Annotated in this window: 221 protein-coding genes, 5 tRNA genes and 2 pseudogenes (2 of these 228 only partly in view); 134 read left to right on the plus strand and 94 right to left on the minus strand. The window is 59.0% G+C overall.

Annotated elements, in window-relative coordinates; genetic code table 11:
- A protein-coding gene (locus EE36_RS11845; RefSeq protein WP_005852529.1) for an SDR family oxidoreductase crosses the window boundary here: on the minus strand, nt 1–654 show its 5' portion. It extends 294 nt beyond the left edge of the window; only the first 654 of its 948 coding nucleotides appear in the window; its start codon is at nt 652–654; the stop codon falls past the left edge of the window.
- A gap of 167 nt (nt 655–821) precedes the next feature.
- Between EE36_RS11845 and EE36_RS11850 the strand changes: the two genes are divergently transcribed.
- Nucleotides 822–1,718 carry an AraC family transcriptional regulator gene (locus EE36_RS11850; RefSeq protein ID WP_005852531.1) on the plus strand — a complete coding sequence of 299 codons (897 nt, stop codon included), beginning with the start codon at nt 822–824 and terminating at the stop codon, nt 1,716–1,718.
- Nucleotides 1,719–1,773: 55 nt separating this feature from the next.
- On the opposite strand, the gene EE36_RS11855 is transcribed toward EE36_RS11850, so the two are convergent.
- The 5 genes from EE36_RS11855 to EE36_RS11875 form a co-directional block, all read right to left on the minus strand.
- On the minus strand, nt 1,774–1,953 hold the full coding sequence (locus tag EE36_RS11855; protein ID WP_005852533.1) for a zinc-binding dehydrogenase: 180 nt from the start codon (nt 1,951–1,953) through the stop codon (nt 1,774–1,776).
- Between the two features lie 407 nt (nt 1,954–2,360).
- Nucleotides 2,361–2,435, minus strand: a tRNA-Glu gene (locus EE36_RS11860).
- A 75-nt stretch (nt 2,436–2,510) separates the two neighbouring features.
- The gene (recJ, locus tag EE36_RS11865; RefSeq protein ID WP_005852535.1) at nt 2,511–4,250 is read right to left on the minus strand and encodes a single-stranded-DNA-specific exonuclease RecJ; all 1,740 of its coding nucleotides are present in this window, start codon (nt 4,248–4,250) and stop codon (nt 2,511–2,513) included.
- A gap of 99 nt (nt 4,251–4,349) precedes the next feature.
- The gene (locus EE36_RS11870; RefSeq protein ID WP_005852537.1) at nt 4,350–5,636 is read right to left on the minus strand and encodes a homoserine dehydrogenase; all 1,287 of its coding nucleotides are present in this window, start codon (nt 5,634–5,636) and stop codon (nt 4,350–4,352) included.
- A gap of 106 nt (nt 5,637–5,742) precedes the next feature.
- Entirely contained in the window at nt 5,743–6,039 is a 297-nt protein-coding gene (locus tag EE36_RS11875; RefSeq protein WP_005852539.1) for a hypothetical protein, read from the minus strand.
- A 79-nt stretch (nt 6,040–6,118) separates the two neighbouring features.
- On the opposite strand from EE36_RS11875, the gene EE36_RS11880 reads away from it, so the two are divergent.
- Nucleotides 6,119–6,706, plus strand: coding sequence for a TetR/AcrR family transcriptional regulator (locus EE36_RS11880; RefSeq protein ID WP_005852541.1), 588 nt, complete (start codon nt 6,119–6,121; stop codon nt 6,704–6,706).
- A 48-nt stretch (nt 6,707–6,754) separates the two neighbouring features.
- On the opposite strand, the gene EE36_RS11885 is transcribed toward EE36_RS11880, so the two are convergent.
- The 3 genes from EE36_RS11885 to EE36_RS11895 form a co-directional block, all read right to left on the minus strand.
- Nucleotides 6,755–7,435, minus strand: coding sequence for a nitroreductase (locus EE36_RS11885; protein WP_005852543.1), 681 nt, complete (start codon nt 7,433–7,435; stop codon nt 6,755–6,757).
- 93 nt (nt 7,436–7,528) lie between these two features.
- A complete protein-coding gene (locus EE36_RS11890) occupies nt 7,529–8,902 on the minus strand; it encodes an L-serine ammonia-lyase (RefSeq protein ID WP_005852545.1) in 1,374 nt (457 codons plus the stop codon).
- Complete coding sequence (locus tag EE36_RS11895; RefSeq protein WP_005852547.1) at nt 8,902–9,588, minus strand: glutathione S-transferase family protein; 687 nt, start codon at nt 9,586–9,588, stop codon at nt 8,902–8,904. The genes EE36_RS11890 and EE36_RS11895 overlap by 1 nt, the downstream gene beginning before the upstream one ends.
- Before the next feature lie 36 nt (nt 9,589–9,624).
- Here EE36_RS11895 and EE36_RS17480 point away from each other — a divergent pair, with 36 nt between their 5' ends.
- From EE36_RS17480 to EE36_RS11925, 7 genes are all read left to right on the plus strand, one after another.
- The gene (locus EE36_RS17480; RefSeq protein WP_005852549.1) at nt 9,625–9,801 is read left to right on the plus strand and encodes a hypothetical protein; all 177 of its coding nucleotides are present in this window, start codon (nt 9,625–9,627) and stop codon (nt 9,799–9,801) included.
- 15 nt (nt 9,802–9,816) lie between these two features.
- Nucleotides 9,817–10,605 carry a ribose-5-phosphate isomerase RpiA gene (gene rpiA / locus EE36_RS11900; RefSeq protein WP_005852551.1) on the plus strand — a complete coding sequence of 263 codons (789 nt, stop codon included), beginning with the start codon at nt 9,817–9,819 and terminating at the stop codon, nt 10,603–10,605.
- 21 nt (nt 10,606–10,626) lie between these two features.
- Nucleotides 10,627–12,093 (plus strand): FAD-dependent oxidoreductase, encoded by a 1,467-nt coding sequence (locus tag EE36_RS11905; RefSeq protein WP_005852553.1) that lies wholly within the window; start codon nt 10,627–10,629, stop codon nt 12,091–12,093.
- 93 nt (nt 12,094–12,186) lie between these two features.
- On the plus strand, nt 12,187–13,410 hold the full coding sequence (gene hflK, locus EE36_RS11910) for an FtsH protease activity modulator HflK (RefSeq protein ID WP_198005489.1): 1,224 nt from the start codon (nt 12,187–12,189) through the stop codon (nt 13,408–13,410).
- Entirely contained in the window at nt 13,410–14,324 is a 915-nt protein-coding gene (gene hflC, locus EE36_RS11915) for a protease modulator HflC (RefSeq protein ID WP_005852556.1), read from the plus strand. Before hflK ends, hflC begins: the two co-directional genes overlap by 1 nt.
- 240 nt (nt 14,325–14,564) lie before the next feature.
- Nucleotides 14,565–16,049, plus strand: coding sequence for a DegQ family serine endoprotease (locus EE36_RS11920; protein ID WP_005852558.1), 1,485 nt, complete (start codon nt 14,565–14,567; stop codon nt 16,047–16,049).
- Nucleotides 16,050–16,190: 141 nt separating this feature from the next.
- Nucleotides 16,191–16,877, plus strand: coding sequence for a TetR/AcrR family transcriptional regulator (locus EE36_RS11925; protein ID WP_235183770.1), 687 nt, complete (start codon nt 16,191–16,193; stop codon nt 16,875–16,877).
- On the opposite strand, the gene EE36_RS11930 is transcribed toward EE36_RS11925, so the two are convergent.
- Complete coding sequence (locus EE36_RS11930; protein WP_005852561.1) at nt 16,874–17,284, minus strand: Fur family transcriptional regulator; 411 nt, start codon at nt 17,282–17,284, stop codon at nt 16,874–16,876. The two genes, EE36_RS11925 and EE36_RS11930, sit on opposite strands and share 4 nt — an antisense overlap.
- Before the next feature lie 200 nt (nt 17,285–17,484).
- Between EE36_RS11930 and EE36_RS11935 the strand changes: the two genes are divergently transcribed.
- From EE36_RS11935 to EE36_RS11950, 4 genes are read left to right on the plus strand one after another with little or no spacing between them, the layout of a single operon-like run.
- The gene (locus tag EE36_RS11935) at nt 17,485–18,336 is read left to right on the plus strand and encodes a metal ABC transporter substrate-binding protein (protein WP_005852563.1); all 852 of its coding nucleotides are present in this window, start codon (nt 17,485–17,487) and stop codon (nt 18,334–18,336) included.
- A 12-nt stretch (nt 18,337–18,348) separates the two neighbouring features.
- The gene (locus EE36_RS11940; RefSeq protein WP_005852564.1) at nt 18,349–19,245 is read left to right on the plus strand and encodes a manganese/iron ABC transporter ATP-binding protein; all 897 of its coding nucleotides are present in this window, start codon (nt 18,349–18,351) and stop codon (nt 19,243–19,245) included.
- A complete protein-coding gene (locus EE36_RS11945; RefSeq protein WP_005852566.1) occupies nt 19,242–20,117 on the plus strand; it encodes a metal ABC transporter permease in 876 nt (291 codons plus the stop codon). The genes EE36_RS11940 and EE36_RS11945 overlap by 4 nt, the downstream gene beginning before the upstream one ends.
- The gene (locus tag EE36_RS11950; RefSeq protein ID WP_005852567.1) at nt 20,114–20,956 is read left to right on the plus strand and encodes a metal ABC transporter permease; all 843 of its coding nucleotides are present in this window, start codon (nt 20,114–20,116) and stop codon (nt 20,954–20,956) included. Before EE36_RS11945 ends, EE36_RS11950 begins: the two co-directional genes overlap by 4 nt.
- A gap of 21 nt (nt 20,957–20,977) precedes the next feature.
- On the opposite strand, the gene EE36_RS11955 is transcribed toward EE36_RS11950, so the two are convergent.
- Genes EE36_RS11955 through EE36_RS11965 form a run of 3 tightly spaced genes read right to left on the minus strand, consistent with a single transcriptional unit; the run spans nt 20,978 to nt 23,433 of the window.
- Entirely contained in the window at nt 20,978–21,787 is an 810-nt protein-coding gene (locus EE36_RS11955; protein WP_005852569.1) for a carbohydrate ABC transporter permease, read from the minus strand.
- The gene (locus EE36_RS11960; RefSeq protein ID WP_005852571.1) at nt 21,784–22,656 is read right to left on the minus strand and encodes a carbohydrate ABC transporter permease; all 873 of its coding nucleotides are present in this window, start codon (nt 22,654–22,656) and stop codon (nt 21,784–21,786) included. Before EE36_RS11960 ends, EE36_RS11955 begins: the two co-directional genes overlap by 4 nt.
- A 21-nt stretch (nt 22,657–22,677) precedes the next feature.
- Entirely contained in the window at nt 22,678–23,433 is a 756-nt protein-coding gene (locus EE36_RS11965) for a DeoR/GlpR family DNA-binding transcription regulator (protein ID WP_005852573.1), read from the minus strand.
- 286 nt (nt 23,434–23,719) lie between these two features.
- Between EE36_RS11965 and glpD the strand changes: the two genes are divergently transcribed.
- The 10 genes from glpD (at nt 23,720) to EE36_RS12015 (ending at nt 35,156) form a co-directional block, all read left to right on the plus strand.
- Nucleotides 23,720–25,333 carry a glycerol-3-phosphate dehydrogenase gene (glpD, locus tag EE36_RS11970; protein ID WP_005852575.1) on the plus strand — a complete coding sequence of 538 codons (1,614 nt, stop codon included), beginning with the start codon at nt 23,720–23,722 and terminating at the stop codon, nt 25,331–25,333.
- A gap of 13 nt (nt 25,334–25,346) precedes the next feature.
- Complete coding sequence (locus EE36_RS11975) at nt 25,347–26,435, plus strand: ABC transporter ATP-binding protein (protein ID WP_005852576.1); 1,089 nt, start codon at nt 25,347–25,349, stop codon at nt 26,433–26,435.
- 15 nt (nt 26,436–26,450) lie between these two features.
- Nucleotides 26,451–27,530, plus strand: coding sequence for an ABC transporter ATP-binding protein (locus tag EE36_RS11980; RefSeq protein WP_005852578.1), 1,080 nt, complete (start codon nt 26,451–26,453; stop codon nt 27,528–27,530).
- Between the two features lie 51 nt (nt 27,531–27,581).
- Entirely contained in the window at nt 27,582–28,454 is an 873-nt protein-coding gene (locus EE36_RS11985; protein WP_005852580.1) for a carbohydrate ABC transporter permease, read from the plus strand.
- A complete protein-coding gene (locus EE36_RS11990) occupies nt 28,454–29,293 on the plus strand; it encodes a carbohydrate ABC transporter permease (protein WP_005852582.1) in 840 nt (279 codons plus the stop codon). Before EE36_RS11985 ends, EE36_RS11990 begins: the two co-directional genes overlap by 1 nt.
- Nucleotides 29,294–29,317: 24 nt before the next feature.
- Complete coding sequence (locus EE36_RS11995; RefSeq protein WP_005852584.1) at nt 29,318–29,590, plus strand: DUF2160 domain-containing protein; 273 nt, start codon at nt 29,318–29,320, stop codon at nt 29,588–29,590.
- 71 nt (nt 29,591–29,661) lie between these two features.
- The gene (locus tag EE36_RS12000) at nt 29,662–31,383 is read left to right on the plus strand and encodes an ABC transporter substrate-binding protein (RefSeq protein WP_037943910.1); all 1,722 of its coding nucleotides are present in this window, start codon (nt 29,662–29,664) and stop codon (nt 31,381–31,383) included.
- Between the two features lie 153 nt (nt 31,384–31,536).
- A complete protein-coding gene (gene glpK, locus EE36_RS12005) occupies nt 31,537–33,024 on the plus strand; it encodes a glycerol kinase GlpK (protein ID WP_005852588.1) in 1,488 nt (495 codons plus the stop codon).
- 10 nt (nt 33,025–33,034) lie between these two features.
- Nucleotides 33,035–34,018 (plus strand): class 1 fructose-bisphosphatase, encoded by a 984-nt coding sequence (locus EE36_RS12010; RefSeq protein ID WP_005852590.1) that lies wholly within the window; start codon nt 33,035–33,037, stop codon nt 34,016–34,018.
- Nucleotides 34,019–34,022: 4 nt separating this feature from the next.
- Nucleotides 34,023–35,156 carry an iron-containing alcohol dehydrogenase gene (locus tag EE36_RS12015; protein ID WP_005852592.1) on the plus strand — a complete coding sequence of 378 codons (1,134 nt, stop codon included), beginning with the start codon at nt 34,023–34,025 and terminating at the stop codon, nt 35,154–35,156.
- A gap of 16 nt (nt 35,157–35,172) precedes the next feature.
- Here the strand turns inward: EE36_RS12015 and EE36_RS12020 are convergent, their stop codons facing one another.
- Both EE36_RS12020 and dusA read right to left on the minus strand, forming a co-directional pair.
- The gene (locus tag EE36_RS12020; RefSeq protein WP_005852594.1) at nt 35,173–35,994 is read right to left on the minus strand and encodes a sulfite exporter TauE/SafE family protein; all 822 of its coding nucleotides are present in this window, start codon (nt 35,992–35,994) and stop codon (nt 35,173–35,175) included.
- A gap of 37 nt (nt 35,995–36,031) precedes the next feature.
- On the minus strand, nt 36,032–37,045 hold the full coding sequence (gene dusA / locus EE36_RS12025) for a tRNA dihydrouridine(20/20a) synthase DusA (RefSeq protein ID WP_005852596.1): 1,014 nt from the start codon (nt 37,043–37,045) through the stop codon (nt 36,032–36,034).
- 301 nt (nt 37,046–37,346) lie between these two features.
- Between dusA and EE36_RS12030 the strand changes: the two genes are divergently transcribed.
- Complete coding sequence (locus tag EE36_RS12030) at nt 37,347–37,550, plus strand: hypothetical protein (protein WP_235183771.1); 204 nt, start codon at nt 37,347–37,349, stop codon at nt 37,548–37,550.
- A gap of 41 nt (nt 37,551–37,591) precedes the next feature.
- Here EE36_RS12030 and EE36_RS12035 read toward each other — a convergent pair whose 3' ends face one another.
- From EE36_RS12035 to ccmI, 3 genes are read right to left on the minus strand one after another with little or no spacing between them, the layout of a single operon-like run.
- Nucleotides 37,592–37,834 carry a DUF1289 domain-containing protein gene (locus tag EE36_RS12035; protein WP_005852599.1) on the minus strand — a complete coding sequence of 81 codons (243 nt, stop codon included), beginning with the start codon at nt 37,832–37,834 and terminating at the stop codon, nt 37,592–37,594.
- 34 nt (nt 37,835–37,868) lie between these two features.
- A complete protein-coding gene (gene ruvX / locus EE36_RS12040) occupies nt 37,869–38,354 on the minus strand; it encodes a Holliday junction resolvase RuvX (protein ID WP_005852601.1) in 486 nt (161 codons plus the stop codon).
- Nucleotides 38,351–39,577 carry a c-type cytochrome biogenesis protein CcmI gene (ccmI, locus tag EE36_RS12045; RefSeq protein WP_005852602.1) on the minus strand — a complete coding sequence of 409 codons (1,227 nt, stop codon included), beginning with the start codon at nt 39,575–39,577 and terminating at the stop codon, nt 38,351–38,353. The genes ruvX and ccmI overlap by 4 nt, the downstream gene beginning before the upstream one ends.
- A 234-nt stretch (nt 39,578–39,811) precedes the next feature.
- On the opposite strand from ccmI, the gene EE36_RS12050 reads away from it, so the two are divergent.
- The 8 genes from EE36_RS12050 (at nt 39,812) to EE36_RS12085 (ending at nt 47,094) form a co-directional block, all read left to right on the plus strand.
- The gene (locus tag EE36_RS12050; RefSeq protein ID WP_039912259.1) at nt 39,812–41,056 is read left to right on the plus strand and encodes a sarcosine oxidase subunit beta family protein; all 1,245 of its coding nucleotides are present in this window, start codon (nt 39,812–39,814) and stop codon (nt 41,054–41,056) included.
- A 97-nt stretch (nt 41,057–41,153) separates the two neighbouring features.
- Nucleotides 41,154–41,390, plus strand: a complete 237-nt coding sequence (locus EE36_RS12055; RefSeq protein ID WP_005852605.1) for a hypothetical protein — start codon at nt 41,154–41,156, stop codon at nt 41,388–41,390.
- Between the two features lie 93 nt (nt 41,391–41,483).
- Nucleotides 41,484–41,813, plus strand: coding sequence for a sarcosine oxidase subunit delta (locus tag EE36_RS12060; RefSeq protein ID WP_005852606.1), 330 nt, complete (start codon nt 41,484–41,486; stop codon nt 41,811–41,813).
- 79 nt (nt 41,814–41,892) lie between these two features.
- Entirely contained in the window at nt 41,893–44,910 is a 3,018-nt protein-coding gene (locus EE36_RS12065) for a sarcosine oxidase subunit alpha family protein (RefSeq protein ID WP_005852608.1), read from the plus strand.
- Nucleotides 44,903–45,484, plus strand: coding sequence for a sarcosine oxidase subunit gamma (locus EE36_RS12070; protein ID WP_005852609.1), 582 nt, complete (start codon nt 44,903–44,905; stop codon nt 45,482–45,484). The genes EE36_RS12065 and EE36_RS12070 overlap by 8 nt, the downstream gene beginning before the upstream one ends.
- A gap of 195 nt (nt 45,485–45,679) precedes the next feature.
- Nucleotides 45,680–46,279: a superoxide dismutase gene (locus EE36_RS12075; RefSeq protein WP_005852611.1), complete on the plus strand. Its 600-nt coding sequence runs from the start codon at nt 45,680–45,682 to the stop codon at nt 46,277–46,279.
- A gap of 153 nt (nt 46,280–46,432) precedes the next feature.
- A complete protein-coding gene (locus EE36_RS12080) occupies nt 46,433–46,642 on the plus strand; it encodes a hypothetical protein (RefSeq protein WP_005852612.1) in 210 nt (69 codons plus the stop codon).
- Nucleotides 46,639–47,094 (plus strand): host attachment family protein, encoded by a 456-nt coding sequence (locus EE36_RS12085; RefSeq protein ID WP_005852614.1) that lies wholly within the window; start codon nt 46,639–46,641, stop codon nt 47,092–47,094. The genes EE36_RS12080 and EE36_RS12085 overlap by 4 nt, the downstream gene beginning before the upstream one ends.
- 262 nt (nt 47,095–47,356) lie before the next feature.
- Here EE36_RS12085 and EE36_RS12090 read toward each other — a convergent pair whose 3' ends face one another.
- Complete coding sequence (locus EE36_RS12090) at nt 47,357–47,911, minus strand: TIGR00730 family Rossman fold protein (RefSeq protein WP_005852616.1); 555 nt, start codon at nt 47,909–47,911, stop codon at nt 47,357–47,359.
- A 111-nt stretch (nt 47,912–48,022) separates the two neighbouring features.
- On the opposite strand from EE36_RS12090, the gene EE36_RS12095 reads away from it, so the two are divergent.
- Both EE36_RS12095 and EE36_RS12100 read left to right on the plus strand, forming a co-directional pair.
- Complete coding sequence (locus EE36_RS12095; RefSeq protein ID WP_005852618.1) at nt 48,023–49,270, plus strand: Ig-like domain-containing protein; 1,248 nt, start codon at nt 48,023–48,025, stop codon at nt 49,268–49,270.
- 144 nt (nt 49,271–49,414) lie between these two features.
- A complete protein-coding gene (locus EE36_RS12100; RefSeq protein ID WP_039912261.1) occupies nt 49,415–51,214 on the plus strand; it encodes an ABC transporter ATP-binding protein/permease in 1,800 nt (599 codons plus the stop codon).
- A gap of 32 nt (nt 51,215–51,246) precedes the next feature.
- Here EE36_RS12100 and EE36_RS12105 read toward each other — a convergent pair whose 3' ends face one another.
- Entirely contained in the window at nt 51,247–51,705 is a 459-nt protein-coding gene (locus EE36_RS12105) for a DUF302 domain-containing protein (RefSeq protein WP_005852621.1), read from the minus strand.
- A 236-nt stretch (nt 51,706–51,941) separates the two neighbouring features.
- On the opposite strand from EE36_RS12105, the gene EE36_RS12110 reads away from it, so the two are divergent.
- Nucleotides 51,942–53,168, plus strand: coding sequence for a multidrug effflux MFS transporter (locus tag EE36_RS12110; RefSeq protein WP_005852622.1), 1,227 nt, complete (start codon nt 51,942–51,944; stop codon nt 53,166–53,168).
- 3 nt (nt 53,169–53,171) lie between these two features.
- On the opposite strand, the gene EE36_RS12115 is transcribed toward EE36_RS12110, so the two are convergent.
- Together EE36_RS12115 and EE36_RS12120 are read right to left on the minus strand one after the other, a co-directional pair.
- The gene (locus EE36_RS12115) at nt 53,172–57,014 is read right to left on the minus strand and encodes an efflux RND transporter permease subunit (RefSeq protein ID WP_005852624.1); all 3,843 of its coding nucleotides are present in this window, start codon (nt 57,012–57,014) and stop codon (nt 53,172–53,174) included.
- Entirely contained in the window at nt 57,011–58,261 is a 1,251-nt protein-coding gene (locus EE36_RS12120) for an efflux RND transporter periplasmic adaptor subunit (protein ID WP_005852626.1), read from the minus strand. The genes EE36_RS12115 and EE36_RS12120 overlap by 4 nt, the downstream gene beginning before the upstream one ends.
- 229 nt (nt 58,262–58,490) lie before the next feature.
- On the opposite strand from EE36_RS12120, the gene EE36_RS12125 reads away from it, so the two are divergent.
- The 3 genes from EE36_RS12125 (at nt 58,491) to der (ending at nt 62,164) form a co-directional block, all read left to right on the plus strand.
- Nucleotides 58,491–59,204 carry a tetratricopeptide repeat protein gene (locus tag EE36_RS12125; protein WP_005852627.1) on the plus strand — a complete coding sequence of 238 codons (714 nt, stop codon included), beginning with the start codon at nt 58,491–58,493 and terminating at the stop codon, nt 59,202–59,204.
- A gap of 114 nt (nt 59,205–59,318) precedes the next feature.
- Nucleotides 59,319–60,638, plus strand: coding sequence for a PQQ-like beta-propeller repeat protein (locus EE36_RS12130; RefSeq protein ID WP_009826651.1), 1,320 nt, complete (start codon nt 59,319–59,321; stop codon nt 60,636–60,638).
- A 50-nt stretch (nt 60,639–60,688) separates the two neighbouring features.
- Nucleotides 60,689–62,164 carry a ribosome biogenesis GTPase Der gene (gene der, locus EE36_RS12135; protein WP_005852632.1) on the plus strand — a complete coding sequence of 492 codons (1,476 nt, stop codon included), beginning with the start codon at nt 60,689–60,691 and terminating at the stop codon, nt 62,162–62,164.
- A gap of 50 nt (nt 62,165–62,214) precedes the next feature.
- Here the strand turns inward: der and EE36_RS12140 are convergent, their stop codons facing one another.
- Nucleotides 62,215–62,922, minus strand: a complete 708-nt coding sequence (locus EE36_RS12140) for a tryptophan-rich sensory protein (RefSeq protein WP_005852634.1) — start codon at nt 62,920–62,922, stop codon at nt 62,215–62,217.
- A gap of 59 nt (nt 62,923–62,981) precedes the next feature.
- A complete protein-coding gene (serS, locus tag EE36_RS12145) occupies nt 62,982–64,274 on the minus strand; it encodes a serine--tRNA ligase (RefSeq protein ID WP_005852636.1) in 1,293 nt (430 codons plus the stop codon).
- Nucleotides 64,275–64,540: 266 nt separating this feature from the next.
- On the opposite strand from serS, the gene yajC reads away from it, so the two are divergent.
- From yajC to EE36_RS12200, 10 genes are all read left to right on the plus strand, one after another.
- Complete coding sequence (gene yajC / locus EE36_RS12155; RefSeq protein WP_005852640.1) at nt 64,541–64,819, plus strand: preprotein translocase subunit YajC; 279 nt, start codon at nt 64,541–64,543, stop codon at nt 64,817–64,819.
- Between the two features lie 36 nt (nt 64,820–64,855).
- Complete coding sequence (secD, locus tag EE36_RS12160; protein ID WP_005852642.1) at nt 64,856–66,505, plus strand: protein translocase subunit SecD; 1,650 nt, start codon at nt 64,856–64,858, stop codon at nt 66,503–66,505.
- Nucleotides 66,506–66,516: 11 nt separating this feature from the next.
- Nucleotides 66,517–67,485 (plus strand): protein translocase subunit SecF, encoded by a 969-nt coding sequence (secF, locus tag EE36_RS12165; RefSeq protein ID WP_005852644.1) that lies wholly within the window; start codon nt 66,517–66,519, stop codon nt 67,483–67,485.
- Nucleotides 67,486–67,651: 166 nt separating this feature from the next.
- Nucleotides 67,652–68,005 carry an Mth938-like domain-containing protein gene (locus EE36_RS12170; RefSeq protein ID WP_005852646.1) on the plus strand — a complete coding sequence of 118 codons (354 nt, stop codon included), beginning with the start codon at nt 67,652–67,654 and terminating at the stop codon, nt 68,003–68,005.
- Between the two features lies 1 nt (nt 68,006).
- Nucleotides 68,007–68,624 carry a heme ABC exporter ATP-binding protein CcmA gene (ccmA, locus tag EE36_RS12175; RefSeq protein WP_005852649.1) on the plus strand — a complete coding sequence of 206 codons (618 nt, stop codon included), beginning with the start codon at nt 68,007–68,009 and terminating at the stop codon, nt 68,622–68,624.
- Nucleotides 68,621–69,277 carry a heme exporter protein CcmB gene (gene ccmB, locus EE36_RS12180; protein WP_005852650.1) on the plus strand — a complete coding sequence of 219 codons (657 nt, stop codon included), beginning with the start codon at nt 68,621–68,623 and terminating at the stop codon, nt 69,275–69,277. Before ccmA ends, ccmB begins: the two co-directional genes overlap by 4 nt.
- Before the next feature lie 52 nt (nt 69,278–69,329).
- Entirely contained in the window at nt 69,330–70,064 is a 735-nt protein-coding gene (locus tag EE36_RS12185) for a heme ABC transporter permease (RefSeq protein ID WP_005852651.1), read from the plus strand.
- On the plus strand, nt 70,061–70,213 hold the full coding sequence (gene ccmD / locus EE36_RS12190) for a heme exporter protein CcmD (RefSeq protein ID WP_039911867.1): 153 nt from the start codon (nt 70,061–70,063) through the stop codon (nt 70,211–70,213). The genes EE36_RS12185 and ccmD overlap by 4 nt, the downstream gene beginning before the upstream one ends.
- Nucleotides 70,206–70,745, plus strand: coding sequence for a DsbE family thiol:disulfide interchange protein (locus EE36_RS12195; RefSeq protein ID WP_005852653.1), 540 nt, complete (start codon nt 70,206–70,208; stop codon nt 70,743–70,745). Before ccmD ends, EE36_RS12195 begins: the two co-directional genes overlap by 8 nt.
- A gap of 151 nt (nt 70,746–70,896) precedes the next feature.
- Entirely contained in the window at nt 70,897–71,619 is a 723-nt protein-coding gene (locus EE36_RS12200; RefSeq protein ID WP_005852654.1) for a DUF3445 domain-containing protein, read from the plus strand.
- Between the two features lie 39 nt (nt 71,620–71,658).
- Here the strand turns inward: EE36_RS12200 and EE36_RS12205 are convergent, their stop codons facing one another.
- The 4 genes from EE36_RS12205 to EE36_RS12220 form a co-directional block, all read right to left on the minus strand.
- Nucleotides 71,659–72,096: a glyoxalase superfamily protein gene (locus EE36_RS12205; RefSeq protein ID WP_254655581.1), complete on the minus strand. Its 438-nt coding sequence runs from the start codon at nt 72,094–72,096 to the stop codon at nt 71,659–71,661.
- Nucleotides 72,097–72,376: 280 nt separating this feature from the next.
- Complete coding sequence (locus EE36_RS12210; RefSeq protein ID WP_005852656.1) at nt 72,377–73,180, minus strand: lytic transglycosylase domain-containing protein; 804 nt, start codon at nt 73,178–73,180, stop codon at nt 72,377–72,379.
- Nucleotides 73,181–73,329: 149 nt separating this feature from the next.
- Nucleotides 73,330–74,736 carry a type I glutamate--ammonia ligase gene (gene glnA, locus EE36_RS12215; RefSeq protein ID WP_005852657.1) on the minus strand — a complete coding sequence of 469 codons (1,407 nt, stop codon included), beginning with the start codon at nt 74,734–74,736 and terminating at the stop codon, nt 73,330–73,332.
- Between the two features lie 36 nt (nt 74,737–74,772).
- Nucleotides 74,773–75,111 (minus strand): P-II family nitrogen regulator, encoded by a 339-nt coding sequence (locus EE36_RS12220; RefSeq protein WP_005852659.1) that lies wholly within the window; start codon nt 75,109–75,111, stop codon nt 74,773–74,775.
- Between the two features lie 246 nt (nt 75,112–75,357).
- Here EE36_RS12220 and EE36_RS12225 point away from each other — a divergent pair, with 246 nt between their 5' ends.
- Together EE36_RS12225 and EE36_RS12230 are read left to right on the plus strand one after the other, a co-directional pair.
- A complete protein-coding gene (locus EE36_RS12225) occupies nt 75,358–76,200 on the plus strand; it encodes an NAD(P)H-hydrate dehydratase (RefSeq protein ID WP_005852660.1) in 843 nt (280 codons plus the stop codon).
- Nucleotides 76,201–76,303: 103 nt separating this feature from the next.
- Nucleotides 76,304–76,387: transfer RNA gene (locus EE36_RS12230), tRNA-Leu, on the plus strand.
- Nucleotides 76,388–76,509: 122 nt separating this feature from the next.
- On the opposite strand, the gene EE36_RS12235 is transcribed toward EE36_RS12230, so the two are convergent.
- The 11 genes from EE36_RS12235 to EE36_RS12285 form a co-directional block, all read right to left on the minus strand.
- On the minus strand, nt 76,510–77,022 hold the full coding sequence (locus EE36_RS12235; RefSeq protein WP_005852662.1) for a hypothetical protein: 513 nt from the start codon (nt 77,020–77,022) through the stop codon (nt 76,510–76,512).
- Nucleotides 77,023–77,161: 139 nt separating this feature from the next.
- Complete coding sequence (locus EE36_RS12240; protein ID WP_254655605.1) at nt 77,162–78,967, minus strand: sodium:proton antiporter; 1,806 nt, start codon at nt 78,965–78,967, stop codon at nt 77,162–77,164.
- Between the two features lie 182 nt (nt 78,968–79,149).
- Complete coding sequence (locus EE36_RS12245) at nt 79,150–80,433, minus strand: serine hydrolase (RefSeq protein WP_005852666.1); 1,284 nt, start codon at nt 80,431–80,433, stop codon at nt 79,150–79,152.
- A gap of 174 nt (nt 80,434–80,607) precedes the next feature.
- The gene (locus EE36_RS12250) at nt 80,608–81,231 is read right to left on the minus strand and encodes a glutathione S-transferase (RefSeq protein ID WP_005852679.1); all 624 of its coding nucleotides are present in this window, start codon (nt 81,229–81,231) and stop codon (nt 80,608–80,610) included.
- The gene (locus tag EE36_RS12255; RefSeq protein ID WP_005852681.1) at nt 81,228–82,157 is read right to left on the minus strand and encodes an AEC family transporter; all 930 of its coding nucleotides are present in this window, start codon (nt 82,155–82,157) and stop codon (nt 81,228–81,230) included. Before EE36_RS12255 ends, EE36_RS12250 begins: the two co-directional genes overlap by 4 nt.
- Before the next feature lie 110 nt (nt 82,158–82,267).
- Nucleotides 82,268–83,065 (minus strand): MBL fold metallo-hydrolase, encoded by a 798-nt coding sequence (locus EE36_RS12260; protein WP_005852683.1) that lies wholly within the window; start codon nt 83,063–83,065, stop codon nt 82,268–82,270.
- Nucleotides 83,065–83,883 (minus strand): TatD family hydrolase, encoded by an 819-nt coding sequence (locus EE36_RS12265; RefSeq protein WP_005852685.1) that lies wholly within the window; start codon nt 83,881–83,883, stop codon nt 83,065–83,067. The genes EE36_RS12260 and EE36_RS12265 overlap by 1 nt, the downstream gene beginning before the upstream one ends.
- A gap of 32 nt (nt 83,884–83,915) precedes the next feature.
- A complete protein-coding gene (locus tag EE36_RS12270) occupies nt 83,916–85,031 on the minus strand; it encodes a DNA polymerase III subunit delta' (protein ID WP_005852687.1) in 1,116 nt (371 codons plus the stop codon).
- A gap of 39 nt (nt 85,032–85,070) precedes the next feature.
- A complete protein-coding gene (gene tmk, locus EE36_RS12275) occupies nt 85,071–85,709 on the minus strand; it encodes a dTMP kinase (protein ID WP_005852690.1) in 639 nt (212 codons plus the stop codon).
- Nucleotides 85,706–86,875, minus strand: a complete 1,170-nt coding sequence (locus tag EE36_RS12280; RefSeq protein ID WP_005852693.1) for a D-alanyl-D-alanine carboxypeptidase family protein — start codon at nt 86,873–86,875, stop codon at nt 85,706–85,708. Before EE36_RS12280 ends, tmk begins: the two co-directional genes overlap by 4 nt.
- 22 nt (nt 86,876–86,897) lie before the next feature.
- Nucleotides 86,898–87,701, minus strand: coding sequence for an SPOR domain-containing protein (locus tag EE36_RS12285; protein ID WP_081781243.1), 804 nt, complete (start codon nt 87,699–87,701; stop codon nt 86,898–86,900).
- A 344-nt stretch (nt 87,702–88,045) separates the two neighbouring features.
- Between EE36_RS12285 and EE36_RS12290 the strand changes: the two genes are divergently transcribed.
- Nucleotides 88,046–88,135 (plus strand) — tRNA-Ser (locus tag EE36_RS12290).
- Nucleotides 88,136–88,855: 720 nt separating this feature from the next.
- Here the strand turns inward: EE36_RS12290 and EE36_RS12295 are convergent.
- The 3 genes from EE36_RS12295 to EE36_RS12305 form a co-directional block, all read right to left on the minus strand.
- Nucleotides 88,856–90,649 (minus strand): ATP-binding protein, encoded by a 1,794-nt coding sequence (locus tag EE36_RS12295; RefSeq protein WP_005852700.1) that lies wholly within the window; start codon nt 90,647–90,649, stop codon nt 88,856–88,858.
- A 2-nt stretch (nt 90,650–90,651) separates the two neighbouring features.
- On the minus strand, nt 90,652–91,764 hold the full coding sequence (locus tag EE36_RS12300; protein WP_005852702.1) for an SIR2 family protein: 1,113 nt from the start codon (nt 91,762–91,764) through the stop codon (nt 90,652–90,654).
- Between the two features lie 424 nt (nt 91,765–92,188).
- Complete coding sequence (locus EE36_RS12305; RefSeq protein WP_005852704.1) at nt 92,189–92,860, minus strand: recombinase family protein; 672 nt, start codon at nt 92,858–92,860, stop codon at nt 92,189–92,191.
- A gap of 278 nt (nt 92,861–93,138) precedes the next feature.
- Between EE36_RS12305 and EE36_RS12310 the strand changes: the two genes are divergently transcribed.
- Entirely contained in the window at nt 93,139–94,146 is a 1,008-nt protein-coding gene (locus EE36_RS12310) for a hypothetical protein (protein WP_005852706.1), read from the plus strand.
- Nucleotides 94,147–94,553: 407 nt separating this feature from the next.
- Nucleotides 94,554–95,680, plus strand: a protein-coding gene (locus EE36_RS12320; RefSeq protein WP_198005472.1) for an IS3 family transposase whose coding sequence is annotated in 2 segments (ribosomal slippage) — nt 94,554–94,824 and nt 94,824–95,680 — 1,128 coding nt in all. Because the reading frame shifts where the segments join, the coding sequence is not laid out codon by codon here.
- Nucleotides 95,681–96,586: 906 nt separating this feature from the next.
- On the opposite strand, the gene EE36_RS12325 is transcribed toward EE36_RS12320, so the two are convergent.
- The 5 genes from EE36_RS12325 to EE36_RS12355 form a co-directional block, all read right to left on the minus strand.
- Nucleotides 96,587–99,637 (minus strand): primase-helicase family protein, encoded by a 3,051-nt coding sequence (locus EE36_RS12325; RefSeq protein ID WP_005852708.1) that lies wholly within the window; start codon nt 99,635–99,637, stop codon nt 96,587–96,589.
- Nucleotides 99,638–100,022: 385 nt separating this feature from the next.
- The gene (locus EE36_RS17485; protein WP_005852712.1) at nt 100,023–100,187 is read right to left on the minus strand and encodes a hypothetical protein; all 165 of its coding nucleotides are present in this window, start codon (nt 100,185–100,187) and stop codon (nt 100,023–100,025) included.
- A 1,317-nt stretch (nt 100,188–101,504) separates the two neighbouring features.
- On the minus strand, nt 101,505–101,999 hold the full coding sequence (locus EE36_RS12345) for a hypothetical protein (protein WP_005852716.1): 495 nt from the start codon (nt 101,997–101,999) through the stop codon (nt 101,505–101,507).
- Between the two features lies 1 nt (nt 102,000).
- Nucleotides 102,001–102,534 carry a hypothetical protein gene (locus EE36_RS12350; RefSeq protein WP_005852717.1) on the minus strand — a complete coding sequence of 178 codons (534 nt, stop codon included), beginning with the start codon at nt 102,532–102,534 and terminating at the stop codon, nt 102,001–102,003.
- Between the two features lie 191 nt (nt 102,535–102,725).
- Nucleotides 102,726–104,195 carry a tyrosine-type recombinase/integrase gene (locus tag EE36_RS12355; protein WP_198005491.1) on the minus strand — a complete coding sequence of 490 codons (1,470 nt, stop codon included), beginning with the start codon at nt 104,193–104,195 and terminating at the stop codon, nt 102,726–102,728.
- Nucleotides 104,196–104,610: 415 nt separating this feature from the next.
- Between EE36_RS12355 and EE36_RS12360 the strand changes: the two genes are divergently transcribed.
- Nucleotides 104,611–105,954, plus strand: a complete 1,344-nt coding sequence (locus EE36_RS12360; protein ID WP_005852719.1) for an esterase-like activity of phytase family protein — start codon at nt 104,611–104,613, stop codon at nt 105,952–105,954.
- 236 nt (nt 105,955–106,190) lie between these two features.
- A complete protein-coding gene (locus tag EE36_RS12365; protein WP_005852720.1) occupies nt 106,191–107,306 on the plus strand; it encodes a glycine cleavage system protein T in 1,116 nt (371 codons plus the stop codon).
- Nucleotides 107,307–107,327: 21 nt separating this feature from the next.
- On the opposite strand, the gene EE36_RS12370 is transcribed toward EE36_RS12365, so the two are convergent.
- Nucleotides 107,328–108,203 carry a hypothetical protein gene (locus EE36_RS12370; RefSeq protein WP_005852722.1) on the minus strand — a complete coding sequence of 292 codons (876 nt, stop codon included), beginning with the start codon at nt 108,201–108,203 and terminating at the stop codon, nt 107,328–107,330.
- 127 nt (nt 108,204–108,330) lie between these two features.
- On the opposite strand from EE36_RS12370, the gene EE36_RS12375 reads away from it, so the two are divergent.
- From EE36_RS12375 to EE36_RS12440, 14 genes are all read left to right on the plus strand, one after another.
- Nucleotides 108,331–108,406: transfer RNA gene (locus tag EE36_RS12375), tRNA-Thr, on the plus strand.
- A 139-nt stretch (nt 108,407–108,545) separates the two neighbouring features.
- The gene (locus EE36_RS12380; RefSeq protein ID WP_005852724.1) at nt 108,546–109,775 is read left to right on the plus strand and encodes a tyrosine-type recombinase/integrase; all 1,230 of its coding nucleotides are present in this window, start codon (nt 108,546–108,548) and stop codon (nt 109,773–109,775) included.
- A 141-nt stretch (nt 109,776–109,916) separates the two neighbouring features.
- A complete protein-coding gene (locus EE36_RS12385) occupies nt 109,917–110,150 on the plus strand; it encodes an AlpA family transcriptional regulator (protein ID WP_005852726.1) in 234 nt (77 codons plus the stop codon).
- A complete protein-coding gene (locus EE36_RS12390; RefSeq protein ID WP_039911877.1) occupies nt 110,129–111,403 on the plus strand; it encodes a hypothetical protein in 1,275 nt (424 codons plus the stop codon). The genes EE36_RS12385 and EE36_RS12390 overlap by 22 nt, the downstream gene beginning before the upstream one ends.
- 1,009 nt (nt 111,404–112,412) lie before the next feature.
- A complete protein-coding gene (locus EE36_RS12395) occupies nt 112,413–112,682 on the plus strand; it encodes a hypothetical protein (RefSeq protein WP_005852730.1) in 270 nt (89 codons plus the stop codon).
- A complete protein-coding gene (locus EE36_RS12400; RefSeq protein ID WP_005852732.1) occupies nt 112,679–114,046 on the plus strand; it encodes a DUF4055 domain-containing protein in 1,368 nt (455 codons plus the stop codon). Before EE36_RS12395 ends, EE36_RS12400 begins: the two co-directional genes overlap by 4 nt.
- A 3-nt stretch (nt 114,047–114,049) precedes the next feature.
- Nucleotides 114,050–114,691: a hypothetical protein gene (locus tag EE36_RS12405; protein WP_005852733.1), complete on the plus strand. Its 642-nt coding sequence runs from the start codon at nt 114,050–114,052 to the stop codon at nt 114,689–114,691.
- A 120-nt stretch (nt 114,692–114,811) separates the two neighbouring features.
- Nucleotides 114,812–115,192 carry a hypothetical protein gene (locus tag EE36_RS12410; RefSeq protein ID WP_005852735.1) on the plus strand — a complete coding sequence of 127 codons (381 nt, stop codon included), beginning with the start codon at nt 114,812–114,814 and terminating at the stop codon, nt 115,190–115,192.
- Nucleotides 115,193–115,278: 86 nt separating this feature from the next.
- Nucleotides 115,279–115,788: a hypothetical protein gene (locus EE36_RS12415; RefSeq protein ID WP_005852736.1), complete on the plus strand. Its 510-nt coding sequence runs from the start codon at nt 115,279–115,281 to the stop codon at nt 115,786–115,788.
- The gene (locus EE36_RS12420) at nt 115,775–116,554 is read left to right on the plus strand and encodes a terminase family protein (RefSeq protein ID WP_005852738.1); all 780 of its coding nucleotides are present in this window, start codon (nt 115,775–115,777) and stop codon (nt 116,552–116,554) included. The genes EE36_RS12415 and EE36_RS12420 overlap by 14 nt, the downstream gene beginning before the upstream one ends.
- A gap of 2 nt (nt 116,555–116,556) precedes the next feature.
- Entirely contained in the window at nt 116,557–117,270 is a 714-nt protein-coding gene (locus tag EE36_RS12425; RefSeq protein ID WP_005852739.1) for a hypothetical protein, read from the plus strand.
- Between the two features lie 184 nt (nt 117,271–117,454).
- Nucleotides 117,455–118,858, plus strand: a complete 1,404-nt coding sequence (locus EE36_RS12430; protein ID WP_005852741.1) for an N-6 DNA methylase — start codon at nt 117,455–117,457, stop codon at nt 118,856–118,858.
- Nucleotides 118,830–120,479, plus strand: coding sequence for a restriction endonuclease subunit S (locus EE36_RS12435; RefSeq protein ID WP_156785534.1), 1,650 nt, complete (start codon nt 118,830–118,832; stop codon nt 120,477–120,479). Before EE36_RS12430 ends, EE36_RS12435 begins: the two co-directional genes overlap by 29 nt.
- A gap of 3 nt (nt 120,480–120,482) precedes the next feature.
- Nucleotides 120,483–122,204: an AAA family ATPase gene (locus EE36_RS12440; protein ID WP_005852743.1), complete on the plus strand. Its 1,722-nt coding sequence runs from the start codon at nt 120,483–120,485 to the stop codon at nt 122,202–122,204.
- Nucleotides 122,205–122,752: 548 nt separating this feature from the next.
- Here EE36_RS12440 and EE36_RS17490 read toward each other — a convergent pair.
- The gene (locus tag EE36_RS17490) at nt 122,753–122,992 is read right to left on the minus strand and encodes a hypothetical protein (protein WP_156785535.1); all 240 of its coding nucleotides are present in this window, start codon (nt 122,990–122,992) and stop codon (nt 122,753–122,755) included.
- A gap of 195 nt (nt 122,993–123,187) precedes the next feature.
- Between EE36_RS17490 and EE36_RS12455 the strand changes: the two genes are divergently transcribed.
- A protein-coding gene (locus EE36_RS12455; protein ID WP_156785536.1) for an IS3-like element ISSusp2 family transposase occupies nt 123,188–124,275 on the plus strand; the annotation gives its coding sequence in 2 pieces (ribosomal slippage) (nt 123,188–123,449 and nt 123,449–124,275; 1,089 coding nt in all).
- Nucleotides 124,267–124,355 (plus strand) — tRNA-Phe (locus EE36_RS17495). Before EE36_RS12455 ends, EE36_RS17495 begins: the two co-directional genes overlap by 9 nt.
- A gap of 78 nt (nt 124,356–124,433) precedes the next feature.
- Here the strand turns inward: EE36_RS17495 and EE36_RS12460 are convergent.
- The 3 genes from EE36_RS12460 to EE36_RS12470 all read right to left on the minus strand — a co-directional run bounded on the left by EE36_RS12460 (nt 124,434) and on the right by EE36_RS12470 (nt 128,152).
- Nucleotides 124,434–125,000: a hypothetical protein gene (locus EE36_RS12460; RefSeq protein ID WP_005852748.1), complete on the minus strand. Its 567-nt coding sequence runs from the start codon at nt 124,998–125,000 to the stop codon at nt 124,434–124,436.
- A 129-nt stretch (nt 125,001–125,129) separates the two neighbouring features.
- Entirely contained in the window at nt 125,130–127,187 is a 2,058-nt protein-coding gene (locus EE36_RS12465) for an ATP-binding protein (protein WP_005852750.1), read from the minus strand.
- A 170-nt stretch (nt 127,188–127,357) separates the two neighbouring features.
- A complete protein-coding gene (locus tag EE36_RS12470) occupies nt 127,358–128,152 on the minus strand; it encodes a DeoR/GlpR family DNA-binding transcription regulator (RefSeq protein WP_005852756.1) in 795 nt (264 codons plus the stop codon).
- Nucleotides 128,153–128,318: 166 nt separating this feature from the next.
- On the opposite strand from EE36_RS12470, the gene phnD reads away from it, so the two are divergent.
- The 11 genes from phnD (at nt 128,319) to EE36_RS12525 (ending at nt 136,163) form a co-directional block, all read left to right on the plus strand.
- Entirely contained in the window at nt 128,319–129,299 is a 981-nt protein-coding gene (gene phnD / locus EE36_RS12475) for a phosphate/phosphite/phosphonate ABC transporter substrate-binding protein (RefSeq protein WP_005852758.1), read from the plus strand.
- 54 nt (nt 129,300–129,353) lie between these two features.
- Entirely contained in the window at nt 129,354–130,139 is a 786-nt protein-coding gene (gene phnC / locus EE36_RS12480; protein WP_005852760.1) for a phosphonate ABC transporter ATP-binding protein, read from the plus strand.
- The gene (gene phnE, locus EE36_RS12485) at nt 130,136–130,930 is read left to right on the plus strand and encodes a phosphonate ABC transporter, permease protein PhnE (RefSeq protein WP_005852762.1); all 795 of its coding nucleotides are present in this window, start codon (nt 130,136–130,138) and stop codon (nt 130,928–130,930) included. The genes phnC and phnE (EE36_RS12485) overlap by 4 nt, the downstream gene beginning before the upstream one ends.
- Nucleotides 130,927–131,736, plus strand: coding sequence for a phosphonate ABC transporter, permease protein PhnE (gene phnE / locus EE36_RS12490; RefSeq protein WP_005852764.1), 810 nt, complete (start codon nt 130,927–130,929; stop codon nt 131,734–131,736). The genes phnE (EE36_RS12485) and phnE (EE36_RS12490) overlap by 4 nt, the downstream gene beginning before the upstream one ends.
- On the plus strand, nt 131,733–132,644 hold the full coding sequence (locus EE36_RS12495) for an HAD-IIA family hydrolase (protein ID WP_005852766.1): 912 nt from the start codon (nt 131,733–131,735) through the stop codon (nt 132,642–132,644). Before phnE (EE36_RS12490) ends, EE36_RS12495 begins: the two co-directional genes overlap by 4 nt.
- 115 nt (nt 132,645–132,759) lie before the next feature.
- Nucleotides 132,760–133,065 carry a peptide-binding protein gene (locus EE36_RS12500; RefSeq protein ID WP_005852768.1) on the plus strand — a complete coding sequence of 102 codons (306 nt, stop codon included), beginning with the start codon at nt 132,760–132,762 and terminating at the stop codon, nt 133,063–133,065.
- A 225-nt stretch (nt 133,066–133,290) separates the two neighbouring features.
- Entirely contained in the window at nt 133,291–133,722 is a 432-nt protein-coding gene (locus EE36_RS12505) for a hypothetical protein (RefSeq protein ID WP_005852769.1), read from the plus strand.
- On the plus strand, nt 133,722–134,414 hold the full coding sequence (locus EE36_RS12510; protein ID WP_005852770.1) for a MotA/TolQ/ExbB proton channel family protein: 693 nt from the start codon (nt 133,722–133,724) through the stop codon (nt 134,412–134,414). Before EE36_RS12505 ends, EE36_RS12510 begins: the two co-directional genes overlap by 1 nt.
- The gene (locus tag EE36_RS12515) at nt 134,407–134,787 is read left to right on the plus strand and encodes an ExbD/TolR family protein (protein ID WP_367577057.1); all 381 of its coding nucleotides are present in this window, start codon (nt 134,407–134,409) and stop codon (nt 134,785–134,787) included. The genes EE36_RS12510 and EE36_RS12515 overlap by 8 nt, the downstream gene beginning before the upstream one ends.
- A gap of 3 nt (nt 134,788–134,790) precedes the next feature.
- Nucleotides 134,791–135,180, plus strand: a complete 390-nt coding sequence (locus EE36_RS12520; protein ID WP_005852772.1) for a biopolymer transporter ExbD — start codon at nt 134,791–134,793, stop codon at nt 135,178–135,180.
- Nucleotides 135,177–136,163, plus strand: a complete 987-nt coding sequence (locus EE36_RS12525; protein WP_005852773.1) for an energy transducer TonB — start codon at nt 135,177–135,179, stop codon at nt 136,161–136,163. Before EE36_RS12520 ends, EE36_RS12525 begins: the two co-directional genes overlap by 4 nt.
- Before the next feature lie 60 nt (nt 136,164–136,223).
- On the opposite strand, the gene EE36_RS17500 is transcribed toward EE36_RS12525, so the two are convergent.
- Nucleotides 136,224–136,424 carry a hypothetical protein gene (locus tag EE36_RS17500; RefSeq protein ID WP_156785537.1) on the minus strand — a complete coding sequence of 67 codons (201 nt, stop codon included), beginning with the start codon at nt 136,422–136,424 and terminating at the stop codon, nt 136,224–136,226.
- On the opposite strand from EE36_RS17500, the gene EE36_RS12530 reads away from it, so the two are divergent.
- Nucleotides 136,395–137,942, plus strand: coding sequence for an MHYT domain-containing protein (locus tag EE36_RS12530; RefSeq protein ID WP_005852774.1), 1,548 nt, complete (start codon nt 136,395–136,397; stop codon nt 137,940–137,942). The genes EE36_RS17500 and EE36_RS12530 overlap by 30 nt on opposite strands.
- Before the next feature lie 78 nt (nt 137,943–138,020).
- On the opposite strand, the gene EE36_RS12535 is transcribed toward EE36_RS12530, so the two are convergent.
- From EE36_RS12535 to EE36_RS12545, 3 genes are read right to left on the minus strand one after another with little or no spacing between them, the layout of a single operon-like run.
- Nucleotides 138,021–138,812 carry an iron chelate uptake ABC transporter family permease subunit gene (locus tag EE36_RS12535; RefSeq protein WP_217564301.1) on the minus strand — a complete coding sequence of 264 codons (792 nt, stop codon included), beginning with the start codon at nt 138,810–138,812 and terminating at the stop codon, nt 138,021–138,023.
- Complete coding sequence (locus EE36_RS12540) at nt 138,805–139,623, minus strand: metal ABC transporter ATP-binding protein (RefSeq protein WP_005852776.1); 819 nt, start codon at nt 139,621–139,623, stop codon at nt 138,805–138,807. The genes EE36_RS12535 and EE36_RS12540 overlap by 8 nt, the downstream gene beginning before the upstream one ends.
- Nucleotides 139,620–140,102 carry a Fur family transcriptional regulator gene (locus EE36_RS12545; protein WP_005852777.1) on the minus strand — a complete coding sequence of 161 codons (483 nt, stop codon included), beginning with the start codon at nt 140,100–140,102 and terminating at the stop codon, nt 139,620–139,622. Before EE36_RS12545 ends, EE36_RS12540 begins: the two co-directional genes overlap by 4 nt.
- A gap of 88 nt (nt 140,103–140,190) precedes the next feature.
- Between EE36_RS12545 and EE36_RS12550 the strand changes: the two genes are divergently transcribed.
- Nucleotides 140,191–141,252 carry a zinc ABC transporter substrate-binding protein gene (locus tag EE36_RS12550; protein ID WP_005852778.1) on the plus strand — a complete coding sequence of 354 codons (1,062 nt, stop codon included), beginning with the start codon at nt 140,191–140,193 and terminating at the stop codon, nt 141,250–141,252.
- A gap of 15 nt (nt 141,253–141,267) precedes the next feature.
- Here the strand turns inward: EE36_RS12550 and EE36_RS12555 are convergent, their stop codons facing one another.
- The 3 genes from EE36_RS12555 to EE36_RS12565 form a co-directional block, all read right to left on the minus strand.
- Complete coding sequence (locus EE36_RS12555; RefSeq protein WP_005852779.1) at nt 141,268–142,320, minus strand: permease; 1,053 nt, start codon at nt 142,318–142,320, stop codon at nt 141,268–141,270.
- Complete coding sequence (locus EE36_RS12560) at nt 142,317–142,631, minus strand: helix-turn-helix transcriptional regulator (protein WP_005852780.1); 315 nt, start codon at nt 142,629–142,631, stop codon at nt 142,317–142,319. The genes EE36_RS12555 and EE36_RS12560 overlap by 4 nt, the downstream gene beginning before the upstream one ends.
- Before the next feature lie 138 nt (nt 142,632–142,769).
- Nucleotides 142,770–144,800 (minus strand): PhoX family phosphatase, encoded by a 2,031-nt coding sequence (locus EE36_RS12565; RefSeq protein ID WP_005852781.1) that lies wholly within the window; start codon nt 144,798–144,800, stop codon nt 142,770–142,772.
- Between the two features lie 367 nt (nt 144,801–145,167).
- Here EE36_RS12565 and EE36_RS12570 point away from each other — a divergent pair, with 367 nt between their 5' ends.
- From EE36_RS12570 to EE36_RS12590, 5 genes are all read left to right on the plus strand, one after another.
- Nucleotides 145,168–145,827: an ATP-dependent Clp protease proteolytic subunit gene (locus tag EE36_RS12570; RefSeq protein WP_009826714.1), complete on the plus strand. Its 660-nt coding sequence runs from the start codon at nt 145,168–145,170 to the stop codon at nt 145,825–145,827.
- A 134-nt stretch (nt 145,828–145,961) separates the two neighbouring features.
- Nucleotides 145,962–147,227: an ATP-dependent Clp protease ATP-binding subunit ClpX gene (gene clpX / locus EE36_RS12575; protein ID WP_005852783.1), complete on the plus strand. Its 1,266-nt coding sequence runs from the start codon at nt 145,962–145,964 to the stop codon at nt 147,225–147,227.
- A gap of 144 nt (nt 147,228–147,371) precedes the next feature.
- Entirely contained in the window at nt 147,372–147,731 is a 360-nt protein-coding gene (locus EE36_RS12580; protein ID WP_005852785.1) for a RidA family protein, read from the plus strand.
- 83 nt (nt 147,732–147,814) lie between these two features.
- Nucleotides 147,815–148,198 carry an NADH:ubiquinone oxidoreductase subunit NDUFA12 gene (locus tag EE36_RS12585; protein ID WP_005852787.1) on the plus strand — a complete coding sequence of 128 codons (384 nt, stop codon included), beginning with the start codon at nt 147,815–147,817 and terminating at the stop codon, nt 148,196–148,198.
- Nucleotides 148,199–148,289: 91 nt separating this feature from the next.
- Nucleotides 148,290–148,643 (plus strand): DUF2155 domain-containing protein, encoded by a 354-nt coding sequence (locus tag EE36_RS12590; protein ID WP_005852788.1) that lies wholly within the window; start codon nt 148,290–148,292, stop codon nt 148,641–148,643.
- Here EE36_RS12590 and aat read toward each other — a convergent pair.
- The 8 genes from aat to EE36_RS12630 form a co-directional block, all read right to left on the minus strand.
- A complete protein-coding gene (gene aat, locus EE36_RS12595) occupies nt 148,607–149,242 on the minus strand; it encodes a leucyl/phenylalanyl-tRNA--protein transferase (RefSeq protein ID WP_005852789.1) in 636 nt (211 codons plus the stop codon). The genes EE36_RS12590 and aat overlap by 37 nt on opposite strands.
- Entirely contained in the window at nt 149,235–150,587 is a 1,353-nt protein-coding gene (gene accC / locus EE36_RS12600) for an acetyl-CoA carboxylase biotin carboxylase subunit (RefSeq protein WP_005852790.1), read from the minus strand. Before accC ends, aat begins: the two co-directional genes overlap by 8 nt.
- 10 nt (nt 150,588–150,597) lie before the next feature.
- Nucleotides 150,598–151,098: an acetyl-CoA carboxylase biotin carboxyl carrier protein gene (gene accB, locus EE36_RS12605; RefSeq protein WP_005852791.1), complete on the minus strand. Its 501-nt coding sequence runs from the start codon at nt 151,096–151,098 to the stop codon at nt 150,598–150,600.
- Nucleotides 151,099–151,347: 249 nt separating this feature from the next.
- Nucleotides 151,348–152,103, minus strand: a complete 756-nt coding sequence (locus tag EE36_RS12610; RefSeq protein WP_005852792.1) for an ABC transporter ATP-binding protein — start codon at nt 152,101–152,103, stop codon at nt 151,348–151,350.
- A 60-nt stretch (nt 152,104–152,163) separates the two neighbouring features.
- On the minus strand, nt 152,164–152,928 hold the full coding sequence (locus EE36_RS12615) for an ABC transporter ATP-binding protein (RefSeq protein ID WP_005852793.1): 765 nt from the start codon (nt 152,926–152,928) through the stop codon (nt 152,164–152,166).
- A gap of 15 nt (nt 152,929–152,943) precedes the next feature.
- Nucleotides 152,944–154,152: a branched-chain amino acid ABC transporter permease gene (locus EE36_RS12620; protein WP_005852794.1), complete on the minus strand. Its 1,209-nt coding sequence runs from the start codon at nt 154,150–154,152 to the stop codon at nt 152,944–152,946.
- Nucleotides 154,153–154,155: 3 nt separating this feature from the next.
- Complete coding sequence (locus tag EE36_RS12625; RefSeq protein WP_005852795.1) at nt 154,156–155,187, minus strand: branched-chain amino acid ABC transporter permease; 1,032 nt, start codon at nt 155,185–155,187, stop codon at nt 154,156–154,158.
- A gap of 88 nt (nt 155,188–155,275) precedes the next feature.
- Nucleotides 155,276–156,640 (minus strand): substrate-binding protein, encoded by a 1,365-nt coding sequence (locus EE36_RS12630; RefSeq protein ID WP_005852796.1) that lies wholly within the window; start codon nt 156,638–156,640, stop codon nt 155,276–155,278.
- Nucleotides 156,641–156,871: 231 nt separating this feature from the next.
- Here EE36_RS12630 and EE36_RS12635 point away from each other — a divergent pair, with 231 nt between their 5' ends.
- The 4 genes from EE36_RS12635 (at nt 156,872) to EE36_RS12650 (ending at nt 161,620) form a co-directional block, all read left to right on the plus strand.
- Nucleotides 156,872–158,167, plus strand: a complete 1,296-nt coding sequence (locus EE36_RS12635) for a helix-turn-helix transcriptional regulator (RefSeq protein WP_005852798.1) — start codon at nt 156,872–156,874, stop codon at nt 158,165–158,167.
- Nucleotides 158,168–158,274: 107 nt separating this feature from the next.
- Nucleotides 158,275–158,658: a response regulator transcription factor gene (locus tag EE36_RS12640; protein WP_005852799.1), complete on the plus strand. Its 384-nt coding sequence runs from the start codon at nt 158,275–158,277 to the stop codon at nt 158,656–158,658.
- Nucleotides 158,655–158,927 carry a hypothetical protein gene (locus EE36_RS12645; protein ID WP_005852800.1) on the plus strand — a complete coding sequence of 91 codons (273 nt, stop codon included), beginning with the start codon at nt 158,655–158,657 and terminating at the stop codon, nt 158,925–158,927. The genes EE36_RS12640 and EE36_RS12645 overlap by 4 nt, the downstream gene beginning before the upstream one ends.
- On the plus strand, nt 158,927–161,620 hold the full coding sequence (locus EE36_RS12650) for a sensor histidine kinase (protein ID WP_005852801.1): 2,694 nt from the start codon (nt 158,927–158,929) through the stop codon (nt 161,618–161,620). Before EE36_RS12645 ends, EE36_RS12650 begins: the two co-directional genes overlap by 1 nt.
- 247 nt (nt 161,621–161,867) lie before the next feature.
- Here the strand turns inward: EE36_RS12650 and EE36_RS12655 are convergent, their stop codons facing one another.
- The 4 genes from EE36_RS12655 to EE36_RS12670 all read right to left on the minus strand — a co-directional run bounded on the left by EE36_RS12655 (nt 161,868) and on the right by EE36_RS12670 (nt 163,566).
- A complete protein-coding gene (locus EE36_RS12655; protein WP_005852802.1) occupies nt 161,868–162,290 on the minus strand; it encodes a TIGR01244 family sulfur transferase in 423 nt (140 codons plus the stop codon).
- An 8-nt stretch (nt 162,291–162,298) separates the two neighbouring features.
- Nucleotides 162,299–162,730, minus strand: a complete 432-nt coding sequence (locus tag EE36_RS12660) for a DUF6691 family protein (protein ID WP_005852803.1) — start codon at nt 162,728–162,730, stop codon at nt 162,299–162,301.
- A gap of 1 nt (nt 162,731) precedes the next feature.
- Entirely contained in the window at nt 162,732–163,163 is a 432-nt protein-coding gene (locus tag EE36_RS12665; protein ID WP_005852804.1) for a YeeE/YedE family protein, read from the minus strand.
- A gap of 163 nt (nt 163,164–163,326) precedes the next feature.
- A complete protein-coding gene (locus tag EE36_RS12670) occupies nt 163,327–163,566 on the minus strand; it encodes a hypothetical protein (protein WP_005852805.1) in 240 nt (79 codons plus the stop codon).
- A gap of 107 nt (nt 163,567–163,673) precedes the next feature.
- Here EE36_RS12670 and EE36_RS12675 point away from each other — a divergent pair, with 107 nt between their 5' ends.
- From EE36_RS12675 to EE36_RS12700, 5 genes are all read left to right on the plus strand, one after another.
- Nucleotides 163,674–163,961: a DUF2312 domain-containing protein gene (locus tag EE36_RS12675; protein ID WP_005852807.1), complete on the plus strand. Its 288-nt coding sequence runs from the start codon at nt 163,674–163,676 to the stop codon at nt 163,959–163,961.
- 81 nt (nt 163,962–164,042) lie between these two features.
- On the plus strand, nt 164,043–165,380 hold the full coding sequence (locus EE36_RS12680; RefSeq protein WP_005852808.1) for a hypothetical protein: 1,338 nt from the start codon (nt 164,043–164,045) through the stop codon (nt 165,378–165,380).
- The gene (locus EE36_RS17505) at nt 165,377–167,515 is read left to right on the plus strand and encodes a hypothetical protein (protein ID WP_156785538.1); all 2,139 of its coding nucleotides are present in this window, start codon (nt 165,377–165,379) and stop codon (nt 167,513–167,515) included. Before EE36_RS12680 ends, EE36_RS17505 begins: the two co-directional genes overlap by 4 nt.
- Nucleotides 167,512–169,536 carry a hypothetical protein gene (locus EE36_RS17510; protein WP_156785539.1) on the plus strand — a complete coding sequence of 675 codons (2,025 nt, stop codon included), beginning with the start codon at nt 167,512–167,514 and terminating at the stop codon, nt 169,534–169,536. The genes EE36_RS17505 and EE36_RS17510 overlap by 4 nt, the downstream gene beginning before the upstream one ends.
- Entirely contained in the window at nt 169,533–170,003 is a 471-nt protein-coding gene (locus EE36_RS12700; RefSeq protein WP_005852815.1) for a hypothetical protein, read from the plus strand. Before EE36_RS17510 ends, EE36_RS12700 begins: the two co-directional genes overlap by 4 nt.
- Nucleotides 170,004–170,483: 480 nt before the next feature.
- Here the strand turns inward: EE36_RS12700 and EE36_RS12705 are convergent.
- Nucleotides 170,484–171,367 (minus strand): annotated as a pseudogene (locus tag EE36_RS12705) (IS3 family transposase); the annotation flags it as partial.
- Between the two features lies 1 nt (nt 171,368).
- Nucleotides 171,369–172,519, minus strand: a protein-coding gene (locus tag EE36_RS12710) for an IS3-like element ISSusp1 family transposase (protein ID WP_156785540.1) whose coding sequence is annotated in 2 segments (ribosomal slippage) — nt 171,369–172,285 and nt 172,285–172,519 — 1,152 coding nt in all. Because the reading frame shifts where the segments join, the coding sequence is not laid out codon by codon here.
- 100 nt (nt 172,520–172,619) lie between these two features.
- On the opposite strand from EE36_RS12710, the gene EE36_RS12720 reads away from it, so the two are divergent.
- On the plus strand, nt 172,620–173,951 hold the full coding sequence (locus tag EE36_RS12720; protein ID WP_005852823.1) for a hypothetical protein: 1,332 nt from the start codon (nt 172,620–172,622) through the stop codon (nt 173,949–173,951).
- A 683-nt stretch (nt 173,952–174,634) separates the two neighbouring features.
- Here EE36_RS12720 and EE36_RS12725 read toward each other — a convergent pair.
- The 6 genes from EE36_RS12725 to EE36_RS12750 all read right to left on the minus strand — a co-directional run bounded on the left by EE36_RS12725 (nt 174,635) and on the right by EE36_RS12750 (nt 182,556).
- A complete protein-coding gene (locus EE36_RS12725) occupies nt 174,635–176,245 on the minus strand; it encodes a reverse transcriptase domain-containing protein (RefSeq protein ID WP_039912263.1) in 1,611 nt (536 codons plus the stop codon).
- Nucleotides 176,246–176,470: 225 nt separating this feature from the next.
- On the minus strand, nt 176,471–178,432 hold the full coding sequence (locus EE36_RS12730; RefSeq protein ID WP_005852828.1) for a DUF3732 domain-containing protein: 1,962 nt from the start codon (nt 178,430–178,432) through the stop codon (nt 176,471–176,473).
- A gap of 1 nt (nt 178,433) precedes the next feature.
- Nucleotides 178,434–178,934 carry a three component ABC system middle component gene (locus tag EE36_RS12735; protein ID WP_039911892.1) on the minus strand — a complete coding sequence of 167 codons (501 nt, stop codon included), beginning with the start codon at nt 178,932–178,934 and terminating at the stop codon, nt 178,434–178,436.
- Nucleotides 178,935–180,107, minus strand: a complete 1,173-nt coding sequence (locus EE36_RS12740; RefSeq protein ID WP_005852830.1) for an ABC-three component system protein — start codon at nt 180,105–180,107, stop codon at nt 178,935–178,937.
- Nucleotides 180,108–180,566: 459 nt separating this feature from the next.
- The gene (locus EE36_RS12745) at nt 180,567–181,682 is read right to left on the minus strand and encodes a hypothetical protein (protein WP_005852832.1); all 1,116 of its coding nucleotides are present in this window, start codon (nt 181,680–181,682) and stop codon (nt 180,567–180,569) included.
- 505 nt (nt 181,683–182,187) lie between these two features.
- The gene (locus EE36_RS12750; RefSeq protein ID WP_156785541.1) at nt 182,188–182,556 is read right to left on the minus strand and encodes a hypothetical protein; all 369 of its coding nucleotides are present in this window, start codon (nt 182,554–182,556) and stop codon (nt 182,188–182,190) included.
- Between the two features lie 562 nt (nt 182,557–183,118).
- Between EE36_RS12750 and EE36_RS17350 the strand changes: the two genes are divergently transcribed.
- Nucleotides 183,119–184,618 (plus strand): AAA family ATPase, encoded by a 1,500-nt coding sequence (locus EE36_RS17350; RefSeq protein ID WP_039912265.1) that lies wholly within the window; start codon nt 183,119–183,121, stop codon nt 184,616–184,618.
- A 23-nt stretch (nt 184,619–184,641) separates the two neighbouring features.
- On the opposite strand, the pseudogene EE36_RS17355 reads toward EE36_RS17350, so the two are convergent.
- A pseudogene (locus tag EE36_RS17355) lies at nt 184,642–184,809 on the minus strand (integrase core domain-containing protein); the annotation flags it as partial.
- Nucleotides 184,810–185,130: 321 nt separating this feature from the next.
- On the opposite strand from EE36_RS17355, the gene EE36_RS12760 reads away from it, so the two are divergent.
- The 3 genes from EE36_RS12760 (at nt 185,131) to EE36_RS12770 (ending at nt 187,732) form a co-directional block, all read left to right on the plus strand.
- Complete coding sequence (locus EE36_RS12760; RefSeq protein ID WP_005852838.1) at nt 185,131–185,853, plus strand: hypothetical protein; 723 nt, start codon at nt 185,131–185,133, stop codon at nt 185,851–185,853.
- Nucleotides 185,854–186,029: 176 nt separating this feature from the next.
- Nucleotides 186,030–186,464, plus strand: coding sequence for a LexA family transcriptional regulator (locus EE36_RS12765; RefSeq protein WP_039911895.1), 435 nt, complete (start codon nt 186,030–186,032; stop codon nt 186,462–186,464).
- Complete coding sequence (locus EE36_RS12770; protein ID WP_005852842.1) at nt 186,461–187,732, plus strand: Y-family DNA polymerase; 1,272 nt, start codon at nt 186,461–186,463, stop codon at nt 187,730–187,732. Before EE36_RS12765 ends, EE36_RS12770 begins: the two co-directional genes overlap by 4 nt.
- A gap of 210 nt (nt 187,733–187,942) precedes the next feature.
- Here the strand turns inward: EE36_RS12770 and EE36_RS12775 are convergent, their stop codons facing one another.
- A complete protein-coding gene (locus EE36_RS12775) occupies nt 187,943–188,422 on the minus strand; it encodes a CIA30 family protein (RefSeq protein ID WP_156785542.1) in 480 nt (159 codons plus the stop codon).
- Between the two features lie 248 nt (nt 188,423–188,670).
- Here EE36_RS12775 and EE36_RS12785 point away from each other — a divergent pair.
- Nucleotides 188,671–189,824, plus strand: a protein-coding gene (locus tag EE36_RS12785) for an IS3 family transposase (RefSeq protein ID WP_156785543.1) whose coding sequence is annotated in 2 segments (ribosomal slippage) — nt 188,671–188,944 and nt 188,944–189,824 — 1,155 coding nt in all. Because the reading frame shifts where the segments join, the coding sequence is not laid out codon by codon here.
- An 849-nt stretch (nt 189,825–190,673) separates the two neighbouring features.
- Here EE36_RS12785 and EE36_RS17360 read toward each other — a convergent pair.
- The gene (locus tag EE36_RS17360; RefSeq protein WP_083776467.1) at nt 190,674–190,919 is read right to left on the minus strand and encodes a helix-turn-helix domain-containing protein; all 246 of its coding nucleotides are present in this window, start codon (nt 190,917–190,919) and stop codon (nt 190,674–190,676) included.
- Between the two features lie 1,143 nt (nt 190,920–192,062).
- Between EE36_RS17360 and tig the strand changes: the two genes are divergently transcribed.
- Both tig and EE36_RS12800 read left to right on the plus strand, forming a co-directional pair.
- Nucleotides 192,063–193,394, plus strand: a complete 1,332-nt coding sequence (tig, locus tag EE36_RS12795; protein WP_005852852.1) for a trigger factor — start codon at nt 192,063–192,065, stop codon at nt 193,392–193,394.
- A 136-nt stretch (nt 193,395–193,530) separates the two neighbouring features.
- On the plus strand, nt 193,531–194,241 hold the full coding sequence (locus tag EE36_RS12800; RefSeq protein ID WP_005852855.1) for an FkbM family methyltransferase: 711 nt from the start codon (nt 193,531–193,533) through the stop codon (nt 194,239–194,241).
- A 48-nt stretch (nt 194,242–194,289) separates the two neighbouring features.
- Here the strand turns inward: EE36_RS12800 and EE36_RS12805 are convergent, their stop codons facing one another.
- The 4 genes from EE36_RS12805 to rpsF all read right to left on the minus strand — a co-directional run bounded on the left by EE36_RS12805 (nt 194,290) and on the right by rpsF (nt 196,209).
- Complete coding sequence (locus EE36_RS12805) at nt 194,290–194,772, minus strand: transglycosylase SLT domain-containing protein (protein ID WP_240790779.1); 483 nt, start codon at nt 194,770–194,772, stop codon at nt 194,290–194,292.
- A gap of 185 nt (nt 194,773–194,957) precedes the next feature.
- The gene (gene rplI, locus EE36_RS12810; RefSeq protein WP_005852859.1) at nt 194,958–195,578 is read right to left on the minus strand and encodes a 50S ribosomal protein L9; all 621 of its coding nucleotides are present in this window, start codon (nt 195,576–195,578) and stop codon (nt 194,958–194,960) included.
- An 11-nt stretch (nt 195,579–195,589) separates the two neighbouring features.
- Nucleotides 195,590–195,817: a 30S ribosomal protein S18 gene (gene rpsR, locus EE36_RS12815; RefSeq protein ID WP_005852865.1), complete on the minus strand. Its 228-nt coding sequence runs from the start codon at nt 195,815–195,817 to the stop codon at nt 195,590–195,592.
- A 29-nt stretch (nt 195,818–195,846) separates the two neighbouring features.
- The gene (gene rpsF / locus EE36_RS12820) at nt 195,847–196,209 is read right to left on the minus strand and encodes a 30S ribosomal protein S6 (protein WP_005852867.1); all 363 of its coding nucleotides are present in this window, start codon (nt 196,207–196,209) and stop codon (nt 195,847–195,849) included.
- 291 nt (nt 196,210–196,500) lie between these two features.
- Here rpsF and EE36_RS12830 point away from each other — a divergent pair, with 291 nt between their 5' ends.
- Both EE36_RS12830 and EE36_RS12835 read left to right on the plus strand, forming a co-directional pair.
- Nucleotides 196,501–196,995 (plus strand): hypothetical protein, encoded by a 495-nt coding sequence (locus tag EE36_RS12830; protein ID WP_254655583.1) that lies wholly within the window; start codon nt 196,501–196,503, stop codon nt 196,993–196,995.
- Between the two features lie 152 nt (nt 196,996–197,147).
- Nucleotides 197,148–197,717, plus strand: a complete 570-nt coding sequence (locus EE36_RS12835; protein ID WP_198005504.1) for a YceI family protein — start codon at nt 197,148–197,150, stop codon at nt 197,715–197,717.
- Nucleotides 197,718–197,820: 103 nt separating this feature from the next.
- Here EE36_RS12835 and EE36_RS12840 read toward each other — a convergent pair whose 3' ends face one another.
- A complete protein-coding gene (locus EE36_RS12840) occupies nt 197,821–199,032 on the minus strand; it encodes a cytochrome b/b6 domain-containing protein (RefSeq protein ID WP_005852875.1) in 1,212 nt (403 codons plus the stop codon).
- Between the two features lie 147 nt (nt 199,033–199,179).
- Between EE36_RS12840 and fabD the strand changes: the two genes are divergently transcribed.
- The 24 genes from fabD (at nt 199,180) to cysE (ending at nt 219,749) form a co-directional block, all read left to right on the plus strand.
- Complete coding sequence (fabD, locus tag EE36_RS12845; protein WP_005852877.1) at nt 199,180–200,112, plus strand: ACP S-malonyltransferase; 933 nt, start codon at nt 199,180–199,182, stop codon at nt 200,110–200,112.
- Between the two features lie 24 nt (nt 200,113–200,136).
- Nucleotides 200,137–200,874 (plus strand): 3-oxoacyl-[acyl-carrier-protein] reductase, encoded by a 738-nt coding sequence (gene fabG, locus EE36_RS12850; RefSeq protein ID WP_005852879.1) that lies wholly within the window; start codon nt 200,137–200,139, stop codon nt 200,872–200,874.
- A gap of 201 nt (nt 200,875–201,075) precedes the next feature.
- Nucleotides 201,076–201,309 (plus strand): acyl carrier protein, encoded by a 234-nt coding sequence (locus EE36_RS12855; protein ID WP_005852881.1) that lies wholly within the window; start codon nt 201,076–201,078, stop codon nt 201,307–201,309.
- 179 nt (nt 201,310–201,488) lie between these two features.
- Nucleotides 201,489–202,022, plus strand: coding sequence for a GNAT family N-acetyltransferase (locus EE36_RS12860; protein ID WP_005852883.1), 534 nt, complete (start codon nt 201,489–201,491; stop codon nt 202,020–202,022).
- 87 nt (nt 202,023–202,109) lie between these two features.
- On the plus strand, nt 202,110–203,369 hold the full coding sequence (fabF, locus tag EE36_RS12865) for a beta-ketoacyl-ACP synthase II (RefSeq protein ID WP_074635104.1): 1,260 nt from the start codon (nt 202,110–202,112) through the stop codon (nt 203,367–203,369).
- Nucleotides 203,369–204,553 carry an endolytic transglycosylase MltG gene (gene mltG, locus EE36_RS12870; protein ID WP_005852887.1) on the plus strand — a complete coding sequence of 395 codons (1,185 nt, stop codon included), beginning with the start codon at nt 203,369–203,371 and terminating at the stop codon, nt 204,551–204,553. The genes fabF and mltG overlap by 1 nt, the downstream gene beginning before the upstream one ends.
- 221 nt (nt 204,554–204,774) lie before the next feature.
- A complete protein-coding gene (locus EE36_RS17365; protein ID WP_240790778.1) occupies nt 204,775–205,119 on the plus strand; it encodes a hypothetical protein in 345 nt (114 codons plus the stop codon).
- Nucleotides 205,120–205,171: 52 nt separating this feature from the next.
- Complete coding sequence (locus EE36_RS12875; RefSeq protein ID WP_005852891.1) at nt 205,172–206,398, plus strand: DNA-packaging protein; 1,227 nt, start codon at nt 205,172–205,174, stop codon at nt 206,396–206,398.
- 148 nt (nt 206,399–206,546) lie between these two features.
- The gene (locus EE36_RS12880; RefSeq protein WP_005852892.1) at nt 206,547–207,722 is read left to right on the plus strand and encodes a phage portal protein; all 1,176 of its coding nucleotides are present in this window, start codon (nt 206,547–206,549) and stop codon (nt 207,720–207,722) included.
- Nucleotides 207,715–207,939, plus strand: coding sequence for a hypothetical protein (locus EE36_RS12885; RefSeq protein ID WP_005852894.1), 225 nt, complete (start codon nt 207,715–207,717; stop codon nt 207,937–207,939). The genes EE36_RS12880 and EE36_RS12885 overlap by 8 nt, the downstream gene beginning before the upstream one ends.
- 25 nt (nt 207,940–207,964) lie before the next feature.
- Nucleotides 207,965–208,579, plus strand: a complete 615-nt coding sequence (locus tag EE36_RS12890; RefSeq protein WP_005852896.1) for an HK97 family phage prohead protease — start codon at nt 207,965–207,967, stop codon at nt 208,577–208,579.
- Nucleotides 208,580–208,583: 4 nt separating this feature from the next.
- Nucleotides 208,584–209,759 carry a phage major capsid protein gene (locus tag EE36_RS12895; protein WP_005852898.1) on the plus strand — a complete coding sequence of 392 codons (1,176 nt, stop codon included), beginning with the start codon at nt 208,584–208,586 and terminating at the stop codon, nt 209,757–209,759.
- 157 nt (nt 209,760–209,916) lie between these two features.
- The gene (locus tag EE36_RS12900; protein WP_005852900.1) at nt 209,917–210,513 is read left to right on the plus strand and encodes a head-tail connector protein; all 597 of its coding nucleotides are present in this window, start codon (nt 209,917–209,919) and stop codon (nt 210,511–210,513) included.
- Entirely contained in the window at nt 210,510–210,848 is a 339-nt protein-coding gene (locus EE36_RS12905) for a head-tail adaptor protein (RefSeq protein ID WP_005852902.1), read from the plus strand. Before EE36_RS12900 ends, EE36_RS12905 begins: the two co-directional genes overlap by 4 nt.
- Entirely contained in the window at nt 210,845–211,255 is a 411-nt protein-coding gene (locus EE36_RS12910; RefSeq protein WP_005852904.1) for a DUF3168 domain-containing protein, read from the plus strand. The genes EE36_RS12905 and EE36_RS12910 overlap by 4 nt, the downstream gene beginning before the upstream one ends.
- 34 nt (nt 211,256–211,289) lie before the next feature.
- Nucleotides 211,290–211,730 (plus strand): phage major tail protein, TP901-1 family, encoded by a 441-nt coding sequence (locus EE36_RS12915; RefSeq protein WP_005852906.1) that lies wholly within the window; start codon nt 211,290–211,292, stop codon nt 211,728–211,730.
- Nucleotides 211,731–211,732: 2 nt separating this feature from the next.
- Complete coding sequence (locus EE36_RS12920; protein WP_005852908.1) at nt 211,733–212,047, plus strand: gene transfer agent family protein; 315 nt, start codon at nt 211,733–211,735, stop codon at nt 212,045–212,047.
- Between the two features lie 41 nt (nt 212,048–212,088).
- Nucleotides 212,089–212,277, plus strand: coding sequence for a rcc01693 family protein (locus EE36_RS12925; protein WP_005852909.1), 189 nt, complete (start codon nt 212,089–212,091; stop codon nt 212,275–212,277).
- The gene (locus tag EE36_RS12930) at nt 212,277–212,936 is read left to right on the plus strand and encodes a phage tail tape measure protein (protein ID WP_005852912.1); all 660 of its coding nucleotides are present in this window, start codon (nt 212,277–212,279) and stop codon (nt 212,934–212,936) included. The genes EE36_RS12925 and EE36_RS12930 overlap by 1 nt, the downstream gene beginning before the upstream one ends.
- Nucleotides 212,937–212,948: 12 nt before the next feature.
- Nucleotides 212,949–213,581: a DUF2460 domain-containing protein gene (locus EE36_RS12935; protein WP_005852914.1), complete on the plus strand. Its 633-nt coding sequence runs from the start codon at nt 212,949–212,951 to the stop codon at nt 213,579–213,581.
- Nucleotides 213,578–214,468, plus strand: coding sequence for a DUF2163 domain-containing protein (locus EE36_RS12940; RefSeq protein ID WP_005852916.1), 891 nt, complete (start codon nt 213,578–213,580; stop codon nt 214,466–214,468). Before EE36_RS12935 ends, EE36_RS12940 begins: the two co-directional genes overlap by 4 nt.
- Nucleotides 214,465–214,911 carry a peptidase gene (locus EE36_RS12945; protein ID WP_005852918.1) on the plus strand — a complete coding sequence of 149 codons (447 nt, stop codon included), beginning with the start codon at nt 214,465–214,467 and terminating at the stop codon, nt 214,909–214,911. The genes EE36_RS12940 and EE36_RS12945 overlap by 4 nt, the downstream gene beginning before the upstream one ends.
- Nucleotides 214,911–218,843 carry a glycoside hydrolase/phage tail family protein gene (locus EE36_RS12950; protein WP_005852920.1) on the plus strand — a complete coding sequence of 1,311 codons (3,933 nt, stop codon included), beginning with the start codon at nt 214,911–214,913 and terminating at the stop codon, nt 218,841–218,843. Before EE36_RS12945 ends, EE36_RS12950 begins: the two co-directional genes overlap by 1 nt.
- An 84-nt stretch (nt 218,844–218,927) precedes the next feature.
- The gene (cysE, locus tag EE36_RS12955) at nt 218,928–219,749 is read left to right on the plus strand and encodes a serine O-acetyltransferase (protein ID WP_005852922.1); all 822 of its coding nucleotides are present in this window, start codon (nt 218,928–218,930) and stop codon (nt 219,747–219,749) included.
- 137 nt (nt 219,750–219,886) lie between these two features.
- Here the strand turns inward: cysE and EE36_RS12960 are convergent, their stop codons facing one another.
- The 5 genes from EE36_RS12960 to pgk form a co-directional block, all read right to left on the minus strand.
- Nucleotides 219,887–221,230, minus strand: coding sequence for a pyruvate dehydrogenase complex dihydrolipoamide acetyltransferase (locus tag EE36_RS12960; protein ID WP_005852936.1), 1,344 nt, complete (start codon nt 221,228–221,230; stop codon nt 219,887–219,889).
- 12 nt (nt 221,231–221,242) lie between these two features.
- On the minus strand, nt 221,243–222,640 hold the full coding sequence (locus EE36_RS12965; protein WP_005852937.1) for a pyruvate dehydrogenase complex E1 component subunit beta: 1,398 nt from the start codon (nt 222,638–222,640) through the stop codon (nt 221,243–221,245).
- A gap of 3 nt (nt 222,641–222,643) precedes the next feature.
- Nucleotides 222,644–223,654: a pyruvate dehydrogenase (acetyl-transferring) E1 component subunit alpha gene (gene pdhA, locus EE36_RS12970; protein WP_005852939.1), complete on the minus strand. Its 1,011-nt coding sequence runs from the start codon at nt 223,652–223,654 to the stop codon at nt 222,644–222,646.
- A 177-nt stretch (nt 223,655–223,831) separates the two neighbouring features.
- Nucleotides 223,832–224,131, minus strand: a complete 300-nt coding sequence (locus EE36_RS12975) for a septum formation initiator family protein (protein ID WP_005852941.1) — start codon at nt 224,129–224,131, stop codon at nt 223,832–223,834.
- Between the two features lie 181 nt (nt 224,132–224,312).
- Entirely contained in the window at nt 224,313–225,506 is a 1,194-nt protein-coding gene (gene pgk, locus EE36_RS12980) for a phosphoglycerate kinase (protein ID WP_039911909.1), read from the minus strand.
- Nucleotides 225,507–225,637: 131 nt separating this feature from the next.
- Between pgk and EE36_RS12985 the strand changes: the two genes are divergently transcribed.
- Nucleotides 225,638–226,144 carry a peptidylprolyl isomerase gene (locus EE36_RS12985; RefSeq protein WP_005852945.1) on the plus strand — a complete coding sequence of 169 codons (507 nt, stop codon included), beginning with the start codon at nt 225,638–225,640 and terminating at the stop codon, nt 226,142–226,144.
- Complete coding sequence (locus EE36_RS12990; RefSeq protein ID WP_005852947.1) at nt 226,137–226,691, plus strand: peptidylprolyl isomerase; 555 nt, start codon at nt 226,137–226,139, stop codon at nt 226,689–226,691. Before EE36_RS12985 ends, EE36_RS12990 begins: the two co-directional genes overlap by 8 nt.
- A 139-nt stretch (nt 226,692–226,830) precedes the next feature.
- Here EE36_RS12990 and EE36_RS12995 read toward each other — a convergent pair whose 3' ends face one another.
- On the minus strand, nt 226,831–227,331 hold the full coding sequence (locus tag EE36_RS12995; protein WP_005852949.1) for a polymer-forming cytoskeletal protein: 501 nt from the start codon (nt 227,329–227,331) through the stop codon (nt 226,831–226,833).
- Nucleotides 227,321–228,109: the 3' portion of a M23 family metallopeptidase gene (locus EE36_RS13000; RefSeq protein WP_005852951.1), read on the minus strand. 540 nt of this gene lie beyond the right edge of the window; the window shows 789 of its 1,329 coding nt (coding positions 541–1,329); the start codon falls outside the window, past its right edge — the gene reads right to left on this strand; its stop codon occupies nt 227,321–227,323. Before EE36_RS13000 ends, EE36_RS12995 begins: the two co-directional genes overlap by 11 nt.

The raw sequence follows: 228,109 nt of genomic DNA on the forward strand, positions 1-228,109 counted from the left end.
GCCGGGGTGGCAGACGTATACCTCAACGCGGCTGTCGGTGGCTTTCAGCCGGTCCTGAAGCTCATAGGCAAACATCATCTGCGCCAGCTTGCTTTGGCTGTAGACCGCGTTGGCGCTATAGTTCTTGTCCCAGTTCATGTCGTCGAACTGGATCGTCTTGATCCCCATGTTGTACCCGAGGCTGGACACCACAACGATCCGGCCCGCGCTTTCCTGAATGCGATCAAACAGCATCCCGCACAGCAGGAAGTGCCCATAGTGGTTGGTGCCAAGCTGGCTTTCGAACCCGTCAACGGTCAGCTGTTGTGTCGGCACCTGCGCGATGGCAGCGTTGCAGATCAGCGCGTCAATCCGGGGAACGGTGCTTTGCACCTCTTCAGCCGCGGCGCGCACGCTGGCCAGATCAGACAGATCCATCCGCACAAAGCTCACCTCGGCGTTGGGACCGAACGTGTCCTTGAGCGTTTTTACCGCGGCGATGGACTTATCGGCGTTGCGGTTCAGCATGACGACTTTTGCCCCCTTGGACAGCAGGATGCGCGTGGCCTGAAAGCCCGCACCGGCGGTCGTGCCGGTGATGAGATATGTTTTCCCCTTGAGCGATCCAAGGCGATCAGGTGTCCAGCCTTTGGGTCCGAAAGTCGTGTCCTTCATCGTCATGTTCCTTTTCGATGTCAGCGCGGCAGCGATGCGCGCTGTGTTTGGTGTTGAAGGGTAAATAGCTCTCGGCTGTCTCTCAAAACAGGCGAGATCGTCGCGAATACTTGCCTGATTGTATCACGCGCTTGCGAAAGGCTGATGTGACGCAGTAGATCGCCCTCATGAGCAAAGACCAGATCAGACAGCTAATCCAGAACAACGCGACCCAAGAGGGGCTGACGGGAACCGGCATTGACGGGGTGCGCCTGTTTCGGGCCACGCAGGCGATTCCGTGCGTGCCGGCGGTCTATGAACCCAGCGTTATTGCTATCGTCAGCGGGGCGAAAGAGGCCGTGCTGGACGGGCACAGGTACATCTATGACGACAGCCGATATATGTGCTGCCCGATGTCGATGCCGGTGAAGGCCGGCACGCCGACCGCCTCTGCCGAAAGCCCGCTCTACGGGGTTATCATTTCGCTCGATAAGCGGATGATGACAGAACTGTCGATGGAGATGGAAAATACCGGCAATGTGATTCCCGAGGTCAAAGGCGGTTTGCGCGCGCAGGGGATCAGGCTGGCCGCTTGGGATGATGCCTTTGCCGACGCGCTGCTGCGTTTGCTGCAATTGGGTGGCAATCCGGCAGATACGGCGATCCTTGGTGAGGCACGGCTGCGCGAGCTTTATTACGCGATCCTGAAGGGGGAGGCAGGGAGTTTTGCCAGACAGGCCTTCGGCGCGGGCAATGCGATTGCACGGTCGATCGCGCATGTATCCTCTCACCTGGACGCGCCGATCTCCATCGATGATATGGCGTCCCGCGCCGGGATGAGCCGCGCCGCCTTTCACCGCAAGTTCAAACAGGTGACGACGATGGCCCCGATCCAGTTTGTCAAATCCATGCGGCTCAATAATGCGGCGATGAAGATCGCAGGCGGCATGTCCGTGAATGAAGCGGCGGTTGATGTGGGATACGTCAGCCCGTCGCAATTCAGTCGCGAATTCAGGCGGATGTACGGGCAATCACCGCGCCAATGGGCGGATGCCCAGCAGTTTCCGGTTGAAATGGGCCAATAAGGGGCTGCCAGCGCCTGTACGTTGGCAACCTCTTATCACGCATCTGGTGGTATGATCAGACGTCTACAACCACCTTGCCGATGGCCTGCCCGCTGGTCAGGCGGTCATAGGCCCCGCCCACCGTATCAAGGCCGAATCTCTGGTCATCAAGCAAGGGCTTCAGCGCCCCTGCGTCCACAATCTCTGCCAGTTTGGTCAGGATCTCCCCCGTGCTTTGCACGGCCTTGGTTGGCAAGCATTGGAAGCAGCATAAAGATGATATGCAGCGACAGCCCTTTGAAGTGCGCAGGGGACAGGTCGATTTCCAGCAGCCCAACGGTCGACGCGATATGGGCGTTCAGGGCGGCGGCCTCGAACGTCGCGTCGCCACCCTAGGCGGTAAGGCTCATGGCTTTCATGGTGGTCATCCTCGCGTGTGTCTGAGGTCCACCTAAAGACTGCCGTGATTTATCTAATCGACCTAATTTTGAGCTCAGTTTTCTGATTATGGATGTAATAGGCGCGCCGCAAACCGCCGTCAGAGATATCAGGGCTTAGCCGTCCAGCCCGCCGCGCTAGATCAAACAGCGCAGAAACAACGGCAAACACATCTCGCCCAAGATCAGGTCGCATTGTCTTTAGAATGTCGGGTAAGGGTACAAGTGGCAGCCCGTAGGGGAGTCGAACCCCTCTTTTCAGGTTGAAAACCTGACGTCCTAACCGATAGACGAACGGGCCACTTAGCTTGTGAGCGCTTCTCTAAGGAATGCGGCGCAGGCGCGCAAGCAGAAATCGAAAGAAAATGAAAAATTTTTACGCAGGTGCCGCATCTTCCAGACGCAGCTGCACCGACTGTCGGCCCCGCCAGGTATTGATGTCCAGACGGCCCGCCAGATGGAACCGTGCACCACCGTGGTTTTCCAGCGCCGGACCAAGCGGGCCGTCAAATGCACCAAAGGCGATGGCGTCCATTTTGGTGTTGTTGCCGTCGCCGAAACTGATCTTGAGGTGGCTTTCACCCACCCGCTTGGCAAAGCGGATCTGCATGTCGGCAAAGGCATATCGCGGGGCAGGGGCACCGGCCCCGAAGGGGCCTGCCTGTTCCACTTGCTGCGCCAGTTCCACCGTCGCGGTGGCGGGCATCAACATGCCGTCCAGCTTCAGGTCTGCCGCGCCGGCCAGATGCGCGCCCTGCTTGGCCAGTAGCTCTGACAGCCGCGCCATGGCGGCGTCCAGCTTGTCTTCGGCCACGGTCAGACCGGCGGCCATCTTATGCCCGCCGCCCTTGATCAGCAGGCCCTCGGCCGCCAGCCGCTGGATCGGCGCGCCCAGATCGATCCCCGAGACAGAGCGGCCAGAGCCTTTGCCGATGCCATCCTCGAACCCGATCACGATCGACGGCCGGTTGGACGCCTCTTTCAAACGCGAGGCGACGATGCCCACCACGCCCGGATGCCAGCCCGCGCCCGAGGCCCAGACCAAAGGCGCGTCAAAGCCGCGGGCCTCTGCCTGATCCAGCGCGGCGGCGCGGACGGCGGTTTCAACATCGCGGCGCTCGGTGTTCAGCAGATCCAGCTTTTCGGCAAGCGACTGCGCCTCATGGGGATCATCGCAGGCCAGTAGCCTTGCCCCCAGATCCGCTTGCCCGATACGCCCGCCCGCGTTGATCCGTGGGCCAAGCAGAAACCCAAGATGATAGGCCGCAGGGGCCGTATCCATCCGCGCCACATCGGCCAAGGCGGCCAGCCCCAATCTGTCGCGCCGCGCCATGACGCGTAGCCCCTGACGCACAAAGGCGCGGTTCACGCCGATCAACGGGGCGACATCGGCCACCGTGGCCAGCCCCACCAGATCCAACAGCGCCATCAGGTCAGGCCCGCGTGCGCCCGCTTCGCGCAGTTGGCGCCCTGCCTCGACCAGCATCAAGAACACCACTGCCGCGGCACAAAGATGCGCCAAGGCACCGTCTTCATCCTGCCGGTTGGGGTTCACCACTGCCAAGGCGTCGGGCAGGGTCTCTCCGCCCAGGTGGTGGTCCAGAATAACGACATCCGCCCCGACCGCCGCGGCCACCGGCCCATGCGACAAGGTCCCGCAGTCAACGCAGACAATCAGATCATGGGACGCCGCCAATTCGGCCATTGCGGCGTCATTGGGGCCATATCCTTCGTCGATCCGGTCCGGCACATAAAGCGTCGCGGCGCAGCCCATCTCGCGCAGCCAGACCAGCAGCAGCGCGGCAGAGCTACCACCATCCACGTCATAATCCGCAAAAACGGCTATCCGCTGACGCGCTTTGACCGCAGCTAGAAAACGGGTCGCGGCTTTCTCCATGTCGCGCAGGGATCGCGGGTCAGGCAGCAGATCGCGCAACGACGGCGCAAGAAACGCCTCGGCCTCTTCCGCTGCCACACCGCGCCGCGCCAGCACCTGACACAGGGCCAGCGGCAGGCTGGTCTGCTGCACCAGAACTTCGGTCGCGCGTTCCACCTCGACACCGGGGCCAACCCAGCGACGCCCCGTCAAAGACGCATCAACACCTAGAAAGCTCATGCATCCCTCTCTTCCAAATGGTCAAAAATCCTCGCCGAAGGCATCCGTCCCTTCCTCCCCACAATGGGCAGGGCAGGGGGGCGGCCGCGCCCCTCGGGGTTACAGATCCTCGATCCGCAGCGCCACGGGATCGCTTGCCAGCACACCGGTTTTCGCCATCGCGGCCAGAGCCTCGTCCAGCGCGGTGCGGCTGCATTTATGGGTGACGATCAAGACGGGTGCCTGATCGCTGCGGTGTTCGGTCTGGCGCATGCGGTCGATGCTGATGCCGGCCTCGCCCAGAACGGTGGCGACTTTGGCCAGGGCACCGGGTTTGTCCAGCAGGCCCATGCGCAGATAGAAGGCGGCGGGGCGCTGCGACAGGGCCGCGGTGGCCGAGGCGAGCGTTGCCGCCTGCTGGCCAAAGACCGGGCCATGCCAGCCGCGTGCGATATCGCAAATGTCCGACAATACGGCGCTGGCGGTTGGGCCTTCGCCGGCACCGGGGCCGCGCAGGACGATCTGCCCGATCGCATCGCCTTCCAGCACGATCATATTGGTCCCGCCCGCGAGTTGCCCCAGCGGAGAGCTGTCGGGCACAAGACAGGGCTGCATGCGCTGTTCCAGCCCGCGGCCGGTCATTTGCGCGACGCCGAGAAGCTTGATCTTGTATCCCATATTCGCGGCAGCCTGAATGTCGTCGATGCTGACGCGCTGGATGCCTTCAATCTCGATCCCGTCGAAATCCACCTGTGTGCCAAACGCGATCGACGACAGGATCGCCAGCTTATGCGCCGCGTCAATCCCGCCGACATCAAGGTTCGGGTCCGCTTCAAGATAGCCAAGCGCCTCGGCCTCTTCGAACAGGGAGTTGTAGCCGTTTCCGGTCTCTTCCATGCGGGTCAGGATATAGTTGCAGGTGCCGTTCATCACGCCCATGACGCGGGTGATCTCGTTCCCGGCAAGGCTTTCCGTCAGCGCCTTGATCACGGGGATGCCCCCGGCCACGGCGGCTTCATAGCGGATCAGGCAGCCCGCGGCTTCGGCTTGTTCGGCCAGCGCCTGACCGTGGATCGCCAGCAGCGCCTTGTTGGCGGTGACCACATCCTTGCCCGAGGCGAGCGCGGCTTCGGTCGCGTCCTTGGCGGGGCCTTCGTCGCCGCCCATCAGTTCGACAAAGACATCCACATCGTCACGTTTTGCCAGTGCGACGGGATCATCTTCCCACGCGTAGCCCGACAATGTCACGCCGCGGTCCTTGTCGCGGCTGCGGGCAGAGACGGCGGTGATGGTGACGGGGCGACCCGTGCGGGCCTCGATCAAGGCAGCCTGCTTGCGGATGATCCGCACCACGCCAACCCCAACGGTGCCCAATCCGGCAATCCCAAGACGAAGCGGTTGTGACATGGTGCAATCCTTTTGGTGGTGCGCGGCAGCGGGCTGCGGCGTTTCGGGGGTTTAGCCGCGATGTAGCCCTTTCCCACCGCGCACGCAACGCGACATTGCATGCGGCTTATTGCAAACCTTGGGACAAACGCTGCTTTTCCGACCCCGACAGAACCGATCCGCGCAAGCGCGCCGCGCGCGCCTGCAACCGTTCGACCCGCGATGTCAGCCCGCTTTCGGTTTGCGGGATGTTCACCTGTCCGGCCTCGGCCTTGGCAAGCAGCGGATCGACCGGCACAAGCGCGGGATAGTCCGAGGCGAGAAGCTCGGGCGTGGCACGGCTGTCAAGCGCGGGAAACTGCGTGCAGGCCGCGGGCAGGGTCAGCGCGGCAAGGCAGAGCGGAAGAAGGATACGGTGCGTCATAGATCAGTCATGCACCAGCGACGGAATTCGCGCAAGCAGGGGTTTGCCTTTGAACATGCGTTCAATTAACCTTTGCCCCATGGCGCGTACAACCGGATCACATTCTGACATCACTCGGCCCAAAATCCGCGCGGCAGCGTTGCGGCTTTTCGCCCGTCACGGCTTTGCTGCCGTGTCCATGCGGGCACTGGCGACGGAGGTCGGGGTGCAGGCGGGCGCATTGTATAATTACACGCCGGACAAGCAGACGCTGTTGTTCAGCCTGTTGCAGGACCATATGAACGACCTGCTTGCGGCCTGTGACAGGGACCCCAGTCAAAGCGCGGTGGATCGCTTGCGCAAATTTGTCGATTTTCACATCCGCTTTCACGCCGACCGCCCGGACGAGGTTTTCATCTCTTATATGGAGCTGCGCAACCTCACGCCCGAGAATTTCGCCGAGGTCGAAGCATTGCGCCGCCAGTATGAAGACCGGCTAGAGACGATCTTGCGAGACGGGGCAGCGGCGGGGGATTTCGCCATCGCGGATACCAAGATCGCGACCTTGGCGGTGATTGCGATGCTGACAGGGGTGAATACGTGGTTTCGCGCCGGCGGACGGCTGTCGCTGGACGAGGTGATCGCGCAATATTGGGATATGGTGCGCAAGTCCGTCACGGCGGGGTAGGCCCCCGCACGTAACGCTGGTTTTCACGGCGCTCAGGGCCGCAGGGCGTTAATCGTCAAAGCCGACGAACCGCGTGACCTCTTCGACGGGGCGGCGGGTAGAGACGACGGCATTGGCCGAAAAATCCTCGTCCGGCCAGCCCATGGCGACGCAGGTCATGATCACCTGATCCTCGGGGATTTGCGCATGTTCACGCACCACAGGCGATTGCATGATGCCCTGACCGTTGATCACGCAGCCCAGACCCTTGCTCCACGCGGCGAGAACAAGACCGTAGGTCACCGCGCCCAGATCGAAATGCGCGATGGTGCCGTTGTCATCCAGCGACTTGTCAAAGCAGACGACGATGGACACCGGCGCGTCAAACTGGCGGAAGCCGCGCATCACCCAATCTTGGCGGCGCTCCTTGTCGTCGCGTTCGATCCCCATAGCGGCAAAGAGCTGTTTCGCGATGCCGACCTGCCGGTCGCGGTGGACACCGGCATAGGCCCCGTGATCGCTGATTTCACGCACCGGCGGCACGCCTTGCAACATACGGGTCGAATTCCCTTCACGGACTTTCTCAAGCGGTTCGCCGGTCAGTACATGCAGATGCCACGGCTGGGTGTTCATCGAGGATGGCGCGCGATTGGCCAGTGCGATGACCTCTTCCAGCAGGGCGCGCGGCACGGGGTCTTTCTTGAAGCCCCGGATGCTGCGCCGTTCCTGCATTGCCTGTTTCAGTTCCATCTTGCCCTCCCGCAAATTTCCTGACGGCTGTCAGACTGTTGTAGTTCCGCGGTGGGGTCAAGCGCGGGTGGGGCCGCGTGCCGCTGCGTCAGATCAGCAGTTCGGCACGTTGACCGCCAGCCCCCCAAGCGAGGTCTCTTTGTACTTTTCAGACATATCCGCACCGGTCTGGCGCATGGTTTCGATGCAGGCGTCCAGCGGCACCAGATGCGTGCCGTCGCCGCGCAGCGCAAGCGACGCGGCGGAGACCGCCTTGATCGCGCCAAGCCCATTGCGTTCGATGCACGGCACCTGCACCAGACCGCGCACGGGGTCGCAGGTCATGCCCAGATGATGTTCCAGCGCGATTTCGGCGGCGTTCTCGATCTGTTGCGGCGTGCCGCCCATCACGGCACAGAGCCCGGCGGCCGACATGGCGGCGGCGCTGCCCACTTCGGCCTGGCAGCCCGCTTCCGCCCCCGAAATCGACGCGTTGAATTTGACCAGCCCGCCGATCGCCGCAGCGGTGAGCAGGAAATCCTCGATATGCGCCTCTGATGCGCCGGGGACGTGATCCAGATAATAGCGCAAGGTCGCGGGCATCACACCCGCCGCGCCGTTGGTGGGGGCGGTGACGACTTGCCCACCGGCGGCGTTTTCCTCGTTCACCGCCATAGCGTAAACGCTCATCCAGTCGTTGATCGTGTGAGGCGCGCGCTGGTTCTGGCCGCGCTCCGACACCAGCGCGTCATGGATCGCCTTGGCGCGGCGTTTGACGTTCAACCCGCCGGGCAGGATGCCATCGGTTTCGAGCCCACGGTTGATGCAATCGTTCATCACCTGCCACAGCCGCTTGGTGCCGTCGCGCAGCTGCGCCGCCCCGCCGCGCGATTCCTCGTTGGCGCGTTTCATCTGGGCGATGCTCTTGCCGGACTCTGCCGCCATTTGCAGCATCTCGGTTGCGGATTTGAACGGGAAGGGCACCGGCGCGCCTTCGTCTGTGTCTTTGCCCGCCGCCAGTTCGGCTTCGGTCATCACGAAGCCGCCGCCGATGGAATAATAGGTCTCGCGCAAGCTTACGTCGCCTTGGGCGTCGGTGGCCATCAGCATCATCCCGTTGGCGTGGCCGTCCAGCTTGGTGTCGTAGTCAAAGATCATATCGGACTTGGGCGCGAAACTTAGCGTGCCAAGGTCTGGCAGGGTGATCGTCTGGGTGCGGTTGATCTCGGCCAGTACCTCTTCGGCGCGGTCATTGTCGTAGTCTTGCGGCGTGAACCCCGCGAGGCCAAGGATCGTCGCGCGGTCCGTGGCGTGGCCCACGCCGGTAAAGGCCAGACTGCCGTGCAGGGACGCGCGCAGGCCCGCGAATTTGAACGGTGAGGCGCGCATCAGGTCCAAAAACCGCGCCGCCGCCACCATCGGCCCCATCGTGTGCGAGGAGGACGGGCCGATGCCCACTTTGAACATATCGAAGACAGAGAGAAACATCAGGTGGCACTTCCTATGGGTGGGGTGGCAAGGTGGGGCGCGGTAAACGGCGTGGGCCCCAGCCCTTCGGCGGTTTGCGCGGCCGCCGTGCAGGGGAGCGTTTCGACCCGAGCGCAAAGCGCGTGCAGATGCGGGGTGGCGCGCAGATCGAACCAGCCGCGATCACGGTTGCGCGGATACAGCGCGCACCAGCGCAACAGCGGGGCGAGGTAAAGCGCAAGCGCGAGGGGCAGCTTATCCGCCGCGGCCCGGTCCTCCAGCCTGCGCAGGTGGGTTTGCAACGCTTGGGTTAGGGTTGTGTGCAGCGCGTCTTGGGCGGCGTTGTCAACGCCCACGTATTTATCAGGGTAAAACAGCATACGCAGGGCAGGGTGCACCGTATTGGCAACGAAAAACAACCACTTGAGGAAATCCGCCCGTGTGGCATCCGTCGCGGCAGGGGCCAGCCCCCCGTGCCGGTCCGCCAGCCACAACAGGATCGCGCCGGTTTCGAACATCGGCCCGTCCGGCGTCTGCAACGCGGGGATCAGCCCGTGCGGGTTCAGCGCCCGATAGGCGGGGGCAGACTGCCCCTGCGCCGCGCGATCGACCAGACAGGTGTCATAGGCCACGCCCTGCGCCTCGAGCGCGAGGCGGATGATCAGGGAGGCATTGTCGGGGGCGTAGTGCAGCGTGTAATCGGTCATAGGCCGGTGGTATCCCATTGCGCCGGAGGCGGGCGATTGAAAACGACCGATCTGCGCGGTTTGCGGTACTCTATCCAGATTATCGGCGCAGAACACCCCCGTGGCACCGTGGCGCAGAGCATGTGTCACCGCCCGCAGGCCACGCGACGCGACGACAATGCGGTTTTGAGGGTCGCGCGCCGGCGCGGCTGCGTCTATAAGGGCGTCGATTAACGAGGAGTCGCTGCCATGACCGGAGAATTGTCACCCATCGATAAGGCCAAATTTGTCGCCGCCAAACGCGCTGCACAATTTGTAGAAGACGGAATGCGCGTCGGATTGGGCACCGGCTCTACCGCCGCGTGGCTGGTGCGCTGCTTGGGCGAGATGGTGCGCGACGACGGCTTGCGGATCAAAGGCGTGCCCACATCGACCCGTACCGCGCAGCTGGCGCGCGAAGTGGGGATCGAGGTGATCAGCCTTGATGAAGCCAAGTGGCTGGACCTGACCATCGATGGCGCGGACGAGTTCGACGGAGAGCTGAACCTGATCAAGGGCGGCGGCGGTGCCTTGCTGCAAGAAAAGATCGTGGCCACCGCCTCCGATCAAATGGTCGTGATTGCCGACATCGGTAAAGAGGTCGAAACACTGGGCGCATTTCCCCTTCCGGTAGAGGTTATTCCCTTTGGCTGGCAGACCACACAAGCGCTTGTCGAAGAGACTTTGGTGTCGATGGACGTGCTGGGGCGCAATTCCACGCTGCGTATGAACGGCGACATCCCCTTCGTGACGGACGAGGGGAACTACATCCTTGACCTGCATCTCAAGCGGATCGGCAACACCCGCCAGATGGCCTTGGTCATGAACCAGATGCCGGGCGTAGTTGAAAACGGGCTATTCATTGATATCTGTGATGCCGTGGTGATCGGCTATGGCGATGGCCGCGTCGAAGTGCGCGACATCAACGAAGGCACTGTTGATCGCGATAAGATGGAGTTTGTCGAGACGGATAACCTGTTCTCCGACCTGAGCGATTAACAAAGAAAGGCCCCGGCCCAGATGAGCGATTTTGATTACGACCTTTTTGTCATTGGTGGCGGTTCCGGCGGCGTGCGCGCCGCGCGTGTTGCGGCGGGCGAATACGGGGCCAAAGTCGCCCTCGCCGAAGAGGACCGCTATGGCGGGACATGCGTGATCCGGGGCTGCGTGCCGAAAAAGCTGATGGTTTTTGCCTCGGGCTACGCCGAGCTGGTGGACGAGGCGCAGTGCTTTGGCTGGGACATCAAGCCGGGCACCTTCGACTGGCACGCGTTCAAGACCCGTTTGAACACGGAACTGGACCGGCTGGAAGGCGTCTATCGCAAGCTCTTGGCCAATTCGGACGTCGATACCTTTGACCAGCGCGCCACGATCAAGGACGCGCATACGGTGCAGCTGGCCAATGGCGAAACCCGCACGGCCAAACACATCTTGCTGGCCACCGGCGGTCGTCCGGTACGCCCTGATGTGCCGAACGCCCAGCTTGGGATCGTGTCGGACGATATCTTCCATCTCGAAAGCCTGCCCAAGTCGATCCTGATTGTAGGTGGCGGCTATATCGGCTGTGAATTCGCCTGTATCCTGAATGGCTTGGGCGTCGAGGTGACGATGTACAACCGCGCGGCACAGATCCTGCGCGGTTTTGATGACGAGGCCCGCGGGCTGATCGCTGAATCGATGACAAATGCAGGCGTCGATATCCACTGCGGCACCAGCATCGTCGAAATGGCGCTGGAATCCGAACATGAGGCGGGCACCATGCCCAGCAACTCTGACGCGGCGATGGGGGCCACGGCTGAGCAATCGAACGAGCTGAACAATTGCGACGCGCGCGCGGGCACGCAGGGGCCGATCTGGGTCAAAGCCTCCAACGGGGCCGAGAAGGTCTTTGATATGGTGCTGTTCGCCACAGGGCGCGCACCGAATACCGATGGCATGGGGCTGGAAGAGGTCGGCGTATCGCTGGGCCGGCGCCATGAGGTCGAAGTCGACGAATACAGCCAGTCGGGCGTCCCGTCGATCTATGCCATCGGCGATGTCACCGACCGCGTGAACCTGACACCTGTTGCGATCCGCGAAGGCATGGCCTTTGTGCAAACCGTCTTTGGTGGCAACCCGACACCCGTGGATCACGACCTGATCCCGTCGGCCGTGTTCACACAGCCCGAATTCGGCACTGTTGGCCTGACAGAAGAGCAAGCGGCAGAGCAGGAACCGGTCGAGATTTATTCGGCGTCGTTCCGGCCCATGCAAACGGCCTTTGCCGAAAAGAACAAACGTGTGATGATGAAGCTGATCGTCAGCAAGGAAACACGCGTCGTTCTGGGGTGCCACATCGTCGCACCGAACGCGGGCGAGCTGATCCAGCTGGTGGGCATTGCCGTGAAGGCGGGGCTGACAAAAGAGCAATTCGACGCGACCTGCGCCGTGCACCCGACCATGTCCGAAGAGCTGGTCACCATGCGCAGTCCGACACGCACTGCTTGAAGTTCGGGCGAATATGCCCAACTCTGCACAAGATAAAACCGCGTAGGCGGTTGGGATAGGGCCGCTGTCGCGGCCATACATAGGGAAGAATTAATGGCTGGAAATACAGGCGGTCCTTGGGGCGGCGGAGGAAACTCAGGCGGTGGGAACAATGGTGGCGACCGCAACCGGCCCGGAGGGCAGCGGCCCACCGGTGGTGGCGGGCGCGGTCCGGGTGGCGACAAAGGTCAGATGCCCGAGATCGACGATCTGGTGAAAAAGGGTCAGGAACAGCTGCGCGTCCTCATGGGCGGCAAAGGCGGCAGCCGAAACTCCGGCGGCTCTGGCGGGAATATGGGCGGCGCAGGCCCCAAGTTCACCCGCGGCACAGTGGGTCTGGGTCTGGTGGCGGCCGCTGTCGTCTGGGGGATGGCAAGCTTTTATACCGTGCGCCCTGAACAGCAGTCGATCGAACTTTTCCTTGGGGAGTTTTCGGGCATCGGGACAGAGGGTCTGAACTTTGCCCCTTGGCCTTTTGTCACTGCCGAAGTCTTTGACGTGACCACCAACCGCGCCGAAACCATTGGCGCAGGACGCGGTGGCGACGACAACGAAGGGCTGATGCTGACCACGGATGAAAACATCGTCGACATCGATTTTCAGGTCGTCTGGAACGTAAAGAACGCCGAGAACTTCAAGTTCTCGCTGCGGGATCCGCAAATGGCGGTGCGTGCGATTTCTGAATCCGCCATGCGCGAGATCATCGCCCAGTCCGAGCTGGCACCGATCCTCAACCGTGACCGTGCCACCATCGAAGCCTCCGCGCGCGAGCTGATCCAGACCACGCTTGATAACCGCGAGACCGGGATCAACATCATCCGCGTCAACTTCAACAAGGTGGATCCGCCCAGCCAGACGGTCACCGTGACGGATGCAAACGGCAACACCACGCAGGAATCCGTCATCGACGCCTTCCGCGACGTGCAAGCCGCCGAACAGGAACGCGATCGGGTGGAACGTCAGGCTGACGCCTACGCCAACCGCCGCACCGCCGAAGCCCGCGGTGAATCCGCCCGCCTGCTGGAAGCAGCCGAAGGGTACCGCGCACGTGTGGTCAACGACGCCGTGGGTGAGGCAAGCCGCTTTGAAGCGGTATTGCAGGAATATGAAGCAGCACCCGATGTGACCCGTCGTCGTCTGTACATCGAAACCATGGAGAAAGTACTGGGAGACGTGGACAAGATCATTCTCGAAAACGGCTCTGACGGAACCGGGCAGGGGGTCGTGCCTTACCTGCCGCTCAATGAACTCCGCAACTCCAACCGAGGATCGAACTGATGCGTAAACTCAATATCCTCATCCCCGTGGTTGTGATCGCAGCCGTTGTCGCCCTGTCGTCGATCTTTATCGTGGACGAACGTGAACGCGCGCTGGTGCTGCGTTTCGGCCAGATCAAACAGGTGCGTGAAGACGCGGGCATCGGGTTCAAAATCCCGCTGCTGGACGAAGTTGTGCGCTACGACGACCGTATCCTGTCGCTTGAAACGCCGATGATCGAGGTCACCCCCGCCGATGACCGTCGTCTCGAAGTGGATGCCTTTGTGCTGTACCGCATCAACAGCGTCCGCCAGTTCCGTCAGGCCCTTGGCACCGACGGTGGCCGTCAGGCTGAAATCCAGTTGAACGGTATTCTTGACGGTCAGATCCGTGCGGTTCTGGGCTCGCAGGGGGTGACCTCCAACACCATCCTGTCGCCCGAACGCTCTGCCCTGATGGACCAGATCCGCGAACGTTCTGATGCGCGTGCGCAGGCGCTTGGTCTGGATGTGGTCGATGTGCGTTTGCGCCAGACCAACCTGCCAGAGCAGAACTTTGACGCGACCCTGCAGCGGATGATCGCTGAACGTGACCGCGAAGCGACCGATGAACGCGCCCGTGGCCGCGAGGCGGCGCAACGTGTCACAGCCCTTGCGGATCGTACCTACGAGGAAATCCTGTCGGAAGCCCGTCGTGACGCCCGTATCACCGAAGGTGAGGCCGACGCCGAGCGGAACAAGATCTTTGCGCAAGCCTATTCCAAGGATGCGGAGTTCTTTGAATTCTACCGCTCGCTCAGCGCTTACGAGCAAGCGTTGAAGGGCGAGAATTCTACCATGGTGATGTCGCCCGACAGCGAGTTCTTCAACTATCTCAAGTCGGACGAAGGCAGCCGCAGCCAACGCGCGACCACCACCACCGGGACCGGCAACTGATCCTATCCACGGTGCATTTTCAAACAGGGGCTGGCAGAAATGCCGGCCCCTGTTTCGTTCGGGGGCATGATCATAGGATCAACGGGATGATGGGCGGCAATTTCGCATAGAAACCGAGGGTCGCGTTGACATGCGCGTGAGGATGACCATCTTTCACCTTGCAGCAGTGGGTTTGCAGATGCACTCTGCCAAGGACACACAAACGGGGTGTATCGCCCCTTATAAAACCGGAGTTGACGAATGCAGCCAAAGGCCGTTTCCCTGTCGCGTACCGACGCAATATCGCCCCAGATCAAATGGTTGATGATGGGTATGCTGGCGCTGGCTTTTGTCCTGATGCAGGCCGTGGTCGCACTGGCCAAACCCGAAAGCCTTGCGCCGCTTGCGGAAAAGATCAGCCCGTCGGTCGTGAATATCACCACCTCCACCACCGTAGAAGGGCGCACCGGCCCCCGTGGCATCGTGCCCGAAGGCTCCCCGTTCGAGGATTTTTTCAAGGAATTCCGTGACCGCAACAATGGTGGCGAAGCCCCCGCGCCACGCAAATCGTCGGCGCTTGGTTCGGGGTTTGTTATCTCTGAAGACGGGTTCGTCGTGACCAACAACCACGTGATCGAAGGCGCCGACGAGATTACCATCGAGTTTTTCACTGGCCTTGAACTGAAGGCCGAAGTCATCGGCACCGACCCCAACACCGATATTGCCCTGCTTAAGGTTGAAGCCCCAAGCGCGCTGCCGTTCGTCAGCTTCGGCGACAGCAATGCCGCCCGCGTTGGTGACTGGGTGCTGGCCATGGGGAACCCGCTGGGGCAGGGGTTTTCCGTCTCGGCCGGTATCGTCTCGGCGCGCAACCGTGCTTTGTCGGGCACCTATGATGACTATATCCAGACGGACGCTGCCATTAACCGCGGCAACTCCGGCGGGCCGTTGTTCAATATGGACGGCGAAGTCATTGGCGTGAACACCGCGATCCTGTCGCCTAACGGCGGCTCCATCGGGATCGGTTTCTCGATGGCGTCGAATGTTGTGACGCGTGTTGTGAACCAGCTTAAGGAATTCGGCGAAACCCGTCGCGGCTGGTTGGGTGTGCGTATTCAGGACGTTACTCAGGATGTGGCCGACGCGATGGGGCTTGCCAAAGCGTCCGGCGCGTTGATCACAGATGTACCGGACGGCCCTGCGAAGGATGCGGGCCTGAAAACCGGTGATGTGATCCTCAGCTTTGCAGGGGTTGAGGTTGAAGACACCCGCGGTCTGGTCCGTCAGGTGGGCAATAGCACCGTCGGGGCCTCGGTCCGCGTGACTGTCCTGCGCGAGGGGAAATCCCAGACGCTCAAGGTCAAGCTGGGCCGCCGCGAAGATGCCGAAGGGGCAGGGGCGTCGGCCTCGGCACCAGAGGATGAGGCAGAGCCCGAAGCGCCTGCGTCAAAGTCGGTGCTTGGTCTGACAATCACGCCGCTGACGGATGATCTGCGCACCGAGCTTGGGGCTGATGATTCAGTCGAGGGTCTGGCCGTGACCGAGGTGGACGAGATGTCGGAAGCCTTCGAGAAAGGCCTGCGTGTCGGGGACATCATCACCGAGGCGGAGCAACAGCCGATCCTGTCCATCACCGATCTGGAGGACCGGATCACCGAGGCCAAAGACGGCGGCCGCAAGTCGTTGTTGCTATTGGTGCGCCGCGCAGGTGACCCGCGCTTTGTGGCCTTGGGTCTGGGCGACTAAACCCACCCCACATCGCTGGAAAAACACTGCCCCCGTCGGTCCCCGTACCGGCGGGGGTTTTGCGTGGGGCGCGTCTGCAGGATGCCGGTTGTTTCGCATATCGAAAGCCGATAGGATTTACGTCAAATGAAGGACAGCCCCATGCACGACACATCCACGACGGCCATTCGCAGCGATCGGCTGTCTGCGCTGCGCACCCAAATGCTGGCAGAGGCGGAGATTACCAGCGTGCAGAACCAGTCGCTGATCCAAAGCCGCCGCGAACAGATTTGCGAGGCGGCCTTGTCGCTGTTTCTTGAAAAAGGCTTTGCCGCGACCACGATCCGCGACATCTGTGCGCGCTCGGGCGTCAATCAGGCCAGCATCTATGATTATATCGCGAATAAGAACGACATCCTGCGCCGCCTGCTGAACCAGCTGTGGTTCCGCGAAGACGTGTCGACGCTGCCGATCATCCTGCTGGATGAGAACCTGTCACTTGAGGACGCGTTCGAGAAATACTTCCGCGAAAGCTGGTCGATGAAACGGGATGGCACGTTGCTGGCCTATCGGTGCGTGCCGCATATGCAGGCCGAAGACCGCCGTGCCTTGCACGCGCGCGAGTTTGCGGTGATGAAGGATCTGGCGGACCAGCTTGCCCCGCGTCTGGGGATGCACAGCGACGATCAACGGCTTGATATCGTTGCCAATCTGATGGTGTTCCTGTCAGCCTTTGGCCCGATGCGCGACTGGCTGATCCGTGACATCCCGGACGAGGTGATCCTGCGCACGATCTCGGCCGGTGCGGCGGCGATGGTCAGATCGCTTGCGGATCAGACGCAGACCTAAAGCTTGCGGGCGCGAATGACCGTATGGTGGCTGACCAGCTCATAGCCCATCTCGGCGGCGACACGATCCAGCAGCGTAGCGATCTCGGTCCCTGGAATTTCCACCAGATCCCCACTGTCGACATCGACCAGATGGTCGTGGTCCGTGTGGGGCATCATCTCGTAGCGGGCAGGGGCATCATCCAGCACCAGTTTGCGCACCAGACCCGCGTTTTCAAGCACTGACATCGTGCGATAGACCGTGGCGACTGACACGGTGTCATCCAGCCTGCGCGCCTTTTCATACAGGTCTTCGACATTGGGGTGATCGTCGGTTTCCGACAGCAGCGACACGATGGTTGTGCGCTGTGGCGTGACCCGCAGGCCCGCTTCACGCAGCAATTGCTTGTAATCAGCGCTGTGGGTCAAACCGATGTCCTTTCTCGTCTGCCTTCTTGTTACGCAAGATTCTCCTTGCCCGCAAGTTTATGCGACCTATTCTTATTTGCATGTTTGACATATGCGACTAATTCGCATTTACATCTAGCGAACGCATTGGTCCTTGGAGGAACAGAATGAGAAAGAATGTGCTGGCGTCGGTTTTTGCTCCGGTTCTTGGTGTTGCAGCGATGGCGGGCGTGCCTGCGGTTGCCGCTGATTTCAAAGTCGTCACGACCTTTACGGTTCTTGCCGATATGGCGCAGCAGGTGGGCGGCGATGCGGCAGAGGTGGTATCGATCACTAAGCCGGGTGCGGAAATCCACGGCTATGAGCCCACCCCGCGCGATATCGTGGGCGCGGTGGATGCCGATCTGATCCTGTGGAACGGCATGAACCTAGAGCTGTGGTTCGAGCAGTTCATCTCGAACCTCGGGGATATTCCGTCGGCGACGCTGACCGACGGGGTGGAGCCGATTTCGATCGGGGAGGGGGAGTATGAGGGCAAGCCGAACCCCCACGCCTGGATGGGGCTGGATAACGCGCTGATCTACGTCGACAACATCGCGGCAGCTTTTGCCGAACACGACCCTGACAATGCGGCGACCTATGCCGCCAATGCAGAAAGCTACAAACAGGAAATCCGCGATACGATCACGCCCCTGCGGGACCGCATTGCGCAGATCCCCGAAGACCAGCGTTGGCTGGTGACCTGTGAAGGGGCGTTCAGCTACCTCGCGCGGGATTTCGGGATGAAAGAGCTCTACCTCTGGCCGATGAACGCCGATCAGACCGGCACACCGCAGCAGGTGCGCAAAGTCATCGATTCCGTGCGCGACAATGATATTCCGGTCGTTTTCTGTGAAAGCACGGTGAATACCTCGCCTGCAAAGCAGGTCGCGCGGGAAACCGGCGCGGCCTATGGTGGTGTGCTTTATGTCGATAGCCTCAGCACCGCCGAGGGGCCCGTGCCAAGCTATCTGGACTTGCTGCGCGTCACCTCGCAGACTGTCGCGGACGGGCTGGATGCAGGCCTGAAGTAAATGGATACCCCTATGCACCCCGCCCCCACGACGACCCCAGATGCCAGCCTTGCGCCCGACGCGATCGGCATCAAGGCCACCGATGTGACCGTGACCTATCGCAACGGCCACACCGCGCTTTATGATGCCAGCTTCGAGATCCCGCGCGGTACGATCACGGCGCTGGTCGGGGTGAACGGGGCGGGGAAATCCACGCTGTTCAAGGCGATCATGGGCTTTGTGCCCGCGGCGCAGGGGCAGATCACCCTGCTGGGCAAGACCGTCAAACAGGCGTTGCGAGAAAACCTTGTGGCCTATGTCCCGCAGTCAGAAGAGGTCGATTGGGCCTTTCCGGTGCTGGTGCAGGATGTGGTAATGATGGGGCGCTATGGGCATATGGGGTTTCTGCGCCGTCCCAAAGCCGCCGATCATGCGGCGGTGGACGATGCTCTGCGCCGCGTCAACATGACCGATTTCCGCCATCGCCAGATCGGAGAGTTGTCTGGCGGGCAGCGCAAACGCGTTTTTCTGGCGCGCGCCTTGGCGCAGAACGGGCAGGTGATCCTGCTGGACGAACCCTTTACCGGCGTAGACGTGAAGACCGAGGACCAGATCATCGACCTGCTGCGCGAGTTGCGCGACGAAGGGCGGGTGATGCTGGTGTCGACGCATAACTTGGGCTCTGTCCCGGAATTCTGTGACCGGACCGTCTTGGTCAAGGGCACGGTGCTGGCCTATGGGCCGACGGAAACGGTCTTTACCCATGACAATCTGGAAACGGCTTTTGGCGGGGTGCTGCGGCACTTTACCCTTGGGGGGCAAGACCTGCACGATGATGACGACGGGCGCGAGCTGCGGATCATCACCGACGACGAACGCCCCTTCGTGCATTACGGCGAACGCATCGACACCTCCGAGGACGACACATGATCGACCTGCTGCTAGAGCCGTTCAGCTATGATTATATGTTCAACGCCATGTGGGTGTCAGCGATGGTGGGGGCGGTTTGCGCCTTTCTGTCGTGCTATCTGATGCTCAAGGGCTGGTCGCTGATCGGCGACGCGCTGAGCCATTCTGTCGTGCCCGGTGTGGCCGGGGCCTATATGCTGGGGCTACCCTTCGCGCTTGGCGCGTTTCTGGCGGGCGGCATGGCGGCGGGGGCGATGCTGTTTCTGTCGGGGCGGTCGGGGCTGAAGATCGACGTGATCATCGGCATCATCTTTACCGCATTTTTCGGCCTGGGCCTTTTCATGGTGTCGCTATCGCCCATGTCGGTCAGCATCCAGACCATCATCATGGGCAATATCCTTGCCATCGCGCCGCAGGATATCGTGCAGTTGGCGATCATCGGGGTTGTCTGTCTGACCGTACTGCTGCTGAAGTGGAAAGACCTGATGGTCACCTTCTTTGACGAAAACCACGCACGCTCCATCGGGTTGCGTCCCGAGCTGTTGAAGGCGGTGTTCTTCATGCTTCTGTCGGCGGCGGTGGTGGCGGCGATGATGACCGTCGGGGCCTTTCTGGTGATCGCCATGGTCGTGACACCGGGGGCGACGGCCTATCTGCTGTGCGACCGTTTTCCGCGGCTGATCATCGTATCGGTGCTGATCGGCACGATCACCAGCTTTTTGGGGGCCTATGCCAGCTATTTTCTGGACGGGGCGACAGGCGGGGTGATCGTTACGCTGCAAACCGCGATCTTCCTGCTGGCCTTTGTCTTTGCGCCCAAACACGGTGTGCTGGCCGCGCGGCGCAAGGCTGCGGCGGCGCTCAAATCCTTGCGAGACGGGGTGGCCCCATGATCGAGACGTTGCTGTTTCCCTTCCAGTTTCCCTTCATGCAGAACGCTTTCTGGATCGTCCTGCTGGTCGCCCCGCCGACGGCGTTGCTGTCATGCTTTCTGGTGCTCAAGGGCTGGGCCTTGATGGGCGATGCGGTCAGCCATGCGGTCCTGCCGGGGGTCGTGCTGGCCTGGATCACGGGGCTGCCGCTGATTGTAGGGGCCTTTGCCGCGGGCATGTCCTGCGCGATGCTTACCGGATACCTGAGCTATAACAGCCGGATCAAACAGGACACCGTGATGGGGGTCGTCTTTTCTGGCATGTTCGGGATCGGCATCATCATGTACACCTCGATCACCACGAACCAGCATCTGGATCACGTGCTGTTCGGCAATATGCTAGGCGTCGGCGCGCAGGATCTTTGGACGGCGGGGCTGATCTCGGCCTTTGTGACGGGGTTTCTGGTGCTCAAGTGGAAAGATCTGCTGCTGCACGCCTTTGACCCCGCACAGGCGCAGGCCAGTGGGCTGCACACGGGGGTCTTGCACTATGGGTTGCTGGCGGTGTTGTCGCTGACCATCGTGGCGACGCTGACGGCGACGGGGCTGATCCTTGCCGTGGCGTTGCTGGTCACACCGGGGGCGATTGCCTTTCTGGTGGTGCGCAGCTTTGGCCCGATGCTGATCATATCTGTGCTGGTCTGCCTGTTGTCGATGTTCGCGGGCGTCTACGCCAGCTTCTTTCTGGATAGCGCACCGGCGCCGACAATCGTGTTGATCCTGACGGTGATCTTTGTCCTCGCCTTCATCAACCGTTTGCTGGTGACGCGCCGCACCTCGCGTCAGGCGGCACGGGGGTAGCCTTGAAGGGGAGGGCGGGCTCTAGACCCGCCCGACCTTGAACCCGCGGGACAGATGATTGCGCATGGCAAACAGCAGCAATGCGCCGGGCAGCATAGAGGTCAGCGTAAAGGCCATGACCATCCCGATATCTGTCTGAAAGCCGAACATCGCGCTGAGCGCCATAGAGATCGGCTTGCCATTGGTGGTGGTCAGGATGCGGGCAAAGACGACTTCTACCCAGCTGAACATAAAGCAGAAAAACGCAGTCACCGCGATGCCGGGCGCGATCTGCGGTAGCAGGATTTTCCAGATGTAGCGGGGGCGCGAATAGCCATCAAGGAACGCCGTCTCGTCCATCTCGCGCGGGACGGCGGCGATGAACCCCTGCAGAATCCAGATCGACACCGGCAGGTTGAACAGACAATGGGCCAGCGCGATGCCGGTGACCGAGTTGACGATGCCAAGCACCGAGAAAAGCTGGAAGATCGGCAGGGTCAGCACCACCGGCGGGGTGATGCGAAAGGCGATGAAGCTGAAGAACAGGTGTTTGTCCCCCAGAAACGACAGCCGCGCAAAGGCAAAGGCTGCGGGCAGGGCGACGGGGATGGTGATCGCGATATTGATCAGCACATAGGCGACTGAATTGCCAAAGGCCGCGCGCAAGCTCGGGTCGGCCCAGATGGCGCGATAGTTGCGCAGCGTCGTCTCGCCCAAGCTCAGCCCGTCCTGCGCCAGCGTCGCGGTAAAGCTCAGCACCGTCATTTGCACCAGAGGCAAAATGGTAAAGAGGATGAACGCCCCCAGCAGCGCCAGTTTGATCACGGGCCATGCCCGACGCGGTATCATCATGGCACCCCCGGTTTGGGATCGTCAAGCTTGGCCTGCACCTTGGTAAAGACCCATGCGACCGATAGCACGATCAGGAAATATAGCACCGACCGCGCGGCCGAGGGGCCGTAGTTGAACGCCTTGATCTCCTCGCCCAGATCCACGGCGAGGAACAGGCTGGCCTCGGCCGGGCCGCCGGCATTGATCGGAAAGGCCTCGGTGTAGATCATGAAACTGTCCATGAATCGCAGCAGCACCGCCATGAGCAGCACATGCTGCAACCGCGGCAGTTGGATATGGCGAAACACCTGCCACGGGCGCGCCCCATCGATGGCGGCCGCCTGATAAAGCGGATCGGGGATGGTGGTCAGCGCGCTATAGGCGAGGATGACCACAAGGCTGGTCCAGTGCCACGTGTCCATTGCCAAGATCACCACCCAGGTCAGCACGGCGCTGTCCTTCCACGCGGCGGGCCAACCGTAGCCCGCCAGCCACTGTCCCAAAATACCTGTGTCGTCGTTCATCAGGCTCAGCCAGAGCGCAGGGATCATATTCCACGGTACGAGCAGCGGCAGCGACAGCACAGCCAAGGCCGCCCCCGCCCAGATCCGTCCGCGCGGGATGCACAGGGCCAGCGCGATCCCCAGTGGGATCTGGATGCACAGCACGAAGGTCGAGAACAGCGCGCTGCGCCCGAAGCTCGCCCAGAAACGCGGGGCGGTGATCAGGTCGCGAAACCACTCTGTCCCGATCCAGAAGCGCGATTGCAGGGTGAAAATCTCGAAAAACGAATAGTTGATGACGGTGACCAGCGGGATCAGCCCGACCACCCCCAGCAAAAGGCAGGCGGGGGCGACAAAAAGCCAGCCGCGCGAGTCATGCTGCTTCATGGGGTTCTGTCCATGTTTTGGTCAGGCCGTCACAACCGAGGTGCCCCAGCCCGCGCATTCCGCCTTGAGCGCATCGGGTAGGTGGTGGTCGGTGAACAGCGTGTTCACATCGCGCAGCGAACAGATCGTCAGCGGGGCCTTGCGCTGGAACTTCAGGTGGTCGGCCACGACCATCACCGTGCGTGACCGTCCGATGGCGGACCGGCTGACCAGCACCTCTTGCCCGTCGAAATCCAGCAGATCGCCATCCGCATCAATGGCAGAACAGCCCAGAACCGAGAAATCGAACTTGAACTGTTTGACCATCTCGGCAGTCAGCCCGCCCACCATGCCACCATCCGCACGGCGCAAGACGCCGCCTGTCAGGATGATCTCGCAGCTTTGGTTGGCGGCGAGGATATTGGCGATGTTGAGGTTGTTCGTCACCACCAGCAGGTTTTCGTGATGCAGCATTTCCTGCGCGACTGCCTCGGTACTGGTGCCGATGTTCATGAACACCGACGCCCCATGCGGTATAGCCTGCGCGCAATGTTCGGCGATGGCGCGTTTGCCTTCCTCGTTCAGGCGACGGCGTTCGTCATAGACGATATTCACCACCCCCGACGGGATCACCGCGCCGCCATGCACCCGTTCCAGCTTGCCGCTTTCAGCAAGCTCGGACAGGTCGCGGCGGATGGTCTGCACGGTAACATTATACGCCTCTGCCAGCCCGTCGACGGTGACTTTGCCGTCCTTGCGCGCCAGCTCCAAAATCTCGCGCTGTCTGAAATTTGACATAGATCCCCCCGTCTTTGGCTGGGGATGCCCAAGGTTTCTGCACGCCCGACCAAAACTTACAATCTACGGAAAGCGAAGCACGTCAAGGCCGCGAATCGTGGTATATCGTCTTTAAGGCGCAGAAATGCGCGTCAGGCGAAGGATTAATGCGCCTAAAATCAAGGCTATAGTCGAAAACGAAAAGAAACGAACGTTCGATCTTGAAAAACGAAGGGGCTTGGTGTCTTTTGTCACGACGTCCCGCAAACCTAGCTGCGAGACGCGAAAATGATGCGGGGAGGCTTCATTGAGCCAGCTTGAAACAGAACACAGCGTCGATCTCTTTGTGATCGGCGGAGGGATCAACGGCTGCGGCATTGCACGCGACGCCGTGGGCCGTGGGTTTACCGTCGAGCTGGCAGAGATGAACGATCTGGCCTCGGCGACCTCCTCGGCCTCGACCAAGCTGTTTCACGGCGGGCTGCGCTATCTGGAATACTGGGAGGTCCGCCTTGTCCGCGAGGCTTTGATCGAGCGCGAAACCCTGCTGAAAGCGATGCCGCATATCTCTTGGCCGATGCGGTTTGTGCTGCCTTATCATAAAGATATGCGGTTCGAGGGGGATACGCCCACCTCAAAGCTTCTGAACGTGTTCATGCCGTGGATGAAGGGGCGCCGCCCCGCGTGGCTGATCCGCTTGGGTCTGTTCATGTATGACAATCTGGGCGGACGGCAGATCCTCAAGGGGACGACCGCGGTCGATCTGACGCAGGCCCCCGAGGGGGCACCGCTACAGGACAAGTTCGAAAAGGCCTATGAGTATTCCGACTGCTGGATCGAAGACAGCCGTCTGGTGGTGCTGAACGCCCGCGACGCCCAAGCCCGTGGTGCGCGGATCAACACCCGCACCAAGGTCGTCTCGGCCGAGCAGGTCGACGGCGTGTGGCAGGTCACGCTGGAACCGAAAGACGGCGGCCCCCAACGCGTGGTACAGGCCAAGATGTTGGTCAACGCCGGTGGCCCGTGGGTGGAAAACGTGATCCGCAACACTGTGCGCATCAATTCCTCGGAAGGGGTGCGGCTGGTGCGGGGCAGCCACATTGTGACGCCCAAGCTGTATGACCACGACAAATGCTACTTCTTCCAAGGCGAAGACGGGCGTATCATCTTTACCATTCCTTACGAGACGGATTTTACCCTGATCGGCACCACAGATGCCGACCACACGGATGTGTCCGAAAAGCCGGTCTGCACCCCCGAGGAGCAGGATTACCTCGTGCGTTTTGCGTCCAAATACCTGAAAAAGCAGATCACCACCGACGATATCGTCTGGACCTACTCCGGCGTGCGCCCGCTGTATAACGACGGGGCGAGCTCTGCCACGGCGGCAACGCGAGACTATGTGCTGAAGGTCGACACATCCGCCGGTGCGCCGGTGCTGAACGTCTTTGGCGGCAAGATCACCACCTACCGCCGTTTGGCCGAAAGCGCGCTAGAGAAGATCCAGCCCTATTTCGCCAATGACGCCAAACCCTGGACGGCGGGTGTCGCCTTGCCTGGCGGCGATTTTCCGGTAGACGGCGTGGCGGCGTTGAAACAAGGGTTGCAGGACCGCTACGGCTTTTTGACCCAACGTTGGGCGGATCGTCTGGTCAAAGCCTATGGGCGCGAGGCATTTGATGTCTTGGGCGACGCGCACACCGCGGCAGATCTGGGGCGTGATTTCGGTGCGACCCTGACCGAGCGTGAGGCCAAGTGGCTGATCGACAAGGAATTTGCCCGCACCGCTGACGACATCATCTGGCGCCGGTCCAAACTGGGCCTGCGGCTTGACGCGGATGAATTGAACACGTTGGAAGCATGGATGGTGGAAACCACCGCCACGCCCGCCGACAACACTACAGCCGCCACTGGCGCGTGAAGGGGAGAGGAACATGTCGCTCGTTTTGCAAGGCGTGTCCAAGGTCGTAAACGGCCAGACGCATATTCATCCGACAGATCTTGAGCTGCAGTCCGGCACCATGAACGTGCTGCTGGGGCCGACATCTGCGGGCAAGACTTCCCTGATGCGGTTGATGGCGGGGCTGGATGTGCCCAACACCGGCAAGGTGATCTGGAACGGCGAGGATGTCACCGGCATGCGCGTTCAGGATCGCGGTGTGGCGATGGTGTATCAGCAGTTCATCAACTACCCGTCGATGACCGTCTACAACAACATCGCCAGCCCCATGCGGTTGTTGGGAAAATCCAAGGACGAGATCGACAGTGCCGTGCGCAAGGCCGCCGATCTGATGCAGTTGACGCCGATGCTGGACCGCAAGCCGCTGGAACTGTCGGGCGGGCAACAGCAACGCTGCGCGCTGGCCCGGGCTTTGGTCAAGGACGCGGGACTGGTGCTGCTGGACGAACCGCTGGCGAACCTCGATTACAAACTGCGCGAAGAGCTGCGGGCCGAGATTCCGAAAATCTTCGAAGAAGCAGGCTCGATCTTCGTCTATGCCACGACCGAACCGGAAGAGGCGCTTTTGCTGGGCGGGCACACCGCCACATTGTGGGAAGGGCGCATCACGCAATTCGGCCTGACCCCCGTGGTCTACCGCCAGCCCGTCGATGCCACGACCGCGCGCGTCTTCTCTGACCCGCCGATGAACTTTCTCAACATCACCAAGGCCGGCGACACGCTGACCTTTGGCGATGGCAACAAGGTCGCGACCTTCGGGAACTTCAAGACCGTGGCCGATGGCAGCTATGTTGCGGGCTTCCGCCCCAATCACCTTGAACTGTCCAAGCAGTCTGACGACGCGCTGGAGTTTGCGGGCAAGCTGAACGTGACCGAGATCACGGGGTCGGAAACCTTTATCCACCTTGATCACCACGGTGAAAACTGGGTCGGTCTGGTGCACGGGGTCAAAGACCTCAAGATCGGGGCTCCGCTGAACGTCTATCTTGACCCGACACATGTTTACATCTTTGCCGAAGACGGCACATCCGTGGCCCCCGCATCCTATGCGGCAGCGGCCTGAGGGAGGACCGGACCAATGGCAAAAATCACCCTTGATAACCTGGCGCATTCCTATTTGCCCAACCCCACCAGCGAAGATGATTTCGCGCTGAAAGAGCTGAACCACGATTGGGTGGACGGCGAAGCCTATGCGCTTTTGGGCGCGTCGGGCTGCGGGAAATCCACGTTGCTGAACATCATCTCGGGCCTGCTGCACCCCAGTCAGGGCCGCATCCTGTTCAACGACCGTGACGTGACCAACGATCCCACGACCAAGCGCAATATCGCGCAGGTTTTCCAGTTTCCGGTGGTCTATGACACGATGACCGTGCGCGACAATCTGGCGTTCCCCTTGCGTAACCGGGGGGCAGATGCGGCCTATGTCGCGCAGCGCGTGCAGCAGATTGCGGGGATGATCGGCATGGAAGACATGCTGAACCGCAAGGCGCGCGGGCTGACGGCGGATGCGAAACAGAAAATCTCGCTCGGGCGGGGGATGGTGCGCGAGGACGTGAACGCGTTGCTGTTTGACGAACCGCTGACCGTGATCGACCCCCATATGAAGTGGGAACTGCGCACGCAGCTAAAGTCACTGCACCATGAATTCGGTCACACCATGATCTATGTGACCCACGACCAGACAGAGGCGCTGACCTTTGCTGACAAAGTCGTCGTGATGTATGACGGCCGCGTTGTGCAGATGGGCACCCCGCAAGAGCTGTTCGAGACACCACAGCACACCTTCGTGGGCTATTTCATCGGCTCGCCCGGTATGAATGTGCTGGACGCGACGGTGACCGGCGACAAGGCCGTCATTGGCGGCCACGAGATCGACTTGGGACACGGCTTTGCGCCGCTGGACGGCAAGGTCGAACTGGGCGTGCGCCCCGAATTCACACGGCTTGCCACGGGCGCGGCGGGGCTGCCTGTCACGATCAAGCGGATCGAGGACGTGGGCCGCCACAAGATCGTGCGTGCTGACTTTAATGGCAGTGAAATCAACGTGATCGCCGAAGAAGGTGCCGAGATTTCGCCGGATATGAACCGCATTGTTTTCGACCCTGCCGGGGTGAATGTCTATGCCAACAGCTGGCGCGTTGCGCCGCAGGGGGCCTAAGATGATCCAATCCGCCGCTTTCCCGCTGACCCTCGCTGAAAGGACCGCGTCATGAACAAGACCGTCAATCAAAAGGCCTGGTTCCTTGTGTTGCCCGTGCTGCTGCTGGTGGCTTTCTCTGCCGTGATCCCGCTGATGACCGTGGTGAACTATTCGGTGCAGGATACCTTCGGGAACAACCAGTTCTTCTGGGCTGGCCTCGACTGGTTCCGCGAGATGATTGAATCAGAGCGGATGTGGAACGCCTTGGGCCGTCAGATCGCCTTTTCGGTGATCATTCTGGCGATTGAAATCCCGTTGGGGATCCTCGTGGCGCTGAACATGCCCAAGAAAGGGTTCTGGGCGTCTCTGTGTCTGGTCCTGATGTCACTGCCGCTGCTGATCCCGTGGAACGTGGTCGGCACCATCTGGCAAATCTTTGGCCGCGTGGACATTGGCCTATTGGGCTACACGCTGTCAGCCTTGGGCATCGACTATAACTACACCCAGGATTTCTATGCCGCATGGATCACTGTGATCGTGATGGATGTCTGGCACTGGACGTCGCTGGTGGCGCTGCTGGCCTATGCCGGTCTGCAATCTATTCCCGATGCTTACTATCAGGCGGCCAAGATCGACCAGGCGAGCCGCTGGAAAGTCTTCCGCTATATCGAGCTGCCCAAGATGATGGGCGTTCTGATGATCGCGATCCTGCTGCGGTTTATGGACAGCTTCATGATTTACACCGAACCGTTCGTCGTGACGGGCGGGGGGCCTGGTAACTCTACCACCTTCCTGTCGATCGATCTGGTCAAGATGGCCCTCGGACAGTTTGACCTTGGTCCTGCGGCGGCGTTCTCGATCATGTATTATCTGGTGATCCTGCTGATCTCCTATGTGTTCTACACCGTGATGACGAACCTCGATAAAAGGGATGGCCACTGATGTCTGATCTTGCACAAAAAAGAGGGTTTGCCCTGCCCAAGATCAAGGGCAATGCGGTTGTCATGGCGCTCTATCTGCTGTTCTTGCTGCTGCCGATCTATTGGCTGCTGAACATGAGCCTCAAGACCAACACAGAGATCCTCAACAGCTTTACCCTGTGGCCGCGTGATCTGACCTTCGACAACTATATGACGATCCTGACGGATGCGTCATGGTACACGGGCTATCTGAACTCGATGGCTTATGTGGTGATGAACATGGTGATCTCGCTCGCGGTGGCGCTGCCGGCGGCCTATGCCTTCTCGCGCTACAGCTTCATGGGCGACAAGCACCTGTTCTTCTGGCTGCTGACCAACCGGATGGCCCCGCCCGCGGTTTTCGCGCTGCCGTTCTTCCAGCTTTATAGCTCCGTCGGGTTGTTCGACACGCATATTGCTGTGGCGCTGGCGCATTGTCTGTTCAACGTGCCGCTGGCGGTGTGGATCCTCGAAGGGTTCATGCGCGGTGTCCCGAAAGAGATCGACGAGACGGCCTATATCGACGGCTACAGCTTCCCGCGCTTTTTCATCCGGATCTTCACGCCGCTGGTCGCCTCGGGGATCGGGGTCACGGCCTTCTTCCTGTTCATGTTCAGCTGGGTTGAGCTGTTGCTGAGCCGGACGTTGACCAGCGTGGACGCCAAGCCGATTGCCGCCACCATGACCCGTACTGTCGGCGCCGCCGGGATCGACTGGGGCGTGCTGGCCGCGGCAGGGGTGCTGACCATCGTGCCGGGTGCCTTGGTGATCTATTTCGTGCGCAACTACATCGCCAAAGGCTTTGCCTTGGGCCGCGTTTAACAAAGAAAGACCGGAGGAAACATTATGGACTGGATGGCTTGGACTTGGCCCACCGCCGCTTTCTTTGGGATCATCGCGGTGACGCTGATCACCTTTACGATCCTTGCAATCAAATTCCCCGAAGTGCCGCGCGCCGGTATACTGGGGATGGAAACGACGCGCGGTGACCGGTTGTTCATCACGCTTCTGGGCTCGGCCTTTATCAATCTGGCTTGGCTCGGGCTGCTCAGTGCGCCCCAATGGGGGGCATTGGTTGTCTGCCTTTTCTACGCCATCGCGGTTTTCCGCTGGGTTTAGGAAAGGAAAATAAGGGGGGCCGGCCTGCAAGAACCGGACCTCTCAAATGTTCAATTCTAGGGAGGAACATCATGAACTTGCGCTTAAAGGGAACGACTGCGATCGGGCTTGCGGCTTGCATGTTTGCCGCACCTGCGTTCGCCGACATGGAGGCCGCAAAGGCTTTCCTTGATAAGGAAATCGGCGATCTCTCCGCGCTGTCGCGGGAAGACCAGGAAGCCGAACTGCAGTTCTTTATCGACGCTGCAAAACCGTTTGAAGGCATGTCGATCAACGTCGTGTCCGAGACAATCGGCACGCACACCTACGAATCCACCGTTCTGGCCCCCGCTTTCGAAGCGATCACCGGCATCAAGGTCACCCATGACCTGATCGGCGAAGGGGACGTTGTCGAGAAGCTGCAAACGCAAATGCAGTCGGGCGAGAACATCTATGACGCCTATATCAACGATTCCGACCTGATCGGGACGCACTGGCGCTATCAGCAAGCCCGCAACCTGTCCGACTGGATGGAAGGCGAAGGCAAGGCCGTGACCAACCCCGGTCTTGACCTTGAAGACTTCATCGGCCTGTCGTTCACGACCGGCCCCGATGGCAAGATCTACCAACTGCCCGACCAGCAGTTCGCGAACCTGTATTGGTTCCGCTACGATTGGTTCAACGACGAACAGAACAAGGCTGATTTCAAAGAGAAATATGGCTACGATCTGGGTGTTCCGGTCAACTGGTCCGCATATGAGGACATCGCGGAATTCTTCACCGGTCGCGACCTGTCGCGTCTTGGCGTCGAAGGCGAAGTCTTTGGCAACATGGACTACGGCAAGAAAGACCCGTCGCTTGGCTGGCGCTACACCGATGCGTGGCTGTCGATGGCCGGTGCCGGTGACGTGGGCGAGCCAAACGGTCTGCCCGTCGACGAATGGGGTATCCGCGTCAACGAAAACTCGCAGCCTGTGGGTTCTTGCGTTGCGCGTGGCGGTGCCACAAACGGGCCAGCAGCGGTCTATGCTGTGACCAAAGCGATCGAATGGCTGCAGAAGTATTCGCCTCCGGCGGCTGCGGGCATGACCTTCTCTGAGGCGGGCCCAATTCCGGCGCAGGGCAACGTGGCCCAGCAGATGTTCTGGTACACCGCCTTTACCGCCGCGTCGGTAGAGCCTGACCTGCCCGTGATGAACGAAGATGGCACGCCGAAATGGCGCATGGCACCTTCGCCCCACGGTGCTTATTGGACCGAAGGCACCAAGATCGGGTATCAGGATGCCGGGTCATGGACGCTGATGAAATCCACGCCGGTCGACCGTGCACAGGCCGCATGGCTCTATGCGCAGTTCGTCACCTCCAAGACTGTGGACGTCAAGAAAAGCCACGTTGGCCTGACCTTCATCCGTGAATCGTCGATCCAGCACGAAAGCTTTACAGAGCGTGCACCGAAACTGGGTGGTCTGGTTGAGTTCTACCGTTCGCCCGCGCGCGTTCAGTGGTCCCCAACTGGTACCAACGTGCCTGACTATCCAAAGCTGGCGCAGCTGTGGTGGCAGAACATCGGCGACGCCATGTCCGGTGCGAAGACCCCTCAGGAAGCGCTGGATGCCCTGTGCGCCGATCAGGAAAAAGTCCTGATCCGTCTGGAGCGTGCCGGCGTTCAAGGGGACATCGGCCCCAAGATGAACGAAGAGCGTGACCCAGAGTACTGGCTGTCCCAGCCCGGTTCGCCCAAAGCGAAACTGGAAAGCGAAGACGAAGAGCCACAGACCATCGCCTATGATGAGCTGATCAAATCCTGGCAGTAAGCCACTCTTTCCGGGGCCGGTTCGCTGGCCCCGGAACCTTTGATTTTCCTACAACGCCGACATCCGTCATTGCCCTGACATCTGGTCGGGCCTGCCGACCCTTGCTAGGATACGGCACCATCTGACGGTTGCTACACTTCCAAAGGGACGCGCATGACGTATATCCTTGCCATTGACCAAGGCACCACCTCCACACGGGCCATCGTTTACGATGACACGATGACGTCGATTGCCAGCGCCCAGGAAGAATTTCCCCAGCATTTCCCCCAGTCCGGCTGGGTTGAACATGATCCCGATGATCTGTGGCGCACCACGCAGGCGACCTGCCGCGGGGCGATCGACAAGGCAGGGATCACGGCAGGCGATATCGCCGCCATTGGCATCACCAACCAGCGCGAGACCGTTGTGGTCTGGGACAAGCAGACCGGCCGCTCGATCTATAACGCCATCGTCTGGCAGGACCGCCGCACCGCCAGCCAGTGCCGCACCCTGCGCGATGCGGGCCACGAAGAGATGTTCACCGACCGCACCGGCCTGCTGCTGGACCCGTATTTCTCGGGCACAAAGCTGGCGTGGATATTGGACAATGTCGAAGGCGCGCGCGACCGTGCCGCCAAGGGCGAGCTGCTGTTCGGCACTGTCGATTGCTTTTTGATCTGGAAGCTGACCGGCGGGGCGTCCCATGCGACGGATGCCACCAACGCCGCGCGCACCATGCTGTATGACATCCGCAAAGGCCGGTGGAGCCGTTCGATCTGTGACCTGCTCGACATCCCGATGGAGATGTTGCCAGAGGTCAAGAATTGCGCCGATGATTTCGGCCATACCGATGCGGATGTTCTGGGCGCTGCCGTGCCGATCCACGGGGTCGCGGGCGACCAGCAGGCGGCCACGGTAGGGCAGGCGTGTTTCGAGCCGGGGATGCTGAAATCCACCTACGGCACGGGCTGTTTCGCGCTGATGAACACGGGCGACACGCCGGTGCGGTCGGAAAACCGGCTGCTCACCACCATTGCTTATCAATTCGACGGCAAGCCGACGTACGCGCTGGAAGGATCGATCTTTGTCGCGGGGGCCGTGGTGCAATGGCTGCGCGACGGTTTGCAGATCATTCAGGATTCGGCCGAGACGCAAGGGCTGGCCGAACAGGCGGACCCGCATCAGAACGTGGTACTCGTCCCTGCCTTTGTCGGGCTGGGTGCGCCCTATTGGAACCCCGATTGTCGTGGCGCGGTCTTTGGGCTGACCCGTGGCACGGGGCCCGCCGAAATGGCCCGCGCGGCGCTGGAAAGCGTCGGCTACCAGACACGCGACCTGCTTGAAGCGATGTCTGCCGACTGGAAAGCAGATGGCGTGCAGCCCACCTTGCGCGTCGATGGCGGTATGTCTGCCAGCGACTGGACCATGCAATTCCTGTCCGACATCATCGCCGCTCCCGTTGACCGGCCCACCGTGCATGAAACCACCGCCCTCGGGGTCGCGTGGCTTGCGGGGATGCACGCGGGCGTTTATCCTGATCAGGAACAGTTCGCGAAATCGTGGACACAGGAAACCCAATTCACGCCGAAAATGGACGATGACCAGCGCGACGCGAAATATGCGCTCTGGAAAAAGGCCGTTGACGCGACCCTGAATTTTTAAGGAACTCCCCATGACAGCCCCAACGCTTCGCCGGTATCTGACCCAAAACAGCTTTGACCCCGATCTGGTGTTTCTGCTGGAAGACATCGCATCGGCGTCGCGACTGATCGCCGGTCTCGTGCGTCGTGGTGCCTTCGAGGGCAACCTTGGTGCCGCCGGAGAGATCAACGTGCAGGGCGAAGCGCAAAAGACGCTGGATATCATGGCCAATGACGTGTTCGAGCGTGAGTGTGCCAACAGCCCGCGTGTCGCCGCACTTGTGTCGGAAGAGGTGGAAGAGGTCACTTGGCTGAAAGAGCCGCAAAAGGGCGACTACCTGCTGTATTTCGATCCGCTGGACGGGTCGTCGAACCTTGATGTGAACCTGTCGGTGGGGTCGATCTTTTCGGTCATGCAGGTGCAGGCCGATGGTGACCGCAACGTGCTGCACAACGGCCGCAACCAGATTTGCGCAGGCTATGCGATCTACGGCCCCTCGACCATGTTTGTGGTGACCAAGGGTGACGAGGTGGCAGGCTTCAGCAGCGATCCGGACACCGGCGAATTCAGCCTGACGCACCCCAAAATGACCGTGCCCGCCGAGACGTCGGAATATGCGATCAACACGTCACGCGCACGCTATTGGTATGCGCCCGTCAGCCGCTATGTGGACGAGGCCATCGCGGGCAAGGAAGGCCCCCGTGGCCGGTCGTTCAACATGCGCTGGACCGCGTCCATGGTCGCGGATGTGCACCGTATCCTCACGCGTGGCGGCGTCTTTCTGTATCCCGCTGACAGCAACAACCAGAAAACCGGCGGCAAGCTGCGTCTGATGTACGAGGCGAACCCGATGGCGATGGTGATCGAAGCGGCAGGCGGTGCTGCATCGACGGGGCAGGGCGCGATCATGGACGTCGCCCCCACGGCACCGCACCAGCGCGTTCCGGTGATCCTTGGCTCGCGCGACGAGGTTGCCGTGCTTGACAGCTACCACAAAGACGCCGCTGACAGCTAAGCCGATGTTCTCGTTCTTCTCTCCGCAAGCGCTGCATTTCGGACGTGGACAGGCCGCGCAGACGGCCACGCTGGCCGCTGGCTTTGGGACGCATGTGCTGATCGTGCACGGCTCCAATGCAGCGCGGGCGGCTTGGTTGGTCGAGGATTGCCGCGCGGCGGGTCTGTCGGTCACCACACAAAGCTGCGGGTCCGAGCCGAGCCTGCCTGCGTTGGAAGCCGCACTCGCCCGTGTGTCCGCAGATCGGCCGGATGTGGTCGTAGCACTTGGCGGCGGATCGGTGATCGACTTTGCCAAGGCGCTCGCGGCGCTGATCCCCTGCGCGGGGGCACCGCTGGACTACCTCGAAGGGGTGGGGGGCGGTAAACCGCTCGACCGCGCACCTTTGCCTATGATCGCGCTGCCGACCACGGCGGGCACAGGGGCAGAGGTGACCAAGAACGCGGTGATTGCCGTGCCGGAACATGGGGTCAAGGTCAGCCTGCGCGACGCGCGGATGATTCCCGATATCGCCATCGTGGATGCCGGGCTGATGCAGGGCGCACCGCGCCGCGTAACCCTTGCGGCGGGGCTGGATGCGGTCACGCAGGTGATCGAACCCTACCTGTCCATCAAAGCGACGCCGATGACGGATGCGCTGTGTCAGGCGGCGATCCCCAAGGGGCTGGCCGCCCTGCGCGCCGTGGTTGAACAAGACGCAGCGGAAGCGTGGGACGACATGGCTTGGGTCAGCACCTGCGGTGGCTTGGCCTTGGCGAATGCGGGGCTGGGGGCGGTGCATGGCTTTGCCGGTGTGCTCGGCGGCCAGACCGGTGCCCCCCACGGAGAGATTTGCGGCGCGCTTCTGCCCGCGGTGCTGGCGTCTCACTTGGAAAAGGCAGAGGCCGGCACGCAGGTCCACACGCGCCTGATGTGGGTGCTTGGGCTGATCGACGCGACATTAGACGTTCAAGACGGGGCAGGGATCACCGCCCTGCGCGATTGGTCCCGTCAGATGGGGCTGCGGACATTGACCGAGATGGGGCTGAACCCCGAGGATCACGCAGAGGTGGCACGCCTGTCCGCCGGTGCATCCTCGATGAAGGGCACGCCCTTCGCGCTGACACAGGACGAACTGATCGCCATCCTGCGCGCCTGACGCCTGTCGGGGCGTATTACTGCCCCAGCGATTTGCGCAGCATATTCAGCGCCACGAGGATCAGGAAGACCGCGAACACCCGTTTCAACGGTTTCGGGTCCATTGCATGGGCCAGTCTAACCCCCAGCGGTGCGGTGATCAGCGTCATGGCGATCACAATCGCGAAGGTGGGTAGGTTCACCGCCCCCACCGTCAGCGGCGGGCTGTTGGGCGCGGCATCAACCAGCAGGAACCCGATGACAGAGGGCACGGCGATCAGCACGCCAAACCCCGCAGCCGTCGCCACGGCACGGTGGATCGGCACGTTGAACAGGCTCATCAGCGGCACGCCGAAACTGCCGCCGCCGATCCCCATCAGTACTGATAGAAACCCGACAGAGGGCGACAACGCCGCGCGCGCGGCCCCACGGGGCATCGCCTGTCCCAAGCGCCAATGCGCCCGCCCAAAGGCCATGTATAGTCCGACGACCAGCGCCAGCCCGCCAAAGATGCCCTGCAAGACGCTCGTGCGCAGCTGTGCCACCACCAGCATCCCGATGATGGCCCCGATCACGATCCCCGGTGCCCATGTCTTGAGGATCGCCCAATCGACCGCGCCCTTTTTATTGTGGCTGTGCACCGACCGCAGCGAGGTTACGATGATCGTCGCCAGCGAGGTCGCCAGACACATCTGCATCAGCTGCGGGCTGTCATAGCCAAGCGCTTGGAACGCATAGAAGAACGCAGGCACCAAGACGATACCGCCACCGACACCCAGCAGCCCCGCCATCACACCGGCAAAGGCACCGATGGCCATGATCATAAGGACAATCTGCAGAAGGAGGGTGGGGTCTTGCATGGGGGCGATCCTGAATGTCGTGCGGTTGCCCCTGTTGCTATACCGCTTCTTGCGCCTCGGCCAGTGTTTGCATCGTATCCAGCGCCTCTAGCAGCACCTGACGGTCGGCACCGGGGCGGGAGGCCTGCTCGGACAGGGTGCGCCGCCAGACCCGTGCGCCGGTGCGACCAGCAAAGAGCCCCATCATATGGCGTGTGATCTGGTTCAGCTTGCCGCCGCCGTCGATATGCGCGTCGATATAAGGGAGCATCTGCGCCACGACATCCTCGGGCGTGGTGTCTGCGCCGGTGCCGTAAATGCGGCGATCCGCCTGCGCCAGAATATCGGTCGGGTTATGATAGGCGCTGCGCCCGATCATCACGCCATCCAGACCGGCGTCCAGAAACGCCTCTGCCTGATCCAGCGAGGTGATGCCCCCGTTGATCGAGATATGCAGGTTCGGGAACAGCCCCTTCATCCGGTGCACCAGCTCGTAGTCCAAGGGGGGAATGTCGCGGTTTTCCTTGGGGCTGAGCCCCTGCAGCCACGCTTTGCGCGCGTGGATTGTCACCCGTTCACAGCCCGCGCCGACGATCTGCGCCAGAAACTCGGGCAGCACCTCGGCGGGGTTCTGGTCATCCACGCCGATCCGGCATTTGACGGTCACGTCCACATCCACCGCGCGGCGCATCGCCGCGACGGATTTCGCCACCAGCGCCGGTTGCTCCATCAGCACCGCGCCAAAACAGCCCGATTGCACGCGATCCGACGGGCAGCCGACGTTCAGGTTGATCTCGTCATACCCCGCCTGCGCCCCGATCCGCGCCGCCTCGGCCAGCTCGTCCGGGTCAGACCCGCCAAGCTGCAAGGCCACGGGATGCTCCGAGGTATCGTGATCCAGCAAATGCAACGCGCCGCCGCGTACCAAGGCAGGCGAGGTCACCATTTCCGTATAAAGCAACGTCTGCTTTGAAAACAGCCGGTGCATGTAGCGACAATGCCGGTCGGTCCAGTCCATCATCGGGGCGACCGAAAGCCGTGCAGCGCGGGTGAGATCGGATCTATGTCCCATGATGGTCTAAGCCTTATCGTCTATCGAGCTGGAAATATGGGGGTTCGGGAGGGTCAATGCTATAGCGGGGCGGGCATGGCAAGGGGCAGGGGGCCGATATCACGCGCCCGTTGTTTGCCTAAATCCGCGGCATTGGGCCGGAATGTGCAGGGCCTGATACGTTTATTACCCTGATTTTGCCCAAATACTGCCATATCTTAACACTTATATCACACTGTCGGAGCCAAACTACCGACAAGCGACCGAGAATCGAATCGACCGGCGCACAAATTGAACGACCCGAGAGATGGCAGAGATGAACATGACAGATACAGCGCAAGACCCGCAGACCAATATCCTTCGCTTCGTGCCCGCAGCGGCGACGTGGCAATGCGTGACCGTGGCGCAGCATTTTGGGGCGACCCCCGTGGTGCCAGCGGCGAATGACAATTACGCCCCGCAAGATCACGAAGGGGCCCAGACAAGCAGCGAAATGCTCGATTTTCTGTACCGCGTGGCCCGCTGAATCCTCATCAACGGTCCATACGCCCTAGCCGGTTCGCCAGATCAGCCGGTGCTGTCACGCTTGAGCCGCGCAGAACGGCCCCCCCGCCGCTTCGTCAACGCACCCGCTCGCGATGGTAGCTCTGCCATGATGCTGCGGCGCTCTTCGGGCGTCATACGCGACCACGCGCCGATCTCGTCAATGGATCGGTAACAGCCTGTGCACAGGCGCGTCTCGGGGTGCACCACGCAAAGTTTCACGCAGGGGCTTTCGACTTCGTTCCGCTTCCAGATCTCGTCACTCATCGCTTTATCCTCGCGCTGTCGCGCTTATGTGGCCTCAGGCCGACGCGCCCTGCGCCTTGATCACACGCAAACGGTCCAGCACCCCTTGCAGAATATAGCCCGCGGCCACGTGGTCGATCACCTCGGCGCGGCGGCGACGCGATGTATCGGCCTCCAGCAGCGCGCGTTCCGCGGCGACCGTGCTCAGCCGTTCATCCCAGAACCCGATGGGAATATCTCCCAGCCGGTCAAAGTTCCGCGCAAAGGCCCGTGTCGACTGACAGCGCGCGCCTTCCGATCCGTCCATATTGCGCGGCAAGCCCAGCACCACCCCGCCGATTCCGCGGGCGGCAATGATCTCTGACAGGCGGGCGGCATCAACCCCGAATTTCTTGCGGCGCACCGTTTCCAGCGGGGTGGCGATGGACAGAAAACTGTCGCTGACCGCAACGCCGATGGTCTTTTCCCCAAGGTCCAGCCCGATCAACGCCTGCATCGGGGGCAGGGCGGCGGCAAAATCTGTTATGTCGTCATAGATCATTCGGTCACCCCGGCGCGTTCGCCCGCGCGTTGAATATCATCCATCGCGGCGGGGTCATCGGCAAAGACCTCTACCGCATTCTCGTAAATCGCCCGCGCCCGTGTCGTTTCCCCCAGCACGCCAAGCGACGTGATCAATCGCGCCCAATCCTCGACCGGCCCGCCCTGGCTGGCAAGCCGCGACGACAGGCTTTCGACCATGCCGCCGATCATCTCCATCCGTTCGGCAGGGGTCATATCCTGCGCCGCGTCGATATCCTCGGTCGAGGGGCCGCGCAGCGCGCCGCTGCCAATCTCGGGCACGGTATAGTCCACACCGGCCATCGTGGCGATAGGGGTGATCTGCGCCAGGATAGGCGCGATCCACGGGGCATCCTCGGGGCCGCGGCGGAGCAACCCGTCCCACATGCGGAACGCCAGATCTGGGCGCCCGGTTTGCACCAGCATCAGCCCCCAATAATACCGCGCCGTGCCGTTTTCGACATCACGGGTCAGCACCGCGCGCAACACCGCTTCTGCTTCGGGGGAGACATAGCCCCCTGCCGCCATCACCAGCAGCTCCGCATAGCCTGACACATCGTCAATCGAGGCTTCCGCCCCCTTGAGGCGCACAACCTTGCCCTGCGCGGCGGCTGCGGCGGCGTAGTTGCCAACGCGCGCCTCGTTCTGGGCCAGCAGGACATGGCCCTGCATATCATCGGGCCGCGCGGCAACCGTTTCGCGCAGGCGGGTCAGCAGCGCTTCATATTCGGGGCTGAGCTCGGGTGGCAAATCGGCGGCGGGCAGCTCTGCCTCGGCGGTGGCCTGATCGGGTCGGTTCCGGCGCATGTCTTCGGCCCGCGCGATACGGTCCTGCAACGCCAGATCCCCATAGCCCGGCGCACCCAACTGCCAGTAGAGCCCAAGGCTCCCGCCCAGCAAGACCAGCGCGATCACCACGATGACGATAGGCGACGGCGTGCCACTTGCGGCGGGAATATTTTGTCCGGCAGCATCCGCGGCCAGAATACGGCGCGAGATTTCGGTGCGCACGCGGATGGCGTCGGCTTCGGGCAACACCCCGCGCGCGACATCGCGTTCAACCTCGGCCAGCTGGTCGCGATAGACCTGCACATCATGGGCGGCACCGGTTTCAGCTGGCGCGCTGGCCCCACGGGTCAGGGCACGCGCCAGCAACACGGTCACAAGGGCGGCTCCGGCGGCGGCGATGATCCAGAAACTCATAAAGATGCGGTCCAGTAATTATAGGTGCTGCACACCTAACCGCTGCGGCGACGTGACAAAAGAGGCCATATTGCTGCACCTTGTCGCGGCGGCGGCTTGGGTTTTGCCAGATTGCGGCGGATGTCGTAAAACTGTTAAGGAATGCCGCGCCGGGTATCCTCTTTTTCGCCCGAAGACCCAGAAAGAAGCCAAGCCTACGCCACGGCGTACGAATCTTTGCCGGAGACCGCTTTCATGAAGAAATACTCAGCCTTTGCCGTCGCCCGCGAAGCCCTGCGCCATCATACCGGCTGGCAGCGGGCCTGGCGCGATGCGCAGCCGAAGAAACGCTATGACGTGATCATCGTCGGGGCCGGGGGGCATGGTCTGGCGACGGCCTATTACCTGGGTAAAAACTTCGGCATCACCAATGTCGCCATTTTGGAAAAAGGCTGGCTCGGGGGCGGCAACACGGGCCGTAACACCACGATCATCCGGTCCAACTACCTGCAAGACCCCTCCGCCGCGATCTATGAAAAGGCGCGGTCGCTTTACGAGACGATGAGCCAGGATCTGAACTATAACGTCATGTTCAGCCCGCGCGGCGTGATCATGCTGGCGCAGACCCATCACGAAGTGCGCGGCTACCAGCGCACGGCCCATGCCAACGCGCTGCAGGGGGTGCAGACCGAATTCATCGGGCCCGAAAAGGTCAAGGAACTGGTGCCGATCATCAATATCGACGGGCCACGTTATCCGGTTCTGGGCGGGCTCTGGCAGCGCCGTGGCGGCACGGCACGCCATGATGCGGTGGCCTGGGGCTATGCGCGGGCCTGTTCCGATATGGGCATGGACGTGATCCAGAAATGCGAGGTCACCGGCATTCGTCAGGAAAACGGCAAGGTGACGGGCGTGTCGACCAACCGTGGCGATATCGACTGTGACAAGCTGGGCATGGTGGTCGCCGGCCACTCTGGTCATCTGGCTGATATGGCGGGCTTCCGGCTCCCGATCGAATCCGTCGCCCTGCAAGCGCTGGTGTCAGAGCCGATCAAACCCTGCATGGATGTGGTGGTCATGGCCAATACCGTGCATGGCTATATGAGCCAATCCGACAAGGGTGAGATGGTGATCGGCGGCGGCACGGATGGCTATAACAACTATACCCAACGCGGCTCTTTCCACCATATCGAGGAAACGGTCCGCGCCCTGGTCGAGACCTTTCCGATGGTGTCCCGTCTCAAGATGTTGCGCCAATGGGGCGGTATTGTGGATGTGACGGGGGACCGCTCTCCGATCCTGTCCAAAACGCCGGTCGAGGGCGTGTTCGTCAACTGTGGCTGGGGTACCGGCGGGTTCAAGGCGATCCCCGGCTCGGGCTGGGCCATGGCCGAACTGATGGCCAAGGGACGGTCGCCGCTGACGGATGCCTTCGGCCTGAACCGGTTCCAGGAAGGGCGGTTCATCGACGAATCCGTAGCCGCCGGGGTGGCGCATTGATCGGCGCGCGGAAACCTGCCCGCCCAATGGGGCTGTGGAACTTTTTGCCTGTGAACGGGGTTTGCACTTCATATCAAGTTTATGAAGGACCATTCCCATGGCTACGCCTGACAACAACCAAGCGCCACACACCACCGTCAACAAAACCAGCGGCACCGGATCGGGGATCGTCATCGGCGTTCTCGTCGTTCTGGTCCTTGGCTTCGGCTTTTACTTCTTCGCCGGTGGCAACCCGATGGACGACTCTGGCGACATCAACGTCAACGTCGAAGGCGCGGCCGATGGTGCTGCCGATGCCGTTGAAGGCGCGGCCGAGGAAGCAACCGGCAACTAAGCCGCTTTCCACTCTATCCAATATGATCAAGGCTGGCCCTCGCGCGGGGGCTGGCCTTTTTGCGTTTCAACCGACCTTAGAAAGGAGCGCCCCATGCTGACCCTGACATGCCCCAACTGCGGCATTACCGCCGAGGAAACCGAATTCCACGCGGGCGGCGAGGCGCATCTGAAACGTTTTGGTCCGGGGTCCTCTGACAACGACTTCGAAAAATACCTGTTCATGCGGGAAAACCCCAAGGGCGTGCATTTTGAACGCTGGCGGCATGTCTATGGCTGTGGCAAATGGTTCCACGCCGCGCGCGATACCATGACGCTCGAAGTCTTCGGCACCTATACCGCCCAGACCAGCACGGTCCCGCAAGAGATCATCGACAAGATACAGGACCGCCGCCCCGATTGGCAGGCCTCCGCCGCCCCATGACCGCTGCCGTTCTTCATTTTGCCAAGAAAACTCCCGCCGGAGGCGCCCGCGCTTTCGCCCCACACCAAGGTTTGACTTCATGAGCACCAGAATTGCCACAGGCGGCCGCCTGCTGAACAAATCAAATGCTGTCAGTTTTTCGTTTAACGGAAAGCAGCTGCGCGGGTTCGAGGGCGATACCCTGGCCTCGGCCCTGCTGGCGAATGACCAGATGCTGGTGGGGCGGTCGTTCAAATACCACCGTCCGCGCGGCATCGTGGCGGCGGGCCCGGAAGAACCCAACGCGCTGGTGAACCTCGGGCAGGGCGACCGGTTTGAACCCAACCAACGCGCCACGACCACCGATCTGTTCGACGGGCTCAAGGCGGAAAGCCAGAACCACTGGCCCAGCCTCGAATTCGACGTTGGCGCGATCAACAAACACCTGAGCCGCTTTCTGCCCGCGGGCTTCTACTACAAGATGTTCATCCACCCGCGCCCCTTCTGGAAGCATGTCTACGAGCCGATCATCCGCCACTCTGCCGGTCTGGGCAAAGCGCCCAAGGAGACGGATGGCGATACCTATGAACATTTCCACGCCTTTTGCGATGTGCTGATCATCGGCGGCGGTGTCGCGGGGCTAGAGGCCGCGCGCACGGCGGCCCTGTCCGGTGCCAAGGTCATCGTGCTGGAACAGACCGCCCATTGGGGCGGCCGCGCGCCCGTGGATGGCGGCACGGTCGATGGCACACCCGTCGCCGATTTCATTGACGCGCTGGTGGCAGAGCTGTCGGAGATGGCAAACGTCACCCTGCGCACCCGTGTCATGGGGGCGGGAGTCTATGACCACGGCTATGTGCTGGGCTATGAACGTCTGACGGACCACGCGCCCGAGACTGCCGGACCGCGCCACCGGCTCTGGCGTATTCGCGCCGGTCATATCGTGACCGCCACCGGCGCGATTGAACGGCCTTTGTCCTTTGCAGGCAATGACATCCCCGGTGTGATGCTGGCCGCATCTGTGCGGGATTATCTGGTGAACTATGGCGTGTCGGTCGGGGATCGCACGGTGGTGGTCACCAATAATGACGACGCCTACCGCACCGCCATCGCCTTGACCGAGGCCGGACTGACCGTGCCCGCCATTCTGGATGCCCGCGTGCTGCCGCAGGATTCCGCGCTGATGACACGCGCCAAAGATCTGGGCATTCGCGTGATGATGGGTCATGCCGTGGCGCGGGTGACAGGCGGCAAACGCGTGACAGGCGTAGAGGTGTGCAGCCAGGCGGGCGAGGGTGCGGTGCTTGAAACCTTCCCCTGTGACGCCGTCGCCATGTCGGGCGGATGGTCGCCTGTGGTGCATCTGTGGTCCCATTGCGGCGGCAAGCTGACCTGGGATACCGCCGGGGCCATGTTCCGCCCCGATGTGAACAATCCGCCGCTGGGGGCGGACGGGCATGGTTTTGTCACCGCTGCCGGTGCCGCGGGTGGGTTCTTTGCGCTGGATGATATCTTGCACGACGCCCATGCCGCCGCCGATGGGGTGGTCACGACGCTGGGGTTCAAGCTGCCCGCCGATGCTGTCTCGCCGAACGCCGACCGGCAAGAGGAAGCGCCGCTCGCCCCCGTCTGGATGATGCCGCAAGGCGCAAATGTGAAGCTGCGCGAGAAGACGTGGCTGGATTATCAGAACGATGTCAAAGTGTCGGACGTGCGGCTTGCCGCGCAAGAAGGCTTTGTCAGCGTCGAACACGCCAAACGCTATACCACGCTTGGCATGGCGACGGATCAGGGGAAGCTCAGCAATATCAACGGGCTGGCAACACTGGCGGGCGCGATGGATGCGGATATTCCCGCCGTTGGGACCACCACCTTCCGCCCGCCGTACCACCCGATTTCGATGGGCGCGATCGCGGGCGAGGCGCGTGGCGATGTGTTCCAACCGATCCGCCGCACCCCGCTGCATGATTGGCACGACGCGAACGGTGCCGAATGGGAACCCGTCGGCCAATGGCGACGCCCCTATGCCTATCCGCGCAAGGGCGAAACCACCCATGACGCGGTCATGCGCGAGGTCACCAACACGCGCAGCAAACTGGGGATGCTGGATGCCTCCACCCTTGGCAAGATCATCGTCAAGGGACCGGACGCGGGGCGCTTCCTCGACATGCTTTACACCAATATGATGAGCACGCTGAAACCGGGTAAATGCCGCTATGGCCTGATGTGTTCGGAAAACGGGTTCCTGATCGACGATGGTGTCGTTGCGCGGATCGATGACGACACCTTCCTGTGCCACACAACGACGGGCGGCGCGGAAAGCATCCACCAGCATATGGAAGAATGGCTGCAGACCGAGTGGTGGGATTTCAACGTCTATGTCGCCAATGTCACCGAGCAATATGCGCAGATCGCCGTGGTCGGCCCCAACGCACGCAAATGTCTGGAAAAGCTGGGCGGCATGGATGTCAGCAAAGACGCGCTGGCCTTTATGGAGTGGGCGGACGGCACGCTGGGGGGCTTCAAGTGCCGCGTTTACCGTATCTCTTTCTCGGGCGAGCTGAGCTACGAGATCGCGGTGGATGCAGGGCAAGGACAGGCCTTCTGGGATGCGCTGATGGTGGCGGGCAATGATCTGGGCGTGATGCCCTATGGGACCGAATGTCTGCACATCCTGCGCGCAGAAAAGGGCTTTATCATGATCGGGGACGAAACTGACGGCACCGTGATCCCGCAGGATCTGGGGCTGAACTGGGCGATCTCGAAAAAGAAGGATGACTACTTGGGCAAGCGCGCGCAGCAGCGGTCCCATATGGTGGACCCGACGCGCTGGAAACTGGTGGGGCTGGAAACAACCGACGGCAGCACCCTGCCGGACGGGGCCTATGCCGTAGGCGAGGGCGAGAACGAGAACGGCCAGCGCAATATGATCGGGCGCGTTACCTCGACCTATCATTCGCCGACGTTGGGCAAGGGGATCGCGATGGGGCTGGTCCTGAACGGGCCGGACCGCATGGGCGAGGTGCTCGATTTCCCCGGGACCGACGGCAAGACCTATCAGGCGAAAATCGTCGATCCGGTGTTCTATGACAAAGAAGGGGCCAAGCAAAATGTCTGAGGCGGTAAGCGCGTTGAAAGCGGCGGAATTCACCGGCGGCATTGCCGAGGTGACCCTGATGGACCCGATTGGCATGATCTCTGTCCGCGGGGATCTGGGGGCGGGCTATATGAAGAAGGCGCTGAAAAAGGCCGTCGGCCTGGGCCTTCCCGATACACGCAGTGTCCAGATCAACGGGGATCGCGGTGTCGCGTGGATGTCATCGGACGAGCTGTTGTTGCTCTGCCCCTACGATCAGGTCAGCGACACCCTCGACATGCTGACCAAATGCTTTGGCAGCAATCACACGCTGGCGGTCAATGTCTCGGACGCGCGGGCGGTGTTTCGCATCAGCGGGGCGCACAGCCGCGATGTGCTCGCCAAGCTCGCCCCGGTGGATCTGTCGCCAGACAGTTTCACCCCCGGGATGATCCGCCGCACGCGGCTGGCGCAGGTGCCGGCGGCGTTCTGGATCGAGGACGGCGACAGCTTCCGTCTGGTCTGCTTCCGCTCGGTCGCGCAATATGTATTTGATCTGCTGAAAACCGCGGCACAGGCCGGGTCCGCCCCCGAATATTATAGCACCGCGCGGTAAGCCGCTGGTCAGGGGCAGGGCGGCAGACTGGCGGGAACATTCGCCCCAGCCAGCCGTTTTACCCTTAAGCGGGTGACGAAAGAAGCGCCCCGTCAGCTGTGCCGGTTTCCCCCTTGCGGGTCGATCAGCACTTGACCTTATGACGGGACGGGCTTCATGTGACCCAGACGCAATTCAATAACGGAGGCTTTTCTCATGGCTTTTACTCTTCCTGATCTTCCCTATGCCCACGATGCGCTTGCATCCAAAGGTATGTCCAAGGAAACGCTGGAATATCACCACGATAAGCACCACAACGCCTATGTGACCAACGGCAATAAAGCCATTGAAGGCACCGAGTGGGAAGGCAAGACCCTCGAGGAAATCATCAAGGGCACCTACAACCCTGACGCGGTTGCGCAAAGCGGTATCTTCAACAACATCAGCCAGCTGTGGAACCACAACCAGTTCTGGGAAATGATGTCCCCCGAAGACAGCAAAATGCCGTCCGAGCTGGAAAAAGCGATCACCGAAAGCTTTGGCTCTGTCGATAAGTTCAAGGATGAATTCAAGGCAGCCGGTGGCGGTCAGTTCGGCTCCGGTTGGGCGTGGCTGGTCAAGGACACCGACGGTGGCCTGAAAGTGACCAAGACCGAAAACGGCGTGAACCCTGTCTGCTTTGGTCAGACCGCACTGCTGGGCTGCGACGTTTGGGAGCACTCCTACTACATCGATTTCCGCAACGCGCGCCCCGACTACCTGTCGAACTTCCTCGACAATCTGGTCAACTGGGACAATGTCGCGTCGCGCATGTAATCGCGATATGATGGGTTAAGGCATCGCGCCAACCTGTTGAAATATTTATGTGAAAGGCCCTGCAGCATTCCGCTGTGGGGCCTTTTCTTGTGGAACCTCGGGCGTGATTGGGGCGTTTTACCCGTGAACCCACAAGATGAGAAGGAGACCACGATGGCAGAGCGTCACAGATCGAAGGACGGCGTCAAGGAAACCGACAAATACATCAGCGAAGCCGATGATATTGACCATCAGGGCCGCTCGGGTGGCGGGCTGCAACGCGATGTCGGCACACAAGACGAAGAGAAACAGGTGGTCGACAAACCCGGCGCTGACACCCGCGTCACTGGCGAAGACAAACGCAACCACGGAGAAGACGCATGACCAAGATTGAAAATGGCACCTGGGTGCTGATCGCAGATGGTGAAAAAGCGCTGTTCATGGTGAATGAAACCGACGGAGAGGATCCGTTCCTCCAAGTCTTCCGCGAGGAAGAGCAGGAAAACCCGCCGAACCGCGATCAGGCCGCCAATCGTCGTGGACGCTTCAACGACGGCCCGTCTGTGCACCGCTCGGCTGTGGACGACACCGACTGGCACCAGCTGTCCAAGGACCGCTTTGCCAGCGAGCTGGCGGATATCCTGTACAAACAGGCGCATAAGGGCAAATTCGACAAGATCATTCTGGTCGCACCGCCGAACACTCTGGGAGAGTTGCGTCACGAGATGCACAAAGAGGTCGCAGACAAAGTCGTGGGCGAAATCCCCAAGACGCTGACGAACCACCCTATCGACGAGATCGAGAATATCGTGAAATCGACGCTTGAAACAGCGTGAGGATGTGGCCGCATAGCAACAGTAAATTTCTGGCTATGCGGCCGGATCTATAGGTATTCGGGTTGCCGCAGGGCGGTGATTTGAAAGGGCATCCAAATGTGGGTGCCCTTTGCTGTATCGCGCGTGCTCGCGGCGAACAGGGAGTATGGCGTCGGCCGATTTCGCTTACCGCCTATAGCACTCCTGATCCGGCTTCGCCGCCGATCAACCCGTTGCCGCGCAGGCGCTTCCTCCACAACCGCGCGAGCTGCCGCGCTTACCTCTACGCGGTCAGGCTGCGGCGCAGAACGTCCAGCGCGCCGTCGACGTCATCGACCGTATCCACATAGCCAAGCAGGCTTTCTTCGGCAAAGCCGCGGGCGACGACATGATCCAGAAGCGCTGTGAGAGGATCCCAGTAACCATTTGTATTCAATAGGATTACGGGTTTCTGATGTAGCCCCAACTGGCGCCAGGTCAGCACTTCGAACAGCTCGTCCAGTGATCCGGCACCACCGGGCAGGACCACCACGGCATCGCAATTCATGAACATCACCTTTTTGCGTTCATGCATGGTCTCGGTCACGACATAGGTGGTCAGATCGGTCTTGCCGACCTCCCATTTCACCAGATGATCGGGGATCACGCCAAAGGTCGTGCCGCCCGCCGTTTGTGCTGCGCGTGCAACGGTGCCCATCAGCCCCACGTCCCCCGCGCCATAGACCAGCCGCCAGTCGTTCTGCGCCAAAGCGCGCCCCAAAGCGTCGGCTTGTGCGGTATATTCGGGGTCATCACCGGGGCGCGAGCCGCAGTAAACACATACGGATTTCTGGATCATAAACGGGGGTCCTTTTTGCGAATATGCACATGGCATGCAGCTGCATTTTGACCCGTGATAGCCTGCTTGGTACAAGTCCTCAATGTGGGGAAGTTCAAAGGGATGAACGGGATGTCGGTGTTTCAAACGCGGGGTGCTCAGTTTGCGGGCGCCGCGCTGGTCGTGGCGGTTGCCGTTGCGGGATATATCTGGTCGCAAGATGCGGGTCCCGTCGTGCCGGATACGGCGAAAGACACTGCCGCCCAGCCGAAACCCGCGGCCCAGCCCTCCGCGCGGACCGCCACCGCACCCCAAGACACCAAGGCCGCCGCCACCGTTCCCCCTGCGCCGCAAACGCCTGATCCTGCCGCATCGCCCGCCACCCCCAGCTTTGACGAGGTGCGCCGCGAGGGGGACGGGATGACCGTGATCGCAGGCCGCGCAGCACCAGGGGCCCGCGTCAGCGTCATCAGCAACGGGGCAGAGGTCGCCAGCGCGCAGGCCGACCGCTCTGGCAAATTCGCCACGCTTGCTATTTTGCCGCCCGATGGCAGCGGCAAGATCCTGAGCCTGAGCGCGGATGCCGAAACAGGCCCCGTCGCCTCGGTCGAGGAAGTCATCTTGGCCCCGATCACCGCTCCTGCCGTGGCACAGGTGGCACTGGCGGAACCAGCAGACGTATCCATCGACACCACATCAGAGGCCATGCACGACGACACGGCCCCTGAAGCAGCCTCCGCTCCGGTCGCGGAACCGCAGGGGGAAGCACCCGAGGACAGCGCCCCCGAGATGACCGAGTTCGCCGCCGTAGCAGCGCAGCCCGATCCCGCGCGCCCGTCTGCTGATACCCCCGTCGCCCTGTTGAAATCCGACGCCGATGGTGTGGAATTACTGCCCGGCACCGCGCCCGAGGTGACCGACCGCATCGCGCTCGACACGATCACCTATTCCGATGAGGGCGAGGTCCGGCTGGCGGGGCGCGCACAGGCGCAGGCGTCTTCCGTGCGGGTCTATCTGGACAACCGCAGCGTCGGCGCGCTTGAGGTGGACCCCCAAGGCCGTTGGCGCGGCGATATCGAGAATATCAAGACCGGCATCTACACCCTGCGCGTGGATGAGCTGGATCAGGGCGGCGATGTGATCAGCCGCGTGGAAACCCCGTTCAAACGTGAATCCCCCGAGGTGCTGGCCCGTGCCACCGCAGACAACGACGGCCCGATCAAGGCGGTGACCGTGCAGGAAGGGGCCACGCTTTGGGCCATCGCCCGCGAACGCTATGGCGACCCGACGCTCTATGTGCGCGTCTTTGCCGCCAACCGCTCATCAATCCGCGATCCCGATCTGATCTATCCCGGTCAGGTCTTTGATCTGCCCGATTGAAGAGCGGCTATGCGGGCAGATGAAACTGCTGCACTGGCATGATCCGGCTGACGGCCCTATGTAAGGGGCAACCACACAGGATCGTTCATGTCAGCCGATAGCCCGCGCACTGCCAGCCAGCCCAAACCCGCCACCCAATATCCCATGACAGAAGAGGAGATCGCCCAAGCTGCAGAGCGGCAGTCGAACCTGCTTGTCTTGCGCAAAGTGGCACCCTACCTCTGGCCCGACGATATGCCTTGGGTCAAGAAACGCGTGGTCTGGGCGCTGATCTTCTTGGTGGTGTCCAAGCTGATTTCTGTTGTTATTCCCGTACTTTACAAAGACGCGGTGGATGCTCTCGCGAATGAGGGCGTGCCGTTTCTGGCGCTTGGCGCGGTGGGGCTGACGATCGCCTATGGTATGGCTCGCGCGATGAACGTGGGCTTTCAACAACTGCGCGACGCGGTTTTTGCCCGTGTCGGCCAGCGCGCCCTGCGGATGCTTGCGCTAGAGACGTTCGAGCATATTCACAAGCTGTCGATGCGCTATCACATCACGCGCAAGACCGGCGGGCTGAGCCGGATCATCGAACGCGGGGTCAAGGGGGTGGAATTCCTGCTGCGCTTCTTGCTCTTCTCCATCGGGCCGCTGATTCTGGAGCTGCTGCTGGTCGGCATCATCCTGACCGTGCTGTTTGACGCATGGTATCTGCTGATCGTGACAGTCACCATCGGGCTCTACGTCTGGTTTACCTTCGCGGTGACCGAGTGGCGCGTGAAGCTGCGCCGCCAGATGAACGACCGCGACACAGACGCCAACCAAAAGGCCATCGACAGTCTGCTGAACTATGAAACCGTCAAGTATTTCGTCGCCGAACAGCGCGAGGCGCAGCGTTATGACGCGGCGATGGCGGGCTATGAAGAGGCGGCGATCAAGACGAACTACTCGCTTGCCTTCCTGAACTTCGGCCAGTCGTTGCTGATCACCTGCGGGTTGGTCGGCGTGATGATCCTGGCAGCTATCGGGGTGCAGAACGGTGATCTTACCGTGGGGGATTTCGTCATGGTCAACGCCTATATGGTGCAGTTGACCGTGCCGCTGAACTTCCTTGGCACCGTCTATCGCGAAATCCGTCAGGCGCTGGTCGATATGGGGCAGATGTTCACGCTGCTCGATCAACCGGCCGAAATCTCGGACAAGCCTGATGCCCCTGCGCTGCACGTCTCGGGTGGGCGTGTCACGCTGGACAACGTGCGCTTTGGCTATGACGACGACCGACAGATCCTCAAGGGCGTGTCGATTGAAGCCGCCCCGGGAGAGATGGTGGCGATTGTCGGCTCTACCGGATCGGGGAAATCCACCATCGGGCGTTTGCTGTTCCGGTTCTACGATGTGCAAGGCGGTGCCGTGCGCGTGGACGGGCAAGATGTGCGCGATGTGACCCAAGACAGTCTGCACCGCGCGATTGGCGTGGTGCCTCAGGATACCGTGCTGTTCAACGATACCATCGGCTATAACATCGCCTATGGCCGCGATAACGCCACGCAAGAAGACATCGAAGCGGCGGCAAAATCGGCGCAGATCCACGACTTTATCCAGCGTTTGCCCCACGGGTATGAAACCGCTGTGGGTGAACGCGGGCTGAAACTGTCGGGGGGGGAAAAGCAGCGTGTCGGTATCGCGCGGACCCTGCTGAAAAACCCGCCGATCCTGCTGCTCGACGAAGCAACAAGTGCGCTGGACAGCGAGACGGAGCACGAGATTCAGGATGCCCTGCGTCAGGCGGGCAAGGGGCGCACGGTGCTGACCATCGCGCACCGCCTGTCCACCGTGGCCGAGGCGGACCGTATCGTGGTGCTGGAGCAAGGCGAGGTGGTAGAACAGGGCACCCATGACGATCTGCTGGCACGTAACGGGCGTTATGCGCAACTGTGGCAACGCCAGCAATCCGAGGGCGAATAGCTGGCGCCACAAAGGTTCGGTCGGCGCGGGGGTTATTCCTCCGCGATGGCCTTGTCGGTGAGCTTGTCCAGCGCGCCGGTCATTTTGGTCAGATATTCCGCGTCATCGGGCAACCCGTGGTCTGCGGCCAAAGTGGCGGGGTCGTGGTAGCTGACATGTACCATACCGCTGTCATCGGCATAGGCCAGCACGCGCATGGGCAGGTCTAGACCAGCGGTCTGACCGTCCAGCATCGCAGGCGTGCCCAGTTTGGGATTGCCAAAGATCAGCAGCGTGGTCGGGCGCAGCTCCATATCCACTTTGGTCGCCCCTTCGGCGTGGTCCACGCGGGCAAAGACCGTGGCACCGGCTTCGGTCACGGCAGTTTCCAGACGGTCGATTGTGTCGGGCACGGAATGGGGGCTCATCTTGGTGATGATGTCGGCGGCGGCGGGCAGGGCGGCCAGCGTCGTGAGGGCGAGCGTTGTCGCGGCGAGTGTCTTGCGGATCATGAGGTCTCTCCTTCGGTTTGCGCGGCCCGCGGGGCCACGGCTTCCCTCTGGAACCTAGTACGCCTTGCCCCACGAACGAGCAAAATTCGATCAACAAGCAGTGAATTGCCGGTATATGCATACAAACAACATGGTGCATTCTTGCCGTCGGGTGCATATGTGCTAGCTCAGCGCTGGCCGAGCGCTGCGACGCGCGGCATCCCCACAGCCCTGCCCATAAATTTGAAGGACTACCCATGCCTGCCGGAATGTTCCGTACCGCCCTTATTCTTGGCTCTATCTGTGTGACAGGTCCTTTTGCCATCGACATGTATCTGCCTGCCTTGCCCGCGATTGAAGAGGCGCTGGATGTCTCTGTCTCGGCCGCCCAGATCACGCTGGTCGCCTATTTCCTCGCTTATGGCGTGTCGCAGCTGGTCTATGGGCCGCTGTCCGACCAGATCGGGCGCAAAAAGACCCTTGCCATCGGGATGAGCATTTTCTGCGTCGGCGCGGTGATCTGCGCTGTGGCCCCCGACATCGAGACGCTGGTGCTGGGGCGTCTGGTGCAGGGCATCGGCGGGGCGACGGTGATGGTCATTCCCCGTGCCATCGTGCGCGATATGTACACTGGTGCGCAGGCGACGCGGTTGATGTCGTCGATCATGCTGGTGATCTCGGTCTCGCCCATGCTGGCCCCTTTGGCGGGCAGCGCGGTGGTCAGTTTCGGCAGCTGGCGCGAGATTTTCCTCGCCCTTGCTATCCTTGCGGCGGCGACGTTGACGATGGCGCAGATCGCGCTGCCCGAGACGCTGACCGCAGACAAACGCCGCAAGGTCAATCTGCGCGAGCTGTCGCGCAGTTGTGGTATCCTGTTCCGCGATCCGGTGTTCGTCGGCCTGACCTTTATTGCGGGTTTCGGCATGGCGAGCTTCTTCTTGTTCATCTCCAGCGCGTCCTTCGTCTACACCGGTCAATTCGGGCTGACCCCGACCGAGTTCTCGCTGGCCTTCGCCTTTAACGCGGTGGGGTTCTTTATCGCGACACAGGCGGCGGGGCGTCTGGCGGATATGTGGGGGCTTGCCACGCTGATCGGGCGCGGTGTCACCGGCTTTGCCGTCTGCTCTGCGCTGTTGACGGGCGTTGTGCTGGCCGGTTTCGGCACGCTTCCGGTGCTGTTGATCGGGCTGTTTCTGGCCTATTCCTTTCTGGGGGTCGTTGTGCCTTCGGCGATGGTCGCGGCACTTGATGCGCATGGGCGGCGCGCGGGTATGGCGTCCTCGCTCAGTGGGAGCCTGACAATGCTGACGGGGGCCTTTTGTATCGCTGCGACGACGCCGTTCTTTGACGGCACCGCCGTGCCCATGGTGGTGAGCATCGCGCTGTGTGGTGTGGCGGCATTGGCGCTGGTGATCTTTACCATGCCCAAGCTGCGCCAGCAGCAGGAGGCCGCGGCGGCCGACCAGATGCCCGCCGCGGCCTAAGGGTCACTCCGCCGGTGGGGTATGGGCCGGCGGTCCGTTGTCCTCCCACTGAATCACGGTTGTTTGCAGCCTGCGTGCATCGCGCGCCAGCGCCCAGTCCTGCGCGGATTTGCTGGCGCGCCCCAGTGACATCTTGGCGAGCAGCCGCGCGATCCAGCGGGCGTAGGTGGTGGCCCACACGCGGATCGCCAGCATGGACGGGGTGACCAGCAGCGTCAGCACCGTCGCGATGCCCAGACCAAAGACCACGGCCGTTGCGAGCTGTTTCCACCACAGCGCTGTGGGGCTGTCGATGGTGTAGCCACCATTGGCAAAGTCGAGGCTCAGCCCGAACATCATCGGCGCAAGCCCTGCCATCGTGGTGATGGTGGTCAGCAAAACGGGGCGGATACGGGCCTGCGCCGTGCGAATGATCGCCTCGATCCGCGGCATGTACTGGCTGAACTCCTGATAGGTATCGATCAGGATGATGTTATTGTTCACCACAATCCCCGCCAGCGCCACGATCCCCGTGCCCGTCATGATGATCGAAAATGTCTGATCCATCACCAACATGCCAATCAGCACGCCCGTGGTCGATAGCACCACCGCCAGCAGCACCAGCACCGAGTTGTAGATGCTGTTGAACTGCGCCAGCAGGATGATGAACATCAACCCCAATGCCGCGGTAAAGGCCGAGGACAAGAACGCCTGACTTTCGGCCTGATCCTCTTGGTCGCCGGTCCATTCATAGCTGACGCCCGCGGGCAGGGGCCGGGTTTCCAGCCATTTGGTCAGCTCCGCAATCCGTTCGTTGGCATTGATCGGGATCATGCGCAGGGTGCCATTGTCCAGCTCTTGTTGCAGATCGACGCCTTGGGCGGCATTGGTCCGGTTGGTGATCTTGAAGGCCGCGCCCTCGGGCCCCGTGATATCGCCCGCGTCCCCCGCAGGGCGCATCGTCGCGAGGGTGAGTGTCGTCTCGCCCGCCTGTGCCGTGCCCGCCTGTTCTGTGCCCGCCTGTGCCGTGCCTTGGGAGGCATCCACCGTGCGCACCAGTTTGACCAGCCCGGGGAAGACATCGGCCTTCACATCAAGATAGCGTTTCTGGTCGATCCGGTTGATTTCTGCCAATTTGGGCACGGGCGTGCGGGTGATGAAGTTCGACAGCGGCACCAGCCCATCCGCCGTGCGCACCTTCAGCGTGTCCAGCGTGCTGAGCACACGGTCTTCTTGCGGCAGGCGCACCCTGATCTCGATCTCTTCGTCCGAACTGTCGACCCGCATCGTGTCCAGTAGCAGCCCGCGGGTGACCAGCTGCACCATCGCGCCCACGGTGACCACATCAGCCCCGTATTGCCCCGCCTTGGCGACATCCACGTCGATCTGCCAGTCGATGCCGGGCAGGGGGCGGGTGTCTTCGATCAGGGTCAGGCCGGGGGTTTTCTCGAAGGTGTCACGGGCCTGTGCCGTCGCGGCGATCAGATCGGTGAAACTGTCGGATTTCAGACGCAGATGCACCGGCTTGCCCGACGCGGGGCCGCGCGCCTGTGCAAGGATTTCGATCTTGATGCCGGGGATCGCGCTCAGGGCTTCCGTGAGCTCTGCGATCACGATGTCGCCGTCCAGTTCCGGGCGCAGGGCGCGGTCTTCCCACGGGATGGTTTCAAGCTGCACCTGACCGATGCTGTCCTTGGGGGCCTGCGCCCCGCCGGTATTGCTGTCGAGCCCGCCTTCACCGGCAAAGGCAAAGGCGGTAGAGACACCGGGATGCGCCAGCACGATCGCCTCCGCCTGCTGCATGATCGCGTCTTTTTCCGCCAGCGACAGGTTGCCCCTTGCCAGCACATAGACGATCGCCTGCTCGGGTTCGGATTCGACAAAGAACTCCACGCCTTTGCTGTTGTTGCCAAAGAAGATCATCGTGGTGCCGACAAAGACAAAGACGACCCCCGCGACCACCAGCGGCATCACCGGATTGCCCGCGATAAAGGCAATGAGCCGCCCGAAGGCTGATCGACGGTAGCCGGCCTTGATCACGGTGGGCTCTTTGCGGAACAGCCGCGAGGTGACCCAGCGGCCCCCGCGCCCCATGCGGGTGAACAGCGCGAAAAAGCTGGTCAGCCCCAAAAGCACGCCCGATATCGCCACCGCCACCAGCGCGCAGAGCACGGCGATGCAGATAAAGACCACGGCAAAGACCGGAATGACCGAGCCAAGGATATCCAGCCCGTCCATGCCCGCGAACTGCGCCGAGATCACGGCAAACAGCGGCTGCATCAGCGCCAGCGGCAGGGCGATCATCGCGGCGACAATGGGAAACAGCAGCAGATGCAGATAGAACCGGAGCTTGGCGATGGCAGTCATATTCTGCGCCATCCAGCGTTCCAGCCGTCCGGTGACGCCGCCCATAACGGGTAGATAGATCAGCGCCACCACCAGCGAGGCGGAGAGCACAAAAATCAGCGTGACCGGCAACATGCCCATGAACTCCCCCGGGACGCCGGGCCAGAACAACATGGGCAGGAAGGCGCAAAGCGTGGTCGCGGTGGACGAGATGATGGGCCAGAACATGCGTTTGGCGGCCTCGACATAGGCGGCCATGGGGCCTTCGCCCTGTTGCTGACGCGCGTCGGCATATTCCACCACAACAATCGCGCCATCCACCAGCATCCCCACCGCAAGGATCAGCCCGAACATCACGATGTTCGAGATGGAGATCCCCATCAGCGCGAGAAAGGCAAAACACAGCAGGAACGACGTGGGAATCGCAAAGCCCACCAGCAGGGCCGCACGGATCCCCAGGGCGGCAAGCACCACGATCATCACCAGCGCAATCGCGGTAAAGACCGACCCCAGAAGCTGCTGCACCATACTGTCGACAATGCGGCTTTGGTCGTTCGAGGTGCCAAGCGTGACAGCGGCTTTCAGCCCCTCGGGCCAGGCGGCGCTTTGGGCGGCGACGATCTCTTTCACCTGGGTGGAGGTGTCGATCAGGTTATAGCCCTTGCGTTTGACCACCTGCAGCGCCAGCGTCTTTTCCCCGTTGAACCGTGCGGTGCCTTCGCGGTCTTCAAAGGTCAGGTTGATGGTCGCCAGATCGCCCAGTGTCACCACGCGGTCGCCGTTGGTCTTGACCGGCAGCGCATAGACATCGCGCGGTTCATCAAAGGAGGACGGGATCTTGACCGAGAAACTGCCCTGATCCGACTGCACTTCGCCCGCGGCAATCAGCTGGTTATTGTTCTGCACCACATTGATCAGCTCGCCCGCGGTCACGTCATAGGCTTCCAGCCGCAAGGGATCGATCAGCACCTCAAGCATCTCGTCACGGTCGCCCGCCAACCCTGCTTCAAGCACCGCATCCACGCCTTCCAGCGCGTCTTGCAGATCACGCGCGACGCGGGCCATGGTCCGTTCGGGCACGGGGCCGGTCAGGTTGACGATGATGATGGGGAATTCGGAAAAGTTGATCTCTGTGATCGAATATTTCTCGTAGCCTTCGGGGAATTTGGATTCCGCCGTGCTCATCGCGTCGCGCACGTCGGCCATGATCTTGGATTTGTCCCAGCCGAATTCGAATTCCAGCGCGACACCGGCGTAGTTTTCGGCAGCGGTGCCGGTCATGGTCTTCAGGCCGTCCAGATCGGAAAGCTCCGTCTCCATCGGTTTGACCAGCAGGGTTTCGCTATCCGCGGCAGAGATGCCCGGAAACTGGACCGAGACGAAAAGCGCGGGGATCTCGATGTCAGGCTCGCCCTCTTTGGGCAAGGTGGAATAGGCATAGCCCCCCACCACAAGGCTCAGCAGGATAAACGCCATGACCATACGGGCACGGCCCGCGGCCCAATCGACCATGCCGCTCATTCCGGGGCCTCGTCGCGGAAGGTCGGGGTGACGGTCACGTCAGCGGTGACATATTCCTGCCCCAGAACGATGACATCTGCTTGTTCAGGCAGGCCGGTGACCCAGATGCCTTCGGGCGTGTCGCGCACAAGTGTGACTGCGGCGAAACTTACGGTGTTCGCGGCGTCGATCAGACGCACGCCAAGGGTGCCGTCATCATTCAGCGTCAGGGCCGATTGCGGCAGCAGATGCGCCTCGACCCCGGCCGAGGCGATGGCGATTTCGGCGGTCTGGCCGTCGCGGATGCTCAGATCGGGGTTGGGCACCTCGATTTCCACCTGAAAGGTGCGCGTCGTCGGATCGGAGGCGCGTGAGATAAAGGTGACGGTGCCCGCGATCTCGCGGTCGCCCGCGGCCAGCCGCGCCTGCGCCTGCGCGCCAAGGCTGACGCGGTCAACCTCGGTTTCGGGGACAAAGCCCACCAGTTTGATCGGATCAAGCTGGATCACCTGCGCACAAAGCGATCCGGTTTGCAGCAGGCTGCCAAGCTCTGCGGTGTCGCTTTCCAGCAGCCCTTCGAACGGCGCGGTGAGGGTCAGCCGGTCAATCTCGGCCTGTGTGCTGGCGACGGCGGCCTCCGCAGCCTCAATGCCGGAATGTGCCGCATTCAGCCCCGCCTCGGCAGAGCTGAGTGCGGCGCGCGCGGCGGCGACGGCAGCTTCGGCGGTGGCCAGCGTGGTCTGCGACGAAAACCCGCCTTCGCCCAGTTTTTGTGCCGCGTTCAGCTTGATCAGGGTTTCATCCAGACGGGCCTGCGCCTCGGCCACGCGGGCCTGTGCCTCCGGGACGCGGGATTGTGCTTCGTTGCGGCGGGCTTGCGCCTCTGCCTGTTGCGCGCCACGGGTGCCGGGGTCCAGCTCGCACAGCACATCGCCCGCGTTCACGGTCGCGCCCTTGCGCAGCGGGGCCGATACCACAACGGCAGAGGTCTCCGCCTTGACCGCCACCTGCCGCGCCGCCGTGGTCTGACCGCGCACGATCACAGCAGAGGCGAGCGGTGCCGCCGCGCTGCGCTGGACCACGACCTTCACGCGCGCGGGCTCTGCCACATCGGAGGGGGACGCGGTATCGGTGCTGTCGGCATCCACCGCAGGCGCAGGAGGTTGCGCGGCCCCCTGTGCCAGCCCCAACAGGGCGTCGCGTTCGAAAATTGCCATATACATCAGGGCGGATACGGCGATGGCCGCCAGAAGAGGGAAGATGCGCATTCGGGCCTCGGTTCAGTGAAACGCGGGCGTTGCGGCACCGCAGTATGTCGTATGCTATAGGGCCAAATGCTTAAGCGAATAAAACTGAACTGCATAGTTCACTATTGAAAAAACTTGCGACATGCGACCTTGTGAACAACGCGTGGGTCACTTGCTGTGCAGCCAAGCCCTTGGCAGCCCCGCAGCCGCAGGTTAAGAGGGGCGTTAAATCAGGCGGGACGGGTACCACATGAGCGATACAGACAGTTTCATCGACGAAGTAAACGAAGAGGTCCGCCGCGACCGGTTCTACTTTATGCTCAAGCGCTATGGCTGGATTGCGGTGCTGGCCGTGATCCTGCTGGTCGGTGGGGCCGCGTGGAACGAATACCAGAAAGCGCAGGCCCGCGCAGAGGCGGAAACCCTTGGCGACGCGATGTTTGCAGCGCTTTCCGCTGAAGACACAGCCGCCCGCGCTGCCGCCTTTGAAAAAATCGAGGCCACAAACCCCCGCGCCGGTGCCATGCTGGGCTTGCTGACCGCCGCCGAACAAGCCCAAGCAGGCGAGACCGACGCCGCCGTCGCCACCTTGAACGGCATCGGGCTGGATGCGGATGTGCCCGCGATCTACCGCGAAATCGCCCAGTTCAAGGCGATTACCCTGCAAGGATCGGATATGCCCGCCAATGAACGCCGTCTGGCGTTGGAAAATCTGGCGCAGCCCGGCAGCAGCCTGCGCTTGCTGGCGCAAGAACAACTGGCCATGATCGACATCGAAGAAGACGCCCCCGAGGCGGCAATCGAACGGTATCAGGGTATCCTGAACGACGCGGATGTGACCTCGGACTTGCAACAACGCGCCCTTCAGGTGATTGTCGCCTTGGGGGGGGATCCGCAAATGGGTACCGCAGCCCCCGCGCCGCAAACGGACACCGTGCCGGCGCTGGATGCAGACAATAACTAATCCTGCCTGAACCCTTCAGGTGACACGGACTTAAAGAGCAAAGCGAGCAGGGCCATGACCATTCTCCACAGCATCTCCTTGAAACCCACGTCGACGCGCCGTGCCTCACTTGGGATGGGGGCGGTGGTGGCATCGCTGCTGCTGTCGGCCTGCGCCGAACCAGAGGTGATCCTGCCCGGCGTGCGCGAGGATGTGCGATCGGTCCTGCAAGGCAGCGATGGCTTTGCGGCCCCCGCCGATGCGCCGGTGCCAGCCAATACAACACGCGCGATTTCACTGCCCGCAGCGACCACAAACGCGAGCTGGTCGCAAAGCCCCGGCACGCCAAGCACCCGCGTCAGCCACCCCGCGCTTGGTGCGGCACCGCAGCTTGCGTGGTCCGCCTCTATCGGGAAGGGCGACAGCCGCAAGCAGCGCATCACCGCGACGCCTGTCGTGTCGGGCGGGCGTGTGTTCACCATCGATTCCGGCGCGACGGTCACCGCGACCTCTGCCACGTCGGGGGCGACATTATGGACCCGTGACCTGACGCCGCAAAGCGACGGGCAGGGGGATGCGACGGGCGGCGGCTTGGCCGTCGATGGCAACACAGTCTACGTCTCGCTCGGCTTCGGGTCGGTCACGGCGCTGGATGTCGACAGTGGCGGCACGCGCTGGACGCAGGATATCGACGGCACCGGATCGGGGGCCCCGACAGTCTTTGGCGATATGGTCTATTTCACCTCCGGCGACGATACCGGTTGGGCGCTGAACAAATCCAACGGCCGCGTGCAATGGCAGACCGGATCGACCAGCAGCATCAACAATGTGCTTGGCGCACCGGCCCCCGCCGTGGGGTCGCAGATCGCCGTGCTGGCCTTTGGCTCGGGCGAGGTGCAAGGGCTCTTCCGTCAGGGCGGGCTGGATCGTTGGAACACGTCTGTCGTGGGCAAACGCCCGGGGCGCGCGCTGGCCAATATCTCTGACGTGACAAGCGCGCCGGTGATCTCTGGCGATACCGTTTACGTGGGCAACCAGTCGGGCCGTCTGGCGGCGCTGAGCCTTGGCGGCGGCGAACGCCAGTGGACCGCGCGCGAAGGCGCGATTGGCCCCGTTTGGCCCGCAGGCGACAGCGTCTTTGTTGTAACCGACCTGAACGAGCTGGTGCGTCTGGATGCCAGCACCGGCACCCGCATCTGGGGCACACCGCTGCCGAATTTCGTCAAGGACAAGCCCAAGCGCCAGTCCGAGGTCTTTGGCAACTACGGCCCCATCCTTGCCGGTGGCCGCGTGATCGTGGCCTCTAGCGATGGCACGCTGCGCAGCTTTGACCCTACCAATGGCGCGCTGGTTGCACAGGTGACGATCCCCGGCGGGGCGACCACTGCGCCGGTCGTGGCGGGGGGCGTTCTGTACGTCGTATCCGCGAAAGGGCAATTGCACGCTTTCCGTTAGGCCGCAAATAGGCTAAGCGGCGGGCTTGACCTAGTCTTCGGAGCCGTTCCATGTCTTTCACCCTCGCCATTGTGGGCCGTCCCAACGTCGGGAAATCCACGCTGTTCAACCGTCTGGTCGGTAAAAAGCTGGCGTTGGTCGATGATCAGCCCGGTGTGACGCGCGATCTGCGCGAAGGCGCGGCGCGGCTTGCCGACCTGCGATTCACCGTGGTGGATACCGCCGGACTTGAAGAAGTCACCGACGACAGTCTGCAGGGCCGGATGCGCCGCCTGACCGAACGTGCCGTGGATATGGCGGACATCTGCCTGTTCATGATCGACGCCCGCGTGGGTGTCACGCCGTCTGATCTGGTCTTTGCCGATATCCTGCGCAAGAAATCCGCCCATGTCATTCTGGCCGCCAACAAGGCCGAGGGCAAAGCCGCCGACGCCGGTGTGATCGAGGCCTACAGCCTTGGCCTTGGCGAACCGATCCGCCTGTCTGCCGAACACGGCGAGGGGCTGAACGACCTTTACTCCCATCTGATGCCAATCGCCGACGGTTTCGCTGAGCGGGCGCAAACCGATGCGCCGGAAACAGATGTGGACCTGACCGAGGAAGAAGCCGAACTGGGCGACGAAGAGGCACCCGTGCCCGTCCCCACCAAGACCAAGCCCTTGCAGGTGGCCGTCGTAGGCCGTCCGAACGCGGGTAAATCCACCCTGATCAACCAGATTATGGGTGAGGATCGTCTGCTCACCGGACCAGAGGCGGGGATCACCCGTGATGCGATTTCGCTGCAAACCGACTGGTTCGACGTGCCCATGCGGATCTTTGACACCGCCGGGATGCGTAAACGTGCGAAGGTGCAGGAAAAGCTCGAAAAGCTGAGCGTCAGCGATGGTTTACGTGCGGTGAAATTCGCCGAGGTCGTGGTGGTTCTGCTGGATGCGGATATCCCCTTTGAACAGCAAGACCTGCGCATCGCCGATCTGGCCGAACGCGAAGGCCGTGCCGTTGTGGTTGCGGTGAACAAATGGGACCTTGAGACGGACAAACAGGGCAAGTTGAAAGACCTGCGCGAAAGCTTTGAACGGCTTCTGCCGCAGCTCAAGGGCGCGCCTTTGGTGACCGTTTCGGCCAAGACCGGGCGCGGGATGGACCGTTTGCATAACGCGATCATGCGCGCCTATGAGGTGTGGAACCGCCGTGTCACCACCGCACAGCTCAACCGCTGGCTGTCTGGCATGATGGAGGCGCACCCGCCCCCCGCGCCGCAGGGCAAGCGTATCAAGCTGCGCTATATGACCCAAGCCAAGACCCGCCCGCCGGGGTTCGTGGTCATGTGTAGCCACCCCGATAAGGTGCCGGAAAGCTATAACCGCTATCTTGTCAACGGGTTACGGCTGGATTTTGACATGCCGGGCACGCCGATCCGCTTGTGGATGCGCGGCCAGTCTGACGCCAACCCCTATAAGGGGCGCAAAAAAGCGAAGCCGTCGAAGCTGCGCAAACATACCGACGGGCACCGCAAGGACCGTTAGAAGTTATAAAAAATCGGGACCGGAGTTTGCAAAACTCCGGTTCTTTGCGTTTAGCCGCGCCGCCATGACCGGTAGGTGGGCAGGATCAACGCAATGGCACCCCCCGCGGCCAGCGCAGCAACGGTCGGGGCCGTCGCGACATTCGCCACCACCACAGCGACCAGCGCCCAGATCACCCCGATCCCATAGGTCGGCGCGCGCATCAGCGACGATTGCACCCCCGCTGCAATCACAATCGCCAGCCCGACAAAGACCAGCCCCGCGGTTGGCCCGCTCATCCAGCCATAGCCGGCCGCCAGCAGCCCCAGAGACACGCAGGAGGCCGCGCTCAGCCAGCCCGCATAAAGCCCCACGGGCAGGGCGGCAAAGCCGCGATCCTCACGCGGGGCGCGGAACAACGCGTAAAGCGCCGACACCAGCATCACCCAGATCAGCACCGACGCCCAGATCGGGCTTGCCACGGCCACGGCAAGCCAGAAACAGCCCACAAACAGCGACAGCGCGAGCGGCAGACGCATGTCGTGCCAAAGGTAATCCGCGCGGCGTTTCCACAGGCCCCAGCCCATGCCGACAATCAGCCAGACATAGATCAGCCCCCAGATCGAGAACGCATAGCCCGCAGGCTGCACCGGCGGGTTGTCTTGGGGAATGGGGAACTGGTCCGGCGAAAAGCCGTTGAAGCCGGAGACAAAAAAAGGCGACAGGGCAAAGCCGATCGCCAGCAGAAAGGTCAGAAGGGCAATAAGGGAACGGGACATCGGGCTACCTTGCGAAAAGTGGTTCTCGCCTCAGATAGCCCGATGATCCCAGCGTTCAATCAGCTGAGCGTGCCGTCAACGCCCAAAGTGATCTTGCCGCCCAGATAGGGGGCCAGCACGTCGGGCAGTTTGACCGACCCATCGGCCTGCTGGCCATTTTCCAGCACCGCGATCAGGCAGCGGCCGACGGCCAGACCGGACCCGTTCAACGTGTGCACGAACTGCGGTTTGCCGCCATCTGCGGGTTTGAACCTTGCGTTCATCCGCCGCGCCTGAAAATCCCCCGTGGTCGAGACAGAGCTGATCTCGCGGTAGGCGTTCTGACCGGGGAGCCATGCCTCGATGTCAAAGGTCCGGCGCGCGCCAAAGCCCATGTCACCGGTGCACAGGATCACGGTGCGGTAAGGCACGCCCAGACGTTCCAGCATGTCTTCGGCACAGCGCAGCATCCGCTTTTGTTCGTCGTCCGATTGATCGGGGTGGGTGACCGATACCATCTCGACTTTCTCGAACTGGTGCTGACGCAGCATGCCCGAGGTGTCGCGGCCTGCGCTGCCCGCCTCGGAACGGAAGCACAGGGTGTGGGCGGTCATCCGGCGGGGCAGGGCGGCTTCTTCCAGCACGTCACCGGCGACCGAATAGGTGAGCGTCACCTCGGAGGTGGGGATCAGCCACCAGCCGTTGGTGGTCTGATAGCTGTCGTCGCCGAATTTGGGCAGCTTGTCGGTGCCATACATCGCCTCGTCGCGCACCAGCACGGGGGTCATATGTTCGGTCAGCCCGTTTTCATCGACATGGGTGTCGATCATGAACTGCGCCAGCGCACGGTGAATCCGCGCCACGGCCCCTTTAAGCATCACAAAGCGCGCGCCGGAGGTTTTGGCGGCGGTTTCGAAATCCATTGACGCCGCGACGCTGGCGATCTCGAAATGCTCTTTCGCTTTGAAATCAAACGTTGGCACATCGCCCCAGCGGTTCACTTCGACATTGTCAGCCTCGTCCGCGCCATCGGGGGCATCATCGGCGGGCAGGTTGGGGATGCGCGCCAGCATGTCGGTCAACTGCGCGTCCAGATCCTTGGCCTCTGCCTGCATGGCGGTGACTTCGGCCTTCTTGTCGCTGACCAAGGTACGCAGACGTTCGAATTCGGCCTCGTCGCCCTTGGCCTTGGCCGCGCCCACCAGTTTGGAGGCCTTGTTCTGCTCGGCCTGCGCCGTTTCCGCTGCTGAAATCTTGGCCCGCCGTGCCTCGTCCAGTGCCAGTACCTGCGCGCTCACAGGGGTGTCGCCGCGCCGTGCGAGGGCGGCGTCGAAAGCATCGGGGTTTTCACGGATGGCTTTGATGTCGTGCATGGGCTGTTCCTTTGTCGTCCGAGTCGCATGATCTGCGTTGCGCGCGTTATGCCCGATTGTGGATCGCGGTGCCAGATGTGGATGCGCCGGGGGAGGGGATCGCGCCCTTGGATGCTTGCGCAAACAGCTTATTGCAGGCTGCGACACCGGGCAGCGCCATTTCCCCCCGGAACCCACCTTGCAAAGCCCCGCGTCTGACCATAGGTTCCGCCAAACTTAGACGGCAGGCCGTTTGCGGCATGCGCCCAACACAAAGGACGACCTCCATGGAAGCCATTCAGCAATTTGTACCCCTGATCCTGATCTTCGCGATCATGTATTTTCTGCTTATCCGCCCTCAGCAAAAGAAGGTGAAAGAGCATAAGGCAATGGTGGACGGTCTGCGTCGTGGCGATCAAGTGGTCACCGCTGGCGGTCTGATCGGCAAAGTCGTCAAAGTCAAAGATGACGGCGAGCTGGAAGTCGAACTGGCCGACAACGTCAAAGTGCGCGTTGTGCAATCGACCATCGCCACCGTCGTCTCCAAGACCGAACCAGCCAAGTAAGCGCCTCTTCGGGCGTGTCGAGAAAAGGGCAGTACCATGCTTCAGATTGATCTGTGGAAACGGGTGTTGATCATCCTCACCTGTGCCGCTGGCCTGTGGCTGGCGCTGCCCAATGCGTTTTACGGTCCCGTCGAACAGCACAATGATGCGGTCAAGGCGATCAGCGTTGCTGGCGCCACCCCCGAGCTTGAGGAGCAAAAGGCGCTTTGGCCCGAGTGGATGCCGGAACGTCTGGTCAACCTTGGCCTCGATCTGCGCGGCGGGGCCCATTTGTTGGCCGAAGTGAATGTCGAAGACGTTTACGCCAACCGGATGGAAGCCGCCTGGCCCGAGGTCCGCGACGCGTTGCGCTCGATCACGCCGGTCCGCCGCGTTGACGCCCCCAAGGGCGAGCTGCGCGTGCGCATCAACGATGCCTCTGTCATGGCACAAGCGTTGGAGGCGACCCGTGCCTTGGCCCGCCCCGTGCAGTCGCTGACGGGCACAGGGCAAAACGACATCGTGGTAAACGGTGCCAATGACATCATCACCATCACGCTGACCGATGCCGAGAAACAGGCCACGGACGAGCGCACGATGCAGCAGTCGCTGGAAATTATCCGCCGCCGCATCGACGAGGTCGGCACACGCGAACCCACGATCCAGCGTCAGGGTGCAGACCGTATCCTTATTCAGGTGCCCGGCATCGGGTCGGCCGCAGAGCTGAAAGCGATCATCGGGACCACCGCGCAGCTGACGTTTAACCCCGTGGTGAACCGTGGTGCCAATGAAAACGCGGCACCGGGTCTGGGCAATTCTCTTTTGCCCGACGCCGAAGCGCCCGGTGTCTTCTATATCATCGAAACCGCGCCCGTCGTGACCGGCGAACAGCTGGTCGATGCGCAGCCCAGCTTTGACCAGAACGGCCGCCCCGCTGTCAGCTTCCGCTTTGACACCACCGGCGCGCGCAAGTTCGGCACCTACACGGCAGAGAACATCGGCGCGCCTTTCGCCATTGTGCTGGATGACGAGGTCATCAGCGCCCCCACCATCCAAAGCGCGATCCCCGGTGGGTCGGGCATCATCACCGGCAATTTCACGGTCGAGGAATCCACCAATCTGGCCGTCTTGCTGCGGGCAGGGGCCTTGCCCGCGGGGCTGACCTTTGTCGAGGAACGCACCATCGGGCCGGAACTGGGCCAAGACAGCATTGACGCGGGCAAGATCGCGACCAGCGTCGCCTTTGGCGCGGTACTGTTCTTTATGTGGGCCAGCTACGGGCTGTTCGGGCTGTTCGCCAATATCGCGCTGATCATCAACGTCGGCATGATCTTTGGCTTGCTAAGCCTGATTGGTGCCACGCTGACCCTGCCCGGTATCGCGGGGATCGTTCTGACAGTGGGTATGGCGGTGGACGCCAACGTGCTGATCTTTGAACGCATCCGCGAAGAGCTCAAGACCGCCAAGGGACCGGCCCGCGCCATCAGCCTTGGCTATGAACGCGCGCTTAGCGCCATTCTGGACGCCAACATCACCACCTTCATCATTGCGACGATCCTCTTTGTGCTTGGCTCCGGCCCTGTGCGCGGGTTCGCGGTGACGCTGGGGCTTGGCATCGTCACGTCGGTCTTTACGGCGTATTTCGTCACACGTCTGATCGTGGTGTTCTGGTTTGAACGCCGCCGTCCCAAGACAATCACGGTATAGGAACGCGCACCATGCGGCTGAGACTGATCCCCGACGATACGAATATCGACTTCTTCAAACACGCCAAGCTGACCTTTGGGGCGTCCTGTGTGGCGGTGCTGCTGGCCTTGGCCGTGTGGTTCACCATGGGCCTGAACTACGGCATCGACTTCCGAGGCGGGACAACCCTGCGCACGCAAAGCGACGCAGCCGTGGACGTGGCGGCCTACCGCACGGCGCTGGAACCGCTGGAGCTTGGCGATGTGTCCATCTCAGAGGTGTTTGACCCTGCCAGCGACAGCACCAAACATGTCGCGATGGTCCGCATCCAGGCCCAGGAGGGCGAAGAGGCCGCATCCCCCGAGATGATCCAGAATGTCGAGGAAGCGTTGAAAACCGTTGCCCCGAACATCGTATTCACCTCGGTCGAATCTGTTGGCCCCAAAGTGTCGGGCGAGCTGATCCAGACCGCGTTTCTGGCGGTTGCGGCCTCCCTCGGGGCGATCCTGATCTACATCTGGCTCAGGTTCGAATGGCAGTTCTCTGTCGGGGCGGTCGCGGCGCTGTTCCACGATGTGGTGCTGACCATCGGCGTCTTCTCGGCCCTGCAGATCCGGTTCGATCTGGCGGTGATCGCGGCGATCCTGACCATCATCGGCTATTCGATCAACGACACCGTGGTGATCTTTGACCGCCTGCGTGAAAACCTGCGCAAGTACAAGAAACGCGACCTGCGCGAGATCATGAACCTCAGCGTTAACGAGACCCTGAGCCGGACCTTGATGACATCGGGCACCACCTTGCTCGCGCTCATCGCGCTGCTGGTTCTGGGCGGCGATGTGATCCGTGGCTTTGTCTTCGCGATTACATGGGGCGTTGTTGTGGGCACCTATTCTTCGGTCTATGTGGCCAAGAACGTCGTGCTGTTTCTGGGCGTTAAACGCGACTGGTCCAAGAAAGACAACAACAATACCGGCCAATACGCCAACATCGACGCGTAATATATTTCGCTGCCAGCAGGGCACCCCTTGCTGGCAGCACCGTTCCGCGCCCGCATCCGGCGCGACGCTATGCCCATAGGGCCCGCCCCATTTCACCGCCAGTTGATCTGTATTGTCCGCGCGTGATCCGCTATGATCGCGCAGCCCCCGCGAGAAGGAGAACATCATGCGTTTGAACGAGGTCGTGTATTCGGATGCCAAACCCGTCGAAGGCTATGGCCCCGGTTTCTTCCGTATTGGCGGCACTGTGTTCGAAGGGCCGGTGATCGCAGGCACCTCTGGGGTTTCTGCGTGGCAAGGCTTTGATGATCACGCACCGCTGCTGGCGCTGGCGGGCAAGATCGACATCCTGTTCATCGGCACCGGGGCCGAGATTGCGCATATCCCGGCCGACCTGCGCAGCACGCTCGAAGATGCGGGCATCGGGGTTGATGTCATGTCGTCCCCCGCGGCGGCGCGGACCTATAACGTCCTGCTCAGCGAAGGCCGTCGCATCGCTTTGGCGATGATCCCCGTCTGATATGACCCTGCGTGTCACCGACCTTGCCGTCGCGCGCGGCGGTGTGCCCGTGCTGGACGGGGTGTCCTTTGCGATTGAACCGGGCGCTGCCTTGATCCTGCGTGGTCCGAACGGGGCGGGCAAGACCACGCTACTGCGCTGCATCGCGGGGCTGCAACCGCCCTTGTCGGGGCAGATCGACGGGGCAGAGGAAACCATCGCCTACGCCGGCCATGCCGACGGGCTGAAAGCGATGCTGAGCGTGCGCGAAAACCTCACATTCTGGGCACAGGTCTTCGGGCAACGCGATATCTCTGACGCACTGGCCGCCTATGACCTTGAGCCGCTGCAAGACCGGCTGGCGGGCACCTTGTCGGCGGGGCAAAAGCGGCGCTTGGGGCTGGCGCGGTTGATGGTCACGGGGCGGCCCATCTGGGTGCTGGACGAGCCGACCGTGTCGCTGGACGCCGCCGCCGTCGGGCTTTTCGCCGCGGCGGTGACGGCGCATCTGGAGGCAGGCGGCATGGCGCTGATCGCGACACATATCGACCTTGGCCTGAAAGCGCATAGCTTTGACATCACCCCGTTTCGCGCCAAACCATCACAGCGCAGCGGTGCCAGCGACGAGGCTTTCCTGTGATCGCCTTGCTGCGCCGTGACCTGATGCTTGCCTTTCGGGCGGGCGGGGGCTTTGGCCTCGGGCTGGCGTTCTTCCTGATTGTGACCGTACTGGTGCCCTTCTCGGTCGGGCCGCAACCGGATCTGTTGGGGACCATCGCGCCCGGTGTGCTTTGGCTGGGGGCGCTGCTGGCCTGCCTGCTCTCGCTCGACCGGCTGCTTGCGCTGGATTACGAGGATGGCACGCTGGACCTGCTGGCCACGGCACCGCTGCCGCTTGAGGCGGCGTTGAGCGTCAAGGCGCTGTCCCACTGGGTGACGACAGGGCTGCCGCTGGTGCTTGCGGCCCCTGTGTTGGGGGTGATGCTGAACCTCGCGCCCTCGGGGTATCTGTGGCTGGTGGCCTCGCTGGGTCTGGGCACGCCCGCGCTGTCGGTGATCGGCACCTTTGGCGCGGCGCTGACCGTGGGCATCAAACGCGGCGGGTTGCTGATGTCGCTGCTGGTGCTGCCGCTTTACGTGCCGACGCTGATCTTCGGGGCAGAGGCCGCGCGCCGCGGCGCAATGGGGCTGGATGCCACGACCCCGCTGACCCTGCTGGCTGGCATCACCTTTGGCACCATCGCGCTCATGCCCTTCGCCTCTGCCGCGGTGCTGCGGATGACCTTAAGGTGAGTGCGCGCTTTTGACCATTGAGTGCCAGGAAACGGAGCGATAGAACCCCGCCATGTCTTTATGGGAATACGCCAATCCGGTGAAATTTTTAGGCCTCTCGGCCCGCGTACAACCCTATGTCTGGGGGGGGGCGGCGCTGTGTCTGATCGTCGGTCTGGGCTGGGGCTTTTTCGGCACGCCGGACGATTACCGTCAGGGATCGACGGTCAAGATCATCTACCTGCATGTACCCGCCGCGCTGATGGCGATCAACGCGTGGTTCATGATGCTGGTGGCCTCGCTGGTCTGGCTGATCCGCCGGCATCACGTCAGCGCCCTCGCGGCCAAGGCGGCGGCCCCTGTGGGCGTCACCATGACAGTGATCGCGCTGATCACCGGTGCGATCTGGGGACAGCCCATGTGGGGGACCTGGTGGGCATGGGATCCACGGCTGACGTCCTTTCTGATCCTGTTCCTCTTCTACCTCGGCTATATCGCCCTGTGGGAAGCGGTCGAGGACCCCGATACCGCGGCAGACCTGACCTCGGTCCTGTGTCTGGTAGGCTCGGTCTTTGCGGTGCTGTCGCGCTATGCGGTCAAGTTCTGGAATCAGGGGCTGCATCAAGGCACCTCTGTCCCGCTGGCCACCGGCGGGCGTACCGTATCGGATGTGTTTTTCTACCCGCTGCTGATCAGTATGGTCGGCTTTGGCCTGCTGTTTCTGGCGCTGGTTCTGTACCGCACAGGGACCGAAATCCGTCTGCGCCGCGCCCGCGCGCTGCTGGCGCGCAGCGAAAGGGGCGCATGATGCCGGACCTTGGGAAATACGCCGCCGAGGTGCTGGCCGCCTATGGGGTGTCGCTGCTGCTGCTGGCGGGACTGGTGGGGCTGAGCCTGAACAAGGGCCGCAAGGCCCGCACCACACTTGCTGATATAGAGGCCCGTAAAGATGGCTAAAATCTCTCCGCTCATGATCGCGCCACCGCTGGTCTTCGCCGGTTTCGTGGCGCTTGCCGCCTTTGGCATGTTCCGCCCCGATCCCGAAGGGCTGCCCTCGACGCTGGTGGGGCAGATGGCCCCCGCGCTGCCGGAAAAACCGCTGGAAGGGTTTCCCGCCGCGGCACCGGATGTGTTGACCAATGGCGAGGTGACGCTGGTCAACTTCTGGGCCAGCTGGTGCCCGCCCTGCCGCGCCGAACATCCGCAGCTGCTTGATATGCAGGCGCAGGGGCTGTCGATCATCGGGGTCAACTTCAAAGACACGATAGGCCCCGCAACCAGCTACCTGACCAATGATGGCAACCCTTTCGAAGGCGTCGCCTTTGACCCGCAGGGGCGCACGGCGATCAACTGGGGCGTCACCGCGCCACCAGAGACGTTCATCATCGCGGGCGACGGCACGGTGCTGTTTCGCTACGCCGGTCCGCTGGTCGGCAGTGACTACGAACAACGCTTCCTGCCGGCGCTGCAAGACGCTCTGAAGAACTGACAGCCGCTTCCAAATGGCCCTAAATCCTCGCCGAAGGCATGGCCCGTAGCAGGCGGCACCCCGGCAGCGGGCCTATGCGCCACACCGCCGGTTTCACCCCGGCTGACCCCACCCGGCTGGCCCTCATCCGCTTACCAAAAAAGGAGACCTCATGCCCGTGATATTGCAAACCAGACTACCGGACGCGCAGACCGGCACGCCCGGACTGCCGGGCACGGGGCCTTGCGGGGCGGAGGACTGGTTGCTGATGGACGAAGCCTACGCGCCGCAGATGGTCTACCGCGAAGCGCTGCTGGCGGACCGACCCGAGGCTGTTTTCTATCAAAGCGAGGCCGCCAGACCCGCCGCGGCAGAGCTGCTGTCCGAGGCGCTGACCCTTCTGCCGCGTTTCGGTTTCACCCTCGGGGCTGATGCCGTGGTTTGTCCTGACGGGCGCAAGGTCACGCTGGACCGGTCGCAACCGCTGTGGACGTTGGCGCATCTGGTGCAAGAAGACCTCTGCATCCTGCAAAAGCGTGGCGATGAACATGTGCTGACCGCTGCGGCACTGTGCTTTCCGGCGAACTGGCGGCTGGCGGATAAGATAGAGCAACCCCTGACGGGCATTCACACCCCAGTCGAGGAATATGACGCCGACATCGCGCGGCGTGTGCAACGTCTGTTTGACGGCGTGCGGGCAGGGCGGCCCCTGTGGCGGTTCAACAAACTGCGCTATGCGGATGCGGATCTGCACCAGCCGCGGCGGCGCGAAACAGGCAGCGACATGCCCTTTATCCGGTCAGAGCGGCAGTGCATCCTGCGTCTGCCCCAAAGCGACGCGGTGGTCTTTACGATCCACACCTATGTGGTGCGTGACGGAGATGCGCCTGCCTGAGCGGACCCAGACAGGCGCGATGGTTCGGGAGTGATGGCGCTAGGTCAGAACCAGATGCGCCTGCCCGTCAGAGGTCTTGCGCGGGGAGACCCCCTGGGCATCGACCACCGCATTGATCTGCCGCCGCATATTGCTGAACAGGGGCGAAGTCACAACGTCAATCGCCGTGTCAAAGCGCAGGGTCAGCGACCACATGCCACTGCCCGATAGCCGCGCCGCCTTGACCACGCCGGTAAAAGGATGCCCTAGATAGCGGCCTTGCACGCGGTCCCCGGGCATCCAGCCCTGCGCAGGGGCCGCGGCTTGGGCGCTTAGGGTGTTCCAGTCGCGCGCGCCCCATTGGTGGGCCACCATTTCCAGCGTCGCCGCATGGGACAGTGCTGTGCCTTGGGCTGCAAGGTCCGCGCGCAAGCGTTTGGCTTGGGATTTCAGCACATCAGCCGAAGGTACGGCGGTGGGATGGTTTGGGGTTGTCATCATAACACTCCTGCTCTCGCAAAAGTCGAAGGGGGGTCCGCGTTGCCCGTCAATCCGCGAGATTGAAGGTGTGTTCTTGGTCAAGGACTTCACCGATATGCGGACGGCAGGGGCCTTTCCCTATGGGCGCTATATGGCGCTTGGGTGCTGCAATTGCAATGGGACGGTGCGGGTGGCACGGGGCGGATGCCTTCGGCGAGGATTTTCAGCCATTTGGAAGCAAAACGCGCGCGCCGCAGGACCGGCGCGCGCGTGGCGGTTGTTTTTACTTTCGAGCGGGTTAGCCGTCGATGCGGGCGGCCATGATTGCGATGGCTTTCTGGTACACGCCGGCAGCGTTCCACTGTTTGATCACATTGAAGTTGGTTTGCCCTTCCTGATAGCCGGCACCGGGTTGCCAGCCTTTCTGACGCAGGAAGTTCGCGGTCGAGGCCAGCGCATCGGTCTGGTTGTAGAAATCAACGCGGCCGTCGCCGTTACCGTCCACCCCATAGCGCAGGGCATTGCCGGGCAGGAACTGGGTGTGGCCAAGCTCGCCATGTTTTGCGCCTTTGGTGCCGCCGTTGATCGCGCCGGTATCAACCAGTTTCAGCGCGCCGATGGCGTGGGGGGCAAAGAAATCGGAGCGGCGGCAGTCATAGGTCAGCGTGGTGATCGCAGAGACCACCGAGGTATCGCCCATGAAGCCACCAAAGGCGGTTTCCATCCCGTGGATCGCGATGATCACCCCCGCTGGCACGCCGTAGCGCGCTTCGAGTGACTGGTAGAAGCTTGCATTGCGGGCCTTGCGCTTGCGACCTTGCGCGACGATCGTATCGGCACCGCGCACCTGCATGAATTTATCGAGCGAATAGTTGAAGGATTTCTGGTTGCGGTCGGCGGCGATGGTGCTGCTGGCATAGCGCGCGTTGGCCAGTGCATCGAGCCCCCGTTGACCGACACCCGCGGCGGCGGCCTCTTTCGCGAAGGCGGGTTTCCAGGCGTCGAAGCCTCCCGCGTTGTTGCCACATTGGGCCGCTGCAACTGGGGCGGCGAAGCCCAAAGAAAGCATAAGTGCCGTGGCAAGACGTTTGGTGGGGCGCATGAAATAACCTCTGACTATATTAAACTTCGGCTGACTCTAGCCCAGCTGTTTCGAACTTCAAATAGCAAGACGCATTCCAAGCGAAAGGGCGCCCCGATAGGGACGCCCTTTGCTGTTGCTCTGGCCACCCGTCCGGGTGGAGACCGCGTTTAGCAGCTGTAGTACATGCCGAATTCAACAGGGTGGGGGGTGTGCTCGTATTTGTGCACTTCTTCCATCTTGAGTTCGATATAGCCTTCGATCTGGTCTTTGGTGAAGACGTCACCGGCCAGCAGGTAATCCATATCCGACTGCAGCTCTTCCAGCGCTTCGCGCAGGGAACCGGAAACGGTCGGGATATCGGCCAGTTCTTCGGCGGGCAGATCATAGAGGTTTTTATCCATGGCTTCGCCCGGATCGATCTTGTTCTTGATCCCGTCAAGGCCGGCCATCAGCAGCGCGGCAAAGCACAGGTAGGGGTTTGCCGCCGGATCGGGGAAGCGGGCCTCTACGCGTTTTGCCTTGGGGGATTCGGTCCATGGGATACGGACACAGCCCGAGCGGTTGCGTGCGGAATAGGCGCGCAGAACGGGGGCTTCGAAACCGGGGATCAGACGCTTGTAGCTGTTTGTTGCCGGGTTGGTGAAGGCGTTCAGCGATTTCGCGTGGGACAGGATACCGCCGATGAAATACAGCGCTTCCTGGCTCAGGTCGGCATATTTGTCGCCTGCGAAGAGGGGCTTGCCGTCTTTCCAGATCGACATGTTCACGTGCATGCCGGAGCCGTTGTCGCCATAGATCGGCTTGGGCATGAAGGTTGCGGATTTACCATAGGCGTGTGCCACGTTGTGGATCACGTATTTGTATTTCTGCAGCTCGTCCGCCTGTTCGGTCAGCGTGCCGAAGATCAGGCCCAGTTCGTGCTGGCAGGACGCCACTTCGTGGTGGTGTTTGTCGACCTTCATGCCAAGACGTTTCATGGTCGACAGCATTTCGGCGCGCAGGTCCTGGGCTTCGTCCGTGGGGTTCACAGGGAAGTAGCCGCCCTTGAGGCCCGGGCGGTGGCCCATGTTGCCCATTTCATAGTCGGTGTCGGTGTTCCAGGACGCGTCGGACGCATCAACTTCGTAGGATACCTTGTTGATCGAGTTCGAGAATTTGACGTTATCGAACAGGAAGAATTCGGCTTCCGGACCCATATAGGCCACATCACCAATACCGGAGGCTTTCAGGTAGGCTTCGGCTTTTTGCGCGGTGCCACGGGGGTCACGCTCATAGGCTTCGCCTGTGTCGGGCTCTACAACAGAGCAGTGCACGCAGATGGTTTTTTCGGCATAGAACGGATCGACATAAGCGGTGTCCGTGTCGAGCATCAGCTTCATGTCGGAGGCTTCGATGCTTTTCCAACCCGCGATGGAGGAGCCGTCAAACATGAACCCTTCTTCGACAAAATCTTCGTCAACAAGATCGGAGACGATTGTCACGTGCTGCAGTTTACCGCGTGTATCGGTGAAACGTACATCAACGTATTCGATGTCCTCGTCCTTGATCTTCTTCAGGAAGTCCTTGGTGCTCATTGGATGATATCCTTTTCTTGAATCTCGTAAATTCGATTAAAGCGCGTCTGACCCGGTCTCGCCGGTACGGATGCGGATTGTTTGTTCGATGGGGCTGACGAAGATTTTGCCGTCGCCGATCTTTTCGGTCTTCGCGGCCGATACGATGGCCTCGATGGCGGCGTCTACCTGATCGTCGTCCAAGACGATCTCGATTTTTACCTTGGGCAGAAAATCCACGACATATTCAGCGCCACGGTACAATTCTGTATGGCCCTTTTGACGCCCGAAGCCTTTGACTTCGATAACGCTAAGGCCCTGAACGCCAACCTCTTGGAGCGCCTCCTTGACTTCATCAAGCTTGAACGGCTTGATTACAGCTTCGATCTTTTTCATCTGAGGCCTCCCTGCCAGACGGGTGATTTTCGGTCTACATCGGTGTCATCTCACCGTGCGGGCCGACGGTCTACCAGACGCGCGATGGAGTCCACCGAAAGAGGCGAAAATTTGTGCGCATCGGCTGTTTTATGTGCGTTGCGATTAAAATCTGTGCAGTTTGAAAATCCATGTGCTGGCAGGCTTGGCTATCGCTTGGGCAGGTGGTTTATCTTTGGGCAAAAGACGGACCAGAAAGGGGCTGCCATGCAACCGAGTGCCATCACCGCAGACACGCTGGACTTTGATCAATTGGCCAAGGGGCAGGGGCATAAGTTCGACCACGGGCACGCGATTGTCGTGACCGGTGGGGCCGGGCGCACGGGTGCTGCGCGGCTGTCCGGGCGTGCGGCGTTGCGGATGGGGGCGGGGCTGGTCACACTGGCCGTACCGCCCGCCGCGCAGATGGAGGTGGCGATGCAGATCACCGCCCTGATGCTGTCGCGCGTCACAGGCCCCGAGGATCTGGCAGAGCTGGCCGGTGACAAACGCGTGCGGGCGCTGTGCATCGGGCCGGGCTTGGGGCTGAAACCGGCCCATGTGGCGCTGGTGCGGGCAGTGCTTGAATGCGGCAAGCCCTGCGTGCTGGACGCCGACGCGCTGACCCTGATCGCGCAGGAGCCCACCCTGTGGGAGCGCCTTGGCCCGCACTGCGTGCTGACCCCGCATGGCGGAGAGTTCGCGCGCCTTTTCAAGCAGATATCCGATGGTGACGCCGATAAGGCGCAGGCCTGTCTGATGGCGGCGCAAAAGGCGGGGGCGGTTGTTTTGTATAAGGGGGCGACCACCCTGATCGCAAATCCCGACGGCCGCGTTGCGGCGCATCACGGCACGGGCGATCGCGCGGCCCCGTGGCTTGCCACCGCAGGCGCGGGGGATGTGCTGTCGGGCATGATCACCGGTCTGCTGGCCCGCGGCATCGCGCCTTTCGAGGCGGCGCAATACGCCACGTGGCTGCATGTAGAGGCAGCACGTCAGTTCGGACCGGGGCTGATCGCCGAAGATCTGGTCGAAGAAATCCCCCGCGTCCTCAAGGCGCTGGACCTCTAGCGGCCGTCGGGTGCAGGCACGCGTGGCAGGTGAGAAAAACTATACGTCATGCGCGTTTTTCCCCCTCGCCACTGGGAAATTTCTTTGATAGTGAACGCGCAATGCGGGTGTGGCGGAATTGGTAGACGCACCAGATTTAGGTTCTGGCGCCTATGGCGTGGGGGTTCGAGTCCCTTCACCCGCACCACTTCAACTTGTTGATAATCATACATAATTCGCGCGCTTCAGCGCCTGCGTTTTGATGTCTGTCTTGGCTGTGAACCATGCGCCGCGCCCGAAGCGTGTTCGGGCGCGGCGGGGCTGCGTGGGTTAGGCGGCGGCTTTCAGCGCTTTGTCGGCCTTGTCGGCGACGGGCTCAGCGGCGGATTTGGCCGTTGATGCGGCCTCTGTTGGCGCGTTCGATTTCAGCAGGGCCGACAGGTAGGATTTGCTGGCCTGCTGGGGCGAGCTGCTGACCGGCGCGATCGAGTCGATCAGGCTGCGGGCCTGTGCGGCTTCGATCCGGGCTTCGGCTGCGGCGCGGGCTTGCGCCTCGCTCATGCCGCTGTCTTCGGCGTCCGAGGCGGCAACCGGGGTTGGGGCGACGGGGGCCGGAGCCTCCGCAGCGGGGGCTTGCGCTTTCTGCGCAGGGGCGGCGGCCTGAGACGACTGCGCAGGGGCAGTTTCAGCGGTGGGCTGCGTCTCTTGCGCGGCCGGCTGGTCGTCTTTGGCTTTGGCGTTGTTCTTTTCGGTGTTACCGGTCTCGGACTTATCTTTCTGTTTCTCGGCCCCTTTGGGCTGAGACTGCTGGCTGCCGCCAGAGAAAAGTGAACTTACTAACATAGATGTGCCTTTTCAGTTGGTTACCTACATGACTGAAGCAACTGCCTGACCGGTGTGGCGAAAAAATGGTCCAATTAAGGTTAATGCAAAGCTGAAATACCCGCGCAGATAGTATGCTGCGCGGGTCGGTGTGGTTTGATCACTTCTCCGGCGGGCGCAGAGCGATAACATGGATGCCGTCGCCGCCCTTGAACTCCTCGTTCTTGCGCATGAACTTGATCTCGCCGCTGGTGGTGATCTGGGCGAGCAGCCGCGCCTCGGGGCTTTCGGCGCGCCAGTCTTCCAGCGTGAACTCCTCGGACAGACGCGTGCTGCGGAAGCGCCAGCCTTGGGCGATCAGATCACGCAGTTCCGCATGGGTCGCCTCTAGCCCCAAGGGCCGACCGCCAAGGGTGCGGGGCAGTTGGTGGCGGCTGCTTTCGGATTTCTCGCGCATCACCTGAAACACATTCTCGCGGCCGAATTCCGGTGCCAGGTCGGTGGTGACCAGCGTGTTGTAAGCGTCGTTATCCGTGGCAGCGATCAGCGTGGCATAGCTGACGAGTTCCACGCGCTGCTCTGCCGCCTCTGACAGAATGTCGCCCGAAAATGTGTCGATCCCCGCCGCGCGCGCCTTGCGCAGGCGGATGAAGTTGGGGTCGGTCATCAGCACCGGAATCTTCGCTTTTTTCAGCACTTCGGCCAGCTGCGTTGTCCAGTCCGAGCCGCCGATGATCACCACGCCGGGCGTGTCCGCACCAGTCAGCCCCAAAAGCCGTGCAAAGGGGGCGAGGGTGAAGCCGTTGACCACCACGGTAACCGCCACAAGCGCAAAGGCAAGCGGCGCGATCAGGGCGGCGTCTTCGAACCCGAGGCTGAGCAGGCGTTCGCCGAACAGACCCGCGACCGCGACCAGCACGACGCCGCGCGGTCCGGTCAGGGCCACCAGCAGTTTTTCGCGGAACGGGATGCCCGACCCGATGAGCGAGATAAACACCGTCACAGGCCGTGCGACCAGCACCACCACAGCCACAAAGGCCGCCGCGCGCCAGTCAAGATTGCCAAGCGCCTCGACATCCAGCCCTGCGGCCAGCAGGATGAACACGCCCGACACCAGCAGCACGGTGGCATGTTCCTTGAAGCGGCGCATTTCCTCGTAGCTGGGCAGTTTGGAGTTCGCGATCACGATCCCCATGATGGTCACCGCCAGCAGCCCGCTTTCATGCAGCACGGCATCGGAGGCGGCAAAGACCCCCAGCAGCAGGGCAAAGAGCACGGGCACCTTCATATATTCGGGCACCCAGCCGCGTTTGAAGGCGCGCGACAGGCCGATCCCCGCAGCGACACCGGCGGCAGTGGCGACGGCGGCACCGATAAACAGCTCCAGCATCGCCTCGGACGCTGTTGTGGCGGTGTTCAGCGCGATCACGACCTCGAACGCCAGCACGGCGGCCAGCGCGCCGATGGGGTCGTTCAGGATCGCCTCCCATTGCAGCAGGGTGGCAGGGCGGCGCGACAGCCGCGCGGTGCGCAACAGCGGCGCGATCACCGTGGGGCCGGTCACGATCATGATCCCGCCAAAGACGGCAGAGCTGGACCAGCTGAGCCCTGCCACATAATGCAGCGACAGCGCCGACATCAGCCAGCCAAGGGGCGCGCCGATATAGACCAGCCGCCGGACACCGCCGACCGCGTCCTGCAGCGTGTGAAAGTTCAGCGACAGACCGCCCTCGAACAGGATAATCGCCACGGCGATAGAGATCATCGGCCCCATCAACGGCCCGATATCCCGTGCGGGGTCGAAGATGCCCAGAACCGGCCCGATCAGGATGCCGGCCACTAGCATCAGCACGATCGCGGGCATGCGCAGCCGCCATGCGATCCATTGAGACCCCACCCCGATCGCGCCGACCAATGCGATCGCAGTTACAGGATTTAGCGCGCCGAGTGTTTCTGTTGCCACAATGTGAACCCTTTATAATCAAAGCGATGACGTAACGCGGACCATCCCGCTGACAATGGCCGGTGTGAAATTTTAGGGGGTTTCCGTGTCGCAAGCCAGCGATCTGTCGCGCTGAAAGACAAAAGGCCCCGACGTCAGGGGCCTTTTGCGCGAGGGTATGGGGCAGGGCGCGTGGCCCCGCGAGGTCAATCGTCGACGCGGCTGTCGGCCAGCGTGCTAAAGGCGAGGTTCTTGAAGATCAGCCGCAGCGGCCCCCGATTGGCAGGCGATTGGATCATCAGCAGCGCGATCATATCTTCGGCAGGGTCCGCGTGATAGCCGGTGCCCGCGGCACCTCCCCAGTTGTATTCACCGGCGGAGCCCATTGACGGGGCGTTGCCGGTTTCAAGTCGCACACCGTACCCCAGACCAAAGCCGTAGCCGGGGCCGGGCAGGTAGTATTTGCCGGGTTTGATGCCCTCAAGGTGGTTCGAGGTCATCAGCTGCACCGACTTAGGCGACAGCAGCCGCGTGCCGTTCAACTCTCCGCCATTCAGCATCATCTGCGCGAATTTGGCATAGTCATGCACGGTGGACATCAGCCCGCCGCCGCCCGACTGGTTCGGCTTGCGCACGCGCGGGTCAAAAACATCGCGGCTGCCCAGTTTGGCCTGATCGGCGAAGGGTTCGGCGATCCGCGGGAAATCCGCAGCGTCATCGATGTAGAAGGCCGTATCCTCCATCCCCAGCGGGTCGAAAATACGCGCCTTCATGAATTCTTCAAGCGTCTGGCCTGAGGCGACCTCTACCACCGCGCCCAGAACATCCGTCGCGCGGGAGTATTCCCATGTGGTGCCGGGGTCATGCTCCAGCGGCAGGGACGCCAGCAGATTGGCCTGTTCGATTGCCGTGTTCTCGGGCGAGGCGACCCCGGCCGCGTTATAGGCCTCGCGCGCGGGACCGGCCCCGAAGAAGCCATAGGTCAGCCCCGAGGTATGGCGCATCAGGTCGCGGACGGTCATCACGCCTTTGGCGGGGCGGGTCACGGGCTTGCCCTCGGCGTCTTTCTCACCGGTGACCACATTCAGGGTTTTATAGGCGGGCAGATAGGTCGAGACAGGCGCGTTCAGCAGCAGTTTGCCTTCTTCGACCAGCATCATCGCGGCGACGGATGTGATGGGTTTGGTCATGGAGTAGATGCGGAACAGCGTGTCTTCGGTCATCGGCTCCCCGTCGGGGGTGCGTTTGCCCATGGTGGACAGATGCGCGATCTGACCGTCGCGGATCAGCATCAGCACGGCCCCCGGCGTCATCCCCTTGTCCACCAGCGCGCCAAAGGTGGCATCCATCCGCGCCAGTCGGTCAGGGTCGAACCCCAAGGCGGTCGCATCGCCGCGGGGCAGCTCTTGGGCCCATGCGGGGGTTAGGGTGGCAAAGGCGGTGCCAAGGGTCAGCGCCCCGGCGACCAGACCTGATCTGAAATGTTTCATTATATCTCCTCCCGGTTGTTGTGATCCGGTGGGACCACGACCCGAGGTTAGGAGCGTGCACGCCGCTGTGGCAACCTGCCTGACGGCTGTCAGGGTGGCGGCGCGGCTTTGTGACGTAGGGTAACTTGTGCCGCGATGCAGCGTACGCGGGGGCGGGGCGAAGGGGTTGTCGGCCTAGGCAGGAAAGACCGTAGGCGCGTCGCCCTCTGCCCATTGCGGGTATTTATCCATCACGGCAGTAAAGGCCTGCGCGGTCAGGAACCGGTCCAACCACGCCTGCAACTGCGGCCAGGGCTGCGCGTCAAACCAGGGTTTGTCGATGAAGGCGAACTGCCGCACGAAGGGGGCAATCGCCATGTCGGCAAGGCTGGGGGTGTCGAAAATATGGGTGCCAATTTGCGCGTCCAGCGCCGTCAGATGGGCGGCGGCTTTGGCCCGCTCTGCCTCCGGATCGGCGTCGGGGTAGCGGGTGGCGTATTTCGTGCGGTCTAGTGCGTGTTTGAACGGCCCGTCGCAGCGGTTGATCCAGTCCCATCCCGCGTCAGGCATTTTTAGCAGTCCTTCGGGATCGTGTCGGCGCAGGGCCCAGATCATGATGTCGAGGCTTTCGTCAATGACCTCGCCCGTATCCAGCGCCAGACAGGGCACTGTCCCACTGGGCGAAGCCGCCAGAAAGGCAGCGGGCTTGTCGCGCAGCACGACCTCGCGCAGCTGCACCTGCTGGCGGGCCGACCGCAGCGCCAGCCGCGCGCGCATGGCATAGGGGCAGCGCCGGAAAGAATAGAGCACGGGCCTCATGGCAGCACGCTGAGCCAGAGCCACGCGGTCAGCACCGACCCCACCGTCGCCACCAGCACCGAGCTTGCCGCGACCCGCCGCGCGCGGCCATACATATTGGCGAAGATATAGGCGTTGAACCCCGGTGCCATCGCTGCCGTCAGCACGCCCGAGCGGAATAGATCCTGCGGCAGGCCAAAGCCGCTGCCCATGAACCAGACAATCGCGGGATGGACGATCAGCGCCAAAAGGCAGACCATGGCGATGGTCTTGCTGTCGCCCTCGGGGCGGTACTGGATCAACACGCCGCCCAAGGCAAAGAGCGCCGCGGGCAGGGCAGCGCGTACGATCAGCGACAGCGCGTCGTCGATCACACCGGGGATCGCCAGCCCGCTAAAGTTCACGGCAAAGCCCGCGAGGATGCCCAGAACCAGCGGATTGTGGAACATCGCCCGCGCCACATTGCGCGCAAAGGCCGGACCGGATTGGCCCCGGTTGCGCACGAACTCCATCACCGTGATCCCCAGCCCGTAGCAAAACGGCGAGTGGATGGCGATGATCGCAAAGTTCCCGATCAGCGCCTCGGGCCCATAGGCGCGTTCGGTGATCGGCAGCCCCAGCAGGACCGAGTTGGAAAAGAGGCTGCAGAACCCGATGGCCACACAGTCTTCCCAGTCGCGTTTGAACAGGATGCGCGCGCCGAACAGACCCAGCGTGAAGCAGACCGCCGCGCCGGTGTAGAAGCTGAACAGCAGTCGCGGGTCGAAAGAGGCCGATAGATCCAGATGCGCGATCGATTGGAACAGCAGGCAGGGGATCGCGAAGCTTTGCGCGAACCGCATGACCCCGTCGATGCCCGAGACCGGAAAATACCCTCGCCAGACAGAGACATAGCCAAAGCCGATGACAAGGAAGACGGGCAGGATGACTTCGAGAAGCGTTTGCACGAGAGATATGGCCTTGGGTGCGGGTGGCGCTGTCGGAGTGGGGGTTTCACACCCCCACGCCCCCGTGGAGTTTATAGGGCAAAATGAAGTCCGGACCCCGCGGGCGGGGGCTAGACCGGAAAGCTCAGGGTCATGCCATCAAAGGCGGGTTCGATATGGTCGGGGGTTTCCGCGGCCAGCGTGTCATAGTCGAGGTCGTTGTGCATATTGGTCAGCACAGCGGTTTGCGGTGCCATCTGTTCGATCCAGTCCAGGGTCTGAGCCAGGTGGCTGTGGGTTGGATGCGGGTCGCGGCGCAGCGCGTCGACGATCCAGCAGCGCAGGCCCTTGAGGTGGGGCCAGATGTCATCGGGGATCTGCGCCACATCGGGCAGATAGGCCACATCATTGACGCGGAAGCCAAGCGCATCCATCCCGCCGTGGTTCACCAGAAAGGGCGTGAAGCAGAGCGTGCCACCGGGCCCGTCGATCGTCACGTCGCCGTCAATATGGTTCATCTCGAGGATCGGCGGGTAGGACGATCCGGGGGGCTGGATGAACACATAGCCGAAACGGTCCAGCAGCGCCTCGCGCGTGGGCGTGTCGGCCCAGACCGGCAGACGTTGGCGCATGTTGATCACGATCATCCGCAGGTCATCCAACCCGTGCACATGATCGGCGTGGGAGTGGGTATAAAGCACCGCGTCCAGCCGTCCGACGCCCGCATCAAGCAGCTGGCTGCGCATATCGGGGGAGGTGTCGATCAGCACCGATGTCGTGCCAGCATCCGTGATCCGCTCGACCAGGATGGAGCATCTGCGTCTTGCGTTCTTGGGGTTGGCCGGATCGCAGGCCCCCCAGTGCCCGCCAAGGCGCGGCACCCCGCCAGACGAGCCGCAGCCCAGGATGGTGATCTTCATCTCGGCCATCAGGCGGCGTCCTGATATTGGGCGGCCTTGGTAAACAGCCGGTCGAAATTCGCCTGCGTCTGCGCGGCAAAGCTGGCATAATCGATGCCGAAGGTTTCGGCCCCACGCCGCGCCGTATGGGCGGTAAAGGCCGGTTCGTTGCGTTTGCCGCGATGGGGCGGCGGGGCAAGATAGGGGCTGTCGGTTTCGACCAATATCCGGTCCAGGGGGGCGTCGGCAAAGATGTCGCGCAGGTCCTGGGATTTGGGGAAGGCGGTGATGCCCGACATCGACAGGTAGAACCCCAGATCCAGCGCCGCACGGCCAAGCGCCTGCGTCGAGGAGAAGCAGTGCATCACGCAAGGGTAGGCCCCGTTGGCATGTTCCTCCCTGAGGATACGGGCCATATCATCATCGGCGTCGCGGGCGTGGATGATCAGGGGCAGGCCGCTGTCACGGGACGCGGCGATATGGGTGCGCAAGCTGGCTTGCTGCGCCTCGGCGCTGTCGGCAGTGTAGTGGTAATCCAGCCCCGTTTCGCCGATGCCCACCATCTTGGGGTGTTTGGTCAGCGCCATCAGATCGTCAAAGCTGGCCATCGGCTCTGTCGCGACGCTCATCGGGTGGGTGCCGGCGGCATAGAAAACCGGGGCATGCGCCTCGGCAATGGCACGCACGGCGGGTTCGTTCTTGAGCTTGGTGCAGATGGTGACCATGCGTGTCACCCCTGCGGCTTGGGCGCGGGCGATCACATCGGGCAGTTCACCGTCGAAATCGGGAAAGTCCAGGTGGCAGTGACTGTCGGTGATCGGGTGAATGTCGCGGGTGCTGTCTGTCATGCCTGGGGTCCTGCCTGTTCGTCTTGCGTGGGCTAGCGCGGTGCGGCGTCGCCCATCTTGAACAGGGTATCTAGGACCAGTGCGGCAGGGTCAAGGTTGACCGCCATCCCGTGGCGCGCGCGGGTGCCGATGTCTTGCGCGGTCTCGGCCCAGACCCGTCCTTGGGCGGGGGTGGGCGACAGGCGGGTCAGCACCGCGGCCTCGTTCTGGGCGGCGGCGGTTTCGGGTGGGCGGCCAAGGGCACCGGTGCGGGCCAATCGCAGCATCAGCAGATCCACCAGCGTGAACAGCAGCGACAGTTTTTCTTCGGCCCCGCGGGCGGCGGCGGCCTCTGCCAGTTTGAGCGCGCGGGCGCGGTCCAGCCGCGGCATCGTATCAAGCAGGGCGACCAGTTCGCCATACATCGCCAGCCCGCCCATCAGCGACAGGGACAGCGCGCCGCCGACAGACCCGCCGGAAAGCGCCGCGAGCGCTGCGGGATCGCCTTGAATATCCACCTCGGACTGGCCGAGCGCCTGCGCCATATCGTCCGGCGTCAGGGTGCCAAGCCGCAGGGTCCGGCAGCGCGAGCGGATGGTGGGTAGCAGGCCGGAGGGGCGGTGGCTGATCAGCAGCATGATTGCGCGGGCGGGCGGCTCTTCCAGCATCTTGAGCAGCGCGTTCGCGGCATTGGGGTTCATCAGGTCGGCGTCATCGACGATCACGACACGGCGCCCGCCATCGGCAGCGGACATCTGGAAGAACCCGTTCAGCTTGCGGATGTCATCCACGACGATCTGCTTGCGCAGCCGTTTGGTTTTCTCGTCAACAGAGCGCGTGATCGCCTTCAGCGCGCCTTCGCCCCCGGCCGCGATACGGCGGGCGACGGGGTGGTCGGGATCGATATCAAGGCTGGTGGGGGCGGGGGTGTCGAACATGCCGCCGTCCTCTGCATCGGGGGTGGCCAGCAAAAACCGCGCAATACGCCACGCCAATGTGGCCTTGCCCACCCCACGCGGGCCGGTCAGCAGCCAGCCGTGGTGCAGCTTGCCCGAGTTGAAAGCATCGAGGAACGCGGCCTCTGCCGCCGACTGGCCGAAAAGCTGCGGCGTGTCGCGCGGGTGGCGCGCGCCGTCGATACGGTCGGGCTGGGGGGCGTCATCACTCATGTCACGTGGTCTAGCAGATTGCGGCGGCAGGAAAAGGGGTCAGCGCGCATCAAGACGCGGGCGCACCTGCGCAAAAACATCCGCCGCCACCGCATCGATGGATTGTGCGCCGTTGATGGTGACGAAACGGTCGGGGAATTCAGCGGCAAGCGACAGGAAGCCGGCGCGCATGGCGACCTGCAGGCTTTCGCCGAAATCCTCGAACCGTTCCTCGACCGTGTTGCGCGACAGCGCGCGGCTGAGCCCTTCGCCGGGGTCCATATCGATCAGGACGGTGACATCGGGTTCGACGCCGATCATCAGGCTGTGCAGCTGGTCCACGGCACCGCGCAGGTCACCCCGGCTGAGCCCCTGATACATGCGGGTGGAATCGGCAAAGCGGTCGCAGATCACGATCTTGCCCGCCTCGAGCGCAGGCAGGATCGTGCGTTCAAGGTGATCACGACGGGCGGCGGTGAACAGCAAGATCTCGGTTCGGGCGGACCAGCGGTCGGGGTCGCCCTGCAAGACCAATGCGCGAATTTCCTCGGCCCCGGCGGAGCCGCCGGGTTCGCGGGTTAGCACGACCTGATGCCCGTCGGCCTCAAGCCGGTCTTTCAGTAATTTGGTCTGGGTCGATTTGCCCGAGCCGTCGATGCCTTCGAAGCTGATGAACAGGCCCTTGGCCGCGGTGCTCACGAAGCGGCCTCTGGCCCTTCGTTCAACCGGGTCAGCAGATGGCGGGCGGCGGCTTCAAGTTTGACCATGAACCCCCCTGCGGCAACGCTGTCGCGGGCAACCAGCGGTGCACGTACCTCTGGCAGGTCACCGCGGGTCAGCACCAGTTCGCCGATGTTCTGGCCCTTGGTGATGGGCGCGCGCAGCGGGCCGGTATAAACCACCTCGGCCGAGACATCGCTGCCGCCGGACACAGGCACCAACACTGACAGATCGCTTTCCAGTTCAAGGCCAACGGCACCCTGCGCCCCAAGCGCCACGGGGGCTTCGGCAATCATGGTGCCGGCTTTGCCCATGGACCGTTGCGAGAATTGGCGAAAGGCCCAGTTCACAATCGATTCCGATTCCTGCGCGCGGGCCGCGGCGCTTTCGAGACCGGACAAAACAAACACAACGCGGCGGTCGCCCTGTTTGGCAGAGCCGACAAGCCCGTAGCCTGCTTCTTCGGTGTGGCCGGTTTTCAACCCGTCCGCGCCAATGCCAAGCCCCAGCAGCGGGTTGCGGTTGGTCTTGTTTTGCGGTGCGCGCCCGTCAAACAGGAATTCGCGCTGCGAGAACATAGGGTAGTACTGCGGGTAATCCTCGATCAGGCGGGTGGCCAGCAGCCCCAGATCGCGCAGCGACATGCGGTGACCGGCGGCAGGCCAGCCGTTGGAGTTCGCGAAGGTCGAGTTGGTCATGCCCATCTGCTGCGCCCGCTGGGTCATCAGGCGGGCAAAACCGGCCTCTGATCCATCGGGGCTCAGCGCTTCGGCGATTACGGCGCAGGCGTCATTGCCAGACAGCACGATAATGCCGCGCAGCAGGTCTTCGACCTTTACGCGGTCGGTGGTGTCCAGAAACATGGTCGACCCGCCGTAGGACATGGCGTGCTGCGACACGGGCAGTTCCTCTGTCAGATCCAGCCCGCCATTGCTTTTGCCCCGTTCGATCGCCTCGAACGCCATATACAGCGTCATCAGTTTCGACATGGAGGCCGGCGGCAGGGGTTCATCCGCGTTCTTGGTCAGCAGCACGGTGCCGGTGGTCTGGTCGACCACATAGGCCGCGCGGGCCTGTGTCTCGAACGCCTGCGCGGGCAGGGCCAACAGAAGGGTCGCAATCGTGGCTGCAAAAATACGGATCATGGCAGTTTCCTTTGGCGGTGGGTCAGTTCGACACGGCGTAGGCGTCAGAGAACCCTTCGGTCTTGATGGATTTCAGCAAATTGGTCAGTTCGGATTTCGTCGCCGCAGGGCCGACGACCACGCGCCAGAACGGCTTGTCGTTGATCTCGCTGCGTTTGACGGTGGGCAACATGCCCGCGCTGCGCATCTGGTTGGCCGCGCGTTCGGCATTTGCCTCTACGCTGAAAATGCCGATCTGGACAAAGGGCTTTGCCAGCGAAGACGCAGGTTTGGGGGCTGCGGGTTTCGGGGCCGTAGGGGCAGCGGGTTTCGCCGCAGCGGGGGCTGCATCAATCGCGGCACCTGCCGTGACAGCGACCGGATCAAGCGTGGTTTCTGTCACTTCCGACGGTGTTTCGATCGTGCCTTCGGGGGCTGCGTCGGGGGCAGGGGTGTCATCGACTTCCTGACGGCGCAGGGCAGTGACGTTCAATGGCGCAGGGGCACCGGCCAGAATACCAAGGGCCGCCGCCGCATCCGACGACATCTGCAGCTTGGGCCCGGGCAGATCGCGTTCACGGCGGAACAACGCGCCGATGACGAATTTGCCATTGGCCTCGTTGCGGATGATCACCCGTTCGGGATCTGTGACATCGGGATGCGCGACCCAGACACCGCCAAGGCTGGGGCGTCCGTCCCAAAGCCCCTGATCACTGACCGAGAAAACCTCGGGCGCTTCGACGTCACGCTCCACCAGCTTGGTCGAGCTGGACGCCACCGCAGCAGAGCCTTTCTGACCGCCGGTCAGATTGCCGACCGCATCGCAGCCCGCCAAAGTCGTCATCATCAGCAAAACCCCTACCGTGCACCGCAGCGGCCGGTTGCCAGAAAAAGGGTGTAGCCTGAGGCTGTTCATGTCCGTCGTCCTTGCCTGCTGGCGCGGCGTTGTCCGCCGCCGCCTGATCGCGCCGTCAATACGGCATGTTTGATGCCCCATTGCCGGGGTCTTTGCGCTACACTAACGCGGGTACAGGGGTTTTGGAAAGGCTGACAGGACGGCATCGGCAAATTTCCCCACCCGGCCGGAACCCGCCCAACACGGGCTGCCGCTGTCTTGCGTTACGGTGCCACAGCGCGCGTCATTTCCAGGTTTGCAGAATCGCTGACACCCCTCTATGCGGTGCTTGCTGCGGAGGAGTGGCAGAGTGGTCGAATGCACTGGTCTTGAAAACCAGCGTGCGTGAGAGCGTACCGTGGGTTCGAATCCCACCTCCTCCGCCAAGGCGTTTTTTGTTAAAAGACAACAATTTAGTGATTTCAAGATTCCGCTTATTGACCACATTATTGACCACAAGAAGGCGCAGATAGTCTTGGTGATATTGTTCTGATATTTCGATCTCTGAATTAGATCACGAACGCGGGCCGCCTATGCCAGAAGGCAGATTGATGTCGGTACAATGATATACTTGGTCAAGAGCCGCTTCCTTATCGATTTCGACGTCATCAGTCCGATCCTGTCGGAAGCCCGAGGGCGTCAGCCCGGCCTGCCGGCGTAACTCGTCGATCTTGCTAGCGTGGATGCCTAATCGATTGCCCATCAGGCGGGGTATATAGGTCATGTAAGTTGTATTTCACCTGTTGATAGTTGTTCGCAGCGATGAACTTGAAAAGGGTTCGTCGGAGGTGGGAGGTCAGCAGCCGTTGCTGAGTGCACCTGCAGCAAGTCCTTCAGTGGTACTCTACCACAGATAAGGTTCTCTGCATAATTTTGACGCAAAACGGTTCATCAAGATTTAACACGGCTTACTCGAGGCGGGGCAGATCGATTGTTCGTTGCGCAGGTCACGAACGAGGTCAAAAACGAGCTAGCGCAACCCGAGAAATAATTTTAGCAACCGACCATCAGGTCGCTCTGAGCTAAGGCAGTTGGAAAAGGTTTCGTCCAACGGCAGCTATTTCAACCGACCTTCGCTGCCGGCGAACTCTGCCAGGAAGCTGAAGTCAGCCAGCGTCACCGGCCCACAGTTCAACGAGGTCTACATCGCTACTGTCCGGTTCTTGTTCTTTCGAAAGTTTGTCGACTTGCATGAGCATCGGGATTTCGAAACTGGTTCCGGTAACAACGCAAGCGCCTTGAGGCAGCGTCGGTATCTGTCCTCTCGAAATGCTATCTAGCGTTGAGATGGTATTCTCCAACAGGGCAAGATCTCTGTCGTTCACCAATCGATGTATGAAATAATTGTGCAATTGCGAGACGATTGTAGCGGAGATGTCTGCAGGACGTTGGCTAGCGAGAGTAAGAAATATACCGAACTTTCGACCCTCTTTGATAATCTCTTCGAACAGCTCTAAACGATAGTCCTTCCAGCTCTCTGCTTCACGATTTGATTGCTGCGAGAGTATGTTATGCGCCTCATCAATAACTAGATGAAGTGTCGTAGTAGGAGGGCTTGAAACAACATTTCTGTGCTGCTCATAAAAATGTTTTGCAATTAGAATAGGAAGTATCTTTTTTACGTCTTGCTTGCATTCACGCAACGAAATGACAGTAACTAGCGCACTAGCCTCCTCGTTTGGCCCAACCGCGACAACCTTAGAGAAGTCTCCTTTCAAGCTGTCAATACGACTCAGCAAAGGCTGAATGTGCTCATACTGCGCTGAGCCGGAAAGAACATCTCGAACAATTTGCAATCGTGCTCGAATTTGCAGTTCAGAAAATCCAGAGACCTTAGATAAATTCAACTCATTGATCATCGGCTCAAATGTAGCCTGAAAATAATTTTCGTCGTCGGCTAGGAAGCGCCAAGTCGGAGGCGAGCCAACATGAAAACTATTGGCATCTGCTACACTTCTCAAACCAACCCGCTCAAGCAAGCTTTCCAAGTCAGCCGAATCTGGTAGACTTTTTACCAGTGATTTGACTTGCTCCAAGGCTTCAACACTTGGATCTTTCGAACGGAGTACCCGTCTTAACGTTGCTTGTGCATAGCGTGACAGGCTGTCTTCGATTTGTGCGAACTTGTTCCTCCCAGCTATAATTCGGCGGAGAAAAGGTTTCTGAGTATATGCTGTAGCCTGAAATAGAATGCCTAGAGTGTCGGCGTCCCAAAAGTCGTCATTTAGCAGCGTGAATCGATCTCCGTCCGAGTTTCGAGTCGTCAACCTGATTATTTTCTTGTGTTCGGGTTCCACTAGTTGTCCGCTTGTGTATTCACCGTTGAAATCTAAAAAGACGAACTTGCTGGTATTTCCGATACTGTCCTTTTTGTTGTCGAAAAGAACCGTATGCAGCTTCGTCAGCGTGTTGGATTTACCGCTTCCTGTATTGCCGAAAATTCCCAAATGCGACTTGAATAGTTTTTGCCAAGGAAGAGATACCGGTAAATCTTCTTTCAAGAGTTTACCGATAATATAGCCATCAGCAGATTTGCTCTCAAAAATGCTGCCAACCTGTTGCTCTGACAGAAGTTTAGCAATATCGCCGATTTTGGGTAGGTGCTTAATCCCATCTTTGAAAACGTCGTCCTCAAAATACCCAATCGGACGCAACTTTAACTTTCGTGTGAATAATTTTTCGCTTGCCTCGAGCTCGTAGTTGCGCTCATCTAAATATTCACCTTCTATGGTACAAACAATTTCACGGAAGCCGTGCGAAATGGACACAAATTCCCGTATAGAAATGCCTTTGAACTTTTTGCCATTGAAAAAATGTGTCTCATGGTTTGAGTTCTCAAAGGCTCGAACAGAAACTTCGACGCCCAAAACCGCGACCACCTCGCCAATTTCAATACTCACGACTATTCGCTCGCTGGTTTGGTTGTGAATACTTCATCGTTGAAAGCTGTAAAGTCGAGCAGCCCGTTTACACGTATTAACTCGACATTATCAAAGCCAATAAATTTGTGTACCATCGAGTCTTTCTCTTCGTCGTCAAAGCAGCATACGTACATGTGAAGAGATGGGTTTGAAAGTGAGCGTTTTATCAGGTTCAGGATATGTTCATCCGCGAATGAGAACCCAAATGCGATAAATACAGTGTCAGGCTTTTCGAGCTCGTAGCTTAGCAGTCGCAACATCTGGTAGTAGTGCTCTTCAAAAACAGTTTCATAAAACTTCCATTTCGTGGGATTCACAATCGGAAGAGCTTTGTAAGCTTTTTGGAAAGCTTCGTTTTGTGTAGCAGTGACGTCCGCAGGCGGGTTTAAATCCTTATCCGTTTTGCTATCGTCCAATAAGTCATCGAAAAAGTCTTGATCTACTCTCAGAGGAACGTCTGAAATTCTCTTCTTTGCGCGATCCAGATCATAGGATACCTCAATTTTTTCGCCGTCTTTATGCCAGTAGACACTGCCATGAAGCTCGATAAGGTTTATTTGAGGAACGCTTTTGGAGTGACGATCGAACACCCCGTGGTCTTGAAAGTACCGTCCGAAATTCCGTGCATTCAAGGTGCGCTTGACGAATCCGTCGGTCCCATCATTCAAATGGAAGTCATATGAGCCTCGCCTAAAAAGCGTCTCCGCCGTGTGCGCAATCATGCCATCGTAATTGGTTGTGAAGATGTTGACTCTTTTCTTGTGACTTTTCTTGCTGAGTATCTTCAGTATTGTCTCGAGGAACTGTCGATAGTTTTCAGCCGCTGTAACTTGTTGTGGCGTCATAAACACGTCGCCGGGTTCATACTCAGCGGCCGGGAGAATAACCTCTTGGACATACCAAGAGAAAAGGTGAGCTAAAAAGTCTGGGTCGTCCTCGTACTTGGTCGCCAAAGTTTCGACCGTATGTGCTTCGTCGGTAGCATTCACCTTGACCCGTAGAGCAAGTGTCGGCAGCAAGCCATAAGATGCTCCGGAGCCAAGAAGAAAATTCAAGTTCTTCTCGTAAATATCCGATTTGTTGATTTTTGCCAAAGTGACTCGTCCTTAAGCTGTATTGGGACAGAACAGCACTTTTAAGGAGGGATTGCACGCGTTTTGGTTTCCGCGATGCTAATTGGGGTTTAGGGCGCGAAACCTCGCTCGAAACGCAACAATTTGGCAGAATCACTAAAAGTAACTTTTCAGTCCGGAAACGGAGATCTGTACAACTATTTCTATTAATTAAGTTGCGTAGGTACCGACGGGCGCTGTGAGCTCGATCTTGGGGGGGGGGCGGTACCCCCGTTAGGTACCATGCCGAAGCAATTAGAATTTAGTGCTTTTACGCGGCAATGATCGCGCGCTCACGCGCGAAAACATCAACTCACTGTCACCGTTAAATTTGCTAGGGGGTTGTTATGCCGCCTGAGCCAATATCAGCTAGGTTGAAGGCTGCTGCATCCGAACACGCCCTTCTTCAGGCGACACATTTAGTTAGTCTATCAGCAGCGTTTTTAACGCTCGTAGCAGCCCATTTCTTGCCTCGCGGAGTCGGCACACCTGCCGCATTCAAGGCATCGGCAATCTTCTGGTAGGAAGCACCGTTCTGGCGCATCGGAAAGACGATAGCAGCTACATTACCGGCAGCCGCGTCAGCGGCTTCTTTCCATGCTTTGTTCCGCTTCTTTGTTTTGTCACGGAGGCCGCCTAGCTTCACGCCTCTGGCCTTGGCTGCGGCAAGGGATTGCTTAGTTCTAATGCTGATGAATTCGCGTTCCTGCTCCGCCAAGGCTGCGTAGATATGAAGCTGAAAGTTGTCTGCGGTGGGCATGCTCGCAACCCTTATTTTCAGAGCTTTGTCATCCATTAAAGCAGCTATGTGGCTAACCCGTCGCGAGAGTCTATCGAGCTTTGACACAAGTAATTCTGCGGATTCCTTTTTCGCCAACTCGATGGCCATTGCAAGTTCGGGGCGGTGTGTTTCAGCGCCGCTCAGGACGTCTGTAAATGTTTCCAGAACATCAAAGGGGGTGTCATTATAGTTATCCAAGAACAGCCCGATATCACGGGACTGGGCATCCAGACCAAGGCCTGAGTTGGCTTGGGAATTTGTACTGACTCTCCGGTAGATAACGTACTTACTGACCATAACTGAGCCTTATAAAAATCGACGACGTTCGTTGTGTTCTTTATGTAGCACCAGAATGGAATATTATCGAGTCTTTTCAATAAATTACGATTTTATAATGCTTCCCTAAATGCGCAAACATGGGCCTTTTGGTGTTATGGCTGGTTTAATGCAAACTGTAATATTTGATGAGGTTGCAGTTTATGGAGCGCGTGGTGGCTGGAAGGGTTTTTACCGCGCCTTTTTAGGAGGAAGAGCTTGTGCTAGTTATCTGAGAGGGCACAAGTTGCGGTAGGATAATGAGCGACGCAGAAAAGACGAAAGAAGCTAGATTGAAAGCTATCCGCGCTGTAGAGCGCTCAGGGATGCTGCAGTCGCTAGCTAAGGCGGATGAAGTCATGGGAGCTCATGAAGCGACGGGGGTAGGAACGCTAAAGAGGTCCTATGATAGCAACACGCTAAGCAGTGTGGCTAAAGCGGTGGAAGCGGCGCGGGTTGTTTCGGTCGATCCTAATATTGGTTTGGCCTTGAAAGCTTTTACTGAACGCCATGCACTGTTCAGCCAAACGATACAGAAGTCGATTGCCGCGCAACAGCGCCCGTTTGCTGACTTGTTGGAGCTTCACCGCGAGTCAGCGTCGAGCATTGCCAAGGCAATGGAAACCTATCGCGCGTCGATGCCGAATATCCAAATTGGATCGGTTGTCGCAGGCCTTAATTTTGACCGATATGGCAGTATTTTTAAGCGCGTGAGCGTAGATAGGATTATTGGGACGGAATTTCAGTTAGCGTCGCAGCGTCTTTCCGAACAAATTCGGTCCTTTCACGAAGCCACAATCCCGAAGATTGATTTAGGCCTGACCGCGAACATCGGCGAACTGCTGGCCCGAAGCTTGTCGGCGCAGGAAGCGCTTCTGGACGCACAACGTGCATTTGTAGAAAGCCAACGCGACGCGGGGGCTGCGTCTAAGGCTGAAGCCCGTTTTCATCGGCGCATGGCCTACTTTACCGCCTTAATCTCAATATTAACCTTTTTCTGGATGATTGCCCATGATCTCGAGGAAAGATTCGAGGGTAGCAACGAGGAACGGGCAGATAGGGTGGAACTGGCGCAGATGCGGGAAGCCTTCGTTGTGATGGGCGAGCAATTAGAAGAGCTGCGACAGGTCGAAGAAGAACGCGCCGAAGGTGAAGGCGCAGAAGCGGCTCGGGAAGCGGCAGCGGATGCAGAGTTGGCGGCGATCATGCGTGAGATCGCGGACGGCTTGCGTGATGCGGAAGAGCCACCAGAAGGGGCTTCGCCCTAGCGATTGCGCTTTCATTCCATTGCGTCGAGGGCAGTCAGTCGTGCCTCCCGCTCGGACGTTAAATCTCTTAAGTCCAAATGCATGATCCAGTTGGCCTGCGCTCTTCACACCAACCGTGTATCCATCGCCAAGCTTAACGACAACTGCATGGAGCCGGTCTGTAGATATGTGGGCGTTTCCCGGCACGGACCTCTTCCAGCTTTTCGACCCAGAGAATTTCTGGTGGCGATTAGCGCTGCATCGACATGGCGCGGTCCCGGCCTTCCGCCCGTTTAAAATTTTTTCCATCTACCCAGCGCAATCGCAGCCGTATTCCAGTTGATAAGGTTAACCGGGATGCCTGAGGTGGTCCCAGAAAACTGGACAGTCGGCTAAGGTGTATCCCAAACCTTTGAAGGGATACGAGAATGGCGAAGCGTCGGAATTTTACAGATCAGTTTAAGGCCAAGGTGGCGTTGGAAGCGCTGCGTGGCGACAAGACCGTGCAGGAGATTGCGGCGAAGCACCAGCTTCACCCAAACCAGGTCAGCACTTGGAAGCGGCAGGCTATCGACGGGATGGCCGATGTGTTCTCTGGCGGCAAGCAAAGCGGCCCGACAGAAGCAGAGGTCAAGGAGCTGCATGCCAAGATCGGGAGGTTGGCGGTCGAGAACGATTTTTTGTCCGAAGGGCTGAAGCAGTGAGCCCCGAGGAAAAACGCGCGATGATTATACGGGACCATCCCGAGTTGAGCATCAGCAAGCAATGCAAACTGGTGCGGCTGTCGCGGTCGGCATTCTATTACACGCCGGTCGGGATCGATGCGGACACTCTGGCAATGATGAAAGAGATCGATCGCGTCTTCACCAAATACCCGTTCTTCGGCAGTCGCCAGATCGCGGCCTATCTGCGCCGGGAAGAAATTGCTGTCGGGCGCCATCGCGTCAGAAGGCTGATGGCGAAGATGGGCTTGGAAGCAGTCTACAAACGGCCCAAAACCAGCCAGCCGCATCCCCAGCATCCGGTCTATCCCTACCTGCTTCGAAGCTTGCAGATCGAGCGTCCGAACCAGGTCTGGTGTGCCGACATCACCTTCGTGCCGGTTCGCAACGGGTTCCTCTACCTCGTGGCGATCATGGACTGGGCGTCGCGCAAAGTCCTGAGCTGGAGGCTGTCGAACACGATGCACGCAGACTTCTGCGTGGAGGCTTTGCAGGAGGCAATCGTCAAATACGGCCCGCCCGAGATATGCAACACGGATCAAGGATCGCAGTTCACCGGATCGGCGTGGATCACGACGCTGACCGCGGCAGGCGCGCGCATCTCGATGGATGGGCGGGGCCGCTACCTCGACAACATCTTCATCGAACGGTTGTGGCGGAGCCTGAAGCAGGAGGCGATCTATCTCCAAGAGATCAGCGATGGCTTCCAGGCCCGGCGCGTCATCAAGGGCTGGATGACATTCTACAACACCGAGCGGCCCCATTCTGCGCTTGATCGGTTAACGCCCGACGACGCATATTGGGCCGGATTGGAAGAGCAAAAAGCAGCATGAAACCTAAACCCGATACACCTTAGAAACGCTGCAAACCTGTCCGAAAAGGTGGGACCACTTCAGCCCCATCACATACAAATATCGGATAGTCTGCTTATCATACATTTCACGTGTCGTATTCCTCGCGTTGATCTTGGAGATCCAGCATGTCGGCGCAGGCCCGGCCCTCGTACGGGACTTTCGTGTGCGACCTTTTTCCTCATGATTTCTACGTTCTTCCGTCGTTCTTATTTGCTCTACAATGCTGGAGGAGATTCTATCAGAAATGTATGCGATAGATGAAAGAACCATGCGAGACGGGGTATCGGTTCACCTATGGGAAAAGGGCAATTGGGCGCAAACGATGTTTGACTACATTGTTAAGCCACCACGATAGGTTGAATAAAAATGGAGGGCGTTATGCCGTCGCAAAATCACGAGATTTTTAGTAGTGGGACAATGTTATGGCTGACCTTAAAGAAGCCCACGAAACCTATTGGAACGCCCTCAAGCATGACAACGCAAACCTGAATTTGGTGCGACGTGATTGGGAGAAAGGCAGAAATCCTACAACGAAATTGCCAGCCAAATCGGATGGCAGCCCATACGCGCCGTTTAGAAATCCGTCGCGCCCCCAAACCCCCAACAATCCCCAACCCTTCCGGGGGCTTGGCGGCCCTTGTTTTATTAAGTGAAGTGACTTTACCCCCCAACCCCCAAGGATTCTTACCAGAAATAAATAGAACCATGACATACACACCAATAGTTCTTCTCGGTGAGTGGGTGTGTGTGTCTCGTCATAATTCCCCGTGAGTGTTAGAAATCTTGGGGGTTTGCGGGGAAGGGCGTTTAGGCCAACTATAGCTGGAAAAAAACGCCCCCATGCCTTTGGGGGCGTAGTGGGGCAAATCCCACTAACGCGGGGGTTCAATCACCCCGCAAAACCCGGTCCACGTTGTTCCCCAGCACCTCAGGCGGGAAATGCCACCAACGAGAGTTGGGCGAACTGCCAACCTTGCCCTGCTTTTCGATCAGGTCCACGGCAAAAAGCCGCTTGACCATACCCGGAACGTCAGAGTCGTCTGCATTGTTCTTGTTCCCGTGCCTTTCGATGTACGTCTTGAAAGCCGCCATGTGGACGCGGAGGCCGGGGTGCCCCGCGACCGCGTCCGACACAAAGGTCTCGGGCATTCCGTCGACGGTCAACGTGACCTCACCAGCGCGAAGTACGTCCAGCAACTTCCGCTGAGCGGCGCGCATTGAATTGTATCCCATGACCCTCCGTTCCGGCGTCTCGGGAGCCGTGCGCACGTCCGACCAAGTATGTCCGGCTGAGGCCGGATTATAACGTTCAAGATAGGCCAGAAGAGCCGCCATTTCCTCGCTATCAATCGCCAAAGTCAGGTTGTCGAAATAATCTACATCACCCTTCTCAACATCAGAAAAACGCAGCACGAAGTACCGCCGTTCTGATCCGTTCATTTCTATGAGCACCGGCACCGCCTCGTTGGAATCGAAATAGAAGCGAGTGAACGACGGCATGGTAACAAGGCTGTAGCCTTTCATTTCAACTTGAATGTCTCGCGCGTCTACAAGCGCCTTCAAAGTGCTGGACACCTTGGGGTTGGCCCCAAAAACAGCTTCACTAACCTGTACCAGCACACACTTGCTCAGGTGCTCACCCGCAAACTGCCCGATCACATGACTTTCATTTTCAAGTTGCTTGAAATGCGGTGCGGCAAGCTTTGACAGCAGTGCCCCGAAGCGCCCCTTGCCGATACCGCCCTTGCCGATCCCGATGACCCCGGTCCCAGGCTTTTCGCCGGGACGTTGGACCAGATGGCTCATCCAGAGCAACAGCCAGCTAAGCTTTTCCTCGCTGCCGTCGCACACAATCCGCAACAAGAAATCGAAGAGCATTGGAAAATCGCGCTCGTCGCCATACTTTCCGGGTACGGCCTTTAGCTTCCGACCCTGATACATATTGAAATCGTTTGTACCCGGCACCGTCGGAGGTGGTGCAAAAACCAGCCCGCTCTTGCGCTTGGCATTATCAAGGAAGGTCGCAGCAGGGTTCACCATCTTGTCACCTTCCATGATCTGCCGATCAAGGTGCAGGTTCAGAAAGTCCTCCTTCCGGTAGAGAGAAATTGTGGCGTCATAATCCGAATTAAAGGCGCTTAAGTCTGGCTTCCGTAAAATGCGAAAATGACCAGCAAGATCTACGGGTGCAAAGCGATGCGCCAAGGTCGCCAACGCGGTTCCCATGGTGTTCCCAAGTGGTTCGGCAGGGTCCAAAGACACATTGTCAGGCACACCGCTATCCAGTGCCGCGATATAACCTTCCTGCCGCTCTACCGCCTTATCAGCAGAAAAATCTGCCTTTTCTACGTTTAGAAGTTCACGACCACGCTTTTCCACGCGCTTACGCGCGTTTGCATCGAGATGCTCCTTCACCAGCTCGCCCCACTTGGCAACAGCTTCGCGACGTTCACCCGCCTTGACGATCCCTGCGAAGATCGCGGCTAAGTGTTCTGCCCCTGCGTTGGCGGGCAGGGCGTTGAACGCCCGCGCTACGGATAAAGGGGTCTTTAGCCATCCAAGCTTAATCTCTTCATCGACGTAAACTCTCTGGTCGACTGTAACCGCCGAGCCGTCGACCTCAGTCGGATAGAACATTTCGTCACACAGAATGGCAGTGAACGCCTCCCCTTCCGGCAGAGTGATTTGTTCTTCGATGAGGCGTAAAAAATCGCAAGTGTAGAGGCCAGAGCAATGGTTATGATGGCAATAGATAATTGCGCTCTCGTCTGCGTCTTCGCCCGGAGCAGCCCTTGCCATATCTTCCCCGGACGTATGCGCGCCCGCGTTCGGGCAAAGAATATCGACGCCGCGCCCTGCATCGCCCCGAACATCCCAGCCGAGCATTTCCAAAAATGATGAGAGGTCAAAATACTCGCCGTGATCGGCCGCCCATGCCAGCAGGTCGAAGCCATCGGATAGCCGGGCGGGGTCACCACGTGCCGCGTCATTGCCTGCCTTGATACCGGAGGGGCCCCGGCGCATGTGAGTGCTCACATCCCCTGCGGGCATGTCATCCAGCGTCACGCCACGACCAGCAAGGATGTAGTGCTTAAACTCAGCGCCAAAGGGACGGGCGGGTGCGTGCATCATCTGTGACGGTAGCGAACCGCGCGAGTCGATTTCTCCGCCCGCAGGAATGAGCATTTCGAGGAATCCGAAGTAACGGCTCAGCCATTCAGCCTTGCGGGTTTCCCAGCCCTCCGGATCAGCATCACGATTACCGAGTTCAAAAGGTTCTGTAAGAGGCAGGATGATGCGAAACCGATCACTTCCGGGCCCGCCCTTGGTGGTGTGAGAATGGGTCGTGTAAATCACGGCAAACAAGCCCAATTCCCGCAAGCGGGGAACTACCTGTTCTACTGTGCACCCGCCGTCAATATCAGCTACCACCGCCCGTATATTCAGAATCTTCTTTTCCAGCTTGTAGCATAATTCTACGCCATTCCGGCGCTTACGCGCCCGCTGACTTTCAGCGAAAAACAGGGCATTCCCGCCCTTGTGCTCCTGTGCCGGGTGCCGCGAAAGGAAGGTATCAATTGCCTCCTTCCAAGACTGTTCATGGCGCTCCCAGTTGCTTCCAAAGGTGTACGGCGCGGTGTCAGTCGTCCCTACTACAACGGGCATGTTTAGAAGCGCATCGCATTCAGACAAGCTACCGACTACTGTTGCATCATTGATGCGTGTGAGCACTGGTCGGGTTAGGTGGATTACATTTCCCTCGTTGGTCGGATTATATAGCCAAAGTGGCGGCTCTGTACGTTCGGGGGGGTCTGTCTCCCAACCATAGTGCTCTTCAGCATAACTTGTTAATTCAGTATCGGTCAGCTCTAGTCCGGCTTCTGCAAACGGGTTTCCGATACCTAGTTCATTCGTTTCCTTCAAAAAATCTTCCACTTATTTCTCCTTCATAGTTAGTTGATTTTCATATTGCGTTCCTTTTGGTTTCGCCGCCGCCCAATGGGCGACTTGCGCTTTTGTTCATCATAGTTGGATGGTCCCACGCGCGGATCTCGCATACTATGGATACCGGCCAATGAGACCTTAGATCAGCTCGCGGAACTCGGGAATTCGGGAAAATCTGATCTACGGAAGTCGGCTGCGGTCTCCGTGACCCTGACGCCAAGTCGAACCGCGCGTTCCATGAGTAGCTCCGCAGCATGGGGCTTATCTTCTTCGAGAAGAGTTGTTAGCTCATCTGAAATATCAGAGAGTTGCTTACAGAAGTTTATAACGCTCCAGAGGGCGCTTATGGACCGTGCAGTGCCATCGTTCTCTGTCATCACGCTGCATCCTCAGTCAGCTTGGTAACCTTAGCCGATAACCGCACCAGCTCATCGGCGGTGTCGGATGTAAGTGGCATCAAACCGATTTGAGCCATTCGATCTGTCAAGTTTACAATCGCGTTTTCCCTGTGCTCGCGATTGAAATCGTCATAGTTTGTCATTCGTGTATCTCCTTATTCCAGTGGGCTTGATGTCACTGAACTTGAGGAGGCTTTCGACCAAAGTCAAACTTAACTTATTGATTTTATGTTACTTTAGTTGACGCTTGATGTCACTAAAAATGACATTTTCCAAAATAGCACATCTGTTAACACGGCTCGCGTCACCTAAGCGCCAAGCTCACAATCAAAACTTTCCGGAAGCGGTATGTCATTGAAAATGACACTTTCCCAAAATAGCATATCTTGCTTTATGATTGACGTTGCGTCACTTTGTCCCCAGCGCTACGCTAGGTGACTTTGAATTGGGGGGATCGCCCCCATAATTTCCTTCAGATTGTTAGCGAGAACTGGTGGATAAGAAAAATTCCCAAGCTCTGCGGCACCGCCCCCGACACTCCAAGTGATAGGGTCAGGGGCGAAACCCGCACAGCGAAGAACATTACGGGCAAGTCTACCGTCCCCGCCCATCACCTTTACCAGCCAGTGCAGCGAAATCCTTAGACCACGGCCGTTGGACTTGCTTGCTTCATCTCGCAGGAGGTCGGCAAGGTCGTTGATTATGTCGTTGTCGTGCATTTTTAATCCTCATGTATTTCGTGTCCCACTGGGTAGGAGATAAACCCAGCGGGACATCTACGGCAGGCCGGGGAGCACCTGCCGCAATCTGGCTAAAGTCCTTCGCGGGACAAAGTCGCCGCGATGGCGTTTTCTATGGTTCTGGTGCTTGCCCTGAATGATAAATACGATGGGAACGCTTCTCGGGCTGCCCGCCAAAGCATCTTCCGGCGCTGCATTCGGCGGATAGCTAAATTGTGCGCAACTTTGTTGAATCGATTACGGTGCAACGTCGAGCCTCTCGAGCGTTGCACCGCCCTTATGGCGATAAATCCACGCCACTATTTCGGCCCTTATGCTGCGCTCTTCTGCTGTCTGTTGTTGGTCGGTCATAGCACGCCTCAGATGGGCTACATTTAGCCATCTTCGGTCTCGCGATTTCTTGCGGGTCTTCTGCAATTTCGTCAGAGGTGGTGGCAACGGTCCGCCCGCAAATATCGAGCTATCAGGGTCAATATCGTGCATCATCATCTGCTTTGTGCGCTAGAGCGCGAATAGAGTTTCGCTTTCGCTCCTCTGGCGTTAGGCTTACTTTGGCCTGTGACCGACTGAAACGGCGTAAAAGGGTCTGATACTCGTATTCTGTCAGAACTCTTTTGGGGAAAAGGATGCATTGAAACCCGACCCCGTGACGTCGGAAAAATGTTTTCCAGTTACTATTCTGAGCGCGAACAGCATTTTCAATCTTTATGAGAGAGATCATTAAAGCAGCCCCCACTTACGGGCCAGCGCGAGCTTGGTGGCAGGGCTGTTCACCTCCTTTATGAAGTCGAGGCGCTCGTTTGCCGATATGTTGAAGGCTTCGGTGGGCGGGGTCGCTATACCGAGGTCGCGCGCCTGTGATAAACAACGTGCGGCATTATCGGTCCAGCGACTTGCCGTGACCTCAAACTTGCTCCGGTTCAAATCTGCGACCGCTGCGGTTAGAGCGTCTACGTCGCCTGCTGCGATTGCTGTTTTGCGGGCTGCGTCGGAAAGGGCGGGAAGGGCCAGCACTTCGGCCCTGAATTCGTCTTCGTCCAGTGGGGCACCAAGCGCGGCGGTGCGGGCAGAACGAAGGTTCAGGACATCGTCCGCTTCAATTGAAACGCCATGTCTGGCGGCATCGGTTACGGTGCGCTCTACCAGCGCGGCCCAGCGGTCCCGGACGGCCTTGGAGCCTTCCAAGATGGATAGGAAATTGGTGTGATCGCCCATGCTATGCTACCTCCTTCAAAGTAGCGTGATTATCGAGCGCCGCACAATTGTTCGAAACGGCGAAGCCTGCGGCAATGTTATGCGCATCGGGCGGAGTGCCGCCGGTCAGCACCCATACCAAAACCGGCGGGCACAAAGCGAACAGTTCACGGAGGGGCGAAAGGTTTCGCACGATGGTCGGTGCGCAAATGCGGCTATCGCCCACGCCCATAACGAAAGCATTCTGAGCGGCCCGTAGTCGGCCGCGATTAGCTTCGGTTGGAAGCCAGTCTGAAAATTCGCGCGCCAATGGTATGCTTTCAGGCTCTAGGTACAGGTCAGGCCCGAACAAGTCGCAGGCGGACCCGGTAAGCGCCTTGACCGCCCCGGCTTCCAATTCCTTGGCCTTCAAAGTTTGCACGGCGGCGGCGAGGTGGTAATAGCGCCTTCCACGCTCGTGTGGCCGGATGTGGTAAGCGGTTCTAGTTAATCGCCGGGATGCGGTCGCTTCCGAAACGCCGGTTGCGGCGGCATAAGACGCAATAGTGATATACACTGAATTTCCTCTTCTATGTGGAATTTTCATCACCCAAATATTTGGGGTTGACAAATGTATATCACAATTTGAGGTCAGAGTCACGAATCGCTTCAAAAAGGGTCACGAGATGCAGGTGGAAAGTTAGCTGAGGTTTAACTAGAACAAAGAAATTCCCGCTCGCGGAGCTTGCCGCACTTCTAATGGCACGCTTAAATGCAGGCCATTCGCTCGACATGCCGCCGCTTCTCTTCCAGCCAGTCTGCATCGACGCCGTAGCGTCCCGCATGCGGGTTGTCGTCGGCATGGCCCATAAGCGCATTGCGCACATGCTCAGGCATCCCTGTGCGCCGAGACTCCGCTGCCCATGAGTGTCGCAAGCTGTAGAGAACTTTGCGTGGTTCATCTGGGGAGATCTGTTTTCTTAGATTGTCGGTCCATTCCCGCGACAGCGGGCGAGCGTATCTGCCCTTGATTTCTAGTTTCCCAGCACTCTCTGCCTCTTTCAGTTCCTTAGGTGTCGGTTCCGGCGCAAAGGAAGGGAAGAGCAGGGCGCTATTGTTACGTCTTAAGTGCTCCAACAGGGCAGGCAATAACCGAGAGTGGATGGGTAGCGTCCTAATGCTTCGTTCGTTCTTGGTTTGACGTGCGCGGGCGTCATCGTCGGCTTCTTCGTTGGTAATGCGTATCGCGCCAGTGGACAGGTCGATATCTTCCCGCCTAAGTTGGCAAACCTCTTCAGGCCGAGCGCCTGTCCAGACCAGACACTGGAGGGCGGTTGCTAGGTCTTCTTTGCGTCCCGGTTGCTTGCTATTGCGGCGTCCATTCCAAAGGGTGGTCGATACGCTGACAAGCTTCTTGATCTCTTCCGGGGTAAAACTCTTCCAACTGCGTGAAGCCTTGGGGCGATGGTCTGCGGGCGGTTCGACACCCGTCGCTGGATTGTAGTCTATTTCATCAACCGACGTTGCAAAGGCTAGTAATGCCCGTACTGAGTCCAACCGTTTGGTGATAGAGGTGGGTGACAGTGGTGCACCTCGATAGGTAAAGGTCTGCGCATGTTCAACGTATTGAATGACATGACGCTTGGTGATTTCGGATAAGTAAAGCTCACCACCAACACCGGCGTGTAGTTCTGTGAACTCGCGGGCATACTGGACATGTTTCTTCCACGTCGCAGGCGTCTGCTTTTTAAGTCCACGCCACCGGGGCAGGATCGACAAGACAGTCTCTCCGCTGACGCGGGTCGCTGCTTCTATCTTACCCGCTGCACGTTCTGCTTTCAGGTCGGCAAGCTCTGCCTGTTCCGATGTCTTTGCCCCCTGATAGGCGTCCATCTGCTGTTGCAGTTCAATCTGCGCTGCCGCTTCCTCTTGAGATACCACGAAGAAGCCATCTATTTCTGCTGCGCGTCGCTGCGCTGGATCATCTGTCACGGCGTATCTGGTGGTCTCAATAATGCGCCCATCCCGGAAGAAGCGTGCTGGAACCGGGGTAGGAGCGCCGGGTGGTAGGTCGTCCGAGGATAGGTCTATGCGCATCGCCACCGCGTCAGCGCCGAGACTTCTAGCCTCGTCGACATCAACAGTTTGTGCCATTCGCATCTGGCGATTGTGACGGTCGGCGATACCTTGAGCTTCGGTTGCTCGTTCGGTGTCGCTCTGTCCTTCAAGGGCGATCATCCATACCTTCTTGGTGAATAGATCATGGAACTGCGCTGGGATCATCCGGCGGTAATAATACCGCCCTCTACGCTGCGTGATATAGTTGCCCCTGCGTGGTCGGAAGCGCATGTACGAATTCCCTAATTGACCAGGTTATTGACCACGTTGTTGACCACATATCAAGCCCATAATAGGATAGAGGCACATCGTCAAATTTATAAAATAATATAAAATCAAAGGTTTGAGGATTCCTTCCTAAGGGAGATGTGACATTCGTGTCACACGTGAGTCTGAATCCCACCTCCTCCGCCAATATCCCACCTCTCCAATACGCCTCTCCCCAATTCCGCGCCTGTCGTGGAACCGTCACCTTTGCGTTACGCGGCTGTTACCAGAATCGCGGATCAGGGGCCGTCTTTAACGGAGAGCCCTAATGAAACACCCTATTCTTCCCCTTGCCCTGTCCCTTCTGGCCGTCCCCGCTGTCGCGCAAGAGACGTTTGATGCCACGCTTGCGGGCCATGCCTACCTGCCTGCGCTGAGCCTTGTCGCGCCACCTGCGGATGCGCCGAAGGATGCGTGGATCAGTGGTAAATTCACTGGTGGCGCGCGCAATGGCGTGCCGATGTCGGTGCCAGGCGATACGGGCGGGCTGCATGGTAAACGGCTGACGGGGCTGAACCTGCCCTTCATTGGCCAGCCGTTGCAGGGGTTTTCCGGTTTCGCGATGAACCGTGCCGAGGACGGGTCGGTCTATGTGCTGACGGACAACGGCTTTGGCTCCAAGGCGAACAGCCCCGATACACTGTTGTTCTTCAGCCGGATGGACGCTGATTTCGACACAGGTGAGGTCGAGATCAAGGAAACGGTTTTTCTGCATGATCCCGATTTCAAAGTGCCCTTCCGCATTTCCTATGGCGGGACCGACAGCCGCTATCTGACCGGCGCGGATTTCGATCTGGAGAGCATCCAGCGCGTTGGCGACAGCATCTGGATCGGCGAGGAGTTCGGCCCCTATCTGATCGAGGCCACATTGGACGGGCGGATCAAGGGCGTCTATCCGACGATGGTGGATGGTGTTCAACTGAAAGGGCCGGATACGCCCGGTATCTCGGCCACATCGGTGAAGGGGACGGATTGGACGGTGCCACGCTCGGGCGGGTACGAGGGCATGGCGCTGCAGCCTGAAACGGGTTTGCTGTGGGCCATGCTCGAGAAACCACTGCTGGCCGCGAGCGGCGAGAACGAAGGTGATTTCCTGCGCGTCATGGCCTTTGACCCCGAGGCACGCGACTGGACGGGCGAGGGCTTCAAGTTCAAGCTGGCCGAAGGGGCCACGGCGGTCGGTGACTTCAACTTCATCGACGAGACCCGCGCGCTGGTGATCGAGCGTGACAATGGCGAGGGCGAGCCTTCGTTGAAATGCGCCGGTGACCCGCAGGCAGATTGTTTCCCGAACCCCGCGATGGTCAAGCATGTGGTTCTGATCGATACCGCCGATGTGGATGCCGAGGGCTATGTGCGCCGCATTGGTCAGATCGACCTGATGAACATCGCCGACCCCGAGGGTAAGGCCCGCATCGAAACCGATGGCGGCGAGGCAGGGCGGTTCAGCCTGCCGTTCTTCACCATCGAGGACGTGATGCGGGTGGACGAGACGCACATCATGGTCGCCGTGGACAACAACCTGCCGTTCTCATCCGGGCGCAAGCTGGATGCCGCTGCGGATAACGAAGTGGTGCTGCTGAGCGTGCCCGAACTGCTGGCCGCGCAGTAACCCGACGCGCCCCTGTCGCAAAGGATGCCGAGGGGGCGTTTCACACCCTAGACACACCCTAGGCCCCGCCATTGCCCGCGCATCCCAACCTTTGGGAAGATGCCGGTTGATGTGCGGGGCTTTGCCGTGTCAGAAAAAGCGAGCGCTCGCCTGATGGCATCGCCGTTCCCTGACACCCGCTCCTTGGGACAGGGCACAGGGATGGTACGGTGGGCCTTGGCAAAAGGATCTTCTTCATGGCGTTTCAGATCGGCATTGGCCCGAATAATCGCAAATCCGCCTATTTCGATGCGACTGTCGCAGACGGCGTGGCTTGTTTCTCGGTCTATAATCACATGTTCATACCAGCGCATTATGGCGACCCCGAGGGGGAATATGACGCGCTGATGAACGGTGTGGCCATGTGGGATGTCGCAGCGCAACGGCAGGTCGAACTGTCCGGGCCGGATGCGGCGCGGCTGATCCAGTATCTGACCACGCGCGATATGTCGAAAACCCGGATCGGGCAGGGGCGCTATGTGCCCATGTGCGACCATCAGGGGCGGCTTATCAACGACCCCGTGCTGCTCATGCTGGCGCAGGATCGATATTGGCTGTCGATTGCGGACAGTGACATCGCCCTATGGGCCAGCGCCATCGCGGTAGAGCGCGGGTGGGACGTGACCGTGGCTGAGCCAGACGTCTCCCCGCTGGCGGTTCAGGGCCCCAAGGCCGAGGCGGTGATCACCGCGTTGTTCGGCGACTGGGTGCGCGATCTGAGGTATTTTGGCTTCAAGCAAACGCAGTTGGGGGATATCCCGCTGGTGCTGGCGCGGTCGGGCTGGTCGAAACAGGGCGGCTTCGAACTGTATCTCCAGGACAGCAGCCGCGGGGGGGAGCTATGGGCAATGGTAAAGGCCGCAGGCGCGCCCTTTGGTATCCGCCCCGGTGCGCCCAATAACGTCGAACGGATCGAAAGCGGGCTGGTGTCCTATGGTGCGGATGGTCGTCTTCAGACCAACCCCTGCACCCCGTATGACATCGGCCTGGGCAAGCTGGTCGATCTTGAAACCCCCGACGATTTTATCGGGAAAGAGGCGCTGCGCCGTATTGCCGATGAAGGCGCGCAACGGGAAAGGTCAGGCTTTGTCATCGCGGGCGCGCCACTGACGGGGGCGGCACATTCGATTTCCGTGCTGGACGATAAAGGCCAGCCGCGCGGCGTGCTTAGCGATTACGTCTATTCCAAACGTTTCGAGGCCAATATCGGCGTCGGGATGATCGCATCGGATGCAAAGCAAGCGTCGCTCCACGTCGTCATTGGGGACGAGGCCCGCAACGTAACCCTGCGCAGCCTGCCATTTGAAAGCTGACCTTAGACGGTGGTCCCGCCGTTATGGCAGGATCACCCGCACGCCGGGAATTTCCTGAATGCGCGCAACGTCTTCGTCGTAAACCTCGGTCATCTCTTCGACCAGCTCTTCGGTCCAGCTGGGCATGTCCAGTTCTTCCTCAAGCGCGTCGTCGATCACGTATTTGTCCAGAAACGCCGCGATCACACGCGGGTGCTCTGCCGTTGTCATCTCGGGATGGGAGGCGAGATAGGATTTGAACCGTTTCATGCCTTCGGGGCGCATGATCGTTTCCAGCAGGTCGAATTCCCCGTCCAGTGGTGCCATCGTGGGCAGGCCCGCCATCTCGCGCATGATCTGCCCCCAGATCAGGGGGGCGTCTTCGTTGCACCATACGGTCACGGGAATCTCGGGCGCAGAATCACGTAGCAGCGCCAGCGTGTCGGACCAACGCACATCCAGCGGATCCTTGTCGCCCCAGAACTGCGGCGGAGATTTATCGGCCGACACATCATAGAGCACCGGCAGCAGGGTCGCGGGATTGCGGATGCCCATGAAAATCTGCAGTTCGTCCTCGGGGAAAAGCTGCGCCATGCGCATCATCCGCACAGGCGCTGCGGGATAAAGCATCCCTTCAACAACCGCCGTCGCAGGGGTGCGAAAGAAGTTAGCGTCGGAAAAGATCACCCGATCCGCGTCAGAGTCTCCCATGACCGCGTCCAGCAAGACATCCCGCGCCCCGTCCGAGGCGGATGTTTTATACATCGCATTCAACGTATCGCGAAACAAACCACGATAGGTTGCGGGGCTCGGCACATGGGTGCCCGCCTGCGTCAAAAGATCGTGGTTCGACTGGAGGCTCTTCAGCAGCCTGTCTTCTTCGGTGTAATGGGCACCTGTGTGCAAAATCAACTGCATGAACGTCTTCTCACCCTTACTGATACCGGCTTTCCAATAGCCTTTCCTGCGACTTGTGTAAAACTGCAAAAAATTGACATTTCCCCTCTTGCACGGCCCGCAGCAATCTCTTAAACGCTCCCTCAGTGCCCCTATAGCTCAGCTGGTAGAGCAACTGATTTGTAATCAGTAGGTCCGCGGTTCGAGTCCGTGTGGGGGCACCACTTAAACACCAGTCAAACACCGGCAAAATAAGATGCTTCCTCAATTACTTGAGGTGCATTCTTAAACTTCGGTTGGGTTTGATTATAGTTAGAACGTATCATGAACCTTGTAACGAAACGGTCATTACAAGGACATGGTATGCCGCAGATTAAGTTCACGGATTCGACGCTCAAGTCGCTGTCCACAACCAAGACAACATGGTTCTCAGATCCGTCCTGCAAGGGGTTACGCCTCTGCGTGACCAAGAGCGGCGTTAAAACTTGGTACGTAACCAAGTGGGATTCTGGCGCGCAAAAAACGCGGTCGGTCAAGCTGGCGCAGTGGGCGAGCAAGGGCGCGCATTGCGCTTGGGCCAAGAAGCAGATGGGGGCAACGCTGCTCGATATCCACGGGGGCAATGTGCTCACAAAGGATGAGCGCGAAACTCAGAAGGCGGTTCTTGGTATCCCGACGTTTGCCGAGGCGCTGGAGCAGTACATCGAACACCGCACCAGTGAACGGGCGTCGGGCAAGGCTCCGATGGTCGAGAAAACCGCCAAGGATTACCGCAACACATTCAAGCTGCGTTTCGCGCGCTGGGCAGATGTTCACGTAGACGAACTGCCGATCCTTGAGATCAATCAGTACCTGAATGCTCTGCAATTGACGCGCCCGCATGGCGCGCGCACGGCATCTGTTCTGGCTGGGGCAGTGGTTCGTTTCGTCAATCGGCTTTGCGCCTTGGCGCTGCCGATTCCATCGCTCTTGGACAACACCACGATCAAGAGCCGCGTCGAAACCGGCAAACTTGATCTGTCCATGCCTTGGGCGGATCGCTGGGCCGAGATTGAGCAGATACCGAACGAGCATATCCGTCTTTGGTGGATGCTGACTTGGTACACGGGGTTTCGTCAGGAGACGTTCCGCGCCCTTACGTGGGATCAGGTTGATCTTAAGAACGGGGCAATCACGTTCCGGCGCAGTAAGCATACCTATGACCGCAGGATCGCCGTGTCAGATGATGCGGTGCGGATGCTCAAACGGCTTAAAAGGATCAGGTACGAGGATTGCGATTGGGTGTTTCCGTCTCGGCGCATCATCGGAGACAAGCGTAAACACCTCGGCCAGATGGATGGGCTCGAAATGACCAACCCCGGCGACCTGCGGCATTTCTGGATGACAGCGGCGCGTGAGGTTTGTCCGCGCCATGTGCACCGCTGGCTCGCCCAGCAGACGCTGACAGACAATGACCTGCGTATGCTCGGGCATTATGGCGAGCCGAGCTTTGATGAGCAGAAGCGCGGCGCTGACGCGATTGCTGAGGCGATCAATAAGCAACTTGAGGATGCACCTTGCAATGTTGTTGAAATTGGTCGGAAGCACGCCTAAGTTGAATTCACTTACCTACTCGCCTTGGTAGCCTATTCAAGGCCGGTAGATCGCGCCGAACTGCCCTAGCATTGCGACTAGGGATACGGAGGGAGGAAGTACGCGCGGTCACGTGGGTTTCATCTAAACCATGGAGCACACATGACCATCGAAGAGATTGGTCAGCAGTTGGCTGACCTGCGCGTGGATATGATCCGCGCAAACCCACCCCAAGTAATGAATCCAGAAGAAGCGGCGACGTTTCTTGGCGTCACAACGGAAACGCTGTTCCGCTGGCGCAAAGACGCCTTTGGTCCGCCTTACTCGCAACCGACAAGCCGGGTAGTTCGCTACCTGCGTGATGATGTGGTCGCATGGATGAGGGAGCAGAGCTGATGCCAATAAAAGAGAGATTTGATCGGTATGGCGAAGTTGTAGAACTCGAACGATTTGTTGATGCAAAGGCGCTGCTTGGCTTCAATAGCTCAACAAAGCGCATCGTCGATCTCTGCAACAAGGACTTTGAAGATGACCCGTTCGACGAAGCCAAGAACTATAGCACGTGGCATCGCGCGCTTGATGGGCAGGAGGTTTGGAACGGCATCGTTCGCGCCCTCGAAAGCCTATATGATCACCAGCGAGATCGTCCGTGGGAATATCTGCCTGAAGCGCCACCCGAGGAAAACCTGCACCAGTGGATGAAATCACTCCGGTCGGCAGATTGGTGGATGGAGGCGCTGCAACCCGAGGCGTCACCTTCGGCGTTCCGTGCATGGTTTTCAAACAGACCTATGGGTAAGAAGAAAGTTGCTGACGTTCATGAGCGAGTGAATGCATGGTGGGCAAAGCTGCAAGAGCAGGTCGCTCTTGCCCGTCGATACACTTTCGCGACTGAACGTGAACGACAGAGCCAACAAGGTGGTCGTTCGCATCTTCACACGTGGGACACTTGGTGCAAGGACCGGCTTGAGGAAGGCTTATCAGCAGATCAGGTTCGCGACATGATGGTCGACGAGTGCCTGTTAGTTGAAATGCACAGCTTGGAATTGCTCGACTTCGCTATCCCCAATGCTCTGCGGAAATCAAAAGGCGTTGAAAAACACCGCGACTATTTCGTGCAGCAAGCGCACGCGCATTTCGGCAAACTGCTTGAGAGCGGCTTTCCAAGGGCTATCCCACGTAAGCCGCCAGAGTTCGATCCAGGACCAGCAATCTCCGAACACCAGTGGGGTGACCGGAGGCAAGAACGCTGTTCAAAAGATATGAACGTTCCTTTGTACAACATCTGGTATCGCGAAAGCGAGACGCGCTGGTGGAATGCTGACACACGCGAGATTGAATCTGCTACAGAAATTGTTGCCGTGTCTCAGGATGGTCAGAATTGGCGCGATCCGAACGAACGTGAAAAGCAGGGCTGGGACTCGGGTGATTATTGGTTCGCCTATGCCTTCGAAGTAGCTCGTACCACTGGGCGAGATGTGGACATCCGCAATTCTTATGAGCGTGAGCGAGATGAATTGTTGGATGAACGCCGGGGCGCAAGACATCGCTATGAGTACTCAGCACCCGGCTCTGAACATGAGGCGAAAGCGAAGGCTGATCTCGACCGTATCGAAGCCGAGATCAGCAATTTGCATCTACGCGAGTAGTTCACGCAGCACATTATTGCGCTCCTGCATCAACCTGCAGTAGGGGCGCAACGCAACAGCAATTGTCGCTGGCGTGAAACCACGTGCCTGCAAATCGCGGGCGCGTTCCATTGCGGTTTGGGGCAAGTTGTTTTCGGTGGGTTCGAAGTCAAAGGGCATCGGATCGGGTCACTCCGTTCATTGGGTTGATGCTGGGCATCATATCGCCAGAAAGGGCGTTATCTAACTTGGGATGTGGGTGGATATAACCGAGTTATAGGTGCCAGTGTGCAGTGTCTCGGGACTGCAAACACTGCGTCTATTACCATCGCGCGCACGCATGTGCATAAAAAAATGATGATGAGATTTTGTGAAAGTGACCGTAAAATCTCATCATCATTTTTTTATGTACGCGTGTGCGCGCACGTTCTACTGCGGTCACGCAGGTTTTTCTGTCCCTGACTCCCGGAAGATATCCGTCATCTGCGCACAATTGCTTACAGCAAGTGATGGTTTATCAGTTGGTCCAACCACCCAACCTTTTGAACTAAAAGCACAATCCTGCTCGCAATCCTTGTGACAATCCTTGTAACGCCGGATTCGACTGGTTTATCGCGGTCAACCACCGCGACCACCCCTTTTCTCTGAGCGATCCTGACCCGCCCCCACGAAGACAGAAGATCACAATTTCCACGTTTTCCCCACGCCCATCAAACCCTAGTCTCGCCTCCGGCTCATTAGTCCGCCGTATCGCCCGCTCTGCTCGGCGCTGACGCCCATAGCGCGCATTTCCCCCACCGTCATGCCCAACGACCTACAAACCTGCCTCTCTGACGCGCTCTGCGAGTCCCACATTCTTCCCGAGTTGTACCTAAACTTCCGGTAACACCGGACCAACGCTGGGTTGTATGTCGAAATGCGGGCAGTTTCGCGCCGGGTGGGTGCTCGCCGATCAGGGGTTCTTTAATCGTCCCTTCTGGGCCTCTGACCTTTCAGGCCCACCCGGCATCACTTCACCGGGGAGCCCCCAATGCAAGAGTTTCAGATCGTTGAAAGCCCGGAGGGCTGCCGATTGGTGGGGATCGACATCCACACTTCCACACATCTGCCATTACCAATCACGCCCGTAGACGCGAAAGCCCTGATCTTGGCCGCGTTCAAATCGGACGATGACAAACCCCGCTCCGAATTCCACGGCGTCTTGGCCGACAAGACAGCAAACGGAGTTCGTGTTCACCGCGTTGCCAAAGACAGCTGGTTCGAAATTCCGTGGACGGTCATCGCGCGTGATTTGACATGACCAAAATCTATCACCGCTCATACCACGACCGCAGGATCGAATATGACAAAATCCGCGATGTGATCGAAGGCGAAGATCGCCTGAAAAAGCAGGGCGAGATTTATCTGCCCAGACCCGAAGGCATGACCCAATCGCAGTTCACGCGCTATCTCACCGGCGGTTCCTTCTACGCCGTTGCAGAGCGCACACTGCGTGGCCTCGTTGGCGCGGCAACGCGCAACGCCCCGGTGATCGAATTGCCAACCCGGCTCGAACCGATGCGGGATACCGCGACGTTCGAAGGCAATTCGATCACCACCTTGATTGACGACACATTGCACGAGGTGATGTCCATCGGACGCCGCGCTCTGGTCCTCGACTATCCGCAGGAAGGGGCCGCGCCTGCGTCGGCACCATTAATTTCGACCTTTGACGCCGAGTCGATTCTGGACTGGCGCAATGAATTGGTCGAGGGGCGTCAAAAACTGACTTATCTGCGCCTGCATGAGGATGATGCCGAACTGGAAGACAGCGGCGTCGAACAACACCTCGTCTTGACCCTCGACCCTGTTTACACTGTGCGGCGTTACCATGTGACCCGTTCGAAAACCGATGGTTCCAGCCAAGAGGTCGAAATTCACGAGCCGATTACGCCGGTGGTGAACGGCAAGCATCTGGACCATATCCCGGCAGTTGTCATCTCGCCCTACAACCTAAAAGTCGATGTGGAAAAGCCGCCGTTCCTCGACCTCGTCAACGTCAACCTGGCTCACTGGCGCGTTTCCGCGGATTACTATTGGTCGCTGTTCCTGACATCCCAACCGACACCTTGGATCGCGGGCAGCATCAGCGAAGACAACAAGCCGACCCAGATCGGCAGTGGCGCATTCTGGGTCCTGCCTCAAGGCGCGACCGCAGGGATGCTGGAATTCACGGGCGCTGGTATTGCGGCGCAGAAGACGGCTCTGGACGATCTGACGGCCCAGATGGCGACCTTGGGCGCGCGGATGGTCTACGACGGCAAAGGCCGCAACGAAACGACCGACACGGCCAAGCTGCGCCACCGGTCCGAATTGTCCCTTCTGCATTCGTCGGTCGTCATGGTCGAAGAAGGCATTCGCAAGCTGCTCAAGTTGGCTGCTGAATGGACACAACCGGGCACCTCAGATCAGGTCAAAGTGTTCCTGCACCGTGACTTTGTAACGGCTCAGATGGACCCTGCAGTCCTAACCGCACTGCTCAAATCTTGGCAGGCGGGCGCAATCTCCCATGACACCTTCCTGATGAACGTCAAGAAGGGCGAACTGATGGACGTGAACCGGACGCTCGACGACGAAAAAGACATGATCGACGAGGACGAAACCATCCTGCCCGGAGTGACGTAACCCATGATCGAGACGGCAGACCCGACCCGTCAGACACCAACGTCACAACTTGCAGCGGCGGTCATCGTGAACGCGCTGCTTGACCTGCTGAACGTCGCCGGGGCGTCATCCCAGCTAAATGAAAAAGATAAGCGTGACGCTATCGCTTTTCTTACTGACCAAGCCGGTGAATGGGCGCAGTCGCGCCGTAACTGGTGCGATATGGCAGCGTTAGAGGAAACCCAACTACAGCACCGGGTTGTTGCGTTCCTTGAGGGCAACGACGCGTTGCTGGCGGCAATGTTCGACGTTTCCAGACCTCGCGGTGACAAAGCCAAAATGCGGGAAAAGGGTGCCGCACAATCGCGTGCGATATGGCGAGAGATGAAATCGCGACCACCAGCGCCCAAGCGTATCAAGCGAACTGATCCCCAACCCATCCAACTGCCACGCATCAAAAAGACGCTGACCCATGACCTGCTTCTGCACGCTCTCAAAGACGCACCCCTGACCATCCGGCAGCTTGTGTTCGCAACAGACGGTGATTTCGATACGACAACGATCCGAGTGCACCTTGATCGGTTACAGCGCCTTGGGCTTGTCGAGAAGCTGGGTCCTGAATGGCAAGTTGTACCTAAACTTCCGGTTGCGGCCTGCGCCGGATAGGGGCCAGCGTCAATGAGCATGACGTGAGCCGGGGGCTCGCAGTGTTCCCTATCTGATGAAAAGGAGCGAGGCGGGTTTCAGTGATTTTCCCGTCTCGCTTTTTCATTATGGAGCACACCAATGGCAGAAAGTAACGATGATCAGGCTGCAAAGCTGATCGAATCCCTCTCCGGTAAAATGGTTGAGGCAATCCTTCCCAAAATTGCGGAATCCGTGGAGGCCCAGATTCAGGGCGTCGTCAAAAAGAACGACGAACTGCTGGATGAACTCAAGCAGAAGAAATCGGTCGACGAACTTGAGGCGACAAAGAAGCTGCTCGCCGGTCTTGAGGCCAAACAGCAGCAGGAACAGACCGACAAGAACGGTTTGATGCAATTCGGCTCTGAGGGTCAGAATATCAAGCTGTCCAAAGCCGACGCGCGCGACCCGGTCAAGTATCGGTCAGCGAAGAAGCTGGCCGCCGACCGTGGCGTTGACCTTGAAATTGTTCGCGACGAATGAGCCGGGGTCAGCAGCATAAACTCCTGAACCTGCCCGATAAGGTTCGGCAGGATGTCGTCCGAGATATCGTTCTCGGACGGCGTTCCATGGACCGGGTGACGAAAGACCTGCAACGCGACCTCAAGTTCAAAATCTCGACCACGTCCGTCAGCCGGTTCATGGCGCAGCATGTGGGCGAAGAAGAACGTCTAGGTATCCTTGCGCAAGCCGCACATGATGCAAAAATTGCTGACTTCAAAGCACGCGGCGAAATGATCGACGAATTCGGCGAAGACACGGACAAGGACCTGAAATGGGTTCTGCGCGAATTGAAATCGCTGCTGCAAGACGCAAAGGATGACGACGAAAAGGCGATGCGTCTCGGCACGCTGAAAGAGTTGCGGCAATCGCTGATGGCGCTGGCTGACCTGCACGGCAAGCTGAACAAGAAGATGGACATCCATCTGAACCTCAACGAGAGCCCGCAGTTCATTCAGTTGCGCCAGATCATCATGCGGGTTCTGGAAAACCACCCGGACGCCAAGCACGACTTTCTGGACGAGATGGACCGGATGGGCGTGATCAAGGAATCGGTTCTGATTGATGACCGCCCCTGATCCTCATCTGCTGTCCTTCCTGCAAGGGCTGACCGTTTCGCTCGATCCCGTCGAGCGCTTCCGCCTTGCCATCGGTGAACCGGATGCTTGGCAGGTTGATCTGCTGCGCTCGGATCCGCGTTCAAACGAGGCGGATCGGATGATCCTTGCTCTGAGTGGTCGCCAGTCGGGAAAATCGACCACGGCGGGCGGTCTCGGTTATGACGACTTTTCGCGCGGCAAGACGGTGATCCTGACGGCCCCGTCACTGCGCCAATCAACCGAGTTGTTCCGACGCATTCTGGAATACAAGAACACCGATCCGTTCTGTCCACCCATCGTGCGCCAGACTCAGACCGAACTAGAAGCGCATCCCCGGCATGGCGGGCGGATCATCGTTGTCCCGGCAACTGATCAGGCGCGCGGTATGACAGCAGACACGATCATCGCGGATGAGGCGTGCTTTCTGGATGATGATGCGCTGACCGCGTTCTTCCCGATGCGCAAAGAGACCGGGCGGATATTCCTGCTCAGCACCCCGAACATGCGGCAGGGGTATTTCTATGAGACTTGGACATCCGCAAAGCGGGTGCGCCGCATCACGGCGCGATCCATCGACATTCCACGGCGCAAGGCGCAGGTCGAGTTCGACAAGGCAACGATGTCTGAGGCGACCTTCCGGCGTGAACACCTTTGCGAATTCATCGGTGCGGGAACGCCGCTGGTTTCTTGGGAGGCGCTTGAGAAGGCGTCCAATCCAAACGTCAAAGCACTGGAGCTTGTGTAACCATGGCAAAACCAGAATTCATCTTTCACAAGGATGGCACGGTCACGTTGCCATCGAACTCTGATCCGGCAGCAGCCGGGACGCATAAACGAGGCTGGGTTCGCCATCACGTCGGCATGGACCTTGGGCGCAATGACCCATCGGCCATCGTCGTGGTGCGGGACGAATGCTATCAGCAGTTCACGGGGCGCGGTTTCGAACAGGAATTGGGGCCGCGTCAGGCGACCGTCGTGTTCCAAGAGACCATCCAGCTTTTCTCCTACACCGACCTCGCCGACTACCTCGCCAAGCGGCTGCTGAAAATCCCGCACTGGACGCTGACAGTTGACGCATCGGGCCTTGGACAGCCGTTCTCATCGGTTCTGGATCAGGCGGGTATCGAACACTTGGGCGTCGTGATCACTGCCGGGTCAGCCATCACCCGCGACGGCAATACGGTGCGCTGCTCCAAATCGCTGTTGGTAGAGAACCTCGCTGCCGGGGTAGAGACCGGTGGTTTGACCGTCGCCGATGATCTCGGCGGCAAGCAAGATTTGATCAATGAGATCGCGTCTTTCGAACTGACCTCGACCAGTGCTGGAAACCTTGTGCTGGCTGGCGGCGGCAAGGGGCACCACGCTGACCGCGCGATTGCGGCGGCTCTCGCCTATCTGCGGGTTACGCATCTGGGCGCGCAGCACGGTGGCGTTGAACACCGACTGCATGGTTGGGCTTAACGAAAAGGCTAAGAGGCTGCTTTAGGTTTCTGGCAGTAAGGTATCGGGTGCCGGGCAACACACGCACACTGCAAGTCTTTTCTGGGGTGGAGAGAAAATATAGCGCGCTGTGGGCACGGCCTGCTGTACCCTTAGCCAACCCTACGCTATCAAGTCTCAAGAAATTCGCCGGAACGGTACCTCCATGAAGAACGAAAATGTAGTCCAACGTATTTGGAACCTGTGCCATATTCTACGCGGCGATGGGATCAGTTACCATCAGTATGTATCCGAACTGACCTATCTGCTGTTTCTAAAAATAGCTCAGGAAAACGGTGTAGAACGGCTTCTACCTGCCAAATTTCGTTGGAATGACTTGGTTAATCATCCAGAAGACGGCCTGCTGGGGTTTTATCAGGAAATGCTAACTCATTTGGGTACTAGCGCAGAAAGCGAGATCATAAGGGCGATCTATGCATTTCCAACAACCGTGTTTTCCCATTCGGAAAATTTGCGTGCGGTCATCGACGGCATTACGGAAATCGAGTGGCACGATCTTTCAGATGATCGTTTTGGTCAAATTTATGAGGGGTTGATTGAGAAGAGTTCGCAGGATGTACGCTCTGGAGCTGGTCAGTACTTCACGCCACGTCCCTTGGTAAACTCTATGGTTAAGGTTATGAGGCCTAGGCTGGGGGAAATGATACAAGATCCTGCGGCGGGTAGTGGTGGGTTCTTAATTGCGGCTGATCAATTTATCAGGTCTGGCAACTCCGACAGTGCATATTCAAAAAACCCTCCAAAGTACCAAGGCGCTGAAATCGAAAAGAATACTCGCCGAATCTGCCTGATGAACACGTTTCTCAATGGCCTTGATGCGGAAGTATTCTATGGTGATGCGCTGACCGACGATGGGGCAGGCTTTCAATCGGCTAATCTTGTCTTAGCCAACCCCCCATTTGGCAACAAAGCTGGCAGCAGGCGCAAACTTCGTGCGGATATCCCGTACCCCAACGCGAATAAGCAGCTCGCATTCCTTCAGCATATCTATCTCTGTCTAGAGACAGGTGGAAGGGCGGCAGTTGTACTGCCTGACAACGCCCTGTTCGAAGAAGGTGTGGGAAAACTCGTTAGACGAGACCTTATGGAAAGCTGCAACTTGCATACTGTCTTAAGGCTTCCGAAAGGCATTTTCTCCAGTGCAGGAGTGAAAACCAATGTCCTGTTTTTCAGCCGGGACGGAGAAAAAAGCACTGAAGACGTCTGGTTTTATGACTTGCGTTCTAATATGCCGACTTTCGGGAAAAACAATCAATTGAAACCTGAACACTTTACAGAATTTGAACGCTGTTTTGGTGAAGACCCATTGGGTAGGTCCTCGCGTGAGGATCAGGGTGAGATGGGCCGTTTCCGTTGTTTTTCCCGTGAAGAAATTGCTGAACGTAACGAAAATTTGGATATTTCTTGGCTTCGCGAAGAGGTTAACGACGCTGGCGACATAATCGGTGCACCTGAAGATATCGCTTCTGCAATTCTTAGTCACTTACGTTCAGCAGTAGGAGAAATGGAAGCGGCCATCAATGAGCTGGATGAAAACAACCATGCCTAATTTACCTGATGGATGGGTAACAATCCCCTTGGGCCGTTGTGGCGATTGGTTTGGTGGTGGAACTCCCTCCAAACGAAACCCTAGCTATTGGAATGGTGGAAGTACGCCATGGGTATCACCTAAGGATATGAAGGCAGACCGAATTGGTGATACGAAGGACTATGTCACTGATTTGGGGATAGAAAACTCCACGACTCGTGTTGTTGCCGAAAACTCCCTATTAATAGTGACTCGCAGCGGTATTTTGCGGCACTCGTTGCCAGTGGCCTTAGCGAATAAAGACGTCGCGTTTAATCAAGATATAAAAGCTCTCACACTTTTCTCGGGGATTGATCCAGAATACGTTCTATATCATCTAAAGGCGGATGCTGACGACATTCTTGATGCGTGCGCCAAAGCTGGAACTACTGTTGAGAGCCTTGATTTTAACCGTCTTAAATCCTACCCGTTGCGTATTGCGCCCAGTTTGGAACAAAGACGTATTGTCGAGAAACTCGACATACTTACTGGGCGCACGGATCGCGCTCACGACGAGTTGAGTCGAATTCCGGAACTCGTCGCTAAATACAAATCCTGTTTCTTGCGGTTAGCGTTTACTGGTCAGCTCACAAGTGATTTTAGAGGCGAACATTCGCGGAAAGGAACAGGTGTTGAGAATATACCTGACAGCTGGGCAGTTAAACCTCTTGGAGAAATTAGTGAAATCCAAGGTGGGGTACAAGTTGGCAAAAAACGTTCCTCAAGCACCGATTTAGTTGAGGTTCCGTATCTGCGTGTTGCCAATGTTCAGCGTGGATGGCTCGACCTTGAAGAAATAAAAACGATAGGTGTTACGCCTCAAGAAAAAGAACGTCTCCTCCTAAGGATGGGGGATATTCTCATGAACGAAGGAGGAGACCGGGACAAATTGGGGAGAGGATGGGTTTGGAATAACCAGATCGCAGATTGCATTCATCAAAACCATGTTTTTCGTATTCGTTTGAAGGACAGTTCTTTACCTCCTGAATTTGTATCGCACTATGCTAACGAAATGGGTCAGCAGTATTTCGTTGATCAGGGAACGCAAACCACGAATCTCGCGTCAATCAGTAAACGAAAGCTGGCGGCTCTGCCGGTGCCAGTACCTCCTAGTGACGAAGCCGTTGAAATAGTTAATCGCATAGATGCCGCGTTCGCATGGCTTGAACGTATTTCTTCTGAACAAGCTGCCGCATCTAAGTTGCTGCCGGAGCTAGATGCAGCCATTTTGTCCAAAGCTTTTCGTGGTGAACTCGCGCGACAAAACCCAGATGATGAACCCGCAAGCAGGATACTGGCTCGGGTCTCAGTAGAGGGACAGGCGGCACCGACGCGAAAATCGCCTCACAATACGAGGAAGAGAAAGGTTGGCAAATTGACGGCCAAGAGTTTGGTAGAAGTTCTGGAAGAAGCAATGGACTGGATTCCAGCACAAGAAGCATTCAGTCGATGCGGAATTGTCGAAGGTTCCGAAACTACTGAAATCGAAGCCATTTATGCTCAATTGAGAGTGCTGGATAAATCTGGGCGTCTCGAAGTTCGAGCGGTGCGAGATAAAGATGGTCGCAAACAATATGACCAATTAAAGCTTAGGGCTGCGTGATCAATGCGACTGGATAAGATCAAAATCGGAAGCGCGAAGAACAGCCCAACCCACCAATTCAAAAACCTTAAAGATGTCACCATTGATTTCGACCAAAATCACTGGGTAACCGTGGTTATCGGTTGGAACGGCACTGGTAAATCTAATGTCCTGGAAGCGTTGGCGGTGATCTTTCGAGATCTAATCATGCGCAAGAGGTCACCAGAGTTTGCCTTTTTACTACATTACAGAATGGATAGCGGAGAAGCTACGCGTCACATTGAAATTGATGCCGATCCCGACAGAGCGAAAGAGCCATTTATTATTCACGTCGCTGACGATGCCGAGGCTAGGGGAGCGGGGACGTTGCTACCATTTGTGGAGGGTGAGCCTGAGGTAAGTGCTAAGCGAGGCAAGAAGATTTCCCTTAGTGTCTTTTTAAAGGAGGAGGACAGATACTTACCACGATATGTGTTCAGCTATTATTCGGGTGAAAGCACTAGAATGCACGAAGTGTTCAGCCCGTATTTGGAGCGCTATGATAGCGACCTGCGTGGCGGTAAAGACCCCGGATTGAAGCGACTATTCTTTGCTCAGCCAGTTCACAGCCAATTCGTCTTGTTGGCATTTCTAATTCAGCAGTCTGAAAACGTGCGGGATTTCTTGGTGGACCACCTAGGGATCGATCCGATCGAGGGAATCGAGTCTGTGCTTTTTGTACTCCGCCAACCGCCGTGGAATTCTAAGGCATCTGATGGTGATCCTCGATTTTGGAATGCACGTGGTGTCGTGAGTAGCTTTCTTGATCGTCTATATAACATTGCTTTAGCACCCATCGAGATAAGTCGGACTGAGCCGGTATCCCTTTGGAATAAGAAAAAGCTTCAGTTCAAGTATCTCTATGTCAAGGATGTTGATGCCCTGCGCCGTTTGGTGGGTGAGCAACCTGCTGCTGAGTTTTTTAGAGACCTCGAGAGCACGCATGTTTCCCAGCTTATTGACGAAGTTCGTATCAAAATTAGGCTTCGGAACAGCGATGGTAGTGTGACATTTAGAGAGCTAAGCGAAGGAGAACAGCAACTTCTTACTGTTCTCGGGTTGTTGCGTTTTACGGCGGATAGCGAAGGTCTCTTTTTACTTGACGAGCCCGACACTCACCTTAACCCAAGGTGGTGCGTTGACTACATTTCCTATTTGAAACAATTTGTCTCTGAAGAAGACCAAGAGCAGGATGCTAGCCATATTCTTTTAACCACTCATAACCCTCTGGCAATCGCGGAGTTGGACAAGGAACAAGTTCAAATTCTGAGACTATCTCGAGATAGCGAAAGCTACAAAATTGTGGCTTTCCATCCCGAAATGGATCCACGTGGGCTTGGCTATGCTGCGATTGTTACCAGCGACATGTTCGGTATCGCTTCCTCAATGGATAAGCCAACTCAAATTTTACTAGAAAAACAACGTATATACGCTTCGAAAGCAAACTTGACAGATGTCGAGCAGGCAGACTTGGACGAGATCAATGTAGAGCTTTCCAGGCTAGGCTTTCATTTTTTCCATCCCGATGACGAATACTCAAGATACCTGAGACTTAGGAATGAAACATTGACCAATTTGTTTAATGCCAATTCTTCCGATGATCTTGCAGAACAAGTGGTTGCACTTCCCCGCAAGGAAAGAGAAGCGCTTGCAAGGCAGCTCGTTGAAGAGCTCGTTTCCGAAGCCTCCAAAGAGGTCGAGGGTTAAACTTCGTGAGATATGTAGACGTTGCAATGCTCGCTCTGCCGCCCGGGTGGATTGCTAGAGCAACCGCTGCTGCAGAAGCCGTGGCGAATGGTGATGATATTGACAACTACGCGAACGTCTGGCGCGATCTAAAAAACGGGCTGGCCGATCTTCTTCATGACAAATGTTGGTTCTGTGAGACACCGGTAGAGCGCTCCGACAACGCAGTTGACCATTTTCGCCCCAAAGGAAGAGTAAGCGACGCAGCTCATCCTCACTCTGGATATCGATGGTTGGCTTTTGATCAACGGAACTTTCGATACGCATGTACTTTCTGCAATAGCAGGCGAAAGGGTGTTGATTCAGTGACCGTAGGCGGTAAGGCGGATCGTTTCCCCCTAGTCACCGAGGCAAATCGCTTGTATGCGAACGGGCCCCTCGCTCAAGAGGAACCGGTATTGCTGGACCCTTGCGTGCTAACTGATTGCAAATTGCTTGGATGTCAGCGGGAGGATGGAAAACCTTGCGCCACAAGTGATGATCCGACTGACAAGCTCCGCGCAGAACAGTCAATTGAGATACTTCACCTTCACTATGAGCCAACCTGCAAGAGACGGCACACCGAGGCCGTTAAGCTCTTTGCGGATATTGAGGAAGGTAAGCGTCGGTTTGTCGAAGCCGCCAAAGACATCACCCGAAAAAGCGATTTTCAGGAAGTGGCGAGGCGCCTTATGAGGATGATCAACCCCAAAGCCCCGTTTAGCGGCGATATGCGGTTTTTGCTGCGTGCAGAGCGGAGCGATGATCATCCTTGGATACAAGAACTTCTGGAAGCTTAGTGTGACCCTTGCAAAATCCTTGTAACGCTGGACGCCCACCGCAACTATCGTTTTGCCAACAAGCGGTTAGCGTCTAGCCCTAGGTATTTGTAATGGTAATCCCCCCTAAAATTAGAGGTGTTCAAAAGTAGAATTTTCTCGGCAAGATATCTGAGGAGATTTACGATGAAGAACGGACGATACAGCGACGCGCAAATCATGGCAGTGTTGAAGCAGGCGGAGGGCGGTGTGCCGGTCTCTGAGCTGTGCCGTGAGCATGGCATGAGCAGCGCCAGTTTCTATAAGTGGCGCGCTAAGTTTGGCGGCATGGACGCGTCCTTGATGTCCGAGATGAAGGATATGGCGGAAGAGAACCGTCGTCTGAAGCGCATGTATGCCGAGATGAGCATGCAGAATGATCTGCTGAAGGAAGCCCTTGGAAAAAAGCGTTAAGGCCGTCTCTGCGTCGAGAGATGGCCAGGAATGCGGTCGCACGACACGGCGTAAGCATCGCGTCAGCGTGCCGGGCGTTCGAGATCAGCGAGACCTGCTATAGACACAGCCCTGTAATGAGCAATGAGAATGAAGAGATCGCCGATTGGCTGGAACGTCTGACAGCAAACAAGCGCAACTGGGGCTTCGGCCTGTGCTTTCTGTATCTGCGCAACGTCCAGGGTTACGGCTGGAACCACAAGCGGGTCTATCGGATCTACTGCGAGCTGGAGCTAAACCTGCGTATCAAGCCCAAGAAACGCTTGAAGCGGGACAAACCGGAACCCCTGTCTGTGCCTGATAAGCCCAATGAGACATGGTCGATGGATTTCATGGCGGATCAGCTGGCAGATGGGCGCTCGATCAGGACATTGAACGTGCTGGATGACTTCAATCGTGAGGGCCTATGCATCGAAGTGGACTTCTCGCTGCCCGCAGAGAGAGTGGTCAGAAGCTTAAACCAGATCATCGAATGGCGCGGTCAACCGCAGACAATTCGCGTCGATAATGGCCCAGAATATATTAGTGGTAAGCTGATGGAATGGGCCGAAAAACGCAATGTTCGACTGGAATACATCCAGCCAGGCAAGCCACAACAAAATGCCTACATTGAACGCTACAACCGCACCGTTCGCGGCGAATGGCTTGGGCAATACATCTTCGAAACCATCGAGGAGGCACAAGACCAAGCAACTGAATGGCTCTGGACTTACAACAACGAGCGACCCAACATGGGTATCGGCGGCATGACACCCGCCATGAAACTGAAAACAGCCGCCTGAATTCTACGGCTGGACCCCATTAAAAATGGGGGGATTACCTAATCAGTAGGTCCGCGGTTCGAGTCCGTGTGGGGGCACCACTTATTCCCTGATTTCAATACATTGACAACTTTAGGCGTCGCCGCATCCGCGATGCATTTCCCACTTTTGTGCGCGCTTCACTGCTTGGCTCGCGGTAGGGGGATGATGTTTGATTTTCGTTTCATCCGCGCAAACTCCACCTGTGCGGCGTCTTTGCAGGTGGGGCAGATGGAATAACTTTTGGCGAAGTTATCCGCATCTGGCGGGGTGCGCAGATCGATCCATTTGTCGCCGATCTGGAATGCACAGCAGACCGAACATCGCGTGGTATCGTAGTATTCCTCGAAGGCGCTGACCGTAGGGTGAGGGGGGCTGGTGATCGCGTGGACAAGCATACTGCCGATGGTCAGGCTATCGTCGGGGGAGGGCCAGATCGTCAGCCGGTACAACCGCCGCACATCCGGCCCGTCACAGCGGTAAAGGATACTGAACAGTTGCTGTTCGATCCGGCAGGCCTGAAACACGCCGAACAGATAGGTACGGGTGTTGGCCCCTTCGACGAAATCCCAAATCTCCCGCCCCAGCACATGGGTGGAGGTCGCCCCCGGCGCGTCATTCTCTATGGCGAAGGCGTCCCATTCGGACCCGACAGAGATGATCCGATCTTTGTTGTCCACGACATAGCTGTTTGTTTTGAGGTCCAATGAAAATGCCCTTGGAAAAATTTCAGGTCATAAACAGGATCATCGTTACGCTAGGTCATCATATGCGCGAAACCGGCGCTTGCCCAAATATTTATCGTTAGAATTTAAAGTACCACGCCCTTCTGCGCTTCAAGCCGTCTTCTGGTTATCGGTCGCGCCGGTGCAGGGCAGCGTCAGACTGAAGGTGCTGCCCACGCCCAGTTTGCTTTCCAGTGACAGCGATCCGCCGTGCAGCTCTGCTAGCTGCTCGGAGATGGCCAGCCCCAGCCCCAAACCGCCGTTTTGCCGTGTCATGGACCCGTCAACCTGTTGGAAACGCTGGAACACGCGGCTCGCGTCCTCCTCTGCGATGCCGTTGCCGGTGTCGGTGACGCTGAACACGATCTCGTCGGCGGAATGTAGCATCGACAGGTGGATTTTGCCTTCGCTGGTGAATTTGATCGCATTTGTAATCAGATTGTACAGGATTTGTTTGACGCGCACCTTATCCGCTACGGTAGCAGCAGGGCCGTCGCCGGCATAGGTGAGGGTCAGCCCTTTTGCCTCTGCGGCGGGTTGCAGTTCTTGCGTGACGGTGCGGGCGATCTCGTCCAACTGGGTGGGGGCCATGTCCAGCTCCAGCTGGCCGCGGGATACTTTGGTCCAGTCCAGCAGATCTTCCACAAGGCGGATCATATGCTGCGATGATTCCGCGATTCCGGCACCCTGATCGGTGATGAACTTCTGGTACTCTATCGCGGCGGCAGCCGATTTCGGACAGCCGCTGCCATCGGCGGTCAGCGCTGACATCAACCGCTGCGCCTGAGGCATCTTATCACTGTGCCGCATGAATGATGCGCGGCCAAAGATCACGGTCAGCGGGGTGCGCAGTTCGTGCGAAACGTTGTTCAGGAACTCGGTCTTCTCGCGGTCGGCGGCTTCAGCGGCTTCTTGCGCGCGCTTCTCGGCGGTCACATCCGTCCAGATGCCGACGGTATAGCCGTGGGGGGTCTTTGCTTCTGTCACCTTGAGCCAATTGTCGTTGCCGATGTCTTGCAAGAACGCCTGACCCGGATTGCGGAAACGTTGCAGCCGCTCGCGTACCCAGGCCTGTTTACTTTTCGAGCCGCTGAGGCTTTCGGTGCGGTTGGCCCAGTTGACCACAAGCTCTCCCATGGTGGCACCGGGGACGATCAGATCGGCGATCTGGGGGTGATAGTCGCGGTACTTCTGGTTCACCACCATCACCCGTTCCTTGTCGTCAAACGCGATAAAGCCTTCGTCGATCGCGTCGATGGCCTCGGCCAGCAGGGCGTGCGCGTTGGTCTGGTTCAGCGCCATCCGGCGGAAAGCCAGCAGCACGCCCAGCAGGAATATGGCGGAAATGAGGGCGAAACCCACCAGGTTCCGGCTTTGTGGTGAATAGGCCGGCCATCCCGCGGCGGGGCGTACGGCGGCTTCCCATGTGGTGCCCAGAACGTTGAACGTGGTCACGACTGGCTTGTCTTTCAGCGCGCTCAACCGGTGGTCGGGCAGGGCCTCTACCAGACCAGAGGCTTTGAGCGGGTGCAGCTCGAAACTGTATTGCGCGGGGTCCGAGAAATCATGTTGCGGGGCTTGCAGCAGGCCTTCCTGATCCATCACGACAGAGATGACGCCCCAGAATTGATCGGTGTTCAGCTCGGCGTTCGGCAGGAACACAGGGTAATGCATGATATAGCCGGTACCGCCCTGCACAAGGTTTACGCGGTCATCCACCACGGGCGCGCGGGTGCGGTAGGCTTGGGCAACGCTCGCCATCTGGGCGGGCAGTTGCCAGTATTTGACGCCGATCGTCTCGCGGTTATCGGTTTGCGGAAAGCTGTGTGTAATCGACAGGTTAGGGGCCAAAGCGACAGCGATCACGTCAGGATTGTGTCGCTGCAGGTCGCTCACGGTACGCGCGATCTGACGCTCGTTGATCTCCCCCGCCACGGCAAGCGTATTCTCGATGTTCTTGGCCACCAATACGGCTTCGAAGAAACGCAGCTGGATCTGGTCGGCCACCGAATGCAGGGCCTGTTCCACCTCAAGGCGCAGCGCGGCGAGGTGATTGTCGCGGTCGAGCTTCACAATAGAATAGGCAATCCCGCCGATACTTGCGAGCAGGACAATCGTCAGAACGACGAATACCTTAGAGGCTAAATACCCCGTGAACTTATTGAGCAAAGTGCCACCCTCTTCCGTCCAGGTAGGCCGCCGCACGACTTTCTGTCGTTGCTGGTTTGCCTGCCTTTGTCCCCTTTATTGATTGCATCATTGTTTATCGAACGGACAAAATACGGGCGCAATCGAGGCATTTTGTAGACTTTTGCGCAAAGCGGTCATGCCGGTTACTGTCAGGAGCTTTCGGGGGTGATCACGGGGGTGCGATGCTGTCGAAGCGCTAGGGCAAGCCCGTCCTTGGGGGCTGCATCGGTGATCAGATGGCCTAGATGCTTTAGCGGGGTTACCTGCGTCAGGTGACGTTTGCCGAACTTGCTGGCATCAATCAGGAAATGCGCGGCGCGGCTTTGGTCCAGCATGGCGCGTTTCACCTCGGCAAAGCCCGCGATGGCCTCGCTCACGCCTGTTTCATCCAGCGCGGAGGCCCCAAGAAAACACGCGTCGACATTGAAACCGCGCAGAAAGTCGCAGGTGGCAGTGCCGGTCAGCGCGGCCTCTGCATTCATATAGTCGCCGGGGGTCATGACCACCCGCACCCTGTCGGAGGCCCCCAAGATCATCGCGACCTGCAGGCTGTTGGTTAATACCGTCGCCGTCACGCGGGAAAGGGTCAGCGCCCGCGCGAATTCCATCATCGTTGCGCCTGCGTCGATCATCAGGGTTTGCCCGTCTGTCACCCGTTTTGCGGCAAGCTGCGCCATCTGGCGACGTTCATCCACATGTTCGCGTTGACGTTCATCCAGCACGCTTTGCGCCCCCGGCGCGCGGGGGGAGGCCCCGCCGTAGGATTTCTGCAAAAGCCCCTGCGCGCTGAGCTCGGCAATATCGCGGCGGACGGTTTCGGTGGTCACATCAAAGCTGGCCGCAAGGTCCGATACACGCACATGCGGGGCAAGGCGCAGTTCCAGCAATATTTGCGCGTGGCGCTCTGCTTTGCGCAGGTTTCGGCGTTCCGTTCCGGTATCCATTCTGCGGTTCCTTTCGGCGGTCGAGGCGATGCAACCGACCGTCAATATTTGGCACTTGCCAAATTACTAGGCGGAAAATGTTGCGAATCGAAAGCTTCAATGCTCGTATCGCGTAATTAATCGTGCAGCACACTCTGTGCGGGTATTCTCGGGGAGGAGAAACAAGATGATCAAACGCAGCTTTATCACGGCGGGCCTGATGGCCGCTTTTGCCATGACCGGCACCACCGCACTGGCCGAAGAATGCGCCGAGCGCGGCGCGCTGGACGCGATGTTCTGTGACGCCAACGGCGATCTGGTAGCCGATGCGCCCACGGACGAAAGCATGCTCAAAGACCCGTCGACGCTGGTCTTTGCCTATACACCGGTCGAAGATCCCGCGATCTACGAAGACATCTGGACGCCCTTCATTGACCACCTGTCCGAGGTGACCGGCAAGAAGGTGCAGTTCTTTGCTGTGCAATCCAACTCTGCCGAGGTAGAGGCGATGCGCTCGGGCCGTCTGCATATCGCGGGCTTCTCGACCGGACCCACACCCTTTGCTGTGAACCTTGCGGGCGTTGAACCCTTCGCGATCATGGGCTCCGAAGACGGGCAGTTCGGCTACAAGCTGCAGGTCTACACCCAAGCCGACAGCGATATCAAAGAGATGGCCGACCTTGCTGGCAAACGCGTCGCGCATACATCGCCCACGTCGAACTCCGGCAATCAGGCACCGCGCGCGCTGTTCCCTGATCTGGGCGTCGTGCCGGATCAGGACTACGAAGTGACATACTCGGGCAGCCACGACCAATCCATGCTGGGTGTGGTCGCGGGGGACTATGATGCGGCACCGGTTGCGTCCGAAGTGGTGGACCGCATGGCGGAACGCGGGCTTTATGATCCTGCCGAGGTGCGCATTGTCTGGGAAAGCGATCCGTTCCCCACGACATCCTACGGCGTGGCCCACGACCTGACGCCCGAGCTGAAGGACAAGATCAAGGAAGCCTTCTTTAGCTACGATTTCACTGGCACCGCTTTGGGCGAAGAGTTTTCGGGCGTGAGCAAATTCGTCCCGATCACCTATAAAGACCAATGGGCCGTCATTCGCCAGATCCAGTCTGCCAACGGTGTTGAGTACACGCCACAAGGCCTTGCTGCTGAATGATTTTCCTGTCGAGGCCGGTCCCAATGGGCCGGCCTCACGCATAAGGTATCCTACATGTTGAAAATTACTGACCTCGTCAAACGCTACGGCTCTGGCGATCCGGTCCTCAAGAATCTTGACCTCACCATCGAGGGCGAAAGCGTCGTGTCGATCATCGGGTCTTCCGGTGCGGGCAAAAGCACGTTGCTGCGTTGCATCAACCGTTTGGTTGAACCCACCTCCGGCACGATCGAGCTGAACGGCACCGACCTGACCCGCCTGCGGGGCAAGAACCTGCGTGCCGCACGGCGCAAGATCGGGATGGTGTTTCAGGGGTTCAACCTCGTGGATCGTCTCACCGTGATGGAGAACGTCCAGTCGGGCCGTCTGGGGTATATTTCAACATGGTCCGCCATCACGCGGCGCTATCCCAAGCAAGACATCCGCCGCGCTTACGAGTTGATGGAACGGGTCGGCATCGCCCATTACGCCGACACCCGCGCCGATCAGCTGTCGGGCGGTGAACGTCAGCGTGTCGGCGTGGTCCGCGCCCTGATGCAAGAGCCCGATATCCTGCTGGCGGATGAACCCACCGCATCGCTTGACCCCAAGACATCGGAACAGATCATGGGCCTGCTGCGCGACCTGTCGCGCGAGCTCAAGCTGCCGGTGTTAATCAACATCCACAATGTGAACGAGGCCAAGGAATACACCGACCGCATCGTCGGCATGCGCTATGGCCGGATCATCTTTGACGACAAGCCCGACATGCTGGACCCCGCCGCGATGGAGGCGATCTATGCGGGCAGCCCCCATGCCGACCGCAGCGGCGGGCCGGATGACAAGGCAGCCGCATCATGACCGCGCCGCGCGACACTTGGGTCAAGCCGCCCTTCATCGCCAATCCGGCGCTCCGCTGGGCCGTGTATCTGGGGGCCATCGCCTATTTCGGCTGGGTCGGGCTGACCATGCCCATCGACTGGGACCGCGTCGCCGAAGGTATCGGCCGCGCAGGCAAGATCTTTGGCGGGGCCTTTCCCCCGAGCTTTGAACGCAGCGGACTGCTGATCGACGGCTTTCTCGAAAGCCTCAAGATCGCGGTGCTGGCCACGGCGCTTGGCGTGCTGCTGTCGATCCCCATCGCCTTTATGTCCGCACGCAATGTGGCCCCCAAGCCGGTGTTCTATCTGGGCCGCGCCCTTATCATCATCGCACGCAGCTTCCATCCGGTCATTGTCGCGATCCTTTTCGTCAAGGCCGTCGGCTTCGGGCCGTTCGCCGGAGTGCTGACCCTGACCGTCTATTCCATCGGCTTTGTTGCCAAGATGCTGGCCGAGCGGATCGAGGAGATCGACTTTGGTCAGGTCGAGGCCATGCGCGCCGCCGGTGCGCCGTATTTCTCGACGCTGTCTTACGCGATCTTCCCGCAGATCATGCCGCGCCAGATCGGTCTGACCATCTACCAGCTTGATTCCAACCTGCGGGCCTCTGCCGTGGTGGGGATCGTGGGGGCAGGGGGCATCGGTGCGACGCTCGCCAATGCCTTCGGCCGCTATGACTATGATTTTGCCCTTGCTATCACCATCGTCATCGTCGGGGTGATCCTTTTCTCCGAGGCCGTCAGCGGCGTCATCCGAAAGCGTATCCAATGACCTCACTTTCTACGCAATTCGGGCGCGACGACTGGTCCCGGTTCACATTCAAGCAACGTATGACGCGCTATGCGATCTTTCTGGGCTGTGCGCTGGCCATCGCCTGGGCGCTCACCTCGATAGAGGTGATCTGGCCGTGGGTCTGGGGTGCCCCTGAACAGATCGCCGATCTGTTTGGCCGGATGTATCCGCCGGACCCCAGCAATCTGGAGACCATCCTCAAGGTGCTGTGGGACACGGTGAACATCGCGACATTCGCCACCACCTTTGCGGTGCTGCTGTCGCTGCCGGTCGCCTATATCTCGGCGCAGAACACCACACCCAACCGTGTGACCCTGTGGCTGGGGCGGCTGATCCTTGTGACCTCGCGGTCGGTGAACACGATCATCTGGGCGCTGCTGTTTGTGGCGATCTTCGGGCCCGGTGTTGTGGCCGGTATCGTGGCGATCATGTTCCGCTCTATCGGGTTCATCGGTAAACTGCTGGGCGAGGCAATCGAGGAGATCGACACACGCCCCGTCGAAGCGCTTGAGGCGACGGGCGCGTCGCGCTTCAAGGTGATCGTCTATGCGATCGTGCCGCAGGTGATGCCGACCTTCTGGGCGGTGGCCATTCTGCGGTGGGATATCAACCTGCGCGAATCCACCGTGCTGGGTCTGGTGGGCGCTGGCGGCATCGGGATCATCCTGCAAGGTGCCATCGACACGTTCAACTGGCCCGAGGTGGCGACCATCCTGCTGGCGATCATCGCGCTGGTGGTGGTGGGGGAAGTCATCTCTGCCTATCTGCGCCGCCGTATCCTGTGACCCAGAGCATCGGCGTCGACCCGCAAAGCGCCTTTGCGCGCTATCTGCAAATCGCCGACCGTCTGCCGCGCACCGCGGCGGGCGGTCTGGCGGAAACCGGCATGTTCACCGACATCGCGGCGCGCTTCGATCTGATCCTGTTTGACGCCTATGGCGTGCTGAACGTCGGCGAAACCGCGATCCCCGGTGCGACCGATACCATCGCGGCGCTGCGCGCGGCGGGCAAGGCGGTTGGCGTGGTGTCAAACTCCGCCGCCTATCCCAAGGCGCATATGATGGCGCGCTACGCCCGTCTGGGGTTCGATTTCTCCGCCTCCGAGGTGACCACCAGCCGCGAGGCGCTGACCGCGCATATCGCGGGGCTGCCGCCGTGCCGATGGGGCGTGATGATCAACCCCGCCGTCGATCTGGGGGAACTGGCGACGCTGAACACGACTGTGCTGGGGGATGACGCCGAAAGCTACGATGCGCAGGACGGGTTCTTGCTGGTGGGCGCGGACGGCTGGACCGACCGTCGGCAGACATTGCTGGAGGCGTCGCTGAAACGCGCGCCCCGTCCGGTGCTGGTGGGCAACCCCGATCTGGTGGCACCGCGTGAAACGGGCCTTTCGCGGGAACCGGGCTGGTTTGCGCACCGGTTGGCCGATCGCACCGGTGTGATGCCTGTGTTTCTGGGCAAGCCGTTCGGGCAGGTCTTTGACATCGCCCTCGGCCGGTTCAATCGCGCCCTTGCTCCCGAACGGGTGCTGATGGTCGGCGATACGCTGCATACCGATATTCTGGGCGGCGCGCAGGCGGGCTTTGCCACGGCGCTGGTCACGGGCTATGGCTCGCTCACGGGGCTGGATGTGACGGATGCCGTCGCGCAGGCCGGTCTGTCGCCCAATTTCATCGTCCCCAACATCTGACGCCCGCGCCCCCGCGCATCGGCGGATCATGACCCCTTGGGCGATATCACGGTTTATTTTGTGGCCCCCACAGGCTACCACCGAACCCGAGGCTATCAGAACAAGGGCAAGAAAAATGCGCAAAGCAGTGACCGCCGCCATATCGGCAATCGTGATCGCGACCACCTTGGGGGCCACCCCCGCCACCGCAGGATCTTTGGGCCGTTTCGAGGTAACGGGCGTGGGTGAGGATGACATGCTCAAGATGCGGGCAGGGCCGGGGACGGGGTTCATCGTACTGCTTGGTCTGCCCAATGGCACCATTTTGCAGGTGCACGATTGCCAGCAAACCGGCGGCACGCGCTGGTGCGACGTCTCGCTTGATCAGGCCCGCCGCGTGCGCGGTCACGTGTCCTGGGCCTATCTGCGCAAGCTTCGGTAACGCGGGCGGCGCAGGGGCTACCTTTGCGGTTTGTTGCTGGCGCGTGCGTTCCTGAATAGTTGATTGTTAAAGTCAGGATTGCGCCTTGTCGTGATCTTTGCTAGGCACGGCGCAATCGCGCTGTGCCAAAAGGGCTGTTTGCCCGCTGCGCCGCGCCAGAGCCAAAGGTGCCCACAGCGCCTTAGCCAAAAATCTCATCGTTTCATCCCACGGTCAGGAGGTCCCATGTCCCGTTTCCGTACCGCTATTCTGTCGCTGCCCCTTGTGATCGCAGCCCCGCTGGTTGCCGCGCAAGAGACCGATATCAAGGATCAAATCTCGGTCGAGCTGAACGCGGCAGAGACCACCGAAGATGCCTGCAAGCTGACCTTCATGATCACCAATGGTCTGGAAACACCGGTCGACAAGATCATCTACGAGGCGGTGCTCTTTGACACCGAAGGGCAGGTGGACCGGCTGACGCTGTTTGATTTCGGCACCCTGCCACCGGCCCGCCCGCGCGTGCGCCAGTTCGTCGTGCCGCAAACCACCTGCGAAGATTTGGGCCGCATCCTGTTCAATGGGGCCAACGCCTGCGAGACCGGCGGCAGCGCCAGTGGCATCTGTGACACCGGCCTGCTGCCCACATCGCGCACGTCAATCGAGGTTCTGGGCTGATGGATATGTTCTCTGCATTGATTGCGTCGTTTCGCCAGATCGCCGAGACTGGCGGGCCGGTTGTTGTTGTCCTGATGGGCGTCGCCGTGCTGACGTTGGCAGTGGCGATCTATAAGGTCTGGCAGTTCTGGCGCTCTGCCGTGGGGCGGCACAAGGCGCTGACCGAAGCGGTAGAGGCATGGGACCGGGGCGACAGACCCGTCGCCCGCGAGGCTTTGGGCCGGTCGAAAAGCTACCTCGCCCCCGTGATCAAGATGGCGATGGTGTCGAACGGCAAGGGCAGCGGCGCAGGCGTAGAGCGTTTGCAAGCCGAGGCAGAGACGCGTTTTGCCAAGCTCGAAACCGGTTTCCGTCTGCTCGATTCCGTGGCGCAGCTGGCCCCCTTGTTGGGCTTGTTCGGTACGGTTCTGGGCATGATCGAGGCTTTCCGGTCGCTGCAAGCCGCCGGATCGCAGGTCGATCCGTCGATCCTTGCGGGGGGTATCTGGGTGGCGCTGCTGACCACGGCTGTCGGTCTGGTGGTGGCGATGCCCACGGCCCTGATCCTCAGCTGGTTGGAACAGCGGATGGAGGCAGAGCGGGTGATCGCGGATAAGGCGATCCTCACGGTGCTGAACCCGTCCAACGACGTGCCAGCCCCTGCCGCCGCGACGCCAGCGCCGACGCCTGAAATGGTCGCCGCACATGGCTAGGCCGCGCACGCGCAGACGTCGGCTGTCGATGACCTCCCTGATTGATGTCATCTTTCTGCTGCTGCTGTTCTTTATGCTGACCTCGACCTTCTCGAAGTTCTCCGAGGTGCCGCTGGCCGCTGCCGGTTCGGGCGCGGTCGCGCAGGCCAGCGATGCCAAGCCGGTGTTCTTGCAGCTTGGCCCCGATACCCTGCGTCTGAATGGCGACGAAATCGCATTGGACGCGCTGGCCGGATCATCCTTGGCCGAGGCCGAGCAGGGCACCGTGCTGCTCGTCTCGCTCGGGGCGGATGTGGACGCGCAGCGGTTGACGGATGTGCTGGTCAAACTGCGCGAGATGCCTGCCTTGCAGGTGTCGGTATTGGGGGGCTGACAGATGCGCCGATTTGCCAAACCCAAACCGCAGCGTGAACCGACCATCGCGTTGATCAATATCGTCTTTCTGATGCTCGTCTTCTTCATGGTCGCGGGGACGCTGGCGCAGCCGCTGGACCCCGATCTGAGGCTGGTCGAGACCCGCGCGCTTGAGGGGCAGGCCCCGCCGGACGCTTTGGTGATCTACCCCGACGGGCGGTTGACCTACCAAGGCGCGGCGCAGGTGGATGCCGCGTCCTATGTCGCCAGCCTGTCTGACGAAGACCGCGAGATCATACGCCTTGTGCCGGATCGCGCCTTGCCTGCCGAGACGCTGGTCACGCTGACCCGCGACTTGCGCGCGGCGGGGGCGCAAAAGGTGATGCTCGTCACGCAAAGGGCACTGCAATGATTTCGCATTCTCCTACAGCCAAAGGAATCTCTTTCGCCTTGGCGGTCGGGATCGTCGCGGGGGCGGTCACCATCGGGCTGCCGCAAGATGAGATCGCGATCGAAGGGGGCGGTGCGCCGGTCGAGGCGATGATGGGTAACAGTTTCGAGGATATGGCCGTGGGCACGCTCACGCCGGAACCGGCAGAACCAGCAGAGACGCCCGTGGCCGAGGCACCTACCGCCGCAGAACCCCTGCGCCCCACCACAGCAGAGCAAACGCCGCCGGAGCAGGCCGAGCCGGTCACCCCGCCCGAACAGGCGCAGCCCGTGACCCCGCCCGATGTGGCAGCGGTGACGCCTGCGGCCCCCGCAGCATCCGCCGCCTTGGTGCCCGCGCCGCTGGCCGTGCCCCCATCCGAGAGCGCGCAAGTCGCGCCACCACCCGAAACCCTGCAGGCGCAAGACCCCGACAGCGACGCCCCCGTCCTGTCGCGCCGACCCATGCGCAAGAACCCTGAAACCGCTGCCAAGATCGCCCAGGCCCGCGCCAAGCAAGAACAGGCAGAGCGTGAACGCCGTCAGGCAGAGCAGCAAGCCGCCAAGAAGAAAGCAACGCAGCAAGCCGCCGCACGTGGCAATGCGCAGCGCAATGCGACCAAAGGGTCTTCGTCGGGCCAAAGCACATCGGCCAAATCCACGACCACCGGCAAACGCCAAGCCGCGGCATCGGCGCAAGGCAATGCCGCCGCCAGCAACTACCCCGGTCAGGTCATGCGCCGCATCTCGCGGGCGGGCAAGCCGCGGGTCCGCACCACGGGTACCGCGACGATCTCTTTTGCCATCGCCAGCAATGGCGGGTTGGCTTCTGTGTCAGTCGCACGGGGGTCCGGCTCTGCCGCGCTGGACCGGGCGGCGGTATCGGTGATCCGCAAGGCCGCCCCTTTCCCGCGTCCCCCCGCTGGCGCGCGGCGTCAGTATTCTATCAAGATCAAAGGGCAATAGGCGGGACGTTCAGCCCCCTACGCCTTGCTTGCAGTGCAGTCGTCGCGGCGGCATCAGCCCTTAAATACTGGCCATTTCCGCCGGATTGGTGCCGTGCAAGCTGTTGTTTCCCATGGTAAAAAAGACCGGTAATTTTTCTTGGTTACCACCAGTATAACGTAAACACGCCTCAAATCTGCCGTTTTCTCCGCCGATTAACTGTCCGGTAATCAACAGGTAGAGTGCGCCGACATGTTCAAAGTAGCCCATACGATCCATCATGATCACGACCTTGGTCTCGTGCTTCTGGCCGGGCTGCTTTGCGCCTTTGGCTGCTGGGTGGTGTCGCGTTTGTATCAGCACGCCTTGGGGCGACCGCGCAGGCAGGCGCTGATCTGGTACTTCCTCACGGCGATCACGGCGGGCGTTGCGGTCTGGTGTACGCATTTTATCGCAATCCTCGCGTATCAGCCTTCGGCACCGGTAACCTTTAACCTGCAACTGACCTTTGTCTCGCTGTTGATCGCGATTGCAGGGTCGACCGTGGGCATCATGGTGGCGGGCATGTTCCGGTCGCTCGCGAGCACGATCATCGGCGGCACGATCTTTGGCGTTGCGGTATCGGCGATGCACTACACCGGCATGGTGGCCTACCGCGTCGAAGGCGTGGTGACCTGGGACCGTGGCTACCTCATCGGGTCGGTTATTCTGGCGGTGGTACTGTCGACTGCCGCGCTGTATCTGGGCAGCCGCAGCGCACGGTGGAGCGGGTTGCAAATGACGGGCGTCCTGACGCTCGCCATCATCGGGCTGCATTTCACCGGCATGGCCGCGTTCAGCGTGGACTGTATCGGGCTGAAACCCGGCTATACCAACCCAGAAGAATACAAGCTGCTGGCACTGGTGATCGCAGGCACGGCGACGACGATCACCCTTGGCGGCCTGTTCACCTATTTCATCGAAAACCGGACCCGCATGGAAAGCATCGAGGAGTTGCGCAAGGCCCGCGACGCTGCCGAAGGGGCGAGCCGCGCGAAATCCGAATTCATGAGCGTTCTCAGCCACGAACTGCGCACGCCGCTGACGATTGTGATCGGCTATGCGGGCTTCCTGACCAAGCTCAAGACCACGACCACGGCCAAACTGTCACCGGGTGAGCCGATCACCGAAAAACACTATAATATCATCGGGGATCAGGCAGAGCTTTATGGCCAGCGCGTCAAGTTCGCGGGCAACCACCTGTTGACGATCATCAACGATATTCTCGACTATACCAGCATCGAGCTGAACGACATCAAACTGGCCAAGACGACATTCCCCACACGGGCGCTGCTGGCGCAGGTCGAGGACCAGTTTCAGGGCATGGCGCAGGGCAAGGATGTGACCCTGCATATCCCCGACGGCAGCCTTGACGTGAACGCCGACCGTGGCCGCTGCTTGCAGATCCTGATCAATCTGGTGGGCAATGCGCTCAAGTTTTCCAAGGGCAAGGATATCTTCCTGCGGGCCGAAGTGGACGGCGGCGGCTTCCGCTTCGAGGTCGAAGACAATGGTGTCGGGATGGAGCAGAAAGATCTGGAATCGATCTTCCAGGCCTTCACCCAGATCGAAAGCGCCGACAACCGGTCAGAAGGCGGTACAGGGCTCGGGCTGGCGATCTGCAAGAAACTGGCGCTGGCGCATGGGGGCGATATCTCGGTCGCCAGCACGGTGGGCAAGGGCACCAAATTCTCGGTCTTCTTCCCGCATAGTCTGGTGAGCACCGGGCGCCCGTCGCAGTCTTTCGCGGCAGCCGCCTGATCAAAGCAGGGCCACACCCCGAAACAGCAAGGGCCGCAGCGTGATGCTGCGGCCCTTGCTGTGTGTGCAGATCCGCGCCTAGCGTTTCAGCAACGGGGCCACGCCAGAGGACAGTATGAACAGCACCGCCGCCACGCTGACGATGCTGGGCCCCGTCGGCGTGTCGAGCGTGAAGGACGCGGCCAGCCCGCCCAAGGCGGCGATCATTCCGATGATACAGGCCGCCATCGCCATGACTTCGGGCGTGCGGGCAAAGGGGCGGGCGGCGGCGGCGGGGATGATCAGCATCGCCGCGATCAGCAGCGCGCCGACCACCTTGATCGCGACCGCGACCGTCACTGCCAGCGCCAGCGTCAAAATCAGCTGTTCACGGCGCGGATTGACCCCGCTGGCCGTCGCCAGATCGGGGTTCAGCGTGGACGACAGCAATGCCTGCCAGCGCCAGACCAGCAGCGCGATCGACAGGACGGCGCCGCTCCAGATGATCGCAAGATCGGTCTTGGTCACGGCCAGAATCTCTCCGAACAGATAGGCGCTGAGGTCGACGCGCTGGTTCGGCAGCAGCGACACCGCCACAAGGCCGATGGCCAAGGCCCCGTGGGCCAGCACCCCCAGCAGCGTATCCGTGCCAAGGCTGCGCCCGTTCAGCGCCGTCACAATCAGCGCCATCGACAGCGCGATTAGCAGCACCCCCGCGAAAATCGGCAGCTCGAACGCCAAGGCCAGCGCGACCCCCAGCAAAGCCGCGTGCGAGGTCGCATCGCCAAAATAGGCCATGCGCCGCCAGACGACGAAACAGCCCAAAGGCGCGGCCGCAAAGGCCACACCGATACCGGCAAGCCCGGCACGTATCAAAAAGTCATCAAGCATCTTGGTCCCCATGGGCGTGGTTGCAGCCGGCACCATGGGTATGGCCCTGCGCATGGTCGTGGGTGTGGTCGTTGTCGTGCATGTGGCTATGATCATGTGCATGATCATGCGAATGCGAATGTTCGTGCCGGTAAAGCGCCAGCGCCCCTTGGGTGCCGGTGCCGAACAACGCGCGGTATTCCGGCGCATCGGCGACGATCTCGGGGGTGCCTTCGCAGCAGACATGACCGTTCAGGCATAGCACCCGATCCGAAGCCGCCATCACCACATGCAGATCATGGCTGACCATCAAAACGGCGCAGCCCATGTCGCGGCGGACCTCTTCGATCTGGCGGTAAAACGCGGCAGAGCCGGGTTGATCCAGCCCCTGCGTCGCCTCGTCGAGGATGAGGATATGGGGTTTGTTCAGCAGGGCGCGTGCCAGCAACACGCGCTGGAACTGGCCGCCCGACAGGTCGGTCATCTGCTTTTTCGCCAGATCCGTGACCCCCGCCTGCAGCAGCGCCTGCGCGATGGTCTCGCGGGGCTGGCGGCGGGGCAGGTTCAAAAAGCCATGCACCGTCAGCGGCAGCGTCGCGTCGATTTGCAGCTTCTGCGGGACATAGCCGATGCGCAGATCCGCGGCACGGGTGATCGTGCCCGACGCGGGTTTCAGCGCGCCGATCAACGCCCGCAGCAAGCTCGACTTGCCCGACCCGTTGGGGCCGACGATGGTCACGATCTCGCCGCGCTCAACGGCGATATCAACGTCGCGCAGCACCGTTTGCCCGCCAATGCGCAGGGTCAGGTTCCGGGTGGCGATCAGGCTCATGCGGTGGCTCCGTCCTGACAGGAGGGGCAGAGGCCCTGCGCCTCGATCACCGTGCGTTCAATCTGGAACCCCGCCGCGCGGGCCGCATCGCCCAAACGCCCTTGGGTCAGCGTCGTGTCGCTTTCGGCAACCGATTGGCAACTGCGGCAGATCAGGAAGGCCGGCGTGTGATCGGCACCGACGTGGCTGCAGGCGATATAGGCGTTCAACGCCTCGATCCGGTGGGCAAGCCCCGCCTTCACCAGAAAATCCAGCGCGCGATAGGCGACGGGCGGCTGCGCCCCGAGCCCTTCGGCAGAGAGATGCCCCAGAATATCATAGGCCCCCAAGGCGCGGTGTTCGGCCAGCAGCAGTTCCAGCACGCGGCGACGTATCGGTGTTAGCCGAAGGTCCGAGGCCGCGCAACGCGCCTCTGCGGCGGCCATCGCGTCGTCGACACAGGCCCCGTGATCATGCGTTTCAAATCCAATGGTCGACATATTTCGCCTCCGTAGCAGGGTTCGGTGTTGATATGTTATAACGTGTGATCTATCAAGGTTATAGTATAACATTAATAGGAGCCCGCCAATGCGCCGCCTGCTTTGCACAACCCTTCTTTTCTCTGCCGGTCTGGCCCATGCAGAGGTGCCCCGTGTCGCCACCGATATCGCGCCAATCCATTCGTTGGTGTCTATGGTCATGCAGGGTGCAGGCAGCCCCGATCTGATCATCCCGCCCGGCGCGTCGCCCCACAGCTATGCCATGCGCCCCAGCGAGGCGCGCGCGGTAGCCAAGGCCGATCTGGTGGTCTGGGTCGGCCCGTCGCTGGCTCCGTGGCTTGAAGAGCCGATGAGCAGTCTGGCGCAGGGGGCCGAACGTCTGACCTTGCAAGACGTAGAGGGTATCCGCCTGCTGACCAACCGCAGCGGCGTTGCGTTCGAAGCCCATGATCACGGAGATCATGAAGGTCACGATGATCACGACGGTCATGAAGATCACGCGGGGCACGATGATCACGAAGGGCACGACCATTCGGCTCACGAAGGTCACGATGACCACGCAGATCACGATGGCCACGACCATGAGGCACATGAAGAGGCAGACGCCCACGAAGGACACAATCATGCACCCGGCGCTCTGGACCCGCATATCTGGCTTGACCCGCAGAACGCAATCGTCTGGCTGGATGCCATCGCTGCAAGCTTGTCCGCGCACGACCCCGAAAACGCAGCGCTTTACGCGGACAACGCTGCGCAGGCCCAAGCGCAGCTGGTAGATCTTCAAGCCGATATTCAGGCCGAGCTGACGCCGCTTCGGGGGCAGAAGTTTGTCGTCTTCCACGACGCTTATCACTATTTCGAAGCCCGCTTTGATGTCGAGGCAAGTGCGGCGATCTCGCTGAGCGATGGGGCCGCCCCCAGTGCCGCGCGTCTGGCCGAGGTACGCGATGTGGTAAAGGACACGCAGGCCGCCTGCGTCTTTACCGAGCCCCAGTTCAACGCCGGTCTGGTCGACGCACTCCAAGACGGCACGGCGCTGAAATCCGCCTCGCTTGATCCGATTGGCGCCGCGCTTGAGCCGGGGGTGGACATGTACCCCGCATTGCTGCGCGATCTGGCCGCAGCTTTTACCAGCTGTCTGGCAGAATAAGCCCTGCTTTGGGCGTCACAGCGACGCCCAAAGTTGAAACAGCAGCCCCGAGGCAAATGACCCTGTCAGTGCGATCCCGATATACAGCGCGAAGACAGGGCGTTTGACCAAAGCCCAGACGGCGATGGCCGCGGGCAGGGAGGTCACCCCGCCCGCGACCAGAAACGACAGACCCGCACCGGGGGCCATGCCCTGTCCGATCAGCCCGCCCACCAGCGGCAGCGCGGCATAGCCGTTCAGATAGGCCGGCACCCCCACCAACGTCGCGATCCCGATCGGGGCCAGCCCGCTGCCGCCAAGGGCGCGGGTCACCAGCTCTGCGGGAATCCACGCCAGCATGAGGCTTTCCAGCAGGAACGCCAGCGTCAGCCATTTGATCAGGAAGATCGTGGTCTTGGCGGCCTCGCGCAGGAATGTGGCGGATCGCGTCTTGTCGTGCCAGAAGGCCCAAACCACGGGTTGCGATGTGCGCACCTTCGACGCGCCACAGCCGCCATTGCCCACGCCGTCGCGCAGCGGGTCGGTCAAGCCACCCGCGCGGGACAGCAGATGTACAATGATCCCGCCAAATACCCCCAGCCCGACGGCCGCGATCGTCTTGGCCACCGCGAACTCCACCCCCAGAACGCCGGTGGTCAGCACGAACATCGACGGATCCATGACGGGCGAGGCCAGCCAGAAGGCCATGACGGCGGACAGGGGCACCCCCATCGCCAGCAGCGCCGCGATCAAGGGGATCACTCCGCATGAACAGAAGGGCGACACCCCGCCGGCCAGTGCCGCGATGGCGATCATCACGGCGGGTGATCCGGTAAAAGCACGCGCGATCAGCCCGTCGGCTCCCGTGGCTCCCGCGTAGGCGGCAACCGCGATGGACAGGATCAGAAACGGCGCGACATCCAGCAGGTTGGTCGCGGTGAACTGCACGCTGGTCACGGCAAGCGGCGCATCGAGCGCTGCGACAGCGGCCAGCACCGCGATACAGACCAGCCACACGCGTTCTCGCGTCCAGATGCGATGGGCCAGCGACCTGAGCGGGTTGCGCGCGGGGTGGGGCAGGTCGGTCATGCGGCGGTCTCCTTCAAAAGTGAAACACCGGTGCAGCATTCCGAGGTGAGAAACGAAAGCGTCGCCCGCATCACGTCGAAATCGACGCGGTTGACGATGTTGCGCCCGTCGCGGCGCTGGATGATCAGCCCCGCATCGACCAACGCCCCAAGGTGATGGGCAAGGGTGGAGGGGGCCGCATTCAGATGGGCACCGATCTCTCCCACGGTCAGCGCGTCTTCACCGGCGCGGACAAGCAGGCGAAAGATCGCGAGGCGGGTATCATGGCCAAGGGCGGCGAGGGCGCGGGCAGTTGTTTGATGTTCTGTCATAGCACCAAACAAAACTATAAAACTAGTTTTGTAAAGATGATTCGCATTTGCCGGAGCGACAAGGAAATTGCGCCCAAGGGGGGGAACCCTTGGGCGCAGAGATTTTGAAATGAATTTGGTTGGAATAGGGTCGGGGCGTCAGACGGCAATCTTGCCGCCGCCCTGTTTGGTGACCACAACCACCGCAGGGCGCGGGGGCATCTTGGGGTCAAAATCGGGCCAGCGGGTGGCGGGATCTTCAAAGGTGCTTTCACGCTCGAACCCGGGGATGTTCTTGGTCCCGTCCGTGCCGGGGTGCTGCACGGCGACAAACAGCGTCTCGCCGTCGTCGGTAAAATAGGGGCCGCACATCTCTCCGCCGACGGGGCAGCGGAAGAACAGCTTGGACGTGCCGCGCGCCTCGCCTTCGGTTTCGACCGCATAGAGCCCGTCCGACTTGCCCGTCTTGGCCCAGTTGCTGCCCTGATCCGTGCTGACCCACAGGCGGCCATCGGCGTCGATAGCGCAGTTGTCGGGGCTGCCGAACCACCCGTTTTCAGAGGTTTCGGGGTTCCATTGTGCGCCCACGTCCGACACCGACGGATCGCCGCATTTCACAAGGATCGACCAGCGCCCCTGCGTTGCCGCGTGGTTGCCGCCGTCTTCCTTGATCTCGATGATGTGGCCAAAGCTGCTGTCGGCACGCGGGTTGGCGGCGTTCACCTCATCCTCTGTGCGTTTTGTGTTGTTTGTCAGCATGATATAGGCCGTGCCGTCACCACGGGGCTGCGCGTCTTCGGGGCGGTCCATCGGGGTCGCGCCCAGCAGATCGGCCGCGATCCGCGTGTCGATCATCACGTCGCCTTGGTCATTGAAGCCGTTTTCAGCCGTCAGCGGGCCTGTGCCGTGGGTCAGCGGCAGCCAGGTCACCGTGCCGTCTTCGTCAAAGCGCGCGACATAAAGCGTGCCATCGCTCAGCAGTTTGGCATTGGCCGCCCGGTCGTCCGAGACTTTGCCCCCCGAGACGTATTTATACTGGTAATCAAAGCGGTTGTCGTCGCCCATATAGATCACCAGACGCCCGTCACTGCTGACCGTGGTTTCCGCACCTTCGTGGCGGAAGCGGCCCAAAGCGGTGTGTTTGACGGGGGTAGAGGTCGGGTCCATCGGGTCTACCTCGACCACCCAGCCGAATTTATTGGGGGCGAGGGGTTCTTTATCGATGTTGAAACGGTCGTATTGCGCGCCCCAGGCGTACCACATGCCCGGCACGCCATAGCGTTTGTAGGACGCGGCTTCGGGGTGGTCATCGGCGATCACGGGTTTGCCGTCGGCGTCCAGCTGGTCGCTCCAGAAATAGCCGTGGAAGTTCTCCTCGGCCATGAGCCACGTCCCCCAAGGGGTCAGCCCGCCGGCGCAGTTGTTCAGCGTGCCGATCACATTCACCCCGTCGGGGTCGTCGTTGGTCTTCATCCGCGCATGGCCCGCGGCGGGGCCGTCGATGGTCATCGCGGTGTCCAGCGGAGTGATGCGGCGGTTCATCTTGCCGTCGCGCACCACCTGCCAGACCCCGGCGTCGTCCTTGGCGATCTCGACCACCGAACAACCGTGGGCGGCCATTTCAATGTCGATCAGCGCGGGCGTCATGCCGGAAAACTGGGCGCGGTCCTGACGGCCAAGCCCGGGGAACATCACCTCTTCGTTGGTGTATTCGTGGTTCACACAAAGCAACCCGCGGCTGCCCTCGTCATTCAGCGGGACAAAGCCCACGTAGTCATTGTTATAGCCGAACTGCTTAAGCTGCGCCGCCGCGGTCTGGTTCGTCACGTCGAATTCGGGCGCGTCAGCGGTGATCGGATCACCCCACCGCAGCAGCACATTGGCGTCATAGCCATCGGCCACATGGTGGGTTTCGTCATTGCCCCATGCCAGTTCGTCAAAGACATAGCGGCTGTCCGCGGTAGCGGCACTTGCCTGACGCGGCGCGACCATCGCCGAGGTGCCGAACAATGCGGTTGTCGCCGTGACCCCCAGCATGCCGCGCAAGATGTCGCGGCGTCCGTAGCGCGCGTTGATCACATCGCCGATGGTGCGCTGCAGATTGGGGTTGGTGGGGATGTCGTCGAAGGCTTCAAAGGCTTCGGCCTTGTTGCCGATTTCGGGATCATCGAGGATTTGGCGACGTGTCATGGCTATTCCTTTATTGTGTCGGGCATTGCGTTTGGCATTGCGTTTGGCGAGGTGACTCGCGGTTGCGCCTTATGTCGTCGCGATGTGCTACAGATGTGTTCCGCTTTCATGACAGTTCTGTGACAGGGCGCGCGGCGGTGGGCTTTGTTGCGCGCCACCCTAGCGCAGGAACGGGCGGGATGTGGGCGAAAAACGGCTGCCGGTATCCGCGGCACAGATCAGCGGGGCAGGGCGGTGGCGCAGGGCCAAATCCAAAGCCAAGGGGATGATCGGTCCTGCCCCCCTTGAACCCCCTAGGTGGCGCGATTAATCTTAAGCCAAGGTTTCGCGGGTATGGTCCGGCGAACGGCAATATCAGGCAGGCTTTATGAACGATCCACATGATACATATATGAACACGCTGGTCCCTATGGTGGTTGAACAAACCAGCCGGGGCGAACGTGCGTACGACATCTTCTCGCGTCTGCTGAAAGAGCGGATCATTTTCCTTAACGGGCCTGTGCATGACGGCATGTCGTCGCTGATCGTGGCGCAGCTTCTGCACCTCGAGGCAGAGAACCCCTCCAAGGAAATTTCCATGTATATCAACAGCCCCGGTGGCGTTGTGACCTCTGGCCTGTCGATCTACGACACGATGCAGTACATCAAACCAAAGGTGTCCACGCTGGTCATCGGGCAGGCGGCATCCATGGGGTCGCTGTTGCTGCAAGCGGGCGAAAAAGGCATGCGATTCTCGCTGCCCAACAGCCGCGTTATGGTTCACCAGCCCTCCGGCGGGTATCAGGGTCAGGCGACGGACATCATGATTCACGCGCAGGAAACGCAAAAGCTGAAAACGCGCCTGAACGAGATCTATGTCAAACACACCGGCCAGCCGCTGGAAAAAGTCGAAGCAGCGCTCGAGCGTGACAACTTCATGTCTCCCGAAGAAGCCAAAGACTGGGGCCTGATCGACGAGATCGTCGAGAACCGCGGCAAGATGGATGATCCTGATGCGCCAAAAGATGGCGACAAAAAAGGCAAGTAAATAAGGCGTGCGTGGCCCGTTATTTTGCGATTGTGGACCACGCACCGCTGGCCTAAGCTGGCACCGAGCAAAAAAATATATAGATGGCTGCCCTATGGCGGACACGATCAAACGACAGACCTGAAAGGGTTGAAATGGCTAATACTTCGAGCGGCGACAGCAAGAACACACTTTATTGCAGCTTTTGTGGCAAAAGTCAGCATGAGGTGCGCAAGCTGATTGCAGGTCCGACTGTCTTCATTTGTGACGAATGTGTCGAACTTTGCATGGATATCATCCGCGAGGAAACCAAAGCCTCGGGGCTGAAAGCCACCGATGGTGTGCCGACCCCGAAAGACATCTGTGATGTTCTGGACGATTACGTGATCGGGCAGGCGATGGCCAAACGGGTGCTGTCGGTTGCCGTGCACAACCACTATAAACGTCTCAACCACGCCCAGAAGGGTGGGGACATCGAGCTGGCGAAATCCAACATCCTGCTGATCGGGCCCACGGGCTGCGGTAAGACGCTGCTGGCGCAAACGCTGGCGCGTATTCTGGATGTGCCCTTTACCATGGCCGATGCGACGACACTGACCGAAGCGGGCTATGTCGGGGAAGATGTTGAAAACATTATCCTCAAGCTGTTGCAGGCGTCCGAATACAATGTCGAGCGTGCACAGCGCGGCATCGTCTATATCGACGAAGTTGATAAAATCACGCGCAAATCCGAAAACCCCAGCATCACCCGTGATGTGAGCGGCGAAGGCGTGCAGCAAGCCTTGCTGAAACTGATGGAAGGCACCGTGGCCTCTGTCCCGCCACAGGGCGGGCGCAAGCATCCGCAGCAGGAATTCCTGCAGGTGGATACCACGAACATCCTGTTCATCTGCGGTGGCGCTTTCGCCGGTCTGGACCGGATCATTGCCGCGCGCGGTAAAGGGTCGGCCATGGGCTTTGGTGCCGATGTGCGTGATCAGGATGCCCGCGGCATTGGCGAGATTTTCACCGACCTCGAACCGGAAGATCTGCTGAAGTTCGGCCTGATCCCTGAATTCGTGGGCCGTCTGCCGGTTCTGGCGACGCTCGAGGATCTGGACGAGGACGCGCTGGTCACCATCCTGACCGAACCGAAAAACGCGTTGGTCAAACAGTACCAGCGCTTGTTCGAGATCGAGGATACGCAGCTGACCTTTACCGATGACGCGCTGTTGGCGATCGCGAAACGCGCCATCGAACGCAAAACCGGTGCCCGTGGTCTGCGCTCCATCCTCGAAGACATCTTGCTGAACACGATGTTCGATCTGCCCGGCATGGACAGCGTCACCGAGGTGGTTGTGAACGAAGAGGCGGTGACCTCTGACGCGGCACCGCTGATGATCCACGCCGACGCCGAGAAAGAGCCTGCGACCGCCGGCTAGGCATCGCATGCATGTTAACTGATCAAGGCGCGCCAGCGATGGCGCGCCTTTTTCGTATCTGGCAGGGGGCCGCCGCTTTGTCGCTTGACCTTCGCAAGGGCAGGCGCTTTGACAGGGGCAGGCATGACAGACAAGAGGCGCATCATGACAAGACGTATTTTTTCCGGTGGTGAATTCGAAGCCAAGATCGGCTACTGCCGCGCCGTTGTGGCGGGGGGCTTTGTCCATGTGGCGGGCACCGTGGGGCAGGGCGATACCGTGACCGACCAGTGCCGCGCCGCCCTTGCGACCATCGAAGGGGCCCTGCGCGAGGCTGGCTGCACCATGGCGGATGTGGTGCGCGTGAACTATTATCTGCCCGACCGCGCAGAGTTCGAACCCTGCTGGCCGATCCTGTCAGAGGTCTTTGGTGACGCGCCGCCCGCCGCGACAATGATCGAATGCGGGCTGATCGACGACAAATACCGCATCGAAATCGAAGTCACCGCCTGCCTACCCGGCTGAAAACCGCGGCTATGTGACCCGAAGCCCGCTAGACCTTTGCGCGGCCTTGGTGCATATATCCATCAAAGCTTCAGGAGACCTCTATGGGCATTCTCAACTCTCTTTTGCGCGGCGTGACGTGGTGGAACGGCCAGACGCTGAACACGCAACTGTTCACGTGGCGCAAGGGCATCAAGGTCGGCGAAGACGCCGAGGGCAATGTGTACTACCGCAACGCGGACAGCAGCAAACGCTGGGTGATCTTCAACGGCGAGATCGAGGCGACGCGCGTCAACGCGGATTGGCACGGCTGGCTGCACCATTCGTGGGATGAAACCCCCGAGGCGCGTCCGCTGGCGCATAAGACCTGGGAAAAGCCCCACCAAGAGAACCTGACCGGCACCGCCCTGGCCTATGCGCCCGCAGGTTCGATCCGCCGCGAAAAGCCTGCGGACCGCGGTGACTACGAGGCGTGGCAGCCCGAATAAACGCCACACGCGCGCCCCGTGATCGGGCGCGCGCTGCTGCGGCGGCCCGGCTGTGCTGGCGACGCCCTTTGACGTTCAAGGAACCCATGTGATGCGCAAGATATTGATGATGCTCGCCATAATGGCCGCACCGGTGCAGGCACAGCAGGTGGCCAGCGCTGAAGGCGGAGTTTTGCGCGCGCTCGACAAGGTATCGGGTGTGTCGCGTGACGTTGAAATGCGCCGCGGCGAAACCGCGCGCGTGGGCAATCTGAATGTGACGATGAACGAATGTCGCTATCCGTCGGGCAACCCTGCGGGCGACGCCTATGCCGAGCTCGAGATCGTCGAGACGGGCGACGAGAACCGGCTTTTTGCAGGCTGGATGATCGCCTCTGCCCCCGCGCTGTCGGCGCTGGAGCATCCGCGCTATGACATCTGGGTCATCCGCTGCACTACGTCCTGAGGGCTGGCCGCAGCGGGCGCTGTGAAGTCTGCGGTTTTCATCAACGCCATCTCTAGCCGTGCGTGATAGGCCGCGCGGGTGATCTCTTGCGCGCCAAGGGACGCCAGATGCGGGGTCAGGAACTGTGTGTCAAACAGGGTAAACCCGCCGCGGTTCAACCGGTCCACCAGACAGGCCAGCGCGATCTTGGACGCGTTGTCGCGCCTTGAAAACATGCTTTCGCCAAAGAACGCACGCCCCAGCGTGACGCCATAAACCCCGCCCACCAGCATGTCATCCTCCCAGACCTCAAGGGCGTGGGCATGACCAAGCGCGTGTAGCTGGCCATAAAGGCTAAAAATCTCGGCGTTGATCCAGGTGTCGGCGCGATCGGCGCAGCCGGTGACAACGTCGTTGAACGCGGTGTTGGTGGTGATGGTAAAGCGCGTGCGCCGCATCGCGCGCGCCAGCGACCGCGAGATATGGAACCCGTCGAGGGGAAAGACACCCCGACGCCGCGGATCGACCCAGAAAATCTCTGGATCGTCGCGGTGTTCGGCCATGGGGAAAATCCCGATGGAATAGCCGTGTAATAACAGCTCGGGCGTGAGGTCAGGCATTGCCCAGGTTGGTTTCAAGCCAATGCTCTAGCCAGTGGATGTTATAGTCCCCTGTCAGCACGTCTTGTTCGTCCAGCAGCGCATGGAACAACGGCACCGTGGTGTCGACCCCATCCACGATCAGCTCGCCCAAGGCGCGACGCAGACGCGCCAGCGCTTCGGGGCGGTCGCGCCCGTGGACGATCAGCTTGCCGATCAGGCTGTCGTAATAGGGCGGGATCTTATAGCCGTCATACAGCGCGCTATCCATCCGCACACCAAGCCCGCCTGGGGCGTGATACTGCGTGATCTTGCCCGGGCAGGGCGAGAAGTTCGGCAGTTTCTCGGCGTTGATCCGGACCTCGATCGCGTGGCCGTTGATCTGCAGGTCTTCTTGGGTAAAGGACATATCCATACCGGCAGCAACACGGATCTGTTCGCGCACCAGATCGACCCCGAAGATGCCTTCGGTCACAGGGTGTTCCACCTGCAAACGCGTGTTCATCTCGATGAAGTAGAATTCGCCGTTTTCATATAGAAATTCGATCGTGCCGGCACCGATGTAGTTGATGTTGGCCATCGCATCGGCACAGACCTTACCGATCCGCGCGCGTTCTTCGGCGGTGATCGACGGGCCGGGGGCCTCTTCGAAAACCTTCTGGTGACGGCGTTGCAGCGAACAGTCACGCTCGCCCAGGTGGACAGCACGGCCCTTGCCGTCGCCAAAGACCTGAATCTCGATGTGGCGGGGCGTGGTCAGATACTTTTCGATATAGACTTCGTCGTTGCCGAAGTTCGATTTACCCTCGGCGCGGGCGGTCATGAAGGCACGTTCCATTTCAGCGGCGGATTGCGCCACTTTCATGCCCTTGCCACCCCCACCGGCGGTCGCCTTGATGATCACCGGATAGCCGATTTCATCGCCGATACGCTTGGCGTCGGCCAATGTGGGCACGCCACCGTCAGAACCGGGAACGCAAGGCACGCCAAGCTCTTTCATGGTGTCTTTGGCGGTGATCTTGTCGCCCATGATGCGGATGTGTTCCGCTGTGGGGCCGATGAAGGTCAGGTCGTGGTCTTCGACGATCTGCACAAAGCCCGCGTTTTCCGACAAGAAACCGTATCCGGGGTGGATCGCTTCGGCACCGGTGATCTCGCAGGCGGCGATGATCGACGGGATCGACAGATAGGATTGCTGCGAAGAGGGCGGGCCGATGCAGACAGATTCGTCTGCCATGCGCACATGCATCGCATCGCTGTCGGCCGTCGAATGGACGGCGACAGACCCGATGCCCATCTCGCGGGCCGCACGGATCACGCGCAACGCGATCTCGCCGCGGTTTGCGACTAGGATTTTTTTGAACATGGGTTTCGCCTTATTCCAGGATCACCAAAGGCGCGCCGAATTCAACGGCGGCGCCGTCTTCTACCAAGATCCGCTTGACCGTGCCGGAGCGCGGCGCAGGAATGTGGTTCATGGTTTTCATCGCTTCGACGATCAACAGGGTGTCACCTTCGGAAACGCTTGTCCCGACAGAGATAAAGGCGGGCGCGCCGGGTTCGGCTTGCATATAGACGGTGCCCACCATCGGAGAGACGACTGCGCCGGGGTGATCCGCCGGGTCGCTGTTGTCTGCGGCAGGGGCTGCTGCCGCTGCTGGGGCCGCGGGGGCAGGGGCTGCATAGTGTGCAGGGGCCGACTGCGCCTGTTGCGGCGCGACGATTTGTTGTGGGGGTTTACGGCTGACGCGCACATTCAGGCTGTCATCCTCGGCGTAATCCCGCTTGACCTGCAATTCGGTCAGATCGTTTTCATTCAGCAACTCGGCGAGCGCCTGGATAAAAGCCACATCGGCGTCATGGGTGTTTTTTGTCATATTTTCCTCAGCCAGTCTAAGTCGATCGGGCGCTGCCTGTGCCCTTGAATTGCTGCCTTATAGGGCATGGGCGCAGGCATGAAAAGCAAGCAGTTGCCTAACGTAAGCTTGGCCGCGCAAAGCGCGGGATCGAGCAGCGGATCGGGGCGAGGGATATGGGGGATGTGACAGGGGGACGCGGGCGCGGGAAAATGCCGGTGTGAAACATATGTTTCGTCTGTTTTTCCCGCGCGCGTAGAGGCTTGGCCGTCAGATTGCCAGATATTCGGCACGCAGTTCGGCGTTGTTCAGCACCTCTTCGGCGGTGCCGTCAAACACCACGCCACCGGTATCAAGGATCACCGCACGATCTGCGAGTTTAAGCGCACGCACCGCGTTTTGTTCGACCAGAATGGTGGTGATGCCTTGGGATTTGATCAGCGACAGGGTCTTTTCGATCTCGTCCACGATGACGGGGGCAAGCCCTTCATAGGGTTCATCCAGCAGCAGCACCTTGATGTCACGGGCCAGCGCACGGGCAATCGCCAGCATCTGCTGTTCGCCGCCCGACAGGGTCACGCCCTCTTGCTTGCGGCGTTCCTTGAGGCGGGGGAATAATTCGTAGATGCGGTCAAGCGACCAGCCGATGGGGGGGGCGATCTGCGCCAGTTGCAGGTTTTCCTCGACCGTGAGACCCGCGATGATGCGGCGGTCTTCGGGGACCAGCGCCAGACCGTTGGCGGCCGCCTCGTGGCTGGCCATTTTGTGCAGCGGCTGGTGGTCCAGCCAGACCTCTCCTTTGCGCAACTCGGGGTCGCCGATCTGCGCGATGGCCCGCAGGGTAGAGGTTTTCCCCGCCCCGTTGCGGCCCAGAAGCGCCAGAATTTCGCCTTCATGCACGTTAAAGCTGACGCCCTGCACGATGTAGCTTTCGCCGTAATAGGCGTGGATGTCCCAGACCGAAAGATAGGCGGGGGCGGTAGCGGCGTGGTTGGCGCTGTTCGAGAAATCGGGTTTCGTGTTCATACTCTTGTCCTTGCAAAGCCGTGTGTGCGGGGCGACGCGGGAGGGGGGAGCCCCCACGCGTCAGGCGGCGTCCTGGGATTCGCCCAAATACGCCTCGCGCACCTTGGGGTGGCCTTTGATGTTGTCGGGGGTGTCTTCGACCAGCGGGGTGCCTTGGGCCAACACGGTGATCCGTTCGGCCAATGAGAACACCACATGCATGTCGTGTTCGATGATGGCGATGGTAATGTCGCGTTCGTCCTTGATCTGCTTCAGCAGGTCGATGGTATTGTTGGTATCGGCCCGCGCCATGCCTGCTGTGGGTTCATCCAGCAGCAGCAGGCGTGGGTCTTGCGACAGGCACATCGCGATTTCCAACCGACGTTTGTCCCCGCGCGACATAGAGGCCGCGTGCATATGGCGCTTGTCGGCGAGCTTCATCTCGACCAGCATCTCCTCGGCTTTTTCGATCACGTCACGCTGGCTCGACATGGCGGTGAGCGCGTTCATCTGGAACGCCCCGTCGCGTTTGGCAAAGCAGGGGATCATCATGTTCTCCTGCACGCTGAGATCGCCGAAGATCTCGGGCGTCTGGAATACGCGGGAAATCCCCATCTGGTTGATCTCGTAGGGTTTGCGCCCCAGCACCGACTGCCCGTCGAACATGACCGATCCGGTATCGGGGATCAGTTTGCCCACCAGACAGTTCAGCAGCGTGGATTTGCCCGCCCCGTTCGGCCCGATGATCGCATGGACCGAGTTTTCCGCGACGCTGAGGTTCACGTCGCTCAGCGCTTGCAACCCGCCGAAACGTTTGCCGACATTTTTGACTTCGAGAATGGCCATCTGTTCAGCTCCTTCTTATTCGGCTGGGGGTGTGTTGCGTTGTGCGGCGGCGTCTGCCTCGACCGATCCGGCGTTGCGGTCCTTGCGGCGGAACACGCGACCGATACGTTGACCGCCTTCGACCAGACCACCAGGCAGGAAGATCACGACCAGCATGAACAGCAGGCCCAGCGTCAGGTGCCAGCCTTTGCCCACAAAGGGGTGTATCAGCGTGATCAGTGTGTCTTCCAGCCCGTCGGGCATAAAGGCGAACCAACCGTGCAGCACGTTATCGTTGATCTTGGAAAAGATGTTTTCAAAGTACTTGATAAAGCCCGCGCCCAGAACCGGCCCCAGAAGGGTGCCCGCACCACCAAGGATGGTCATCAGAACAACCTCGCCCGAGGCGGTCCACTGCATCCGTTCGGCACCAGCAAGCGGGTCCATCGCGGCGAGCAGGCCACCGGCCAGACCGGCATACATGCCAGAGATGACAAAGGCCGCCAGCGTGTAGGGTTTGGTGTTCAGGCCGGTGTAGTTCATCCGTTGCTGGTTCGATTTCACCGCCCGCAGCATCATGCCGAAAGGCGATCGGAACACGCGGATTGAGATATAGAACGCCAGCAGCATGATCACGGCACACAGGTAATAGCCGACCGAGAAGGTAAAGGACCACGCCCCGAAATCCAGCGTCGTCGCCGCATTCATCTGCGCCCCGAACAGATTGGGGTAGCTGGGTGCATTCGCCCCATCAAGGATACGCGGATCGCTCAGCGCGATCTGCAGGCCGGTTTCCCCGTTGGTGATCGGCGTCAGCACCGAATAGGCAAGGTTGAACGACATCTGCGCAAAGGCCAGCGTCAGGATCGAAAAGTAGATCCCCGACCGGCGCAGCGAGACAAAGCCGATCACGACAGAGAACAGCCCCGCCACGATCACCGACAAAAGGATCGCGGGGATCACGTTCATCGACAAGAGCTTCATCATCCACACGGCAGAGTAGGAACCGACCCCCAGAAAGGCCGCGTGACCAAAAGAGAGATATCCGGTCAGCCCGAACAGAATATTGAAGCCGATGGCAAAGATGCCAAAGATCACAAAGCGTTGCATCAGGTCAGGGTAGCCCGCGTTGAACTGTGCCAGTCCTGATCCGGCGGGGAAGGGGTTGAGGATGATAGGGGCTGCCATGGTCAGGAATGCCACCACCAACAGCAGGAGAAAGTCTTTTTTCGTGAGTGAGTGCATGGGTTATTCCTCCATCACGCCTTTGCGGCCCATCAGACCACGGGGGCGTGTCAGCAAGATGAGTATCGCGACAACGTAAATGATGATCTGGTCAATGCCGGGCAGGATGTTCTTGACCTCGTTCATGGAGGCAAAGCTTTCCAGAATACCCAGCAAGAACCCCGCCAGCACGGCACCGGGCAGCGACCCCATGCCGCCGACCACGACGACCACAAAGCTCAGCACCAGAAAATCCATACCCATGTGGTAGTTGGGCGAATTGATCGGCGCGTACATGACACCGGCCAGACCGGCGACCGCAGCGGCGATGCCGAACATGATGGTGAAACGTTTGTCGATGTTGATGCCCAGCAGACCGACGGTCTCGCGGTCGGCCATACCGGCACGCACGACCATCCCGAAGGTGGTGAACTGCAAGAAGGCAAAAACGCCGCCGATGATGACCGCCGAGAAAGCGAAATAGATCAGGCGCCAGTAGGGGTAGATGATCGCATTGGGATCAAAGCCCAGCATCACGCCAAAGTCGAACGACCCGCGGAACGCCTCCGGGGCGGAGGTGGGGATCGGGTTCGCGCCGTAGAAATACTTGATCACCTCTTGCAACACGATCGCCAGACCGAAGGTTACCAGAATCTGGTCGGCATGGGGGCGCTTGTAGAAATGTTTGATCAACCCGCGCTCCATGACAAAGCCGATGGCCAGCATGATCGGCACGGCAAAGAGGATCGACAGGGGAACGGACCAATCCAGCATCCAGGCACCGGCGGTCTCTCCGAACCAGTCCTTGATATAGGGAATGTCCTCGTATTTCGGCTTGCCCAGAAAATCGACGCCGGAGGGTTCCGATGCCTTATGGCTGAGCGTGAAAATCTTGCTTAGCGTGACGGCGCAGAAGGCACCGATCATGAACAGCGCCCCATGGGCAAAGTTCACGACACCCAGCGTGCCGAAAATCAACGTCAGACCAAGCGCGATGAGCGCATAGGCTGAACCTTTGTCCAACCCGTTAAGAAGTTGCAAAAGAATGGCGTCCATCGCGGTGCCCTCGAATTTTTATGAAGTGAAAGGCGGAAAAGCCCGCCGGCAAGGTAAGGCAGGGGGCGCCCCCTGCCTTAGACTTGATTTACGCGCCGGGGTTGCAGTCGCCCAACTCGCCGCCCGCAAACATCGGGTGGTCAGGTGCATAGGTGACCTGATCGGCTGGGGTGACTTCGACGATTTCCACGAGATCGAATTCATTCTCGGGGTTCTCTTTGCCGCGCACGACCACAACGTCCTTAAAGCACTGGTGGTCATCGGCGCGGTACAGCGTCGGGCCGTTGCCCAGACCGTCGAATTCGAACCCGGCAAGGGCTTCGCCGACAGCGCAGGGGTTGAACGACCCGGCACGGGCCACCGCATCCGCGTACAGCAGCGTCTGCGCATAGCAGGTCTGAGCCGCCTGGCTGGGGGGGAAGCCGTATTTTTCGCCAAAGGACTGAACGAAAGCGTTGGTGCCTTTGTAGCGGTCGCCCATCTGGTTCTCGAGCTTCCAATCCCAGTTCTGCGAGCCGACGATACCGGTGATATTCTCACCCGCACCACGGGCCATCAGCTCTGAATAGAGCGGCACGACGATCTCGAAGTTCTTGCCGTTCACCTGCTTTTCACGCAGGCCGAACTGCACGGCGTTGGTCAGCGAGTTGACCATGTTTCCGCCGTAGTGGTTCAGGACCAGAACATCCGCACCGGAGTTCAGGACAGGCGCGATATAGGACGAGAAATCGGTCGCGGCGAGCGGCGTGCGCACGTCGTTGATGGTTTCCCAGCCCATGGCTTCGGTCGCGGCCTGAATGGATTCCTGCTGCGTCCAGCCCCATGTGTAGTCGGCTGTCAGGCTGTAGACCTTGCGATCATCGCCGTAGAGGTTTTTCAGCACCGGTGCCAAAGCGGCAGCGGACATATAGGCGTTGAAGAAGTGACGGAAGCCGTTGGCTTTCTTGTCTTTACCCGTGGTGTCATTCGAGTGTGTCAGACCCGACATAAAGATCACGCCGGCCTCTTGGCACAGGCCCTGCACCGCAACCGCCACGCCCGAGCTTGAGCCGCCCGAGATCATGATCGCGCCGTCTTTCTGGATCATCGACTGCGCCGATGCGCGGGCCGCGTCCGATTTGGTTTGCGTATCGCCGGTCACGAACTGGACTTTCTTGCCCATGATCCCGTTACCTTCCAGCGCCTTCGAGCTGAAGGTGTTCAGCATACCGCCGTCGCCCTGACCGTTCAGGTGCTCGACCGCCAGCTCGAACGCGCGCAGCTCGTCTGCGCCTTCGTCCGCGTAGGGGCCTGATTGGGGTACGTTAAAGCCAAGCGTCACCGTGTCGCCCGTTGGCGCGTTGGTAAAGCCGGAATGCGCGGCCGCGCTTAGATACGTCGGTAGCGCCAGACCGGCCCCGGCAGCAGCGCCGGTTTTGATCACGCCACGACGCGTCAAGTTAGAAAATGACATGTATTTCCTCCCAAATGTTGAAATCACGGCCCGATTATTTTTCCGGGTCCATGATGCACAGAGGTGCAAATATGATATGAGAGGAAAAGTGAAAACCGATCAACAAGCCCCTTGATAAAAACAACTATTCTGTAAATATATTCGCACAGGTTGAGGGGGAGCTGTAAATTTAATGATATTGCAGCGCAGAAAGCCGTTGATAACGCGATATAATTCGCGCGGGGGTGCCGCGTGACCCGTGATGCGCTGACCGGCAGCCGTATCCGTGAACGTCGGGTGATGGCGGGGCAGAAACAGGCGGACCTTGCCAAGCGCATCGGCATCTCGGCCAGCTATCTGAATCTTATCGAACACAACCGTCGCAGAATCGGCGGGAAACTGCTTCTTAACATCGCGGCTGCCCTTGGGGTGGAGCCAACTGCGTTGACCGAAGGGGCCGAGGCGGCGCTGATCGCCACCCTGCGCGAGGCGGCGGATGATGCGCGGCTCAGCGGGCCGGAGGCGACCCGCGCCGATGAATTTGCCGGGCGGTTCCCGGGCTGGGCCGATGTGCTGGCCAACGCACAGCGCCGGATCGCCACGTTGGAGCGTACGGTCGAAACCCTGACCGACCGGCTGGCCCATGACCCGCATCTGGCGGCCTCTATGCACGAACTGCTGACGACCGCTGCCGCGATCCGGTCCACCGCGTCGATTTTGGCCGATACCAAAACGCTTGAACCCGAATGGCGAGACCGGTTTCACATCAACATCGATCAGGACAGCCGTCGCCTTGCCGATAGCGCGCAGGCGCTGGTGGGCTATCTTGAGGCCGACCCCGAAATCACCCCCGCCGCCGATTCCCCGCAAGAGGAGGTAGAGGCGTTTCTGGCCGCACATCGCTATCGTTTTGCCACGCTCGAGGTCACGGAAGGGGATGCGGATGCCATCGACAAGCTGATCCAGACCGCCCCGGAGTTGCAAAGCGTGGCCGCGCGTCACATCGCGCGCGATGTGTTGCAGCAGATCGCCATTGACGCCGAAGCCTTGCCGATCACGCGGCTGACACAGGCTCTTGACCGGCTTGGACCGGACCCCGTGGCGCTTGGTGCAGAGCTGCGCCAGCCCGTGGCCCGTGTCTTGCGGCGCATGGCAACGGTGCCGGAGCTGGGGGCAGGGCTGGTGATCTGCGACCGGTCGGGCACGTTGATCTTTCGCAAATCCATCGACGGTTTCGTCGTGCCGCGCTTTGGGGCCTGTTGCCCGCTTTGGCCGCTGTTCGCCGTTCTGGGAAACCCGGGCATGGTACAGAAACAACGGGTCGCGCAATTGGGGCGGGGCCATTCCGCCTTTGACTGTTTTGCCACCTGCGAGACGCAAAACGTGCGCGATTACAACGCGGTACCCTTGCTTCATTCGGTGATGTTGATCCTGCCCGCAGGGCCGGACAGCGCGCCCGCGCTTGATGTGGGGGCCACCTGTCGCGTCTGCCCGCGCGCGGCCTGTCCGGCGCGGCGCGAACCGTCGATCCTGAATGACGGGGTCTAGCGCGGGGCAACAGGCTTTTGACAGGGCAGGGTTTTCCGTGCATCTTGCCGCTCGGCCTACCGAGATCGCGGCACAAGCGACCAGGGCCACAGGGAGGGATTTTGCCAATGGGCAAGCATGTGGTGCTCGTGGAAGACGAGACGAACATCGCCGAGGCGATACGATTTTTACTCGGCCGTGAGGGCTGGCGCGTCGAAACGCTGGCCAATGGCGCGACAGCCGTGGAGGTGATCCGCAACGCCAGCCCCGATCTGGTGATGCTGGATGTGATGCTGCCGGGCAAAAGTGGTTTCGAAATCCTGAAAGAACTGCGTGCGGATGCGGCGCTGGCTGATCTGCCGATTCTGATGCTGACCGCCCGCGGTCAGACCCGCGACCGCGAAATCGCGCTAGAGGCCGGGGTCAGCCGGTTTATGACCAAACCGTTTTCCAACGCCGATATGCTGGCAGCCGTGCGCGATCTGACCGCCGCAGGCACCGCAAAAGCATGAGCAAGCCCCCCGGCTCGCCGCTGTTTCTGGAACGGCGCAGCTACCGGTTTCGCCGCATGATGGATGCCGTCCGGCTGCTGCCCTTGTTGGTGCTGGCCTTCTGGATGCTGCCGCTGCTCTGGCCCGTGCAGGATGCCCCCGTGGGCGCGGCCGTGCCCATGTCGCACGCGCTGCGCTATGTCTTTGGCGTCTGGCTGGCGGGCATCGTCTTGTGCTTTCTGCTTTGGCGGCGCACGGCGCGGCAGATTGCTCAGGAAGCTCAAGACTGATGGTGTCGCTGAACCAGTTGGTCGCGGTCTGTCTGCTTTATGTGGTCGGGCTCTTTGCCGTGGCCTTCGCGGCAGAGCGTGCGGCGGCACGGGGGCGGGGCGACTGGCTGTTACGCTCTCCGCTGGTCTATACGCTGTCGCTGTCGATCTATTGCACCGCCTGGACCTTTTACGGTGCCGTTGGCTATGCCGCGCGGTCGGGGTTGGAGTTTGTGACGATCTACCTTGGCCCGTCGCTGGTGATGATCGGCTGGTGGTGGGTGCTGCGGCGGTTGGTGCGCATCGGGCGGTCGCATCGGGTGACCTCTGTCGCGGATCTGATTTCCTCGCGTTACGGCAAATCGAACCTGCTGGCGATCTTGGTCACCATCATGGCGGTGATCGGGGTGACGCCCTATATCGCGCTGCAACTTCAATCGGTTACCCTGTCCCTGTCGATCTTTGCCAGCGCCGAGCCGGGGGTGACACCGGGCAGCGATCCGCTGAATTCCGCACAGGCGGCCTTTTGGGTCGCGGTGGGGCTGGCGCTATTCACCGTGCTCTTCGGCACCCGCAATCTCAACGTGAACGAACGCCACCACGGCGTGGTCATCGCCATCGCTGTCGAGGCGGTGGTCAAGCTGCTGGCCCTACTGGCCGTCGGCGTTTTCGTGGTCTGGGGGCTGGCGGGCGGCGTCGATCAGGCGCTGGCGCAGATTGACCGGTCGGCCCTTGGTCAATGGCAGGTCGAAGGCGACCGTTGGGCCGCGCTGACGCTGCTGGCCGCTGCCGCCTTCATCTGCCTGCCGCGGATGTTTCAGGTGCTGGTGGTGGAGAATGACGACGAACGTCACCTGCAAACCGCCAGCTGGGCCTTCCCGCTGTATCTCATGCTGATGAGCCTGTTTGTCGTGCCGATTGCCGTGGTCGGGCTGGACCTGCTGCCCGAAGGGTCGAACCCCGATCTGTTCGTGCTGAGCCTGCCGCTCAGCCAAGGGCAGAACAGCCTTGCGATGTTTGCCTTTCTGGGGGGCTTTTCCTCGGCCACGTCGATGGTGATCGTGGCGACGCTGGCGCTGTCGACGATGGTGAGCAACCATATCGTCATGCCGATCTGGCTGACCTACGGGCAGAACACGGTGCAGCAATCGGGTGATGTGCGTCATGTGGTGATCCTGTCGCGGCGGCTGTCGATCCTGCTGATCATCTCGCTGGGGTATTTCTATTACCGGCTGTCGGGCGGCGGCGGTGCGTTGGCGGCGATCGGGACGATCTCTTTCGGGGGGGTCGCGCAGTTCCTGCCGGTGTTGCTGGGCGGTATCTTCTGGCGCGGGGCCACGCGCACGGGGGCCGTCTGCGGGCTAAGCGTGGGCTTCGCGATCTGGGTCTATACGATGCTCTTGCCCAGCTTTGGCGCAGGCGCGGCGCTATCGGTTGCGACCTTTCAGGACGGGCTGTTCGGTATGACCTGGCTGCGCCCCGAAGCCTTGTTTGGAATCAACGGTTTGGACCCCACTGTTCACGCAGTGATCTGGAGCCTTTCGCTCAATGCGCTGGTCTTTGTCGCCGTGTCCCTGTTCAGCTTTCCCGCCCCTGTCGAGCGGCTGCAAGGCGCGCAATTTGTCAATATCTTCGACCATTCCACCGCCGCCCGCGGGTGGAGCGCGTCCGTCGCGGCCAGCGAGGATCTGATGATCATGGCGCAGCGGATTTTGGGCCCCGCCGAGGCGCAGGGATTTTTCCGCGCGCAAGCCCAGTTGCAGGAAAAATCGGATGGTTTGCCAGAGCCCACGCCGCGTTTTGTCCAGGCGCTGGAGCGTGAATTGGCGGCCTCGGTCGGGGCGGCGACGGCCCATGCGATGGTGTCGCAGCTGGTCGGCGGTGCCTCTGTCTCGGTGCAGGATCTGCTGGCGGTGGCGGACGAATCGGCGCAGATGCTGGAGTATTCAAGCCAGCTTGAAATCAAATCGCGCGAGCTGACCGATACCGCCGCGAAGCTACGCCGCGCCAATGACAAGCTGACGCATCTGTCGCATCAGAAAGACAGCTTTCTGAGCCAGATCAGCCATGAACTGCGCACGCCCATGACCTCTATCCGGTCGTTCTCCGAGATTCTGCGCGACGCCCAAGGGCTGGGGCCCGAGGAAAAGACGCGCTATGCCTCGATCATCCACTCCGAAACCATCCGGCTGACGCGGTTGCTGGACGATCTGCTGGACCTGTCTGTGCTGGAAAACGGCGAGGTGTCGTTGAACCGTCAGCGCGGGTCGCTGCGCGATGTGTTGGATCAGGCCGTGACCACAGCGCGCGCCGCCAACACCCGCGCGATCACCATTGACCGCGATCTGGCGGGCGAGGAGGTGATGTTGGAGACGGATCTGGACCGGCTGGTGCAGGTTTTCATCAACCTTATCACAAATGCGCAGAAATATTGCGTTGCCGAAGACCCGCAGCTGTCAATCCGCGCCCACCAGCGGGGGCGCCGCATCATTGTGGACCTGATCGACAATGGCGCGGGGATCGATGCTGCCTCGCAGGAATTGATTTTCGAAAAGTTTAGTCGTTTGCCCGGGCAGGGCGGCGAGGGGGCCGGTCTGGGACTGGCGATATGCCGCGAGATTATCAAACGTTTGCAGGGGGATATCTCGTATCTTACCGAGGTGTCGGGCACCGGTTTTCGGGTTGAACTGCCGTTGGCGCAGAGCGGCGCCTAGGGCGATTTTTTCTGTTCTCTAAAGGGAATCGTAACCTCTCTGCGTCATTTCATAGGGGTGAAATGGCAGTGAAGGAGGCGTGCGATGGGGTAAGGGATGTGAGTTTCGTCAAATGATGCCGGTGACATCAGATGCGGGGTGACAGCGCCGTTTTGGCGCTATCCGTTGGTATGGCTTCAGCAACGGCGCGGTTGGCCTGATCCTTGGCGGATCGACCGGTGGCGCGTTGACCGGTGGCGCGTTGCGGTTACGCGTAGGGGGCGCTGAGCACGCCGCGCATGTGGCTTAGGTCGTAGCCACCGGCCCGTGCGGCCTCAATCAGCGCGTCTGCCGGTTGTTCGCCTGCCTGACCCAAGGCCCAAGCGATGGTCGACCGTGTGCCCGAGGCGCAATAGGCCAGAACAACCTCGTCCTGCGCCACGCCGATCTCGCGGTTACGGGCAATGACATCTGGGGTCATCGTTTGGTGCGTCAGCTCTTGCACCGCAAAGCGCAGTCCAGCCGCCTCTGCCGCGGCCTGGATGGCGGCATGCTGATGGCTGGGGGGCACTTCCGCGTCGGGACGGTTGCACAGGATCAAGGTAACGCCAGCCTCTTTGATCGCCTCCATATCGGAGGGGTCGATCTGAGGGGCAGCAAAGAAGCGGGGGGTGATTTGACGAATATCCATAGTTTGACTTATCCAGCCGCCCGCGTTGTGTCTAGTATCCGCCGCGCTTTGGGGGCGATCATCATACCCGCCAGCATGGTGATCAGAAAAATCAGGCCGCCCAAGCCGCCATACCCAAGCGACGCCAGCGCAGGCCCCGGGCAAAGCCCGACCAGCCCCCAGCCCGCGCCAAAGAGCACGGCCCCCACGATCAGCTTGCGGTCCAGCCGCGGGTCAGGGCGTTCGGGGAAATCACCGCCCACCACGGGCCGCCGCCCACGGGTGAACGCCCAAGCGACCGCCATCGGCAAAATGGCCCCGCCCATGACAAAGGCGAGCGTCGGATCCCAATCCCCGAAGAAATCCAGAAACCCCTGGACCTTTTGGGTATCGGTCATGCCCGACAGATATAGCCCGGTGCCAAACAAGGCCCCGGCGAGGGCGGCAAGCATATTGCGCATCTCAGACCCCTCCGACCAGGGCGCGCAGGGCGACGACCATCAGCGCGCCTGCCGCGATATAAACAAGCGTGGCAACGATACCGCGCGGGCTCAGCCGCGAAATGCCGCAGACCCCGTGACCGGAGGTGCAGCCATTGCCGATGCGCGTGCCCAGCCCGACCAGAAGGCCAGCCGCGCCGACCAGCCACAGGTTCTCTGTCAGGTTGGTGGTCGCAGGGACGGGGGCAAAGACTGCGATCACCGCAGGGAATATGATCAGCGCCGCCAGAAAGCTGCCGCGTTCGGCCCAAGCGCCGCGCGCCGATCCGTCCACCAGCCCGCCGATAATGCCGCTGGCCCCCATGATGCGGCCGTTCCCCAACAAGTAGACCGCAGCGCCGCCGCCAATCATCAGCCCGCCAATCAGGCCCCAAATCCAATCTGCTTCAATCATATGCTATATCGCCCTTTCGTACCGCCGTAAGCGGCGGGTTTCGGCAAAAACATATAATGAATGCTGAATGTGTGGCAAGCCGCAAGCGCGAGGTTGACGCTGTGTCGGTCTCCGGGCGTTTGCTATCTATGGTGACAGGTACAGAAAGTGGCCGTCACCTGCCTTAGCCGAGAATGATACCGACCACGACCATCATCAGCCCGATCACCGACAGCAGCAATGCGCCAAGGTTCATCGGCAGCACTTTTTGCAGGACGATCCGCATCTCTTCTTCGGGCAGGGCGGCGCGTTTGGCACGGGCCACGCGCAGGATACACCAGACAAGCCCGACCAACCCTACAAAGGAGATCGCCGCGCCCGCCCAGATCAGGACGTCAAAGAGTGAAAGAGATGCATTTTCCATAGGCCGCGAGCTATCCGAATTCCGCCCAATGGGCAAGAGTGGCTTGCGGCAGCGCAGGCACGCGGGTAGTCAATGCGCTGACCCATTCAAGACATAGGACGCCCCAGATGAGCGACAGTGCCACCAATCCCGAATCCCAAGACGCCATCGGTGATGCCACATATCGCGTGACCGCGAATGAGCTGCGCCAGTTCGTAGAGCGGATCGAACGGCTGGATGCCGAGAAGAAAGACCTCGCCGAACAGCAAAAAGAGGTCATGGCCGAAGCGAAATCCCGCGGTTACGACACCAAGGTGCTGCGCAAGATAATCGCTCTGCGTAAGCGTGAAGCCGATGATATCGCCGAAGAAGAAGCCGTGCTTGAGATGTATAAAGAAATTCTCGGTATGACTTAAAACCGTTATAAAGCATTGACTTTGGTTAGGCTGCGCGTATTCTGCGTGCAGTCTAAAACCGATTCAAAGGCAAGTTGTTGAATGGCATTTTTTGTGGAGCCCAACAACGAGCGCTCGAAAGAGCTTGGGGTGGGGCACTTAGCCCATATTCCTGTTATTTGGACATGCGACTGGAAGCTAATGGAGGAGGCTTCGAAGTTCCTGATCGACCGTGGGACCGGTAAATGGTCCCCCAGCCATAGGATCAGTTCTGAGTATGCTGACAGACGGAAGTTGTCGGCGGGAACAATGCGCAACCTGGGTCGCGATCTGGAGAGCTTCCTTACCTATTGTGAGCGGAGAAGTTTGGATTGGCGGTTGCTGAGTTACGAACACCTCCTCGACACCTACCAATCCGATATGAAATCGGGCTTTCATTTGCTTGGGGGGAGCCCGCTTGCGCCGGGAACTATAAACCGTCGTATTGGGTCCACCTGCGAATTTTTGATGTACTGTGCGCACTATGGTTGGCGCGGTGTTTTCGAAGTTGCTCAAGAAAATGTCCAGAGATCAACAAGCTCGCACAATCATTCAGTTGCTCACCGTCGTGTAGGGAAGGTTCGAAAGAACCCAGCCGAGCTAAGACTGCCATCACGATCCGAAATTAAGATTTGGCTCGATGCCATACTGGATGGTTACGGTGGCGCAGTAGGGGTAACCGCCTACTTGATGTGCCGGATGGTTCTCGAAACGAATATGCGGGCAGAAGAAGTCCTCCTATTCAGAGCCGACCAGCTGCAGAAGGCCCTGAGTGAAAGTCGATCTCGGTCGGATCGGCATGGGGTGTTTGTAAGTATTTGTTTCGGAACGAAAGGCGGTCGAACTCCAGGTGATGATACTAAAAGAGGTATCTCTCGTCGTGTTTTTTTCTCGAAAGAATGGTTGAATAGACTTGACCAGTACTCGAAAATAACTCGAAAAATCGCTTTGATGAGACGTAAGTCAGACCATCCTAACGCCGCCTTGCCAGAAGAGCTTTTTCTATCGCCCAGTACAGGTAGCGCATATTCTTATCAGCGGTTCCGAGAGTTTTGGATACACAAAGGGCTTAAGGTCAATGCAATGCCCTTTGAAGGGTGGACACCTCACGGGGGGCGGCACGCATGGGCATGCTATCAGATGCTTGATAGAATGGACGAGCAGTTCGATAGGCTGAGCGCGGAAGGTCAGATTATGAATGGTAAAGGTCATAAACCCTCACTAGAGCTGACTGTTAACCTTAGCCGTAGCCTCATTGACACTCATATCCGTCCCTTAATGGGGCACATTTCAGCGGAAACTACCGAACTCTACCTTCGGTGGATCGTTCATCAAGTTGGTGCAGAAGAATATATTGGAAAATGGTCAACGTGGTTGGATCATGATGGGGTGGATGAGTGAACAAAGTCACAAAACATCAAAAAAATAGCCGTGAGTTGAAAGAAGCAAGCGCGGACTTTATACAACAAGCTTCAACGATAGGATCGAACTCTCTTAAGTGGGAAGTTGGGGATTCTTCCACAGGGTATTTCGATGTTGATTTAACAAGTCTGAGCGACGGCGACGCTTTAGCAGGCATTCTAGGTAGGCCAGAGCTTGCTAACGAGATTGCGACTCATTTCCGGCCATGGTGCCACGGTAAGGCAAAATCGACAGTCAAAAGGCAGGTGAAGTCGCTTAAGGTCTTCTTCCGATTTCTAACTGACCATCAGAATAATTTTGGCGAGGATATTAGGAATTCACTACAATTGAATTCAGTGCATGGAGAAGCCTTTAAAGGCTGGGTGCTTCTCAATGTGGATGCCAACCTATACGAGAAACGTCATAATATCTTGAGGGTGGAAAAGTGGCTAAATATGGCCAGAGCAATTCACCAAAGTGGAGATTTATTGTGGCCTACAATTGAACCAGGCCGAACCATACAAGCGCATCAAGACGTAGATCCTCGCGCAATTAAGGCCGTGTATACTGTCTCGAAACGTGTAAAGGACGATAATTCTGCAAAACAAATTGAAGGCCTTGAGGTGATTAGTTCTGGTAGAAAGGCCGGAATCGTTAATGACCGAAGTGCAGTTTCGTTGTATTGCCGCTCACGTATACAGAGAAGAGTTTCCGAGGGGGTTGATATTGCGCCTGAAGATGCCCGAATGCTGAGTACTTTTGTAAATAAACGTTTTTACAAATCTTTAGAGCATTTTTACAGACAGCATGTGCCGCTAGCAAAAGATTCACTCGCTTCCTATATGCTAGTGACAATGCACACAGGTTGGCTAGATACTACCCGGGAAATTTGCGTTGTAGACGATGTTTTTAATGAGTATGAAGGGTGGTATGTAGACCGGACGCCTAATACTACAGGTGGGGGATCGAATAGATTAGGTTCTGTAATCATCTTATCGCAGGACCATAGCTCTGCTGATGAGGATGAATTCAAAGACGCAGAAGATGTAATCGCCCAGATAAGCGTACAGCGACCCAAAACGGGACGCCTTGTTAGCGCTCTATCGAATAAAAAGTCGTTATACCATCCGTTTCGCGTGATTAAGGCTCAAATCGAGAGAACAAGGTTTCTTAGACAGCTTTTACGCCAAATTCGCAGTGAAATTTTATCCATTCCCAATGGTTCCATTACTCAGAAAAAAAGCTTGTTTGAGGTCGAGCGCAAACTTCGATCACCTTGGATCTTTTGGAACCCTAAGGGGCTTGGTCATAAGGCGGTTGGTATTATCAACGGGGCCGATCCAGTTGCAGCTCAGTTCAAAAGGCACATGGTTCCTGAGGTATGCAAACACCTAGTGCGCAAACAAGATCACGACCTTATAGCCTCAATTGAGGCGCTCGTCCCTAGCGATATCCGCGACGGGTTTGCTTCCTTCCTGTATGATAGCTCTGGTGGAAACATATTCGTCGTACAGCACGGTCTTGGTCACGCTAGTGCTAGCACAGCACGCCACTATCTTCGGCAAAAGAGGCAGATTAGGGAAAATTTTACGGTCTATAGGAAAATGTGTCAGACAGTTTTCAGCGAAGTGCGTGAAAATCGCCAAGTTGACCCAACCATCATCAGCCTAGCTTCAAGTCCTCTTGGTGTGGGGAATCGGGATCGTGAGCTTTTGAGAAAGTTTCGATCTCGCTACGGCAACGGATGCGCCGACCCAATCAACCCACCTGGGAATATTGCTCCAAATCATATTTCAGGGTCGTTGTGTGCCACACAAAGGTGCATTTTATGCAGTCACGCTCGTCTTACTCCCGATGCCATCCTGCCTCTCGCAAGGCGATTAGCCGAATTGAAATCGTTGGCGAGAGTAATACCAGCTCAGCGATTTATTACATCATCTTTCGAACTGGAAAGGCAAGCGATTGAGATCGTTCGAGAGGAGACCTATGCTAAGTATAGAGAGATGTTCGACAATGAGCTTAAATTACACACACAGGCACTATTGAATGGAACCGAAAAAGTATTTGATGATATGCCCCTTGGTACTATTCCTGCAATGATTGAAATTGATAAAACTGGCGGACTGCCCGAATGAAGACCTCTGTCTCTTATTGCCCGTCTTTTGAAGATTACTCTTCAAAGATTTTTGCGAAAGAAAATGATCTAAAATCAGAAAACATCTGGACGGTGCCATGGGGAGATATCGCTCACGTTCCGATTTTACCAGGCTGTAAGATGGATGACGACGTAATAGTTGTTCCCGAAGAATGGGTGCCACTTAACAAGCGGCATTTGGGAAAAAGAACAATCGATTTTAGTAAGGCTGTTCCGGCGGGCTGGTCGCGAGACGATCAGAAAAGCGAAATGGCGATAAGACGATTGAAAAGAATATGTTTCTTAGATCTAACTCAGACAGTCAGTAGTAAGAGGGGGCGGTCCTCCCCTTGCCAGCCATTAACTTGGGTATCAAAAAGTAAGCTTTTGCTAAATGTGGCAAAAGATGCGTTGTTAATGCAAGATCGTCGTCCAGCAGACCCATCAAGTTGCTCAGATGGTGGTCCCATTTTCCAGAATTTGACTCCTGAGATGTTCGCAATACTGCGGTCGCAGCATAAAAATTTTTTCCAAATGAACGTTGCTCGCCTGAACGGTCTCAAAAGGTCAGACCGATTTGATGATTGGCCGGCTATTGATGTGCCAAGTTATCGGTTTGATCAAGAAGTTATACGTCCTTTCTCAGATGCTGCGCTTACGCAAATCCTTCGTGCGTGCTTTTTCTTGGGTGACATTCAAGAGGATCTTGAAAATTGCTGGCGCGAAATATCCTCTATCAAAGCTGATGCAAATGGGCGGACAAGCAAAAGGTTTCTGGAGCCTTACAAAAAGTCAGTTCTTGCTGAATGGCATGGTAGGATTCTCCATCCTGGGTTTCATTTTCCTTTTGCCTTCAATGTTACGTCAACCGACCGGAAGTCGGAAGCTATCAAATCTTGGCCTCTTAAAACCCCCTCCAGCATTCATTCCTTTCTAAGGCTGTGCCAAGCAGCAAATGCGCAGATTGTTCATCTAGCGATGGCCGGCCGTGTTGGAGAATTGATTTCGCTCCAACGCGAGCCACTTGAGGTCTTCAACGGGAATGGCCTTCTAAACGGCTTCACATTTAAGCAAAATGGCTCTCTTACTGGAGTGCAGCGGCAGTGGCCCATACCAACCTTCGCAGTCGAAGCCATACGCCGCCAGACTAGGCTGCTCACCACAATGGAACACCTAGGGGCCGGGCTTTGGATGCTAAACCACAATAATAAGTCTGGCTCAGCGGCTCTTGACTCAGTCATGACCCATTTCGGAAAAAGAGTGCAGTTACTTGATGGCAGAACTTTAGAAGATGTAGACAACCTCTTAACGTCCCATCGGTTCAGGAAAACAATGGCGCGGTTAGTTGGGCTTACGCTAGAGGGGGCTAGCGGGGTCCTATATGATGTTCTTGGACACACGAATATGGATGTAACTCTCGGTTATATGCTTTCTGACCCAGAGTTTCAGGCTGATGCAGACTTGGTGCGGCGTGAAGTCCAGGCCGTCCGCCGCAAAGAAATAGCAGCTGAGCTCGACGATTGTGGGGGACTGGCAGCGGAATCAATCCGAGAAGCACGAGATGAGTTACGCGCGCGTGGGATTCACGAAGATCTTGGCGAGGACAACGTCGAGCTGCTCGTTACAATTATGCCGGCTTTACAACAGGTGGGCCCAAATCGTTTCTGTACGGCGACATCTAAAGACAAAGGCCTTTGCTCAAAAGTTACTGGTCAGCGAGACGTGGGCGCTTGCAGTTCGAGCTGTATGTATCGCTTAGAAAGAGCTGCGGCTCGCAAAGACGCAAAAGACGCAATTCACAGTGCCCTCGATGTCATGGCGACCGACAAAAATATAGGCACAAGAGCATTTTACCAAGGCCAGATTGTCGCTAAAATTGCCGTTTTTGACGGTCTAGTGGATGAATTCACTGGTGATCCTCGTCTGGCGCAGGCCTTCGATGGATGCGACAGGAAACTTTTTTTTGCCAATCTTAGACCAGAAACACTGAAGAATTTACTCGCGCAGATAGGCCCTACATGAGTGAGAAAAAAAATTCAGGTACTGATTTGACACGATACCAAAAGGAGCGTTCCAAGGAGGCCCGCGCATCGATACTATTAACCCTAAGGAAAATCGAGAAGGAACTTTCAGACCAAGGCTTTTATTCAGATCCCGAAGATAACACCAAGGAAAAAAGACTTACTTTATCTGAGATCCAGAAGCGTGCCGGTGTGAGTGAAGCTTTTCTGCGCAATGAAAAGCATCGTGACCTCCGAGATATCGTTCAAGACTGGCTACATGTCCAGAAAAGCAAGCATACTACAACAAAGTCCCGAAAAAAGAAGGATACGCGCGATAAGATTGAGTTCTATGAAAAAGCTTTGAGTAGTGTTTCTTCGGAGGCGCAAGCTTGGCTTCTCGAAAAAGCCCAACTAAACGCGGAATTAGAAAAACTAAGGAGCGAAGTGAGATTAATAAGATCGAAAAACAAAATAGTCAGAATATAATAAAGAAGCGCTAAGGTGAGTGGCACCATCATTAAACTGAGTGGGTAACAAGGATATTCAAATAGTGATGGTGGAAGTTTAGTTTTAGAATTGATGAAATCTTTGAAGATTGAACTTTTTATGTCGTAGACAATGAAACTTATTCCTTCACGGCGGCCTACTGTAAGAAGTATGACGATTTCAGCTGCAGAAAAATCCCTTCAGGCAAGAACTGTTCGAATGCAATATTCATACCTGGCCCAAATGCCGCACTGCGACTTCCCAAAACTGGCAATTTATGAATTTAGCAGCATTCTAGATTGGTGAAAGTCAGCTGTGCTGGAAGAGGCTGATGTTTGTTGCAGTGCATCATACTTGGCCTTACCGATGCCGCAGTGAGCTACTCCCCATTAGTTGGACAGTATCTGGCGAGAATTAAGCTACTTTTTGCACCTGCTGATCGGGGTTGTTTGTGTCAATTCTCTGCCAATAGACCACGGCAGGTGGTTGGCCGCCAAGGGCAGCATGCGGTCGCTTATGATTGTAGAACTCGATCCACTTTCTGACGCCAGCCTTGGCTTCTGACCCGGTCTCCCAAGCATGCAGATAGACGCACTCGTATTTCAGAGACCGCCAGAGCCGTTCGACAAAGATGTTGTCGAGAAAGCGCCCTTTGCCGTCCATCGAGATGCGCACGCCTGATCGCCGCAGCCGATCCGTCCATGCGAACGATGTGAACTGGCTTCCCTGATCCGTATTCATGATCTGTGGCAAACCAAATTTGTGGATGGCCTCGTTCAGGGCGTCGACGCAGAACTCTGCTTCCAGCGTGTTTGATATCCGCCACGCCAACACCTTGCGGGTGTGCCAGTCCATGATGGCAACCAAATACAGAAAGCCTCGCCGCATCGGTAGATAAGTGATGTCGGCGCACCAAACTCGATTGGGCCGGTCCACGCGCACCCCACGCAGCAGATAGGGGTAAATCTTATGGCCTTTCGCAGCCTTGCTGGTGTTGGGTTTCTGATAGATCGGCATGAGGCCCATCAGTCGCATCAAACGCCTGATCCGCTTTTCGTTCACCAGATGATCTTCATTGCGCAGATGCCATGTCATCTGACGCACACCGTAAAACGGGGTCTCCAGGAACTGCTTGTCTATCAAGCGCATCAGATCAAGGTTCATTTCGCTCTCGTTCTTCGGTTCATAGTAAAATGACGACCGCGAGATCGACAGCAACGCGCATTGCTTGCCGACAGACAGATATGGGAGGTTCGGCTCAATCATCTTGCGCCTCACTTGACGGTCTAGGGTTTGAGCTTTCTTGCCAAAAAATCGTTGGCGACGGACAACTCCCCGATCTTGGCATGAATAGCCCCTAGTTCCCTAGACACCTTCTTGGTTCACGTTGAACTGTCTGTTTTCGAAGTCGACAGGCGACAGCATACCGTTTCTGACATGTTTGCGTTTCGGGTTATAGAACATTTCGATGTAGTCGAAGATGTCCTGTCTGGCCTGCTCGCGGGTCTTATATGTTCGACGCCGGACGCGTTCCCGTTTGAGCAGGTTGAAGAAGCTCTCAGCGACCGCATTGTCATGGCAATTCCCGCGCCTGCTCATCGAGTGTTCGATATTGTGGGCCCGCAGAAACGCCGCCCAGTCCCTGCTGGTGTATTGGCTGCCTTGATCCGTGTGGATCAGGACGCGTCGCTTAGGTTTGCGTCGCCAGACAGCCATCAAAAGGGCTTGCAGCACGAGGTCTGTTGGTTGCCGCGATTGTGTCGCCCAGCCGATCACACGTCGTGAGTAGAGGTCGATGATAACCGCCAGATAGAGAAACCCCTCATAGGTTTTGATGTAAGTGATATCGGACACCCAGGCGGTGTCTGGCGCTGTCACATCAAACTGCCGGTCTAACGTGTTGTCGACGACGACTGACGGCCGTCCACCATACTTGCCCGGCTTACGTTTGTACCCGATCTCTGCGCGGATCCCAGCCAAACGGGCCAACCTAGCAACACGGTTTGGGCAACTGGTCTCACCCAGCTCCACCAGATCGTCATGCAGCTTACGGTATCCGTAGACCTTGCCACTGTCGTTCCAAGCTTCTTCGAGCAGCTTGATCTGACGCGCATCCTCACGCGCACGGTGGCTTAATGGATTTTTAATCCATGCATAGAACCCGCTGGGATGGATATTGAGGCAACGACACATCCTGCGTACCGAATACTGAGGGCGGTGCTCGGCAATGAACGCGTACTTCACCTTGCATCCTTTGCGAAGTACGCGGCCGCTTTTTTTAGGATGTCGCGCTCCTCCGTCATGCGCGCCAACTCACGCTTGAGCCTGCGGTTCTCAGCTTCATGGTCAACAGATGATGTCTGTGACCCAGCTTTTGCGTAGAGCTTCATCCATTTGTAGAGCGAATATGTACTGACGCCCAACCGTTCCGAAACCTCGCGAACGGCATACCCCCGCACTGTTATCTGATGGACTGCATCGCGCTTGAAATCATCACTGAAATTTGGCTTCCCCATAACGGCCTCCTTGCCTCAAAGTTAGGGAAGAAAGCGTCTACAAATCTAGGGGCTATTCAATCGTTCAGGGACAGTTTCGGGATACCTAGATGAAAACCTTGTGGATGTCCTCAATACGGGAATTGATCTTGATTTAGATCGTCTTGAGGCACTTGATGTTGAAGTCGTAAGCCTTGCCGATGTCGCCGATCATCATGCTGCCGCAAAATTCATTATTGAGAACGCCCTATATCGTGTTTCATACAATAACATTCGACATGTTATGGCGCTGAGCGCTAACGCGGCGATACCGGCCGGTCTTGAGACCTGCAATTTCTCAACCATACGCGAGCTTGGTGCAAAACACCTTCAAGACCATATTGAGGAGAATTTTAGCACCTACCTAACGGATGTTGTGCTGCCGTTGGAAGAGAATACGTATGAGAACAAAGCCGCAATCATATTCGTCCTCGAACGCGACGATGTTGATGAAAGAGTTTTGACTGAATTTCTTGTGAAGCAAGACGCGGTATTCGAAAGTTTGGATGAGGTGCCAAACCGTTTCTACTCTACACTCATCGAGCACAACATGATCAAACCCAAATGGGAGAACCTGATCCGCTACACAGGTCATGAAAACTACCGCGGCGATCTCCTGACAGCCTTCATGCAGGAAAGTAGCAACAAACAGCGCCTCCAGATGGACAACTATGAAAAGAGCACGGATAGCTTGGCGCTTAGTCGCTTCATTCTCAAGAATGAAGCGTTCTCAGATGCCGAGCTACGGACATATTTGAAAATCGTTCCTGCGACGTTCAGGGCTTTTCCAGAGGAAGAAAACGCCTCTAGGCGCCAAATTTTAGCAGAAGAGGGTGTCATCGCCTTCAATGATGATACGTTCGGCGCGGCTTCAGAAGAAGACGATTTGTTGATCGCTCTACTAACTAATCATATTGACGCGTTTCTAAAGAAGAAGTCTGACTACGTTGTTGGAGATCGAATTTTGGCCGCGCTGCTTGAGAAGGAGATATCCGAAGCCCAGAAGCTTGAAATTGCCAGTGACATCAACACCAGCACTGTATCAACCGATCCCCTAATTGCTGCTGTCGTTGGGCCGGTGTTTGATCGTTCTGACGTCGAGTTTAAGGATTTCGATTTCAAGTATCTGAATTCGATTATTACAAACTCCTCGCCGACAAGGGTTCAAATCTCTTTGCTGAACAAGTGCCATACCGCTTTGAGTAAAGGCCAAGTCAGGCAGATCATTGAGAGCCTGCCCTCGCCGTATTCAAAGATTTCCGAATATTGTGTTTTCCCCAGAATCGAAAATACAGAGCAAAACCAAGTGCTGGCAGGATGGCTTGAACGGCGGGAAATCATCTCGTCATGGAGCGAAACCTTCCTTGGCGATATCCGCATCAATACTTTCAGACGATTCCGCAGCGAAAGCTAAGAAGCAAGGCGATGGGCTTTATAGGTGGTGGTTTGGACGTTTCGCGGTTTTACACAGTCCCTTCGATAGCATTTTTCAGCAAAGTGGCGGTGACGAGGTGGAACTCCAGGCACTGGATGGGCTTGCAACACACGAATTCTAGTGGTCATTGGTCGGTTAATTGCTCTCAAACGCTCACATTAACGGAAAGACTAGATTTTCACCTTGGCGCGTGCGCAGCAATCTGGCGCTTCGTCCGCGACGTGTGAATTCGTTGACAACACAATTGAATCCCTGAACTCAATGTCCCAAATTCGGGCTGCGCCTGCAGCATCGAGAGGATGTGGCAAATGACGGCTTTGGGCCGTTCGCGTAGCCGCTTCCCCACGCAGGAAGGGCGGAAAGGAGCCATTCGCTGCGTTGCAGCCTGCAACTCACTACTTTTTCACAGCTGACATTCAAGTTTCACGTGTTGAGAAACCTTGAGAAAAAATTGGCGCATTCTATGAGTTGAGGATTGAAAATCCTCGTGTCAGCAGTTCTATCCTGCCCCCGGGAACCACTTAATATTAATGAAACCAGCTGCTTGGATGGATCGCTAAGGTTTGCGATCATAGTTGATTTTCTTGTGGGTATTATTGGGGTAGCAAACTGAGCGGAAAGCAAACAACCTGTCTGGTAACTCTGAGTAAACTCATCATCGTTTACGGAAAGGTTGCTACCCATGCTTTCAGCTCGGAAATCGCAACAGCAAGCTGCCGTTGCGGAGAAACGCTTCCATCTTTTGTAACGTAAGCTACTGGGCCGCCTTTGTGGATGATGCCAAATACCGCATGATCCTCATCCATTAAGGGACCACCAGACATACCTTGCCCGAGCATCTGAGAAACCTCGATCAGTGGAACTGCGCTCTTGGTAGTAAGGGAGCTAATGCTTCCCTGTCTAACGTTGAGGCGGTCACCCGGGCCATAGGTTGGGAAACCCGCAGCGAGGGTGTTGGTTCCAACTGTCACGGAGCCTTCGAATGCTTCCAACCCGAAGAACTCGGTCGAGGGAATTAAGTGTTCGAGAATTGCTAGGTCCCGATGTGCGCAAATGTGTTTGATCGTTACCTTGAATTTGTTGGATGTTCTCAAGGGATGGAAAACTTCGATTTCCGATGCACCGTTAACGCAATGGGCAGCCGTCACAAGCCCAACACCGTCCAAGAAAAACGCCGTCCCAGTATCGTCGTCGGTTTCCACCACCCATACTGCTCGGTCAAAAATTTCATCTTTAGTTGGGTGGACCTTGATCGGGCTCGCAGGAAATGAAGCGTTGTAGCGCTTGGCCAAGCCGCGAAAAACTGGATCAGATTGTCCCTTCACAAAACCAATCCATGAAATCTTGCCCTGAAGGTGCGCTTGAACTTTGCACGACTTACCAAAGCGCGTTTTCAACTCGGCCTGAGCGGCGGCCAAGCCGGTGGTTTCAACCCTGAATAACGCAGAACGGACGTTTCGGACATACCTTCTGTCCACGTTCAGACCTTCATTGATCTTTATTCCTGTAACCATCCTGCGCGAATTCTTGTCAGCGTAGTGAACTTTCTCTGGATTCAACTCAAACCCATTATTTTTGAAGATCATACGCAGATCATCGGACAGCTTTTCAAGGGCGAGCCTTCCAGGGTCGGGGCGATCTCCCTCGAACAAAGCTGTCGGAGGTTGGAAACTTGAAAGCGTAATGTCATCGGCATATCGCGTGTAGAGCAATCGATGCTCTTTGGAAAAATTGATTAAAGTCTTGTCAAGCCGGAAACAGATCATGTTGGAGATCACAGGGCTAGAAGGTGCTCCTTGAGGCAAGCATCCATTGTTCGAGCAGATTCGAGCAACTATCGCAGCCACGTCCGCATCAATACCGATGCTTTCGAGCAGGCCCTGTACGCGCGCTTCTGTGATCGTTGGAAAGAAGTTTTTTAGGTCAACGTTGAGAATGAACCGACGGCGCAGGTGCGACTCGGCGTTTGTCCTTACTGATCGATCTGGAACAAAGCCGTGAACCGGATTTCGGGGCTTGTATAAATTGGAAAGACTGCAAGCGATCTTCTTTTGCAGCATCTTTAGACGGTCATCAGGAGCGCTAATTAGTCTATTCTTTCCTGACTTTTTGGAAATATCGAAATGTGAGTACATTCGCCCACGAAACCACCAAATCTTCCTAAGTTCAGCAGGGGAAACACCAAGGTATTTAAGAAGTTCGCTTTCGCTCGTTAGCTCAGGTGGAATTTTTGTTCGGCTCGTGCCGCCAAATAAATAGAATGGACTTGGCACGAGGTTCCCCTCCAATCACCCCATGTGCACATAGCTCATGTTGGGCGCACGTTTCTTGTGCAGACTTTTGCTCTTACGCCGCAGTTACGACAGCGCGTTTGCGAGGGGAAACCTCGTAGGTCAAACTACGCTCAACTCTAGGTGTTCTGCAACCAGATTAGGGAACCGTTTAGAGGCTTAGTTATTTTGATTCACCTTCGTAAGAATATGGTTGGGCAATTTATTTTAATTGAGCCAGCTATCGGGGATCAATTTTTCGCCGTCCCTCCATTCAGCCACCTTGTATACATGCTCAAAATCACCCCAAACGTCTTCACCTGCATGATCAAGGACAATAATTTGCAACCGGTTGGCCGCACCTTCCATAACGCTTGAAAAGGCACCAAAGATTTTTTGAACAGCTCGGATATCTTCGTCCCTCCACTCAACGTCCGTAGAGACCCCTTCTCGTTCCACGAGTGCCCTAGGGAAATAGACTTGGCTGGGCTGGTCAAAGACGAGAAAGGATGGGACCGGATGATGCGGGGTCTTTAAGAAGTACACGTGCAGGGCAAGCAGCATGGCGACGTGATAGGCTAGCCAATTTGCACCACTACCAACCTCCCAAAGATACGCCTCTTTGCCATCGTCAACGACTTGGACAGTAAGCTCGCGGATCATCAATCGAATGGGATTATTTGGATTTTCGGCATCAAGATGCTTCACTAACCGCATCGCCTCTGCGTCAACTTCCAAAAGTGCGTTGCGTTGTCTGCGCGCAATTTCACCATCTGATATGCCGTTTTTCAATTCCTCGATCCGTTCCTTCATGGAGTTGACCTCTTGGCGAAGTGGTCCAGTTTGATCTGCGCGGTCATAGACGGTAAGCGCTTGGGTCAGTCGCCCAAGGAAACGCGAAATGTCTTCGCTGCGCTTGAGTTCCGCGTTTACTTCCTCTGAGCGCTTTTCTAGCTCCCGCATCTCTTGGCGAATCTCGCTCAGGTTCCCAAACTCGACCTCTGCGGCTGCCCGTTCGCGGATCATTTCCTTATCCATGCGGTCCGACAACATGGGTTGCGAAGACGCTTGGATTTCAACTTGTTCGAGCGCACTACAAAGTGAGTCAATTTGCCATCTTTGGTGGTCTTCCAGCCGAGCAAGGACGTCGTCCCCATTAGGGTTTCCAAGCGTTCTGAGCCACGTTGACAAGGAAAGGCGGTCACGCTGAATGCGCAAGGCGTCTCCGTATTTATCGCTGCTCTCGATCAGTCGGCGCATCTCATTCAGGTTACCGCGGTGTTTAAATAGGCGCTTCGAAGTATCAGTCTCATCGCGTCTCAGAGTCTCGAGGCGTTTCAAGGCTTGCGACATCCCGCTTAGGCCCGGTCTGGCGTTTGATTCTCGTTGTTCGCTCACCGACCTGAGTAAATCGACGGTTTCGTTCCAATCTGATGGAACCTGTTGTTCAGGTGACAAAAGCCCAAACTCCTGAGCTTGCCGGAACCAAGCACTTACCTCCGCACGCCAAGCTTCGGTTGAGCGAGCTTCAGCCGTTAGCCGCGCCTCCTTACGTCGCAAATCTCTCGATAATTGCTCAATTTCATACCTTGTTAGCAAGGTAGTCAATGTGACTGCGCCTAAAATATAGGGAAAAATAGTTTTTAGCTTTTCTCGGTGTTCCGTGGTGTCAGCCTTGAAGAAAAGCACATCAGGATTGGCAACGACGTTTTGAGGTTGGAATGTAAATGCCATTAGGTCGCGAAAAGCCGGTCTAGTCTTCGAGGGGTTTTCACTACCCGGCTCAAATCCAAGGCCGGGCAATCCTGCCATCCGATCTAGATCCCGTTTTAGCTGAGATCGGTCCTTATTTTTGCCGGGTATCGCATGAGGGATCTCGACGGATGATCCTTCAAGGATAAAAAAGTCATCTGTGCTCTTTTGCTCTCCGGGTTCACGTCTTGCTATCAATAGTTGACCTTGGATGGTGTCCACGACAACCCCAAACCATGCCGACGACTTGCGAATAATACCGACAGGAATAGAGCAGCTAGATGAGCCGAGACAATAATCGATGATCGGAATAATCGCCGATTTTCCGGTCTTCGTAGCACCCGTAATTACATTGATTTTTCCGGCTTCAAAGCCGACTTCTCGTGGAGCTTCGCCGGACTTTGGCCAGATAATCAACTTGGAAATTTGAAAATACATTTCACAGACTCACATTAAGCGTTCTAACTATTTGGACGGAATCAAGTTGCGAAAACCAAACCCCAATTTTTCTTGAAGCAGGCCCCACTTTTTTCACTCTCTCAGGCACTTTCGCCTTGGAGATCAGCTCATGAGAAGTCGCCCTAATCGTTGCGGCCTCATAATCCAGCGTCAGAAGTTTTCTGGAAGCTCCAATCACGACGGAATTTAAGCTGAGCGGACGCATTGCCAACGCTCGCCCATGGATCGACAATAGCTCCTCGCGATTTTCACTCATCTTCTGAACAAACTTGCCTAAGCCTGAACTTTCCCATGTTGACGAAACGGATGTTAACGTTTTCGCATGTAGGACCATCGGCAACACCAAAAAGGCCAACGCAAGCGGGGCTGGGTCGGCATTTCGCTCTTGGTGACCCAATCCAAACTGCCAAAGTGCATATGCACCTAGTGCTGGGTTTTGAGTAATTTCGAGCTCAGAATAGCTGTGATATTCACCAATCAATTAATCGTCCCTACCAAGGATGGTCCTAAACTCAGGATGCCAACCGATCTCAGTTTCAGGTCTATCGGCCAATTCGTGAAAAGTTCCCGGAACAAAATGATCGGGCACCTCTTGGCCTGCGAGTTTTGCGTTTGTCCGCAGGCAAAGCCTGAAAAGTTGCCGTCCTTGAACCTCGACTGAGTGCGCGGCTTGAAAGTCTTCAACCTCACCTTTGTGGATGCCGAAAGAACGGATCAGCGTTCGGTCCAGATCGTCCAAATCACTTTGAGCTATGTCACCTTCTTCAGCCCAAATAGTCTTGTCTGCGGATGTCCGAAGGTAGTCGGCTATTGCGCGTGTCTCCTGATCTTGTCCAATCGCTATCACTTCAAGTTGGCGTACGAACTGGGGGCGCTTTGAGTGAACGCTTGCGACGACCTCAGCTGTGGGCGTAGTGGACCTGCTTGCCAAAAAAGCCGGGAGATTCAGGCGTGCTGCGGATAATCGAATTTCCTTCTTGAATGAGCCAGCGTTTACGACTCCTTCAGCGCCCGACTTAATAAGTTCGTTGGCTTTGTCGCGCGCTAGGCCGATAGCATAGTTCGTGAGCCTTCGTTTGGTTTCATCGTTGTAGGATGGCCCCCACAAGGCTTCAACTGAGTGTTCTGGGCGCTCATGTACGCTCTCGACAGATATCCTTGTTACAAACTCAAGAAACCTATCTGCGTCTAACCCAAGGAACGCCTCCACGAATTTGTTGCACTTTGGTTTTCGTTCTAGCGCATCTCGTTTCTTCAAAATTAGCTGTCTTAGATCTTTCGCGGCCTGCTCGAAGTTTGTAGCATGTATGGCGGCTGCGATATCACCGGACTGAGATGGCGTGACGTAAAGTCGGAAAGTCGTTTGGTAAAGATCGATTTCACCACTTTGAATGTCGGAAACCCAATTTCCAATTGTCTTCCAAAGATCTTTTGACCAGTCGGAAAGGGCATTATGTTTGGTTGCGCTTTTGACTTGTTCAAGAACCTTACCACCTTCCGAAAACCGAATGGCGACATCGTCTTCGCCTTCCATTACAACCTCAGCGTCATCAGGAGAACTTAGCAAGCAATAGCACAGACGAGCTTCTTGCTCGGAGTACCCAAGATACTGTCCGGCGGCTTTATGTTTTGACGGTTTGTTTGCGACGTTCATTTAATCGGAAAAACCTTGTTCTTTTAGAATGGTAGCAGGCGACAATTAGTTTGCACAAGGCCGCAGAGTGACTTCACTCGTTTCAACTCAAAATTGAGCGCACTTCTTTTGCGGCTTGGGACCCTTTCGCCCATTGCCACGGTGTGCGTGGCTTTCGTGCCTTCGCCAATTCTGGGTAATGCTGCGCCATGTACGAATGACTGCTTCAGAGGAGCTGCAGCGCAGCATCATGATTCTCGGCCAAGGTCAGCTCTGGGCCGGTAGCGGCACTTGACACGAATGGCGGAGAGGCGACTTTTGCTGCGTCTGCGAAGGTTCTGTGCCAAATTTGCAAAAGCGGCCATTCAAACCGACACAGACCGAAGCCCCCATGCTGCGCTGCGCACCAAGGTCGGCTTTGCGAAGGAAGCGGTTTTTGCAAAGACAAGCGGATGCTTCCGTTGCCCTATATATGATATGTTAGGTCTGAAAACTAACGGACGGCGGATTACTATCGTATCCGGTGGATTCAGATGCCAAAAGAAACAAAGCACAAATTTCTTGGTATGAATGATTTATAGTTCTTAGAAGGTCGGGCGGGAACTCGCCCTTGCCCTTCTCAAGGAAGGCTTTTGATAGAAATATTGTGCTGTCACCGTCGGGTTGGTAGATTTCGGTTATGTCCTCATCCGCCATTGTTCCGTAAGGAGATCCGTGGGCGAAGCGATTTCGCAAGCCGTTCGTATATTTCAACCAAGTATCTGATTTGTAAATTAACCGAAACTTACCTTTGTGTTTGCGCGCGCCTTCACCAATCTCAAGAAAGCTTTTCCGCTCTAGCAGCCTTATGAATTCGAGCTGCCTTAGTTGAGAGGGCTCAACTGCATTCAGCAGATTAGACATACTATCGATCTCGCTCCCTTTGACCTTCTTCTGATCAATTTGTATGGCGAGAAACTGTGCATAATGATCTCGTGCCGCACTAAACGCCTGAAAGAAGTTGTGTACATAGGCTGATAGATCGAAGTTACGGATGTGCGAATTACGACTGCATTGCGGTCCGCACCTAACAAGTTCGATGTGAAGGTGTTCCGCCATCATGACGATGGCAAAGTTCATCTGGTGCAGGTCAATTGAGATGTGCCTTGCTAAGTCAGCGAGTTTTCTTATCTCAATTTCTGAAATAGCTCCACTTGTTTTTTCGCCGATTAAGTTGAAGGAGGTTCCCGCTTTTATAGCCCTAAGTATCCCACTAGAAATGAATGTCCATCGGTAGCTAGGGTTGTTATGGGGAGGGTTATGGCAAGCTTTGGCTGGAGCCCAACGCCAACGAGCGCCATCATCAGATTTAGTGTCCTGCCTTATTCCTATGATGTCGATAGATCGATCCTTAAGGAAGCTTTGGAACATGTCGCATGGAATGTTCCCACCCCATGTGGGCTCTCCATCTTTCCAAATTGGGTAAATCTGAAGGTACTCATCGTCACGCAGCCGTGCCTTAAGGCCACCAGTGAGAATGATGATCTCATCGACGTCAATGCTTTCGATGGAAACCAACTCAACATCAATTTTCTCACCGCCGTTGAATTTTTCCACGATGCTGCCTTTCGGATCTGGCGGGCTTATACGTCAATCACCGCCCATGATCTCATCCATTTATGATACCAACGAAGCGCTTACCTACTTGGAAGACATAACATGCTGCCGCCGCTTTTACCTAGTTTCGAGCATCACAGTCGTTCCTTCATGACGTAGAGAACAATTGCCTCCCACCTGAGTGTTGAACTGCCATGTCCGCTTCGTGCTCACAACAGTCACCTGGGCAAAGCCAAGTGGGGGCCGTTGGCCCAAATTTAACGCTGTGCCGCGGCAAGGCCGCTGTGAGCCCAGAATAACCGATGCTGCGTTATGCACGAATGCCCGTTACCTTGAGAGCGATCTAAAACCTTCAGCAACCACTTAGTTTTTGAACGAGGTTTTTGGGAGCGTAGACTGGGGGGGGGTGGGCCTGTGCCACAAACCAGGTTTTTTGGAACAGGTATCTAAACAAATGACCGTGTTAATCGCGTGTCGAAGATCATCAAAAAAAAACCGCAGTGAATTACTGCGTTTGACTGCGGACTACATTTTGTAGGATTCCGATGAAGGCGAGGGAGGCAAGGTAGAACACCGGAAAGATAACCCCATTGGGAACGTCTGATAGACCCTTGCCGAGCAAGTGAATGACTACCACGGGGAAGAAGAAAATGATGACAATTGCGCCTTGGAAGTAAGCTGTAGCTTTCTCAATCTTGGGTGACGATGGAAATGCAACCTGTCTATTTGCGGGGCTGTTGAAGATAAGGCGTTTCTTATTCTGATTCATGTAGCGCAGAATAAACACTGAACCGACTATAAAAATCAGAAAGGCGGTCAACTGAAGGCCGAGTGTGGTCGAACCCAAAAGAACAATGGTCATTAGAACGGTCAAACCATGAATCCATAAGGCAATAGAGATCCCAAATCTGCCTCGAAGCGATAAGATGAACATCCAGATTTGGCCCCTTTCATATAGATTCGTAATGTAATGTTACGCTATGCACAAATCGTTCTGCGAGAACTCCGAGCGAACAGTAACACCCTCCCAAAAACGACCGTTTGTTGAACGGCTCGCCAAACCGGACATTGAACCACGGGCAGCGGAAGTCCGCTTTGTCCGCACTCTGTGAATTCGCGACCCTCTTGATTTCGCGGTTGCAGCGAATGGCCGGTCTGACGGGCCGCACCGCAGCAAGGCGATCAATGGGTGAATGGCTGGTAAGGGCCGTCCGTGTTCCTCAACACAAGGGCGGATAGCGGGCATTCGTTTCGTCAACCACCGAGGTCTGCAATGCGGAACAAAGTGGCTATCCGCTGCGATCACGCTAATGGCTGCTTTAGCAGCGCGTTCGATAAACCGTCCTTTGTAAAAGGGAATTACTTGTGCAAGGAGTGAGCCTCTGTAATGGTTTGGCGTAATCGATTTCAGATTAAGCCGCACTTTGGGGTTCTCTATGACTGGCACGATCAATATTCAAAACCTGAGGAATTTAAATAGACTACATTTCAAAATTCCAGACCGAGGAGTAACACTACTGACTGGAAGCAACGGTTCAGGAAAGACGTCTTTGTTAGCGTGCCTTCGACGAATTGGGCACTCCAACGCATTCCCGATTCATTTTCCAACATCCCTTCGATCAGATAGGTTGGACAACCAGTCCGAAGGAACGATAACTTACGAGATCAACAATGAATCTGTTGAGTATGCCTACAGGGGCGAGCGCTGGACGCCTAGACCGAGAAAAAACGCTGATCTTTTCGACAGATTTGGCTATCCTTCTGTAACTTATATTGGGGCCTCAGCCGAGCGTTTTACGCCTAGACCAGAAGATTTTGATACCCAACATATTCGCGGCGCTGATAATGGCATCAAAACCGCTGCAAATCAAATATTTGAAACCAACAAGTTTTCAAAACTACGATCAATTAACCTATCGCGTGGAGCGGGAAATGATGCTTTCGTTCTGGCTCTGGATACTACTCCGCAGACCTACCATTCTGAGAAGCATTTCAGCTTAGGAGAGCTATGTATTCTTAAATTGTTGCGCCTTTTAACTAATGTTGCGAACAACAGCATGATAATTGTGGACGAGCTCGAGATGGCCTTGCACCCTAGAGCTCAAGTCAACCTGCTGCGTTTCTTGGAAAATGAAGCTCGTAATAAGTCGCTGACAATCATTTTTTCGACGCACTCAGTAACTCTCCTAAAATCCGTTGATAGAAGACGAATAATTTACTTGGAAAAACAAGATAGCGGCGAAGTCAAACCTATCTATGGGTGTTTTCCTACCTACGCGCTTGGCAACATTGCTTCCGACGAAGAGATGCTCCCAGATATAATATTGTATGTGGAGGACACGTTTGCGCGTGATGCTCTAACAGCATTCTTTGAGATGTTCGCAGATGAGCGGTTTGATGACCCCACTCAACGTCCCACTGTAAAGGCTGTTCCTGTGGGAGGATTTAAGGATGTGATTTCATTTCTCGAAAGAAATCGCTCGGTCATGCCTCAGCACGTGGTGCAAATTGCAGTATTAGACGATGACGTCAGAACTGAAACCCTTGTCCAGTGGGATGCTAACAACAATCATGCACAACTGGAAAGGTTTCAGCGCCTCGCTCAGAATATTAGCTACTTGCCCTTCACCCCGGAAGTTGGGTTGATAACCTTCATTGTTGAAAATCAAGCTGTATTTGAACAAGCCTTACGTCTTAGGTTTGCTGACAATCAGATTAGAATAGGCCATATCCTTGCTGAGTATGATAGCACTTTAAGCGGTTCAGATCAAAGGCGAGCCGCCAAGTCGGCAGTAAGTAGTTTGCTTGAATATATTCAACGGCGAAGTCAAAGTTCAACTGACGCTGTAAGAGAGCGTGTCTGTGGGGTATTTGCAAATACCTCATGGCAAACAAATCGTCCCCAGTTCATGCGGTTGTTTGGTCAGATGATCTGACCTTCATCCCGTTGATCCTTAACTCATAACGAGAGTTTGCAGGTTTGTTTTTGATAGTTGGGGGTTCCGGATTGGGCAAGCGCGGAGCCCTCAAAGTGCTCAAGTGCCTGCTTTGGCGTCTGGTTTCCGAGCGATGAGTGTGGCCTGACGTTATTGTAGTCGTAGCGCCAGAGGGCCAGCTTCCGCCGCGCACCCGATTGTCTCACAACCAGATTCAAGATCAAAATTTTCAGTAAATTCCCAAATTTTGACGTCATAACGGTGTCTGGATGAAATCTCAGTATTCTGATCCCAATATCTGGTTGTTCAAAGATTGGCCTCTGATTTCATTGCCGCAGTGAACTTCCGATTTCGGTCCGTTCAGTATTTTGCCACTACGGCCTAACTTTTTGTCCTGGCGTAGCGGCTAACCACATTTTGCTGCTATTCAGAACCGTCTAATACTGCTTCCTATACACTGAGCTAACTTAAGTATCATGGCGCTGCGGTGCAGTGTGCGAGACCTTTCAGAAATGATCGAGTACCAAACCCTCGCTGACGACCATCCCGACCTCTTGCGGTCACCGCTGCTACAGGCAGCAGTTCTGACCATGCAATATACGCAGGAACACGGATCGATAGCGATCACCAAAAACAAGGCGTTCAAGCGTACCTTCGTTCATTGGGCCGTACAGAATTTTGACTGGCCAGGGGAAGGTGCGGATGAGGTGTTCCGTTATCATAGGGTGATCAACGAAGCTGACTTCGCGCCGCTCGAAGTGCTGCACTTCCTGTTGATTGAATTACGCCTTGGTCGCCACTTCAAAGACGAGTTCCGGCTCACCAAGCGTGGCAAAGAGTTGGCCCAATCGCCCGGGCGCTTGTTTGTCGAATTGATCCCGTATTTTTTACACGAGGTCGATCACACCTCTTATGCGCGCTTTGATGACCAACCCTTCGGAAATTGGGACGTTTGGATGAATGTGATCAACGTAGAGGCCGATCACGGCATCAGCGAAGTTACCCTATATCAAAAGTTCTATGGTGAACCGGAGAGTGACCGCAATACTTCCAGGCGGAACACATACGCGTTCAAGGCCTGCGTTTTGCGACCGCTTGAATGGGCCGGACTGCTGATGTCGACCCAAGACCAGGGCGCGGAAATGCGCGCTGTCCATGTGTTTAAAAGTCCTCTCTGGCGCAGTGTTTTGAAGTTAGACACTGACGATATGCTTCAGTCGGTACCTTTGCAGTGAGGCACTCTTCACCTTCTGTAAGCAGGGCAGGGGCTCAGGGTGCTATTCTCCATCGTCGAGTTCACAAACTCGGTTCGATCTGATGCCAGCCTCCAGTCCACATCACCCCAAACCAAACTTGACATCGGGCAGGTGAATCGCAGATTGAGAACACATAGAGAACATTCAGGATTCCCATGCCAGTTTACCCAGTCGATAAACCCGTCCACATGCCTTCCCAATCTGTTCGAATTGTCAGCACACCAGTCAGCGCTGGTTTTCCTTCGCCAGCAGGTGACGACCTCGAAGACGAGATCGACCCTATGGCTTGGGTCGTTAGACATCCTTCATCCACATTTTGGTGGCGCGTAGAAGGGGACTGCCTCTGGGACGCAGGGATACGTGATGGTGATATCATCGCTGTAGACCGTGCTGGCAAGCGCCGCATTGGGCGAGCCGTGCTGGCCGTGGTAGATGGTGCTGTCACAGCAAAGATCCTGCGTAAGCGTGGCGACAGATACTACCTCGCTCCTGCGAATAGCCAAGAACAGTTCCCCGACGTCGAACTTACAGAGGATAGCGAGATCTGGGGCGTCATTGCTGGTGTTGTCCGGCGTTACGACTTGGCATGAAGCGGCCTGTTGCCATCAGCGACAGCGCCAACTTCTATGTGAGCGCTGAGAGGATATTCGATCCAACGCTAAAGAATGTCCCAGTGATCGTTCTATCAAACAACGATGGCTGCGCCATAGCGCGCAGCGATGAGGCCAAGGCCTTGGGGATCAAGATGGGCACTCCGCTGCATCACATCCGCGATAAGGTTGAAGCCCATGGCATACGGGTGTTCAGCTCAAACTACACCCTCTATGGCGACATCTCTCGTCGGGTGGTTGAGGTCTACGAAGACTTTACGCCAAACGTTGAGATCTATTCCATCGATGAATGCTTCCTCGACTTTGTTGGTTTCAAAGATCGCACCTCACATGCCAAGGCACTGCGTGCAGCGGTCTTGAGACGAGTAGGGGTGCCAGTACGCATCGGCATCGCCCCAACCAAGACCCTTGCGAAATGTGCGAACGACATTGCCAAGAAGAACCCCATCTTTGCTGGGGTTCTGGATATGATGGACGAGAGCCTTGCAAGCTGGCTGCTGCCGCGTGTGCCAGTCGGGGACATCTGGGGCGTGGGTCGAAAAACCACCGACAAGTTGAAGGCCCTGGGTGTACACACGGCAGCTGATCTTCGTGATCTGCCAATCCGGCGGGCAAGGGCTGTCGGCACCGTGGTGCTGGAGAGGATCGTGCTGGAGTTACAGGGTGAGGCCTGTCTCGCCTTTGAGGACGTAGAGCCACAGCGCAAAGGAATGGCCGTAACACGATCAGCAGGCACTCCGATGGCAGACTTCGACACGCTGTTCCAGGCGATCACCGCGCACGCATCGCGGGGCGCTGAAAAGCTACGCCAGCACGGTTTGGTCGCTGGCACGCTGACTGTGTTTTTCCACACCAATAAGCACCGGCCAGATCGTCCTCAGTATACAGCTTCCAGAACCACCCGAATGACCCCGATGTCGTCGGATACCTTTGATCTCGTTGAAGCCGCACGACGCTGTGCGGAAGCTGGATGGCCAAAGTCGGACGCTGGAAGCTTTGGCTTTACCAAGGCTGGTATCATGCTGAATGACCTGGTGCGGTTCGAAGATCGTCCTCAAACGCTCTTCGATCAAGCGCGAACGAAATCCCCGGCTTTGATGAAGGCTCTGGATGACGTGAATGATCGGTTTGGAAAGAAGACGATGGTTCTTGCCAGCGAAGGTATGAAGCAGGCGTGGCGATTGCGCGCAGATCATCGAAGCCCGCGCTATACCACGCGAATGGAAGACCTGCCGGTGGTGAGATAGGGGAGGTCAACCGGTCCAAACGGTTGGGCTTTTCTTGTGATGTGGGAATCTAAAATCTGACCGTACGCTTCGGGGCTCATGCCGTCCTTCAGAGCGATGTCGATAAGAGATCGCGCCAGTATCTCGCCAGGACCTTAATAAAACTGACGTGCGATGCGGCGAAGTTAGATACTATCGTCAGCCATGTCGTGTGGCACGCAGGAATTCTACTTAGTTCGCCGAGTAAAACCCGATATTGGATACTGCAATACAGGCATCTCGTTCGCGTCCTATCGCCAGTATCCCAATGCGTCTAAGGCAAGTTGGGTCGAAGATAGCTTCCACCCGATGCGAGACCATTGAAGAAAAAGGAATTTTGACCTTTTGCCAGCGTGGCTCGCCCACAAAATCGGCGCGAAAAGATTGCCAGGGTCTGCTTAGCTGCGCCGTGCGAAGCCGAACGTCGTAGGTGTCACCATCGCCGTAAACATCAATTTCGATGCCGTCCCACGCGCTCACGTCCACATCAGCACCACTTTCGTGAAGATCAAATGCCATCTGGATAAAACCACCGTTGTTCTCGAGCGAAACTGTGCCGCGGAGAACCGAGGCGTTGCGTCCGCTAACGATTTCATCTGCGACAGAACCCTCCGAAACTCCGCCCATGACGGTGTCTGACACGAATTCCCAATTTGGTGAGAGTTGCTTCATGGCCATTCTTTACGTGATTTCCAAGGGGCCAGATAGACGCTCGCACCCAATAGAGCGCCTCGCTGCAACCAGCCTATATGTCGGCAATGTATTTGCGGGACGCAAGGAAAGCCAACTCAAGTTTCACATTAATGATTAGGATCATTGCCGTATCAATGTCTAAACAAGTGAGCTACCCCCTGAAATTCGGACACAGACGTAAGCTGCGATTTGTAGTCTGCTGATCTTCACCACGAAGGAGATCAGATATGTCTAAACGGAAACAACATCACCCAGAGTTCAAAGCCAAGGTGGCGTTGGAAGCGCTGAAGGGCGAAGAAACAGTCAGCGAGCTGGCCAGTCGGTTTGGGGTGCATCCAACAATGATCCATCAATGGAAGCGTGCTCTACTTGAAGGCGCGTTAGGCGTATTTGAGCGTGGTGGCCGGAAGGCACCGGAAGTCGATGAAGAGCAGGTCAAAGACCTCCACGCCAAGATCGGGGAGTTGGCCGTCGCCAATGATTTTTTGGCAAGAAAGCTCAAACCCTGGACCGGCAAGTGAGGCGCGGGATGATTGAGCCTGCCAACGCCAACCTGTCCATCAGCAAGCAATGCAAGCTGTTGTCGATCTCGCGATCATCGTTTTACTACGAGCCCAAGGGCGAAAGTGAAATGAATCTCGATCTGATGCGCGTGATCGACAAGCCGTTCCTTGAGACCCCGTTTTACGGGGTGCGCCAGATGACATGGCACCTGCGGAATGACGACCATCTCGTGAACGAGAAGCGGATCAGACGGCTAATGCGGCTGATGGGCCTCATGCCGATCTATCAAAAGCCCAACACAAGCAAAGCCGCGAAGGGGCAGAAGATATACCCCTATCTTCTGCGCGGTCTGCGTGTGGATCGGCCCAATCAGGTCTGGTGCTTGGATATCACCTATCTGCCCATGCGGCGCGGCTTCATGTATCTGGTCGCGATCATGGACTGGCACACACGTAAGGTGCTGGCATGGCGGATATCAAACACGCTGGAAGCGGGGTTTTGCGTCGATGCGCTGAACGAAGCCATCCACAAGTTCGGCCCGCCAGAGATTATGAACACCGACCAGGGCAGTCAGTTCACGTCATTCGCCTGGACGGACCGGTTGCGCCGATCCGGCGTGCGTATCTCAATGGATGGCAGGGGACGGTTCCTCGACAACATCTTCGTAGAACGGCTCTGGCGATCTCTGAAATACGAGTGTGTCTACCTGCATGCTTGGGAGACCGGGTCGGAAGCGAAAGCAGGTGTCGGCAAGTGGATCAAGTTCTATAATCGCAAGCGCCCACATTCCGCCCTTGGCGGTCAACCACCCGCTGTGATCTATTGGCAGCGAAATGAAACAACCCAAACCGATCAGCAGGTGCAAAGAGTAGCTTAAATTACGCCAGATCCTGTCCAGCAAATGGGAAGTAGCTCAGATATCCTACCGAGAAAATTCTACCTTTGAACACCTCTAATTTCAGGGGGGATTACCCTTACTGCCATCATCAATGGCCATAAGCAGAAGGACATCGATCAGCAGCTACCGTGGACTTCAGAGGGTAATGCAACGCTTGCAGGCTAAGTATTTGAAAATGCTGCATTTGGTAATGAATGGTTCGATAAATGTGTAGGTGTTACCAAAGTGATGAATTTAAATGAGTTAGATGCTAGAACGATCCTTGAAAGAGGCGATATGGCCCATCTTTGAGAGGCATTATCCCGAACATCTCTGATGAGGTCGTAGATTGGGTACCCTCGAAATTTGGTTTTCCAGCCCTGAGGTGCCCCTAGCAACCGTATTAAGTTGCTGGGTTCAATATAGCATTTTTGGCGTGCAATGAGTGTGCCAATACGATCAACTGCGATGGAATGATCTTTTGGGGCTTATCCTTCGCGCGCAATCGTTTTTCGAAGTCACTTGGGACTGGATTTAGCCGAGCGGCTGATAATGCGTCTTGATTTAGAATCCGTGGTAAGCCACTCCGCCCACCTTTAATGTGCCGTCGGCCTTTGTATCTAACGCTTTCTCTCCATCCCTTAGTCCCTGAGAAACTCCACTATAGTCGCAATCGCGAAACCCCCGCCCAGTATCCGTCAGAAACGGATTCGCAGCTCAGGCGAAAACTGGGAAGGTGCTGTCCAGGCAACGCTTACGGCTTTACCCTATTTGAATAACTAAAATAGGGTAAAGCTACATTCCGGGCTATACTCAGGTAAACCTAAAGGCAATTTACATTTACATAACTTAAGCGTGCATGTCTTTTTCTGCTTCTAAAATAAGCTGGCTAAGTGGCATATCAAAGACGCTACTCATACGTCTCAGGGTATCCAGCGATGGTTGGTGCTTTCCTGTCTCCATTAGGGATACGTATCGCATACTTCTCCCAGCCCTGTGAGCGAGCTCTTCTTGAGACATATTCAACGCACGACGATGTCTTCGTAGGACGGACGCCAGCGCGCTTAACAAAGGGTCAATATGTGTAGAATCCATTTGCAGACATAGGCGGCAAATCTCTGGTTGCGGCTATGAAGTAAACTGTGAATAATGTCGCCCTGTAATACAGGACTTGAAGTTTTGAGAGTCCTCAGTACTTGGAAAGCAGTAGCTATGGCCAAAGTGACATATAATGAAGAACAGTTGGCCGCATTGGTGGCAAAAATTGCGAGGGTTGTATTAGAGGAGGTTGAAGGGGCTCAGGAGCCAGATAAGCTGGGTCCACTCGATCCGCTGCCCAGACCGCAGGGTAGGCCTCGATCTAAATACACGGCATACTTGCACCTGAGGGTTTTGCCGGGGGACGCAGAGTGGTTTCAGAGAACGTCCGACGAATTAGGGCTCCAGAGGGGAGCGTTTTTATCGCGTATCCGCAAAGCGTACTGCCAATAAATTATATGAAGATATTAAGTGCTTATTAGAAGGAACTCTTCTTATCCATACTATGTTCTAGATCGGCATCAAAGTTCTAGATCTTGGCGATCTGCGCACTAGTCCCGTCAAGATCTACACTGTGCCACTGGGGTTAGAGGCGCTACCTTACCTGCCCCCGGAAGCTTCCCTCAACGTAATGTAGGCTTTGCTCAAGTCTCTAAGCAGCAAATAATCGCAACAGATTCGTTTTGCCGAAGCCTAATTAGATGGGATGAAAGTATACCTAAAAAAAAGGATTTCAACATAGCGCTGTGTCTCGACATTAGGAGAATGGTTGAGCCAGGTTGTGCCCTTTTCCGACGGAGACTTCATTTATCGTAGACGGAAGAGGGCACACGTCCGCATGCGGACGTTTTTTTGAAACCGTTTTAAAGCTGAAAGGCAGCGGCGTTGAAACGATTTTTTTACCGTTTTAATTGAGTTTAGTCCATAAAACAAGCTATGTTACGTTTTATAAGCATATATTATAAAGAAGCGCTTGGCATGTCCTGAGCCGGATGCGGTGCCTCGGGGGCTGATTATGCGCCCACTGGACGCCGCCCGAGACGTTTAATGCCATCGGTACGCGGGGGCAGGGGGCAATTCGCCCCGTCCCACGGGACCCCGCCGCCAAATCCGCTTGCGCCCAAGCGCAGGCCCCAATAGAAGAGCGGAAATTTTTCCGCCCGCGCCCCGCAATGCGCGGCCTTACCCTATGGAGCAAACATGCAGGTCAACGAGACGCTGAACGAAGGTCTGAAACGCGGCTATGCCATCACTGTGACAGCAGCTGAGCTGGAGGCCAAGGTCAACGAAAAGCTGGCCGAAGCGCAGCCCGAAGTCGAGATGAAGGGTTTCCGCAAAGGTAAAGTCCCAATGGCGCTGCTGAAAAAGCAGTTCGGCCAAAAGGTTATGGGCGAAGCAATGCAGGAAAGCATTGATGGCGCCATGCAAGAGCATTTTGAAAAGTCCGGCGATCGCCCTGCGATGCAGCCCGACGTCAAAATGGCGAATGAAGACTGGAAAGAAGGCGACGACGTCGAGGTCACCATGACCTACGAAGCACTGCCCGATATCCCAGAAGTCGACCTGTCGTCCATCACGCTGGAAAAAATGGTTGTCAAAGCCGATGACGCCGCCGTTGAAGAAGCGCTGGCCAACCTGGCAGAGACCGCACAGGACTTTGAAGCCCGCGAAGAGGGTGCCAAGGCAGAAGACGGCGACCAGATCACATTCGATTTCCTCGGCAAAGTAGACGGCGAAGCCTTTGAAGGCGGCGCGGCAGAAGATTACCCGCTGGTCCTGGGCTCCAACTCCTTCATCCCCGGTTTCGAAGAGCAGCTAGTCGGTGTTGTGGCAGGCGACGAGAAAGACGTAACGGTTTCCTTCCCGGAAGATTACCAAGCACCTCACCTCGCCGGCAAAGAAGCCGTGTTCGAGTGCAAGGTTAAAGAAGTGAAAAAGCCTGTTGCCGCGAAAGTGGACGACGAGCTGGCCAAGAAATTCGGTGCCGAAGATCTGGCTGCGCTGAAATCCCAGATCGCAGAGCGTCTGGAAGCGGAATATGCCGGTGCGTCGCGCGCTGTCATGAAACGCGGTCTGCTGGACGAGCTGGACAAGCTGGTCAGCTTTGACCTGCCGCCGTCGCTGGTCGAAGCCGAAGCAGGCCAGATCGCGCACCAGCTGTGGCACGAAGACAACCCCGACGTTCAGGGCCATGACCACCCGGAAATCGAAACCACCGACGAGCACAAGAAGCTCGCCGAGCGCCGCGTGCGTCTTGGCCTGCTGCTGGCCGAGCTGGGTCAGAAAGCCGAAGTTCAGGTCACCGACGCGGAAATGACGCAAGCGATCATGAACCAGGCACGTCAGTACCCGGGTCAGGAACGTCAGTTCTTTGAATTCGTTCAGCAAAACCAGCAGATGCAACAGCAGATGCGCGCTCCTTTGTTCGAAGACAAAGTCGTTGATCACGTGTTTGAGCAGGCGACATTGAACGAGAAAGAAGTGTCGAAAGAAGACCTGCAGAAAGCCGTGGAAGAGCTGGAAGACGAATAAGTCTTCCCCTTTTTCGGTATCACAAAGATCAAAGCCGTCCCGATTGGGGCGGCTTTTTTCGTTAGACGGCTGGGGAGTTATCCGTTTTAGTGCAGCAAAATGCGGCAGTTCCGGTCAAGGGGAGGGTGGTAGACACATGTCAGATCAAGCCAGCAACAGGGCGCGCCGCGCCGCGCGAGCAAAAACACCCCTGACCGATGAGGAGCGCAAAGCCCGCCGGCGTGCGAAGCGGAACCTGCGTCAGGCCGAGGCGATGGGCTTTCTCAAGGGGGTAACGGCGATGCTGAAGCCTGGCGATCTGGCAATGGATTGCGGGGCCAATGTGGGTGTCGTGACCCGTTTGTTGGCCGACACAGGTGCCGAGGTGATCAGCTATGAACCCGACCCTTACGCGTTTGAACAGCTCACGACGGCTGTGAAAGACCGCGCGAACGTGCGTCTTGTCAACGCGGCGGTTGGGGCCAGCTCGGGCACTGTGCGGCTGATGCGGGCCGCGAATTTTGACGACAATATGAAGGGGGCATCGGTCAAAAGCACAATCGTCGACGGCGGGCGTACGATTGACGCAGACAATTATGTCGATGTCGCATTGCTCAATTTTCTGGAAATCATCAGGGCTGAAATCGATAAACGCGGCGAGATCGCTTTTGTGAAGATGGACATCGAAGGCGCGGAGCTTGATCTGCTTGAGGCGATGGATGCAGCGGATTTGATCAAGGGGATCAGGTGCTTGGTCGTGGAAACCCATGAGCGCAAGTTCGCGGATCTCAGGCCGAGGTTCCGCGCGCTGCGTGAAACCTTTGCTGCGAAATACCCTGCGCGACAGGTGAACCTCGACTGGATCTGAGGGAGGCACGCCTGCGCCCATGGGGCAGCGCGGCGCGCCTTAGGGAGCTCAGCCTTTGCGCAGACCGGTTTCGACCAGCATACCGCGCCGTTTGGCCTCGTAGTAATAGCCGCGGGCGTACCATTTGATTGCTGTGGCGTGATCGCCATCAGACAGCAGCCAAGCGCCGCGCAGGTATTTGACGCCGTATTTCAAGTTTACATCAGGATCGAGAAGATCGCCGGCATCGCCGCGAAACCCCATGCCGCGTGCGGTGGCGGGCAGGATTTGCAGCAGGCCGAAGTAGGGCCCATTGCGAGCCTCTGGACGGTGGGTGCTTTCACGGATGGCAAGACGGTGGACCAACGGGCGGGGGACTTCGTAGTGGTCGGCCCATTTGTTGATCAGCCCGCGCAGCTCGGGCGTCTCGTTGGGATAGAGCGGCAGCTTGCGGGGCGCGGGGGCGGGCTCTGGTGCGGTACTGGCGCAGGCAGAGAGGGCAGGTGTGCAAAGCAACATCTGGCAAAGGGAACGACGTGTGAGGGCGATCATGCGGGTGACTCGCATCGTTGACGGGAGCCAAATGCTTACAACGCCGGGGGCACCGCGCAACAAGGGCAGCGCCGGATGGGCAGAGGGTCGCTTAGCACAGGGCGGCATATTGCCGATCGCGCAATGAAAAACGCCGCCGCTGAGAGGTCAGCGGCGGCGTTTCATTTGGAATCAGATCGGAAGGCTTAGGCTTGCGCTTCGTCTTCGTCTGTTTTCTCGACAGCTTCTGCCAGATCGTCGTCGTCGGATGCGGCGGAGCCGATATCGTCGAACAGTTCAGAGATCTCGAATTCGGCTGCAGCTTCTTCTTCTGCGGCCAGTTCCTGGATCGACTTGCCTGCGGCCTGAAGCTCGGCCTCTTCAGCGGAACGCGCGACGTTCAGCTGAATTGTGGCTTCGACTTCGGGGTGCAGGATGACGGTGACGTCATGCAGGCCCAGGTCTTTGATCGGGCTGCCCAGAACGACCTGTTTGCGGTCGATGGTAAAGCCTTCGGCTGTGGCAACGTCTGCCGCGTCACGGGTCGTAACCGAACCGTAAAGCGCACCCGAATCGGAGGCGGAGCGGATGACGATGAACTGCTGACCGTTAAGCTTGTCGGCCAGTGCTTCGGCTTCTTTTTTGGTCTCGAGGTTTTGTGCCTCAAGCTGGGCTTTCTGACCTTCAAAGGCTTCGATGTTGGCTTTGGAAGCCGACAGCGCTTTGCCTTGGGGCAGCAGGAAGTTGCGTGCGTAGCCGGGCTTTACGTCCACGACTTCGCCCATTTGGCCCAGTTTGGCCACACGTTCCAGAAGGATAACTTGCATGTGCTTTCTCCTTACTTAACGGCGTAGGGCAGCAGGGCGAGGAAGCGGGCGCGTTTGATGGCACGGGCCAATTCACGCTGCTTTTTCGCGGAGACTGCGGTGATGCGGGAAGGAACGATTTTGCCGCGCTCAGAGATGTAGCGCTGCAGAAGACGTGTGTCTTTGTAATCGATTGCCGGTGCGTTGTCGCCCGAGAAGGGGCAGACCTTACGACGGCGGAAAAATGGTTTAGCGGCCATGGTTTATGTCCTTTATTGCAAGCTGATGATCAACGACGTTCGCGGCGTTCGCCACGCTCGGGGCGTTCGTCACGTTTCTGCATCTGAACCGATGGCAGCTCTTTGTGCTCATCAACTTTGATGGTCAGAACGCGCATCACGTCATCATGCAAACGCATCAGGCGTTCCATTTCCTGCACGGCGGTCGCTGGTGCGTCCGAACGCAGGAAGGCATAGTGGCCCTTGCGGTTTTTGTTGATCTTGTAGGCCATCGTTTTGACGCCCCAGTATTCGCTGTCGACGAGCTTGCCGTCGTTGTCAGCCAAAACTGTGCCAAAATGTTCGATAAGGCCTTCTGCTTGCGTGTTGGACAAGTCCTGACGCGCAATCATAACATGCTCATAAAGCGGCATGTGCACTCCTATTTATATCAAGGCGCATTTCATAGGCAGGGCATTTGCGTTTTGCGGCCCCACCACGAGAGTCTGCGCGGTTCAAAAGATGATGCAAAACGAAGGGCCGATATACACGGTTTTGCAGGCAGGGCAAGGGTGCGTTGGCGCTATGGCACGGGCGTCTATCGATTTGGGGCGGATGATCCTTTGAAAAGTACCACTTCGATCACGGTCGCGCCTCTTTTTCGTCATGAACCCATACGAGAACTGAGGGGGAGATCACACGGTTAAGCAAGGTTTATCAGAACAATGGGCGCAGTTACGAATTTCTCGGCGGATAGTCTTCAGTTTTCGGCACAGGCCGGAATGGTAGATGGCTCTCGGGCGGTGGTGCGCAGCGTCCAGCGGTTGTTGGGGGCGGCCTTGGTACTGGCGGCGTCGGGGTTGTGGCTGACGCCGGGGTCGAACTTTGGGTCAGATGTGATGCTGTTCAAGGTCGGGCTGTCGGCGTTGTCTGTGATGTTGGGGGCAAGCCTTTTGCTGTCGGGGCAAAAGCCCGCGCTGCCCGAGATCCAGATTGACACGCTGCGGCGCGAGCTGCGTCTGGTGCGTCCGCGCACGGTGGGGGCGCAACGGGTGCTGCAACGCTGCAGTTTTGGCGATCTGGGACGGGTGGAGCGTATTGGCCGCAACTTTCACTTCTGGGACGGGCGCGGCAATTTCATCGTTGATGTCCATATTGCAGAGCGCCGCGTGGTCGATAACCTGACCTTTAGCCTGCGCGACTCGGGTCAGGCGATCTGATCGCAGCTTGATCGATATGTGCGTGTTTATGCATGTCTGACGCGCGACTGTTCGCCAATGCGCACTAACTGTTGAACGCTGCTGGGTTGCTGAAACGCTGAAATGCTTCATGTATGGTGCAGACAAACGCCAACAGGAGTATTCCAATGACCATGAAGTCTGTCCTTCTTGCCACCGCCCTGACACTGGGTGCCACCTCTGCGTTCGCCGCCGAGAAATATGTGCTGGACGCAAGCCACAGCCAGATTGTTTTCACCTATAACCACCTTGGGTTTTCGACCACCACGTCGATGTTCAGCGGTTTTGACGGTGAAATCATGCTGGACGAGGCAGAGCCCGCGAACTCCTCTGTCTCCGTATCCTTCCCGGTCAAAGATATGATCACCGGCTGGCAGCCGCGCACGGATCACTTCATGACCGAGGAATTCTTCGGGGCCGAAGATGGCGACATGGTGACGTTTGAATCGACGGGTATCGAGGTCACAGGCGAAAAGACCGCGCTGATCACGGGCGACCTGACCATGAACGATGTGACCAAATCCGTTGTACTGGATGCCAAGCTGAACCAGATGGGCGAGCATCCGATGGCCAAGAAGCCTTGGGCCGGTTTCGACGCGACGACCACGGTCACACGCACCGATTTTAACCTTGGTCAGTTCGCGCCGTTCGTCAGCGACGAAGTGCAAGTGAACATCTCTATCGAAGCGATGAAGGCTGAGTAAGCTTCCCAACGTATAAAGAGAAACGAGAACGCCGGGGCAGGACCCCGGCGTTTTTGCGTTTGTGGAGGGCGGGGCCATAGGGCCCGCGCCGATGTTGGCGGGATTACTGCCCGCGTGTGGCGGTGAGGTCGATATTCACTGTGACGCTAAAGGCCAGCGTGCTTTCGTCCGTCACCGTTTCCCCGATGCCAAAGTTGCGGCGGTCCAGCGTGGTGGAGCCTGTCATCCGTGCAGTGTCTCCCTCCAACGTCAGGGTGAAAGGCAGGTCGATCGGCATCGTCTGATCCTTGATCGTCAGGCTGCCCGCCGCGACATAGCCGTCGGCGGTGGCATTGATATCGGCCTGGAAGGTCGCGGTGGGAAAGGCCTCGCTGTTGAAGAAATCGGCCCCCATCGCCTGATCCGTCACCGACCCGAGGCTCAGCGACGGGATCGCGACCGTGGTCGTGACGTCGCCCGCTTTGCCGGATTGTACGGTGTCGTCAAATGTGATCGCGGATGTCCAGTCGGCAAAGCTGCCAGCCACGACGGACCCGAACTGCGTGACCTCTAGCGCGATGGTCCCATCCTGCACTTGCCAGTCAGAGGCGACATCCTCTAGCGCGGCGGTTTCGGTCGGGGCGGGTTGATCGCTTTGCTGGCCCAAGCCAAGGCCCAGCCCCAGCCCGACGGCAATCGCGGCGACCCAGACCACAGTGGCCGTGATCACCGGCGCGGCAGTGTGGTGCTGCGCAGGCAGCGGGCCGACGACGGCTTCGCCCGGCAGCATCCGCCGCAGGGTCGAATCGCGGTCCACAACGTGGTGCTTCACCGCGCCGGCGATATGCAGGATCAACGCGCCGATCAGCAGTTTTCCCGAGATGACGTGCAGCGCGCCAAAGGCGTGTTCTACTGTTGTGTTCTTGGGAATAAACGGCAGCGACTGCCCCAGCGGCCACCAGATCGGCGCAAAGCCAGAGGCGGCGGCGTGGTTGATCCAGCCGGCCAGCGGGACGATCACCAGCGACCCGTACAGCACCCAATGCACCGTTTCCGCCAACCAGCTTTCCATACGGTGATCCGCGTTCAGCAGCCCCGGTTTGGGTTGGGTAAAGGCCCAGACGATGCGGGCAAGGGCGACAAAGAAGACCGTCACGCCCAGTGTTTTGTGCAGCGAGAACAGCCACGCTTTGCGGGTCAGCTCCGCTTGCGTATCGTGGGGCAGATCGCTGGCATAAAGGCCAAGGGCGATCAGGGTGAGGATCAGCAGCGCGGTGAGCCAGTGAAAGAACTTGGTCACCCCGCCATAGCGGATTGAGGTATTGGTTAAGGCCATCTGGGTGCTCCGTCGCGAAATGGGGTGGTTTCTCCATACTGCAACGGGGCTTGGGGACCAATGCGGATCAGCGCACAGTCGCCGTGCAGGCTTGTTTGACGGCCACCCACGCGCTAAAGCGCTGGAAACGCAAATTCGGGGGACTTTATGACCATTGCATTCGTATATCCGGGCCAAGGCGCGCAAACCATCGGTATGGGCCGCGATCTGGCCGACGCCTATCCGGCGGCAAAGGCCGTGTTTGACGAGGTGGACGAAGCCTTGGGCGAAAAGCTGTCGACGCTGATCTGGGAAGGCGACGCGGAGGAGCTGACGCTGACACAGAACGCGCAGCCCGCCTTGATGGCGACATCAATGGCGGCGATGGCGGCGTTGAAGGCCGAAGGCGTTACCGTCGACAAAGCGGCTTTTGTCGCGGGCCATTCGCTGGGTGAATATGCGGCACTATGCGCGGCGGGGACATTCTCGCTTGCCGATACGGCGCGGTTGCTGCGCATCCGTGGGCGGGCGATGCAGGCGGCTGTGCCCGTGGGGCAGGGCGCTATGGCGGCCCTTCTGGGGCTGAGCTTTGAGCAGGCCGAGGCCGTCGCCGCAGAGGCCGCACAGGGCGAGGTCTGTCAGGTCGCCAACCAGAACGATCCGGCGCAGAATGTCGTTTCGGGCAGCAAGGCTGCCGTGGAACGAGCGATTGATCTGGCGAAAGCGGCTGGTGCCAAGCGCGCGCTGCTTTTGCCTGTGTCTGCCCCGTTCCACTGTGCCCTGATGGCCCCCGCCGCAGAAGAGATGGCCGGTGCGCTGGCGGATGTGACGATGAACGCCCCCGCCGTGCCCGTGGTGGCGAATGTGGTGGCCGAGGCGGTCACCGATCCCGAACAGATCCGCAAGCTGCTGATTGAGCAGGTCACCGGTCAGGTGCGCTGGATGTCGTCGGTTGAATGGATGGGCGTGCAGGGCGTGACCGAGGTCTGGGAAATCGGGGCGGGCAAGGCGCTGTCCGGCATGATCCGCCGCATCAACAAGGAAATCACCTGCGTGAACATCGGCACCGCTGCCGATGCCGCTGCCGTGAAAACGGCCTGAGACAGGCCGCGAAAGGAATTACATATGTTTGATCTTACTGGAAAAAATGCGCTGGTCACCGGGGCTTCGGGTGGTATCGGCGCGGAAATCGCGCGCAGCCTGCATGCCCGTGGCGCGACCGTGGGCCTGTCCGGCACCCGCACCGAACCTCTTGAGGCGCTGGCGGCCGAACTGGGCGAGCGCGCCCATGTGCTGCCCTGTAACCTGAGCGATATGGACGCCGTTGACGCGCTGCCCAAACAGGCGGCCGAAGCGATGGGATCGGTTGATATTCTGGTCAATAACGCCGGCATCACCCGCGACAACCTGTTCATGCGCATGTCGGATGATGAATGGAATTCGGTCCTTAACGTCAACCTGACCGCGACCTTCAAGCTGTGCAAAGGCGTGATGCGCGGCATGATGAAGGCGCGTTGGGGCCGGATCGTGAATATCTCGAGCGTGGTCGGGGCCACCGGTAACCCCGGTCAGGCGAATTATGCCGCGTCCAAGGCCGGTATGGTGGGCATGTCCAAATCGCTTGCCTATGAGGTTGCCAGCCGCGGGATCACCGTGAACGCGGTCGCCCCCGGTTTCATTACCACGGCAATGACGGACAAGCTGACCGACGACCAAAAGGCGGGAATCATGGGGCAAATTCCTGCGGGCCGTATGGGCGAAGCCTCCGAAATCGCGTCGGCTGTTGTCTATCTGGCAAGCGCGGAAGCCGCCTATGTTACCGGAACCACCTTGCATGTGAACGGCGGCATGGCCATGTTGTGACCCTGCGCTGCAAAGCGTTTGCCAAATCTGCGTCTTGTGCTAAATGGGGCGCAGAATCCATCATAGGGAGGCTTGATTGCCCCCCTTACCTTGTGACAACAAGGGCCATAGCCGCCCCTCGGGGCACGATCCATACGGACCAGATAAGGTTCTGACGGAAACAGAAGAGGGCAGGATTGCCCGAATGAATGAGGACTGAATATGAGCGACGTCGCAGACCGCGTAAAGAAGATCGTTGTAGAGCACCTGGGTGTTGAAGAAGACAAAGTTGTTGAGAACGCATCGTTCATCGACGATCTTGGCGCAGACAGCCTCGACACTGTTGAGCTGGTTATGGCGTTCGAAGAAGAGTTCGGCATCGAGATCCCCGATGACGCAGCCGAGAACATCCAGACCTTCGGCGACGCGGTCAAGTTCATCAAAGAAGCGTCCTAAGACGTTTTCGCCAGCCGCAGCCTCATAGGCGTCGCGGCCGCACGAGATTTAGAGAACGGCGTTCTTCCTAGCGGAAGGGCGCCGTTTTTGCTTGGGGGGACCGCGCGTCACTTGTGTTGCGCGGGCTGTGGCGTGACACTGGCGGTGACAGAAATTCAAGCGTGAAGGTAATTCACCACATGTCGCGATCAGTACCGACCATCAATACCGCCCGTCTCACCCTGCGCGCCATGCGGGCCGAAGACTTCCCCCGTTATGCTGACATCTGGGCCACGCCCGCCGTGGTGACCCATATTACCGGCAAGCCCAAACCCAAGGCCGAAAGCTGGGATGCGTTTCTGCGCAATGCGGGCCATTGGCAGATTGTCGGGTTTGGTCAATGGGCGATCCAGTCGCGCGGCACCCGCGAGATGGAAGGTCAGGTCGGGTTTTTCTTTGGTTCCCGCGGGTTTGGCGACGATTTCGATCCCTTTCCCGAGGCCGGTTGGGTGCTGGCCCCCGAAGCGCAGGGCACGGGGCTGGGGCTGGAAGCCGCGCGTGCGGCGCATGACTGGTTCGACCGCGTGGTGACGGGGCGCACGGTGTGCATGATCGCCGTGGCGAATGCATCGTCGCTGCGGCTGGCCGAGACCTTGGGATATACCGCGCTGCGCGACATAGAGCTTGACGGCGACAAGATACGTCTGATGACGCGCAAAGGCCCGCCGGTCTGACCGTGGCTTGGGCGCTTCGCGTCTTGAAATTTACGGTCTCGGCAAGGTATAGCCGGTCAACGCAAAGAAACACCAAGGGGCTTGGATATGCGCAGAGTAGTAGTGACAGGTTTGGGATTGGTAACTCCGTTGGCCGATGGCGTGGAGGCCAGCTGGTCCAGAATTTTGGATGGTCAGTCCGGAGCGGGCAAGATCACGGGCTTCGATCCCAGCAAGCTGGTCACTCAATACGCCTGCGAAGTGCCGCTTGGCGACGGTACGGATGGTACCTTTAACGGCGACAAGTATATGGAGCCGAAAGAACAGCGCAAAGTGGATACCTTTATCCTGTTCGGCATGGCCGCAGCACAGCAAGCGGTCGAGGATTCCGGCTGGATGCCCACGGACCGCGAAGATCTGGAACGCACCGGCGTCTTGATCGGGTCGGGCATCGGGGGCCTGAACTCTATCGCCAACACGGCCGTGATGATGCACGAGAAAGGCCCGCGCCGCGTGAGCCCGTTCTTTGTGCCCGGCGCGCTGATCAACCTGATCTCGGGTCAGGTATCGATTCGCTATGGATTCCGCGGCCCGAACCATTCGGTTGTGACCGCCTGTTCCACCGGAGCCCATGCGATTGGTGACGCAAGCCGTCTGATCCAGCATGGCGACGCGGATGTGATGATTGCCGGCGGGGCCGAGGCCGCGATTTGCGAGATCGGCATGGCCGGGTTCAACGCCTGTAAAGCGCTGTCCACCAAACGGGGCGACGACCCCACCAAGGCAAGCCGCCCCTATGACGCGGATCGTGACGGTTTCGTCATGGGCGAGGGCGCGGGCATTGTCGTGCTGGAAGAATACGAACACGCCAAGGCGCGTGGGGCCAAGATCTATGCCGAGGTGCTGGGGTATGGTCTGTCAGGCGATGCCTATCACATCACCGCCCCTGCCGAGGATGGCGACGGGGCCGAACGGTCCATGCGCAACGCCCTGCGTGGTGCGGGGCTGGAGCCAAAAGACATCGATTATATCAACGCGCATGGCACATCGACCATGGCTGATGTGATCGAGCTGGGCGCGGTCGAGCGGATGCTGGGCGACGCGGTTGAGACGGTTACCATGTCGTCTACGAAATCCGCGACCGGTCACCTGTTGGGGGCTGCTGGCGCGATCGAGGCGATCTTCTCTATCCTCGCGATCCGCGATCAGGTTGCCCCACCGACCATCAACCTCGACAATCCTGCGGTTGAAACCAAGATCGATCTGGCCCCGAACAAGAAGGTCGAGCGCAAGATCGATGTCGCGCTGAGCAACTCTTTCGGCTTTGGTGGCACCAACGCGAGCGTGATCTTCGGGAAAGCATCCTAATGTGGCGTCATATCGCGTCTAACGCTGTTACATTTCTGATTTTAGGCTTGTTTTTGTTAGGCGGGATTATCCTGTGGGGGCGGGGGCAGTATGATGCCCCCGGTCCGCTTTCGCAGGCGATCTGCCTGCAGGTGGAGCGCGGGTCGAACATGCGTGCCGTGGGCGATGATCTTGCTACGCAAGAGGCGGTAAGCTCGGCTGCGATCTTCCGTCTTGGGGCGGAGTATGAGGAAAAGACCCGCGACCTCAAGGCGGGGAGCTTTCTGATCCAGCCCGAAGCCTCGATGAAAGAGATCGTGGACACGGTGACACGCGGCGGGGCAAGCACCTGCGGTACCGAAGTTGTCTACCGCATCGGTGTGAACCGCATCAGCACGCAGGTGCGTGAGCTGGACCCCGCAACAAGCCGTTTCGTCGAGCGTGCCGAATTCACCTCCGGTGAGGATGAGGTGCCAGAGGTCTATACCCAGACCAAGGCGAAGGCCGACACGCGGTTCCGCATCGCGATGGCAGAGGGCGTGACAAGCTGGCAGGTGGCCGAGGCGTTGAAAGCCATTGACCTGCTGTCAGGCGAGATCGCGGCGGTGCCTGCGGAGGGATCTTTGGCCCCCGACAGCTATGAGGTCTCGGAAGGGGACGACCGTGCCGAAATCCTGACGCGTATGGCCGCGGCACAAGAACAGCGTTTGGCTGAAGCCTGGGAGGCTCGCGATCCGGGGCTGCCCGTCGAGACGCCTGAGGAACTGTTGATCCTTGCCTCTATCGTCGAGAAGGAAACCGGCGTACCGGAAGAGCGCGAACAGGTGGCGAGCGTTTTCGTCAACCGTTTGAACCAGGGCATGCGTCTGCAGACGGACCCGACCGTGATCTACGGGATCACCAACGGGCAGGGCGTCTTGGGGCGTGGTCTGCGCCGCAGCGAGCTGCGCAAGGAGACTCCGTTCAACACCTACGTCATTGACGCGCTGCCACCGACGCCGATTGCGAACCCCGGACGTGCGAGCCTGATGGCTGCGGCACAACCGGCCAGCGAGGACTATGTTTTCTTCGTTGCCGATGGCACCGGCGGTCACGCTTTTGCCGAGACATTGGAAGAGCATAACGCCAATGTCGCGCGCTGGCGTCAGATCGAGGCGGAGCGTGGCGCGGAAGCGGCGGGCAATGCGTCGACGGGCGGAAACTAAGCCTTTGAGCGGGCGTAAATTTGGGTTAATTTAGGAATTTGTTAACCATCGTAAGGGCTTGGAAGGTTTCGGTAACCTTGTTTTCCTTGACTTTGCGTCCGCTCTGACATAGAAATACGTCCATGCTAGAAGACATGGGCAAACGGCCCCGGATTAAGTTCCGGTGGCCGTTTTTTCGTGTCTGCTCGGGTTGGAGGCCCAATACGAGAGGTAAGAGCAAGATGACGATGAATACCCCGGAACAGGAAATTGCTGCCAGCGAAGAGCAGCTTCAGGCGTTGCAGGTCGCGATCCGCGATTTGCGCCGCGAGATAGAGAGCCTGCGCGAACAGGCCCGATCCGGGGAGGAAGTAAACGAAACAGCAGCGTCGAAGGCATTGGGTAAGGCCAGTGGCATGGTGGCGACCTGCGTCAAGGTGGAGACCTATCTGAATGAGTGCAGAAACAGACAAGCGGGCATTGCCCGAGGGGGATACGCGCTGGACATGGAAAGGGCGCGGGCTGACATCGGGTGCAAGCTGGATCGGCTCCGCCGATGTTGCGGTGCAAGACCGGTTCCTGAATGATCTGGAGGAGGGAGAGCTTTTGGCTCTCCCTTTTTTGTTCGAGTTCTGGGCCATGCCGCATCAGCTGCCCCCCGAGGGCGACTGGCGGTCCTGGGTGATCATGGGCGGGCGCGGTGCGGGCAAGACGCGCGCGGGGGCGGAATGGGTGCGCGCGCAGGTCGAAGGGTCGCGGCCCTTGGATGCGGGGCGCTGTCGCCGTGTGGCGCTGGTGGGAGAGACCATCGAGCAGGTGCGCGAGGTGATGATCTTTGGCGACAGCGGGATATTGGCGTGCTCGCCCGCGGACCGGCGACCGGATTGGGAGGCGACGCGCAAGCGGTTGGTCTGGCCCAATGGGGCCGTGGCGACGGTGCACACAGCGCACGACCCCGAAGGGCTGCGCGGGCCGCAGTTTGACGCGGCCTGGGTGGATGAGCTGGCCAAGTGGAAGAAGGCGGAAGAGACGTGGGACCAATTGCAGTTCGCCTTGCGGCTGGGGGAGGATCCGCGGGTCTGTGTGACCACGACTCCGCGCAATGTCGGCGTATTGAAAAACCTGCTGGCGTCGCCGTCGACCGTGACCACCCATGCCCCGACTGAGGCGAATGCCGCGAACCTTGCGGGCTCTTTCCTCGAAGAGGTGCGGGCGCGCTATCGCGGGACACGGCTGGGCCGACAGGAACTGGACGGTGTGCTGCTGGCCGATGCGGAAGGGGCGCTGTGGACATCCGAGCGGATCGAGGCCGGGCGGGTGCGGGATGTGCCGCTGTTGGACCGGATCGTCGTGGGGTTGGACCCTGCGACCACCGCCGGCGCGGGGTCGGATGAATGCGGGATCGTGGTGGTGGGCGCGCAAACCCAAGGCCCGCCGCAGGATTGGCGCGCCGTGGTGATGGCTGATTGCACGGTGCAGGGGGCGACCCCGTCGGGCTGGGCGCGCGCGGCGATCAGCGCGATGGAGCAGTACGGCGCAGATCGCCTTGTCGCCGAGGTCAATCAGGGCGGGCAGATGGTGGCGGAGGTCTTGCGTCAGGTCGACCCATTGGTGCCGGTCAAATCGGTCCATGCCAGCCGTGGCAAGGTGGCGCGGGCGGAGCCTGTGGCGGCACTTTATGAACAGGGGCGCGTGGGGCATGTGGCGGGGCTGGACGCGCTGGAGGACCAGATGTGCCGGATGACAGCGCGGGGCTATGAGGCGACTGGGTCGCCTGATCGCGTCGATGCGCTGGTCTGGGCGCTGCATGAGCTGATGATCGAGCCTGCGGCACAGTGGCGGATGCCCGGGGTGCGTGGATTGTGAGCGCGTTGCGGAGGAGAGCGGCCCTTCGGGGAGAGTTTAACGGGCAAAATGAAGCGCTGTTGCGGGCGGGGCGTGCGCTCTGGTCGGGCGGCGTTAAGGGATTGGTGAGATCTTCATGGGGCGGTCAATGAGCAGGGAGAGCAGCGGCATGGTTTTTGATTTTCTCAAACGGGGGGCGGTTGAGGTGGTTGCGGAGAAGAAAGCCTCTGCCACGGGGCCTGTCGTTGCGGTTCAGACCAGCGGGCGTGTGGCCTGGAGCCCGCGCGATGTGGTCAGCCTGACGCGCAGCGGGTTCTGCGGCAACCCTGTGGGGTTTCGGTCGGTGAAGCTGATTGCGGAGGCCGCGGCGGCCTTGCCGCTGGTGTTGCAGGATGCCGCGCAACGGTTCGAGGCGCATCCGCTGCTGGATCTGATGGCACGGCCCAATGGGGCGCAGGGGCGTGCGGAGCTGCTGGAGGGGCTTTATGCGCAGCTGTTGTTGACGGGCAACGGCTATATCGAGGCGGTTGGCGCCGGGCCGGTGCCGGTGGAGCTGCATGTCTTACGGTCGGATCGCATGTCGGTGGTGCCGGGGGCGGATGGCTGGCCGGTGGCCTATGAATATGCCGTCGGCGGGCGCAAGCATCGGTTTGACGTGGCCGGGGATACGGCCGAGATCTGTCACATCAAGAATTTCCACCCGCAGGATGACCACTATGGGTTCAGCCCGTTGCAGGCGGCGGCGATGGCCTTGGATGTGCATGGCGCGGCTTCGCGCTGGAGCAAGGCCTTGCTGGACAATGCGGCGCGGCCATCGGGGGCGATTGTCTACCGGGGGGCCGAGGGGCAGGGCAAGCTGAGCGATGATCAGTATGACCGTCTGGTCAGCGAGATGGAGAGCCATCATCAAGGTGCGCGCAATGCGGGGCGGCCGATGCTGCTGGAAGGCGGGTTGGATTGGAAGCCGATGGGGTTTTCGCCCTCGGACATGGAGTTTCACCGCACCAAGGAGGCGGCGGCGCGGGAAGTGGCGCTGGCTTTTGGGGTGCCGCCGATGCTGCTGGGGATCGCGGGGGATGCGACCTATGCCAATTATCAGGAGGCGCATCGGGCGTTCTACCGGCTGACGGTCCTGCCTTTGGCCACGCGGGTTGCCGCGGCGCTTGGCGCATGGCTGGCGGGGTTCACGCATGAGGCGGTGACGTTGAAGCCCGATCTGGATCAGGTGCCCGCCCTGGCGCAGGAGCGTGACGCGCAATGGGCGCGGGTGGCGGGGGCGGATTTCCTGACGCAGGCGGAAAAGCGGTCTTTGTTGGGGCTGCCAGCGGTGGCGGCGGATGGTTGAGGAGATGGGATATGACCGGTTTGAATGTGCGCCGGGGTTGCGGTTGCAGGCGCATGAGAGGGTGAGCGCGATCCACCACGAGAATCTTTTGCAGCGGCTCGACCGGCTGGAGGAGATGATGGAGCGGCTGGAGCGGCGGTTGTGGTTGACCGTCTATGGTGTGGTCGCGGTGATTTTGGCGCAGGCGGTACAGTCGTTTCTGGTGGTCGCGCCGTAGCAATTTGAACGCAAGGGAGGGTGTCATGGAAGATGGCATGCGCTTCGGCCTCGGGTCGGAGAACGGGAGAGGTTTGCTCCATATGGGCGCTGGGTTGGAGCATAAGTTCGCGCGTTTCGACGAGGGGCTTGTGGTGGAGGGCGGCACCGAGATCAGCGGCTATGCCAGCCTGTTCGGGCGGGTCGATCAGGGTGGTGATCTGGTGGCACGGGGGGCTTATGGCACCTCGCTGGCGGCGGCGGAGGCCGCGGGGCGGCGGATCAAGATGCTATGGCAGCATGATCCGGCACAGCCCATCGGCGTGTGGGACGAGCTGCGCGAGGATGCGCGGGGGCTTTGGGTCAAGGGGCGGCTGCTGGACAGTGTGGCGCGGGGTCGCGAGGCGGCGGCCTTGATCGAGGCCGGGGCGATTGATGGCCTCAGCATCGGCTATCGCACGCAGCGGGCGGCCAAGAATGACGCGGGCCAGCGGGTGCTGCAGACCCTGGACCTGTGGGAGGTGTCGCTGGTGACCTTTCCCATGCTCCCCACGGCGCGGATCGCGGCCAAGGGGGATTTTATCGCCATCGGAGACGTCTTGCGCGGCATGGCCGGTGTCTTTGACGAGGCGCGGCGGAATTTGAAACGGAACGGAGGGTAAGCGGATGGAACGACACGAAGATGACATGGGCACCGAGCCCCGAGGCGCGGTCGAGGAGATGCGCCGCGCTGTCGGTGGATTTGTGCAGGATTTCAAAGGGTTTCAGGACGAGATGACGACCAAGTTGCAACAAACGGAAGAGCGAATGACTATGTTGGATCGAAAGATGACTTTGCCGGCGCGCACACCATTGGCGGGGGCTGTAGAGACGGGCGCGCCGCATCAGAAGGCGCTGCATGCCTATATCCGCAACGGCGACGACGACGGGTTGCGCGGGCTTGAGCTGGAGAGCAAGGCGCTGTCGGCTGCGGTGAATTCGGATGGTGGCTATCTGGTGGACCCGCAGACCTCGGATCGGGTGAAGTCGGTGTTGAATGCAACGGCCTCTATCCGGGCGATTGCGTCGGTGGTGCAGGTCGAGGCGACCTCTTACGACGTGCTGGTGGACCATGCGGATGTGGGTGCCGGTTGGGCGACAGAAACGGGGGCCGTGTCAGAGACCGATACGCCGCAGATCGACCGGATCACCATCCCGCTGCACGAGCTGAGCGCGCTGCCCAAAGCCTCGCAGCGGTTGCTGGATGACAGTGCCTTTGACATCGAAGCGTGGTTGGCGGGGCGGATCGCCGATAAATTCTCGCGGGCCGAGGCCGCGGCCTTTATCCACGGGGACGGGATCGACAAGCCCAAGGGGTTTCTGGCCCATGCCACGGTCGACAATGTGATCTGGGAGTGGGGCAATCTGGGCTATGTGCCCACCGGCGTCGCTGGCGAGATCACGGCGGATGCCGTGGTTGATCTGGTCTATGCGCTTGGGGCGCAGTACCGCGCGCAGGCGAGTTTTGTGATGAGCTCGAAGACGGCTGGGATCGTGCGCAAGCTCAAGGATCTGGACGGGCGGTTTTTGTGGTCTGACGGGATGACGCAGGGCCAGCCCGCGCGGCTGATGGGCTATCCGGTGCTGGTGGCCGAGGACATGCCCGATGTGGCGGCGGATTCATTCTCGGTCGCCTTCGGGGATTTTGCCGCCGGTTACACCGTAGCAGAGCGGCCCGACCTGCGGATCCTGCGCGATCCCTTCAGCGCCAAGCCGCATGTGCTGTTCTATGCCACCAAACGGGTGGGCGGCGACGTGAGCGACTTTGCCGCGATCAAGCTGCTGAAATTCGGCACCGCCTAAGGCGCGGGGTCGAATAGGGGGGCTGGCGGTGGCTGGCCCCATTCCCCGGGCGCGCCGTGATGCGCCGGGTGCATTGCCTAGCTGCTGCCTCCGACCGAGCGATGCAGTCGGGGTGCGCGTTCGGGGGGCTTTGGCGGGCTAGATTTGGAGCGATGAGATGTTGATCGAAGAGACAGGGGTGGCGGAGGCCGATCTTCCGCTAGAGCCGTTCAAGGCGCATTTGCGGATGGGCAGCGGTTTTGGCACCGAAACCGTACAAGAGCCCGTTTTGGCGAGCTTTTTGCGTGCCGCCATTGCCGCGATTGAGGCGCGCACGTCCAAGGCGCTGATCTCGCGGTTGTTTACCATGACCGTGCAAGAGTGGGCGGACCCGCAGGCGCAGGCTTTGCCCGTGGGGCCGGTCCGGCAGATCGTGAGCGTCACCGTGGTGGCGCGGGATGCGATGGAGACGGTGATCGAGCCGCAGCGCTATTGGTTGGTGCGCGATATGCAGGCGCCGCTGCTGAAGCCCTCGGGGGCGATGCTGCCGTTCATTCCGCCGCAAGGCTCGGTGCAGGTCGTGTTCGAGGCGGGGCTTGGGGAAAGCTGGGGCGCTGTGCCCGCGGATTTGCAGCAGGCCGTGCTGATGCTGGCGGCGCATTACTATGAATACCGCCACGAGACCCGCCTTGGGGACGGCTGCATGCCCTTTGGGGTGAGCAGCCTGATCGAGCGCTACCGCCCGATGCGGATCGGCTTGGGGGCACGCGCATGAGCCGACTGTCGTTGAACCGCCGCTTGGTGTTGGAGGCGCAGGTGCCTCAGCCTGATGGCGCGGGCGGAGAGAGCCGGAGCTGGGTGCGTGTGGGGGAACTCTGGGCGGATGTTACGGCGCGGCGGAGCCGGCGTTTGGGGCGTGGCGGTATTGCGGTGAGCCGCGGGGTCTATGTGGTGACGGTACGCGGTGCGCCAGTGGGCGATCCCGCGCGCCCCTTGCCGCAGCAGCGCTTTCGGGAGGGCACACGGGTTTATCAGATCCAGTCGGTGGCCGAGCAGGACGCACAAGGACGGTATCTGGCCTGCCTGACCCATGAGGAGGTGGCGGTATGAGCTATGGCATGGGGTTTGCGTTGCAACAGGCGGTCTTTGGCGTGTTGAGCACGGATCAGGAGATCACGGCGCTGGTGGGGGATGCGGTTTTTGATGCGGCTCCTGCCGGGGAGGTGCCGGCGCTGTATGTGCAGTTGGGGCCCGAAGCGGTGCGCGATGCCTCTGACGGGACGGGCGGTGGGGCGGAGCATCGGTTCACGGTTCTTGTCGTCACGCATCATGCGGGGTTCGCCCCCGCGAAACAGGTGGCCGCTGCGGTGAGTGATGCGCTGGTCGGTGGGCAGTTTGCCCTGAGCCGCGGGCGGCTGGTGAGCTTGCGGTTCGAGCGGGCCGTCGCGCGACAGGTCGGGGCGGATGCGCGCCGCCAGATAGAGATGCGGTTCAGGGCGCGGGTTCAGGACAGCTGAGCCGAGGTTTCAGGAAATTAACAGGAGAGTGGATATGGCTGTTCAAGCGGGCAAAGATCTTTTGGTCAAGGTGGACATGACGAGCGATGGTCAGTTCGAAACGATCGCGGGGCTGCGGGCCACGCGGGTGAGCTTTAACGCGGAACCGGTTGAGGTGACCTCGCTTGACAGTGAGGGGGGCTGGCGGGAGCTGCTGGCGGGCGCAGGCGTCCGATCTGCCGCAATCAGCGGGTCGGGGGTGTTTCGCGATGCGGGCACGGATGAACGCGCACGGCAGTTGTTTTTTGACGGGCTGACGCCGGATTTTCAGATCGTGATCCCCAGCTTCGGCATTATCGAGGGGCCGTTCCAGGTGGCGGCCATTGAATATGGCGGGTCGCTGAATGGGGAGGCGACCTATGAGCTGAGCCTGCAATCCGCGGGGCAGCTGAGCTTTACCGCGGATACGGCAGACGCACCCGGGGGCGGGGTCTGAGCATGGTGAACCGGTGGCGAGGGGATGTGGCGCTGGTGGTGAATGGTCAGCGACGCGTGGCACGGCTGACCCTCGGGGCCTTGGCCGAGCTGGAGGACGCGCTGGAGGAGCCGTCGCTGGTGGCTTTGGTCGAGCGGTTCGAGGGGCATCGGTTCAGCAGTCGGGATATGCTGTTGCTGCTGGCCGCGGGGCTGCGTGCAGGGGGGACCGAGGTAAGTGCCGAGACGCTCGCGCAGGCCGAGATCGAGGGTGGGCCGGTGGCCGCCTCTCAGGCCGCCGCAGAGCTTTTGGCGCGTGCCTTTGTCGTGCCGGTATGAGCGTGCCGCCCAAGAGGACAAAGGCAGAGAGCGCGCCGGGGATGGACTGGGCCGCGCTACTGCGGGCGGGGCTGAGGGGGTTGACGCTGACGCCCGACGCATTCTGGGCGCTCACGCCGGCAGAGCTGCAACTGATGCTGGGGAGCGAGGCGGGGCGGGCTCCGCTGTTGGGGGATGGATTGGCAGCCTTGATGGCGGCTTATCCCGATAGGCAGAGAGAGGAAGACTGATGGCACAGGATGATACATTCGAGGGGCTCGAGGATGGCGCAGAGCGGTTGAATGACACGCTTGGCGCGACGGCCACGCTGGTGGCTGGTTTCGATGCTGAACTGCGCCGTATGCGCAGCGCATTGGCCGCAACAGGGAAGGATGTCGCGACGTTGGAGAAAGGGCTGAGCCGTGGATTGCGCAGGGCCTTTGATGGTGTCGCGTTTGACGGGATGAAACTGTCGGATGCCCTGTCCACCGTGGCGCGGTCGATGGTGAACACGACCTACAACGCGGCGATGAAGCCGGTGTCCGATCACGTCGGCGGGCTGATCAGTCAAGGTGTGGGATCACTGATGCAGGGAATACTCCCCTTTGCCGACGGGGCACCGTTTTCCCAAGGACGTGTGATGCCTTTTGCCCAAGGGGGGATTGTCAGCTCCGCCACAGGCTTTGGCATGCGCGGGGGCATGGGGCTGATGGGCGAGGCCGGACCGGAGGCGATCATGCCCTTGGCACGGGGGCCGGACGGTAAGCTGGGTGTCAAAGGGGGCGCGAGCGGCGGGACGACCGTGGTCATGAACATCACCACCCCTGATGTGCAGGGATTCCAACGCAGTCAAAGCCAGATCGCCGCTCAGCTGAGCCGCGCGCTGAACGCTGGCAACCGTAACCGCTAGGGGAGCAAGCTGATGAATTTTCACGATGTCAGATTTCCACCTAGCCTGAGCTTTGGATCCCTCGGGGGGCCGCAACGCCGTACCGATGTGGTGACGCTCGCCAACGGGTATGAGGAGCGCAACACCCCCTGGGCCCATTCACGCCGTGTGTATGATGCGGGGCTGGGGATGCGCTCTATCGACGATGTCCAAGCGCTCACGGGGTTCTTCGAGGCACGTATGGGGCAGATGTACGGGTTTCGCTGGAAGGATTGGGCGGATTTCAAATCCTGTGCCTCTTCGGTCGGGGTCACGTTCGAGGATCAGAGCCTTGGCTTCGGGGATGGTGTGCGGACGGACTATCAACTGGTCAAGACCTATAGCTCGGGCGGGCATAGCTACGTCAGGCCGATCACCAAGCCGGTTGCCGGCACAGTGCGCGTGGGGATAGAGCAGGACGCCCTGCAAGAGGGGAGCGATTATGAGGTAGATCTGAGCACGGGCATCATCCGTTTCGCCCATGCGCCGGACCCCGAAATGCAGGTGTCGGCGGGGTTCGAATTCGACGTGCCTGTCCGCTTTGACACGGATCGCATTCTGGTCAGCGTTGCCAGTTTTCAGGCGGGGCAGGTGCCGGATGTGCCTGTGATCGAGGTGCGGGTATGAGCGGGGCGGGCAAGGACGCGGTGTTGGCGCATGCGCGCACGGGACTGACGACGCTGTGCACGGCCTGGGCAATCCGGCGGCGGGACGGGGTGACGCTGGCGTTTACCGACCATGATCAGCCGCTCGACTTCGACGGGTTGGCGTTTCGTGCGGATAGCGGGCTGAGTGCGCGGGCCTTGGCGCAGAGCACGGGGCTGTCGGTGGATAACACAGAGGCGCTGGGCGCGCTGAGCGATGACGCGATCCGCGAGGACGAGATCGAGCAGGGGCGCTTTGACGGGGCGGAGGTGTGCTGCTGGCGGGTGAACTGGGCCGATGTGACCGCCCGCTGCATGATTTTTCGCGGCACGATTGCCGAGATGCAGCGCGCGGGCGGTACCTTTCGCGCAGAACTGCGCGGGTTGACCGAGGCGTTGAACCGGCCCTTGGGGCGGGTGTTTCAGAAGCCCTGCACCGCGGTTCTGGGGGATGCGGCCTGCGGGTTTGATCTGGCGACGGCGGGCTATGCTGTGACACTCGCCGTGCAGGAGCACGAGGACGGGCGGGTGTTCCGTTGGGAGGGGATCAACGGGTTTGACGACGCATGGTTCGCGCGGGGGCGGCTTGAGGTGCTGGACGGCCCTGCGGCGGGGCTTTGGGGTATGATCAAACACGACCGGGTGCTGGAGGGGTGGCGCGAGGTCGAGCTGTGGGAGCCGATCCGCGGTACAATCACCGCCGGACAACAGCTGCGACTGGTGGCAGGCTGCGACAAACGCCACACCACCTGTCGGCTGAAGTTCAACAACTTGCTGAACTTTCAGGGCTTTCCTGATGTGCCGAGTGCGGATTGGATGATGGCGGTGCCGAAATCCTCGGGCAGCAATACCGGCGGATCGTTAAGATGAGCGCGCGCGGGACCGCCGTGGTGGCTGCGGCGCGGGGGTGGATCGGTACGCCCTACGTGCATCAGGCGGCGCGCAAGGGGGCGGGCTGTGACTGCCTTGGCCTTTTGCGCGGTATCTGGCGCGAGGTGGTGGGGGAGGAGTCCGAGGCGATCCCTTCCTATTCAATGGACTGGTCAGAACCACAGGGGGACGAGCGGCTTTGGCGTGCTGCGCTGCGTCACCTCTCGCCCAAGGTCCTGATCGATGAGGCCCCCGGTGACGTGCTGTTGTTCCGCATGCGCAGCGGGTCGGTGGCGAAACATCTGGGCGTGGCGGCAGAGGTCGGCGCGCAGGCGAGCTTTATCCACGGCTACAGCGGGCATGGGGTGACGGAAAGCCCCCTAAGCCTGCCGTGGCGCAGGCGCATTGTGGCGCGTTTTGAATTCCCGGCGGAGGCGATCTGATGGCGACGATACTTCTTTCAACCGCAGGTGCGGCGATTGGCGGCTCTGTCGGGGGCACGTTGGCGGGGTTGTCTTCGGTCGCCATTGGGCGTGCCGTGGGGGCGACCCTTGGCCGTGTGATCGACCAGCGGCTGCTGGGGCAAGGGGCGCAGGCGGTCGAGACCGGCAAGGTCGACCGCTTTCGTCTGACCCAGGCGGGCGAGGGCGCGGCGATTGCGCAGGTCTATGGCCGGATGCGTGTCGGGGGACAGGTTATCTGGGCCTCGGATTTTGCCGAGACGACGACAGTGACGGGCGGCGGCGGTGGCAAGGGCGCGCCCTCGACCCCGCAGACGACGGAATACAGCTATAGCGTCAGCCTCGCCATCGCCCTGTGCGAAGGGGAGATCACCAGCATTGGCCGGATCTGGGCGGATGGGGAGGAAATCTCGGCCTACGCGCTGAATATGGCGGTCTATCGCGGGACGCGCGATCAACTGCCCGACCCGACGATTGCCGCGATCGAGGGGGCGGACGCGGTGCCGGCCTATCGTGGCACGGCCTATGTGGTGATGGAGAACCTCGGGTTGGGGCCCTTTGGCAACCGCGTGCCGCAGTTTTCCTTCGAGGTGCTGCGTGCAGAGGAACCGGATGCGCCTGCCGCCGACATCAGCGTGACCCATGGGGTTCAAGGTGTCGCGCTGATTCCTGGCACTGGGGAATATGCGTTAGCGACGACTCCGGTGCATTATACCGACGGACAGGGTGGCCGGTGGAGCGCCAATGTCTCTACCCCCGACGGGCGCAGTGATTTCGCCGCCGCGCTGGAGGATGCCACGCAGGACCTGCCGCAGCTGGCTGCCGCGTCGCTGCTCGTTTCGTGGTTTGGCGATGATCTGCGTTGCGGAGAATGCCGCCTGCGCCCCAAGGTGGAAAGCGCCGAGGACGAGGGCGAAAACATGCCGTGGCAGGTGGCTGGTCTGACCCGCGGCACCGCCGAGGTGATCGCCCGCGAGGACGACCGACCGGTCTATGGTGGCACCCCCGCAGATGCCGCGGTGATCGAGGCGATCCATGCCATTCAAGCGGCGGGCAAGGCGGTGATGTTCTACCCGTTCATCCTGATGGACCAGCTTGATGGGAATACCTTGCCCGACCCCTATAGCGATGCGGGCACCCAGCCCAAGCTGCCTTGGCGGGGGCGGATCACGCTGGCGAAAGCGCCGGGTCAGGCGGGCAGCTCTGACGGGACGCTGAGCGCGCATAACGAGGTGGCGGCGTTCTTTGGCACGGTCACGGCGGCGGATTTTACCGTTGCGGGTGGGCAGGTGGTCTATTCCGGACCGCAGGAATGGTCGATGTCGCGGTTCATCCTGCATTATGCCGCCCTGTGCAAAGCCGCAGGCGGGGTAGAGGCCTTTTGCATCGGCACCGAGATGCGCGGGCTGACGCAGATCCGCGGGGCGGGGAACAGCTTTGTGGCGGTGCAGGCGTTTCGCGCGCTGGCCGCAGAGGCGCGGCTTCTTTTGGGCGCGGGCACCAAGATCAGCTATGCCGCGGATTGGTCCGAATATTTCGGCTATCACCCGCAAGATGGCAGCGGCGATGTGTTCTTTCACCTTGATCCGCTGTGGGCCGACGACACGATCGATTTCATCGGCATCGACAATTATATGCCGCTGTCCGATTGGCGCGACGGTGCGGATCATCTGGACGCGCAGCAAAGCGACAGCATTTATGCGTTGGACTATCTGGCGGGTAATGTTGCGGGGGGCGAAGGGTTTGACTGGTATTACCATTCGCCCGAGGCGCGCGCGGCGCAACGCCGTACGCCGATCACCGATGGCACCCATGGGGAGCCTTGGGTTTACCGCTACAAGGATCTACGCGGCTGGTGGGAGAACCTGCACCACAATCGTATCGGCGGTGCGCGCGCAGCAGAGCCGACGGGCTGGCAGCCCGGGTCCAAGCCCATCTGGTTTACGGAATACGGCTGTGCAGCGGTGGACAAGGGGACCAACCAGCCGAACAAGTTTCTTGACCTCAAAAGCTCTGAAAGCAGTTTGCCGCGCTATTCATCGGGCGCGCGGGATGAGTTGATGCAAATGCAATATCTGCGTGCCGTGGCGGATCATTGGCGGGATCCGGCGCATAATCCGGTCTCGGCGGCCTATGGCGGGCCGATGGTGGATATGACCCGCGCCTTTGTTTGGGCCTGGGACACGCGGCCCTATCCTTTCTTTCCCAATAATCGCGCGCTGTGGAGCGATGGTCGAAATTACGCCCGTGGGCATTGGCTAAACGGGCGCAGTGCGGCGCTGCCCTTGTCCGAGCTCGTGGCGGCGATCTGCCGTCGTGCTGGCGTTAACGATTTCGATACCTCTGGGCTGTATGGCTATGTCCGCGGCTATGTGGTGGACGAGGTGGCCGATGCGCGTGCGGCGTTGCAGCCGTTGATGCTGCGCTATGGCTTTGATGCGGTGGAACGCGACGGGGTGTTGCGTTTCATCATGCGGGACGGATTGGATGCCGTGCCACTGAACAGAGAGACGTTGGCTGTTTCGGGTGATCTGGAGGCACCGGTGGAACAGTCCCGTGAGGCAGAGGCGGAACTTTCGGGGCGTCTGCGCTTGCGGTTTGTGCAGGCGGACGGGGATTACGAGGTGATCGCGGAAGAGGCGATCTTGCCTGACGACGCGACCCATGCGGTGGCGATGTCAGAGTTCAATATGGCGCTCACCCGGGCGGAGGGGCACCAGACAGCTGAACGCTGGCTGACAGAGGCGCGTGTGGCACGCGAAGGGGTACGTCTGGCGTTACCGCCGTCGATGATGGATGTCGGCGCGGGTGATGTGATTGCTTTGCCGCCAGACGATGGCGAGGGGGAGGCGCTGTACCGTGTGGATCGCGTCGAGATGGGGGAGATGTCTTTGATCGAGGCCGTGCGGATTGAGCCCGAGGCCTATGACCCCGCGCCCTTCGATGACGAATTGGTCGCGTTGAAACCCTTTGTCGCGCCCGTACCGGTGAACGCGCTGTTTTTGGACCTGCCGCTGCTGCGCGGTGACGAGGTGCCCCATGCGCCACATATTGCGGCCAGCGCACGGCAATGGCCGGGCAACGTCGCGGTCTATGCCTCTGGCGGGGAAACGAATTTCAGGTTGAACACTCTGATGCCCCTGCGCGCGACAATGGGGGGCACGCAAAACGACATGGCCCATGCGCGCCCCGGTGTGGTGGATCGCGGGCAGGCGCTGCAGGTCACGCTGACCAGCGGTGTGTTAGAGAGTGTTGATGAGGCCGATCTGCTGGGCGGGGCCAATCTGGCGGCTATCGGCGACGGCTCTGCCGACCGGTGGGAGGTGTTCCAGTTCGCGCGGGCCGAGCTGATCGCCCCGCAAACCTATCTTCTGCGCGACCGGCTCCGCGGGCAAGCGGGGTCGGATGGGGTGATGCCGGATGTCTGGCCGGCGGGATCGCAGTTTGTGCTGCTTAACTCTGTCCCTCGCCAGATCGAGCTGAGCCCGAACCTGTTGCGGATCGCGCATACCTATCGCATCGGGCCTGCGGGCCGTCCGCTGAACGACCCAAGCTACGTTCAAAAAACCGAGAGCTTTGACGGCAACGGGCTGCGGCCCTATCGGCCCTGCCACCTGCGAATAACAGAAGAGGCGGGGGCGTTGCGGTTTGGCTGGATACGCCGGACGCGGATCAATGGCGACGGGTGGACGGAGTTCGATGTGCCACTGGCCGAGGAAAGCGAGCAATATCAGCTGCGTATCCTGCAAAACGGTGTTGTCCTGCGCGAAGAGATCGTGGACCGGGCAAGCTGGACCTATACGGCCCAAATGCGCGCGAGTGACGGGGCGGCGGGGGCGGCGTTGATCAGTGTTGCGCAGGTTTCTGCGCTATACGGGGTGGGGCCCGCGCTGTTTGGCGAGATCAATTTGTGATAAACTGCGCGTGTAACCCCTCGGCTTTGCGTTTGGCACTTGGGCGGAACCTGCTATATCGTGGGGACAAAGAAGGATGGTCTTATGGCAAATGCACGCACGAATATCGCCACGGTGGATCCGGTTTGGGATCAGATCCAGACGGAAGCACAGAATGCTGTCCGCGATGAGCCGCTGATTGGCGGTTTTGTCCACGCCACAATTCTGCACCATAAATCCATCGAGAAAGCGCTATCCTACCGTATCGCGGCGAAGCTGGCCTCGAATGAAATGTCGATGATGGTGGTCCATGAGATGGTGGAGGAGGCCTTTGCCAGTGATCCCGACCTGATCAAGGCGGCACGGGCCGATCTGGTGGCGATTTACGAGCGTGACCCCGCCTGCCACCGGCTGTTGCAACCGATCCTGTATTTCAAAGGCTATCAGGCCGTGCAGGCCTACCGTGTGGGCCATCACCTGTGGAAACAAGGTAAACGGGATCTGGCCTATTTCGTGCAGATGCGCGTGAGCGAGATTTTTGGCGTCGATATCCACCCTGCCGCGACGATCGGCAAGGGAATCATGATCGACCATGCCCATTCCGTCGTGATTGGCGAAACCGCGGTCGTGGGCGACAACGTGTCGATGCTGCACTCGGTCACTTTGGGCGGGACGGGCAAGGAAGAGCAGGACCGTCACCCGAAGATTGGCAACGGCGTGTTGATCGGCGCGGGGGCGAAAGTGTTGGGCAATATCTCTATCGGGCATTGCTCGCGCATTGCGGCGGGGTCTGTCGTGCTGGAATCCGTGCCGCCCTGCAAGACCGTCGCGGGCATCCCTGCGCGGGTCGTGGGGGAGGCGGGTTGCGATCAGCCGTCGGTCCTGATGGACCACATGCTGGGGCCGCAGGGCGATATTAACATGTAATGCTAAGGGATTGAGGCCGCGCGCCTTCGTCGAGATGTGAAAAGGCCGGACCCGTCATTGGGGCCGGCCTTTTTTTGTGAGGCCGGGGGCTGTCTGCCCCCGGACCCCCGAGGATTTGGATCCATTTAGAAGAGGGGTTACGCCAGCATCATCATGGGGTTTTCGAGATTGTCCTTGATGGCGCTGAGCAGCTGCGCGCCCAAGGCACCGTCGATGACGCGGTGATCGACCGAGAGGGTGACAGACATCACCGTGGCGACGGCGAGCTCCCCATCTTTGCCGACGACGGGTTTCTTGACGCCCGCGCCGACGGCCAAAATCGCGCCATGGGGTGGGTTGATGACCGCATCGAAGTTGTCGATCCCGAACATGCCGAGATTCGAGATGGCGAAGCTGCCGCCCTGATATTCATGCGGCGCAAGCTTGCGGTCGCGTGCACGGGTGGCGAGGTCTTTCATCTCGGCCGAGAGGGTCGAGAGCGATTTCATCTCGGCGTCTTTCAGCACAGGCGTGAACAGGCCGCCCTCGATGGCCACGGCGACGGCCACATCCGAGGGCTTGAGCTTGAGGATGCGATCACCGGCCCAGACGGCATTGGCGTCAGATACGGTTTGCAGCGCCAGCGCACAGGCCTTGATGATGAAGTCATTGACCGACAGCTTCACGTCGCGGGCTTCGAGTTGTTTGTTCAGCTCACCGCGGAACTTCAGAAGCGCGTCGAGCTCGATGTCGCGGCGCAGATAGAAATGCGGGATCGACTGTTTGGCTTCGGTCAGGCGCGCGGCGATGGTCTTGCGCATGCCGTTGAGGGAGATTTCCTCGAACGCGCGGCCTTCGTAGATTTTCATCACGGCGTCGGCGGAAGGGCCGGCGGCAGGGGCCGCTGTGGCTGCCGGTGCGCTGGCGGTTTCTGTGCTTTCGGCCGGTTTGGCTTTGGCGCTACCGGCGGAGGCTGCCTCCACATCTGCTTTGATGATGCGACCATGCGGGCCAGAGCCGGAGAGTTCGGCCAGGTCCACGCCTTTGTCTGCCGCGATGCGACGGGCCAGCGGTGTCACAAATAGCCGTTTGCCGTCACTGCTCTTGGGCGCGGCGGGGGCGGATGTGCTTGTGTCGTTGGCGTCGCTTTCGCCGCGGCCGTAGCCTTTTTCAGGGGCCGCGTCCTGGTCGGGGGCATCTTCCTTGGCGCTGTCCTTGACATCCGGGGCAGGGGCGCTGTCAATGTCTGACGCCTCTTCGCCCTCTTCCAGCAGCACGGCGATGGGGGTGTTCACCTTGACGCCTTCGCTGCCGTCACCGATCAGGATCTTGCCGATGGTGCCTTCGTCGACGGCTTCGAATTCCATCGTCGCCTTGTCGGTTTCGATCTCGCACAGGATATCACCGGAGGAGACGCTATCCCCTTCGGAGACAAGCCATTTCGCCAGCGTACCTTCTTCCATCGTGGGGCTGAGGGCGGGCATGAGGATTTCTATGGGCATGTGGACCGCTCCTTACTTGTAGGTGACTTTTTTGACCGCTGCGATGACCTCGTCCGTGGTGACAAGCGCCAGTTTTTCGAGGTTTGCAGCATAGGGCATGGGCACATCTTTGCCGGTGCAGTTGATCACCGGCGCATCCAGATAGTCAAAGGCTTCCTGCATGATCACGCTTGAAATGTAATTCCCGACGGAGCCTTGCGGCCAGCCCTCTTCGACGGTGACAAGGCGGTTGGTCTTCATCACCGACTTGATGATGCTGGCGGTGTCCATCGGGCGCAGGGTGCGCAGGTCGATGACTTCGGCGTCGATGCCTTCTTCGGCCAGCTTTTCAGCGGCTTCCAGCGCATAGGTCATGCCGATGCCAAAGCTGACGATCGTGACATCTGTGCCCTCGCGCCAGATGCGGGCCTTGCCGAAGGGGACAGTATAGTCGTCGACATCGGGCACATCGAAGGATTTGCCGTACATGATTTCATTTTCAAGGAAAACGACGGGGTTGGGGTCGCGGATCGCGGTTTTCATCAAGCCTTTGGCATCGGAGGCAGAGTAGGGCATCGCCACCTTGAGGCCGGGGATCTGCATATACCACGCGGCGTAATCCTGGCTGTGCTGCGCGCCGACGCGGGCAGCGGCACCGTTTGGTCCGCGGAAGACCATTGGCGCGCCCATCTGACCGCCGGACATATAGAGCGTTTTCGCGGCGGAGTTCAGGATGTGGTCGATCGCCTGCATGGCAAAGTTCCAGGTCATGAATTCGACGATGGGGCGCAGCCCGCCAAAGGCAGCACCCACACCGATACCGGCAAACCCGTGTTCGGTGATCGGCGTGTCAATGATCCGCTTGGCCCCGAATTCGTCCAGCAGGCCTTGGGAAATTTTATAGGCCCCTTCGTATTCGGCGACTTCCTCGCCCATCAGGAACACATCTTCGTCACGGCGCATTTCTTCGGCCATGGCGTCGCGCAGGGCCTCGCGGACGGTCTGCTGTTTCAGCTTGGTGCCTTCGGGCCAGTCGGGGGTGGTGTCGGTTTCCGGTGCCTTCGGGGCCTCGGCGTCGGGCTTGGCAGCGGCGGGCGCTTTGTCGGATTTGGCGTCTTCGCTGTCGTCGGCTTTGGTCTGTTCCGCCGGTGCGGCGCTGGACGCGCTATCGATGTCAGAGGCGTCTTCACCGTCTTCCAGCAGCACGGCAATGGGGGTGTTGACCTTGACGCCTTCGGTGCCGGCGTCGATCAGGATCTTGCCAATGGTGCCTTCGTCGACGGCTTCGAATTCCATCGTGGCCTTGTCGGTTTCAATCTCGGCCATGATGTCACCCGAGGACACGGTGTCACCCTCTTTGACCAGCCATTTGGCAAGCGTGCCTTCTTCCATTGTGGGGCTCAGTGCGGGCATGAGAATTTCGATTGCCATGGTTCAAGCCTCCTGTGGGACTTCGGTTGCGTAGATATCTGTCCAAAGCTCTTCCGCCGCGGGTTCGGGGCTTTCTTTGGCAAACTCCGCGCTTGCGTTAACGATTTCCTTGATCTCTTTGTCGATCGCTTTCAGATCGTCCTCGCTGGCGTGTTTATGTTCCAGAAGGATGTTGCGCACCTGTTCGATGGGGTCGCGTTCGTCGCGCATTTTCTGCACTTCTTCGCGGGTCCGGTATTTGGCCGGGTCCGACATGGAATGCCCGCGATAGCGGTATGTCTTGATTTCCAGAATATAGGGGCCGTCGCCCGAGCGGCAGTGTTTTACCGCGCGTTCGCCCGCGTCCTTGACCGCCAGCACATCCATGCCATCCACCGCTTCGCCGGGGATGCCGAAAGCCTTGCCGCGTTCCCAGATTTCAGCGCTGGAGGTAGAGCGCTGCTGCGAGGTGCCCATGGCATATTGGTTGTTTTCGATGATGAAAATCACCGGCAGTTTCCACAGGGCGGCCATGTTGAACGTCTCGTAGACCTGACCCTGGTTCGCGGCACCATCCCCGAAATAGGTAAAGGTAACGTTGTCATTGCCCTTATACTTGTCCGCAAAGGCGATGCCCGCGCCAAGGGGGACGTTCGCGCCCACGATGCCGTGGCCGCCATAGAATTTCTTTTCCTTAGAGAACATATGCATGGACCCGCCCTTACCGCGGGAATAGCCGCCTTCGCGGCCGGTGAGTTCGGCCATTACCCCGTCGGGGTTCATGCCGCAGGCCAGCATATGCCCGTGGTCGCGGTAGGTGGTGATGCGGCTGTCGCCGTCCTTGGCCGTGGCTTCAAGCCCGACAACCACCGCTTCTTGTCCGATATAAAGGTGGCAAAAACCACCGATCAAACCCATGCCGTAAAGCTGGCCCGCTTTTTCCTCGAACCGCCGGATCAGCAGCATATCGCGGTAATAGGCCTTGAGCTCTTCAGCGCTGGCGTTTGTCTTTTTCGTCGGTTTCTGGGCAGCCATGGGGCAATTCCTCCGTAGTTTGTCCCGCGCACGCGCAAAATAGTTTAGCGTTAAACTATCTCTTATCGGATTCGAGCAATGATGGCGAGAGGCATTTACAGGTCACGCAATACCCTGCTGGCGGGACGTGAATTTTTTATGACGCTGCGGGGGATTATGCCGGATGATGCGCGGGGATCAGCGGATCACGATTTCGTCGGCGCGGATCATCCCCAGCACCTTGCGGGTCTGTTCGTCCAGCAGATCGAGATCAAGATATTCGTCAGACAGACGATGGGTCAGGTTCTCCATCCGCGCCACATCAATCTGCACCTGTGCAAGCTGTACCCGCAGATCCTGCGCTTCGGCCACGATCTCGGCACGGCGGAACAGGCCATAGTTCCCCTGAATCGCCGCGAAGGCGAAATAGAGGCTCAGCGCGAAGGCGATCGCGAAAAACAAGAGAGTGCCAAAAGCGGGTTTGCTGCTGCGGTTCATGTATCTGCCTTTAATCGTCTCTTAGTGGACGTTCCCCCAGTATGACACAGGTGATTCGCGAAGGGAATCCCCCGTCTTGCGATTGGCAAGAAAATGTTCATCTTTTTAGGGGGTTGGGCAAGGATGTCGCATATCTTTCCCGCCAGTCGCATCGCTGTGCCACGACTGGCGGGGGATAAGGTCAGGCGTCCAGCGCGGCAACGCCGGGGAGGGTCTTGCCTTCCATCCATTCAAGGAAGGCACCGCCCGCGGTGGAGATATAGGTGAAATCATCCGCCGCACCCGCCTGGTTCAATGCGGCCACGGTGTCGCCACCGCCCGCCACCGAGATTAGCGCGCCGTCGCGTGTCAGCGCAGCCGCTGCCTTGGCCGCGGCGACTGTCGCGGTGTCGAAGGGGGCGATCTCGAACGCGCCCATGGGGCCGTTCCAGATCAGCGTTTTCAGGCCGTTAAACGCGTCTTTGACCAGTTCAACCGTCTTTGGGCCTGCGTCCAGTACCATCTGGTCCGCCGCCAGTACGGTATCGGCCCCAAGGGCTGCGACCTCATGCGCCGCATGGGCGGCGAATTCCCGCGCGACAAGCCCATCTACGGGCAGCAAGACGCGGCAGCCGGCCTTTTCCGCCTGTGCCAGAATATCCTTGGCGGTGTCGTAAAAATCGGGTTCAGACAGGGACTTGCCCAGATCTGCGCCCTGCGCGCCCAGAAACGTATTGGCCATGCCGCCCCCGATCACCAACAGATCCAGCCGGTTCACGAGGTTTTCCAACAGCTCGATCTTGGTCGATACTTTGGCACCGCCCACCACCGCGCCCACGGGGCGTTTCGGGGTGGCCAGCGCGGCCTCAAGCGCCGAAAGCTCGGCCTGCATCAAACGGCCCGCACAAGAGGGCAAAAGCCGCGCGACCCCTTCGGTCGACGCATGGGCACGGTGCGCGGCAGAGAAGGCATCGTTGCAATAGATGTCGCCCAAACCGGCCAGACGTTTGGCAAAATCGGGGTCGTTCTCGGTCTCGCCCGGATAGAAACGGATGTTTTCAAGCAGCAATACATCGGCGGCGTTGATCTCTTCGGTGCCCGCCTCGGCGGCCTCGAGCGTTTCGGCCAGTACGACTTTGCGGCCTAAGGCATCCTCTAGCGCGGGGAGGACGACACGCAGGCTCAGGTCCTGCACGCGCTTGCCCTTGGGGCGGCCAAAATGCGCCAGCAGCACAGGGGTGCCACCCTGTTCCAGAATGTCGCGCAGGGTGGGGATGATCCGCTGGATGCGGGTGTCGTCCGTTACCTTGCCGTTTTCAACCGGCACGTTGATATCCACGCGCACCAGAACCCGCTTGCCGCGCAGGTCCATGTCATCCAATGCTTTCCAGCCCATCTTGTCCCTCGTGTAAAACCACAATTCCCGTCGTGTTTTGCCGTTATTGCCGTCAGGGTCAATGGACCCGCTTGGCAATTGCGCTTGCACGTCCTAGGTAATTGCCAACGAAATTCTTAAAGGAGACCGGCATGGCCGAGATCAAAGACCCCGAAAACACGATCCTGATGGAACTGAAGGGCGGCACTGTCACCATCCAGCTGTTGCCAGATGTGGCCCCCAAACACGTAGAGCGTATAAAGGAACTGGCCCGCGCCGGTAAATACGACAACGTGGCCTTTCACCGCGTGATCGAAGGGTTCATGGCGCAGACGGGCGACGTGGCCAACGGCAACATGGAAGACAATTTCAACCTGCGCGCCGCGGGGACCGGTGGGTCGGACATGCCGAACCTGCCAGCCGAATTCTCCAAAGTGCCGCACGCTCGTGGCAGCATCGGTGCCGCGCGTTCCGCCAACCCCGATAGCGCGAACAGCCAGTTCTTCATCAACTTCAAAGACAACGACTTCTTGAACGGTCAATACACCGTTTACGGTCAGGTCATCTCGGGGATGGAACATGTCGACGCGATCACCCGTGGCGAGCCGCCGGCGAACCCTGATCGCATGATCAGCGTCAAGGTTGCCGCGGATGCGTAATCTGATTGCAGCAGGCGTTGCCTCTGCCGTGATGGCAGGGGCGGCTTTCGCGGATGGTCTGGCGATCACCGTGGATGGCGAAGCGCAAGGCACCATCAAGATCGATTTGGCCGAAGATGTGGCCCCCGCGCATGTGGCACGGCTGAAAGAGCTGGCCGAAGCAGGGGCATACGATGGCGTGGTGTTTCACCGCGTGATCGACGGGTTCATGGCGCAGACCGGTGACGTTGAATTTGGCAAGGCCGGTGGGGACACAGGCCGCGCGGGCATGGGCGGTTCCGACTTGCCTGACCTGCCTGCCGAATTCTCGGACATCCCCTTTGACCGCGGTGTTGTCGGCATGGCTCGCAGCCAGAGCCCGGATTCCGCGAACTCGCAGTTCTTTATCATGTTTGACCAAGGGAACTTCCTGAACGGGCAATATACCGTTGTGGGCAAAGTGACCGAAGGGTTGGACGTGCTGGACGCGATCAAACGCGGGACCGGTGGCAACGGCGCTGTCACCGGCACGCCCGACCGTATGGTCGAGGTCAAGGTGACCGAATAATCATCGCGTAGGGCAGGGGCGCTTGCGCCTTTGCCCCACCTTGGTCGCGCAGCACTTCGGAGTCTAAGATTTTGATATCACAACGAAAAAGGGCGTCGCAATAGTGCGACGCCCTTTCACATTCATCACCCTTGTCCGATCAGGACGCCGGGTTCGGCTTTTGCGCAGGGGCAGATTTCGCGCCGGGGTTCAGCGGGTCGTCCTGACGCTGAACGGAGCCTTCGAAATGCGCACCGGATTCGATGGCGATGGTTTTGTGGATGATGTCGCCTTCGACGCGGGCGGTCGATGTCAGGCGGACTTTCAAACCGCGCACGCGGCCGACGATGCGGCCATTGATCACAACGTCATCGGCGATCACTTCGCCTTTGATGGTCGCGGTTTCGCCGATGGTCAGCAGATGGGCGCGAATGTCGCCTTCCACTGTGCCTTCAACCTGGATGTCGCCGGTTGTTTTCAGGTTGCCGGTGATGTGCAGATCGGAGGACAGCACGGAGGCAGGTGGTTTTGCCTTGGGCGCGCTGGCCTTGAATTCGCTTTGCTTGGGCGCAGCCGGTGCAGAGGATGACGGTGCAGCGGTGCTGGACGTGTCTGCGTCGGACTTAGGAGCGGGATCATTGATTTTGCTTTTAGAAAACATCGTTTGCAGCCTTGATAAAGATCATTGGATTTACAGCCTTGCCACCGACACGGACTTCGTAATGCAGGTGGACACCAGTAGACCGTCCTGATGTTCCCATATCACCTATCCGCTGTCCGCGCGATACCCTTTGGCCGACTTTTACGCGCAATTTAGACATGTGTGCGTAACGTGTCTCGACCCCGAATTCATGTTGGATTTTAACCAGTCGCCCGTAGCCAGAGCTCCAGCCCGCGTGGGTCACAACCCCTTCGGCGGTGGAGTGGATGGGCGTGCCCATACCGGCGGCGAAATCTGTCCCGCTGTGCATCCGGCGGCCCCCCGTCTTGGGATCGCGGCGGTAGCCGAACGGGCTGCTGAAGCGGAAAGAGGATTTCAGCGGGTTCGCAAAGGGCGCTTTTTGCGCGGCAATGCGGTACATGTTCAGCTTGTCCATCTGGCCAAGCAGACGGTTGGCACGCAGGGTGTCCGGGGAAGGAGCTTCCCCCCGTGTGGAAAAGCTTAACGGCATCAGCGGGCCACCCTGACCGGAATAACCGCGGCGCACGGTGGCCAGCATCCGGTCGGTCGGCATGCCCGCGCTGCGGAACATTTTATCAAGCGGGGCAACAGAAACGGTCATCGCCTCTTCAAGCTGGCGGAAAATCGCGTCGTTCTGTTCGCGCATCAAGGCCAGCTTCTGGTTCAGTTCATCCGCCTGAATCAGCGCGTCTTGCGCATCAATCACCACCTGATCGCGTTCGGCGGCGGTACGCTCAAGCGCCTCTGCCAGCAGGGA

The sequence above is a fragment of the Sulfitobacter sp. EE-36 genome, assembly GCF_000152605.1.
GTDB lineage: Bacteria > Pseudomonadota > Alphaproteobacteria > Rhodobacterales > Rhodobacteraceae > Sulfitobacter > Sulfitobacter pontiacus.

Coding starts and splice junctions, on each gene's coding strand:
- EE36_RS11850 (WP_005852531.1), top strand. CDS start 822: ATGAGCAAAGACCAGATCAGACAGCTAATCCAGAACAACGCGACCCAA.
- recJ (WP_005852535.1), bottom strand. CDS start 4,250: ATGAGCTTTCTAGGTGTTGATGCGTCTTTGACGGGGCGTCGCTGGGTT.
- EE36_RS11870 (WP_005852537.1), bottom strand. CDS start 5,636: ATGTCACAACCGCTTCGTCTTGGGATTGCCGGATTGGGCACCGTTGGG.
- EE36_RS11875 (WP_005852539.1), bottom strand. CDS start 6,039: ATGACGCACCGTATCCTTCTTCCGCTCTGCCTTGCCGCGCTGACCCTG.
- EE36_RS11880 (WP_005852541.1), top strand. CDS start 6,119: ATGGCGCGTACAACCGGATCACATTCTGACATCACTCGGCCCAAAATC.
- EE36_RS11885 (WP_005852543.1), bottom strand. CDS start 7,435: ATGGAACTGAAACAGGCAATGCAGGAACGGCGCAGCATCCGGGGCTTC.
- EE36_RS11890 (WP_005852545.1), bottom strand. CDS start 8,902: ATGTTTCTCTCTGTCTTCGATATGTTCAAAGTGGGCATCGGCCCGTCC.
- EE36_RS11895 (WP_005852547.1), bottom strand. CDS start 9,588: ATGACCGATTACACGCTGCACTACGCCCCCGACAATGCCTCCCTGATC.
- rpiA (WP_005852551.1), top strand. CDS start 9,817: ATGACCGGAGAATTGTCACCCATCGATAAGGCCAAATTTGTCGCCGCC.
- EE36_RS11905 (WP_005852553.1), top strand. CDS start 10,627: ATGAGCGATTTTGATTACGACCTTTTTGTCATTGGTGGCGGTTCCGGC.
- hflK (WP_198005489.1), top strand. CDS start 12,187: ATGGCTGGAAATACAGGCGGTCCTTGGGGCGGCGGAGGAAACTCAGGC.
- hflC (WP_005852556.1), top strand. CDS start 13,410: ATGCGTAAACTCAATATCCTCATCCCCGTGGTTGTGATCGCAGCCGTT.
- EE36_RS11920 (WP_005852558.1), top strand. CDS start 14,565: ATGCAGCCAAAGGCCGTTTCCCTGTCGCGTACCGACGCAATATCGCCC.
- EE36_RS11925 (WP_235183770.1), top strand. CDS start 16,191: ATGCACGACACATCCACGACGGCCATTCGCAGCGATCGGCTGTCTGCG.
- EE36_RS11935 (WP_005852563.1), top strand. CDS start 17,485: ATGGCGGGCGTGCCTGCGGTTGCCGCTGATTTCAAAGTCGTCACGACC.
- EE36_RS11940 (WP_005852564.1), top strand. CDS start 18,349: ATGCACCCCGCCCCCACGACGACCCCAGATGCCAGCCTTGCGCCCGAC.
- EE36_RS11945 (WP_005852566.1), top strand. CDS start 19,242: ATGATCGACCTGCTGCTAGAGCCGTTCAGCTATGATTATATGTTCAAC.
- EE36_RS11950 (WP_005852567.1), top strand. CDS start 20,114: ATGATCGAGACGTTGCTGTTTCCCTTCCAGTTTCCCTTCATGCAGAAC.
- EE36_RS11955 (WP_005852569.1), bottom strand. CDS start 21,787: ATGATGATACCGCGTCGGGCATGGCCCGTGATCAAACTGGCGCTGCTG.
- EE36_RS11960 (WP_005852571.1), bottom strand. CDS start 22,656: ATGAAGCAGCATGACTCGCGCGGCTGGCTTTTTGTCGCCCCCGCCTGC.
- EE36_RS11965 (WP_005852573.1), bottom strand. CDS start 23,433: ATGTCAAATTTCAGACAGCGCGAGATTTTGGAGCTGGCGCGCAAGGAC.
- EE36_RS11975 (WP_005852576.1), top strand. CDS start 25,347: ATGTCGCTCGTTTTGCAAGGCGTGTCCAAGGTCGTAAACGGCCAGACG.
- EE36_RS11980 (WP_005852578.1), top strand. CDS start 26,451: ATGGCAAAAATCACCCTTGATAACCTGGCGCATTCCTATTTGCCCAAC.
- EE36_RS11985 (WP_005852580.1), top strand. CDS start 27,582: ATGAACAAGACCGTCAATCAAAAGGCCTGGTTCCTTGTGTTGCCCGTG.
- EE36_RS11990 (WP_005852582.1), top strand. CDS start 28,454: ATGTCTGATCTTGCACAAAAAAGAGGGTTTGCCCTGCCCAAGATCAAG.
- EE36_RS11995 (WP_005852584.1), top strand. CDS start 29,318: ATGGACTGGATGGCTTGGACTTGGCCCACCGCCGCTTTCTTTGGGATC.
- EE36_RS12000 (WP_037943910.1), top strand. CDS start 29,662: ATGAACTTGCGCTTAAAGGGAACGACTGCGATCGGGCTTGCGGCTTGC.
- glpK (WP_005852588.1), top strand. CDS start 31,537: ATGACGTATATCCTTGCCATTGACCAAGGCACCACCTCCACACGGGCC.
- EE36_RS12010 (WP_005852590.1), top strand. CDS start 33,035: ATGACAGCCCCAACGCTTCGCCGGTATCTGACCCAAAACAGCTTTGAC.
- EE36_RS12015 (WP_005852592.1), top strand. CDS start 34,023: ATGTTCTCGTTCTTCTCTCCGCAAGCGCTGCATTTCGGACGTGGACAG.
- EE36_RS12020 (WP_005852594.1), bottom strand. CDS start 35,994: ATGCAAGACCCCACCCTCCTTCTGCAGATTGTCCTTATGATCATGGCC.
- dusA (WP_005852596.1), bottom strand. CDS start 37,045: ATGGGACATAGATCCGATCTCACCCGCGCTGCACGGCTTTCGGTCGCC.
- EE36_RS12030 (WP_235183771.1), top strand. CDS start 37,347: ATGACAGATACAGCGCAAGACCCGCAGACCAATATCCTTCGCTTCGTG.
- EE36_RS12035 (WP_005852599.1), bottom strand. CDS start 37,834: ATGAGTGACGAGATCTGGAAGCGGAACGAAGTCGAAAGCCCCTGCGTG.
- ruvX (WP_005852601.1), bottom strand. CDS start 38,354: ATGATCTATGACGACATAACAGATTTTGCCGCCGCCCTGCCCCCGATG.
- ccmI (WP_005852602.1), bottom strand. CDS start 39,577: ATGAGTTTCTGGATCATCGCCGCCGCCGGAGCCGCCCTTGTGACCGTG.
- EE36_RS12050 (WP_039912259.1), top strand. CDS start 39,812: ATGAAGAAATACTCAGCCTTTGCCGTCGCCCGCGAAGCCCTGCGCCAT.
- EE36_RS12055 (WP_005852605.1), top strand. CDS start 41,154: ATGGCTACGCCTGACAACAACCAAGCGCCACACACCACCGTCAACAAA.
- EE36_RS12060 (WP_005852606.1), top strand. CDS start 41,484: ATGCTGACCCTGACATGCCCCAACTGCGGCATTACCGCCGAGGAAACC.
- EE36_RS12065 (WP_005852608.1), top strand. CDS start 41,893: ATGAGCACCAGAATTGCCACAGGCGGCCGCCTGCTGAACAAATCAAAT.
- EE36_RS12070 (WP_005852609.1), top strand. CDS start 44,903: ATGTCTGAGGCGGTAAGCGCGTTGAAAGCGGCGGAATTCACCGGCGGC.
- EE36_RS12075 (WP_005852611.1), top strand. CDS start 45,680: ATGGCTTTTACTCTTCCTGATCTTCCCTATGCCCACGATGCGCTTGCA.
- EE36_RS12080 (WP_005852612.1), top strand. CDS start 46,433: ATGGCAGAGCGTCACAGATCGAAGGACGGCGTCAAGGAAACCGACAAA.
- EE36_RS12085 (WP_005852614.1), top strand. CDS start 46,639: ATGACCAAGATTGAAAATGGCACCTGGGTGCTGATCGCAGATGGTGAA.
- EE36_RS12090 (WP_005852616.1), bottom strand. CDS start 47,911: ATGATCCAGAAATCCGTATGTGTTTACTGCGGCTCGCGCCCCGGTGAT.
- EE36_RS12095 (WP_005852618.1), top strand. CDS start 48,023: ATGTCGGTGTTTCAAACGCGGGGTGCTCAGTTTGCGGGCGCCGCGCTG.
- EE36_RS12100 (WP_039912261.1), top strand. CDS start 49,415: ATGACAGAAGAGGAGATCGCCCAAGCTGCAGAGCGGCAGTCGAACCTG.
- EE36_RS12105 (WP_005852621.1), bottom strand. CDS start 51,705: ATGATCCGCAAGACACTCGCCGCGACAACGCTCGCCCTCACGACGCTG.
- EE36_RS12110 (WP_005852622.1), top strand. CDS start 51,942: ATGCCTGCCGGAATGTTCCGTACCGCCCTTATTCTTGGCTCTATCTGT.
- EE36_RS12115 (WP_005852624.1), bottom strand. CDS start 57,014: ATGAGCGGCATGGTCGATTGGGCCGCGGGCCGTGCCCGTATGGTCATG.
- EE36_RS12120 (WP_005852626.1), bottom strand. CDS start 58,261: ATGCGCATCTTCCCTCTTCTGGCGGCCATCGCCGTATCCGCCCTGATG.
- EE36_RS12125 (WP_005852627.1), top strand. CDS start 58,491: ATGAGCGATACAGACAGTTTCATCGACGAAGTAAACGAAGAGGTCCGC.
- EE36_RS12130 (WP_009826651.1), top strand. CDS start 59,319: ATGGGGGCGGTGGTGGCATCGCTGCTGCTGTCGGCCTGCGCCGAACCA.
- der (WP_005852632.1), top strand. CDS start 60,689: ATGTCTTTCACCCTCGCCATTGTGGGCCGTCCCAACGTCGGGAAATCC.
- EE36_RS12140 (WP_005852634.1), bottom strand. CDS start 62,922: ATGTCCCGTTCCCTTATTGCCCTTCTGACCTTTCTGCTGGCGATCGGC.
- serS (WP_005852636.1), bottom strand. CDS start 64,274: ATGCACGACATCAAAGCCATCCGTGAAAACCCCGATGCTTTCGACGCC.
- yajC (WP_005852640.1), top strand. CDS start 64,541: ATGGAAGCCATTCAGCAATTTGTACCCCTGATCCTGATCTTCGCGATC.
- secD (WP_005852642.1), top strand. CDS start 64,856: ATGCTTCAGATTGATCTGTGGAAACGGGTGTTGATCATCCTCACCTGT.
- secF (WP_005852644.1), top strand. CDS start 66,517: ATGCGGCTGAGACTGATCCCCGACGATACGAATATCGACTTCTTCAAA.
- EE36_RS12170 (WP_005852646.1), top strand. CDS start 67,652: ATGCGTTTGAACGAGGTCGTGTATTCGGATGCCAAACCCGTCGAAGGC.
- ccmA (WP_005852649.1), top strand. CDS start 68,007: ATGACCCTGCGTGTCACCGACCTTGCCGTCGCGCGCGGCGGTGTGCCC.
- EE36_RS12185 (WP_005852651.1), top strand. CDS start 69,330: ATGTCTTTATGGGAATACGCCAATCCGGTGAAATTTTTAGGCCTCTCG.
- ccmD (WP_039911867.1), top strand. CDS start 70,061: ATGATGCCGGACCTTGGGAAATACGCCGCCGAGGTGCTGGCCGCCTAT.
- EE36_RS12195 (WP_005852653.1), top strand. CDS start 70,206: ATGGCTAAAATCTCTCCGCTCATGATCGCGCCACCGCTGGTCTTCGCC.
- EE36_RS12200 (WP_005852654.1), top strand. CDS start 70,897: ATGCCCGTGATATTGCAAACCAGACTACCGGACGCGCAGACCGGCACG.
- EE36_RS12205 (WP_254655581.1), bottom strand. CDS start 72,096: ATGACAACCCCAAACCATCCCACCGCCGTACCTTCGGCTGATGTGCTG.
- EE36_RS12210 (WP_005852656.1), bottom strand. CDS start 73,180: ATGCGCCCCACCAAACGTCTTGCCACGGCACTTATGCTTTCTTTGGGC.
- glnA (WP_005852657.1), bottom strand. CDS start 74,736: ATGAGCACCAAGGACTTCCTGAAGAAGATCAAGGACGAGGACATCGAA.
- EE36_RS12220 (WP_005852659.1), bottom strand. CDS start 75,111: ATGAAAAAGATCGAAGCTGTAATCAAGCCGTTCAAGCTTGATGAAGTC.
- EE36_RS12225 (WP_005852660.1), top strand. CDS start 75,358: ATGCAACCGAGTGCCATCACCGCAGACACGCTGGACTTTGATCAATTG.
- EE36_RS12235 (WP_005852662.1), bottom strand. CDS start 77,022: ATGTTAGTAAGTTCACTTTTCTCTGGCGGCAGCCAGCAGTCTCAGCCC.
- EE36_RS12245 (WP_005852666.1), bottom strand. CDS start 80,433: ATGAAACATTTCAGATCAGGTCTGGTCGCCGGGGCGCTGACCCTTGGC.
- EE36_RS12250 (WP_005852679.1), bottom strand. CDS start 81,231: ATGAGGCCCGTGCTCTATTCTTTCCGGCGCTGCCCCTATGCCATGCGC.
- EE36_RS12260 (WP_005852683.1), bottom strand. CDS start 83,065: ATGGCCGAGATGAAGATCACCATCCTGGGCTGCGGCTCGTCTGGCGGG.
- EE36_RS12265 (WP_005852685.1), bottom strand. CDS start 83,883: ATGACAGACAGCACCCGCGACATTCACCCGATCACCGACAGTCACTGC.
- EE36_RS12270 (WP_005852687.1), bottom strand. CDS start 85,031: ATGAGTGATGACGCCCCCCAGCCCGACCGTATCGACGGCGCGCGCCAC.
- EE36_RS12280 (WP_005852693.1), bottom strand. CDS start 86,875: ATGATCCGTATTTTTGCAGCCACGATTGCGACCCTTCTGTTGGCCCTG.
- EE36_RS12285 (WP_081781243.1), bottom strand. CDS start 87,701: ATGATGACGACTTTGGCGGGCTGCGATGCGGTCGGCAATCTGACCGGC.
- EE36_RS12305 (WP_005852704.1), bottom strand. CDS start 92,860: ATGGTCAGTAAGTACGTTATCTACCGGAGAGTCAGTACAAATTCCCAA.
- EE36_RS12310 (WP_005852706.1), top strand. CDS start 93,139: ATGAGCGACGCAGAAAAGACGAAAGAAGCTAGATTGAAAGCTATCCGC.
- EE36_RS17485 (WP_005852712.1), bottom strand. CDS start 100,187: ATGACAAACTATGACGATTTCAATCGCGAGCACAGGGAAAACGCGATT.
- EE36_RS12345 (WP_005852716.1), bottom strand. CDS start 101,999: ATGGGCGATCACACCAATTTCCTATCCATCTTGGAAGGCTCCAAGGCC.
- EE36_RS12355 (WP_198005491.1), bottom strand. CDS start 104,195: ATGATCGCCCTTGAAGGACAGAGCGACACCGAACGAGCAACCGAAGCT.
- EE36_RS12360 (WP_005852719.1), top strand. CDS start 104,611: ATGAAACACCCTATTCTTCCCCTTGCCCTGTCCCTTCTGGCCGTCCCC.
- EE36_RS12365 (WP_005852720.1), top strand. CDS start 106,191: ATGGCGTTTCAGATCGGCATTGGCCCGAATAATCGCAAATCCGCCTAT.
- EE36_RS12370 (WP_005852722.1), bottom strand. CDS start 108,203: ATGCAGTTGATTTTGCACACAGGTGCCCATTACACCGAAGAAGACAGG.
- EE36_RS12380 (WP_005852724.1), top strand. CDS start 108,546: ATGCCGCAGATTAAGTTCACGGATTCGACGCTCAAGTCGCTGTCCACA.
- EE36_RS12385 (WP_005852726.1), top strand. CDS start 109,917: ATGACCATCGAAGAGATTGGTCAGCAGTTGGCTGACCTGCGCGTGGAT.
- EE36_RS12390 (WP_039911877.1), top strand. CDS start 110,129: ATGGATGAGGGAGCAGAGCTGATGCCAATAAAAGAGAGATTTGATCGG.
- EE36_RS12395 (WP_005852730.1), top strand. CDS start 112,413: ATGCAAGAGTTTCAGATCGTTGAAAGCCCGGAGGGCTGCCGATTGGTG.
- EE36_RS12400 (WP_005852732.1), top strand. CDS start 112,679: ATGACCAAAATCTATCACCGCTCATACCACGACCGCAGGATCGAATAT.
- EE36_RS12405 (WP_005852733.1), top strand. CDS start 114,050: ATGATCGAGACGGCAGACCCGACCCGTCAGACACCAACGTCACAACTT.
- EE36_RS12410 (WP_005852735.1), top strand. CDS start 114,812: ATGGCAGAAAGTAACGATGATCAGGCTGCAAAGCTGATCGAATCCCTC.
- EE36_RS12415 (WP_005852736.1), top strand. CDS start 115,279: ATGGACCGGGTGACGAAAGACCTGCAACGCGACCTCAAGTTCAAAATC.
- EE36_RS12420 (WP_005852738.1), top strand. CDS start 115,775: ATGACCGCCCCTGATCCTCATCTGCTGTCCTTCCTGCAAGGGCTGACC.
- EE36_RS12425 (WP_005852739.1), top strand. CDS start 116,557: ATGGCAAAACCAGAATTCATCTTTCACAAGGATGGCACGGTCACGTTG.
- EE36_RS12430 (WP_005852741.1), top strand. CDS start 117,455: ATGAAGAACGAAAATGTAGTCCAACGTATTTGGAACCTGTGCCATATT.
- EE36_RS12435 (WP_156785534.1), top strand. CDS start 118,830: ATGAGCTGGATGAAAACAACCATGCCTAATTTACCTGATGGATGGGTA.
- EE36_RS12440 (WP_005852743.1), top strand. CDS start 120,483: ATGCGACTGGATAAGATCAAAATCGGAAGCGCGAAGAACAGCCCAACC.
- EE36_RS17490 (WP_156785535.1), bottom strand. CDS start 122,992: ATGATCATCGCTCCGCTCTGCACGCAGCAAAAACCGCATATCGCCGCT.
- EE36_RS12470 (WP_005852756.1), bottom strand. CDS start 128,152: ATGGATACCGGAACGGAACGCCGAAACCTGCGCAAAGCAGAGCGCCAC.
- phnD (WP_005852758.1), top strand. CDS start 128,319: ATGATCAAACGCAGCTTTATCACGGCGGGCCTGATGGCCGCTTTTGCC.
- phnC (WP_005852760.1), top strand. CDS start 129,354: ATGTTGAAAATTACTGACCTCGTCAAACGCTACGGCTCTGGCGATCCG.
- phnE (WP_005852762.1), top strand. CDS start 130,136: ATGACCGCGCCGCGCGACACTTGGGTCAAGCCGCCCTTCATCGCCAAT.
- phnE (WP_005852764.1), top strand. CDS start 130,927: ATGACCTCACTTTCTACGCAATTCGGGCGCGACGACTGGTCCCGGTTC.
- EE36_RS12500 (WP_005852768.1), top strand. CDS start 132,760: ATGCGCAAAGCAGTGACCGCCGCCATATCGGCAATCGTGATCGCGACC.
- EE36_RS12505 (WP_005852769.1), top strand. CDS start 133,291: ATGTCCCGTTTCCGTACCGCTATTCTGTCGCTGCCCCTTGTGATCGCA.
- EE36_RS12510 (WP_005852770.1), top strand. CDS start 133,722: ATGGATATGTTCTCTGCATTGATTGCGTCGTTTCGCCAGATCGCCGAG.
- EE36_RS12515 (WP_367577057.1), top strand. CDS start 134,407: ATGGCTAGGCCGCGCACGCGCAGACGTCGGCTGTCGATGACCTCCCTG.
- EE36_RS12520 (WP_005852772.1), top strand. CDS start 134,791: ATGCGCCGATTTGCCAAACCCAAACCGCAGCGTGAACCGACCATCGCG.
- EE36_RS12525 (WP_005852773.1), top strand. CDS start 135,177: ATGATTTCGCATTCTCCTACAGCCAAAGGAATCTCTTTCGCCTTGGCG.
- EE36_RS12530 (WP_005852774.1), top strand. CDS start 136,395: ATGTTCAAAGTAGCCCATACGATCCATCATGATCACGACCTTGGTCTC.
- EE36_RS17500 (WP_156785537.1), bottom strand. CDS start 136,424: ATGATGGATCGTATGGGCTACTTTGAACATGTCGGCGCACTCTACCTG.
- EE36_RS12535 (WP_217564301.1), bottom strand. CDS start 138,812: ATGCTTGATGACTTTTTGATACGTGCCGGGCTTGCCGGTATCGGTGTG.
- EE36_RS12540 (WP_005852776.1), bottom strand. CDS start 139,623: ATGAGCCTGATCGCCACCCGGAACCTGACCCTGCGCATTGGCGGGCAA.
- EE36_RS12545 (WP_005852777.1), bottom strand. CDS start 140,102: ATGTCGACCATTGGATTTGAAACGCATGATCACGGGGCCTGTGTCGAC.
- EE36_RS12550 (WP_005852778.1), top strand. CDS start 140,191: ATGCGCCGCCTGCTTTGCACAACCCTTCTTTTCTCTGCCGGTCTGGCC.
- EE36_RS12555 (WP_005852779.1), bottom strand. CDS start 142,320: ATGACCGACCTGCCCCACCCCGCGCGCAACCCGCTCAGGTCGCTGGCC.
- EE36_RS12560 (WP_005852780.1), bottom strand. CDS start 142,631: ATGACAGAACATCAAACAACTGCCCGCGCCCTCGCCGCCCTTGGCCAT.
- EE36_RS12565 (WP_005852781.1), bottom strand. CDS start 144,800: ATGACACGTCGCCAAATCCTCGATGATCCCGAAATCGGCAACAAGGCC.
- EE36_RS12570 (WP_009826714.1), top strand. CDS start 145,168: ATGAACGATCCACATGATACATATATGAACACGCTGGTCCCTATGGTG.
- clpX (WP_005852783.1), top strand. CDS start 145,962: ATGGCTAATACTTCGAGCGGCGACAGCAAGAACACACTTTATTGCAGC.
- EE36_RS12580 (WP_005852785.1), top strand. CDS start 147,372: ATGACAAGACGTATTTTTTCCGGTGGTGAATTCGAAGCCAAGATCGGC.
- EE36_RS12585 (WP_005852787.1), top strand. CDS start 147,815: ATGGGCATTCTCAACTCTCTTTTGCGCGGCGTGACGTGGTGGAACGGC.
- EE36_RS12590 (WP_005852788.1), top strand. CDS start 148,290: ATGCGCAAGATATTGATGATGCTCGCCATAATGGCCGCACCGGTGCAG.
- aat (WP_005852789.1), bottom strand. CDS start 149,242: ATGCCTGACCTCACGCCCGAGCTGTTATTACACGGCTATTCCATCGGG.
- accC (WP_005852790.1), bottom strand. CDS start 150,587: ATGTTCAAAAAAATCCTAGTCGCAAACCGCGGCGAGATCGCGTTGCGC.
- accB (WP_005852791.1), bottom strand. CDS start 151,098: ATGACAAAAAACACCCATGACGCCGATGTGGCTTTTATCCAGGCGCTC.
- EE36_RS12610 (WP_005852792.1), bottom strand. CDS start 152,103: ATGAACACGAAACCCGATTTCTCGAACAGCGCCAACCACGCCGCTACC.
- EE36_RS12615 (WP_005852793.1), bottom strand. CDS start 152,928: ATGGCCATTCTCGAAGTCAAAAATGTCGGCAAACGTTTCGGCGGGTTG.
- EE36_RS12620 (WP_005852794.1), bottom strand. CDS start 154,152: ATGCACTCACTCACGAAAAAAGACTTTCTCCTGCTGTTGGTGGTGGCA.
- EE36_RS12625 (WP_005852795.1), bottom strand. CDS start 155,187: ATGGACGCCATTCTTTTGCAACTTCTTAACGGGTTGGACAAAGGTTCA.
- EE36_RS12630 (WP_005852796.1), bottom strand. CDS start 156,640: ATGTCATTTTCTAACTTGACGCGTCGTGGCGTGATCAAAACCGGCGCT.
- EE36_RS12640 (WP_005852799.1), top strand. CDS start 158,275: ATGGGCAAGCATGTGGTGCTCGTGGAAGACGAGACGAACATCGCCGAG.
- EE36_RS12645 (WP_005852800.1), top strand. CDS start 158,655: ATGAGCAAGCCCCCCGGCTCGCCGCTGTTTCTGGAACGGCGCAGCTAC.
- EE36_RS12650 (WP_005852801.1), top strand. CDS start 158,927: ATGGTGTCGCTGAACCAGTTGGTCGCGGTCTGTCTGCTTTATGTGGTC.
- EE36_RS12655 (WP_005852802.1), bottom strand. CDS start 162,290: ATGGATATTCGTCAAATCACCCCCCGCTTCTTTGCTGCCCCTCAGATC.
- EE36_RS12660 (WP_005852803.1), bottom strand. CDS start 162,730: ATGCGCAATATGCTTGCCGCCCTCGCCGGGGCCTTGTTTGGCACCGGG.
- EE36_RS12665 (WP_005852804.1), bottom strand. CDS start 163,163: ATGATTGAAGCAGATTGGATTTGGGGCCTGATTGGCGGGCTGATGATT.
- EE36_RS12670 (WP_005852805.1), bottom strand. CDS start 163,566: ATGGAAAATGCATCTCTTTCACTCTTTGACGTCCTGATCTGGGCGGGC.
- EE36_RS12675 (WP_005852807.1), top strand. CDS start 163,674: ATGAGCGACAGTGCCACCAATCCCGAATCCCAAGACGCCATCGGTGAT.
- EE36_RS12680 (WP_005852808.1), top strand. CDS start 164,043: ATGGCATTTTTTGTGGAGCCCAACAACGAGCGCTCGAAAGAGCTTGGG.
- EE36_RS17510 (WP_156785539.1), top strand. CDS start 167,512: ATGAAGACCTCTGTCTCTTATTGCCCGTCTTTTGAAGATTACTCTTCA.
- EE36_RS12700 (WP_005852815.1), top strand. CDS start 169,533: ATGAGTGAGAAAAAAAATTCAGGTACTGATTTGACACGATACCAAAAG.
- EE36_RS12730 (WP_005852828.1), bottom strand. CDS start 178,432: ATGTATTTTCAAATTTCCAAGTTGATTATCTGGCCAAAGTCCGGCGAA.
- EE36_RS12740 (WP_005852830.1), bottom strand. CDS start 180,107: ATGAACGTCGCAAACAAACCGTCAAAACATAAAGCCGCCGGACAGTAT.
- EE36_RS17350 (WP_039912265.1), top strand. CDS start 183,119: ATGACTGGCACGATCAATATTCAAAACCTGAGGAATTTAAATAGACTA.
- EE36_RS12760 (WP_005852838.1), top strand. CDS start 185,131: ATGATCGAGTACCAAACCCTCGCTGACGACCATCCCGACCTCTTGCGG.
- EE36_RS12765 (WP_039911895.1), top strand. CDS start 186,030: ATGCCAGTTTACCCAGTCGATAAACCCGTCCACATGCCTTCCCAATCT.
- EE36_RS12770 (WP_005852842.1), top strand. CDS start 186,461: ATGAAGCGGCCTGTTGCCATCAGCGACAGCGCCAACTTCTATGTGAGC.
- EE36_RS12775 (WP_156785542.1), bottom strand. CDS start 188,422: ATGAAGCAACTCTCACCAAATTGGGAATTCGTGTCAGACACCGTCATG.
- EE36_RS17360 (WP_083776467.1), bottom strand. CDS start 190,919: ATGGATTCTACACATATTGACCCTTTGTTAAGCGCGCTGGCGTCCGTC.
- tig (WP_005852852.1), top strand. CDS start 192,063: ATGCAGGTCAACGAGACGCTGAACGAAGGTCTGAAACGCGGCTATGCC.
- EE36_RS12800 (WP_005852855.1), top strand. CDS start 193,531: ATGTCAGATCAAGCCAGCAACAGGGCGCGCCGCGCCGCGCGAGCAAAA.
- EE36_RS12805 (WP_240790779.1), bottom strand. CDS start 194,772: ATGATCGCCCTCACACGTCGTTCCCTTTGCCAGATGTTGCTTTGCACA.
- rplI (WP_005852859.1), bottom strand. CDS start 195,578: ATGCAAGTTATCCTTCTGGAACGTGTGGCCAAACTGGGCCAAATGGGC.
- rpsR (WP_005852865.1), bottom strand. CDS start 195,817: ATGGCCGCTAAACCATTTTTCCGCCGTCGTAAGGTCTGCCCCTTCTCG.
- rpsF (WP_005852867.1), bottom strand. CDS start 196,209: ATGCCGCTTTATGAGCATGTTATGATTGCGCGTCAGGACTTGTCCAAC.
- EE36_RS12830 (WP_254655583.1), top strand. CDS start 196,501: ATGGGCGCAGTTACGAATTTCTCGGCGGATAGTCTTCAGTTTTCGGCA.
- EE36_RS12835 (WP_198005504.1), top strand. CDS start 197,148: ATGAAGTCTGTCCTTCTTGCCACCGCCCTGACACTGGGTGCCACCTCT.
- EE36_RS12840 (WP_005852875.1), bottom strand. CDS start 199,032: ATGGCCTTAACCAATACCTCAATCCGCTATGGCGGGGTGACCAAGTTC.
- fabD (WP_005852877.1), top strand. CDS start 199,180: ATGACCATTGCATTCGTATATCCGGGCCAAGGCGCGCAAACCATCGGT.
- fabG (WP_005852879.1), top strand. CDS start 200,137: ATGTTTGATCTTACTGGAAAAAATGCGCTGGTCACCGGGGCTTCGGGT.
- EE36_RS12855 (WP_005852881.1), top strand. CDS start 201,076: ATGAGCGACGTCGCAGACCGCGTAAAGAAGATCGTTGTAGAGCACCTG.
- EE36_RS12860 (WP_005852883.1), top strand. CDS start 201,489: ATGTCGCGATCAGTACCGACCATCAATACCGCCCGTCTCACCCTGCGC.
- fabF (WP_074635104.1), top strand. CDS start 202,110: ATGCGCAGAGTAGTAGTGACAGGTTTGGGATTGGTAACTCCGTTGGCC.
- mltG (WP_005852887.1), top strand. CDS start 203,369: ATGTGGCGTCATATCGCGTCTAACGCTGTTACATTTCTGATTTTAGGC.
- EE36_RS17365 (WP_240790778.1), top strand. CDS start 204,775: ATGACGATGAATACCCCGGAACAGGAAATTGCTGCCAGCGAAGAGCAG.
- EE36_RS12875 (WP_005852891.1), top strand. CDS start 205,172: ATGCCGCATCAGCTGCCCCCCGAGGGCGACTGGCGGTCCTGGGTGATC.
- EE36_RS12880 (WP_005852892.1), top strand. CDS start 206,547: ATGGTTTTTGATTTTCTCAAACGGGGGGCGGTTGAGGTGGTTGCGGAG.
- EE36_RS12885 (WP_005852894.1), top strand. CDS start 207,715: ATGGTTGAGGAGATGGGATATGACCGGTTTGAATGTGCGCCGGGGTTG.
- EE36_RS12890 (WP_005852896.1), top strand. CDS start 207,965: ATGGAAGATGGCATGCGCTTCGGCCTCGGGTCGGAGAACGGGAGAGGT.
- EE36_RS12895 (WP_005852898.1), top strand. CDS start 208,584: ATGGAACGACACGAAGATGACATGGGCACCGAGCCCCGAGGCGCGGTC.
- EE36_RS12900 (WP_005852900.1), top strand. CDS start 209,917: ATGTTGATCGAAGAGACAGGGGTGGCGGAGGCCGATCTTCCGCTAGAG.
- EE36_RS12905 (WP_005852902.1), top strand. CDS start 210,510: ATGAGCCGACTGTCGTTGAACCGCCGCTTGGTGTTGGAGGCGCAGGTG.
- EE36_RS12910 (WP_005852904.1), top strand. CDS start 210,845: ATGAGCTATGGCATGGGGTTTGCGTTGCAACAGGCGGTCTTTGGCGTG.
- EE36_RS12915 (WP_005852906.1), top strand. CDS start 211,290: ATGGCTGTTCAAGCGGGCAAAGATCTTTTGGTCAAGGTGGACATGACG.
- EE36_RS12920 (WP_005852908.1), top strand. CDS start 211,733: ATGGTGAACCGGTGGCGAGGGGATGTGGCGCTGGTGGTGAATGGTCAG.
- EE36_RS12925 (WP_005852909.1), top strand. CDS start 212,089: ATGGACTGGGCCGCGCTACTGCGGGCGGGGCTGAGGGGGTTGACGCTG.
- EE36_RS12930 (WP_005852912.1), top strand. CDS start 212,277: ATGGCACAGGATGATACATTCGAGGGGCTCGAGGATGGCGCAGAGCGG.
- EE36_RS12935 (WP_005852914.1), top strand. CDS start 212,949: ATGAATTTTCACGATGTCAGATTTCCACCTAGCCTGAGCTTTGGATCC.
- EE36_RS12940 (WP_005852916.1), top strand. CDS start 213,578: ATGAGCGGGGCGGGCAAGGACGCGGTGTTGGCGCATGCGCGCACGGGA.
- EE36_RS12945 (WP_005852918.1), top strand. CDS start 214,465: ATGAGCGCGCGCGGGACCGCCGTGGTGGCTGCGGCGCGGGGGTGGATC.
- EE36_RS12950 (WP_005852920.1), top strand. CDS start 214,911: ATGGCGACGATACTTCTTTCAACCGCAGGTGCGGCGATTGGCGGCTCT.
- cysE (WP_005852922.1), top strand. CDS start 218,928: ATGGCAAATGCACGCACGAATATCGCCACGGTGGATCCGGTTTGGGAT.
- EE36_RS12960 (WP_005852936.1), bottom strand. CDS start 221,230: ATGCCCATAGAAATCCTCATGCCCGCCCTCAGCCCCACGATGGAAGAA.
- EE36_RS12965 (WP_005852937.1), bottom strand. CDS start 222,640: ATGGCAATCGAAATTCTCATGCCCGCACTGAGCCCCACAATGGAAGAA.
- pdhA (WP_005852939.1), bottom strand. CDS start 223,654: ATGGCTGCCCAGAAACCGACGAAAAAGACAAACGCCAGCGCTGAAGAG.
- EE36_RS12975 (WP_005852941.1), bottom strand. CDS start 224,131: ATGAACCGCAGCAGCAAACCCGCTTTTGGCACTCTCTTGTTTTTCGCG.
- pgk (WP_039911909.1), bottom strand. CDS start 225,506: ATGGGCTGGAAAGCATTGGATGACATGGACCTGCGCGGCAAGCGGGTT.
- EE36_RS12985 (WP_005852945.1), top strand. CDS start 225,638: ATGGCCGAGATCAAAGACCCCGAAAACACGATCCTGATGGAACTGAAG.
- EE36_RS12990 (WP_005852947.1), top strand. CDS start 226,137: ATGCGTAATCTGATTGCAGCAGGCGTTGCCTCTGCCGTGATGGCAGGG.
- EE36_RS12995 (WP_005852949.1), bottom strand. CDS start 227,331: ATGTTTTCTAAAAGCAAAATCAATGATCCCGCTCCTAAGTCCGACGCA.